This window comes from Novosphingobium beihaiense (genome assembly GCF_022832375.1).
GTDB classification, from domain to species: Bacteria; Pseudomonadota; Alphaproteobacteria; order Sphingomonadales; family Sphingomonadaceae; genus Novosphingobium; species Novosphingobium beihaiensis.
Genome location: NZ_JALHLG010000009.1, coordinates 55,682 through 246,533 on the forward strand (window position 1 = coordinate 55,682; position 190,852 = coordinate 246,533).

A 190,852-nucleotide genomic window follows, 5' to 3' on the forward strand; every position below is an offset into this window, starting at 1 on the left:
CCTTTGCACCCGATTTTCCAAGTCCCGGTTCGACTGGGCCGAGCTGAGTGAGACAGCATGATGTTTTCCGCCGGATTCCTGTCCGTCCTCGTATACGGTTCGCTGGCATGGTGCGCCGTGACGGCCCTTGGCCTTGGCACCTTGCTGGTGCGCGACATCGTGCGGGGAGAGACATGGTGACACGCCCCGCATCGCAAGTCGATCACGCCCCCGTCATTGTGAAGCGGCCGGGCAAGATCGGCAATTGCCCCAACCCGGCCGACTTCATCGCCAAGTCGCCCAAGATCAACCTGACGATCCTCGATCAGCTGCGCGGCCAGTCGGTACTGTCCGCCGCGCTGTTCGACCGGGAAATGCTGGCGGAGCTGGCCAAGTTCGCCGCCTATCTCCAGCTCAAACGCTTCGACGTGGCCCACGCCATGGACGACAAGATCATGGCCGCTGCCTTCTTCGAGCCGAGCACGCGCACGCGCCTCTCGTTCGAAAGCGCGATGCTGCATCTGGGCGGGCGCACGATCAGCGTGGCCGATGGCAAGACCACCGGCGTCGCCAAGGGCGAATCGATGCGCGACATCGGGCAGATGTTCAATTCCTATGCCGATGTCGTGGTGGTGCGCCACACCGAGCAATCGGCGGTCAGCGAAATGTGCGAATACCTGCGCATGCCGCTGCTCAACGGCGGCAACGGTTCGGACGAGCATCCCACGCAGGCGCTGGCCGACTGGTACGCGCTGCTGAAATGGCGGCCGGAGATCGCCTGGGGCCAGCTGCCCGAACAGTTCCGCCTCAACATCGGCATCATCGGCACGCCGGGCAACATGCGCACGGTGAAGTCGTTCCTGATGCTGGCCTTGCTGTTCCACGAGAACATCAACCACATCACCATCTTTTCCGAGATGGCCGATCCGCTGGGCGAGGAACTGCGCGAGCTGACCAACAACAGCCCGATCGGCATCGATTTCTCGCAGAACCTCCAGCAGAGCCTGGAATATCTCGACGTGATCTACATGAACGCCATTGCCTTCCTGGGGGACGGCTACCGCTTCTATGGCGACACCTTCACCCTGTCGGCGGACAGCAAGCTGAAGGACGATACCGTGATCCTGCACCCGCTGGCGCGCGGGGCGGAGCTGGACGTCAGCCTCGATGACACCCAGCACAACCTTTACTTCAACCAGGCCGATGGCGCCGTCTGGATCCGCCAGGCGCTGCTGCTGGCGATCTTCGGCCGCGTCGCCGACGTCGTGCCCGCCGAACTTCTGGCCTGACCCAACCCTTCGCCCCGCCGCGAGGCGGGGCCAACCCAAGGAATACCCATCTATGTGCGGCATTGCCGGTCTCTGGAGCCCCAAGGGCTACACCGATCAAACCCCCAAGCTTGCCGAGGGCATGGCCGACACGCTCTATCACCGCGGGCCCGACGGGCGGGGTTTCCACTTCGATCCGGATCACGGCCTTGCCATGATCCACACCCGCCTCTCGATCATCGGCCTCAACGCGGGCGACCAGCCGATCTTCGGGCGCGAGGATGACGGCACCGGATCGCTTGTGGGCACGATCAACGGCGAATTCTACGACTACAAGCGGCTGCGCGGGCTGCTTCGCACCGATGGCTTCCGCTTCAACACCAAGTCGGACAGCGAGATCGCGCTGAAGCTCTACCGCAAGCACGGGCTCGATTTCGTCGAGCATCTGCGCGGCGAGTTCGCCTTCGCCATCTTCGACAAGGAAAAAGAGCAGCTCATTCTGGTGCGGGACCGCTTCGGCATCCGCCCGCTGTTCTGGCACAATGGCCCCGGCGGCTTCTTCTGGGGCAGCGAGATGAAGGCCATGCTCGCCCATCCCGGCGTGCCGCGCGAAGTCGATCCCAGGGCGCAGCTTCACCAGATGATGCAGGTGATGGTGCCGGGCATGACGCTCTACAAGGGCATCCACGCGCTGAAGCCGGGCCATATGCTGATCGTCAGCAAGAAGGGCGACGGCTTCGAAGTCGAGGAAAAGCGCTACTGGGACGCCGAATTCCCGCTCGACGGCGAGCACGACGTGGCAACGGACGACGAGTTCATCGAGCGCGTGCGCGCGGCGCTGGTGGAATCGATCACCTTCCGCCTTGAGGCAGACGTGCCGGTGGCCTGCTATCTTTCGGGCGGCATCGATTCCTGCTCGATCATCGGCATGGCCGCCGCGATCCAGCAATCGCCGGTCAAGGCCTTCACCATCTCCTTCGACGACGACCGCTACGACGAAGCCCATATCGCCACCGAAATGGCCGAGATGGCGGGCGCCGATCAGGATATCCTCAAGCTCAAGGCCGAGGATCTCTACGGCAAGAACTTCGAGGATGCGGTCCATTATTCGGAGCGCACCTTCTACAACACGCTGGGCGTCGCCAAGATGCTGATGAGCAAGCACGTGCGCGACGTGGGCTACAAAGTGGTGATCACCGGAGAGGGGTCTGACGAGCTGTTCGGCGGCTATGCCCAGTTCAAGGCCGACTTGTTCCTGCACGATCCCGAATATGCCGCGACGCCCGCCGCGCAGGAAATGCGCGAGCGGAACAAGATCTTCTCCGGCTCGGTGCTCGCCGAAACCGCAATCAGCCATCCCGCGTTCGAGGAAGTCATGGGCTTCACGCCCAACTGGATCCAGCCGTGGATGCTCACGCTCGAACGCGTGAAGCCGCTGCTTTCGGACGCATTCAAGGCCAAGCTGGGCGATTACGATCCGATCGCCGCGATTGCTTACAGCCTCGACAAATCGATGCTCGACGGGCGCCACGTGCTCGACAAGGTGCAGTACTCGTGGATCAAGACCATGCTCGAAGGGCAGATCCTCAACTGGGGCGGAGACCGGGTGGACATGGCCAACAGCCTCGAAAGCCGCCCGGCCTTCCTCGATCACCATGTGGCCGAACTCGCCATGCGCATCCCGCCGCATGTGCGCGTGCGCGACGGGATCGAGAAATGGGTGGTGCGCGAGGCGATGAAGCACGTGCTGCCCGAAGTGCTCTACAAGCGCGAAAAGTTCGCCTTCATGGCCCCGCCCGCGCATACCGACGCGGCCAAGACGGCGGAGATCGACAAGCTGATCGCCAAGTGGCTGTCACCGGAGAAGATCGCCGAGACCGGCATCTTCGACGAAGCGAAACTGGCAGCTTCGATCGAGGAATACCGCAAGTCCGACGATCACGCCGCCAACACGCGCAAGGACATCATCCTCAACCACGCGATTGCGCTGCACGCGATGGAGGAATTGCTCTGAGCCCGAACCGGGGGGGGCCTGAACGCCCCCACCTCCCGTTCGTGTCGAGCCCTTCGTCACGCTCAGGATAAACTTCGGGCTTTTAGCCCGAAGTCGAGACACCCCAGCGCTGCGCCAAGGTGTCTCGACTTCGCTCGACACGAACGGAAAGGTTGGTGGTCCGGTTCACACGGTGGCGGCCATCCTCGCCGCAGGTCCATTCCGTAACGCGTCAACCACGCAATCCACTGCACGCGTTGTGGGATATCTGCCCTGAGGCTTCCCCTCCCCCAACCCCGCTCGTCCTGAGCTTGTCGAAGGACGCTGGCACTGCGCTTGGAAACACCCTTCGACAAGCTCAGGGTGAGCGGGGGCTGACGGGGACTTCCGGCGGCTCTACCCCGAAACCGCCATCCCCGCCGCCACATCCTCGCCGCAGGCCAGCTCCGTCACACACTCAAGCAGAAGCTGGCAGCCGCGCTCGATGTCGGACCAGTGCGTCCACTCGTCGGGAGCATGGCTCACGCCGTTGACGCTGGGCACGAAGAACATGCCCGCCCGGGTGTGGTTGCAGAAGAACTGCACGTCATGCCCCGCGCCCGAGGGCATCGTGCGGTAGCTGTAGCCCAGTTCCTGCACCTTGCGCTCCATCAGCGCGCGGATGCCTTCGTCGCAATAGGCGGGCTTGAGCCAGCTCATTTCCTCGTATTCGAACTTGAGCTTGTGCTTGCGGGCAATCGACGAGAGCACCCGGCGGCAGGCGTCGGACAGCCGCTGCATCACCTCTTCGTCCAGATCGCGCCCGACGATGGTGAAATCCGCCTCGCCCGGCACCGTGTGCGGGAAGCCCGGCTTGAGCGCGACGTGGCCGATGGTGATGCGGCTCTTGTCGGTCCCCTCCTCGTCGATGATGCGCGAGATCTCGTGCGCGAAATCGACCATGCCCATCAGCGCGTCGGAGCGCATGTTCATCGGCGCCGCGCCGGCATGGTCGGGCTTGCCGATCAGGCGGCAGTTCCACTTGAACACGCCCGAGATGCCCTCGACGATGCCGATCGTGGTCTTTTCGGTATCGAGCACCGGCCCCTGCTCGACATGGACTTCGAGAAAGGCGCGGATGTCCTCCGGCCTGCGGTAGGCATGGAGCACGTCGTGGCTGTCCAGCCCGGCGGCCTTCATCGCGTCCTTGAGCATGAAGCCGTGCTCGTCGCGCGCGGTATCGAGCCAGTCCAGCGTGACGTGCCCGGTCATCGCCTGCGCGCCGAGCATGCCGCCGAAGCGCCCCTCTTCCTCGCTGGTGCCGATCACTTCGATGGGGAAGGCCGGCACGATCCCGTTTTCCTTGAGCACGCGCACGCATTCCAGCCCGGCCACCACGCCCAGCACGCCGTCGAAGATGCCGCCCGCAGGCACGGAATCGAGATGCGAGCCGATGATCACGCAAGGCGGGCTGTCCGGCCCCTCGGCAGGACCGTAGCGGCCGATGACATTGCCCGCGCCGTCCATCCGGTGCGCCATGCCCAGTTCCTCGAACCGGTCGCGCACCCACTGGCGCGCAGCCATGTCCGCTTCGCTGAACCCCTGCCGGTAAACGCCCCGGTCGGCCTCGTTGAAGCCGAACTGCGCAATGGCGTGAATATCGCTTTCCACCCTCTCGATCTTGACCCGCTGCACGTGTTCTCCTGCTGTTGTTTCCGGCCGAGGATAACCCTTGCGGGATCGATAGGACAAGGCGTGACGGCATAAGCTTCCCCGGCGCACCTGCCAGTGCAGATCACGGGATTTACTGCGAATCAGTATCATTAATGTATCTGCAATGTCACACTCAGGCCATCAAGCGGCCTGCTTCCAGCCCCCGGAAGGCGCACAAAACCCAAGGATTTTCAGGCCTTTCCGGCGAGAACCATGAAAGAACTTGTGCTATCGCGAATGAATTGCAATAGCGCCCCGCAGACCAATCGTATCAGGGGAAATACATGTCACTGTCCCGTTTGCGCGAATCGCTCGCTTCGGCCACGCCTGCCTATCTGGCGCTGAGCTGTTTCGGCCTGGCGGCCACGCCCGCCCTCGCGCAGGAGACCGCCAACTCCGCCAACAAGGACGAACCCGCCCAGCTCGGCGGTGTCACTGTGACCGACACCGCGATCGACGAGACCATCAAGGTGGACACGGTCTCCTCGCCCAAGTTCACCCAGCCGATCCAGGACACGCCGCAGACCATCCAGGTGATCAGCCGCGACCTGTTCCACCAGCAAGGCGCCACGACGCTGACCGAAGCCCTGCGCAACAGCCCCGGCGTCGGCACCTTCTACGCCGGTGAAAACGGCAGCACCACAACCGGCGATGCCATCCGCATGCGCGGGTTCGACACGTCGAGCAGCATCTTCGTGGACGGTATCCGCGATCTCGGCGCGATCTCGCGCGATGTCTTCAACACCGAGCAGGTCGAAGTCGAAAAGGGCCCGGCGGGCACCGACAACGGCCGCACCGCGCCGACCGGCGCGATCAACATGGTGAGCAAGCAGCCGTTCCTCCGTACCGCCGTATCCGGCAGCGCCTCCATCGGCGTGGACGGACAGAAGCGCGCCACGGCCGACTTCAATCAGGAACTCGGCATCGTCCCCAACGCCGCCGTGCGCCTCAACGTGCTGTGGCAGAACAGCGACGATCCGGCCCGCGACCATGTGCGCAACAAGCGCATCGGCATTGCCCCTTCGCTGGGCCTGGGCCTGGGCACGCAGACGCGCCTCTACGCGAACTTCCTCTATGTCGATCAGGAAAATATCCCCGACGGCTTCGTGCCGACGATCGGCCTGCCGGGCTGGGAACCGCAGGACGGGCTGGAACCGCTCGTCGGGCACCCGGTCGATCCGAAGAATTTCTACGGCACGCGTGACGATCACAACGATGTCACCGCGCAGATGGCGACGCTGAAGTTCGAGCACGATTTCTCGGACAGCCTGCACCTCACCAACACCGCGCGCTGGGGCAAGACCAGCCAGGACTACCTGCTGACCTCGTTCATGCCGACGAGTTCGAACGTGAGCGCCACCGATCCGGCGGATCTTTCCACCTACACGCTGGCCCGCAATCTCTCGACATACCGCGATTCCACCAACCGGATCCTGACCGACCAGCTCAACCTGCGCGCCGACTTCGCCACCGGCGCCATCGAGCACAACCTGAGCGTGGGCATCGAGATCACCAGCGAAAAGCAGGTCCTCCATTCCCGGGCCGGCACCGGCTCCCGCCCGGACGCCAATCTCTACAACCCGGACTGGAACGATGTCGGTACGCTGGCCGATTCCCGTTCGGGCGCCTTCTCGCGCGGCAAGACCGACACCCAGGCGTTCTACCTCTTCGACACCGCGAAGTTCTTTAACGAGACGCTGCTGGTGACGGGCGGCATCCGCGTCGATCACTACAAGACCACGTACTTCAGCAATGCGGTCTGCGGCGGCACCGGGCGCCGCGCGGTGGACTGCGGCGGCGAGCCGGAAGGCACCATCGTCACCACCAATGACCTGAAAACCAAGGACACGCTGTTCAACTGGAAACTGGGCGCGGTGTACAAGCCGATCGAAACGCTCAGCCTCTATGTGAACTATGCGCTCTCGCAGCAGCCTCCGGGCGGCGAGAACTTCTCGCTAAGCTCCTCGGTCAACAGCGCCAACAACCCCAGCTTCGATCCCCAGAAGGCCGAGACCTTCGAAGGCGGCGTGAAGTGGAGCGTGCTGGATGACATGCTGGCGCTGAACGCCGCCGTGTTCCAGACCACCGTCAAGAACGAGATCAACCGCGACGTGCTCGACGATCTCGGCAACCCGACCCAGACCGGCAAGAAGCGGGTTCGCGGCGTCGAACTGTCCGCCGTGGGCAACATCACCGATGCGTGGTCGGTCTCGGCCGGGTACAGCCACCTCAAGACCAAGGTGACCGAAGGCCCCGTCATCACCAGCGACGGCACGCCCAACCTCACCTATATCCCGGGCGATTCCTGGACCATCTGGAGCAACTACCGCCTCCCGTTCGGGGTGGAAATCGCCGGTGGCGCCCGCCACAACGGCGGCCTGCACCGCGGCACCGACGGCGCGCAGGGCACGCCTGCCTATACCAAGGGCTACACGGTCGTGGACGGCATGCTGGCCTATGCGCTCACCAGCTCCATCAAGGTCCGTGCGAACGTCTACAACCTGTTCGACAAGGACTATATCGCCTCGATCAACAAGAGCGGCTACCGCTACACGCCGGGCACCCCGCGAACATTCCTGTTCAGCGCCGACGTCAGTTTCTGATAAGGATCAAGTCCATATGACGGGGCGGGGGCTAGTCTCCCGCCCTGTTCCTTTTCAGTAACCGGGAAACACCATGCTGCTGCACATTCCGCAAGTCCTGACAGCCGATGAAGTCGCCGAGTTCCGCCGCAGGATGGACGGTGCGGACTGGACCGACGGGCGGGAAACCGTTGGCCATCAAGGCGCCAAGGTGAAGAACAACGAGCAGTTGCCCGATGGCTCCCCGCTCAAGGCGGAACTGGGCGGCGCCGTGCTCAAGGCGCTGAAGCGCAGCCCGCTGTTCTTCGCGGGCGCCCTGCCCCGCAAGATCCTGCCGCCCCGCTTCAACCGTTACAGCGGCGGCGGCGAATACGGCTATCACGTGGACGGCGCCGTCATGAGCATCGGCGGGGACGAGCACTTGCGCTCCGATGTCTCGTGCACGCTGTTCCTCAACGATCCGGACGAGTATGAGGGCGGCCGCCTGATCATCAGCGATACTTACGGCGAACACGTGGTGGCCAAGCCCGCGGGCGATGCCATCATCTACCCCTCCAGCAGCCTGCACCGGGTCGAGCCCGTGACGCGCGGCGCCCGCATCGCCTCGTTCTTCTGGATTCAGAGCCTGGTGCGCGACGACAGCCAGCGGCGCACCCTGTTCGAACTCGACACCTCGATCCAGAAACTCACGCTCGACGGGGCCGACGAAGACGCGCTGCTGCAACTGACCTGCGTCTATCACAACCTGCTGCGGCGCTGGTCGGAGACCTGAGGCGCGACCCTTCCGTCTTGGATCGTCACTACTGGAACACGTGCGTTTTGTACGTACCACCTCCGCTCACCCTGAGCTTGTCGAAGGGTGCAGCGCCGGGATCAGCACCCTTCGACAAGCTCAGGGTGAGCGGAGTATGATTCAAATTTAAGGTTCGACGCTCAAGGTTCGAAGAACCGAAGCGATCCAGAGCGCGCACGCCAACCGCCCTGGATGGCTTCGCTCCGCTCGCACTGGCGAACACTTAGCGCATCGTGCGTTTAATGTGCGCCGGTTCCGTTCGTGTCGAGCGAAGCCGAGACACGTTGGCCCAGCACTGACGTGTCTCGGCTTCGGGCTAAAAGCCCGAAGTTTATCCTGAGCGTGACGAAGGGCTCGACACGAACGGGGGTAGGTGATGCGGATATTACGCAGCTTGCTCTAACGAGGACCATCGCCTCTGAATCAGGCAGGCTCGCACACGAGTTCTGCAAGCGCCGGGCTGATCCATTCCTCCACCGCCCCGCCTTGCCGCACGAGCGCGCGCACGGCCAGTTCTTCGCGGCGGGCCAGCGCCTGCATCGGCTCCGGCTCCAGCACGCTGAGCGCGGTGGCCCAGGCGTCGGCCAGCATGGCCTGAGTATGGAGCACGCTCACGGCCATCGCGTGTTCCACCGGCAGGCCAGAGCGCGGATCGATCGTATGACGGCCGCGCACATAGTCGCCCGAAGTCGCCACCGCGAGCTGGTGCAGCGCGATCCGCAAGGGCGCGATGTGCCCGGCGGGGGTTTCCACATCGACCCACCACGGATCGCCATCGGGGCGCATGCCCATGCCCGCCAGTTCGCCGCCGATCTCCACCAGCGCATGACCGCAGCCTTGGCCGCGCAGGACCGCCGCCAAGGCGTCCACCGTAAATCCCTTGGCAATGCCCGAAAGATCGAGATGCAGCCCGCCCGGCTGCCGCAGCCGCCGTGTTTCGCGGTCATAGGCCAGATGCTGCCAGCCGCCGCGCGTGCGGGCGAGCGCCAGCGCCGCATCGGCGGGCGGCCCCGGCCAGGGCGCGGGCCCATGGCCCCAGAGATTGACCAGTTCCCCGATCGCCGGATCGAACGCCCCGCCGCTGCGCCCGGCCACGTCCAGCGCGGCTTCCATCACCTGCGCGAAATCGTCCGGAAGCGCGAACCACGTCCCGCCCGGCGCCCGGTTGAAGCGCCCGAGCAGCGAATCCGCGCGCCAGTGGCTCATCTGCGCCAGCACGTCCTCCAGACGCGCCGCGATCGCAGCTTCGACCGCGGCGCTGTCCAGATCCGGCGGACAGGCCATGCATACGTGCCAGGTTGTCCCCATCGTCTCGCCGTCCAGCCTGGCCAGCGGCACGTCCTGCCGCCAGTCCGCCAGCGCTGCGGGATCGATCTCCAGGGGCACCGCAAGACGCACCGCAAGCTGTCCGCCCGGCATCCCGATCAGGGCGCCAGTACTTCCAGCGTGGTGGTGTAGGACATGCGCCGTTCGCTTGCGCGCGGTTCGCTGGGGTGATTGTCGGTCAGCGTGGCATGGAGCCAGTACATCCCGGCCACCGGCCATGTGACCGTCAGCATCCCGTCGGCGCCGGTGGTCAGCTTCTGCGCGTCTTCCGCCTCGCGGAACTGCTTGCCGCCCGGAATCACCGTCACTTCGACCCCGGCGGCAGGCTTGCCATCGACCAGAAAGCGGAACCGCGCGTCCTCATTGGACACCAGCGAGGCGGGATGCGTGACCGGCTCCAGTTCCAGCCCCTTGCCGGTCTTGAACACCGTCGCGGTCGGCGCATCGGCGGTGACGAAGATGAAGTTGCGCGAGACCCGCTCGCTCAGCTTGACGTCGGTGGCCCCGGCCGGGATCTCGGCCGCACTGGCCACGACATGCGAAGGGTCGAAGCGCGGGCGCCCCGCAGGCCCGCCCGGCCCGGCATTGCCGCCCGGACCGCCCTGGCCCGCCATCGGCGGACGGCGCCGGAAGCCCCCGACACGCCACGTCTCGCCATCGAGCTTGAAAGAGCCGAAAACCATCGACTGATCGGTCCCGATCTTCCACGTGCCGGGCTGATCGATGGCGACATCGAACGTCGAGCGGTAGCGGCCGGTCGCGGGATTGCCGATCTCATGCTCGCTGCCGTCCGGCGCCCACACGGTTACATTGTCCAGCCCCATCGGCCGGTGATCGGGATAGAACAGATCGTTGGAGGCCGCGGCATCGACCGTCACCCCGCCATGCGTGCCGGACAGGATCGTCGTGGACGGCAGCATCCACTGGCGGTGGGCTGATGCCGGAGAAGCGATGGCAGCGGCGAGCGCGGCCGTGGCGATAAAAAGCTTACTGTTGCGCATGGCAGTTCCTTGAAAATCGGGCCAGCCCCCGGAAAGAGCCCCCGGCCCGGAGAAAACGGAAGATCAGCGGACGGTCACGGCGCCCAGTTCGGTCTTGCCGGAGGCCGAGCCCCCCTTGCCGGGCACCGTGATGGGAACCGAAACCAGTTCGCGGCCGCCGGTTTCGCGTGCGGCTTCCACCTTGAGCACATATTGCCCGGCCGGCAGGTTGTCGGGCAGCGGGATGCGGTAGGTGCCGGGCGCGCGCGTGGCCCCGCTCACGCCATCGGCGGGAAGCTGCAGCGAACGCCCGCCCTTGCGCCACCAGCTGCGCAAGTCCGCCAGCCACTTGGTGCCCGGCTCGCGGCCGCCCTTCTTGACGTCGTACCACACGAAAACGGTGCGGGCCGCGCCGCCGCCAACCGGCTCAAGCCAGCCTGCCACATAGGGCTTGTGGTATTCGGCCACGTTGATGCGCGGGATCGTAACGCTGACAGTCGCGGCGGCGGCAGGCGTGGCGATCACCCCGGCAGCCAGCAGCGGGACGGAAGGCAGGACTTTCGATTTCATACCGGGTCTTTCACTCAATGGATGAAGAAGAGGGCGATCAGCAGCGGCACGGCGAGGCTCACCCCCACCAGCGGCCAGGTCGAGGGGCGGTGGCGCGCATGAAGCTGCAGCAGGAACAGGCCGGTCAGCGTGAAGACCACGCAGGCCACGGCGAACAGATCGATGAACCAGAACCACACCGTGCCGCTGTTGCGGCCCTTGTGCAGGTCGTTGAGATAGGAAATCCAGCCGCGGTCGGTGGTCTCGGCGGTGATCGCGCCGGACGTGCGGTCGATGGCGACCCAGGCATCGCGGCCCGGCCCCGGCATGGCGATGTAGACCTCGCCCTCGTCCATCCAGTCCGCCGCGTGCCCGGCGGGATCGACCGGAACGGCTGCGGCCACGGCCCGGGCGACATCGGCAGGCAGCGGCGCATGGCCGTCATTGGGCGCCGGGAGCTTGTCCAGCATGGCGCGCGGCAACTGGCCGCTGCTGTCCGTAATCACCGGCGTGGCGGAAATCGATGCGGCGTGGTTCAGCGTCAGCCCGGTGATCGCGAACAGGAACATGCCCGCCAGCGAAATCGCCGCGCTGACCCAGTGCCAAGTGTGCAACTGCTTCAGCCAGAAAGCGCGCACCTTCTTCTTTTTGCGCGGCTGACGCTTGCCCATCGGCGCTTCCGCCGATTCGGCGGTGCGGCGGCTGGGTCCGCAGACCGTTTCCGGAGCAGGCCGCGCGGCGGCTTCAGCGGCTTCCAAAGTGCATTTTCCTCTGTTCGCGGGGAGACCAAAACCCGCGGCAAAGCCTCCCCCCGGAAGGCCCGCCCGGCGTCCAACAATGTCTGGACGAACCGCTTCTTAGTGTATATGAGAATGACTCGCAATATCGATCATTCACAGCGAACGAGGGGCAGGCGTGGCGACACTCGCGACGACAGGGTTTCATGCGGGCAGGAACCGGAAGTTCCCGCAAACGGCGCGGGAAAGCGCGGTTTCGCAGCCTGCATGGACGGCCGCCAGCGCCTCTCCGAAAGCTTCGGACGAAGCCCTGCTGTTCGAATCGGCCGTGCCTTACGAACGCTCGGTCTACCAGCCGTCGCGCCGTTCCGGCCCGATCGCGCTGGTCGCGGCGGCAGGCACCGTCCTGGCGATGCTCGCGGGCCTGATGACGCTCAACATGGTCAGCAAGCATCAGGAGCGCGCCCGGCTCACCGTCATGACGGTGCGGGAACTCGACACCAAGCCCAAGGCCGCGCCGCCGCCCAAGACGCTGGAAAAGGCCGTCGAAACGCCCACCCCGGCATTCGTGCCCAAGCCCAAGATCCAGCTTCCCGCCCCCGGCCCGGTGAAAGTGGCGCTGGACGCCCCGCCGCCGCCCGCGCCGATCGTGACCGTGGCCGCCCCGCCGCCGGTCAAGCCGGTCTCCGGCGCGGCGCCTGCCTCGTCCGCCTCCGCCGCGCAGGATGGCGGCGATCTGTCGGGCAAGGCGCTTTTCATCAAACCCCCGGCCTACCCCCGCTCGGCCCGCCTCCATCACGAACAAGGCACGGTCAAGCTGCTCGTCCTGGTGGGACCGGACGGCCGCGTCGATGACATCGAAATCGCCGCAAGCAGCGGCAGCAAGGCGCTCGACCGGGCGGCTTTGAAAGCCGTGAAGGAATGGCGCTGGGAACCCATGTCAAACGGCGGTGCCCCCACCGCCGTGCGTGGCTATGTCGTCATTCCATTCGTGCTGAAGAGCAAGGACGCCTGAGGCGCCGCGAATCAAGCGCTGCTGGCGATCCCCGGACGCTCCGCCCCCATGCCCGAAAAGCCGATGGAATAGCCGCCGTCGACAGGCAGGATCACGCCCGTGACATAGGCCGCTTCGTCGCTGGCGAGATAGAGCGCGGCATTGGCAATGTCCCTCGCCAGTCCCCAGCGGCCCATCGGGATGCCCGCCAGCACCGGATAGTCGGCGGGCGGCTCGGCATGGGTCTGCGAAGCCTCGACGAGCCCCGTCCACACCGTGCCCGGCGCGATGGCGTTCACGCGGATGTTCTTGTCCGAATAGTCCAGTGCGGCAACCTTGGTCAGCTGGTTCACCCCCGCCTTGGCCGCGCCATAGACGCCATGATGCTTCCAGCCGACCACACCGGAGGCACTGGTCGTGTTCACGATCGCCCCGCCGCCAGTCTTCAGCATGGAGGCGATGCCGTACTTCATCCCAAGGAACGCCCCGCGGATGTTGGTAGCGTGAACCTTGTCCCAGGTCTCGGCGGTCTGCGTGTGCAGCGGCGCCATCGGGCCGCCGAACCCGGCATTGTTGCACAGCACATCGAGCCGTCCGAACCTGCTTTCGGCCATCGCGATCATCGCCTGCACATCCGCTTCATCCGAAACGTCGCAGTGCACGCCCACCGCAGCGCCTCCCAGCGAAGCCGCGACTTCGCCCTGCTTGCCCGAAATATCGGCGAGCACCAGCCGGGCGCCCTCGGCATGGAACCGTTCGGCCATAGCCTTGCCCATGCCCGAACCGGCGCCGGTGATGACGCAGACCTTGTCCTGAAGCCTTCCCGCCATGCTTTCTCTCCCGGTTTGTTATCAGGCTGAAGTGTCGATCGTCGGCCGGATCGCAATTTCCGAAATGTTGGTCCGGCGCGGCAGGGCGAGGATGAAGACGATGGCCTCGCCGATATCGCGCGGCTTCACCGCGCCTTCCTTGCCGACATGCGCCTGAATCGCCTTGCGCCAGTTGGGGTCGGAGATGTTGTCGCCCACTTCGGTTTCGGTGGCGCCGGGCATCAGTGTGGTGACGCGGATGTTCCGCCCGCCCAGTTCCTGCCGCATCCCGTCGGTCATGAAATTGACCGCGTGCTTGCTCGCCGAATAGGCGCTGGTCATCGGCCCGCCCTTGCGCCCCGCGAGCGAGGAGATGGTGATGATGTCGCCTGCGCCCTGCTCCAGCATGTGCGGCACCGCGGCGGCGCAAGTATAGACCGTGCCCATCAGGTTGATGTCGATCACCTTGCGGTAGATTTCGGTATCGCAGTTCTCGATCCCGCCCGCTTCCATGATCCCCGCCGAATTGATCAGGATGTCTATCCGGCCCAGTTTCGCGGCAGTTTCCTCCACCGCCGCGCGGGCCTGTTCCTCCACGGTCATGTCGCCGGGGATGGCCAGCGCCTTGCCGCCCATGGCCTCGATCTTCTCCACCAGCCCGGCCAGCCTGTCCGCCCGGCGCGCCGTCATCGCGACCGTGGCCCCGGCCTCGGCCAGGCACAGCGCGGCGCCCTCGCCAATGCCCGAGGACGCTCCGGTCACGAGCGCGACTTTTCCTTCCAGCGGTCTGGACATTTCTGGCATCTCCCGGTCGTTCATGGCGGGCTTCGGCCCGCTTCGCTGCTCTTGGCTGACAAGGACCGGCGGCCCTGTCAACAGATTTTGCTGAACATGTGTTCAAAGTGCTGTTGCGGAACGAAACGATGTATCCGGCTTCACTGTAAGGCAGCGCATTTCCCCTCCTCTTCAGAGGAGGGGCGCAGGGGTGGTGGCGATGCGCAGCATCGCTCGCGCAGCGATAAATGGCGCTGTCGTCAGCACCACCCCCAACCCCCTCCTCTGAAGAGGAGGGGGCTTGTACGAGAACCGAAAAGTGGATGCACCTTGACATAAATAACCATATAGGTTATACGGCGCAGCACAGACGGGTGCGTGGAGTCACAGGCCTTGGCTCTCATGTCACACGCACACAGCGGCCGGCGCCCCGCAGACAGGGCCGCCTGCAGCCGCGGCGGGGTCTTTGCCTTGGGGTTGCTCCTCAGGGGTTGGCGGCAGGGGAGCGAGCCCGTCCCGCCGGCACCTCGCTCGCCAGGGCCGAGTGGTGAGATTTCGCGCGTTTCCCTCACTGCCGTTCGCAACCGATGAAGCGCCAGCCAAGCTTGTCGAGCCAAGCACCCCACACGCCGGCCGCACCGCCTGCCTTCGTGTCTTTCTTCCCGGCGTTATCCCGGCCTCGCCAGCGGGGGTTTTCGTGTGCTCAAATCCTCCCCCACCGGGGGAGGGGGACCACGCGCAGCGTGGTGGAGGGACACAGGCGGTTTACAGGACAACGAGAGGGCACGCCGTGCGGCACCTGCCCCTCCACCATCCTGCGGATGGTCCCCCTCCCCGTGCCGGGGAGGATGGCGTTACGCGATCACCAACACCGAGCGGTGGATGAAGCGCACCAGATCGGCCTGCCCGCGCGCGCCGGTCTTGGCATAGATGCGCTTGGAATAGGTCCGTGCCGATTCCACCGTCAGCCCCAATTCGGGCGCCGCCTCGCTGATCGACATGCCCCGGCTGAGTGCCAGCGCCAGCCGCGCCTCGCTCGGCGCCAGATCGAAAAGCTGCGCCAATTGCTCGCAGCGGTCGGCGGAGGACCAGTTGTCGGCATGGAGATAGCACACGATCGCAGGCGCGGCCTGCGTGGTGCCCATGCGCTGGCCCGAAGGCACCAGCAGCAGGTCCAGCCAGGGCTCGCGGCTCAGCACCAGCGCGCGCGGGCGGGCCTGCGGATCGTCCGCCAGATCGCGGATCGCATCGAGAAGCTGCCGCCTGAGCTGCGGATCGCGCGCGGTCAGCCGCCCGTCCTTGCTGCATGACAGGCGCCCCGCGTGCTCCAGCATCTGCTCGCCATGAACATCGGCATCGATCAGCCGCCCCTCGCCATCGAGCGTGACCCAGCCGAAATTCATCCGCCGCACCGCTTCCTTTGCCACCGCAGCGGTCATGCGTTCGCGCTCCAGCGTCACGAAGCTGCCCAGCGCCGCGCGCATGTGCGGGGCCAGATCCTCCAGCAGGGCATCGGCATCGGGCCCGAACTCCCCCTCGCGCCGGGTGATCGTGATCCAGCCACTGACGCCGCCGCTCTCGGCATAGCGGATCATCCGCAAGTGGTTCATGCCCGAAGGCACCAGCAGTTGCGAGAGATAGGCATCGTGGCGCGGCTCGCCGAAGCGCAGCAATTCGTCGAGGCGGAACGTGCGCCCTTCCGCCATCGCGTGATAGGGCATCGGGTCCGAGAGATAGAGATTCTCCCGGTAATGGCGCGAGACCGGCGGCGGCGAGGGCTGACCGGAATAGAGATGGATCACCCGCGCTTCCGGCGTACCCAGCGGCAGCGGGCGGAACACCAGACTGGCATAGTCGCCCCGCACCCGCGCGCGCAAAGCGCCCAGAAACCCTTGCCAGGGCGGGTCCTCCACCAGTCCTTCCATCAGCGGCACCAGCAGCGCCGCGGCATCCTCGTTCGAGAGCATGTTTTCATCCCCAAATGGGAATTCTCTTGCCTCGCCCCCTAGCCCACAAACCGGGCACGGACAACGCACCGGATCAGAGCATCACCCCGACGTTCCGGGGACCTTCGAGCGCGTGGCCGGGAGAGGACGAGACGCGATGACAGTGCAACCCGCAGCCTTCCTGCGCACCACGCTGCCGCTCGGCATCGACATGGCGGCCGAGTACGATTCGGGCCGCTATCACTCGATCTGGCTGCCCGATCACATGGTCAGCTTCTGGCCCGATTCGATCTGGACGCCCGAATTCACCGATCTCGCCAAGGCCTCGCCCAGCCCGCACCGCCATCTGGATGGCATGGCGGTGGCCGCCGCCGCGGCGGTGCTGACGCAGACCACGCCGCTTGCCACGACCGTGGTCGATACCGTGCGCCGCCATCCCTCGCTGCTGGCGCAGAGCGCGCTGACGATCAGCCACTTGTCCAAAGGGCGCTTCATCCTCGGCCTCGGCTCGGGCGAGCTGGAGAACACCGTCCCTTACGGCTTCGATTTCTCCAAGCCGGTGAGCCGCTTCGAAGAGGCGATCAAGGTGATCAAGCTGCTGTGGCATGCGGATGGCCCGGTCGATTTCGAAGGAAAGTTCTTCCACCTCGAACACGCGCGGATGGATACCGAGCTTTACGGCGGCAAGGCCCCGCCGATCTGGACCGGCGCGGCAGGCCCGCGCATGCTGGGCATCACCGGGCGCGAGGCGGACGGCTGGTGGCCCGCAGGCGCGTGGACGCCGGAGGACTATGCCGAAAAGCTCAAGGTCATCCTCGATGCGGGCGACGCCGCCGGACGCGACATGAGCCATTTCACTCCGGCGCTGACGCAGATGTGCCTGATCGGCGAGCCGGACGAGATCGCGGAAATGCTGCAGGCCCCGATGGTCAAATCGATCATCCTGATGATCACCGCCAAGGACCTCGCCCGGTTCGGCTACGAACACCCGATGGGGCCGGACTGGCGCGGGATCATGGACTTCGATCCGGTCAAACTCAGCCGCGAGGCGATGATCCGCTTCTGCGACGAGATGGACCCGCAGGCGATCCGCGACATCCTGCCCGTGGGCACGCCCCGGCAAGTGGCGCGCAAGGTGAAAGGCTTCGCCGATGCCGGAATGCGCGTTTACAAGCTGATGGAATACGGCGCGATGGGCGGCATGAAATTCTCCGCCAGTTCCGCCGCCAAAGTGCGCGAGACCGAGGACGAGATCCAAAAGCTGGTGGAGGGCTGACATGACCAGCCTCGACCCGCAGCAATTGCTGCAACATGCCATGGACGAAACCGGCCTGTCCGACTGGGCCGACGAGGGTTTCCCTGCGCGTTTCGCACTGGCGGTGCAGCACATCAACACCATCCCAATGGACGCGGCGGGGCGTAAGGCGGCAGCGGACAACATCCACTGGCTGCTGACCGACCGCCTCAGGTTCTTTCAGGACCGCAAGGACCATCCCCTTGCCGCAGAAGTGATCGACCGACCGCTGTTCGCCACCGGCGAGCCGCGTTCGGGCACCACGCTGATGCACGCGCTGATGTCGGTCGATCCCGACGCGCGGGCGCTGCGGTTCTGGGAAGTCATGCACCCTTCGCCGCCGCCCGGCATCGTCAGCGGCGAAGACCCGCGCAAGGCTCTGGCGGATGCGGAATGGCGCGAGATCAATACCCGGATGGCGAAGTGGCTGCACTGCCACCCCTACAACGACATGCTGGGCAGCGGCCTGCCCGAGGACGAGCGCACCTGGGCTTTCGATTTCCGGGTGATGACGCCCACCGCATGGTGGCGGGTGCCGATGCAGAATCTCTCCTTCGGCCTGCCCGCCGATCCGGCCGCGCAGTACCGCATCCACAAGGCCATGCTGCAGGCCTTCCAATATAAACGCGAGCCGAAATACTGGGTGCTGAAAGGCTTTCACACCACGCGCCTCACCGAATTCTTCGAAGCCTATCCCGATGCCTCGCTGGTGTGGCTGCACCGCGATCCGGTGATGGTCGCGGCCAGCTCGACGATGATGATGGCAGACATCATGGAAGGCATCGTCGGCAAGATCGATCTGGTGAAGGAAGCGAAAATGCATCTGGAACGCGTGCGCTGGTCGATCGGGAATACCATGAACCATCCCATGGTGGACGATCCGCGCATCCACCACGTGCTCTACCGCGATTTCGTGGCCGATCCGGTGGCAACGATCCGGAGGTACTATACCTTCGCGGGCCGCCCCTTCGGCGAACGGCAGGAAACCGCGATGCGCGATTACCTAGCCCGCAACAAAGGCGACCGGCACGGCAAGTTTCACTATTCCACGCAAGTGCTGATCGACGCGGGATACGATATCGATGCGCTGAACGCAGAGTTCGCCCCCTTCCGCGAACGCTTCGGCGTGCCGGTGGAGGTGCGCAAGTGATGCTGTCCTCCCCGGCACGGGGAGGGGGACCATGCGCAGCATGGTGGAGGGGATTCGCGTCCTTGCGCAACGCCGGTTTGGGGGGAGAGTCCCCTCCACCGCCTGCGGCGGTCCCCCTCCCCGTGCCGGGGAGGACCTGAATGCACCCCCGCGTCAGCCTCCATCAGGTCGCCTTCATGGCCGAGCCCACGGCCGCCTTCGTCGCATATTGCTGCAGCATCGGCGTGCAGCATTGCACCCTCGTCACTCCCAAGCTGGAGCAGCCGGACGCGCTCTCTGCCCTACTGGCCGAAAGCGGCGTGAAAGCAGGCTGCATCAACCACCCGTTCGCCCTGCACCCCGATCTCGAACGCGACAGCGGCGGCGCGGCGGCAGGCCTCATGCGCGCCATCGACAGCGCCGCCGAACTGGGCGCCCCGTCGATCTATCTCATCACCGGCGGGCGCGGTTCACTCTCATGGGAACAGGCGGCGGAACGCTTTGCGGAGCTGCTCGCCCCCTGCCGTGATGCTGCGCAGCAAAAGGGCGTGGCGCTGCTGGTGGAGAATGCCTCCGCGCTCAATGTCGATATCCATATCGCGCACACCCTGCCCGACGCGACGCGTCTGGCCCGGATCGCCGGAACCGGCCTGTGCATCGACATCCACGCCTGCTGGATGGAAGGCGCGCTGAAAGAACACCTCGCCGCCGCGCTGCCGCTCGCCGGTCTGGTGCAAGTCAGCGACTATGTGCTGGCCGACCGCACCGCCCCTTGCCGCGCGGTGCCGGGAGACGGGGCGATCCCGCTCGAACGCATCGTCGGCGACATTCTGGAACTCGGCTATAATGGCCTTTTCGATCTGGAACTGGTCGGCCCGCGCATCGCAAGCGAAGGCCCCGCATCGGCCTGCGCGCGGGCGGCGGACGGGCTGTCCAACCTGCTTGTGAAACTGGGAGCCTGATCATGGCCTATGGCGATGCCCCTGCCGACAAGACCCTCAGGGCCGCGTGGGAACGCTTCTGCGACGATCTGAAGCAGGCCGGGGCCCATGCCTTCAAGGATGCCAATCCGGCCAACCCGCTGCAGCGCGCCGACGCCTTTCGCTTCCTGACGCAGAATCTGGGGCAGGCTTTCGATCTGGCACTGGAAACGAAGGACCCGGCTTTTCCGCAGATCCACCGGTTCACCACGCCGACGATGAAACTGGGCGGCGACGTGGCGGACTTCACGTATCGTCAGGCGTGGATTTCGGGCGAGCACACCTATCGCGTAACCGGCAAACGCGGCACCGCGCGCTGGCTCAACATGACCGTGCAGGGCCCGCGCCCGGAGGCCATTCCCGGCACCGGCTGGCCCAGCCTGCACGAACCCTTCGGCGATATTCCCGAGTGCAACATCCTCGGCGCGCAGATCGAAACCGATGCGGATGGCAACTTCGAACTGATCATCGGCGGCGAACCGCGCGAGAGGAACTGGCTTCCCACCACGCCCGGCAGCCGCAAACTCTTCATCCGCGAGGCTTTCGACGCCTGGGGAGAAACGCCGACCACGCTTTCCATCGAACGCGTGGGGATGACCGGACCGCGCCCGCTGCCCTCCCCCGAGCGCATGATCGAGGCGATGGACTGGGCAGGCCGTTTCGTTACCGGGCTGATGGCACAGTGGCCGGAACATGCCTGGCTGACCTCACAGGGGGTCTGCGATCCGGAGAGCCTCAACGCATTTCCGGCCGACAAGTCCGCCAACGACGCCGCCGATGCCAAACGCGGGCGCATGGCCGCGCACATGGTCTGGCGGCTCGAACCCGATGAAGCGCTGATCGTCGAGATGGACTGGCACGAGGGCTTCTGGATTTTCGGCATGGGCGGCGCGTTCATGGGATCGATGGACTTCCTCCACCGCCCGGTGAGCTATACCCCCGCGCGTACCCGAGTGGATGCCGATGGTGTGGTACGCCTCGTGATCGCCCATGACGATCCCGGCGTGCACAACTGGCTGGATACGCAAGGATTCACTGGCGGCAATCTCACCCACCGCAACCTGCTGACACAGAGCCCCGCAGTGTTCCGCTCCAAGCTGGTGAAGCGGGCGGAGCTGATGGACCACCTGCCATCCGGCACGGCCATGGTCACGCCCGGTGAACGCGCCGCCTTGCTGCTGGAACGCTACCGCGCCATCAAGCTGCGCTTCGGGATCTGATCCTGCCCTCTCCGTTCGTGCCGGACGGAAGCCGAAGGCTTCTGAGCCCATGTCGCGAACCCGAACCCCTCCCCCCGCTCATCCTGAGCTTGTCGAAGGATGTTGGTTCCAACGCCGCGCCAGCGTCCTTCGACAAGCTCAGGACGAGCGGGGTCGCGCGGAACTCGAATACTTTGCTCCGCCTGTCAGCGCCCTGTCCAGACCGGCTTGCGCTTTTCGGCAAAGGCGCGCGGGCCTTCCTGCGCATCTTCGGAATGATAGGTCAGCTCATGCGCGGCGCGGGCGGCCTGCAGGGCGGCGCTGCGACCCATTTCAGTGGAGAGCATCACCGTCTCACGCGCGGCCTTGACCGAAAGCGGCGCGCCTTCGAGCACTTCCTTCGCCAGTTCGATCGCGGCATCGAGCGCGGCGCCGGGCTCGGCCAGCCGGTTGACGAGGCCGATCTCATAGGCGCGTTCGGCCGTGATCGGCTTGCCGGTGAGCACGATCTCCATGAAGATACGCTGCGGTATCATGTGGATCAGTGGCGCGGCCCAGGGTGAGCCACGCCCCACCTTCACTTCTGTGATCGCGAACTTCGCGTTGGTGCTGGCAACGCACAAGTCGCAGGCCTGCGCGATCATCCACCCGCCCGCCATGGCATGGCCATTGACCGCCGCGATGGTTGGTTTGGTGAGTTCGATGCTGTCATAGGGCAGCGGGAACATGTCGCGCGGCGGGACTGTCATCCCCGTCTCGACCATTTCCTTAAGGTCGCCGCCCGCGCAAAAGGCCTTGTCTCCGCTGCCGGTGAGAATGGCAATGCGCATCGCGTCGTCCGCCTCGAACCGTGCCCAGGCCTCACGCAGTCCCTCGCGCACTTCGCGGCTGAGGCAATTGCGCTGGTCGGGGCGATTGATGGTCAGGATCGCGATGCCGTCTTCGCGGGCATCGTAGAGGACGGCATCGGTCATATTCAGAACCCTCGCTTGGCGATTTCGTGGGCGGTGCGGTCGAGTTCCTCGCGGAAATCGGGGTGGGCGATGGCGACCAGCCGCCGGGCGCGTTCGGCAAGGCACTGGCCTTTCAATTCCGCCGCGCCGAATTCGGTGACGACCACGTCCACTTCGGTGCGCGCGGAGGTAACGGGACCGCCCAGCTGCGGCACGATCTTGCTGAGCGCGCCGCCCTTGGCGGTCGCGCCCAGCACCATCAGCGAGGCGCCGCCCGGCGAGCGGGCTCCGGCGCGCACGAAGTCCACCTGGCCGCCCGTACCGCCGACATAGGCATGGCCCACCTGCTCGGCATTGACTTGCCCGGTGAGATCGACTTCGACCGCCGAGTTGATCGTGACGAGCCGTGACAAACGCCCCAGCACGCCTGCATCGTGGGTATAGCTGGTCGGCGTCATGCGGATCGACGGATTGTTGTGCGCCCAGTCATAGAGCCGCCGGGTGCCGATCAGCGCGCCGTTGATCGAAACGCCGGTGTCGATCTCCTTGCGCGCATTGGTGAGCACGCCCGCCTCGGCCAGCTCGACGAGGCCGTCTCCCAGCATTCCGGAGTGCACGCCCAGATCCTTGCGGTCATGCAGCAGGCGCAGGATCGCATCGGGCACCGCGCCGACGCCGGTCTGGATCACCGAGCCATCGCCGATGTACTCGGCACAGAATTTCGCGATCGCTTCGTCAGTGGGGCCGATCTTCGCGGGCGCGACTTCCACCGGCGCGCGGCTGACTGTCACCGCCACGTCGATAGCGCTGCCGGGGATCAGTTCGCCCGGCACATAGGGCACCTGCTCGTTGACTTCGGCGATCACCACGCGCGCCTTGTCCACCGCCGCGCGCACATAGTCGGAGATGAGACCGCAGGAATGGTTGCCCGCGCTATCCGCCGGGCTCACCTGGATCATCGCCACGTCGCAAGGCATCACACCCCATTCGATCAGCGGCGCGACCTGGCTGACATGGACGGGGATCACATCGAGCAGATTGGCCTTAGTCATCGCCCGCAGCGCGCCGATGGCGCCCATGCTGGACAGGCGGAAGGCACTCGCGGTTTCCGGCGTGAACAGGCCGGAGAAGCTGGTGGCGATGAAAGCGCCGAGATTGCCGATAGCAGCCCCTTGCGCAATCAGCGCTTCCACCAGCGTGGTCGGCTCGCCGCAGGCCTGGCCGAAAACGATCCGGTCGCCTGCCTTGAGGTATTGCGAAAGGTCGAGCGCTTCCGGGGTGACGATGTCGGTCATGCAAAGCCCCTCCCCTTCAGGGGAGGGGTTGGGGTGGGGGCGATCCCTACAACCCGCACTTGGCCGAGAGCCCCCAACCCCCGGCCCCTCCCCTGAAGGGGAGGGGAGGACAGCGCCTGCCCGGTACATCACAGCTTGCCCGCCTGCCGCAGCAGCCGTTCCGCGCGTGCAAGGTAAGGCCGGTCGAGCATTCCGCCCTTCCAGCCAATCGCGCCCACGCCGGGGTTGGCGGCGAAGACATCGACGATTTCCTGCGCTTCGGCCACTTCCTCATCAGTGGGGGTGAAGGCGGCATTGATCACCGGCACTTGCGCCGGGTGGATCGCCATCATCCCGCGATAACCGTCGCGGCGAACCTTTTCGGCGCGGGCCTTCAGCGCGTCGAGATCGCGGAAATCGGCACTGATCGTCTCGATCGCCGTCACACCCGCCGTCGCCGCGCCCAGCACGCAGAAGCTGCGGGCCATTTCATAGGTGAAGGAATAAGAGCCGTCCGGATCGCGGTTGGACGAGGCACCAATCGAATCCGCCAGATCCTCCGCACCCCATGTCAGCGCGACCACGCGCGGGCAGCCCTTGTAATCGCCCCAGTGGAACATGGCCTCCGCCGTCTCGGTCATCAGCACGATCAGCGGGGTGGAGCCCTGTTCGATGCCGTTGGCGACTTCGAAAGCCTCCAGATACTTGTCGAGCGTTTCCACGTCCTGCCGGCCATAGACCTTGGGCAGCATGATCCCGCCCGGATGCGCGGGCATCACCGCCGCGAGATCGAGCAGCGTATAGGGCCCGTCGAGCGGGTTCACGCGCACCCACAGGCGGTGGCGCTGTTCGGGATGGGCCTTGATGAAATCATGCACCATCGGGCGCGCATTCGCCTTGTTGTCGATGGCAACGGCATCTTCGAGGTCGATCAGGACGATATCGGCCTCGCCCTCCATCGCCTTGGTCATCTTCTTTTCGCTGTCGCCCGGCGCGAAGAGCCAGGAGCGGGCGGAGATGGGTTCGTGCTGGATGGGCATCCTCTTCCTTTCACGTCATCCCAGCGAAGGCTGGGATCGCGGGCAGCCAAGCCGCGCGTTGCCGAGAGCGATCCCGGCCTTCGCCGGGATGACGCCCTCGTTCAATAGCTTTTGGGCAGTTCCAGAACCCGCTCGGCGATGTAGTTCATGATCTGGTGCGGGCTGACCGGGGCGATGCGCGGGATCAGCACCTCGCGCAAGTAACGCTCGACATGGTATTCCTGCGCATAGCCCATGCCGCCCATCGACATGACCGCCGTCTGGCACGCCTCGTATCCCGCCTCTGCGGCCAGGAACTTGGCGGAGTTGGCCTCGGCGCCGCAATCCTCGCCCTTGTCGAACAGGGTGGCGGCCTTGAGCACCATGAGGCTCGCCGCCTCCACTTGCATCCACGCCTTGGCAAGCGGATGCTGGATGCCCTGGTTCTGGCCGATGGGGCGGCCGAACACCACACGTTCGCGGGCATAGCGCGACGCCTTCTGGATCGCCACGCGTCCCAGCCCGGTAGCTTCGGCGCCCAGCAGGATACGTTCGGGATTGAGGCCCTGCAGCAGAATTTTAAAACCCTGCCCTTCCTCGCCGATGCGGTCTTCCTCGGGGATGAACAGGTCGGTGATGAACAGCATGTTCGAGCCGACGGCATGGCGGCCCATCTTGGGAATGATCTGGTGCTCGATGTGCTCGCGGTCGAGCTTGCAGTAGAACAGCGTCAGCCCTTCGGTCTTCTTCTTCACCTGATCGAGCGGCGTCGTGCGCGCGATCAGCAGCATCCGGTCCGCGACGTGCGCATTGGTGATCCAGATCTTCTCGCCATTGACCTTGTAGCCGCCCTCCACCTTTTCGGCGCGGGTCTTGAGGCTGGTGGTGTCGAGCCCGGTGTTGGGCTCGGTAACGGCGAAACACATCTTCTCCTCGCCCGAGAGGATCGGCGGAATCATGCGCTGCTGCTGTTCCTCAGTGCCGAACAGATGCACCGGCTCCAGCCCGAACACCGGCCCGTGGATCGCCGAGGCCGCCGTCATGCCGCCGCCGCTTTCGGCGACCGCCTGCATCATCACCGCCGCTTCGGTAATGCCCAGCCCCGCACCGCCGACCGATTCGGGCATGGCGACGCCCAGCCATCCGGCCTCGGCCATCGACTTGTGAAACTCGAAGGGGAATTCGCCGCTGCGATCCTTTTCCAGCCAGTACTCGTCCGTGAACTGCGAGCAGTGCTTGAGAACCGCTTCGCGGATATTCTGCTGGTCTTCGGTGAGTGAGAAATCCACGGGACTCGACCTTTCCTCTGCACAGGCGCCGCGCCGGAGGCCGGGCCTTTCCCAATTTCGCTTCACTTTGAGCGTGGGCGGGAATTAGCAGCGCCAGGCGCCCCGCACAACCGGCATTGTGCCGATATCGGTTCATCGAACGAAAATACGCATAGACCTGCCATCGCGGCTGCGCTATCAGATTCGCCAGATAACGGAGAGTCAGATGGCCGGAGAGGCACAGGGACAAGAAGCCCCACAGGGCCGCAGCGGACCGCTGGCGGGGATTCGCGTGGTCGATCTCACCAGCGTCGTGTTCGGCCCCTATGCCACACAGATCATGGCCGACATGGGCGCCGAAGTGTTCAAGGTGGAGCCGCCCGCCGGCGACAATACCCGCTGGATCACCGAAGGCCCGGTGCCCGGCATGGGCGGCATCTACGTCAATGTGAATCGCGGCAAGCGCGGTCTGATGCTCGATCTGCGCCGGGACGAGGACAAGGACACATTGCGCCGGCTGATCGCCACGGCGGACGTGTTCATCCATTCGATGCGCGGCAGCGCGATCAAAAAGCTGGGTTTCGATTACGAGGCCGTCCGCGCGATCCGGCCCGATATCGTCTATACCAATTGCTACGGCTATTCGCGGCGCGGGCCCGAAGGCGACAAGCCCGCCTATGACGACACCATCCAGGCCGAATGCGGCATCCCTTACGTGCAGGGGTTGATGAATGGCGAGCCCGGCTATGTCGCCACGATCATGGCGGACAAAGTGGCGGGCCTCCACGCGCTCTACGCCACGATGATGGCGCTGTTCCACCGCGAACGCACGGGTGAGGGGCAGGAAGTGGAAGTCACCATGTTCGAGGCGATGAGCTCGTTCATGCTGGTGGAACACGCCAATGGCGCGATGTTCACGCCGCCGACCACGCCCGCCTTCTATCACCGCGCGGTCGAGAAGAACCGCCGCCCCTACAAGACCAGGGACGGCTACGTCGCCGCGCTGGTCTATAACGACAAACACTGGAATGCCTTCATGGAGGCGATCCAGCCCGCATGGGCCATGGGCGAACGGGGCGAGGAGTTCTCCACTCTCGAAAAGCGCGCGAAGCAGATCGGGCGGGTCTATGGCCTGCTGGGCGAGACGTTCCTCACCCGCACCACGCAGGAATGGCTCGATACGCTGCAGGCCCTGCACATCCCTTGCGCCCCGCTGCGCTCCACCGGCGAGCTGTTCGAGAACGAACACCTCAATGCCATCGGCTTTTTCGAGGAGGTCGAAACCGCGCAGGGCCCCGTCCGCTACCCGGGCGTGCCCACGTGGTTTTCCGCCACGCCCGGCAAAGTCCACGGCCCCTCCCCCCTGCTGGGCGAAGACAACGAAGCCGTGCTGGCCGAACTGGCGGAGAACGCCGAGGCGATTGCTGACGAAGCGGATGCCTCCAAGTGAACAGCGATGTTGATTTGACGGGAAGAGAGCTTAGTCATTCCTGCAAAGCGTGCACCGCTGCCGCAGCTTGGGAGAGCAACTGAAAACCGCCGCGTATGGCGCCCTCTTTTTAGCAGGCACGCGAAAACAACCGGATCGAGATCGAAGAAAGGCAACCCAATGTACGCAGACGATACCAAGGCGGAAGCCACCCCGGCGACCAAGCCCAAGGGCACTCCGGTCTACAAGCGCATCCTCGACCTGTTCGAGGCAGAGGGCATCCGCACCCTCTACGGCATTCCCGATCCGAACTTCGTCCACTTCTTCCTCGAAGCCGAACGCCGTGGCTGGACCGTGGTATCGCCGCACCATGAGGCCGCCGCCGGGTTCATGGCCGAAGCCAGCACCCGCATCACCGGCAAGCCCGCGCTCGCCATCGGCACGCTCGGGCCGGGCATGGCGAACATGATGCCCGCGATCCAGTGCTGCAAGGTCGAGAATTCGCCGGTGATCTTCATGGGCGGCCAGCGCGCCCGCATCACCGAGCGCCGCGTGCGCCGCGGCCGCATCCAGTTCGTGCGTCAGGAACCGATGATCGAGGATTCGGTCAAGTTCTCCAGCTCGATCGAATATGCCGACCAGACCGACGAGATCGTGCGCGAGGCGATCCGCGTCGCCATGTCGGGCACGCCCGGCCCCTGCTACATCGAATATCCGCACCACGTCGTGCTCGAAGAGCTGGACGTTCCCGAAGTCCTGCCGCCGCACCGCTACCGCCTGACCAATCAGGGCGCCGACGGCGACCGCATCGCCGAAGCCGCAGAGCTGATCGCGAATGCCAAGAACCCGGTCATTCTGGCGGGCCATGGCGTTTACACCAGCAAGTCCGGCGCGGCAGTGAAGGATCTGGCGCTCAAGATCGGCGCGCCGGTGATCCAGACCTCGGGCGGCACCGCCTTCATCGAGGGGATCGAGGACCGCACCTTCCCTTACGGCTTCTCCGAAGTTTCGATCGATGCGGTGGTCGACAGCGACCTGTGCATCGCGCTCGGCACCGAACTCGGCGAGCCGAGCCACTACGGCCGCTGGCGCCACTGGGTGGATAACGAAGCCAACCGCAAGTGGATCTACGTCCAGCAGGACCCGACCGCGATCGGCGTCAACCGCCAGATCGACTGCCCGCTGGTGGGCGATCTGCGCGCCGTGGTGCCGCAGCTCGTGCGCGCGCTGGAAGGCAAGACCCTGCCCGGCCACCCGCGCCTTGAGGAGTTCATCAAGGGCGATGCGCAGCAGATCAAGGATCTGGACGAGGAATCGCAGACCCGCGACGACGGCACCGGCAACGTGCCGATGAACACGGCCCGCTTCATCGTGGAAGCCACCAAGGCGTTCCCGAAGGACGGCATCATGATCCGCGACGGCGGCGCCACGGTGATCTACACCTGGACCTACAACATGGCGAAGCCGCACGACGTGATCTGGAACCAGAACTACGGCCACATCGGCACCGGCCTGCCCTATGCCACCGGCGCCATGCTGGCCGATCAGGCCGCGACCGGCAAAGTCCGCCCGGGTATGCTGGTGACGTCGGACTCCTCGTTCCTGTTCCACATCGGCGAACTGGAAGTGGCGGTGCGCAAGAACCTGCCGCTGGTCTGCGTCGTCGGCGTGGACTTCCAGTGGGGCCTCGAAGTCGGCGTCTATCGCATGACGTTCGGCGAAGGCACCAATGAGGCGGGCGTGCACTGGTCCGACAAGGTCCGCTTCGACAAGATCGCCGAAGGCTTCGGCGCCGCCGGTGAATTCGTCACCGACGCAGCCGACATCGCGCCTGCCATCGAACGCGCCTATGCCCGCGGCGGCGTGACGGTGATCCATTGCAAGATCGATCCGGTCGCCAATGCCACGGACAAGCCCCAGTACAGCGAATTCCGCACCTGGTACGCCGAAGGCACGCAGTAACGTAAATATCCTCCCCCATCAGGGGGAGGGGGACCACCCGTTAGGGTGGTGGAGGGGCACGGGCAGTCAATCGCTCCCTCTCGACGGCAAGCAAACCGCCTGTGCCCCTCCACCATGCTGCGCATGGTCCCCCTCCCCGTTCCGGGGAGGAATGGGAGACTACCATGCGCAACTACACCCAGTTCTACATCGACGGCCGCTTTGTCGATCCGATCACCCCCCGCACGGCGGAAGTCATCAACCCGGCCACCGAAGCCGTTTCCGGCACCATCTCGCTCGGCTCGCCTGCCGATGTCGATCTCGCCGTCGCCGCCGCGCGCAAGGCTTTCGCCAGCTATTCGCAGACGTCTGCGCAGGAACGGCTCGAACTGCTCCAGACGATTCAGGCCGAATACGCCAGGCGCGAAGAGGAACTGGGCGAGGCGATCATGGAAGAGATGGGCGCCCCGCGTCCGCTCGCCTGCGGTTTCCACACCATGCTTGGCAGCGGCCACCTCAATACCGCGATCGAAGTGCTCAAGACCTTCAAGTTCGAGGAAGAGCGCGGCGTTACCCTGATCCGCAAGGAGCCGATCGGCGTGTGCGGGCTGATCACGCCGTGGAACTGGCCGATGAACCAGACTTGCGTGAAGATCTTCCCCGCGCTCGCCGCCGGGTGCACGATGATCCTCAAGCCGCCGCAACTCGCTCCCTATTCGGCCCAGATCCTCGCCGAGATCCTGCACGAGTCGGGTGTGCCCGCCGGTGTCTTCAACATGGTGCAGGGCAAGGGCAGCGAAATCGGCACCGCGCTTTCCACCCATGAGGACGTGGACATGATCTCCTTCACCGGCTCCGAGCCGGTGGGCGTGCAGATCCAGAAGGATGCCGCCGATACCGTCAAGCGCGTCGGGCTGGAACTGGGCGGCAAGAGCGCGTGGATCGTGCTCGACGACGCCTCGCTCGCCACCCATGTCGCGGGCGCGACGGCGGGCATGATGGGCAATTCGGGCCAGACCTGCTCGGCCGGTTCGCGCCTGCTGGTGCCCAATTCGCGCATGGAAGAGGTGAAGAAGGCCGCTGCCGAGGCTGCCAATGCCGTGACCGTGGGCGATCCCACCGGCAACTTCGCCATGGGCCCGGTCGTCTCCAAGAGCCAGTACGACATCATCCAGGGCTATATCGAAAAGGGTCTGGAAGAAGGCGCCGAACTGGTCGCCGGCGGCCCGGGCCGCCCCGAAGGGCTGGACAAGGGCTGCTACGTGAAGCCCACCGTGTTCGTGGGCACCAACGACATGGTGATTTCACGCGAGGAGATCTTCGGCCCGGTGCTCGTCATCATCGGCTACGACGATCTGGACCATGCCGTGGAAATCGCCAACGATTCGAATTTCGGTCTCGGCGGCTATGTCTCGGGCGAGGATCTCGATGCCTGCCGCGAGGTTTCGCGCAAGATACGCACCGGCGCGATCTGGGTGAACGGCGGTTTCGACTTCCACGCTCCGTTCGGCGGCTACAAGCGTTCGGGCAACGGGCGCGAATGGGGCGAATACGGGCTGCACGAATATCTGGAAGTGAAGGCGGTGATCGGCTGGAACCCGGCCTGACCGGACGCTTCGCGCCGGAATTTGCAAGCGGCCCGGATGTCTTGCGGCATCCGGGCCGTTTTGCGCTGGCTGCATCGACGCGGCCCGTTCCAACCAGAATTTAACCGATGCCGCCTAAGGCGTGGGAGCGACAAGGAAGGATCGTTCCATGACCGCCCATACCCACGGTGAAGTTTTCGGTGACGCCGCCAAGGCCGCGTTCGCGGCTGCCTATCCCAAACAGTTCTGCAAACTGGAGCACACACTCACCGACGAGCCGCTGCTGACGCTGGATGCCCTGGCCACGCTGGCCGCCGCGCTTCCCGAAGATAGCATCGAATACAATCCCGGCGCCCTGCCCATCGGCATCGCTCCGGAAGACGTTCCGGCCAGCAGCCTTGGCGTGGTGGAAACCATCCGCAACATCGGTGAGAGCGGATCGTGGGTCGTGCTCAAGCGGATCGAACAGATCCCGGCCTATGCCGCCCTGCTCGAAAGCGTGCTGGGCGAACTCAACGGCACCGTCTTCCCGCGCACGGGCGAAATGCTGCGGCATGAGGGATTCATCTTCGTATCCTCCCCCAACGCTGTGACGCCGTTTCACTTCGATCCCGAACACAACATCCTGCTCCAGCTTGCCGGATCGAAGACGATGACGCTGTTTCCCGCCGGAGACGAAGCGATCAGCCCGCCCCGCGTGCACGAAGCCTTCCACATGGGAGAGCACCACCGCAACCTGCCCTATTCGCAGGACTTCGCCGGACGCGGCACGGCCATCACCATCAACCCGGGCGAGGCCATCCACGTCCCGGTGAAATCGCCGCACTGGGTGCAGGTCGGCCCCGGCGCACCTTCCATCTCGCTATCGATCACCTGGCGTTCGGAATGGAGCTATGCCGAAGCCGACGCCCGCGCCTTCAATCGCGCCTTGCGCAAGTTCGGCCTGGATCCCGCCAGCCCGCGCCCCTTCCCGGCGCGGAACATGGGCAAGGCGCTGATCTGGCGGGCGATAGAGCGGGCGAATGCCATGCTGAGGCCGAAACCGCCGGCCACCTGAACGCCCGGCCCGGTCAGCCCCTGTCCGCAAAGTAGCGGGCCATGCCTTCGGCGGCCTTGTCGGTCAATTCGATGAAGGCACGCCGCCTGTCGCTGTCATCGCACACGCGCGCAAACAGGTCCGCTTCAACCATTTGCCCGATCCAGCGCAGGGCCGTAGTCGGCGGAACGCCAGAGGCGATGCACAGCGAAGTGACCGAAACGCGCTTGTGCTCTACCCGCGCGGCCGTGAGGTCAAGCAACATGTCCCAGGCCGGATCGGCGAACAGACCCGAATCGAAATACCGCGCGCGCTGCTGGCGCTGGCGGATGATCTTGCGCACCAAGCGTGCATCGGGAAGCGGCGGCCGGGCGGCATAGCGGTTCCCGTTCTTCGGCAATCCGATCTCGTCGATCATCCGCCCCGAAGCAACGCTTGCGAACCGGAAAGCCCCGTTCCCCGCATCCTTGACTACCGTACCATCGGGCGCGAGCCGTTCGATCGTTCCGGCAATCTGCCCGACCTGCTCCGACAAGCGCAGCAGCATCAGCCGGTCGTCTTCGGAAAGCTCGCGCAGGCGGGACGGGCCAAGCCCGGCCAGCACCTGCCCCAGCGCGATCACCCGTTCGGCGCGGTTGGGATCGACCAGCAGCACCGGCGCGGACTGGTCCATGCAGGAAAACACCGCATCGAGCGCGGCCACGCTGGTCGATACGATCAGCCGCGCCTCACAGCGGGCGGCCCGCATATCGAGCCGGGCCAGCGCCGCCAGCGTCTGCGCATCGGCTTGCGGGCAATCGACCAGCACGACATCGCCGAGCGGCTGCGCGGAACCTTCCAGCAGATCTGCCAGCGCCCCGGCGGCTGTGACGGTAAGCCCTGCCGCTTGCGCATCGTCCTGAATAGTGGCGCGCAAGTGCGCCCGGTCCGCAAAGACCGATAGCGCCACCGGCAGACCGCCTGGCGCCATGCCCCGGTCCGCCGCCCGGGACGAATAGGCAAAGTCCGGCTGAAGAAAATCCGTCTCGCGCATCTGTTCCGACTCCCTGCTCATCGATAGGAACAAGAATGGAACAAAAAAGGATCAAGTCAAGAATGATACCGATACGCCCGGGTTAAATCCCTGCAAGCCCGCCAGCCGCCGCCGCGTAGCTTCGACGGCATGCCCTCAAGGCCACCAGCCCGTCAGTTCGCGGCGCACCAGCGTTTCCATCATCGCCATGCCCGGCGCACGATCGTTGAGACAGGCCAGCGTGGTATAGCGCTCCCCGCCCGCACTTTCGAACACTTCGCGCCCGCGGATCGCCAGCTCCTCCAGCGTTTCCACGCAGTCCGCGGAAAAGCCCGGCGCGGCAATGGCCAGACGCCGGGTGCCTGCTTTCGCTTCGTTTTCCAGCACGGACTCGGTCGCCGGTTCGAGCCACTTGGCCCGGCCGAAACGCGACTGAAACGAAGTTTCGACCCGCAGCCCCGGCAGCCGCTGTACCAGCCGCTCGCCCAGCAGACGCGCGGTCTTGCGGCAATGGCAGTGGTAGGGATCGCCCAGGTGCAGCGTGCGTTCGGGCATGCCGTGGAAGGACAGCAGCAGCACTTCCGGCTCGAAATCGAGCCCGGCCATTTGCGCGGCGATATCCTCTTCCAGCGCGGCGATATAGGCGGGATCGTCGTGATAGGGCGGCAGCGTGCGGATGGCAGGCTGCCAGCGCATCGCGCGCAAGGCATCTCCCAAAGCATCCATCACCGAAGCCGTCGTCGCGCCCGAATATTGCGGATAGAGCGGCGCGATCAGGATGCGATCGCACCCGGCCGCTTTCATCGCTTCCAGCTTCGCGGGAATGGACGGGTTGCCGTAGCGCATCGCCCAATCGACCTGCACGCCCTCGCCCAGCCGCACCTGCAGCCCTTCGGCCTGCGCGGCCGTGACCGCCGCGAGCGGAGAGCCCTTGTCCGTCCAGACCTGGGCATAGGCATGGGCGGACTTGGCCGGACGGGTGCGCAGGATCACCCCGTGCAGGATCGCCCTCCAGATGACAGGCGGGATTTCCACCACGCGCGGGTCCGAGAGAAATTCCGCCAGATAGCGGCGCACGGCGGCAGGCGTGGGCGCATCGGGCGTGCCGAGATTGACGAGCAGCACACCGGTGCCGGAGGCCGCTACGGGGGGATGATCGGGCGGCAGCATCACAATTCCTCATCGAACAGCGGAAGGCGGCGAAAGCGCAGCCCCGTTGCGGAAAACAGCGCGTTGGCGACGGCGGGCGCGGCCACCGCAACGCCCAGTTCGCCCGGATCGGCAGGCTCGGCCGCGCTTTCGACGAAAGCCACGTCGATCGCCGGGCACTCCGCCAGTGCGGGCAGGCTGAGATCGCTCAACCGCTCGGCGCCCGGCCGTCCGCCCTCGTAGCGGATCGAGCAGCCCAGCGCGAGCCCGAGGCCGAACACCAGCCCGCCCTCGATCTGCTGGCGGGCGATATCGAGATTCACGATGCGCCCGATGTCGGCCACGGCGCTCAGCTTGTCCACCCGCACCCCGTTCTCGTCACGCCGGGCACTGGCGACCACGGCGATGCGGCCTTCCCCGATCACATGGCAGGCAATGCCCTGCCCGCTGTTATCGCCGCCGCCGCCCCATTGCGCCAGCGCCGCGGCGCGCTGGAGACATTCGGCCAGACGCGGATCCTTGCCCAGCATCGCCATGCGGTAGGACAGCGGCTCGCGCCCGGCCTTGTGCGCCATTTCATCGACGAAACTCTCGTTGAAGAAGGCCGTGTAGCCGTGGGCATTGCCGCGCAGGCGCGCGGCCGGCAGGGCAATTTCCACCGGGATGTGATCGACCGCGACGTGGGGAATCGCATAGACCGGAACCGCGCCTTCCAGCGCGAGCGGGTCCGCCTTTCCGGCGGCGGCGCGGATCGCTTCGGCAGGGCTGTCCCCGCCGAACAGGCGGCGGCCGAACTCCTGGGCGCTGGGCGGCATCGCCACGCGCGCGCGCCAGCCCGCGATCCCGCCATCGGTATCGAACCGCCCGGCCATGACCGCCACGACCGGCGCGCGCGGCAGCCCTGCGCGCATCTCTTCGCTGCGGGACCAGGTAAGCTGCACCGGGCGGCCGGTTTCCTTCGCGATGACCACCGCTTCCACCACATGGCCGAACTCCAGGCGCCGGTCGAAACTGCCGCCGCAGGGCATCGGATAGAGCACCACTTGCGAAACTTCGATCCCAGCGGCCCGCGCCGCGGCCACACGTGTGGCCTCCGGCACTTGCGTGCCGGCCCAGATCTCCAGCCGCCCATTCTCCAGCCGCACGGTCACGCTGGCCGTCTCGATCGTGGCATGCACGGCCGGGGCGACCTCATAGCGCAGTTGCAGCGGCAAGCCGCCCTTCACCACCGCCATGTCGCCCGAGGCATGGATGCGGTGCACCGGCCCGGCGCGCATCGCGTCGTCCAGCGCATTGTCGATCCCAGAGCTCTCGATCCCGGCGGCGACCTTGAAACGCGGCTTCATCCGGGTCAGTGCGGTATCGGCGGTCCACCAGTCGCGCGCGGCGGCGGCCACCCAGCCATCGCCTTTCACGGCCTGCACAAAGCCCTTCATGCGTTTGGCAGGCCCCTCGTCGATCCCGGCCAGCGAGGCGCTGACGCCCAGCGGGGCATGGCGGATCGCGGCATGGAGCATGTCCGGCAGCCGCACGTCCCCGGCGAAAGTCCACGAGCCATCGACCTTGGACGGCAGGTCGAGCCGGGGATAGCCCAGCGGCGCGCCGGGCGGGAACTGGCCGGGCTCCTCGGCCATGGCGGCAGGGCGCAACGGCGGCGTGGGCGGCGGCGCGAAAGCCGCGGCCTCCCCGGCCAGCGCCCCGAACGGCAGGCGTTTGCCCTCATGCACCACGAAGCCGTCCTGCGTATCGCATGTTTCCCAGGCGGCGTTCCAGCGCGCAGCGGCGGCCTGCATCAGCATCGCCCGCGCCGAGGCAGCGGCCGCGCGTGCGGGAGCTTCATAGGCCGCCAGCGACATGCCATCGGCGGTGGCGTTGAAACGGTGATCCTCGGCCCAGCGGCGGGTGACGAACCCGTCCGGATCGTCCGCCAGCGAAGGCATGAGCGGCATCCACAGCGGCGCCCAGCGCGCGGCCAGCGCAAAGTTGGCATAGAGCGCGCTCACCGGCGCGGGTTCCACCGCCACCTGCCGCCAGTCCGCACCCAGTTCATGCGCCACGATCTGCGGGATCAGGGTGGTTATCCCCTGCCCCATCTCCACTTGCGGCACGGCCACCGAGACGACCCCGTCCGTGCCGATCTTGATCCAGGCATCGAACGCGAATTCGCCTTCGCCCGGCGTCAGCGGCAGGGGAAAATGGCGCGGGCGCAGGGCATAGCCCAGCGCAAGCCCGCCTCCGGCCAGCGCCCCGATCAGGATGCCGCGCCGGGATACCGCCATCAGTGGCTGTCCAGCCAGTCCGCGACCTTGCGCGCCAGAGCCGCGAAAGCATCGGCCTGCGGCCCCTCGCCCGCCGCCGTGGGCGTGCCTGCGTCGCTTTCCCGGCGGATCGCGATATCGAGCGGGATGCGGCCCAGGAAATCGGCGCCCATCGTTTGGGCGCAGGCTTCGGCGCCGCCGCTGCCGAACGGATCGCTCGTTTCGCCGCAATGCGGGCACACGTAACCGGCCATGTTCTCGACCATGCCGATCACCGGCACGCCGCCCTTCTCGAACAGTTCGGCCGCCCGCGCCGCATCGATCAGCGCCAGATCCTGCGGCGTGGAGACGATCACCGCGCCTGCGGGCTTGAACTTCTGCAGCATGGTAAGCTGGATGTCGCCCGTGCCCGGCGGCAGATCCACCACCAGCACTTCGGCATCGTCCCAATGCCCTTCGAGCAATTGCGTCAGCGCGCCCGAGGCCATCGGCCCGCGCCAGGCAATCGCCTGCCCCGGATCGGACAAGTGCGCCATCGACAGTACCGGCACGCCCCACCGGCTCGCCACCGGCACCAGACGGTTGTCATGCGCGACCGGGCGCTGGCCTTCGGTGCCCAGCAGCCGCGCCTGCGAAGGGCCGTAGATATCGGCATCGACCAGCCCGGCCTTGCACCCTGCCCGCGAGAGCGCGACGGCCAGATTCGCCGATACGGTGGACTTGCCGACGCCGCCCTTGCCCGAGCCGACCGCGATGATGCGCGGAGCCGCTTTCACCGCGCCCGCGCCATCGGGCTTGTCCGCCATCAGCGCCACGCGCACTTCGGAAACGCCCTGCACCGCTTCCAGCGCGCTGGTGACGGAAGTTTCCAGCCCGGCCCGCGCACGGGCATCCAGGCCGGACGCGTCGAGCACGATCGTCACCCGGCCATCGGCCAGCCGCAGCGACTGTACCCGTGCGGCGGCTTCCGGTGCCAGAAATGTCTTCAGGTGATCGGAAGCGTCGTTGGTCATGCAATCTCCGGATTGGCACCGTGTGCCGTCTTGTGCCGCCCCTTCGGGCGGCGGGATTGCCGCTCAGGTGGCCCAGTCGCGGAAAAAGGGCAAGAGAGGCCCTGTTATTTGCGGCACGGGTTCTTATAGATAGCCCCATGAAAGCAATCGGTGATGCGACAATGACCCCGGGTGGAGGCGATGGACTGGCTATGGCAGGCCGCAACAGCCCCTGGGGAGGCAGCGGTGGAAACGGCGGCGGTGACGGCGACGGACCCAACGGCGAAGGCGGCGATGACAAGTCGGGGGGGGATACCCCGGACGAAGGTAGCAATGGGGGCAGCAGCGGCGAAAGCGGACCGCGCAACCCGTGGCTGCCCAGCGGCGAAACCCCGCCTCGCAGGTCTGCCAGCATAGAGGACATCTTCCGCGGCGGCGGCCCGCGCAAGCCGGGCGGCGGTCCGCGCGGCCCCGGCGGCGGCTTTCCGCAAATGCCGCGCCGCCCGGACGGCAAGTCCTGGCTGCCGCTGGGCATCGGCGTGGCAGTGGCGGCGCTGCTGGGCCTTTCCATGGTCCACATGGTCGGCCCCAAGGAGCAGGGCATCGTCACGATGTTCGGCAAATACGCGCGCCCGATCGATTCCGGCATCAGCCTGACGCTGCCCTGGCCGATCGAGCAGGTCGACATCGAAGACGTGCGCTCGTTCCGGGTCGACATGATCCCGGATAGCGACAACGAAAAGCTGATGCTGACGAGCGACAAGAACCTCGTCGATCTCAGCTATCTGGTCCGCTGGAACATCAAGAACCTGAAGGACTACAAGTTCCGCCTCAGCGATCCCGAGGAAACCGTGCGCGAAGTGGCCGAAGCCGCCATGCGCGCCTCGATCGCGCAGATCTCGCTCAACGATGCCATTTCCGGGGCGGGCCGCGCCCAGGTGGAGCAGGACGTGCGCGAGCGCATGCAGCGCATTCTCGACTACTACAAGTCGGGCGTCGCGGTGCAGGGCGTGGAGATCAAGAAGGCCGACCCGCCCGCCAAGACCAAGGCTGCCTTCGAGCAGGTGACGGTCGCCCAGCAGGAAGCCGAGCGCGACCGCAGCGAGGCCCGTGCCTGGGCGCAGCAGCAGCTCGCCAGCGCGCAGGGCAACGCCTCGCAGTTCGACAAGGTCTACGAACAGTACAAGCTGGCCCCCGAAGTGACGAAGCGCCGCATGTATTACGAAACGATGGAAAGCGTCCTGCAGGACAACGACACCGTCGTTGCCGATGCCAAGGGCGTGACGTCCTATCTGCCGCTTCCCGAAGTGAAACGGCGTGAAGAGGCCGCCCCTTCCACCACCGTCACCGCCAAGGGAGGCCAGTGATGCAGCACCTGTGGCAGAACTACAAAGCCGCCCTGATCGTGCTGGCGGTGATCGTGGCCGGCGTGATGATGAGCATCATCATCGTGCCCGAGGATCAGCAGGCCGTCGTCATCCAGGGTGGTAAGCCTGTGCGCGTGTACAACGCCTACGATCCCAAGGCGGATTTCGGGCAGACCCAGGCCGGCATTCACTGGCGCATTCCCGGCTATGAACGCGTGCAGCGCATCGACAAGCGCCTGCTTTCGGTCGACATGCAGTCGCAGCAGGTCCTTTCGACGGATCAACAGCGCCTCAACGTCGATGCTTATGCCCGCTACCGCATCATCGATCCGGTCAAGATGGTTCAGGCCGCGGGCACGACCGAGCGGGTGACTCAGCAGCTCGAACCCATCCTTTCCTCGGTCGTGCGCCAGGAACTGGGCAAGCGCACGTTCCAGTCGCTGCTCACCGCCGAACGCGGCAAGGCGATGGCGAACATCCGTGACCTGCTGGACCGCGAAGCGCGTGAATACGGCGCACAGGTCGTAGACGTGCGGATCAAGCGCGCCGACCTGCCCGAAGGCGCGCTGGCCAGCGCCTTCACCCGGATGGAAGCCTCCCGCCAGGAAGAAGCCAAGACGATCAAGGCGAAAGGCCAGCGCGACGCGCAGATCATCCGGGCCGACGCGGAAGCGCAGGCGGCCAAGATCTATGCCGATGCCTTCGGCAAGGATCCGGCTTTTTATGACTTCTACCGCTCGATGCAGAGCTATCGAGTCGCATTTGCCAAGGGCGACAGTGCGAAGACCTTCCTGCTGTCACCGGACAACGCCTACCTGAAACGCTTCAAGGCCCCATAATCGGCTAAAAAGCGCCAAAAAAGGGCTCAACACCGCCCCCATTCAATCCCGGTTAAGCCGTCAGGGCGTCAATCGGGCCGGGGTCGAAGGGATGGCGCCAAGGCGCCGCCACAACGGAGGAATCAAAGGACGTGAAGCCCGTGCGATACGCTTATGGATTGACGACGGCGCTCCTTCTCGGGGGCGCGACCCTTTCACTGACAACCGGCTTTCCCGCCGGGGCGCAGGTCGCCCAGAACGAAGCGAGCCAGATATCGAAAGTGGTCCCGAAAGCCGGGGCCCCTGCCAGCTTTGCCGACCTGACCGCGCAGCTGGCCCCCGCGGTGGTCAACATCTCCACCCGCCAGCGCATCAAGGTGCAGAGCAACAACCCCTTTGCCGGCACCCCGTTCGAAGGCCTGTTCGGCAGTCCGGGCGGCGCCAGCCCGCAGACGCGCGAGGCGCAGTCGCTGGGCTCCGGCTTCATCATCTCGGCCGATGGCTATGTCGTGACCAACAACCACGTCATCACCGCCGAAGGCAAGGGTGAGGTCGAATCGATCACGATCACCATGGCCGATGGCAACGAATATCCGGCCAAGCTGATCGGCAAGGATGCCGCGTCGGACCTCGCGGTGCTGAAGATCGATGCCAAGAAGCCGCTGCCGTTCGTGAAGTTCGGCGATTCGCGCCATGCCCGCGTGGGGGACTGGGTGATTGCCATCGGCAACCCGTTCGGTCTGGGCGGCACGGTGACTTCGGGTATCATCTCAGCCGTCTACCGCAACACCGGCAACGGCGGCGCCTATGACCGCTACCTGCAGACCGACGCCGCGATCAACCGCGGCAATTCGGGCGGCCCGATGTTCGACATGAACGGGCAGGTCATCGGCATCAACAACGCCATCTTCTCGCCCACCGGCGGCAGCGTCGGCATCGGCTTTTCCATCCCGGCGGAAACCGCTGCGCCGATCGTGCAGAAGCTGATCAAGGGCGAGGCCATCGAGCGCGGCTATCTGGGCGTGCGCATCCAGCCGCTGAACGACGATCTGGCCGATTCGCTGGGCCTTGAGCACAACAAGGGCGAGTTCATCCAGGCGGTCGAGCCCAACGGCGCCGCCGCCAAGGCCGGCATCAAGGCCGGTGACGTGATCGTCAAGGTCGGCGGTAAGGAAGTGACCAAGGACCAGTCGCTGTCCTATCTGGTGGCCAACACCGAACCCGGCAGCCGCATCCCGATCGAACTGATCCGCAGCGGCCGCAAGATGACGGTGAACGCCACGGTCGCCAAGCGCCCGAGCGACAAGGAACTGGCCCAGTCGTTCTCCTCCAACGGGGATGACGACGACAACAATCCGTTCAACAATCCGCCCGCCCAGCAGGAACAGGGCGATATCGAGAAGGCCCTCGGTCTTTCGGTCACGCCGCTGACCCCGCAGATCGCACGGCAGCTCGGCGCATCGGACGACACCAAGGGCGTGGTCGTCGTCGCTGTCGATCCCAGTTCGGACGCCGGGCAGAAAGGCCTCTCGCGCGGGTTCATCATCCTGTCCGCCAACGGGCGCGACGTGACCTCGGAAGCCGATCTTGAATCCGCGATCAAGGCCGCCAAGGCCGATGGCCGCTCGGCCCTGCTGCTGCGCGTCCAGCCCCGCGGCCAGTCGCCGGTCTTCGTGCCGGTCCGCATGCGCTGACCGCGCGAACGGCACAGACACACTAAGACGCCCGCCGGTTGATCCCGGCGGGCGTTTTGTTTTGTACGCCTAACCCGGCACGGCGCCTGCACATCTCTCTCTGATTAAAGTTCTTTCACTGCCTGCGGCGCTCCCCGGCGTGTAACGACTCCGGAGTTTCCGCCCGTGTTTTGAAAGGATCAGGATGAAAGCGGCCAGACCATTTCTCCTCGCGGCTCTGTTTCCGGCCGTGCTCGCCAGCCCGGCCAAGGCCGCCGAATGCAGGCTGGGGCTGCTCGTGGATCTTCCTGTCACGATGGACGGATTGCGCCCCAGCGTTCCTGTGAAAGTCAATGGCAGGGACACGGCCTTCTGGCTGGATAGCGGGGCCTTCTTCAGCGTCATGCCCGCCGCCAAGGCGAACGAGCTGGACCTGCCGTTGTCCGCTGCGCCTTTTGGTCTCCGGCTGATCGGAGTGGGCGGTTCCGCCACCGTACAGGTCGCTACCATCAAATCTTTCGGGCTGGTCGGGCAGGAATTGAAGAACGTCCAGTTCCTCGTTGGCGGAACGGACGTGGGCAACGGCCTTGTCGGCCGCAACATTCTGGCCATTGCCGATACCGAATTCGATCTGGCGCACGGCTCGGTCAAGCTTTTCATGCCCCATAACTGCAAGAAGTACGGCATGGCCTACTGGGCCCATGGCAAGCCCTACTTCGTGGCCCCGCTTCTTACCGCCGCGAACAGGCGCGATCACGTGTTCCGTCTGCACGTCACGATAAACGGTGCCAGGATCGATGCGGCGTTCGACACCGGGGCGCCAACCTCGCTGATCAGCCGGAAAGCCGCCGAGCGCGCCGGGATCGATCTTTCCGGTTCCGGGGTTACGCCGGTGTCCAGAATGGGCGGCCTGGGCAGGCATGTCTCCAAGGGCTGGATCGCCCCGGTCGAGAATGTCTCGATCGGCGATGAACAGATACTCAAAACGCATCTTGCCGTGATCGACGGCCCGATCGCGGACACCCCCGAGGCTCCCGACATGCTGCTGGGCGCGGACTTCATGCTGGCACACCACATCTACGTGGCGCGCAGCCAGAAACGGATCTATTTCACATACAGCGGCGGCAAACCTTTCCTGTCCGGATCTTCGCGCATGGCATCGGCTGCAAGCACCGCGGCGGTCCCGCTGCCCCCGGGAACCCAGCGCGTTAAAGCTGTGAAGAACCCCGATACGGAACCCGAAACCGCAGACGAATTTGCCAGGCGCGGCAATGCGCTGGCGGCCCAGAGAGCGTTTCCAAAGGCCATTGCCGACCTGACCGAAGCGATCCGCCTGGAACCCGGCAATGCCGGGTATTACAGCGACCGGGCCAATGCCTATCGCCGCAGCGGCACGGCGGCCAGGGCCCGTGCCGATCTGGACAAGGCCATCGAACTGGATCCCGGCAATGGCGAACTGCTGCGCACACGGGCCTTCAACCGGCTTCGCGATGGTGACAAGGCCGGGGCGCTGGCCGATGCCGAAGCGGCCGCAAAAGCCACCCATTCCGCCTCGCTCGACATTGCGGGGCTGGCGTTCCTGTTCGAGAGCCTGGGGCAGCCGCAACGCGCGGTGTCCATGCTCGACGACGTGATCAAGCTCCACCGCGCCGACGCCCGGCTGGGCAGCCTGCTGAACGGCCGCTGCTGGGCCCGCGCCCTTGCCAACACCGAACTCGGCGAAGCGCTCAAGGATTGCAACAAGGCCATCAAGCGCGATGGCGCCAAGGCCGCCTATCTCGACAGCCGCGGCCTTGTCCATTTCCGGCGGGGAGACATGGCCAAGGCCCTGGCCGACTACGATGCCGCGCTGAAGCTGCAACCCAAACTGGTCTGGTCGCTCTATGTGCGCGGCCTGATCAAGATCCGCCAAGGTGATACCGCCGCAGGCGAGGCTGACAAAGCGGCAGCCACGACGCTCGATCCCAAGATCGCCAAAGACGCCAACCGCTACGGCATCGGCGCCTGAGCCTAGGGAGTGCCTAGGGCGTGCCGTTGCCCGCCGCCCGCGCCGGAGAGGGTGACGGCGAAGGCCGCGGCGCGGTGCCGAGGCCCTGTCCCGGGCGCAGTCCCGGGTCCTGCGCAGGCGCGCCCCGGCCCGTGGCCCGGTCTAGGAAATCGTCGTTGGCAGCAGGCGGCACGTTCCCGTTCTGAGGATCGCCGCTCCTGGGATCATTGTTATCCGGCACCTGCGGCGTGCCCGGCCCGGGCCCCGGTCCGACGGCGCCGTCGTCATAGCGTGGCGGATCCTCGTACTGGGTGCCGGTGCCCGGATGCACGAGGTTGCCGTTCTCGTCGGTGTAGTAATAGTCGTCCGGATCGCCCTGAAGCATCTCATCGTCCGGTTCGAGCTGCCATTCGGGCAACTGCAGCTTGGTATCAAACTGCTCGACCGGGCGATTGGCCACGGCGACGACCATGTAGTCGTGAAAGGCCCGCGCAGGCGCATGGCCGCCGGAAAGGCCGCCCACCCGCTTGGCGTCGTCGCGGCCCATCCACACGCCTGTGGTGATCCCGCTGGAGAATCCCAGGAACCAGCCGTCCTTGTTGGAAGACGTCGTGCCCGTCTTGCCTGCCGTCGGACGCCCGAGCTGCGCAGCGCGGGCAGTGCCGGTGGCAACCGTCGTCTGCAGCAGGTCTGTGATCCCGGCCACGACATAGTGCGGCACCAGCGCCTGCCCCTGCACCGACTTGTGCTGGTAGAGCACATCGCCATTGGCCGCCGTCACCTTGGTGATGCCATAAGGCTCCACCGAGTATCCGCCCGCAGAGACTTCGGCAAAGGCCCGGGTCATGTCGATCACCCGCACTTCGGAGGTGCCCAGCACCATGGCGGGTTGGGTGTTGATCGGGGTGGTGATGCCGAAGCGGCGCGCCATGCTGGCGACCGTGCCGAAGCCCACGTCATTGCCGAGCTTCGCGGCAATGGTGTTCTTCGAATAGGCAAAGGCTGAACGCACGTCGATTTCACCGGCATAGTTGCGCCCGGCGTTGTGCGGGCTCCAGCCATCGATTGTCACCGGCTCGTCCACCACGCGGTCGCTCGGCGTGTAGCCTGCCTCCAGCGCGGCCATGTAGACGAACAGCTTCCATGCCGAACCCGGCTGGCGCAAGGCGCTCGTCGCCCGGTTGTAGTTGGACGTGACGTAATCGGTGCCGCCGACCATCGCCAGAACCGCGCCGTCCTTGTCGAGGCTGACCAGCGCGCCTTGCGCACCCTTGGGCACATCCTTGTCGATCGCGGCGGTCGCGGCTCTCTGCATCTTCGGATCGAGCGTGGTCCACACTTCGATCGGCTCGTTCGTTTCGGGCAGCAGCAGATCGAGCTGCGGCAGCGCCCAGTCGGTGAAGTAGCGGACCGAGTTCTGGCCCTCTTCCTTGGCGATCTTGACCTTGGAAAGATCCGTCGCGTCCGCTTCCGCCTGCGAGATCGCGCCATTCTTGGCCATCAGCCCGAGCACGACCTTGCCGCGATCAATCGACGCCTGGACATCGGCGGTGGGCGAATAGTTGGACGGCGCCTTCACCAGCCCCGCGATGATCGCCGCTTCCGATGTCGAAAGCTCCGTCGCCGGATGGCCGAAGAACTTGCGGCTGGCGGCATCGATGCCATAGGCACCGCCGCCGAAATAGACCTTGTTGAGGTAGAGTTCGAGGATCTGTTCCTTGCTGAACTTGCGCTCCATCGCCAGCGCCAGCACGGCCTCTCGCGCCTTGCGGACATAGCTGCGCGAATTGTTGAGGAAGATGTTGCGCGCCAGCTGCTGTGTCAGTGTGGACGTCGCGGCGATCCGCTTGTCCCCCGTCACGGCCGTATAGACCGCGCGCAGCAGGCCCAGCGGATCGACGCCGAAGTGCGAATAGAACCGCCGGTCTTCCACCGCGACCATGGCCTTCTTCATGATCGGCGGGATCTGGTCGCCCTGCAGCCAGCGGCCATAGCTCGGCCCAAGCGAGACCAGTTCCGTCCCGTCACGCGCGCGCACCACGATCATCTGCCCGTTCTGGCTGCTCTTGAGCGCGCTGTAGCTGGGCAGCTCGCGCATCGTGAAATAGACGGCCGTGCCCAGGAAGATCGCGCCCAGCACTGCGGCGGCCGTGCCCCAGAGGAACAGGCTGCGCAGGATACGGCGCCAGAGCGGCTTTTTCTTTCGGGAGGAAGGGCCGCTCGGCTTGCGGCTCCGGCCGGAATTCTTGGCCATGTGTTAGGAAGAAACCCTTCTAGAAGACAAAGATGTCCGGTCGCTTCCTACACCTTGCACGGCAATTTGTAACCCGGGCTTAACAGCGCCTGCCGGTTCCCCTCCGCCCTTGGTCGAAATCCTGCCCGGCCTAGGACGGATCGACATTCAGAAGATGGCGAGCCGAAAATGGTGATTTTACGCGAGCCGGAGCGCAGCGTACTTCATGTACGTGAGCACCGGAAGCGTGCAAAAGCGCCATTTGCAGGCCGTCAGGGCTGAATGCCGATCCGTCCTAGCGCCTATTCCTCCGGCTGGAAATCCAGCGAAGCGCTGTTGATGCAGTAGCGCAGCCCGGACGGCCCCGGCCCGTCCGGGAACACATGGCCCAGATGCCCATCGCACTTCGCGCAGGTCACTTCGGTGCGGACCATGCCGTGCGAGACATCCCGGTGCTCGGTCACGGCCTCTTCCCCGGCCGGTGCCGTGTAGCTCGGCCAGCCGGAGCCCGAATTGTACTTGGTCCCGGACGAGAACAGCGGCGCGCCGCATCCGGCGCAGAAATACATGCCCTCCGCCTTGTTCTTCTCGTACTTGCCGGTGAAAGCGCGCTCGGTGCCGCCCTCGCGCAGCACATGGTACTGCTCGGGCGAGAGCTTCTCGCGCCATTCCGCTTCGGTAAGATTGAGCTTTTCGGTCATCGTCTCGCTTCTCCTTGCCTGCGAATATGGCCTTTCGGCCCCGGTATTTCCAGTGCAGCGGATATCCCCCGCCCACCTGCGTTCCATGCTAGGATGAGGCGGCGCAGCGGTGAGGAGAAGGACATGGAGCAACCCCACGAACGGGCCCCGATGGGGCAGGGCCCCGGGCTGATCTGGGGCATCGACTTCGCGCCGGGCGAACGGCGCGAGGTGGAAAACTGCAACAGCCCGCATGACGGCTTCGTGCGCTGGCTGCACCTCAACCTGGCCGATCACGGCACGCTGTTGTGGGTGAGGACCACGCCCGAGCTCTCCCCCGCCGCGCGCGAGATCCTGCTCTCGCAGGACAAGCACCAGCGCGCCTTGGTGGAGGCCGAGACCGTCGCCTGCGTGCTCCACGATTTCGAGCGCGATTTCGACGTGCGCGACACCGGCCGTATCGGCGCGCTGCGCGTGGTGCTGACGCCGGGCCTGATCGTCTCGGCCCGGCACCACCCGATCGGCTCGGCCGACATTGCCCGCAAGCGGCTGCGCGACAGCGAGATCGTCACTTCGCCCGCGCGCGGGCTGGACCTGATCGTCGGCGCCATCCTCGAAAACTTCGCCCGCATCACCGGCAGCCTCTCTTCCGAAGTGCAGGCAGCGGAGGATGCGCTGGTGGAGGAACGGCAAGTGCCCAGCGGCCACCGGCTGATGGACATCCGCCGCCGCCTCGCCCAGTTGCACCGCATGCTGGAAGGCATGCAGAGCGTGTTCCGCCGCCTCGAACTCGACGAGGACTTGCCCGAGGACATCCTGCCCACCGTCGAAAAGCTCTCGCAGCGGGTGCAGGGCGCGGACGGCGATATCCAGAGCGTGCTCAGCCAGCTTCGCGCGGTGCGCGACGAAATCAACGACCAGTCCAACCTGCGGATGAACCAGAACCTCTATATCCTTTCGGTGATGACCGCCCTGCTGCTGCCGACCACTCTGGTGACGGGCATTTTCGGCATGAACACCGGCGGCCTGCCGCTGACCGGGCGCGACGGCACGCTGGGCGCCACGCTGGTTGCTGCGGGGGCCGCGCTGGCAACCTACCTGTTCCTGCGGACGCGCGGGTTCTTCCGGTAGAGCGCGCGTCGCTTGTCCTTACGAGAGCGGCGCGACCTCCAGCACCACGCCATCATGCCCGGCCACGCGCAGGCGCGTGCCCACCGGGGCGTCCGCGCCCTTGGCCAGCCATTCGCTGTCGCCCAGCTTGACCCGGCCCTGTCCGCCTTCGATGGCCTGCGTCACCACCACCGTCTCGCCGACCACGCGGGCGCCGCGGTCGTTCATCTTGGGATCGGCGCTCTCCACCGGATGGCGGGCGATATAGCGGCGGCCGGTGAACACGGCGGCGATCGACAGCACGGCGAAAAGCACGATCTGCAGCGGCACGCCGACCGGCACGATCCAGGCGACCAGCCCCGTCACCAGCGCCGCCGCCGCCATCCAGATCAGGAAGACGCCGGGAATCGCCATTTCGGCCACCGCGAGAATCAGCCCCAGCGCCAGCCAGGTGTAGTGAAACTCGAAGTCTCCCAGCACGTCCATCACTGCCCCCGGCCCGCAGGCGGCACGCTGGAACGGCCGGAAGCGCCCTTGTCATTGCCGCCCAGCGCTTCCTTGGCCAGTTCGCCGATGCCGCCGAGCGTCCCGATGAGCTGGGTCGCCTCGACCGGGAACAGGATCGTCTTGGCATTGGGCGAGGTCGCGAAGGCCTGCACCGCTTCGGTGTACTTCTGCGCGACGAAGTAGTTGATGGCCTGACTGCCGGACTCGGCAATCGCGCTCGATACCATCTGCGTTGCCCTGGCTTCCGCCTCCGCCGAACGCTCGCGCGCCTCTGCGTCGCGGAAAGCGGCTTCGCGGCGGCCTTCGGCTTCGAGGATCGCGGATTGCTTCTCACCCTCGGCGCGCAGGATGTTGGACGCGCGGTCGCCCTCCGCCTCCAGGATTTCGGCGCGCTTGACGCGTTCGGCCTTCATCTGACGGGCCATCGCTTCGGAAATGTCGAGCGGCGGGCGGATATCCTTGATCTCCACGCGGGTGATCTTCACGCCCCACGGCGAGGTCGCATGATCGACTACCGCGAGCAGCCGCGCGTTGATCTCGTCGCGCTTGGACAGGGTCTCGTCGAGGTCCATCGAGCCCATCACCGTGCGCAAGTTGGTGGTGGTGAGCGCCATGATCGAGGCATAGAGGTTGTGTACCTCGTAAGCCGCCTTGCCCGCGTCCAGCACCTGAAAGAACACCACCGCATCGACGCCGACCATGGCATTGTCCTTGGTGATGATCTCCTGCCCCGGAATGTCGAGCACCTGCTCCATCATGTTCACTTTCTGGCCGACCCGGTCGACGAATGGGATGATGAGGTGCAGCCCCGGCTCGGCCGCCAGCGTGAACTTGCCCAGCCGCTCGATCGTATAGACGTAGCCCTGCCTGACGACGCGCACGCCCATCATCAGGAACACCGCTACCACGACGATCAACGCGATCAGCGTACTTCCGATACCCGCCATACCCAGCTCACTTTCCCATCTTATCGAAGGGCGATCCTAGCGGGCGCGGGCCGGGCGGCAAGCAAAACCGGGAATGCCCGGAGCAGGCATTCCCGGAACGCGCTTTTACAGCTTGGCGTAGAGCGCCAGCATCCGCTTCCACGCCTTGTCCGCCGCATTGGGATCGTAAGCCGGGGAATCCGCGACGCACCAGCCGTGATCGGCGGGATAGACCTCGATCTCGGCCGGGCGCCCGGCGGCATCGGCGGCCTTGCGCAGCATGGTCTTCTGCTCGGGCTGGCGTTCGTCGTCGTTGCGCGCGATTGCGAAAAGGAAGCTGGCCTGCGTCTTGGCCAGAAGCTGATCCGGGCTGTCCGGCATCCCCGTCACCAGCCCCGCGCCATGGAACGAGGCTGCCGCCTTTACTCGCGCGGGCACGGCCGCCGCCGCGCGCACCGTGAACGGGCCGCCCATGCAATAGCCGTTGGAGCCGATCCCGCGCGCCGTATCGACTTCGCCCTGCTGGTCGAGGAAAGCCACGAAGGCCTGCGCATCGCGCGTGATCGCCGCCGGATCGAGCAATTCGCGCATCGGCCGGATCTTCTCCGGCCCTTCCGCCGTGCGGTATTCGGAAAAGCTCTGCATGACCGGCGCCGGGGCGGAGCGGTAGTACTGATTGACCACCAGCACTGCGTAGCCTTCCGCAGCCAGCCCGCGCGCCATGATCTTGAAGGCGTCACGCAGCCCGGCGATGTCCGGCCACATCACCACGCCGGGATGCGTGCCCTTGGCCGGATGCACGAAAAAGGCATCGCACACGCCGTCCGCCGTGGTGATCGAGACCATCTTCTCGCTCACATCGCTGCCCCCGCTGGCCTTGACGGCGCTCCCCGAACACCCGGCCAGCGCCAGCCCGGCCGCGCTCAGCGCCGCGAACTGGCGGCGGTCCAGCCCGCGCCGCTCCAGAGCGGCCTCTTCTGCCGAAACGGTAAATTCGTCACACATGCTGAATTCTCCAGTCTTGCCCCCGGCACCGGGCAGGCTAGCCTGTACCGGCCCCGCAGACGAGCCCGGAGTTGAAATGACGGAATTTTCACAGGATCCCCAGGACATCGCCTGCTGGCAGCGCATCGATGCGCGGATCACCACGTCCGGGCGCCTGTCTCCCGCCGATCCGCAGCGGCTGGCCGCGCTGGGGGTGGCGCGGGTGATCAATCTGGCACTGGCCGATTCCCCCGGCGCGCTGGCGGACGAGGCCGCCCTGATGGCCGCTGCCGGACTGGCCTACGACCATATCCCGGTGCCGTTCGATGCGCCGGGCGAGAGCCATCTTGCCGCTTTCTCTCGCGCCATGGAAGACGCAGGCGAAAGTGCCGTCCACGTCCACTGCATCATGAACTGGCGCGTCTCGGCGTTCCTCTACCGCTGGAACCGGGCGCAGGGCATGGATGAGCAAGAGGCCCGCGCGCTGATGCACAGGCAATGGAATCCCACCACCAGCACGAACCAGCACGCGCCCGCCTGGGCGCGGTTCGTGGACGGCGGCTAAGAGTGCGTTTGGAAATTCGCTGGGCGCGAATTTCGCGGCACCAGCCCGCCCCCTATCCGGCCGTAACGATCCGGTTGCGGCCCTGCGCTTTCGCGGCATAGAGCGCCACGTCCGCCGCCTTGAGCGCATCGCGGCTCGATGGATAGGCAAAGACATCGGCAACCCCGGCCGAAAAGCTGATCTGCCCGATCGGCTCGTCGCTCTGACGGTTGACGAAGCTGCGTTTGGCGAAAGTCTCGCGCACTTCGTCCAGCCGTAAAGCGGCCTCCACTTTGTCCAGCCCGCGAAAGAGCATGACGAATTCCTCGCCGCCGTGGCGGGCGACATGGCAATTGTCGTCGCTGATCTTGGCCAGCGCACCCGCAATGGCCTGAATCACCCGGTCGCCGGTATCGTGGCCGTGAATGTCATTGATGCGCTTGAAGTTATCGATGTCGCAGAAAGCCACGCTCAGCGCTTCATGGCGCCTCTCCGCCTCGGCATACTGGCGCGTGAGCAGGCCTTCGAAGGCCCGGCGGTTGGGCAGGCCGGTAAGGTGATCGTGATCGGCATCGCGCCGGGCCTTTGCCAGGCGGCGGCGCAGCGCCGCGGCCTCGCGCTCGCTGCGGTGCATTTCCTGCTCAAGATGCTGGGTGCGCTCCAGCATCGCCATGGCCAGCGTCGCCAGATTGCGGATCTCTTCCCGCTCCTGCATCTCGCTGGCCTTTTCGACGTGCACCTGCATCTCGCTGGAATACTGTGCAGCCGTCTTGCGGGCGTCGCGGCTGGTGGAGGCAAAGTCTTCCAGAGAGCGGTCCAGCTTGTCGGCGATTCTGGCGATCGTATCGCTGGTGCCGCCGCGCTGCTCGTCGATCCAAGTCTGGGTGACGGGATGCCCTTCGGCACGCAGCTCGGTGTATTTCTGGGCCACGGCCGGGGTGCTGCCCGAACAGATGCCGAATGCGGCGGTCAGATTGGCCTCGGAGATGTCCAGATCGTTGCCGATCAGGAAGGTACCGATATCGTCGATAAGCTGCTGGCGAGCCAGATCGCGCGCGCTGGCACCGCTGGCCTTGCCATGCGGCTTTCCGCTATCGGGCCCTTCCGCATTCCGGCCTAGACCGAGCAACCCCTTGAGCATTACCCCCCTCTTTCCGCGAACTGGCAAACGGCAGACACAATCGATTGTAGAATGCCACTGGCGGCATCCCGGTCTTCGGGGATGGAGCCATAGGAGAGAACCAGGGGGAGCGGCAACACTTATACGCTGGTATAGCCGATTTCACCCACCCGCACTGCCTCGGTTCCGGGGCAGACCGCCCTTTCAATCCGCGAAATTCAGCTCCAGATTCACCGCATTGGGATCGGTAACAAAAACCTGCCGCAGCCCCAGATGGCGCTTGTCGCTCACCCGGTGGGCAAGGCCCATTTCCTCCAGCTTCGCGACCGCCTGATCGAATCCGGTGCATTTGAAGGCGACATGATGCACGGCATTGGTCGGCGCGCCCGGCATATATTCGGCGTAGCGCTCCATCGCCGGGTCCTTCCACACCAGATGGATGATCGCGTTCCCGTGCCCGTCACGCATCCAGGCGCCCTTGAAATTCTTCGGGATCGCCGGATTTTCGGTACGGGTCAGCCCCAGCAGCCGTTCATAGAACTGGGCGGTCCTGTCGAGATCATCCGTCAGGATGTTGACGTGATCGAGGCCGCTGACGTGCATGGCGTGCTCTCCCTTTCCTGCCTGCCAACCTCGGCCAACTGGCCCTCCAGCGCAAGCGGGAACGCGAAAGATCAGCTTTGGAACACCACCGTGCGGCTGCCGTTGATCAGCACCCTGTCTTCCAGATGCAGGCGCACCGCTTCGGCCAGCACGCGGCGTTCGATATCGCGGCCCTTGCGTACCATGTCCTCGGGCGTGTCGGCATGGGTGACGGGTTCGACATCCTGATGGATGATCGGCCCTTCGTCGAGATCGGCGGTCACGTAGTGCGCGGTGGCGCCGATCATCTTCACCCCGCGCGCGTGCGCCTGATGATAGGGCTTGGCGCCCTTGAAGCCGGGCAGGAACGAGTGGTGGATATTGATGCAGCGCCCCGACAGATACGCCGCCATCTCGTCCGAGAGGATCTGCATGTAGCGCGCCAGCACCACCAGTTCGGCGCGTGTCTCTTCCACCAGCGCGCGGATCTGCGCTTCCTGCTCCGCCTTGGTCTCTTTGGTGACCGGCAGGTGGTAGAACGGGATGTCGCCGCCCAGCATCAGCGAATTGATCGCCTCGCGCGGGTGATTGCAGACGACGCCGACGATCTCCATCGCGATCTCGCCGATGCGCTGGCGGTAGAGCAGATCGGCCAGACAATGGTCGAACTTGCTGACCAGCAGCAGCACCCGGCGCGGCCGGTCGCGCCGCAGCATCGACCAGGCCATGCCGTATTCGTGCGCGATCCGGCCGAAGCCCTCGCGCACTTCCTCGCGGTCGGCCTCGCCGGGATCGAACGCGACGCGCATGAAGAACTTGTCTTCATCGAGATCGTTGAACTGCTGCGCCTCGATGATGTTGCAGCCCATCTGCATGAGATAGCCGGTCACGCGGGCGACAATGCCCGGCCGGTCGGCGCAGGACAGGGCGAGGATCAGCGGTTCGGACATGAGGCTGCCCTCAGGCGCCCGCGCGGTTGGTCAGCGCCGCTTCGCTTTCAGCCATGAGCGCGGCGATGATATCGGCCACCGGCTCTTCCGCGCGAACCATGCCGACCGACTGCCCGGCCATGACCGAGCCGCTTTCCACGTCGCCATCAATCACCGCGCGGCGCAGCGCGCCGGCCCAGAAGTGCTCGATCTGGAGCTGCGCCTCGCCCATGTCGACTTCACCGGCATCGAGCAGGCGGGCGACTTCGATCTGCTTGGCCGTGAATTCCTCGGTGCCCTTGTTCTTGAGCGCGCGCACCGGGATCACCGGCAGGCGCGGATCGACCTGCACCGAAGCAATCGCATCGCGGGCCGAAGCGCGGAAGAACATCTTCTTGAAATCGGGATGCGCGATGGATTCGCTGGCGCAGGCAAAGCGGGTGCCGAGCTGCACGCCCGCCGCGCCCATTTCCAGATAGCCCGCCATCGCCTCGCCCCGGCCGATACCGCCCGCGACGAAGACGAGATTGTTCGCCGCCAGCCCCGGCAGGATTTCCTGCGCGAGGACGGAGGTCGAGACCGGACCGATGTGGCCGCCCGCTTCCATGCCCTCGATCACCAGCGCATCGGCGCCCGAGCGCAGCAGCTTTTTGCCCAGCGCCAGCGTCGGCGCGAAGCAGAGGACTTTGGCGCCGTTCTGCTTGATCGCCTCGACACTACCCTTGGGTGGAATGCCGCCTGCCAGCACGACATGCGAGACGCCATGCTTCGCGCAGACCTCGATCAGCTCGAACAGCTGCGGGTGCATGGTAATGAGGTTCACGCCGAACGGCTTGGCTGTGAGCGCTTTGGTCGCCGCGATTTCGGTATCGAGCAGTTCGGGCGTCATCGCGCCGCAGGCGATCACGCCGAAGCCGCCGGCATTGCTGATCGCCGAGACCAGATTGCGTTCCGACACCCACGACATCGCACCGCACAGGATCGCGGTCTCGCTGCCGAGGAACTCGCATCCGCGCGCCATCAGCGCGGACGTCTTTGCATATGCGGGCATCGAAGCTCCCTGAACCCGTGGCACGTAGTCTGGCACCGGGTCCGTCCCGGCCAGCCCCGCGCCTTAGGCCGGGCCGTCCGCGCGGGCAAGCGGAACAAATCTTAACGCCCTGCGCTTTAATTCACAAAACCGATCAGACTGACAATTTCAATCGACTTCAACGCGTAAACTCCCCGCGCTACCCCGTACCCATCAACATCCACTCCGAGGAGAGACTGAGATGAACATGCAAGGCAAGTGCCCCGTAATGCACGGCGCCGTTACCGAGACCGGAACATCGGTCATGGACTGGTGGCCGAACGCACTCAATCTCGACATTCTGCACCAGCACGATGCCAAGACCGATCCGATGGGCCAGGACTTCGATTACCGCGAAGCGCTCAAGACGCTCGATATCGAAGCGCTGAAAGCCGATATGCGCGCGCTGATGACCGACAGCCAGGACTGGTGGCCGGCGGACTGGGGCCACTACGGCGGGCTGATGATCCGCATGTCCTGGCACGCGGCCGGCTCCTACCGCATTGCCGACGGACGCGGCGGCGGCGGCACCGGCAACCAGCGCTTCGCCCCGCTCAATTCCTGGCCCGACAATGTCAGCCTCGACAAGGCGCGGCGCCTGCTGTGGCCGCTCAAGAAGAAGTACGGCAACGCCGTGAGCTGGGCCGACCTGATCGTGCTCGCCGGGACGATCGCCTACGAGACGATGGGCCTCAAGACTTTCGGCTTCGGCTTTGGCCGCCCCGATATCTGGCACCCGGAAAAGGACGTGTACTGGGGCTCCGAAAAGGAGTGGCTGGGCAAGGACCGCTACGCCAGTGCCAGCGATGAAACGTCGCTCGAAAACCCGCTAGCCGCGGTGCAGATGGGCCTCATCTACGTCAATCCCGAAGGCGTGGACGGCAAGCCCGATCCGATGAAAACCGCCGAGGCCGTGCGCGAGACGTTCGCCCGTATGGCGATGAACGACGAGGAAACCGTCGCGCTCACCGCAGGCGGCCACACCGTCGGCAAGACCCACGGCAATGGCGATGCCTCCAAGCTCGGCCCCGATCCGGAAGGCGCGGATGTCGAGATGCAGGGCCTGGGCTGGGCCAATCCCAACGGCAAGGGCGTGGGCCGCGATACGATCACCAGCGGCATCGAAGGCGCCTGGACGAGCAACCCGACGAAGTTCGACATGGGCTATTTCGACATGCTGCTCGACCATGAATGGGAAATCAGCACCAGCCCTGCGGGGGCCCGCCAGTGGCAGCCGGTTGACATCGCCGAGGCGGACATGCCCACCGACGTGGAGGATCCCTCGATCCGCACCATGCCGATCATGACCGATGCCGACATGGCGATGAAGGTGGACCCGGCCTACCGCGCGATCATGGACAAGTTCCGCGCCGATCCGGCCTATTTCGCCGATACTTTCGCCCGCGCCTGGTTCAAGCTGACGCACCGCGACATGGGGCCCAAGGCCCGCTACTTCGGCCCGGACGTGCCTGCCGAGGATCTGATCTGGCAGGACCCGGTTCCCGCCGGCGCCACCGGCTATGACGTGGACGCGGTGAAAGCGAAGATCGCGGCGAGCGGCCTTTCGGTGGCGGACATGGTCTCTACCGCCTGGGACAGCGCGCGGACTTATCGCGGCTCGGACATGCGCGGCGGCACCGACGGCGCCCGCATCCGCCTGGCCCCGCAGAAGGACTGGGCCGGCAACGAACCCGAACGGCTGGCCCGCGTGCTGGCGGTGCTGGAACCGATCGCGGCGGAAACCGGCGCGAGCGTGGCCGACACCATCGTGCTGGCAGGCAACCTCGGCGTCGAGACGGCGGCAAAGGCCGCCGGATACGACATCGCGGTACCTTTCACCCCGGGCCGGGGCGATGCCAGCGAGGCGATGACCGACGCGGATTCCTTCGCCCCGCTCGAACCGCTGGCGGATGGCTACCGCAACTGGCTGAAGCAGGACTATGCGGTGAAGCCCGAGGAACTGCTGCTCGACCGCACCCAGCTCATGGGCCTCACCGCTGCGGAAATGACCGTGCTGGTAGGCGGCATGCGCGCGATCGGCACCAACCACGGCGGCACCAAGCACGGCGTGTTCACCGACCGCGAAGGTGCGCTGACGACGGACTTCTTCGTCAACCTGACGGACATGGCCTATGCTTGGAAGCCCGCCGGAAACGGCACCTATGAAGTGGTGGAGCGCAAGACCGGCGCCGCGAAATGGACCGCGACACGCATCGATCTGGTGTTCGGCTCGAACTCGGTGCTGAGGGCCTATGCCGAAGTCTATGCCCAGGACGACAACAGCGAAAAGTTCGTGAACGACTTCGCCGCCGCCTGGACCAAGGTGATGGACGCCGGCCGGTTCGGCCTCTGACCCGCTCTCTCCCCTTCAGGGGAGAGATACGCAGGCTTGGGCCCGCAGGGCCCTGGCCGGAGTTGAGAGGGGATGGGCCCCGCCCCTCTCCCAACCCTCTCCCCTGAAGAGGAGAGGGCTATACCCCCGCCGTCTTTCCCGGCAGCCTCCCTCTTGCCGGGAAAGACCAACTGCCCCGCTCCCCCGCTGACACGGGAGCGGGGTTTTGCTTATCTCTTGATAGTGCAACATTCCGGTGCGACCCTTGCCGCCGATGGATGTGCAAGAGCTCTATGCAGCAAAGCTGACCTCCGCCGATGCTGCGGCGGAACAGGTCCGGTCCGACAGCCATGTGGCCATGGGCATGGCCGTGGCGGAGCCGCCCGCGCTGCTTGCCGCGCTGGCCCGCCGGGTGGAAGCGGGCAGCCTTACGGGCATGCGGCTGTGGTATTTCCATTCGATGGCCCATGCCGCGCAAAGCGTGCTGCGCCGCGATCTGCTGGGCCGGGTGCGGCCGCACTGCATGTTTCTCAGCAGTGTGGAACGCTCGCTGATGAAAGCCGATCCTTCCGCCAGCGAGGAGATGATCGATTTCGTGCCCACTGCCTTCAGCGCCTCGCCGCAATTGCTGCGTGAGGAGATCGCGCTGGATACTTGCGTCACCATGGTCTCGCCGATGGGCAAGCACGGCTATTTCACCTTCGGCACCGCCAACGATTACACCTCGGTCGCCGCGCGCGCGGCGCGGCGGCTGATCGTCGAGGTCAATCCGCTGATGCCGCGCGTGTTCGGCGAATCGCCGCTCCACATCTCGGAAGTCGATGCCGTGATCGAGCACCGCTCGCCGCTGATCGAAGTGGGCGAACATGCCGCCGCGCCGGAGGACGAAGCCATCGCCGAAATCGTCGCGGGCATGATCGATGACGGCGCCTGCCTGCAGATGGGCATCGGCAACCTGCCGATCGAAGTCTGCAAGCGCCTCACCAGCCGCAAGGATCTGGGCATTCACACCGAACTGCTCACCCCCTCCTTCGCCGGTCTGATGCAGTGCGGCGCCGTGACCAACCGGCACAAGGCGACTTTCCCCGGCCGCTCGGTCTTCACGTTCGCGATGGGCGATACCGCCTTCTACGACTGGCTGGACGACAACCAGGCGGTCTATTCGCTGCCGGTCGACGTGGTGAACGACCCGCGCCACATCGCCAAGAACGACAATGTCGTCTCGGTCAATGCAACGCTGCAGGTGGACTTGTCGGGCGCCTGCAATTCCGAGCATATGCTGGGCCACCAGTATTCGGGATCGGGCGGCCAGCTCGATTTCGTGCGCGGGGCCAATGCCTCAAAGGGCGGCATCTCGATCATCGCCTGCCGCTCGACCGCCAGGGACGGCGCAGTCAGCCGCATCGTCCCCAAGCTGGAAGGGCCGGTAACGACGCCGCGCAACGACGTGCACTGGATCGTCACCGAATTCGGCGCGGCGAACCTGCGCGGCAAGTCTTTGCGCGAACGGGCGGAGGCAATGATCGGCCTGGCGCATCCCCGGTTTCGGGACGAACTGGCAAAGGCGCTGTAGAACGGCCCAGATCCTCCCTGTCGCGCAGCGATGGGGAGGTGGCGCGCACGAAGTGCGTGACGGAGGGGTTTGAGCCCCCTCCACCACCCGCTGCCCTTTGGGCAGTTTATCCTGAGCGGCCGACCTGTCGGCCAGCCGAAGGGCGGGCGGTCCCCCTCCCCATCCCCATCCCCTGCGGGGACAGGGAGGATTGGGAACGGACAGCCCTCAAATCCGCACCGCGCCGAGCCGCTCCATCCACGCCTCGTGGCGGCTTTTCATTTCGCGATCCAGCCCCAGTCCCAGTTCCTCGGGATCGAGCACTTCCAGAACCTCGAACGCGATGCCCTCTGCGCCATGGGTGTTCCAGGCCGCCTGCAGCGTGCGGTGCGGGTTGCTGCCCTGCCGCAAGGTGAAGAACACGCGGTTGCGGACCGTCGAAAGATCGGGCGCACGCCCCACCCATACCTCGCCGCTCGCACCGCAGCGCAAGGCGTAGACGCCGGGTTCGACCTTGCGCTCTCGATAATCGGCAAGCGCTGCCTTGCGCCGGGCCTTTTCCATACGAATCTCGCTTTCCTGCCTCGTTATTTCCACCCGGGTAAATTGACTCGGCACCAAAATCAATTTACCCGGGTGGAAATAATATCGGAACTTTGCATATGACCGGCCCCTGCACGGCCTTTCGGAACAACAAACGGATCGCATGCGGTACACGCGGCGAACTCGTGGCCGCGCTGCGCGGGCAGGACAGCGGCGTGCTGGTGTTCGAGGATGCTTCCGGCAAAGTCGTCGATCTCGACTGGCGCGCGGCGGCGGAACAGCCGCAGGAAAGCCCGCCGCCACGCAAGCGGGGGCGGCCGAAGCTGGGCGTGGTGCCGCGCGAAGTCACACTGCTGCCGCGTCACTGGGACTGGCTGAACCAGCAGTCCGGCGGCGCCTCCGCCGCGCTGCGGCGGCTGATCGACGAGGCGCGCAAGGCCGATGCCCCGCGCACCGCACCCCGCGCCGCGCAAGAGCGCGCCTACAGCTTCATGTCCGCCATCGCCGGGGACTTCGCGCACTTTGAACAGGCCTCCCGCCTGCTCTTCGCCGGGGACACGCGCGGCCTTGCGGAGGTGACCGCGCCATGGCCCGCCGATGTGCGCGCCTACCTCACCGAACTGCTTGAAGGAGATACGCCGTGAGTATCCGCCAGGACCGCCTCGCCCAATTCATCGAACGCGTCTGGAACCGGGGCGAGAGCGCGGCAGTGCCGGAATTCCTCGCGCCGCTCTACACCGTCCGCCACGACCCCGGCGATCCTTGGGAAGGCCGCACGCTCGATCAGGCGGGTTTTATCGAGCGGCTGGAAACCTCGCGCGCGCCTTTTCCGGACCAGCGCTTCACCATCCTGCACATGAGCGAGCGCGATTCTTCGGTGATCATCGCCTGGACCTGGCTGGCGACTCATCGCGAAGCCGCCGCGGGCTTTGCCCCCAGCGGCCAGCCCATCGCCATGTCGGGCGCGAGCATTTACGATTTCGACGATGCGGACCGCCTCACCGGGCACTGGCAAGTGGCGGACCGGCTGGGCGTCTACCAGCAGCTTCAGGCCCACGCCGCCGCGCCTGCATGAGAGGCGCCAAGGTGTGTTTCGCGGTCTCTTTCGCCCGATAAGTAAACGGCTGGCGCACAACAACAAAGGGAAGCTGCGTAAGCGGGACCTTCATCAAAGCTAACTGCCTTGTGCGATGGGAAACGCAACGACGGCTCTTTCGGGCAGCCTTCGCCCCAGAGAACAAGAAGGAGCACCGGTGACCCGCTTCCGCACGATCAACACTGCCAAGTCCCTCGACACCGCCGAGCAGACATCCTGCACGGTCATGCTGGTGGAGGATTCGGCAGCCATGGCGCTGATGCTCAAATCGCGCATCGAGGCCGAAACGACCAGCGAAGTAGAGTGGTACAAGACGTATGCCGAAGCCTCCCACGCGCTGACCGAGCACCGCCCCACGCTGGCGGTCACGGGCATGAACCTGCCCGACGCGCCGGACGGCGAGATCATCGACCTGCTTGAAGAAGAGAATATCCCGACGATCCTGTTCACCGCCACGCTCAACCGCAAGACGCGCGAGCGGGCGAGCGCGCCGCATATCGTCGACTATTTCATCAAGGATGCGAAGGACACGGTCGATCACATCACCCGCACCATCCAGCGCGTGACCAATGCCGCCGTCGCCTCGATCCTGATCGTCGATGACAGCGAGAGCGCGCGGCTGGTGCTGGCCGAAATCCTCGCCCTGCAGAACTACAAGATCTATCAGGCCGACTGCGGCACCGCCGCGCTTGCCGCGCTGGACGCGCACGACGATATCCAGCTCGTCATCACCGATTTTCACATGCCGGACATGGACGGGCAGGAACTCACCCGCCGCATCCGCTCCACCTACCCGCCCGAGCGCATGCGCATCATCGGCGTTTCGGCGAGTTCGGACCCTTATCTTTCCGCCGCGCTGCTCAAGGCCGGGGCCTCGGACTTCGTGTACCGCCCCTATATCGCCGAGGAAGTGAAGTGCCGCATCGCCAGCAATATCGAGACGCTCACCCAGATGCGCCGCCTCCAGTACCTGGCCGAGCGCGACTACCTCAGCGGCATGTACAACCGCCGCGCCTTCTTCGAACGCGCGCAGGCGATGCTGGCGCAAGTGAGCCGCAAAGGCGCTGCCGCCTCGCTGGCGATCATCGATATCGACGATTTCCGCAAGATCACCGACACGTATGGCCATGACGAGGGCGACCATGTGGTCCAGACCGTCGCCAAGGTCATCCATAATATACTGGCGCGCCACAAGACCCTCTCGGCCCGCTTCGCCGGCGAGGAATTCGTGATCCTGCTCGCCGAGATGAGCAACGAGGAGGCCGTGGCCGTCGCCGAAGACCTGCGCGTGGCGATCGCGCAGGCGGTGATCCTGCACAACCAGACGAAGCTGCAGGTTACCGCATCCATCGGCGTCGCTGTCGCCCAGCCGGGCGAAACGCTCGCCAACAATCTCACCGCGGCGGACCAGATGCTCTACATGGCCAAGGAAAAGGGCCACGACCGGGTTTGCGCCGACGCGGAATTCTACCGCACGGCGTGAGCCGGAGCGGGACGGGCGCCCTTTACTATTCCTTCGTCATCCCCGCGCAGGCGGGGATCCATCTCCGGCGTCATCGCTTTGACGGGACGTAAGGAGATGGGTTCCCGCCTTCGCGGGAATGACGAGGATTTCAACAACACGAAAATTGCGGAGCAACCCGCAAAGGGCATCCAGCCCAAGGTTCTTCCCCCCAACCTCCGCTCATCCTGAGCTTGTCGAAGGATGCTGGCACAGCGCCCGGTTCACCACCCTTCGACAAGCTCAGGGTGAGCGGGAAACACCTGTCTGGATGCGCGCCGCGCCTTACGCCGCCGCGTCGAGCCCGTAGGCGGTGTGCAACACGCGCACGGCCAGTTCGGTCTCGTCGGCATTGATCAGCACCGAAACCTTGATCTCGCTGGTCGAGATGGCGAGGATATTGATGCCGCGGTCCGCCAGCGTCTTGAACATCGTGCTGGCGACGCCCGCATGGCTGCGCATGCCCACGCCCACGACGCTGACCTTGGTCACGTTGTCATCGGAGATCAGGCGGAAATAGCCGATCGCTTCCTTGCGCTCTTCCAGCATGGCCAGCGCGCGGGCGAGGTCCGACTGCGGCACCGTAAAGGTGACGTCGGTCTCACCCTTATCCTTGGCGACATTCTGGATAATCATGTCGACATTGATGTTCGCATCGGCCAGCGGCGCGAAGACGGAGGCCACCGCGCCCGGACGGTCCGGCACGCGGGTGAGAGTGACTTTCGCCTCGTTCTTGTCGGCGGCGATACCGGTGATCAGCTGGCGTTCCATGTCGCTTCCTTCCAATTCCTCGTCGCTGACGATCATCGTGCCGGGCAGAGTATCGGCGGCGGGCGCGGTCTCGTCGATGAACGAGGAGAGCACCTGCACGCGCACGCCTTCCTTCATGGCCAGCGAGACCGAGCGGGTCTGCAGCACCTTGGAGCCGACCGAGGCCAGTTCCAGCATTTCCTCATAAGTCACCAGCGGCAGCTTGCGCGCCTTGGCGACGATCCGCGGATCGGTGGTATAGACGCCGTCGACATCGGTGTAGATGTCGCAGCGGTCGGCCTTCACGGCGGCCGCGACAGCCACCGCCGAAGTGTCCGAGCCGCCCCGGCCCAGCGTGGTCACGCGGCCTTCGGGCGAAACGCCCTGAAAGCCCGGGATCACCGCGATTTCGCCCGCGGCCATCGAGGCCAGCATGGCATCGGCCTCGATATCCTCGATCCGGGCCTTGGCATGGGCATCGTCGGTCTTGACCGGAATCTGCCAGCCCAGCCACGAGCGCGCCTTGCAGCCCATCGCCTGCAGCGTCAGCGCCAGCAGGCCGGACGTGACTTGCTCGCCCGAGGCCACCACCACGTCGTATTCGGCCGGATCGTAAAGCGCATTCGCCTCGCGGCAGAAGTTCACGAGGCGGTCGGTCTCGCCCGCCATGGCGGAGACCACGACGGCGACTTCGTGCCCGGCTTCCTGCTGGCGTTTGACGATCCCCGCCACGCGCCGGATGCGCTCGGACCCGGCCATCGAAGTGCCGCCGAATTTCATCACGATACGGGCCAAGGTGCCGGTGCTCCTTCGTGTCGTTGGCCGCGCGCTGGCAGATCGATCCCGAACGCGCGAGTGGATAAGAGTCCGGCGCGCTGTTAGGGAGGAGTCATGGACAATGCAACTGGCAGCACAACCGCAACGATCGACCCCGCCGAAGCCGCGCATTTCGGCGCGCTGGCGGCGGACTGGTGGGATCCGGACGGTTCCTCCGCGATGCTGCACAAGCTCAACCCGGTACGCCTCGCCTTTATCCGCGAGGCGATAGATCATCATTTCGGCGCCGATTCGCACGGGTTGCGCCCGCTTTCGGGCAAGCGCGCGCTCGATGCCGGATGCGGCGCGGGGCTGCTGTGCGAGCCGCTCGCCCGGCTCGGCGCGCATGTCACCGGCGTCGATGCCGCGCCCGAGAATATCGCAGCGGCCAAAGAGCATGCCAATGCGATGGGCCTCACTATCGATTACCGGCAGGGCGAGCTGGCCGCGCTGGGCCTTTCCGGCTTCGATCTCGTCTGCTCGCTCGAAGTGATCGAGCATGTGACGGACAAGGCCGCGTTCCTCGCCAGCCTCACCGCCGCGCTGGCGGATGGCGGGCTGATGATCCTCTCCTGCCCCAACCGCACGCCCGCCTCGCGCCTGCTGCTGGTCGAAGCCGCCGAGCGGCTCGGCAAAGTCCCGCGCGGCACGCATGACTGGTCGCAGTTCGTCACGCCAGAGGAACTGGCGCAGCTTGCCGAAGAGGCCGGGCTGGTGCTGGGCGAACCGAAGGGGATCGCCTGGTCGCCCACGCAGGGGCTGCACCTTTCGGACGATCTTTCGCTCAACTACATCGTCACCGCGCGCAAGGCGTAACGCTCCCGAACCATGGACGCCATGATCGATATCGCCATGGGCGTGGCCGCCCTTGCGGTGGCCGCGCTGCTGTTCTGGCCGCGCATCGCCCGCGCCGGGCTGTGGCGCGCGACCGTCACCCCGCTTGCCTCGATCATCGGCAGCGGGTTCCTGATCCTCGGGCCGATCCTTACCGACTCCTTCGGCACCTGGGGCATTCTGGCGATGGCGCTGCTATGCCTCATCGGCTACCTCTTCGGCGCCGCGATCCGCTACAACATGGAGCGCATCGACGAGCCCGATCTCGATACCGTTACCGCCGACCGGATCGAATGGCTGTCGAGCTGGGCGCTGGCTTTCGCCTATCTGATCTCGGTCGCCTATTACCTCAACCTGTTCGGCGCCTTTGCCGCGCGCATCTTCGGCGCACCCTCAGATCTGCTCGGGCGCTCGATTACAACCGGCGCCTATCTGCTGATCCTCATCGCCGGGATGACCAAGGGGTTCTCGCTGCTCGAACGGATGGAGCAGATGACGGTCTCGATCAAACTGATCGTGATCGCCGCGCTGATCGCCGCCCTGGCGGTCCATGCCGGGGTGGAGTGGGACGGCCATCACCTCAAGGAAAGCGGCATGAAGGTCGGGCTCACCGGCTCGGTCCAGCTGCTCTTCGGCCTGATCGTGACGGTGCAGGGCTTCGAGACCTCGCGCTATCTCGGCAGCCACTACAGTTCGGGCGTGCGGCGGGTTTCGATGCGGCTGTCGCAATGGATCGCGACCGGCATCTACTTGGCCTATGTCGTGCTGCTGGCGGTGAGTTTCGAAAGCGGGACGTTCGCGCTCGACGAGACCGCGATCATCGATCTGATGCGCACCGTTTCCGCCGTGCTCGGCCCGCTGCTGATCCTTGCCGCGCTGAGCGCGCAGTTCAGCGCGGCCGTTGCCGATACCAACGGCACCGGCGGGCTCTTCGCCGAACTCACCAAGGGCCGGATCGGCCCGAAGCTGACATATATCGGCCTCGCCGCGATTGGCCTCGCGCTCACCTGGCTGGCCGACGTGTTCGAAATCGTCAGCTATGCCAGCCGGGCTTTCGCGTTCTACTACGCGCTGCAATCCGCGCTCGCCGCGATCCGCGCCTGGGTGGGCGGCGCCCCGGAACGGCGGCTGCGGCGCTGCCTGGGCTTTTCCGCACTCACCGTTCTGGGCCTCGCCGCCGCCCTGTTCGGCGCCCCGGTGGAAGGATAGCCGTGCCTCCCCCTCCTCTTCAGAGGAGGGGAGCGAGACTTGGCCCTGCGCAGCGGGGCTTAGTCGCAGCGGGGTGGTGCGCGCGGCCCGGGCAGGGTTGGCGGCATGCCCCCCACCCCCTCTTCTGAAGAGGAGGGGGAGGCACGGCCCTACACTTCCAGCGCGAGCAAGTCCCCGATGGCCGCGCGTGCCAGCCGCTCGCGCCGCTCCCAGCCGCCTGCGATGCGCACGAAAGGCACTTTTGCGCGCACCAGCACCTCTTCCGCCATCGCGGCAAAGCGCATGCGCTTCTCATGCTCGCCGAAACAGCGGGTGCCGTCGTCGAACCACGGCACGTCAGGCTCGAAAAGCAGATAGAGGTCCGCCTTGGGATAGGCCATCAACGCCTCGGGCACCGCACCGAACAGCATCTGTGCCCAGGCCGCCGTCATCAGCTGGTCGGTGTCAAGCACCAGCAGCGGCGGCGCGGCGGCCATGGCCTTGCGGTTTTCCGCCGCCTGTCCTTCGGCGATCGCCAGCAGATCCGCCATGACAAGGCCCGTGCCGTGCCGCTCGCAATAGGCACGGCCGTGTTCGGGCACCCAGGGGTACCCCAGCCTGCCGGCCAGCACGGTCTTGCCCGTACTTTCCGCGCCGTGCAGGCAGACCGTCCTCATGCGATCCCGAGCTTGCCTTCCGGCTGATCCTTGGCCGCCTGCATCCACTCCTTGAGGCCCAGCAGAGACATGACCAGCATGCCGCCATAGAGGCCCGCCGTGGGGTTCAGCCCGCGGTTGATGTAGAGCAGGATCGCCGCGATATCGATCGCGATCCACAGCAACCAGTTCTCGATCCGGCGGAAAGCCAGCAGGATCTGGGCCGAGACGCTGGCACCCGCGATCGCCGAATCGGCAAAGGGCATCACCGCATCGGTGAAGCGGTGCATCACCCAGCCGAGATTAAGGCTCACCGCCAGCGTCGCCACCGCCCATACGGCGCGGCTCATGTTATCGAGCCAGCGCACCGGCACCCGGCTGTCATCCCCATCGACCTTGAGCCAGAGCCACCAGCCCCAGGCCTGCGCCATGAAGAAGAACACCTGCAGCCCGGCTTCGGCGTAGAGGCGCTTTTCCCAGAACACGAAGATGTAAAGCGCCACCATGATCATGCCGAACGGGTAGTTCCACACCGTGCGCCAGATCAGCAGGGCAATGTTGATCACGCCGAATCCGGCCGCGACCCATTCAAGCATGGCGAGCGTTTCCGGGTTCATGCGAGCACGGCCTCCCACTCGGCGTCCTTGAAGCCTACCAGCAGGCCGCCGGGATGTTCGACCACCGGCCGCTTGATCGTGCTGGGGTTGGCCTCCATGATCTTCACGGCCTTGGCGGCATCGAGACCGGCCTTGTCCTCATCGGGCAGCTTGCGGAACGTGGTGCCCGCACGGTTGAGAACCTTTTCCCAGCCCGCTTCGGCGACCCAGCGTTCCAGTCTGGCCGGATCGGCGCCTTCCTTCTTGTAGTCATGGAAGGTGTAAGCGATCCCTTTCGCATCCAGCCACTTGCGGGCCTTCTTGACAGTATCGCAGTTCGGAATCCCGTAAAATCCGATCGTCATGCATGCCCCCTTACGAACCCTCGAACGTGAACCCGCGCACCCCAGGCCGGTCACACGAATAGACGGTGAAAGTATTGTAATATTCGCTCCTGCCGCGATTTTGAACAGCCCTGTGTTCAAAATGACTGCCCCAAGCCTTCGCGTCAGCCTCGTTGGCCCACTCCGAGATGGTCACCGTCTCACCATCCTCGGCCATGAAAGTCTTGTAAGAAAGGAACCCCGGCTGCGCGCGCGCCAGTTCCACCATACGCGCAGCATCCGACTGATAGGCCTCCACATTCAGGCCGGGCCGCTTGCGGCTGCGAAATACGGTCATATGCATGGCGCGCCCTTTGCCTGCGAGCGGCCGTTTCGGCAAGATGAACCAGCCCTCAACTTCGCGACTGGCCCTTAATTTCCGCCTATGCGGCGTAACGGGCCCTATGCGAAGGCCGCAGGATACTGGACAAACCGTGCATCGCGCGACAAAGCGCGGGACATGAGCGTCAACAGCTTCGGCCGCCTTTTCCGTTTCACCACCTGGGGTGAAAGCCATGGTCCCGCGATCGGGGCCGTCGTCGACGGGTGCCCGCCGGGCCTTGCCATCGATGAAGGCGCGATCCAGCCCTTCCTCGACGCGCGCCGCCCCGGCCAGTCGAAATTCACCACGCAGCGGCAGGAGCCCGATCAGGTCCGCATCCTCTCGGGCGTGTTCGAAGGTCCCGATGGCGTGCAGCGCACCACCGGCACCCCGGTCAGCCTGATGATCGAGAACGTCGATCAGCGGTCCAAGGACTATTCGGATGTCGCCAAGGCCTACCGCCCCGGCCATGCCGACTATGCCTATGACGCCAAGTACGGCTTTCGCGACTATCGCGGCGGCGGGCGCAGCTCCGCGCGCGAAACCGCCAGCCGCGTGGCGGCAGGCGCGGTGGCGCGGCTGGTGATCCCCGAAGTCACGATCCTCGCCTATGTCTCCGAAATCGGCGGCCACGCCATCGACAGGGCGAACTTCGATCCCGCCGAAATCGGCAACAACCCGTTCTTCTGCCCGGATGCCAAGGCCGCCGCGCGCTGGGAGGAGATCGTCGGCGAAACGCGCAAGGCCGGCTCCTCGATCGGCGCGGTGGTGGAATGCGTGGCCACCGGCGTGCCCGCGGGCTGGGGCGCCCCGCTCTACGGCAAGCTCGATGCCGACCTGGCCGCCGCGATGATGAGCATCAATGCGGTAAAGGGCGTGGAAATCGGCGACGGCTTCGCCGCCGCGCGCCTCTCCGGCGAACAGAACGCCGATCCGATGCGCCCGGGCGCAAACGGCCCGCAATTCGATGCCAACCACGCAGGCGGCATTGCCGGCGGCATCTCGACCGGCCAGCCGGTGACGTGCCGGGTTGCGTTCAAACCCACCAGCTCAATCCTCACCCCGCAGCCCACGGTTACGCGAGACGGTGAAGCGACCGAACTGTTCACCAAGGGCCGCCACGACCCCTGCGTCGGCATTCGCGGCGTGCCGGTGGTCGAGGCGATGATGGCGCTGGTGCTAGCCGATCACAAACTGCTGCACCGGGGCCAGTGCGGGTAAGCCCAATCCTCCCCCATCGGGGGAGGGGGACCATGCGAAGCATGGTGGAGGGGTACAGGCGGTTTACTCAGACCATGAGAGGGCACGCATTGCGGCATGTGCCCCTCCACCACCCTGCGGGTGGTCCCCCTCCCCGTTCCGGGGAGGATTGGGAAATCCGATTGGCAGCTTGGCGGCAGCCATGGCATCCTGCGGCCATGCCGAAACGCTACCTGCCACCCTCAGATTTCCTCAACGCCATCATCAAAGACGAAGTCTCGTTCGACGACCCGGCGTTCGGCAGCGATAACCTGACACGCCTGATCGCGATGACCCGCGATGCCCATGTCGCCAATCGCGATTGGGCCACTCTCCTGCTGGCGCAGCTGGAATGCGACCGTCCCGAGGTGCGGGACGCGCTTCTGTCCTCCGCAGATGATGTGGATTCGAATGTGCGAGCCGAAGCGATATACGGGCTGGCCCTGACCGACACGGCGTTAGCACTGCCTTTCCTGCAACGGGAACTGGCAGCAAAGGCCGTCAGCATGCCTTTGCTGGAGGCCGCGGCAAACGTTGCCCATCCCTCGCTTGTACCTGACCTTCAGGATTTCGCGGCGCCATCCGACGATCCCTATCTGGACAAGCTGGTGCAGGATGCCATCAGCGCCTGCTCGGCGCAGAGCTGATTACAACTCCATCACACTCGGCTTGCTGGAGCGTTCGATCATCCCCGTCGTGCGCACGCCGTCCCAAGTGTAAACCGCATGCGCCTGCTGGACGATCGGCCAGTCCTTGGGCCAGTCCGGCGGCAGCACGTGGCCGCCGCGTGAGCGGGTGTTGGCGAATGTCACGCCGTCTATGGCCACGCGCTTGCCCTCCAGCGTTTCGAGCACCAGCGGCACCGGCTCGCCGCCCGTCACCAGCTTGCGCAGCCAGGGCAGTTCAACAGGCCTCGCGCCCACACGGCGGCCGTCGCTGCCGATGACCCAGGCTTCCGCGTATGTCGGCTCGCCATCCTCGCGCGGGGGATAGGCGTTGAGGCCGAAGGCGCGGCCATCGGGAAACACCGCCGACATCCAGCAATGCCCGGTAAAGCCCGCGAAAGCACGAAAGCCGGTTCGGCGGATGCGCAGGCCGTTGCCCTTGAACGCGCGCGTTTCGCCATCGATGGTGAGCGTGCCGGTGCAGCGGAAGAGCTGTTCGTAACGCGGGCTCATGAAATCGCCCTGCTTGCCACCCATCGCCGCCGCCGCCTCGGGCGTCATCGTGCCCGGCTGCCAGGGGACCGCGGCCATTTCCATCTCGACGGCAAAGGCCACGTCCGCCCACTTCGTTTCGGCAAAATCCGGGTTGTCGAGAATTTCCTGCGCGCTGGTTTCGGCCACCGGCCCTTCGAAACGCGCCGTCCAGCGGCGGAAGGGCTCCGCGCATTCCAGCCGCATCGGCCCGGTGGCGCGCACCGTGGGCTTGCCTGCGGGGCCGATGGCGCTCTGCGTCTCGCCGTCGCCTCGCCGCGAATAGAGCCGGCCATCGGCAAAGGCGATATCGAGCCACATCTCGTGCCGGTCCCACTGCTCGGCAACGGCCTCGACGCCCACGCGCATAGCGAAGAGGCCGTTTTCCTCCTCGATCCACACGTTCACGGCATCGCGCACGCCATCCTCGGGCCGCGCATCGAGCACATATTCGCGGTCTACGGGAATGCCGCCTGACAGGTCCGCCACCATCGCTCTCCTCCTCATCTGTTCTGGAAGGAGAAGCTGTCATGCCCGGCGCGGGAGGTCACGTCCCGGCCGATGCGCAGGGGCGATATCGGGCCCCGGCGATTTCCGGCCACCACATACCTTCGTCATTCCCGCGAAGGCGGGAATCTAACTCCTGACGTCAGATCAAAGCGATGGCGCCGGAGATGGATCCCCGCCTGCGCGGGGATGACGAAGTGAGCACCAAGCTTCGCCCGGCACGAACGGAACCTGACGCAGTGTCAGGCGTAAGGCGGCTTGTGCAGGCCTTTGGGGCTGGTGGTGAAGATCTCGCAGCCGTCCTCGGTAATACCGATCGAGTGTTCGAACTGCGCCGAGAGCGACTTGTCGCGCGTTACCGCCGTCCAGCCGTCATTGAGCAGCTTCACCGGCGGCTTGCCGAGGTTGATCATCGGCTCGATGGTGAAGAACATGCCGGGCTTGAGCAGCGGGCCCGTACCGGCGCGCCCGGCGTGGACCACTTCGGGCGCGTCATGGAACAGACGGCCGAGACCATGGCCGCAGAACTCACGCACCACGCCGTAACGATTGGCCTCGGCATAAGCCTGGATGGCTGCGCCGATGTCGCCGATGCGGTTGCCGGGCTTGGCCTGCTCAATGCCGATCATCAGGCATTCGTAGGTCACTTCGACCAGACGGCGTGCCTTCAGCGAGGGCTCGCCCGCGAAGTACATGCGGCTGGAATCGCCGTGCCAGCCGTCCAGCAGCGGGGTCACGTCGATATTGAGGATGTCGCCTTCCTTCAGCGTCTTTTCCGAAGGGATGCCGTGGCACACGACATGGTTGATCGAGATGCAGGACGAATGCGCATAACCGCGATAGCCCAGCGTCGCAGGGACGGCGCCGCCATCCAGCGTGAGTTCGCGCACTTTATCGTCCAGCGCGGCGGTGGTGACGCCCGGCTGCACCATCGGCGCGATCTCGTCGAGGATTTCGGCGGCAAGGCGCCCGGCCTTGCGCATCCCCTCGAACGCTTCGGGGCCGTGCAGCTTGATCGTGCCATCGCGCAGGACGGCTTCGTTTCCGGGTTCGACAATCTGGTATTCGCTCATCGCGCCCATATAGCGATCCTGCTCGTAAATTGCGAGATCCGTAAAAAGCCCGCAGAAGCCAGTCAGGCTGCTCGTTCAGGCATGTATGCCGCAGGAGCGTTTATTGTGCCGTATCATGTTGCTACGCCTGCCGCAGGGGGGCATGCCCGTCAGGCTGGAACGGACCGGGCTGGCCCGTCCCAATCAATATTCGCATCCTGAAGAACAAAAACGCGAGGTGGAGAGATGATCGAGATTACGCGCAGGAAGTTCGTCGGCACGCTGATGGCTGCAACGGCCTTGTCGAGTGCGGGCAAGGCATTCGCCGCCACCGGGCCGCGCAAGCGGCCGAACGTGATCACGGTGGTCCTCGACGACGTCGGCTATTCCGATATCGGCTGCTACGGTTCGGAAATCCGCACGCCGAACATGGACCGGCTTGCGGAAGGCGGCCTGCGTTTCGTTCATTTTGATACCAAGGCGGTGTGCGCATCAACCCGCGCCGCATTCCTGACCGGGCGCAACAGCCACACCATCAACATGCCGGACGTGCCGGACATTGCCGCCGCGCTGCCGCCCGCGCAGACCAAGGGCCTGTTCTCGATTCCCCGCAACGCCAGGAACATCGCCGAAGTGCTGGGCGCGGACGGCTATGAGACCTGGGCGCTGGGCAAGTGGCACCTCATTCCCAACGCCGAGCTCGACGAGCACGGCGGGCGGAGCAACTGGCCGCTGCAGCGCGGATTCAAGTACTTCTATGGCTTCCCGAGGGGCTGGACGGACCAGTACAACCCGACGCTAGTGGAAGGGAACGATTACATCCACCCCGAACTGCCGGAGGACTACCACCTCTCGGCCGATCTCGCAGACAAGGCGATCGGACTGATCGGCAAGCACCGCGAATCCGGCAGCAGCGCGCCGTTCTACCTCAACCTCGCCTTCGGCGCGGCGCACGCGCCGATCCAGGTTCCCCGCGAATATTCGAAGCCTTACGACGAAGTCTATGCCAAGGGCTGGGACGCGATCCGCGAACAGCGCCACAAACGCATGCTGGCCATGGGCGTCATTCCGGAAGACACCAAGCTGACGCCGCGTTCGGACGAAGACCGGGCCTGGGCGGACCTGTCGGATGCGGAAAAGACCGTGTTTGCCCGCTACATGGCGGTCTACGCGGGCTTCCTCGAACATTGCGACCAGCAGCTCGGCCGCGTGCTCGACTTCCTCGAAGCGCAAGGGCTGGCCGAGGACACACTGATCGTGCTGTTCTCCGATAACGGCGCGGCATCAGAGGCAGGGCAGACCGGCAATTTCGATCAGCTTTACCGCCCCAGCGCGATACCGGTCGAAGAGCAGCTTCGCCGCATCGATGACATCGGCACGCCGCGTACCCAGGCCGAATATCCGCGGCCGTGGGCGCTGGCAGGCGACACCCCTCTCCGGCGTTACAAGCTGTGGCCCTATTCGGGCGGCACGCGCACGCCGATGATCGTGCGCTGGCCCGGCCACGTGGACAATCCGGGCGGAGTCCGCCGCCAGTATGTCGACTGCATCGATATCGCGCCGACCGTGATCGCGGCAGCGGGCGCACGCTTCGAGCCGGTGATCGACGGCGTCGCGCAGATCCCGGTCGCGGGCCGCTCGTTCCTGCCGATGCTGACCGATGCGAGCGCCGAAGGGCGCAAGGTTCAGTACTTCGAACTGCGCGGCAATCGCGCCATCACCGACGGGCGCTGGCGCGCGGTGACGACGCACGATTGCGACCAGCCTTCTTTCGCCAACGATGAATGGCAGCTTTTCGATCTGGACACGGATTTCTCTGAAGCGGCCAACCTCGCCGCGAAGGAGCCGAAGCGGCTCAAGGCGATGCAGGCGCTGTGGCAGAGCGAATGGGACAAGTACGGCAACGGACCGCTTACAGCGCCCGGCAGCATGCTCTGCAAGTTCACACGGGGCCTGCCGATCTGAACCCGGCCTATCTCATAGCAATGCGTCAGCGGGGAAACGGGACGGGCACGCAGGCCTTGCCAGCGTGCCCGGAACGGCCGGGATAATGCCAGTGCGGGCAATCGCTCATTTCCCCAGCGAAAAGCTCATGCGGTACTGCGGCCTCAGCGTCGCCATGACCTTGCCCGTCACCGGCAGCGTCACTTCGTAAGTGCCTTCCGCATAGGGCCCCGCCTCGTATGGCGCGACCAGCACGCCGATGCGGTCGAACGTCTCGTGGTTGGACGAGCCCAGAATCAGCGTCTGCGCCACCGGGTCGATACATTCGGTGAAGATCTGCCCGCTGCCGCGCTGCACCGGCTCGCCGCGCTTCTGCTCCCGCTGCTTGTCCAGCGCATCGCAGAAGGGTTCGCGGATCGCCTTGCGCAGGGCATCGGTGCTGGTGAACAGGTCCGTGGGCTTGCGCACCTTTTCGACGCGGCGGTCCCACAGCAGCGAGTCGAAATTGCTCATGCCGTGCGCGCCGCCAGCGTAGCTGTAGAGTTCGGCCGAGAGCGAAAGCCAGCCCGGCAGGTCCGTCACCACCTTCCACGTCGCGCCGTAGCTGTGCGGACGATAGGGGAAGCCCTCTTTCTTCGCGGCCTTCTCCTCGTCGCTCGACGTCGAGGCAAGCTGTTCGCGCGCATCATAGAGCCGCGTGTCGAGCAGATCCTTGAGCCGGGGAATCGCCCCCGCCGCATCCGGATAGGAAAAGCTGAATTCATAAAGATCGTTGGACGCCGCCACCGAACGGCCCATGGCCCCGGCGGGTTCGGGCGGGATCTCGCTCGGGGCCTCACTCGGCACGGCTTCTCCGGTGGGGAGCACCACTTCGGCTTCGGGCACGCTGGTGGCGGACGCCGAGCCGCCGGAGGCGCGGGAATCGTCCTGACTGCCCGTGCAGCCGCCCGCCGCCAGTACTGCCGCCAATACCCATCCGCCTTGCCGCATTAAGATTCCTCTCGCGCTTGTGCTCGCACCAAGGCTAGAGAAATGAACCATGAGCGACAAGAATGCATTGATCCAGCCCGACCGCGGCCAGAAGGCCATTGCCATCCACCTCGTCGACAAGGACGGGCTGGAGGCCTTCCTCAAGGAACGCACCCCGGCCCAGCGCGCCGCACTGGCCGCGCACAGGTTCGCGGCGGACGGCTATGACTATGCCATTATCCCGGACGGCGAGGACTGGGCCGTGGTCTCGGGCGTCGCCAATGCGGCGGAACTGTCGAGCTGGTGCATGGCCAAGCTCGCCGAAAAGCTGCCCGCCGGCACGTACCGCCGCGCCGGGGGCGAGCCGGGCCCGGCGATGTTCGGCTGGATCACCGGCCAGTACCGTTTCGACCGCTACTTGTCCGAACCGGACGAGGAAGGCCCGCGCATTCTCCTGACCGGAGAGCCCAAGGCAATCGGCCCTGTCACGGCAGAAGCCGAAGCGGCGATGCTGGTGCGCGATCTCGTCAACACCCCGGCCGAGGACATGGGCCCCGCGCAGATCGAGGCCGAGGCGGAAAACCTGCACAAGGCCTTCCGCGCCGAGATCAAGGTGACGCGCGGCGATATGCTGGAGCAGGACTTCCCGATGGTCCATGCGGTGGGCCGCGCCGCCGCGCGCAGCCATGCGCCGCGCATGATCGAGCTGGAATGGGGCGATCCCAAGCACCCGAAAATCGCAGTGATCGGCAAGGGCGTGTGCTTCGATTCGGGCGGGCTCGATATCAAGCCCAGCTCCGGCATGCTGCTGATGAAGAAGGACATGGGCGGCGCCGCGCATGCGCTTGCCCTCGCCCGGCTGATCATGCAGGCGCAGCTTCCGGTGCGGCTGCACATGCTGGTGCCTGCGGTGGAAAATGCCGTGTCGGGCAACAGCTTCCGCCCCGGCGACGTGCTGAAGAGCCGCGCGGGGATCTCGGTGGAGATCGGCAATACCGATGCCGAGGGGCGCCTTGTCCTCGCCGATGCGCTGGCCCGCGCGGGCGAGAACGAACCCGAGCTGGTGATCGATTTCGCCACGCTGACGGGCGCCGCGCGCGTCGCGGTGGGGCCGGATCTGCCCGGGCTCTTCGCCCGCGAGGATGCGACGGCCGAGGCCCTGCTCGCAGCAGGCAAGGCCACAGACGATCCATGCTGGCGCCTGCCGCTGCACGAGGGCTACCGCGAGTACCTGAAATCGGACGTGGCGGACATCAACAACGCGGGCTCCAGCGGCTTTGCCGGAGCCAGCACAGCGGCGCTGTTCCTCGACAAGTTCGTGCCCAAGGGGATCGACTGGGTGCACTTCGATACGTTCGCCTGGCGCCCCGCCGCCAAGCCGGGGCGGACCAAGGGCGGTGCCGCTCTGGGGCTGCGCGCGGCCTGGCACATGGTGGGTCAGCGTTTTGCCTGAACTTGCGATCTCGTCATGACCCGGCTAAGCGCCCCCATCTTTGCCTTTGGAGACGCACAGACGTTGGCCGCCGACGATACCTATACCCGCCCTTCCACGCTTGAGGGCATGCTTGCCATGACCGGGCCGAGCGTATCGGCGGACCCCGGCTGCCTTCCCGTGCGCGGCGATCTGGCGCATATCAAGCTGGCCGGGCATTACTTCGTGCCGCACTATGCGGTGCCGATGCCGCATACGATCAAGGCAGGTGCCGTGCTGCGCGCGGCGGCGCTGCCGGAGGGCGAGGCCATCATCGACCTGCCGCAGGGTGGCGTGTTCAACGTGCTCGATATCGCGGGGAGCTGGGCCTGGGGCCAGCTCGGCGAGGACGGGCAGGTCGGCTACGTCCTGCTCGATCAGCTCGAAGCGGTCGTCTGATGGGCGCGAGCGTCTTCATCGACGGGGCGGCGGGCACCACGGGCCTTGAAATCGCGGACCGGCTTTCGGGGCGGAGCGAATTCGATCTCGTCATTCTCGACGATGAGCGGCGCAAGGACGATGCCGCCCGCGCCGAAGCGCTCAACGATGCCGATTTCGTGATCCTGTGCCTGCCGGACGAGGCCGCCAAGGCCGCCGTCGGCATGATCCGCAACGATCGCACGCGCTTGATCGATGCCTCTTCCGCGCACCGCGTGGCGCCGGGCTGGACTTACGGCTTTCCCGAAGTGATCGGGCGCGACGCGGTGGCCTCGGCCCGCTTCGTCAGCAATCCGGGCTGCTATCCCACCGGCTTCATCGCGCTGGTCGCGCCGCTGGTGCGCGCCGGGCTGCTGCCGGCCGACTGGCCTTACGTGTGCCATGCCGTCTCGGGCTATTCGGGCGGCGGCAAGGCGCTGATCGCCCGGTTCGAGGAAGACCGCGACATCGCGTTCCGCGCCTATGGGCTGGCGATGGGCCACAAGCACGTGCCGGAAATGACCGTGCACGGCGGCCTTGCCTACCCCCCCCTGTTCGCGCCCGCCGTGGTGGCCGCGCATCGCGGCATGGTGGTGGAAGTGCCGCTGCAATTGGTGGCGATGAACAAGCCCGGCTCGGTCAGCGCGATGCGCAAGGCCCTCGCCGAATTCTACGCAGGTAGCCCGATCGTGAAGGTCGAGACCGATTCGCCCGACGAACTGCTGCTGCGCGCCTCGATGGAGCCGGTGGACACGCTCACCTTGCGCGTCTTCGGCGCCAAGGACGGCAGCCAGGCCCGGCTTGCCGCCGTGCTCGACAACCTCGGCAAGGGCGCCAGCGGCGCGGCGGTGCAGAACCTCAACCTGATGGCCGGGCTGGACGAAACCGCCGGGCTGCGGCTGTGAGACCAATCCTCCCTGTCGCGCAGCGATGGGGAGGTGGCAGCCCGCAGGGCTGACGGAGGGGTTTTGAGCCCCCTCCACCACCAGCTTCGCTGGCAGTCCCCCTCCCCATCCCCTGCGGGGACAGGGAGGAATGGCCACGTCAGCTTTTCCGCGCGCACGCCCCATCGCCCGCTGGCGAATGCGGGATAACGCCCGAAGGAAAGACACGGCAGGCGGTGCGGCCGGCGTGTGGGGCCTGGCACGACAGGCTTGGCATGGCTCCTTCATTGCGAACGGCAGGCAAGGGGAACGCAAGGTCTTGCCGGCACGGCCCTGGCGGACGAAGCGCCTGCGGGACGGGCTCGCTCCCCTGCCGCAGACCCTTTGGGTTTTCCCCCAAAGGCCAAGGACTTCGCCGCGGATGCAGGCGGCCCGTCCTGCGGGCACACCGGCCGCATGCGGGTGACATGTGAGCGAAGGCCTGCCGCTCCCCGAACCCGCCGCTGCGCCAGTGGTGACTGACGCGCGGAACAAATAACCTATATGGTTCATTTTGTCAAGAATGCGTTACGCCACGGGCTAATGGCATCGCACGCCCGCTTCGGCCAGCCGCCCACCGCCCCCCGGAACGGCCGCGACCGGTCCCGGCGCCGGGAAAGCGCCGCGATCCGGCGCTGAAATCCGCATTGCACAATTTTAAGGCACGGGATGCTCAAATCTTGAACAGAACTTGCGGCATTATGCCCGGCGACTGCCCGAAGACTTGTTATATGACCGGGCAAATCGTGCGATTCCGCTCTTTTCGCGCCTGCACACATGCCCTACCAATACAACCACCGCATTGGCACGATTCTTGATGGGAATCGCGCGCGAGGCATCTGGTTCCCGGACCGGAAACCTCTTCGATAAAGTCCGGGGACAAATGCAGGGGTCTAGGCAGGCGTGAAGAAGATCGAAGCTATCATCAAGCCTTTCAAGCTCGACGAAGTGAAGGAAGCGCTCCACGAAGTGGGCGTGTCCGGCATTACAGTAACCGAGGCCAAAGGCTTCGGGCGCCAGAAGGGCCATACCGAACTCTATCGCGGCGCCGAATACGTGGTCGATTTCCTGCCCAAGGTGAAACTCGAAGTCGTCGTGCCCGACGCGCTGGCCGAACGCGTGGTGGAAGCCATCGCCGACGCCGCGCAGACCGGCCGCATCGGCGACGGCAAGATTTTCGTCGTGCCCGTGGAAACGGCGGTGCGCATCCGCACCGGCGAACGCGACGACGACGCGCTCTAAAGTTTCCGGCCTCGCGCCGGAGACATCATCCGCCCGGCCTGGCCGGGCACCAAGATCGGGTCCGGCACCAGCCGGACCGGGGATACGCCGGAATGGGGGCCGGCACCGTTCCCGGAATGCCATCCACCCCTATCCTCTTCCGCCGCGCGGAAGTGTAAATCTGGAGAACCAAAAACATGGCAAGTGCAAAGGACGTCCTCAAGCAGATCAAGGACGAGGAGATCGAGTGGGTCGATCTTCGCTTCACCGACCCCAAGGGCAAGTGGCAGCACCTGACCATGGTCTCGTCGGTCCTGGGCGAAGACGAACTTGAGGACGGCCTCATGTTCGACGGTTCGTCGATCGAGGGCTGGAAGACCATCAACGAGTCGGACATGATCCTCAAGCCCGACCTCGACGCGGTCTATATCGATCCGTTCTCGGCCACCCCGATGCTGATCCTGTTCTGCGACATCGTCGAGCCTTCGACCGGTGAGCTCTACGCCCGCGACCCGCGCTCGACCGCCAAGCGCGCCGAGGCTTTCGTCAAGTCGGCCGGTTTCGGCGACACCGTGTTCGTCGGCCCGGAAGCCGAATTCTTCATGTTCGACGACGTGAAGTTCTACGACGAGTACGACGGCAACGGCTTCAAGCTCGACGACGTCGAACTGCCCGGCAACTCGGACAAGAGCTACGACACCGGCAACCTCGCCCACCGTCCGCGCGCCAAGGGCGGCTACTTCCCGGTCGCCCCGGTCGACAGCTGCACCGACATCCGCGGCGAAATGGTCTCGACCATGATCGAAATGGGCCTGCCCTGCGACAAGCACCACCACGAAGTGGCGGCTGCCCAGCACGAGCTCGGCCTGACCTTCGGCACGCTGACCACCACCGCCGACCGCATGCAGATCTACAAGTATGTCGTCATGATGGTCGCACAGGCCTACGGCAAGTCGGCCACGTTCATGCCGAAGCCGATCATGAAGGACAACGGCTCGGGCATGCACACCCACATCTCGGTGTGGAACGAAGGCGAGAACACCTTCGCCGGTAACGGCTATGCCGGTCTGTCGGACACCTGCCTGTACTTCATCGGCGGCGTCATCAAGCACGCCAAGGCGCTGAACGCCTTCACCAACCCGACCACCAACAGCTACAAGCGCCTGGTCCCGGGTTACGAAGCGCCGGTGCTGCTGGCCTACTCGGCCCGCAACCGTTCGGCCTCCTGCCGTATCCCCTACGGCGCGGGCACCAAGGCAAAGCGCGTGGAATTCCGCTTCCCCGACGCGATGGCCAACCCCTACCTGTGCTACTCCGCGCTGCTCATGGCCGGCCTCGACGGGATCAAGAACAAGATCCACCCGGGCGATGCCATGGACAAGAACCTCTACGATCTGCCGCCGGCCGAACTCGCCGAAGTGCCGACCGTCTGCGGTTCGCTGCGCGAAGCTCTGGAATCGCTGACCGCCGACCATGCCTTCCTGCTCGAAGGCGGCGTGTTCACCGAAGACCAGATCGAAGCCTACCTCGAACTGAAGTGGCCCGAAGTGCTGCGCTGGGAAACCACGCCGTCGGCCGTCGAGTTCGACATGTACTACAGCGCCTGATCTTTCGATCGGGCGGCGAACCAGTTCGCCGAGTGGGGCGTCCGGAGCAATCCGGGCGCCCTTTTCGCTGGAGGGCCGTGGCCGCATTCGCCACAAACCATTTTCCTACAGGCCCGCTTCCGGTTTACTTGAGTCGCCTTTTCCCGCCCGACACGGAGAAGGCCGATGCTCGACCGCAAGCCGATTTTCGATGAAGTGCGCCGCATGCTGGGGCGCGGGTTCGATGACAGCGAGGTGGCCCGCCTCGACAGCGCGATAGACCATGCCGTGGGCGCCACGCCTCTTACCGCGCAGCCCGAACACCGGCTCGGCCCGGCGGGCAAGGCGCTGATCCGCAAATGGGAGGGCTGCGGCAAGTGCCGCGCCGACGGCCGCTTCGACGCCTATCCCGATCCCGGCAGCACCGACGGCGCGCCCTGGACTATCGGCTGGGGCTCCACCGGGCCGGACATAGCGAAAGGCACGGTCTGGACTCAGGCGGAATGCGATGCCCGCTTCGACCGCGATATCCAGCGCTATGCCGATGCGGTTTCCCGCGCGCTGGGCGATGCGCCCGCAACGCAAAACCAGTTCGATGCGCTCGTCTCGTTCCATTACAACACCGGCGCCATCGCCAAAGCCACGCTGACGAAGCTGCACTGCCAAGGCCGTTACGCCGAGGCGCAGAAGGAATTCGGCAAATGGATCTACAACGACGGCAAGCCGATGCCCGGCCTCAGGGACCGCCGCGCGGAAGAAGCTGAGCTGTATGGCAGGGAGTGATGCGGCAAATCCTCCCTGTCCCCATAGGGGATGGGGAGGGGGACCGCCCGCGCAGCGGGTGGTGGAGGGGGCTCAAAACCCCTCCGTCACGCACTTCGTGCGCGCCACCTCCCCATCGCTACGCGACAGGGAGGAGTGTGAATGCCCCGCTCATCCGGCAGCCTTATTGCCAGCCTTCACACCGGAACAGGCCGCAGCATCACAACCGCGGCAGCGTCACGCCCTGCTGGCCCATGTACTTGCCCGCACGGTCGGCATAGCTCGTCTCGCACGGTTCGTTGCCCTGCAGGAACAGGAACTGGCAGGCGCCCTCGTTAGCATAAATCTTCGCGGGCAGCGGCGTGGTGTTGGAGAATTCCAGCGTCACGTGCCCTTCCCAGCCCGGCTCCAGCGGGGTGACGTTCACGATAATGCCGCAGCGCGCATAAGTGCTCTTGCCAAGGCAGATCACCAGCACGTCCTTGGGCACGCGGAAATATTCGACCGTGCGGGCGAGCGCGAAGGAATTGGGCGGGATCACGCAGACGTCCGTCTCGCGATCGACGAAGGAATTGGCCGCGAAATCCTTGGGATCGACCACCGCTGAATCGACATTGGTGAAGATCTTGAACTCGGGCGCCACCCGCGCGTCGTAGCCGTAGGAGGACAGGCCGTAGGAAATGCACCCGTCGCGGCGCTGGGCCTCCACGAACGGTTCGATCATGCCATTTTCCAGCGCTTGGCTGCGGATCCACTTGTCGCTCAGAATCGCCATGACCGGGTGATTGCCGAAGCCCCCCGCCGGAGCAAGAGACAGGCGGAAATTGTCCACCAGCCCGCTCCAGCAGGGGAGATATTCCTCAGTCCGCGCCTTTCACCAGCAGGCGCCCGTAGAGCGGCTGGATCGGCCGTGCATTGTCGCCCATGATCGCATGAAGCGCCGCGATCTGGCCCGCGCTGGCCGTGGCATGGTGGGTCGCGACATGCCAGCGCACGCCCTCGGTGCACGGCGGCGTAGTCAACGATCCCTCGTAGCGGAACACGGCGAGATTATCCGGCAGCAGCCTGGCCGGATCGAACGTGACGTGCGGCACCTCATGCGCGCCCGTCTCGGTGCGGGGCGCGGCCTTGATCAGCTTTTCCAGCTCCGGATTGACCGCACCTTCCTCGAACAGCACGCCCAGCACTGCGTAGTTCCCGGCATAGTCCACATGCACGAAGTGGGCGACCATCGGATAGGGAATGCCGTAGACGGTCGCTTCGGACGGCGTGTGGAAATGCACCTGCAGCAGCTTGTAACGCGCGATCCCGCTGCTCAGCACCGAGCCTTCGGGGATATTGGCCTGCACCGTATGCCCGTTGTTGAGGATCGTAAGCGCCCCGGGGCGGTAATCCGCGCGCACCTTGAAGGTACCGATTTCGGCTGCCACGCCCAGATCGATGGGCGATTGCATATGCCCGGACTTGCAGGCGCTGAACGCGGGCGAGAGATCGCCCCAATGCTCCGGCCCTCCGGTGCTGCCGCCGTAGGACCAATGCGGTCCATGCACTGCAACCGGCGCGGCCGCATGCTGCACGCTCGCGGTTTCATGCCCCGGACCGTGGCCGGATTCGGCGAATGCTCCCGGTGCCAGCACGGCAACCCCGAGAGCAGCGGCAAGCTTCACTCTGACAGTCATGGCAAAAAGCCCCCCTCTTCCCATGGGGGCCTGTCTAGACACGAACGCGCTAAGCCCTTGGCAACCACGCCCTCCGGACGATTGACTAGAGGCCTTTCAACCGGCGAAAACCAAGCCCGGCGCGCGCCTTTGGCGGCTAGAGGAAATCTTCCAGCGTGAGCGTCACTTCGCGGACGGCGCCATCCGTTTGCAAACGCAGCGGAACCCGGCTTCCCGCCGGTCCCTGAAAACGCTCGATCAGGTCACCGAAGTCCGCATCCAGAATGCGGTCTCCGGCCTTTATGCCCGCCTGTGCGGCGGGGCTCCCCGCACCGACGACCTCCGCGATGAGCCCGCCATGCTCCCGGCCGATCCAGATCCCCGCGCGGTTGTAGCGGTTCAGGTGCGTCGCGGCGGGAAGCGCATTGCGGCGCAAGTAGAGTTCGTCCTTGGCGGCATGGGTGGCCATGTTGAACAGCCGCAGCACCGGCAGGCCGATGATGCCGTTGTGAAACGTGCTCCACTGCACATCCTCGACAAGGGAAACCGGAACGTCTTTCAGAACCGTTCCCGCCAGAGTGACATCGGTGCGGATCAGCCGCCCCTTTCCGCCCGGGGCAGTTGGCGTCCAGCGCTGCGAATCCCACTTCCACAGGCCCGCCGCTTCGGCCGCCTTGCGATAGATCCTCAGCGCGGAGGGCATGCCGGTATCGAGCCCCAGCCGCAGGCTTGTGCCCCCCAGCACGGCATCGGCAAACAGGAACGACGACCCGTTGCGGTTGCCGCTTTTGACGAGCGCCTTGTCATAGCGGGTCCAGCCTGTGCGGTCGGGCGTTTCGTCTTGGTATATCCGCCATATCTGGTTCTCGTAATCGAGTTCACCCGTCACCGAACTCAGCACCCCGGCGGCAAGCGATCCGCGCACGCCTTCGCCAAACCCGAAATTCTTGACCCCGGCAAAAACCGCCGAAGGCTGACGGACCTTGCCGCCGAAAATGAGATCCCGCACTTCGTATATCGGGAAAACCTTGGTGCCGATGCTGAGCGACAACCGCGAACCGCCGACGCGCTTGAGTTTCAGCGCCTCGACCAGTTTCATGTCGATCAGCCCCACCGTGCCGCCGGTATCGAACACGAAAGGAAACGGCCCCTCCCCGTCCGCCATGCAGGAGACCAGGACGCGGCCTGGTGTGAGATGAATGGGAATGTCGATCGTCCCGCCCGCCCCGGAAACGGCCCATGCGGCTTGCGGCGGCACCAGTCCCGCCAGGGCCGCCCCGCCCGCACAGGAAACGAAAGTGCGGCGATCGATCGGCATAGGCATTCTCCAACGCGCTTGCAGAGCAGCTTTAATACAGCAGCTTACGCCCCGATGAAATGGATAACCTGTCCGAATCGCGCCGCTTTATTTCAAGTTTAACTTCCGCTTGGTAGTTAGCCGCCCATGACCAGCCCTGCCCGTATTCTCGTCGTCTTCGGCACGCGTCCCGAAGCGATCAAGCTTTTCCCCGTCGTCCACGCGCTGAAAGCCGATCCGCGCTTCGAATGCGTGGTCTGCGTCTCCGCGCAGCACCGGCAGATGCTCGATCAGGTGCTGGAGATTGCCGGGATCGTGCCCGATCACGATCTGGACGTGATGCAGCCGGACCAGACGCTCGACGCGCTGACCGCGAACCTGCTCACCGGCCTCGGCAAAGTCATGGACGCAGTGCAGCCGGATCGCGTGATCGTGCAGGGTGATACCGCCACCGCCATGACCGGGGCGCTCGCAGCCTATTACCGCAAGGTGCCGGTCGATCATGTCGAGGCGGGCCTGCGCAGCTACAATATCTATCATCCCTGGCCCGAAGAGGTGAACCGCAAGATCATCGGCGCCATGGCCAGCCTGCACTTCGCCCCCACCGCGACGAGCGAGGCTGCGCTGCTGAAGGAAGCCGTCGATCCCGCGCGCGTCCACGTCACCGGCAATACGGTGATCGATGCGCTGCACTGGGTTTCGGACAAGATCGAACGCGAGCCCGCCCTCGCCTCTGGCCTCGCCGAACTGGAAGCGAAGTTCGCGGGCAAGCGCATCATCGGCGTCACCAGCCACCGGCGCGAGAACTTCGGTGAGGGCATGGAACAGATCGCACAGGCTATTCGCGAAATCGCCGCGCGGCCCGATACGGCGGTGATCTTCCCCGTCCACCTCAATCCCAACGTGCGCACCGTGATGAACGAGCGCCTCTCCGGCCTCGGCAATGTCGCGCTGATCGAGCCGCTCGACTATCCGCACTTCGCGCGGCTGCTCAACATCGCCGAAATCATGCTGACCGACAGCGGCGGCGTGCAGGAGGAAGCGCCTGCGCTCGGCAAGCCGGTGCTGGTCATGCGCGAGACCACCGAACGGCCCGAAGGCGTGGAGGCGGGAACCGCGAAACTCGTCGGAACCACGGCGGCCACGATCGTTACCGAAATATCAACCTTGCTCGACGATACCACGGCTTACGAAGCCATGGCGCGCGCCCACAATCCCTTCGGAGACGGGCAGTCCTCGCGCCGAATCGTGGAGCTGCTCGCGAATGAAATCGGACAATAAACCATCGGTCTGCGTCGTCGGCCTCGGCTATATCGGACTTCCCACCGCCGCCGTGATCGCGCGCGCCGGGTGCAAGGTGCTCGGCCTCGACGTCTCGCAGAAGGTGGTGGACACCATCAACCGCGGCGAGATCCATATCGAGGAAGTCGATCTGGACGGACTCGTCCACGGCGTCGTCTCGCGCGGGCTGCTCTCCGCGTCCACCGAAGTCACGCCCGCCGATGTCTTCGTGATCGCGGTGCCCACGCCTTTCGACAAGAACCACGCGCCGGACATTTCCTATGTGCTCGCCGCCGGGCGCACCATTGCGCCGGTGCTCAAGCAGGGCGACGTGGTGATCCTCGAATCGACATCCCCGGTCGGCACCACCGAACAGTTGCGCGACATGATCGCCGAGATGCGGCCTGACCTGAAAGTGCCCGGCGTGACCGGCGAAATTCCCGACATTTCCATCGCCTATTGCCCCGAGCGGGTGCTGCCCGGGCGCATTCTGGAAGAGCTCACTAACAACGACCGCTCGATCGGCGGCGTCACCCCGCGCTGCGCGCGCAAGGCGCTGGCCTTCTACAAGCGCTTCGTGCGCGGTGAGTGCGTGACCACCGATGCCCGCAGCGCGGAAATGACCAAGCTGGTCGAGAACGCCTATCGCGACGTCAACATCGCTTTCGCCAACGAACTGTCCATCGTCTCCGACAAGATGGGCCTCGACGTGTGGGAAGTGATCCGCCTCGCCAACCGCCACCCCCGCGTGAACATTCTTTCGCCGGGCCCCGGCGTGGGCGGCCACTGCATCGCGGTGGACCCCTGGTTCATCGTCCACGGCGCGCCTGAGGAAACCCCGCTGATCCGCACCGCGCGCGGGGTGAACGATCACAAGATGCACCACGTGATCGCCAAGGCCGAAGCGCTGGTGGAAGCGCATCCGGAAGCGAAAGTCGCCTGCCTCGGCCTCGCCTTCAAGGCCAATATCGACGATTTCCGCGAGAGCCCGGCGCGCTTCGTCACCAGCCGCCTCGCCCGCAAGTTCGGCAGCCGCATCCACGTGGTGGAACCCTATGCCGCCGAGCTGCCGATCGAATTCACGGATACCGGCGCCGTGCAGATCGACATCGACGATGCGCTGGAGACCTGCGAAATCCTGATCGTGCTGGTCGATCACGACGTGTTCCGCGTGGTCCCGCTGGCCGAACGCGCGGACAAGCTGGTCTACGACACCCGCGGCATCTGGCCCGACCAGCCCCGCGTCGTGCGCGAGGAAGAGGCGCGGCTGAAACTGGTGGGGTGAATGGCCCCAGCATTCCTCCCTGTCGCCCTTCGGCTGGCTGGCAAGCCAGCCGCTCAGGATAAACTGCCCCTTTGGGCAGCGATGGGGAGGTGGCGCGCACGAAGTGCGTGACGGAGGGGTTTCCCCCCTCCACCACCAGCTGCCTTTTGGGCAGTTTACCCTGAGCGGCCGGCCTGACGGTCAGCCGAAGGGCGGGCGGTCCCCCTCCCCATCGCTTCGCGACAGGGAGGAGTGGCAGGTTCCGGACGGAAAATCCGGACAGGCCCGGCCCGAAAACGCACGGGGATTCGAAATCCCAGGAACCCCATCCGTCTGCCGCGCGTTATCCTCTTAATATCGCTGCCGAATACGCGATGAACCGTTCGGAACGGGCGGCAGTCAGCCTGCGCCTTCGCTATGGCTGCAAGCAATTGCCGCTATAACCGCTGGCGATGAAACTGCTGCCCGCCGCACTCGCCGCCTTCGCCATCCTGACTGCAACGCCCGCCATGGCCCGGCCGCTCCAGTGCGTGCCTTATGCCAGAGCGCACTCGGACATCGATCTGCATGGCAACGCCGCTACCTGGTGGGCCAAGGCGCAAGGGCTCTATGGCCGGGGCAACACGCCCGTCGCCGGGTCGGTGCTGGTGTTCAAGGCGACCGGCGCCATGCCGCTGGGCCATGTCGCGGTGGTGGACAGGATCGTGGACGGCCGCCACGTCATTCTCAATCACGCCAACTGGTCGCGCCCGGGCCTGATCGAGACTTCGGCCATGGCCGAAGACGTGTCCGCCGACGGCGACTGGAGCAGCGTGCGCGTGTGGTATGCCGGTTCGCGGTCGCTGGGCGTGCGCGAAAACCCCACGTTCGGCTTCATCTATGGCCCGCAGGAGCAAGTGGCGGACGAAACCGCCACGCACGACCAGTTCGACGCCGCCTTTTCCGCCTTGCCCTCGGCAGGTTGAACCGGCGGACAGGCAGGCCTGCACATGAACCCGCGATAGCGGCTGGAAATGCCTTTCGCCTCCTGCTAATTCACCGCCTCATGATGAACCCGCCCGAAACCGTCTACACCGATTCCCACCGCGTCTGCTGCGACGGCGCTACCGACATCCGCGCCGGCGCGGCGCTCGGCCATCCGCGCGTCTGGCTGGAGATCGACGAGAAGGGCTATGTCGAATGCGGCTATTGCGACCGCCGCTTCGTGCTCAAGGGCGGCCCGGCGGATCAGCAGGCGGCGTAAACGGCCGTTCCAATTCCCGCTGCGCGCCCTATATCAGGGGGCATGACAGCACCCGATCCCCGCTCGCTCCTTTACCGCCAGCTCACCCCCGAAGACGCGCAGGCGCTGGCCGCCGAAACGCTCAAGGGCTGTGACGACGGCGAACTCTTCATGCAGTTCGTGGCAAGCGAGGCGTTCGGCTTCGATGACGGCAGGCTGAAAACCGCCGACTATTCGCGCGATGCGGGCTTCGGCCTGCGCGGCGTTTCGGGCGAGATGACGGGCTTCGCCCACGCCAACGAGATTTCCGCCGCCGCCATCCGCCGCGCGGGCGAAACGCTGCAACTGCTCGATCCGGCCAAGGCCGCGATGGCGCCGCCCCCGGTGAAGAGCAACCGCCACCTCTACACCGATGTCTCCCCCCTCGATCTCGTCGGCTTCGGCGAGAAAGTGAAGCTGCTCGAAACCATCGATGCCGCCGCCCGCGCCCGCGATCCGCGCGTCGCGCAAGTAAGCGCCTCGCTCACCGGGTCATGGTCGGTCGTCGAGATCGTGCGCGCAGACGGGTTCCTCGCCACCGACGTGCGCCCGCTGGTGCGGCTCAATGTCTCGATCGTCGCCGAGAGCAACGGGCGGCGCGAAACCGGCTCGTTCGGCGTCGGCGGCCGCTGGCTCTACGAAGACCTGTTCAAGCCCGAAACCTGGAACGAGGCGATCGATACCGCGCTGGCGCAGGCCCTCGTCAATCTCGAAAGCGTGGATGCCCCGGCGGGCGAAATGCCGGTGCTGCTCGCCCCCGGCTGGCCCGGCGTGATCCTGCACGAGGCGATCGGCCACGGCCTCGAAGGCGATTTCAACCGCAAGGGCACCTCCGCGTTCGCCGGGCGCATCGGCGAGCGGGTGGGCGCGCCGGGCGTCACCGTGGTGGACGACGGCTCGCTCGAATCGCGGCGCGGCTCGCTTTCCATCGACGACGAAGGCACGCCAACACAGGAAACCGTGCTGATCGAGGACGGCATTCTCAAGGGCTACATGCAGGACCGGCTCAATGCCCGGCTGATGGGCGTCGCGCCCACCGGCAACGGCCGCCGCGAAAACTATGCCCACGCCCCGATGCCGCGCATGACCAACACCTTCATGAAAGCGGGCAGCGACGATCCCGCCGAACTGCTCAGCCGCATCAAGAACGGCATCTTTGCGAAGAACTTCGGCGGCGGGCAGGTCGATATCGTCTCGGGCAAGTTCGTGTTTTCCTGCGTCGAGGCCTACAAGGTCGAGAACGGCAAGCTGGGCGCCCCGATCAAGGGCGCCACGCTGATCGGCGATGGCCCCTCGGTGCTGACCAAGGTCAAGGGCATCGGCAACGATCTGGAGCTGGACCGCGGCGTGGGCGTATGCGGCAAGGGCGGCCAGAGCGTGCCCGCGGGCGTCGGCCAGCCGACGCTGCTGGTGGAAGGGCTGACGGTGGGCGGCACCGCCTGAGCCAGCCGCATGGCAGTCAGCCAGCGTTCAGCAGTGCACATTACACTGCCTTGGCGGGTGAGGTTTGCGTAAGGAGAGATGGCCATGAAGACGTTGACCGCAGCAGTTGTTTCAACCTTTGTCGCCGCCGCTGTTCTCGCTGCCCCGGCCGTGCAGGCCAAGCCGAAGCTGACCGGCGAGGAAAAGCTCGCCAAGATGCTGGAAGGCCGCGAGGCTGGAAAGCCGGTGAACTGCATCACCATGTCGCGCGTTACCGACACCACGGTGATCGACAAGACGGCGATCGTCTACCGCGTGGGCTCGACGCTCTACGTCAACCGGCCCACCAATGCGGACCTGCTCGACAACGACGATCTTCTCGTGACCCGGCTCTGGGGCTCGCAGCTGTGCAGCGTCGATACCGTGCAACTGTATGACCGCATGGGCGGCCACATGTGGAGCGGCTTCGTCGGCCTTAAGCAGTTCGTGCCGTACAAGAAGATCAAGAAGTAGGCGCCGGGGCCGGGCTGGGCAGACAGGCCGCCAAGCTGGTCAGCCCCTGCCGTCCAGACGCCGCCCGATCGTCACCACATCCTGCACGTCATAGCCCAGTGCTTCGTAGAAGCCGCGCGCTTCGGCATTGCTGCCGCGCACCATGAGCTGGATCTTGGGGCAGCCGCGTGCCGTGAGCCATTGCTCGCTCGCCTGCATCAGCGCGCGCCCGATACCCGCATCCCGGCACGCGGGATCGACGCCGAGATAATAGACCCAGCCGCGATGGCCATCGAAACCCACCATCACCGTGCCCCGCAGCGCCGCGCCCTCCCTTGCCAGCAAGATGGTTGATGCAGGCCCGGCCAGCGCCAGATCGAAATCGGCCCGCGCATCGTTCCACGGCCGCGTCAGCCCCACTGCCTCCCATAACGCCACAACGCCCTCCCAGTCCGCTGGAAGGGCCGCATCGATTTCTATTGCCACTTGTCTTGCCATGGCCCGTCCATGCCACGGATCTGCGCATTCCACTGCTCTTTTTCCCGAATGATTAGAGCATCGTGCGTTTTATGTGCACCACCTCCGCTCGTCCTGAGCTTGTCGAAGGACGTTGGCGCAGCGCCGGGACAGCCCCCCCTTCGGCTGGCTGCTTGCAGCAGCCGCTCAGGACTGGCTTCGACAAGCTCAGGGTGAGCGGAGTATGTTTCAAATTGAAGGTTCGACGCTACAGGCTCAATAGATGTTAATCATCTGAACAATTCTAGAACAGAATAGAATTAATGCACTTATCAATTTTACTTCAAATCTATACAGAATATAAATGTCGCAACAACGAAATAGAACTGACTCAAAATCTTCATAAAACTTTTTTGTCCCCATTTCTGTTTTCCGGCCGTCTTCCGTGGCGGGCGATCACTGGAGACAGGCATAATGCCGGGGCACAACACACCTGCATCATCTGCCGCACATTGGCCGGGGCTTTCCCGCGCGTCGCAAGGTGGGCGCCCGTATTCGCGCCGCTCCGCATGCCGGGCGGTTCAATCGACACCACACCTTGGTGACTCCTTGGATTTGAAAGGACGATCTTGATGCGTCTTCCCGTTGTTATGCGCCGGCTTGCCCCGTGGATCGCAGCGCCGCTGGCCCTGCTCTTCACCGGCAATGCCATCGCCGCCTCCATTCCGCACGATCAGGTTCAGGCACTTCCCGCCGATGCGGAAAGCTACATGTTCAAGTTCCAGCCGCTGCTCAAGGTCGAGGACGGCTGCGTGCCGTTCCCAGCCGTCGATGCCAGCGGCAACACCAGCGGCGGCCTTGCGCCCAGCGGCTCGCGCAATGGCGGCTGCTCGTCCAGCGTCGGTCAGATCTATGTGCGCGCGCAAAGCCACTATGGCCTGTGCGCCGTGATGTATGCCTGGTACTTCCCCAAGGATCAGGTGCTCGACGGCCATCGCCACGACTGGGAAAGCGCCGTCGTGTGGCTTTCGGAATGCAGCACTTCGGCCACGGTCGAAGCGGTGTCCTATTCCGCCCACAGCGGCTACGACAAGTCCACCTCGCCGCCGATGTCGGGCGATCACCCGCTGGCGCGCTACTACACCAACGGCTTCACCAATCACCAGTTGGGCTCGACCTCGTCGCAGGGTGGCCAGCAGCCGCTGATCCAGTGGGAAAAGATGCCCGCCGCCGCGCGCAATGCGCTGACCAACACCAATTTCGGCTCGGCCAACGTCCCCATGAAGGACGCGAACTTCGCCAACAACCTCGTCAAGGCCGACTTCCGCTGACACGAGGCCTTGCCGCATAAACGAAGCGCGCCGTGGAAGCTCCGCGGCGCGCTTCAATCACGGTAAAATAACAACTATGGAACCAATGCCGGGCGCAATCTGAAATGCAGTTGTAAATTTGCGTCAAAATAATAGTTATATCATAAATTAATTTCAAACTGACATACTTTATATTTCGGAATTTTAACTGAACAACATAACAACCCCATGAGACACCGCACCAAGACTTACGTGCTTGCAACGTGCTTATGGAGAGAAAGTACAGTGGAAACCGAAACCATAGCCATTGAAACCAGAGCTGCCGCCCGCAGCGCGACCCCTGAAGCCGGCATGGGTTTTGACTCGGTGCTGGGACAGCTGCGCAGCAATACAGCGATCGAATTCGAAACCATCGCAGGCGGTTCGGCGGTCCAGCTCAAGGCCGTTACCTGTTCCAGCATGGAGGAAATGGGCACCGCGCTGGAAATCAACCAATCGCTTTCGGCCGGTTTTGCCAAGTTTGGAAAAGTTGACCAGAAACTGGAATTCGCCACCCAGCAGAAAGTCACGACACAAAGCGTTCAGGTGGTGGTCTATGCAAAGAACGTCACCAGGACCGTTTCCGTCAAGGACGTATCGCTCAAGCGCGGCGTTCAGGACGAAGGCCTTGCCGAATTTTTCCGGATCTATGGCGATTCCTATATAAGCTACGCGGAATATGGCGGCGAATTCTACGCGGTCTACACGTTCTTTACCCAGACACGGGAAGAGCAGACGAGAATTGCCGCCGAAGTGAACACGATCGTCAACAGAGGGGTCGTCGACGTCTCGGCCAGCATACAGACCGAGTTCAACTCCTTCCTGAAATCGACGGAAACCAGCTGGGAAGTGCAATACGACTTGCGCGGCATGGGCAAGACGCCCCTGCCCGACAAAGCGGAGATCTTCGATTTTGCCCTGACGATCCCGAATATCCCGGTGGCCGACGAAGACAGAGTGGTGCTGGGCACGGAAAGCTCGGGTTATGACGATGCCGCCGGTCTCACGCTGGACTTGACCCAGGTGAAAGACAACCGCGCGTATTTTCTCGGAGACTATGCAACCGGCGGTCTGGCGGCCGATGTGATCGCGCTGCAGGCGCGGCGCAACGGCGCGGACTGGCTGGAGCAGATATACGGCACTTATGCCATAGAACTCCCCGCCGAGCTGCAGAACTACATCGCCAGCATCGAGACCGGCACCACAAAGGCGATGGAGCAATACGACGCCTATTCCCGCAATCCGCTGCAAGCCTTCACCAGACCAGACCTTCCCGTGCTGGAACAAACGCCGCCGGTCCTGTTCGTTTTGCAGCCCAATCCTTTCCCGCCGCAATGGGGCGGCGGCGGCGGCGGGTATTGGGGGTACGGCAATATCGAGGACGCCGTGATCAACAGGCGGCGGCTTGACTACATTTACGTCCGGGGCGGCTCCAACATAGACCGCATCGCGCTGAAATATAAATCCTTCCTCGGCGGAGAACCGGACGCGGCTTCGGAAACGCACGGCGCCAAAGACGGCAACATACACCGGGAAATGACCATTCAGCCGGGCGACGCGGTCAAGACCGTGAAAGTGACCCACTCGGATTGGCTGCACTACCTGGAGATCGTGACCAAGGAGACCAACGGCATCACCGTCGGCTCGCCCGGATCACGCACCGTCCGTTCGCTCACCGTGCCCGAAGGCGCGGCGTTCCTCGGCTTTCAGGGGCGTTCGGGCGATCGCATCGACAGGCTGCAGGTGATCTACGCCGAACTCAAGCTGAAGTGGTAGCCCGGCAGCACCTGCCAGAACCCGCATGAAAGAAAGGGCCCGCATCGCTGCGGGCCCTTTCCGGTAAACGCTCGCTGGCCCCGGCAAGCCTGCCTTGCACCGGGAAGGGGCATCGGCCTGCCAGACGGATCACTCCCACTCGATTGTTCCGTTGATTATAACATATTGATCAACAACGGAAAAAATAATCCTCACCGTTTCCCACCGCCTTCAACACCGTCAAAATATCATAGTCCTGATTTCATTGAGAAATTCAGGCCTCTTTTGAGAAGCCACCTTTCGAAGACATTCGATATGGCTACCAGTCGATTCGACCCAAGGTTACGCGTTGCGAGCCATTGCTTCAGCCTCCGAAAATACCGTCAATCGACGTCGTCACCGGCACAGTCATCTTTTCGACCAGGATGCAGCATGCTAGGCGGACGCCTTGAGCAACGGCCCCTCACATGCTCAAAATTTCGTTTCAAGGCATCCAGAAATCTCAGGTCTATACCGGCTGCTATGCGCCGTTGCGCCTTACAAAGTCGACCGAAGGCGCTGGCAGAGCGGACGTTCCACGGTCACTATCTGTTCCGCGACAGCGGCGGTCAGTTCATCTGACTCGAACCGACAATAAATGACCGTTTGAAACCAGCGCACGGACCGTCTTCAGTCGCAGGACAGTCGCAGGACAGTCGCCGAGCGGATGTTCCTTGGACTTCAGGCGTTGACGACAGCGTACAGATTGTCGAGCGCAAGATGCGTGAAGGGCGCGCAGGTCAACTGCCTATAGTCGATCCACGCCAGGATCGAATTTCGCGCCGTGATCGCTGGTCTCACAGGCTGCAATGGCCGCCCGTGGTTGACCTGCGCGGCAGCAAGCCCACATGGTTTCGTACAGATATTCCAGCGCAACGGCATAGCTTGTCACATCGAAGAGCGGAGCCGACATGCGATTTCTGCTCAGCTTTGCCTTGCAGGCCGCCAGCCGTCCCGGCTGCGTGGCCAGCGTCAAGGCGAGCGAAAAATAGTCCTGCTCTTCGCGGGCAATGAGTTCCGGCAGGCCAACGGCATGCAGAAGGCTGCCAGCGACGCGGGACGGGAACGTGCTTCCGGCATGGGTGATACCGGAACCCCGGCCCAGAGGGCATCGCTCGCGGTCGTGTGGGCTCCATAGGGTGCGGTATCGAGCACGATGTCCGCATTCTGCAGCCGGCCGAGTTGCTCATCCTGGGGCATGTGCGGCGTGACCTGCCCCCGGCGGTCTCTCGGTCATAACGAGAGTCTTGCGGTTGAATATTCCGGCACGCTCGCCTGCACAAGCGCGTCGGGCGTGATGCTATCGTCCTTCACGAACGTCCGACGCGCTTGTGCAGGCGTTCGATTTCCCAACGATGAGTGGGCCGAACATGGTTGTAGTCGTAGCGCCAGATGGCCAGCTTCCGACGGGCGTCAGCCAGGCTATCGAACAGTTCCTCGTTGAGCAGTTCGTCGCGCAATGAGCCGTTGAAGCTTTCGATGAAGCCATTCTGCTGAGGTTTTCCGTGCCACTCGACCTTGTTCTTGCTGGCCCACTGCAGGATCGCCCGGCTCGTAAATTCCGTGCCATTGTCACTGACAATGCAAGCAGGTTTCCCATGTAGGCGAACCAGCACATCCAGTTCGCGCGCCACTCGAGCCCCGGAGATGCTGGTGTCCGCCACCAGGCACAGGTTCTCCCGGCAGCAATCATCGTTGATCGCCAAAATCCTGAACTTGCGCGACGCACCAAACGTATCGGCGACAAAGTCCATCGACCAGCGGTCACCAGGACGAAGTGCCTCCGGCACCGGTGTCCGACTGCCTCGGGCGCGCTTGCGGCCGCGTCGTCGGCGTACAGACAAGCCTTCTTCCCGATATAGCCGGCAGAGCTTCTTGTGGTTTATGCTCATGCCCTTGCGCTCCAGCATGACGCCAATCCGGCGATAGCCGAACCGGCGGCGCCGCCCTGCGATCTCCCGCATGGCTTCGCGGATGGCTCCGTGGTCCGGCGGGCGTTCGCGCCTGACCGTCTTGGGATCGACGCCAATCAGCACGCAGGCCCGGCGCTGTGAGACTTGGTAGTCCCGCATCACACCGAGCGCCACGTCGCGCCGCTGGCCCGGCGTCGTCAGCCTTTCCCAGCAGGTCTTTCAGGATCGCGTTGCCAGCATGCTGTCGGCCAGGAGCCGCTTCAGCTTGCCGTTCTCGTCCTCCAGTTGCCGCAACCGATGGGCATCGGAAACCTCCATGCCGCCGTACTTCGCCTTCAGCTTGTAAAAGGTCGCCGTGCTCAGGCCGTGCTTCCGGCAAACCTCGACCGTTGAAAGCCCTGCCTCCTGTTCCTTGATCATCCCGATGATCTGCGCCTCGGCGAAACGGCTCTTCCTCATGCGTCTGCTCCTTCCTCATGGGCAGACTCTACATCAGAATGAGGGACCTTTCGGGGGGCAGGTCAAAGGCTGCCAAGGCTGCATCGTTCGCTCGCGCTTCACAGAAAACGCGGGTAAATGCCATTGTTGCCTATCCAAAATGCCGAGCACCGGCCGAAGCGGCACATCCGTCCGCTCCGGCCGGTCCTTAATCAGGCCGACTGCAGGTTTACTGCGGACGTCTTGCCGCGAGTATTGGTTTCAAGCTCATAGGAAACCCGCTGGTCCTTATCGAGCGTGCGCATGCCGGCGCGCTCGACGGCGCTGATGTGGACGAAAGCGTCATCGCCGCCGCCCTCGGGTGCGATGAAACCATAGCCTGAATCGCCCTGGGTTTTCCGGAGGCAGTTTGGTTTGAGTCAGTCGACCATATCGAGGGTTTCGAGGGCCGCATAGTAGTTCGCTTCAGACTCAGCAGGCGGGATGTAACCGATAGGGCCGAAGAGGCGGTGGTTGTTGAACCAATCCACCCAGCGCAACGTCGCCATTTCCACTGCGGATACGCTGGGCCAGGAGCGCTGGCGCCAGATGACCTCGGCCTTGTAGAGGCCATTTATCGTTTCGGCCAAGGCGTTGTCATAAGAGTCGCCCACGCTCCCCCCGACCGAGGGCACCAGATTGCCTTCGGCAAGGCGCTGTGTGTAGTTCATGGCAAGATATTGAACGCCCCTGTCGCTGTGATGGATCAGACCATCGTCCGGGCCTGGCCTGCGGGCATGGATAGCTTGCTCCAGAGCATCGAGGACAAAGCCGACAGTGGCTGACGTGCTGACCTTCCAGCCTACGATCCGTCGCGCATAAGCATCGATCACGAAGGTGACATAGACGAAGCCGACCCAGGTGTGGACGTACGTAAAATCCACCTCCCACAAGGCATTGGGCCGCGAGACGCGGAACTCCCGATTGACCTTGTCCAGCGGGCACGGCGCCTTGGAATCGCTGACGGTAGTCACTGTCTTCTTGCCTCGCTGTATGCCGGCAAGCCCCATGCTGCGCATGAGACGCTCCACGGTGCACTTGGCAACCGCGATGCCTTCGCGGCGCAGCTGATGCCAGACCTTGCGCGCCCCGTAGAGGCTGTCGCTGTCCTCGTAGACGCGCTTGATCTGACGACAGATTTCTTCATCTCGTCGCACACGCTCGGGTCGCCTGGACGGATCAGCCAGGCGTGCTGCATGTTCGTGACAGGAGGACGGGGCGATCGCCAGCTCTCGGCAGATCGGCTCGATACCCAAGTCCTGGCGATGGGCGTCTATGAACGCCATCATCATCTCTCGCGGCGCCAGATGTTCAGGCTCGCTCCGCCATCGCAAAATATGCAGACGCCTTGCGGAGAATCTCGTTGGCCCGGCGTAGCTCCTCCACTTCGCGCTCGAGAGCCTTGACCCGGTCCTTCTCAGCGAGCGGCGGCAAGCGCCGCTGGCCTCGCTCGTCGGCTCGCCTCCTCGCGGCACCAGCGGCGCAGCGTCTCGGCCGTGCAGCCAATCTTGGCGGCAATCGAAGACATCGCCTCCCACTCCGAAACCGTAATCGGCGCGATGTTCTCCAACCATGCGCACCGCACGATCGCGGACCTCAGGCGAAAACTTGTTCCGGGTTCTGCTCATAACGAAAGCTCCTTCTCATAAATTGGAGCCTCCGGAAAACCCGGGACGATTCAGTGCACGCAGATGCCGGATGGAACACGTGGCGAGAACTCGATGCAGTAGCCTACTTGTCTGCCTGGCTCGCATGCAAAAAAAATGTGTCGCCTCGCTAAACTTTCTGCGCTCCCGTCTGAAAACCCAAACAATTTTCACAATTGCCGCCACTCCCATATGGGCGGCTACTAGGAGGAAGCCGAATGGTTGCCATCTTTGCGGGCAATGGCCTGGGTCTGCAGACGGGATCAGGTTCACTGCTGGGAGCCAACGGCCTGCTAGGTAAATCAGCTCTTGGCCGCGGCAATGAACAGGTATTTCTCAATGCCACGAACGGCAACCTCATGCTCAGCCGCCAGGACGAGTTCCTCGTGGGCAGGGGGCCGGACCTCGGAATATCGCGAACCTACAACAGCAAGGCAAGCTGGGACGGAGACAACGGCGACAACTGGCAGCAGAGCACAACACGCCGCCTTTTCTCGCTGACAGGAACGATTAATACGTCTGGCAGTACGATCCAGCGCACCGCAGCAGACGGATCGGTGAGCACGTACACCTGGAATGGGAGCGCCTATCAGTCGACCGATGGCAGCGGCGCCTATGACAAGCTGACTTATTCCGGCGGCGTTTGGACGTGGACCGACGGCAGCACGCAAGCCAAGGAGACCTATGCCGCCTATGGCAGCGAGTGGCGGATCACCGAGGCGAAGGATATCGACGGCAACAAGCTGACCTTCACCTATTCCGCCAACAAGCTGACGAAGGTCACCACTGCTGACGGGAGCTATGTCAGCTACACTTGGTCGGGCAACAACATCACCCAGATCGTCACCGGGTACACCGACCTTGCCACATCGAGTTCGAAGACGCTGACTCGTGTCCGGTATACCTACGATACCTCCAACCGACTGATCACGGCCACGACCGACCTGTCCCCCAGGGATAACTCAATCGCCGATGGCAAGGTCTACACGACAAGCTATACCTACCAAGGCACATCCAGGCGTGTATCAACGATCAGCCAGACCGACGGATCTTATGTCTCGATCACCTACGACGGCTCCGGACGTGTCACCAATCTCACGCAGACCGCGTCGAGCGGCGTCACCCGGGTAACAACGATCAGCTACGGTTCGGGCTACACGGATGTTACCGATCCTGCCGGACAAACGACACGGCTGTTCTTCGATGCGAAAGGCCAACTGACGCGCGTCCAGCTTCCGCCAGCGGCTTCAGGGGCTGCACGGCTCAACGCCTATTATACCTATGACAGCAACGGCAACGTCCTGACCGCCAAGGACACGGCCGGCGGCACGACCACATATACCTACGATGGCCACGGTAACATCCTGTCGATCACCGATCCTGATGGTCACGTCACGCATCGAATCTACGATGTGAACAATCGCGTTATACGCGAACAGACAACCGGCTCCTTTGCCGGTGGCAGCAGCGTAATCCAAAACACACGCTATGCCTACGATAGCAAAGGGCATTTGCGCTATGTGATCGATCCGGAAGGCCGGGTCACCGAATACCGCTATGATAGCGCCGGGCAATTAAACTGGACTACTGATTATCCTGAGCACCCGTACTCAGTGGGTTCGCCAATCGTTTCCGAAAGTACGATGGACACTTGGCGTAACGGTCTATCTGACCGGTCGAGCACGAAAGTGACGACCTACGACCACGATACGCGAGGCAACATAACATCTATCCTGGATTATGGATTGGCGAAGACCGATGGCGGGGCCACTACGGCCGGAGGAGGCTCGCGCACCTATTTCACATATGATCAGGCGGGAAATCTCATCAGCCGCCACAACCAGGGTGAGAACAGCGAGACCTATGTCTACGACGGCCTGAACCGGCTGGTTTCCTCTGTCGACCTCGCCGGTGGAACAACGACGATCCTGTTCACCGACAGCGCGAACCAGACCAAGGTCACAACGTCCGACGGTGGTACGGTCACTTCAACCTATAACAGGGCCGGCGAGCTCATCAGCGTCGTCACGACCGGCACGTTCGTGTCGACCGGCACCGCCCGCTATCAGTATGACAAGAATGGCCTGCTGCGGATCTCTACCGACGAGACGGGGTACTCAACCTACTATCTCTACGATCATCTTGGCCGGAAAGTTGCGGACATCAGTCATACCGGAGAACTTGCCGAGTACAAGTACGACAACGCCGGCCGGGTCGTCGCAACGGCCCGCTACACCAACACCGTTTCGTCGGCAAACCTGACTGCGCTTGCCAATCCCAACAATACGCTCGAAGTGGCGAACGTCCGGCCTGCCGCGCACTCCTATGACATCTGGAACTGGACGGTCTACGACGCGGCCGGGCAGGTTATTGGAAGAATCGACGGCGAAGGCGGCGTTGCAACTTACGAGTATGACGCGAGCGGCCGCCTGGTAAAGACAACGAACTTCTACAACCGCCTGACCGACACGGCTCTCAGCGGGTACAAGACCAATCCTCCGCTGGGAACAGTCCCCACACCTGCCACGAACGCCCGTGATGCCGTCTCGCGCATATTCTATGATCGTTCCGGACAGAAAATAGGTTCGCTCGATGGCGAAGGGTACCTGACGCAGATTGTTTACGATTCGGCCGGGCAAAAGACCCAGGAAATCGCCTATGCGAAAATCACCAATTCCACCTACCGAGCAAGTGGCACGTTCAATCAGCTTAAATCGGGCTTGGCAACGTCCTCCGATCTCAAGACCCACTACGTCTATGACGGACGACTGCTGCGCTATACGATCGATGCTGCCAACAACGCCGTCGGCTACAGCTACAATGCAGCCGGACGTCAAACCGGCTCCATAGCCTATACCACGGCGATCGCCTCGACGAGTGACTACACTTACGACAACATCAAGAGCCTGGTCGCGGCTATCGCGAACAGCACGAATGACCATCAGAGCTGGAGTGTCTACAACGCCAAGGGCCAGCTCACCTATGCGATCGACGCCACCGGTGCGGTTACAGGTTATGGCTACGATTCCATGGGACAGACAATCAAGGTTACCCAGTTCGCGGTCAAACGGACCACGACGGGCCTTCCCTCGGATGCGACGATGAACAGCTGGGCCGCTTCCAATGGCACCAACGCCCGCATCACCCGCAACTATTACACCGGCAAGGGCGAACTGCGCTTCGTCGTCGATGCGGAAGGCTACAAGACCCGCAACGAGCATGATAAGGCTGGACGCCTGACACGCACGGTTCGCTGGGACAATGCGATTTCCGTCAGCGATGCGAGCACCATCTCGGAGGTGAACAGCGCGGCATCGGGCGGGTGGCACGACGTAAGATATTCCTACGACACTGACGGGCGCAAGATCTCCGAGACACGCGGTGGTTCGAACAGCAATGCCCTCTCACTGGTCACGCAGTGGAGCTATCGCGCCAACGGCACGCTCCTCGCCGAATGCCAAGCATATGGCTCGGCAGCGCAATCGCGCACAGTCTACTATTATGACAATGCCGGCCGCAAGACGCAGGAACTGCTTGCGGCCGGCACACCCGAGGATGCGTACCTTTACTACACCTACGACGGCTTCGGGAATCTCGCGACTTACAAGGATGCCCGGGGACACACGACGGCCTATACGCACGATGCCATCGGTCGAGTTCTGACCCAGACCAACGCGCTAGGCCAGACGACGGCCTATGAATACAATGCCTTCGGCGACATCGTGAAGACCACCGACCCAAGGGGTAATTCCAGCTACAACTACTACAACAACAAGAACCAGCTTTATCTGTCCACTGACGGTGAAGGGTATGCGACCCGCACATACTACAACGCCTTTGGAGAAGTATCGCAAGTCTTGCGCTACCATCTTAAGGCTACAGGTACCGGCAGCACTGCAACGATTCCTTCGACACCAACCAACGGCGCGGATGCCCATACCTATTTTGAATATGACAAGCTCGGCCGCGTGACCAAGGTCACCGATGCCGAAGGATATCACGAAACCTACGTCCTCGATGCCTTCGGTAACCGCACCAGTGTCACCAACAAGCTGGGTGGCCAGACTACCTACACCTACGACGATCTCGGGCAGATGCTGACCGAGACGATACACCAAAGCGCCTACAACAGCGCAGGAACGGCCCAGGCAACCACTGTCGTGACCTCCTACGCCTACGATTCGCGCGGCAATCGCACGAGCATGGTAGAGGCCAGCAACATCGCCTCCCAGAAGCGAACCACGACCTACATTTACGATGCCGCTAGCCGTCTGATCGAAACCAGGGGCGACGCCAGGACGGTCTATGACCAGTCAACGCACAAATCATCGAGCACATCGTTCGTACCGAGCGACAAGATCGCCTACGATGGGCGCGGCAACATCATCAAAACAACCGACGCGGCCGGCAATGTCACGACGTTCTTCTACGACGATCTGAACCGGAAGACTGCCCAGATCGACCCGTTGGGCGTCTATACATCCTACGCCTACGACGCGAACGGCAATGTCACGGACATCAAAGTCTACGAGAACGCGTTGAGTTCTCCGCCCGCGACTGGCGGCGCGAACACCTCGCAGCCGGCCGCGCCTGCGGGAGCCTATCGCGAAACCACCTTCACATATGACAACGTGAATCGCATGCTCACCAGCACGGTCAAGCTGTCGAGCGCCATCTATACCGGCACCTGGAACGGCTCGGCCTGGAGCAATACCGCGACGACGAGCCTTACAACCTCGTATCAGCATGACGCCGACGGAAACGTGGTGAAGACCACGGACCCGAACGGTGCTGCCGTCTACGCTTATTACGACAAAGTCGGACACAAGACCGCGCAGGTCGATGGCGAAGGTTACATCACCAACTGGTCCTATGACGGCGAGGGAAATGTTACCAGCGAGACCCGCTTCGCCAATCGGTACACCGGTACGCCCAATGTCGCGAGCGCACCGACCGTCGCGGCAAACGGCGCGAACGACCGCACGACCCTGTACACATACGACAAGGTCGGCAACCGGAAGACCGAAACGCGCAAAAACGTCAAATTCCATAACGGCTCGGGCGGAACGAGCACGGGTGATGCGACCGTTTCCTATACATATAATGGTCTGGGACAGGTCCTGACCAAGACGGAAGCCACTGGCGATGTGGCGACTTACATCTACGACTACTCTGGACGTCTTGCCCTCGAGAAGCACGCCCAGTTCGCCAGCTACGCCGGTGCGAATGTCACGCCGGAATTCGATTACTGGTATGACGGCCTTGGCAACCTAGTCAGGACGAACGCCGTGGGCAGCTCCGGCGGCATCGCCGCCCGCGTTACGCAGTATGAATATGGCAAGGGCGGGTTGCTCTCCAAGGTGACCGACGCAGAAGGCGCGGTTCATCAGTATTTCTATGACAAGCTCAATCGCCAGATCGTCGATCAGTATGTGCGGACGAACTCCGCCGGTTCCACGACGACCGAAGCCGCACTGACCAACTACGACGCTCGCGGCCAAGTGACGGAAAAATCCGTCGCGACCTGGAATTCCGGGTCGTCAGCCTGGATCAAGGGGGACAGAACCCTGACCCAATACAACGCGTTTGGGCAAGTCATCAAATCCGGGATCAATGGCATCTGGCAAACCGGCAATGTGTATGACGGAGCCGGACGTCTTTGGGCAACCACTGCTGGCGATGGCATTTGGAAGTTCTTCGGTTACGACAAGAGCGGTAATCAGACGGTAGCCATTTCGTCCGCCGGTCTTGATATGACCACGTTCGATTTTTCATTTGCTGATGCACTCGGCGAAATCAGTCTGACGAATGTAAATGCAACCTACACCGTCTATGACAAACGCGGCCTCGCGACCAAGGTCACTGAGGAGCAACGCCAGCTCACGGCAAGCTCGACCCAGACGCTCAATACTTACCGCACCTACAATGCGTTTGGTGAGGTGACGACCGAGACCAACGCGGCCGGGGCAAAGATCAGCTACACCTATAACACGATGGGCAAGCTGGTCCGTTCGGAAAGCCCCACGGTCCAGATCACACTCGAAAATGGCACTTCGATCTGGGTGAAGCCCTCTGAGGACTACTACTACGACAAGTCCGGCCGCCTGGCCGCCCAGCGCGATGCGAACGGCACCTATGGCACCGGCGGCACCAGCTCGAACGGCGCCTCCAAGAATGCCAACACGGGCAACCTGACGCGCTTCGATCTTCTCGCCGGTTCCGGCTACGGCGGCACCGAGGCGCTTGTCACCAAGGAATACCATGCCGACGGCGGCATCAAGCAGACCAAGTACGATATTCACGGTGACGCTCGCACCTTGATCGACGAAGAGAATCGAACGACCACGCAAGTCTTCGACAAGCTGGGTCAGGTGGTCCGCGTCAATCACGCGGGGGGGCTGGTCGATCAATATGCCTACGACGAGATGGGCCAGCGCCTCAAACACTGGAACAACCAGAATGTCACCTCGACGGCCACCGACATCGAGCGAACCGATTACGACGCGCAGGGCCGCGTAACGTCAACACGCGCTTTTGGCGGGGCGGTCACGAACCATAGCTACACCTGGGATGCTTCACTGGAGGCCGCAGGCACCGGCCTGCAAAATACCGGAGGATGGATCCAGGTCACCACGATGGCCAATGGAAAGACACTCACGGAAACCACCGATGCCTTCGGCCGTGCGATTTCCAAGAACGACCTGGGCGGCCATGTCACCACCTACACGTACGATGACGCCGGACGGCTGGTGAAGAGCGCGGTCGGCAACGCGTCCTACAACTATGAATACTATAACACGGGCCTGGTCAAAAAGACCTACACTCAGGACACCGTGTGGTACTCGTTCAACATCCCCTACGGCGGATCGTACCAGTACACGAACACCACGCAACAAGGCGCGACATACACTTACGACAAGGCTGGTAACCGGCTGTCTGAATACGGAACCACCGTCAGTAACGGCACCACCACCGTCTGGAAAAACCAAACGGCCACCTACGACGCGCTGGGACGCATCAAGACGATCAATGCCAATGCAACCACCAGCGCCCCTGCTGCCAGCACGGCCTTTGAATACGATGCCAACGGCAATATCCGGAAGAAGGAGTCATCCCTCCACATTCTCGATGCCAACGGCGCAGCCGCATCCTCGCAGACGACCGAGACAAACTGGTTCCGCTTCGACAGCATGAACCGCCTTGTCATCAATAATGGCGACCTTGTGGACGGTCAGATCGTAAGGCGAATTCGCAAATCTTTTGACCCTAATTCTATGGCTAGCCAAGAGTTGACATATAACAAGGCCGGTCAGCGCACATCAAGCGCGCACACGGAAATGCAACCCGTTCACAGAGTGGGAATGACCTACTTCGAGGAGCGGGAGAACTACAAGTACGATAGCGCAGGGCGCCTGTCGGGCACATATATAGCTTTTGGCGGAAGATCAACAAACCCAGATTCCATTTCAGCCGCAACTGGCGACGGAAACTTACGATCAACATACAGCTACGATCTCATGGGCCGACAGACCCAGCAACAGGACTATTACTATTTAAACTCAAACCCCACTTACAGTCAGTCTTCGACCTATGACCTTGCGGGCCGCTTGACCCATCAATCGACCAGCACGCTCAAAACCGACGGCGACACTTATACGACATCGACGACCAATAACTACGGCAGTGGCAGCACATCCGCACTGGGCGCCGTAGTCTCGTCAAGCACGGCAAGCTATGTCAATGGCGGCTCGTACAAGGGCTCCTCGACCACCAACTCCTATCAGTGGTGGGATGGAGCCGTGCAAAGCCAGATCGCCTATGATAGCGATACCAGCAAGTCCTCGAACACGATCTATCACACGTATTTCTACCTCAACGGCGTGGGCCAGATGAACCGCGCCCAGATCTCGGACGGCAAGCCACGCTCTGTCACGTTCTCGCTCGACGAGGCAGGCCAGATCATCCGCCGCGACGAAACCAAGCCTTCCAATGCCCCATCCTCGCAAACCGGGTCTCCGCATGAGGTATGGTACCGCTTCGGCGACCGTGAATGGGGATATGTCGGCAACAACGGCACTACCGACTTGTTGATGGAAGATTCCATGCAGGAGCGGCGATACAGAGCTTTTGATAACGCAGGCACGTTCCGCAACGGACGCACATTTGCGCAGGAACAGTACGACTTCTCGCGCTCAGTCGATCCGATCAATTCCTACAGCCAGGGGAGCCAGACCGGCACGCATACGGTCAAGGCCGGCGAGACCCTGCAGTCGATCGCCCAACAGCTCTATGGCGACAGCTCGCTGTGGTACAAGATCGCGGAAGCCAATGGCATCCAGAGCGGCACCTCGCTCGTCCAGGGGCAGGAACTCGTCCTGCCCTCCGGCGTCGTGCGCTCCACCTTCAATGCCGATTCCTACCTGCCCTACGATCCCGCGCAGGCCATCGGCGACCTTTCCCCCACCACTCCCAAACCTCCGAAGAAGCACAAGTGCGGCGTCTTTGGGCAGATCCTGCTGGCCGTCGTCGCCATCGCGGTAACGGCCGTGCTCAAGGTGCCCGTAACCGGCTTGCTGGGCGGCAGCTCCACCGCGGGGCTGGCAGGGGCCGCCGCCGCAGGCTCGATCGCCAGCCAGAGCGTGGGCCTGGCCACAGGCATCCAGGACAAATTCAGCTTCAAGGGCGTCGCTCTGGCCGCATTGGGTGGGGCCGTCGGCGGAGCTCTGAACGGGGTGAATGCGTTTGGCGAGGTCGCCAAGGGGGCCGAACAATCCCTCACCGCTATTGGTAATGCGGCCGTCAGGGGCGCGATCGGAAGCGTCTTCACGCAAGGCATCTCTACCGCAACCGGGTTGCAGTCCAAGTTCAACTGGGCGGGCGTTGCCGCTGCAGGCGTAGCAGGCAGCGCCGGTCAGGCCTTGGGCGGCGGCCTGAAACCGCTCGCGGGCCGAGGCGCCAATATTGCAGGCTATACCGGCGCCAGTGCAGCCGCCCTGCTCGCCGGCGCCGCCACACGCAGCGCCATCGAAGGCTCCAGCTTCGGTGACAATGTGCTCGCCGGACTGCCCGACGTCATCGCCAATACCATCGGAAATCTCGTCGCCGAGGGCGTGGCGGGGGGCGGGAAACCGCGAGTTAGCCAGGACGACATCATTGTCGGTCGCGATGCGGTGGACCAGTACTTCGGCTCGTCAGGCCGCAGCTTCACAGGCGCTGGCGACGGTTCGCTTGAACAGCCGGTGGCTGGCGTCGGTGGGGGCCAGGTCGGCAGGCGCGGCAGCGATGCGAGTGAAGGCGAGATCGTTGTCGTGGCCGACCCCCATCAACTCGACATGATATCCCACATGACGAACTATCAGTGGGGAGCATTCTTCGGACGGACGGGCAACCATTACGACGAAATCACGGCGACCTGGGCGCTCAGTCTTCACGAGCCGATCGCGCTTCCCTCGTTCGATGGTCCGATCACCCAAATGTTCAAGCAGCAAGGTCTATCGCTGCAGACTTACTCCTATGGCAACGCCGACTATCCCTCGCTGGCTGCCTACATGGCAGCAGGCGGGCAGACGATCTCCACGGCGCGAAACCTGTCGCCCTACAGCGCGGCTGAACGCTTCAACATGGCGATGGCGCCCCTCACAGATTCCACCTCCGGTGCGATTCTTTACGGCGGCACTCTCGCTCTTGGCGGATCAGAACAAACTGCATTGGCTGCACATAACCTTGGCGTAGCCATCGATGACGCTGGTATTGGCGTGCACCTCACGCCACGCGCCGGTGTGCGGGCACCGACTAATGCCATGGCGACCGAACTCTCATTGGGTGGTGCCGGGGAAATCGTCGTTACGGCAAAGCCTTATTCCAACCCTAGGAACCGACCCAGCTATGGAGCCGGTCAAGTCGAAATGGTATGGGAAAATGCTCAGCAGAACGGCCGTGTGTTCGACCCGAACACTGGCGAACTTCTGACTTGGGATCGAAGTGTTTCTAGGGCTGGCCAGTGGGATATGGGGCATCTCCCCGGGCAGGAATATCGTGCCTTACATGGAAGATATATGAGCGAAGAAATCACTCTGAAGGAGTTTCTACAGGAGTATCGGAATCCGAATAACTATAGGCCGGAATCACCCAGCTCTAATAGAAGCAGGCGGTATGAAGCAAAATAGCGCAGAGGAAATTTTCAAAGCCCTAAGGGGCGAGGATTGCGATACATTTCTCGCATTGATCGGTGATGATATCGATGCGACTGGTGATTTTGGAAGGACTTTACTTCACGAGGCCATCGCTCATTCAAAAGTGGATGCCGCCATTGGGTTAATTGCGCGAGGTGCACGCTTAGACGCTCAGGACAACCAGGGTAGAACCCCGTTACATTATGCTGCGATGTTTGGTCAGTCGAGCTTGGCCAACGAACTGCTGCGTGCGGGGGCTAATGTCAATGAAGTCGATATTCATGGCAACAACCCTCTTTGGACGGCGATCCTGAACCCAAAGGTTGATCGTGACCTAATCAGGTCGTTGGTGCATCATGGAGCAGATGTTGAGTCGCTGAATAAGGCGGGCAGGTCAGCTCGGGGAATGGCCAACGCTATCGGCGATCAGGAAATTCTGGATATATTAGAAAAAAATGGCGCTCAGTAAAATATACAAACTCAAACCGAATGAAATAGCCCCTATAGCCTTAGGTCTAGGCGGCTGTCTTGCCACGGATCGCATCGTAGTGGATGGAGAAAATATCGGCTACATGTACAGAGAAAATCCAATTAACACACAAGACAGCGGGTGGAGGTTTTTTTCTGGCGATGAAGACTCGGCATATATGGAAAATAATGATCTCCATGGTGTCTATGATGTAAATACAATTGCAAATTATGATCCGGATATCGTTCCTTTTCTTAATTCGGACTATGGAAGTCGCTTCGAGCGCAACGGGTCAGGCAATTTTCGTCTACTCCAAGATGACGAGTGAGGCATGTTGAAGTCATCAAGGACTCGAACTCTCTGAACGGCAAGATAAAAGGAATGGCTCCCCCCTGCCGGGTAACCTATTGTCTGCACATCGTTTTTTGAGGAGATTGATGGCACCATCGGGAGACTCATGGTGCCATCTTGGTGATAGATGGGCTGTAAGGTGCTGTATTTACGGTTTCTTTTACGAGTTCCGGATGGAGCCATGCTGAAAATCGCCTCTACTCCTCGTCCCGAGCGGCCTGGCCGAGCCTCTTGATGGCGCAGGCCATGTGCTCCTGGACCTTGTCGACGGTGATACCGAGACGGCGGGCAATGCGGCGGTAGGGCAGATCGTCGAAGCGGTGCATCATGAAGACCTCGCGGGTGAGTTCGGGCATGGCGACGAGCGCGGCCTCCATCCGGGCGAGCTTGGCGGGATCGACCGGCCGGGGCGGCTCGGCGATGCGGGCGGTGCCAATCCCCCACCACATCCGCCAGCGCGCCCGCAGGCGCAGCGCTGCCTCACCCGCGCCCACGATGCTGCCTCCCGCGTGCCGGAAATCTGTGGCCGGTGACGGCCCGCACATGATCGAGCAGCGCGCGGGTGAGTGAGCGCATCTCGGCGGGCGCGAAGGGGCAGTCCGGGGGCGCACCCAGATCGGCGTGCCGCCATTGCCCATAGGGCGACAGGAAGCCCGCCAGCGATGCGATCGGCGGCGCATCGAGGCCAAGCCCACTGGCGTTGGCCAACGCCAGTGAGCGGTCGAGGTGGAGCCCGACGTGACGAGCGCACCATGCGTCCTCGAATCCCACATCGATGAGGTGCGCGGAAAGGGCGAGCTGGATGACGATGCCGGTGTGATAGAGCAGCCCCGCGCCGCCCGGTGCGATCCCTGCCTCGATCCCGGCGAAGAACTCTTCGGCATTGCGGTAACGGGCGCGGCTGAGATCGCGCCCGGCCCAGGTCCGGTGCAAGGTTACCGGCACCTCGGAAACGCTCCCCGGCGATAGCACCCGCGCTCCGCCCGGACTGGCGATAATGGGAAGCGCGGCGGGCGTGGCGGCCAGGGCACCGAGCAGTGCGCGGCGCGAGGTAGGCGCAGTGGCCGAGGGGGCGACCTGCGAAGGGTCGCGGTGTGTTGGAAATCGAAATACCATGACGGACCTGCACGCTGGCGATCCCGCGCCTTGGGGCACGGGCGGTGCAAGCGGTGTCCTCTGGTCGGCCGCATGGGTCAGCGGCTGTCAGCAACCGCCCGACATACGGCCGGGTGTAAAGCACGGACCGAAGCCAGAGAAAACAATGACCTGTTGAGGGTCACACAATCTCCTGGGACAACGCTTGCTGCCATCGCAGCACTGGGTCTGCATGAGCTATCAACCGGTGATTTCTAAATTTTAACACCATCTCGCACAACCACCCCCCAAATTTTCAAGGAAAATTTCCTGGATACTCAGGAGGCAGGTTGCCTCATTTCATCAGTCTGACCTATGGAGCGCGCAAGAAAATGAAATACCTGCAAGCTGCTCCGACAGGCGGCATCAGGCAAGAGGAGTGCCGAGGGTTTGACACCAGATCGCGCGCTGGATTTTATGAATGCCATGCTGTGGAACGCCGCCGTTGTTGCGGCCCCTGTTCTGCTGGCAACCTTGCTCGTAGGCCTTCTGGTCTCCGTGCTACAGGTTGCAACCCAGATACAGGAAATCACGCTCAGCTATGTCCCCAAGATGCTCGTCGCGATCTTCATGCTGATCACGCTGGGATCATGGATGATGAGCAGAGTGACCAGCTTTGCCCACACCCTCTACGCGGCCATTCCGAGCCTTGGCGGCTGACGTGCCGCCTGATCAGTTGTCTGGTTTCGTTGAAGCCGTACTTTTGCTGTCTATGCGCGTCGCCCCCACGCTGAGCTTTGCCCAACCCTTCACATTGCTCCGACTGCCGCCGCTTATCCGCGTGGCTATGGGCCTAGGTCTCTCGCTTGCCATGGTCAGCACATTTCCCACACAGACCGTGGACCGGCTCGCAGGCCGCAACGTGCTGACCATTGCTGCGGGAGAACTCCTCATCGGCCTCACCGTAGCCCTTTCCCTGAGCCTTGCGTTCGCCTCCATCCTATGGGCTGGCCGGGCTTTGGACATCCAGGCCGGTTTCGGCCTTGCAACGCTTGCCGATCCGACCACCAGCGCTCAGTTGCCACTAGCGGGAACGATCCTGGCCTACGCCGGAGCAGCCGTGTTTTTCGCAACGGGAGCACAATACGATCTCGTCTCGCTATGGGCCGCCTCTATCGAGCGCTTGCCGATGGGCTATGCCGCAGGGCGCCTTGATCTCGCGGCGCTTGCTGAACACATGGGCTCGACTTTCACCCTGGCCCTCGGGCTGATCGGCGTCGCAGTCCTTGTGATCTTCCTCATGGACCTTGCCATCGCCTTCATGTCGCGCACGCTCCCCCAAATGAACGTGCTGCTATTCGGCTTTCAGGTGAAGGCCATGGCAATGCTCATCTTGCTGCCAGTTTGCCTCGCCCTTGCCGGAGGTCTCTACCTGCGGTTGTTCACGCTCGTCTGGCAGAACGTACCACGCATCCTGGGGGCTGGCTGAGCGCAATGGAAGGGCAGGAACAGGATCGCTCGGAGGAAGCGACCCCCTTCAAGCTGCGCAAGGCGCGGGAGAAAGGGCAAGTCGCGCGCGGCATGGACCTGGGGTTCCTGGGCAGCCTGACCGCATTTGCCGCCTTCGGCCTGATGTTCGGCGCGATGTTCTTCCATCGCTTGGCCCTTGTCTGCGCGAAGGTGATGTCCATCGGTATCGCATCGGCAAGCTCCGGCGACGGCCGACAGACGCTCGTGCTCATCGGCCAGTCCTATCACAGCGTGATTGAGCCGCTTCTCGTTCTGGGCAGTATCGTCGCCGTTGTCCTGATCCTGCTCGAATTGCTGCAGCTTCGTGGCTTCATCTTCACGGCAGAGCCGCTCAAGCCTGATTTCACCCGCCTCAATCCGGCCAAAGGCCTCAAGCGCCTCTTTTCGCTGCGCATGCTCAAAGAAGCCGCAAAGAACACCGTCAAGATGGCGATCTACACCGGCGCCACGGCGGCCCTGCTGATCACCGTCGTCAAAGATCTGGGCCCGGCAGTCACAAGCGCCCCGACCCTGGCGAATGCGATGGGAAGCGCGGGGCGCGAACTGCTGTTCCTGTTCATGGCGCTAGCCGCATTCTTCGCGGTGATCGACCAGATCATCGTGCGGCGCGAGTTCGGCAAGCAGATGCGCATGAGCCGCCGCGAGTTGAAGCGCGAGACCAAAGACCGCGAAGGCGAGCCCCGGCAGAAACAGAAACGGCGCAAGCTGCATTCCGAATTCATCAAGAACGCGCAAGGCATGGGGCCGCTCGAGGGTACAGACTTCCTCATCACGAACCCGGAACATTTTGCCGTGGCCCTACAATACCAGCCGGAGGAGAACGATACGCCCATGGTGCGTGCAAAGGGCCGCAACCAGTTCGCGCAAGTGCTCAAGCGGCGCGCGCACCTGCTGGCCATTCCAATCTATCCCAACCCGCCACTTGCCCGCGTGCTCTATTCGGCTTGCGATCGGGGCCAGCCTATCCCGGTCGAGCATTTCGAAGATGTGGCCAAACTCTATCATCACCACTTCGGCCGAATGGCCGCCAAGCGCCAGGAAAAGACCTGACCGATGCTGCGTTCGTTCTACGATGGCAACAAAGACCTGCTGCTGGTGCTGGGGATCGTGGCGATTCTCATCATTCTGTTTTCCCCGATTCCGCCGAGCCTTCTCGATCTCGCGATCATCGTGAACTTCGGCTTCGGCCTGACGATCATGCTGCTCACGCTCTACGTGAACAGGCCCGTCGAATTCTCGACCTTTCCATCGATCCTCCTCGTCGCAACGCTCTACCGCCTCTCACTCAACATCGCGGCAACGCGTCTCATCCTGACCGGGGCCAATGCTGGTGAGGTCATTGGATCGATCGGCGCCTATGCGGTGCAAGGTAACTTCGTCATCGGCCTTGTCGTCTTCGCCATCCTTGTCGTGGTGCAATACGTGGTCGTGACCTCAGGCGCCCAGCGCGTCTCGGAAGTTGCCGCGCGCTTCACCTTGGATTCGATGCCCGGCCAGCAGATGAGCATCGACGCCGATCTGAACATGGGCCTGATCGATCAGGCCGAGGCCAAGGAACGGCGTGCCCTGCTTGAAAAGGAAGCATCGTTTTACGGCGCGATGGATGGTGCCAGCAAGTTCGTAAAAGGGGATGCCATCGCGGGCATCATCATTCTCCTGATCGACATCATCGCCGGCCTGATTGTTGGCGTCGTGCAAATGAACATGAGCTGGTCCGACGCGCTTGCGCGTTTCACCCTGCTCACCATCGGCGATGGCATTGCGACGCAGTTGCCAGCTCTGATCATCTCGATTGCAACGGGTATCATCGTGACCCGTTCATCAGCCGACCGGAACCTGTCTACCGAGATCTTTCATCAGCTTGCGATGGTGCCGCGCGTGCCGCCAATTGTCGCATCGATCCTCCTGGCACTCATGTTTCTGCCAGGCATGCCGAAATGGCCAATCGCCATCATCGTAGTGATCGCCGGCATCGCCTTTTTCAAGATCCGGCAGACGCGGGCGCAAGCTGTGGCCAACATGGACGAAGCCGCCGACGAGGACGTTGCTCCCGACCAGCTTGTCTCCAGCCAGCCCGCCCCTATCGAAATCGCATTCGGTACGGAGCTTGGCCAGGCGATGATCCCGCTGAAGGGGCAATTGCTCGAACGGATCGCGATTGCCCGACAGGTACACGAAGAAACCTTCGGCCTGGCTTTGCCGTCGGTCAGGTTTGTCGATGGTACAAGGCTCGGAGCCCTGCAGTATCAGATCCGTCTTTATGGCGTCGCACATGGCGAAGGTGTGATCCACCCGGACCGGGTTATGGCGATCCGTCAACGCGACAATGCTCCCCCTCTTGTGGGCATTTCAGCTGTGGACCCAGCCTTTGGCATTGATGTCATCTGGATCGAAAACGAGCAGGAAGAAAGGGCCCGCACACAAGGCTACAGCATCGTCGATCCGATTTCAGCCGTCATGGCGCACTTCAACGAAGTCATGAAGCTGGAGGCGCACACGTTGCTCACGCGGCGGGAAACCGCGGAGCTTCTCGAAACGGTTCGGGCGCGTCAACCCGGCCTAATCGAAGAACTCGTTCCGGGTATTCTGACGATATCCGACATCCAGCGCATCCTTCAGAATCTACTGCAAGAACGTATATCGATCGCCAACATCGAACTGATCTGCGAAAGCCTTGTCGATATCGCACGCAACGAGCGCGACACGGTCGAACTCACTGAACAGTTGCGCCAGCGTATGCGCACAGCGATTTGCAACGGCCTGCGCGGTTCCCATCGCGAACTCTCAGTACTCAGCCTTGACCCGCGACTGGAGAACCAGATCGTCTCGTCATCGGACGTTGGTGCTGCCAACAACATCTTCGGTGTGGATCCCCGCATCGCCGACCAATTGCTACGCAAACTGACGCCGCTTGCCGAGCAAATGACCCGGCAAGGGTTTGCTCCTGTGCTTTTATGCACCGGTTCAATCCGACGGCAATTGCTACGGCTTACCCAGCGAAGTATTCCTCAGCTTGCTGTCATTTCGGTGGATGAAATTCCCATGCGCACCCACCTCTCCTCATTCGAGGTAATCAAATTCGATGAAAGCCCGGTTCGATGACTTACTTGACGAACCAGGCGGAAGGCAAACGATGACCGGCACCGATGCAAGAACTCAATTCGAGAAATTGAAGTCCTATCTGGAACACGATCCAGAAAACGCGAACCTCCTGCGCGATAGCGCCGAGGCCGCCCTTGAGGCGGGCATGATGCCGGACGCCCATTCCCTCTATGCCAAGCTGGAACAATTATCGGAGCTGGACGAACGTGACCGGGCGAACGCCGGACTTGCCGCAATGCGAAGCGGGCACGCCTCTGCTGCGGCGGACCACTTTCTCAGCTTGCTGGAAACCCATCCAGGAGATCCAGCTCTAACCTATAACCTGGCTCACAGCATGGCACTTGCCGGCGAATACGAAGCAGCGGCGGAACGGCTCGACGACGCGACGGTGGATGCGCTGCCACAGGCGGCAATGCTCCGCTTACAACTCGTTCATCAGGATGGCGAATTCGAGGCTGCACAAGCCATGATCCCGGCAATGCTGGAGCGCCATGGACATTATGGCCCCTTACTTGCTGCCGTTTCGGTTCTGGCCATGGACACCGGCGACGAGGACTTGGCGCGCCGCTGCGCGGAGCAGGCTGGAGAGCTGCCCGACGCGATCACCACACTTGCAACGCTCAAGCTCGGCGAACACGATCCCCGGACGGCGCAAGCGATGTTCCTGCGCGCGCTCGCTCTCAATCCGGGGCCACAACCCCGTGCAGTAGTAGGACTGGGTTTGGCGGCGATGGCCTCTGGCGACTTGGATAGCGCCCGTACCCACCTTGATCGCGGGGCAGCGCTTTTCACAGATCACCTGGGCAGTTGGATTGCATCGGGCTGGGTCCACTTGCTTGCTGGCGATCGGACGACCGCACGCGAGCGATTCCAGCATGCCCTTGATCTGGATCCAAACTTTGCCGAAAGCCACGGGTCGCTGGCTGTTGTCGAACTCCTGGAAGGCGAACCTCAATCCGCCCGCCGACGGATAGATATGGCATCCAGACTCGATCGCGCCAGCTTTGCAGCAGCCCTTGCTCGCTCCATGGATCAGGCTGTAGGCGGCGATACTGAAACGGCGAAGCGCATTCTCGAGATGGCGATGACACAGCCCATAGACGAGGACGGTCGGACCCTGGCAGAAGCACTTTCCGCGACCACCTTGGCCGCCAAGGGCCGAGATTTTAACTGATCAGTTTAAGGTCCGAATTGCCTCAGGCGAGCAGTTGCTTTCGGGCTGCTGTTATCAGTGTTCGGGCTTGTTCATCGGAGTTGATCAATCGCAGAACCTCGTCAACAGTTCGCTGGAAACGTGCATCGTCGGTCAGCCGGCTGCCAAGCCGTTCGCTGAGAAGTGCTTGTACCAAACTACGATTGAACTCCTCTTCGCCATAGTTCTCGTCACTCGCTATTTCACGAAGCCGTCGTATCGGCGAGCTTGAGCCGCTGTCGCGCGTGCTTGCGGCACCATCTCCTTTGGAAGCGCGGCGAGTTGACATACGTTGCAGTTCCTGCCGCAGCAGAAACACAACTTGACTGGATCGCGAAATTTCCGTCATTTTCTATAGCCACACCGGTCAGTGCCGCGTCGAACCAGAGGAAAACTGGTTGAGAATGAACGATGTCGCCGACGCCTCTTCGCCCCCATCTTGCGCTGGCTCAGCAGCAGGCTTCGCCAGCAACTTTCGGCACTCGGACACAAGCAGAGAAATGTCGCCATTGAGCGGAAGATTTTCGGTATTCAACAAAATACCCCTTTCGAACCGCTCAATCGCCTGTGCGAACTCATCGCGGATAAGGTGCGCCATCCCTTCCACGAACTGACGCAAGTAGGCATCGTCCGACAAACGGAACAACGGCCCCCAGATTGACAATGCTTCGTCTGCGTCCCCGGACGTCATGGCGAAAAAGCCAAACTGGTAGCGCGCTATCAAAAAGTCAGGCGCGAGTTCGATTGCGCGGGAAAAAGAACTGTGGGCTGCGATATGGTCTTTGTTCGCCACCTGTAACGATGCCAACATAAAGTGAAGGCGTGGATCGCGCGGCCATCGCGCAAGCAGATCATTCAAGCGCGTCGTATCGTTTCCCGGTTCATCCGCGACGGCCTGCATGACCTTTGCATATTCGTCATCTGGGCACAAATCGGCCATCTCGCTATCCTACCTGTATTTGGAGAGTCGCATTTCGAGCCGCCTCAACGCAGCGGAATGCAATTGGGAAATGCGTCCCTTACTCAAGCCCAATACCTCGGCGATCTGCGTAAAGCTTACACCGCCAAGGTAATGCTGCGTTATCACGAACGCCTCTCTCGCTGGCAAGGTTTCAATCTGTGCGGAGAGGTCTCCTTCTAGCTGATTCCAGCTCAGACTCTCGTAAGCATTTGGCGCCTCGTCAGGCACACTAGCGACGTCCTCGGATATTTCGGACCGGTCGAGAATAAGGCCCAATGCCAGCCCAGCAGCCAGGTCCGACAATGCAGCAAGCGCATCCCCATCTGCCTTTCCGGACGGTAGCAGCGAGCGCAAGCGGTCACGCTCAGCGCGATAGCGATAACGGTACTGCGCATTGCGCTCGCTATCGCGGGCAAGCCCATTGCGAATGTTGCCGATGATGCGCATTCGGGCAAACTGCTGGAAACCGGCGCTGCCTTGCGGGTCATAGCGATCGATCGATTGCAGCAGGCCTTCATATGCAAGCTGTTCAACATCGCCGGAATCCGGCCGCACTGCCCTCCGTGCCACCTCGCCGCGAGCCAGCATACGCGCGTAAGGCTGATGAATTGCGAAGATTCTTGCCCGGGCTTCGAAATCGTTCTCTTGCAGCCACTTGCGCCACAGAGCCGCTTCGTACTGATCCTTGCGCAGAAGCAGGCCCATGCCCTTCCCGCGCGGCACACCACTCATCCGAAACTGCCCACCAAGCCCTCAATGATGAGCCCCCAACCATCAATGAGGACAAACATAAGGATCTTGATCGGCAGAGAAATGGTATTGGGCGGAACCATCATCATCCCGAGCGACAGAAGAATCGACGCCACCACGAGATCAATCAGCAAAAATGGCAACAGCACCACAAAGCCGATGGTGAATGCTACCCGCAACTCGTTCAGCATAAAGGCGGGTATCAGTTTGAACAGATCCACATCCTCGACCCGCGCGGGCAACTGACTTCGCGCCATTCCGTAGACCCGCTCGATATTACTGTCCGGCGTATGGGTCAGCATGAAACGCTTAAGCGGTGTGGCGCCGTGATCTATCACGGCACTGATGTCCATCCTTCCGGCAAGGAACGGTTGCACAGTTTCCTTGTTCAGATCGCCCAGCGTTGGTCCCATTACGAAGGCCGTAAGGAAAAGAGCCAGGCTGGTAATAACAGAGTTCGGGGGCGTTTGCGGCATTCCAAACGCATGACGGATCATCGAAAGAACCACCACGATACGCAAGAAACTGGTGGTTGTAATCAGCAACGCAGGAACGATCGCCAGCAATGTCAGAGTGAGAACTGTGCGCATCACATCGCTGCCCTGCAGCGAGAGGCTATTCACTGCGTCGCTTCCAACAGGTGCGGCCGCAAGCAGAAACGGACTCGCGAGCAGAAGTAGACCGCATCGCGCAAGAGGCAATCTCATCACCGCTCCTCCGGCTGCGGACGTGCTTGCGAGTTCCCCGGCTCCCCAACCGCAGAACTATCGACAATCTGGCTGTGTCCCTGTCCAACAACTACGACGTACTGCCGCCCATCGCATCGAAACAGACAGACATCTGCATGCTGGCTGATCCTTCTCGTCTCAAGAACTTCGATGTGCGCAGACCGAACGACCCTTGAACGCCAATCCTGCGAAAACACGCCCCCACCCCTTTGCCAGGCCCGAAGTGCGAGGATTGCGCCAGCTGCAACCAGGAGGCAAAGTGCCAGAGACAGTATGATCCGCACCCACGGCACTTCCAAATGCTCAGGCTGTGCACTTGCACGATCGCTCGCCCAAGCCGCCGCTGACGTCATGGCAAGAGTCACACCTGACAACAATGAAGCAAATAGCCTACGCAAGATAATCAGGCATCCAGCCGGTCTATCCGCACCGCAAACTGGTCGCCCACCGTCACAATCTCTCCGTAGGCAAAAGTCTGGCCGTTGAGACGCAATGATACAGGTTCATTGATCGCGTGATTAAGCTCGATCAGATCATCCGGCCCCAATTTTTCAAGCTGGGCAATAGTCAATCGGGCTGCCCCAAGGACGACCTCGACCTCCACTTCAACCTTGTCTACCAGCCCTTGGGACAACTTCCGGGATTCCAGTTGGGCTTGTTCGTTACTCATGCTGCAGTCTTTTCCCTATCAAGCCGAAGAAAATACTGACCGTCGCGCTCTACCAGTGTGCATGGTGCATCGCCCTGGCGGACACCATCGATTACGATCCGCGAATGATTTTCAGCGCCTTCGTCAAACAAAAAAATGTCGCCCGGTTCGAGTTGAGCAAGTTCGCCGAGCTCCGCTACAGTTCGGGCAAGTGCCATGGAAACGGTCACCGGCTGTTGACTGAGAGCTTCGCGCCGGTAAACGAGACGTCCATGGGACGGCACAGATTGCACACAGCGCTTTGCATACCTGACGAGCCAGTCCTCGCGACAAACGATCTCAAGCAAATCGTCGCCCCCGGTCGCGGCAGTCCGCACAAGCGCTCGCCAATCGGGGGCACCGCATGCCTGGGATTGCGCCTCTCCTTCAAGATCGGCCAGCCGACGCTCCAGATCACCGATCGCACGTTCCGCCATTGCTGCCACCAGCCGCCGATCCGAGGCCGTCAGCGCAGCGTCATCAATTTCAACGCCGAGCATCCGTGCCGCGACAGCCCGATCATCATATCCGCGAACGCAGATTGACCTGTCGTGCTTGACGGATTTTGGCCAATTTTTTGACCTCTCCTTACCCTTGATCATTACCGATGAATCGGGCGAGCGCGACCAATTCCCAGGCATGGAAAGCGATGAAATAACGAACCAGTCTACCGCCCATGCAGACAGTAATTCTGCAAGTGGCTGAATTAATCGCCTTTCAGCAAGACAACCTGTCGGCAGCCAAGATCTGGATGTGTGCATCACCCGCCTCCGCGAATACCGAAGAGCTGCTGAATCATGTCATTCGAGACACTGATAACTTGCGATGACGCCTGAAAGCCCCTCTGAATCAGGATCAAATCGCCAAACTCGGCACCAAGATCGACGTTGGAAGCTTCCAGCATTTTCGTACGGATGGTTCCGACACGGGTATCTTCAGCAGCAAGGAGATCATGCTTGAGCTCGCCTTCGACCCGGAAGAGGCCGTTGCTAAGTTGCGTCAGCCGCTGCGGTTCGCGGAAGTCAGCAACCGCCACCGCACCAAGATCCTTCTTTTCATCATTGGTATAGGTAATCTCCAAGTGCCCCTTGTCGTTGACAAGCAGGGTAGCGATTGTTCCAGCCTCATGGCCGTCCACCTCGGCGGCGCGGAGGGAAGAAACGGTGCCAGAAGAATAACTTGTGACGTTTTGCGAGAAGTCAAAATCCACAGATACACCGCTATCGCTGTCGGTGAATGTGAGTTTTGAAGTCGCCGGGTCAGGCGCACCATTGGTGAAGTTCAGTGTCTGCTCGCCAACGTTCTTTCCGGTGTCATCGGTGACCTTGACCGTCCAGTCTGTCCCGGTCTCGGAGTTACGCGTAAAGGTTGCGGTCCAGATCTTGGCGACACCGTCATTGCCCACGACCTTTATGTCGCTGACGGTAGCGGTAGTCGCCGTGGACGACAGATTGTCCGCGAAGGTGACTGTCGTTGTCTTGACGGGTGCGTAGGTCCGGTAATCATCGACATTCACATCCGCCGGCTGTCCGCTGCCGTCCAGCACAGCGAGCCGGTATTTCGTTCCGGACAGAACCACGTAGCCTTTCTCGTCCACGTCGAAGCTCCCGGTTCGCAAAAAGAATTGGTTCGAACCGTCGAAGAGGACAAGAAAACCATTTCCGTCGATTGCCAGATCCAGATCGCGACCTGTCTGGCGAAGCTCACCTTGCGAAAAATCAAGGAGGCCCTTGTCCGCCGTCACACCATGGCCAGCCCCGTCGTATTGATAGCCATATTCAAGATTGCCCGACGACCCGCTGCCGTAGACACCGCTAAAGGTAACGTTGGTTGTCTTGAAACCCGTCGTATTGAGATTGGAAACATTGTTGCTGACGCTCTTGAGACCGTTCGAATAGGCTGAGAGCCCCGAGAGGCCGATGTATATAGATCCGAGCATCACTGTGTCTCCCTGACTTGCGTTACGGTCGCGAGCGCAATGGAACTTACTGTCGCGCCTTCTGGAGTTTGGATGGTGAGAGCAGGTGAACCGTTTGCGAAAGAAACGGCTTTAACAACGCCCGTAAGCTGAGCTTGCCCAGTATTGACGTCGACTGTTCGGCCAAGCAGCCCGGAAGCCTGTGACGCTGCTTGCGCAGCCAACAGACTCGAAAGGCTTTGATTCGTTTCTTGCCCTTGCTGAATCTGCGAAAATTGCGCGAGTTGCGAAACAAACTGGAAATTATCCATAGGCTTGAGCGGATCCTGGTAGGTCAGCTGCGTAAGGACAATTTTGAGCAAAGCATCAAACCCCAAACCAAAAGCGCTCGTGGCTGTGCTGGCTGGAGTGGTGGTCGTTCCTGACGTTCCTGCCCCAACTGTCGTGGTCCCCGTCGTGCCGGCCGAAATCTGACGAGCGATTGGGATACGGCCCAGCCCCGATGGCTGGACGGAGTTAATTCCACTCAGCAACATTTACTCTCTCCCTTCGGCAAATACGGCTTCGACTCTGACTCGCCCAGGCTCGATCCCGTGTTCGCGCAGCATTCCACAGACTTTGTCTTCAATCTCCTGCACGTCATCCGGTGAAAGGCCGGGGGCCTGCACAAGCACTGAAACTTGCCCACCATCTGCGATCAGATGGATCGATACGGGCTGGCTCGCCCCACTCCGGGTTGTCAAAACGACCGGGAGCTCTTTCGGGCTCGCCGCTTTCACGGATGTCTCCGCGCCCCTCTCAGTGCTCGCAGGCCCTGCTACTGCACGCGGAACGGCAAGGGAGTTAGGAAGTATCGGAAATGCGTCGGCAAATTGCTTCCCCCTGTCTCCCGTCAGCGTGATCTGCGCATCGGTGGGTGCCGAGGTAACTGCAAACGTCATCGCAGCTGCCTCGTGACCCAATGATCTTGGTTCGTCTGGCTTCACCAGATCAGGCGATACGGCCATCGATCGGTTTTGTGCCATGGGCTGAAGAGATGGCGGACCGACATCTGCCGTAAATGCTTCGCATGATGCACCCCCCTCAGCTGCGCCAGCGCTATCATCAAATGACCAGAGACGGAGCAACGCTTGTGAAAGAAAAGGGCTGACACCCACACCGATCTCAGACCTGAGGGGGTCACGCCCAGCCTCAACGCTCGACGGTGCGACGCTGAGCAGAAAATCTCTAAAAGTGATGCCTTCCACGGAAGCTCCTGCCTCCGCAGCTGCTATTTGAAGTTCCGATCCAACGGTTTGTTGGGACGCGATCAGACTGGGGATACCGGCAAGACTGGTCATAAGGCTTCCTCTCCACACAATCTGGAAAGCATCGCGACCTCATCTATACTCTTTTGATCGACAGCCTGACGCCAGTGACGCAGGGAACTGGTAAGAGATCGCCTCACCTGTTCGCCTTGCCGCTCTTTGACAATGCGTGTCTGAACCGCTTCCTTTACCCGCTCGCGAGCTGTGATCAGGCATTGATTGGCTTCCTTGAGATACTGCTCATCGATAGCCAACAATTGTCCAGATAGGCGGATCTGATCTGCCGAAACCGGGGCGTCCTGCATCATGCCAACATACGCATGCTCCTGAGCGTCCCGCCGTGCGGCGGCTTCCCTTAACCGAGAGGCAGCTTCGCCTTCGGCGGCATTACAGGTGCGCAATTCATGTGCCACCTGCAATTCTTGCAGACGGTGAGTCACCGCAATTCGTCTCCAAGCGTCCAAATTTCGGCGTTTTTTCACAGCCGCCGCACTCCTGCCAAAACCTCGTCAATCCGATCTGCTGTGCGCGGCAATGACCAGTTCTCGTTCATAGGCTGTCGAAGAACATCGCGAATTTGCGGATACAACCGCACCGCCTGATCGATTTCGTGATTGACGCCCGCCTTATAGAGACCACTGTCAAGCATTGGGCGAACCTCGTTAAAGTCAGCCAATATGCGCCGGACAGACTCTGCTCTGCACTGCCCCGCCGGCGACAGAATCGCGCTGGCCAAACGGCTGATACTCGCGCTGATGTCGATTGCAGGAAAAACTCCGCGTTCGGCCAAGTCGCGAGACAGCATGATATGCCCGTCCAGAAGCGACTTCATTAGTTCCACGATTGGATCATCAAGATCGTCGGTTTCGGCAAGAACAGTGAATATGGCGGTGATTGCTCCGCCATTGCGGTCCGCACCACATCTTTCGACAATCCGCGGCATCGCAGCAAAAATGTTGGGCGTGTATCCTCGAACCGTGGGGGGCTCACCCGAGGCAAGCCCAATCTCTCGCAGCGCAAGCGCCAGCCGCGTTATAGAGTCGACAAAGAGGACGACGCGTCGCCCTTTTCCTCGCCAGAACTCCGCCAGACAAAGCGCTTGTTCGATTGCACGAATCCGCAAGCTCGCGCTTTCATCCGATGTCGCTGCGACGAGTGTCGTTCGCGAACGAACCTCGGAAGAGAGGCCGTTGCTCCAAAAGCCTTCAGCTTCCCGCCCCCTCTCACCGATCAGGCACAAGATTGTGTGGTCGCATTCGATCTGGCTAGACAACTGCTCCACCAGACTGGTTTTACCCACACCGCTTGCTGCAAAGATGCCAATACGCTGGCCCGTCGCAAGCGGTATGAATGCGTCAATCGCCTTTACACCTGTCGCAAGTTGTTCCCGGTGAACATATCGGTCAAGCATCGCGACCGCGCCGCTGTCACGCATCGCGTAGCGATCTGCTGAGATGGCTGGACCCGCATCGACCGCTTCACCCAAGGCATTGACAGCACGTCCCGCGAAATCGTCCCCAACAGGAATGCCAACATGCCGGTCATTTTGACGCACTCTGGCTCCAAGACCGATACCTGAGACAGGATGCAGGGGCGACAGTCGAATACGGCCGGGCTCCACCGAAACAACTTCACACAAGACATCCCGTGTTCCGTTGCGCCCCTCGATTTCGCAATAGTCGCCTACGCAAGCCATGGGGCCATCTGCGTCGACCAGACCGCTCGCTATCCGGGTCACGGTTCCGCAATATTCCAAGGGATGCCAGTTACGTACGGCGTTGAGAAAAGGGTGATACATCACACGCTTCCGGACTCACTAAGTCCGCCCAGGAAGTCCATCACCTTGTCGCGTACCTGCGGCACCGAAAGGTCGACGTAGCCTAGCTTCAACTTCAACTGGCAACGCCCCGATGCCAGCGCCTCGTCGCGCAAGACCCGAGTGTTGGGTGCACATGCGACGATGCTCTCGAGCGCGTGTTCATTCGGAAAGTCTTCGGCGCTGACCAGAACTTCAGTGATGAGCTCTTTTTCAAGCACTTCGCACTGCCGCGCTATCATTCCCTCAAGGAGTTCTGCGTAGCGAGAAGGATCGTCCAGCAGTTTCGCCAGCACATCTTCACTCAGGATCACAGCCAGACGCTCCAGACGCGCTAACGCCGTGCCCGCCTCATCTTGCAGTGCCAGAAGAGCCTGGCCTAAGGCCTTCGTTCGCGCCTCATCGTCGCGCGAGACTTCCTGAATTCCTGCAAGGCGGCCGGCTTCTTCAGCCCGCCGCAACTGTTCAGGCATACTGCGCCGCATTTCGGAGAGCTCTTCACGCAGCCGCTCGGCATCGTTTCGCAATTCCCCGATTGTTCCGTGCATCTCCAACTCGACTGAAGCGCGGTCTGCCAGGGCCAATGCTTCCTGACTGGACGGCACCGCAGACGTGAGAGGTGATTGCCTCGGCAGCACCTCGCTTTGGTTTTGACATTCGCGCCGCCTAGGCAACCCGGCGAGCCAAGCAGTGCCGTCCACCTGCGCCGATTTGATCACGCGCGTCACCGCCCTGCTCCTGCACCAGAAATGAGGTGCCAGACCCGGTCAAGCAAACTACGATTCGCTGGTTCAGCAACTGGCTCCGGGTCGTATGTGTCCGATGCGCACACCTCGACGATTGCTTCTCGTGTCAAAGATGTGAGGACGTTTTCCTCGCCTTGCTGACGCGCCATGGCAACAAAACCTTGGAGCCAAGGCGAATAGAGCAAACCTGGATTGCCCTGCGGAAGTACCTCCGCGGTATGGCTCTCATCAGCTTGCAGACGCTCCAACTGCAAGCGCTCATCAAATGAAAGATGTGCGACTATGGCCTTGCGATCAGCACGGGGTAGGCAATGCAAACGCTCCAGCAGATGGTGCATGTTGCTTTCAAGCTGCACCATCTGCCACCTCGCGATCACGTGCAAGCTCGCGCTTGAGCAACTCCGCAAACTGCTCTCGATCATCCTTTGATAAGGTTCCGCGCCGCATGACAATCAGGAAGAACGTCAGCAAGGCCATCGCTAGGGCTGCCGCAACCCACATGGCACGCCCGACCTGAACCGCAGGAATTCCCTCCTTGGACATCTCGCGGTTGGATTCATGTCCAGCTGACGGCGACTGGATACGCCCAACTGCCGCAGACAGGCCTTCGCCCAATGGGCGTTCGGAAAAGTCTATCTCATCCTTTCCGCCGAAATCTGCGTCGAGGTCCGAAGCAACGGCATGACGAACATCCTCCCGAACACCCGGTTCAAGCGGCTGCTGGGTCCACACAGTGATCCTAAAGCGAAAATCCTTCGATCTTGGAATAGACATCGTACGGCTATCGCCCAAATCCGCGCCATCAACGTCAGAACTTTGACTGTCCTTGTTTCCATCACTCGCTGTTCGAAATGCCACGACATCGACTTCGAAAGGCAAGGAAACCACGCCACGCAGAACACGCGAGACCCTGGCTCCAAAGTAAGTTTCAAGTGCAGAATGCTCGTCCGTTCCTCCGGTGATATCGGAATTGGCAACATAGGTCTTGCTGACAAGTTGACCCAAATGATCGAGAACAGTCACACTGTTCACGTTCATGTCCGGCACGGCGGCTGCAACCAACCTCTGGATCCCTTGCACCTGATCTTCCGAAAGAGCAGCTTCGTGCATGGTGTGAATTGTTACCGCCGCGCGCGGGACACTGCTGTCCTTTTGAAACAATGCCCTTTGCGGAAGCGAGATGTGAACGCGCGCTTCACGAACCTCGTCCATCGACATAATAGTCCGGGCCAGCTCCCCTTGAAGGGCCCGTAAATAATTGATCTTTTGTGCGAACTCCGTGAGGCCCATGTCAGATTCGTTGAACAGCTCGAAGCCCACCGTACCTGCCATCGGCAAACCAGAACCCGCAATTTTAACGCGGGCTTGCTCAACGTCATTTTCCGGAACAAGGATCGTCGATCCGCCGTCAGCCAGCCGATAGGAAATGCCCTGCTTGTCCAGCTCGCCAATGATCGCGGCAGTATCGGCCTGCCTGATCCCATTGAACAGAGGCGCGTAGGAGGGGCGCAAAAACAGGAAATAGATACCAATCAGCAATGCGATTATGACCGCAAAAACGGTGGCGAACAGGCGTATCTGGTTGCGTGGCATGGCGTTAAGTTATCTTTGTCAGACCTGCATGTTCATGAGATCACGGTAAGCCTCAAGCGCCCGGGCACGAACTTGCACCATCAATTCCACGGAAAGGCGAGCCTGCTCGAGCGCGATCGCCACTTGATGGATGGGCACACTGTTCTCATCGACGGCAAATTTCTGGACCAGTCGATCAGCCTCACCGACTTTCGCATCAGCAGAACGCACTGTCTGTTCCAGAAAGTTCACAAAGTTCGCCGGCTGCGCCGCCAATCCATCGGAAGAAGCCGCGATGGCAGCAGACGGGAAGGTGCTCTCAGAAGATGCGATAGGGTCAAGAGCGGAAATCGCTGCGACCGGCACCGTTTCGGTCATGCCCTTCCTCCAATCTTGAGAGCGCTTGCATACATGTCCTGCGCAGAAGACAACGCCACGAGGTTCGCTTGATAGGCGCGCCCGGCCTTGAGCATCTCGGTCATCTCTGTCGCCAGACTAACGTTCGGCTCAGTGATGAACCCCTGCTTGTCCGCTTGTGGATCGTTAGGCGCATAGACTCGCTTTGATCCGTCCCGTCTTGCCTCGATGCCATAAACAGTAACGCCGCGAGCTGGCATTGGCTCGCGCATCATCCGGTCCAGCGTCGCCGGAAAATCCTCGACAGGACCAGAAACGAGTTGGCGTGCAACATAGCCCTTGCCATTTGCAGGCCCGGAGCTGTTGATGTTGGCAATATTCTCGGCAACGACCCGCAGCCTTGTCCACTCGACATCAAGCCCGGAGCGGCTTATTTCTGCAGCTTCCATTACTGCCCCCTTGTTGCCAGGCGTTGAATTTCCATTTCCCTTCCCAAGAGGTCGGACAAGGCAGAATAGCGCTGCGCTGTTGCCGAGGCTGTCTGCATTTCCAGATCGAGCCTCAGTTCCTGCTGGTCTGTGTTGAAGGGGCGAGCAGTCACCTCTGCCGAAAACCTTCGCACAGCATCCGGGCCTTCGGCTGCCGCACGTGCCAAGCTTGCCTCAAACGAAACGTCTTTTGGCACGTAGTGCGCAGAGTTGGCGTTCGCGATATTCTGCGCGGTTGTAATCTGCCTGAGATTAAGCGCGTCCAGAACTTTGCCGACCAGCGCTACCGTGTACTGAGAACCCATGCCTACCTCACTGAACGATGATATCTGCGTAAAGCGCGCCGCTCGCCTTGATGGCTTGCAGGATAGAAATAATCCGTCGAGTATCTATTCCAGCCTTGGCTAGGCTACGCACAAGATCAGCAACGGTACTGTTCGGAAACGACATCGCGACATTGTTGCGCCCATCGTCGACCTCGACTTTGGTGTTGCTGACGATCAGGCTCTGCACATCACTGGCGAAGCCATAAACAAAATTAGGCTGCGACGCGGCATTTTCAGTCTTGATCGATACCTTTACATCGCCTTGACTAATAACCACGCTGCTGAGCCGCACATTGCCGCCGGCCACGACCGTGCCGGTTCGTTCGTTGATAACCACCCTTGGGCTCGTCTCGGGGAAAACCGTCAAGTTTTCGATGCGCGCTGCCATCTGAGGAAGTGTAGCTTCTGAGCCACCAACACGGATGTTCACGCGATCCGCATTTTCCACATGCGCAGCGCCACCCCCGAACACTTGGTTGATGCGCTCCGCAATGCGGTTGGCATTAGTAAAGCTGGCATCGCGCAGCAGGAAAGAAATTTCCCCCTCCTTCACGGCGATGCGCGCATCGACCGTGCGTTCCACTGTTGCACCATCCGCCAGCGTCGCAGAATTGGGATAATTACGCTGCTCCCGGTTATAATTGGCCTCGAATGCGTAGCCGCCTACGGTAATGGGCCCTTGCGCAAGTGCATAAGTGTTCTGGTCAGCCGCCATCAGCGGGGTCATCAGCAATGTTCCACCTGCAAGTGAACGAGCATCACCGATCGAGGTCACGTTGACATCAATGTGATCACCCGCGTTGGCAGAAGCAGGTAGTGTTCCCGTGACAATGACCACTGCAACATTTCGACTGTTGATCTGGTCGTCGCTGACAGTCGAGCCAAGGCGGCTGAGCACATTGCGAAGCGCCTGTTTCGTAACCTCATTGCGGGGACTGTCACCGGTCCCCGCGAGCCCTGTAACAAGTCCATAACCGATGAGCGAGTTGTCGCGCCATCCGTCAAAATGACCCAGTGCTTTCAGAGGTACTTCCTGCGCGACGGCAGGTTCCGCTGCAGGAAAAAGCAGAAAAGCGAGGCACGCGAGAATTTGGGTACGCAAATGCCTCCCCATCAGCCGATACCCAGAAAGCTGAAGATCTTGTTCAGAAGGCCGGGTTTGGCGCTGCGGCTCAGGAATCCCCTGCCATCGTAATTGATCTGGGCGTCGGCAATGCGGGAAGAAAGCACCGCATTGTCGCTGGATATATCCGCCTGCCGTATACGTCCGCGGACAATTATGTCCCGCTTTTCCCCGTTTATCTGCATGTTCTGGTGACCTTCGATCATGAAATCGCCGTTTGGAAGAACTTCCATGATCTGAGCGCTGATAAGCGTTTGGAACTCCTCGGTGCGGGTTACTTCTCCCCCACCAGAATAGCTTCCTCCGAAGTTCAAGGCCCCCGTCTCGTTGAGCGCCCCGCCGCTGATACTACCCCCAACAGCAGAAGACTTGTCAGACTTGTTGCGCACACGATTGGAGGCATTGGCGCGTTCGTGGATGACGATGGTAATGATGTCCCCGACTTCGGATGCTCGACGGTCGGACGCCATCGCCGCCCAACGCTCATCGTGGTACAGCTGCTCGGCCTGCGCGCCATTTGTAGAAAAAACGAAGATCGCAGCCAGCAGCGCTACGCCCCCCTTGCACCGCCCTGCACTCATTCCTCGCCACTCCCAGCGCTACCAGGCCTGAATATGGTCACAAAAGAGCGGCCATCCGCGCCACGAACGTAGAGACGCTCACCCGGCTTTGCGGGCTGCAAGGCAGTCACCGTCCGCTGTATTCGCACTGGTCCGGCACCCATCACAAAGTACAACTTGGTTCCGGCATTGACGCTTCCGGCGGGCGCGGGCGTAATTGCGCCAAGAAAGGTTGCGGCAGGCAAATCTACAATGGCACAAAAGATCTGAAAACCGGCATCGAAGCGCAGTGGAGCCGCATTCTTGTCGCTGCCGCAAGCGACCTTCCGCACGTCGGAGACCGTGATGATTTCACCAGCCAGGACGTTACGTGCAGTCTCGAAGCAAGGCTGACGACGCGCGCCATCAAGCATGGGGGCAGACAACAAGCCTGCAAGGATGAAAGTGAAGCTGAACAACGAAGGGCCGCTTCGAACTAACGTTTCAGGCTGTTTGTGATTGAGGCAAGCTGATCAGCAGCGGAAATTACCTGGGCATTGGCCGAATAAGCGCGCTGAATCATCAACATGTCGACCATTTCCCGTGTCAGATCGACGTTCGATGCTTCAAGAAACCCTTGGCGAATCTGCCCCGCGCCATCCTCGCCTGGCATCACCTCAATTACCCTGCTTCCTTCGCCGGCCCGATAAAGACCATCATCCAACTGCTCAATCGCCCCCTGCGTGCGAAGCAAAGTCAGTTGACCAAGTTGAAGAGACCTTCCGTCAGATCCAGTCGCCGTAATTTGGCCGTCTGAAGCAATCTTGAGTTTACTGGCATCGTCAGGAACCCGGATCGCGTCCGCCAGCGGATAGCCGTTGGCGGACGCCAGCATACCGTCTTCGTTGACTACAAGAGTTCCGCCTCGCCAGAGCAGTGATCGCCCATGAGGCGCCATAAGCTCAATGAAGCCTGATCCATCGATGGCGACGTCCAAAGCGCTGCCAGTCTGACGCACCTCCCCGGGAACGTCGAGCGTTGGGCGCGCGGCAAAACGCACACCGCCCGCAGCCGGTGACGCTTCCGTGGCCTGGCCAGCTTCTGACATCGCAGACATTGACGTCTGAGCCATCACTGCGGCGAACTGCGTATCTTGCCTGCGAAAAGCCGGCGTGTTCATGTTCGCCACGTTATTGGCAAGGACATTCAATGCCCGTTGCTGCGCATCAAGCGCTACCGCGCCAATTTCAAATGCCCCGTTCATCGTCCAGTTCCACTGAAAGTGCTGATCGCCTGCCCGAGCAGATTATCGTATTGCCGCATGACCTGGGCGCCGCTCTCAGCAAGGCGCGACGCCGCCATCAGGTTGACCATTTCGTCACTGAGAACGACATTCGACGCCTCTCGCATCCCTTGCCTCACGATCGTCTCACCATCGGCAACTGGCGTGGCACCGGCATCCGTGTAGCCACCGCCTGGATTGGAAATAAAACCTTTCGCGTCAGGTTCATAAAGTCCGATGGCCCCCACGACACGGCCCTCAGACACAACCGTACCGTCCTCCTTCACCTGGAGAGGAGAATTGGGCACAACGAGATCTCCTCCACCAACTTGCTGGAGCACCATACCCTCGCTGTTCACGAGAACTCCGTCCCCTAATACAGTGAACCCACCATTTCTCGTGAAAACAAGTTCCTCGCCGCGGCGCACCAGAAACGCGCCCCGCCCAGAAATGGCCAGATCGGTGGAATTGCTCGTCTGAATCAGACGGCCTTGGGAAAAATCGGCACCAACAACGGTTTCGGACAAAACCTGAGAAAAAGGCTTCGCCTCAACTGACGAAACATTCTTCATCTTCTGAGATTTATACCCAAAGGACTGCAAATTGGCTATATTCTGAGCAATGGTCTCTATGCGACGCTCATTGGACAGCAAAACCGACGCCGCCACGTCGACGAGAGCTGACATTCCCCACCTCCAAATTACATCCGCGCTTTGAGCTTCGGCTGCCCGTTCGCGTCGAAGTCGCCCGGCTCTAACTTGGCACTGACGGGTGTCAAGCAACAAACCCAATGGGTTAACAAATTGTCACTCCCCTCAGTCAATCGCACATGCGGACCTTTGCCAATATGCTTTGTATCAGACGAAAACCACCACCACTCGTGGTCGTGTCCCACAGGGTGGTGTAGGAAGGTTTCCTTGATTGGACGGCCACCGTCGAGCTTCTGGTAGAGTTCGGATGCGAACTCGAACCGAGAGAAGAAGACGATAAGCGATGACAGAATGGCCCTTGTTGAGCTGATTGAGCAAGGGGTGACTGCGATTTGGTGCGCGAGATGCTGACATTCGCCGCCGAGTGCATGACGGATCTGGAGATCGAGGCGAAGACGGGGGCACCTTATGGGACTCGTAGAGGTAAACATTATGCGGCTTGGATCGCTTCATGCGCTCTTTCGGGATCGACCACACCGCGTTCTCGAAATCCACCTCATCCCAGACGGCATCCTGCAACTCGCTCTTTCGGACCATCGAGAGGAGGAAAAATTTCACACCGAGCCTGATGGTCGGCAGTGTCCCGACATGATCGGTGACACGGAAGAGGACGCGAATCTCGGAAGGGCTGAGAGAGCGGTCCTTGGGCTTGAATGTTGCGATGGAAGCGGGTCCGACTTCGTCGGCAGGGTTCTTGATTTTTCTCGCCATGCAGGATGGCAAAGCCATAAATTTGCTTCACGATGTCACGGACGTGGATTGCGGTTGCCGGCGCTCCGCGATCCACGATCTTGAGGCAATGCTCGCGCAGGTCTCCGGGCGTGATCTCGGTCAGGAGTCGGCTGCGCCATACGGGAAGTAGATCGCGCTCGAAGATGGACCTGCGCATGGCGCGGGTGCTGCCCGCCATGGGAGCGGTAGTCCAGGCGGAACGGATGGTACCGCCTCTGCTGACAATCGCGTACATGCCGTCACGGTCGGCAACCTTGTAGGGTTTGTCTTTTGGTTTCATGTGTTTGAGTGCCGCATCGGTGAGAATTTGCGTATCTCCGCGATGAAAATACCGTCAGGGGCTGTGTTGACCCTGACGGTACCGAGCAAATTTGAATGAGACAAGGGGAGCCGGTACCGTCAGTCCGTACAACGGACGTGAAGGCCACCCACCGATTGTCTTCGAATGCTATCGGTAATAAATTATTTTTTATCAACCAGTTGCGTCGTATCCTGGCGTATCTTCGGCCCTCTCTGGAGGGCTCAGAATCACTCCCACTCGATCGTGCCGGGCGGCTTCGAGGTATAGTCGTAGACCACGCGGTTGATGCCCTTCACCTCGTTGATGATGCGGGTCGCCACGCGCGAAAGGAAGGCGGCGTCGAAGGGGTAGATGTCCGCCGTCATGCCGTCGGTGGACGTCACCGCGCGCAGGGCGCAGACGCTGTCATAAGTGCGGCCATCGCCCATCACGCCCACGGTCTTCACCGGCAGCAGCACGGCGAAAGCCTGCCAGATCGCATCGTAGAGACCAGCGTTGCGGATCTCTTCGAGGTAGATCGCATCGGCCTTGCGCAGGATGTCGCAGCGCTCGCGCGTCACTTCGCCGGGGATGCGGATGGCGAGGCCTGGGCCGGGGAACGGATGGCGGCCCACGAAGATCTCGGGCAGGCCCAGTTCGCGGCCCAGCTCGCGCACTTCGTCCTTGAACAGTTCGCGCAGCGGCTCGACCAGCTTCATGTTCATGCGCTCGGGCAGGCCGCCCACATTGTGGTGGCTCTTGATCGTCACCGAGGGGCCGCCAGTGAACGAGACGCTCTCGATCACGTCGGGATAGAGCGTGCCCTGCGCGAGGAATTCAGCGCCGCCGATCTTCTTCGCCTCATCCTCGAACACGTCGATGAAGGTCTTGCCGATGAACTTGCGCTTCTTTTCCGGGTCGGTGACGCCTTCCAGCCCCTTGAGGAACAAGGTCGAGGCATCGACGTGGACCAGCGGGATATTGTAGTGCCCACGGAACAGGCTGACGACCTGCTCGGCCTCGCCCATGCGCAGGATGCCGCCGTCGACGAAGACGCAGGTGAGCTGATCGCCGATCGCCTCGTGGATCAGCAGCGCGGCCACGGCGGAATCGACGCCGCCCGAAAGGCCGCAGATCACGCGCTTGTCACCCACCTGCTCGCGGATTTCGGCGACCTTGGTCTTGCGGAACTCGGCCATCGTCCAGTCCCCGGCAAGGCCGCAGACGTGGCGCACGAAGTTCTTGAGCAGTTTGCCGCCGTCGGGCGTGTGCACCACTTCGGGGTGGAACTGCATGGCATAGATGCGCTTTTCATCGTTCGCGATCACCGCGAAAGGCGCGCCGGGGCTGGAGGCGACGGGGCGGAAGCCGGGGGCAAGGCTCGTCACCTTGTCGCCATGGCTCATCCAGACCTGATGCTTCTCGCCGACCTGCCACAGCCCGTCGAACAGCGCGCATTCGTCGCCGATTTCGATGAAGGCACGGCCGAATTCACCGGCATCGCCCAGCAGCACTTCGCCGCCCATCTGGTGCATCAGCGACTGCTGGCCATAACAGATGCCGAGAATCGGAAGTCCGCTCTCCAGGATCACGTCGGGAATACGCGGCCCGTCCTCGTCCAGAACGGAGGCCGGAGAGCCCGACAGGATCACGCCTGCCGGGTCGATGCGCTTGAAGGCTTCTTCGGCGGCGTTGAACGGCGCGATTTCCGAATAGACGCCCGCCTCGCGCACGCGGCGTGCGATCAACTGGGTTACCTGGCTGCCGAAATCGACGATCAGGACCGATTCAGATGTCTGGATACTCATGGCTGGCACCTAATCGCACTCGCCCCGGGTGTCCAGATGGCTGAGCACGCTGCGAGGAAGATGCACGGCAATCAATCGAATGTTGCAAAACATGCAAGCAATATTGTTGCTTTTGAATTTGCGATAATTACAGCAAGGCCTATTTCGCCCCTGCTGCCCGAGTGACCGGAAAGGCACCGGGCGTGAGGCAAAACAAAAATCGAAACCGGTGTTTGCAGGAGAATACCAATGACCATCGTCGAACGCACGTTCGGCCTGGCGGCGGCGCTTGGCGTCAGCGCGCTGGCTTTTGCGCTTACCCTCGCCTGAGCGAGAACAATGCGCAGCATGCAATTGTGTCCCTTTAATTCGCATGCGTGACGAGGGCGGCCCGAAAGGCCGCCCTTTTCGTTTGTGGGCCCTGTTTCAGCCACCCCCCTTCTTCCGCGAAATTCCCTCTTGTAAAAATACTAACCTAGGTTATATTAAGCAAGGTAAGGGGTTCAAAGCCCCAGCCCTTATGGAGATTGAACCATGACCCTCGCAGAAAAGTCAGTCGGCTTCGCCGCGGCCCTTGGCGCATTCGCCCTGGCCTTTGCCATCACGCTGGCCTGAGGCCTTCACGGCGCGCGGCAGCGAACCGGACATTACCGAAAAGGGCGGCCCCGCACGGCCGCCCTTTTTCATTTCGGCACGGATCGCGCACGCGGCAGACCGGCCGCGGGCTGACTCTTGTGGAAAAGCTGCACCCCCGCGCGGCTTTTGCTTGGGTTTGGCAGGCGCAAACCCTATATGCTGAACATGGCTAGTGAACCCGAAAACGGCAAGAACCAGAACACCTACGGCGCGGATTCGATCAAGGTCCTCAAGGGCCTGGACGCTGTACGCAAGCGCCCCGGCATGTACATCGGCGATACCGACGATGGTTCCGGCCTGCACCACATGGTCTTCGAAGTTTCGGACAACGCCATCGACGAGGCGCTCGCGGGCCACTGCGATCTGGTGCTGATCGAGTTGAACCCGGACGGTTCGGTCTCGGTGGAAGACAACGGCCGCGGCATCCCGGTCGACATGCACAAGGAAGAAGGCGTCTCGGCCGCCGAGGTCATCATGACCCAGCTCCACGCGGGCGGCAAGTTCGAGAACACCAGCGACGACAATGCCTACAAGGTCTCCGGCGGCCTGCACGGCGTGGGCGTCTCGGTGGTGAACGCGCTGTCCGAATGGCTGGAACTCACCATCTGGCGCGACGGCAAGGAGCACTGGATGCGCTTCGAGCACGGCGATTCGGTCGGGCCGCTGGTGGTGCGCGGCGATGCGCCCAAAGTGGAGCAGAACCCCGACGCGAACGGCTTCAAGAAGGGTACCCGCGTCACCTTCCAGGCCAGCCACGACACGTTCAAGAACGTCACCGAATTCGATTTCGACAAGCTGGAGCACCGCTACCGCGAACTGGCCTTCCTCAATTCGGGCGTGCGCATCCTGCTGCGCGACAAGCGGCACGAGGACGTGGCCGAGCACGATCTCTATTACGAAGGCGGCATTGCGGCCTTCGTCCAGTTCCTCGACCGCAACAAGCAGGCGATGATGCCCGAGCCGATCGCGATCTCGGCCGAGAAGGACGGCATCGGCATCGACGTCGCGCTCGAATGGAACGATTCGTACTACGAAAACGTCCTGTGCTTCACCAACAACATCCCGCAGCGCGACGGCGGCACTCACCTCGCCGCCTTCCGCGCCGCGCTGACGCGCACGCTCAACGGCTATGCCGAGCGTTCGGGCCTCCTCAAGAAGGAAAAGGTCTCGCTTTCGGGTGACGATATGCGCGAAGGCCTGACCGCGATCGTCTCGGTCAAGCTGCCCGATCCCAAGTTCTCCTCGCAGACCAAGGACAAGCTGGTCAGCTCCGAAGTGCGCCAGCCGCTCGAATCGCTGATGAGCGACAAGATGACCGACTGGCTGGAAGAAAACCCCGCCACGGCCAAGGCCATCATCCAGAAGGTGATCGACGCCGCCGCCGCCCGCGAGGCCGCGCGCCGCGCCCGCGAACTGACCCGCCGCAAGGGCGTGATGGATATCGCCAGCCTGCCCGGCAAGCTCGCCGACTGCCAGGAGCGCGATCCCAGCCAGTGCGAACTGTTCCTGGTCGAGGGTGACTCGGCCGGCGGCTCCGCCAAGAGCGGGCGCGACCGCAAGGTGCAGGCGATCCTGCCCTTGAAGGGCAAGATCCTCAATGTGGAACGCGCGCGGTTCGACCGTATCATTTCCTCGAAGGAAGTCGGCACGCTGATCCAGGCCATGGGCACCGGCATCCGCGACGATTTCAACCTGGAAAAGCTGCGCTACCACAAGATCGTCATCATGACCGACGCCGACGTCGACGGCGCACACATCCGCACTCTACTGCTGACGTTCTTCCACCGCCAGATGCCCGAGATCATCCGCGCCGGGCACTTGTTCATCGCCCAGCCGCCGCTGTTCAAGGTCGCCAAGGGCCGCAGCGAAGTCTACCTCAAGGACCAGGCCGCGCTGGACCGCTATCTGGTGGAAGCGGGCCTGAGCGGGCGCGTGCTGGAAACCGCGGGCGGCGCGCGCAGCGGCCCCGATCTGGAATCGCTGGTCGAACATGCGATCCGCATGCGCAACCTGATGGCCTTCATCCCGCGCCGCTACGATCCGGTGATCATCGAGGCCCTGGCCCTGTCCGGCGCGCTGGAGCCCGAGCTTTCGGCCGCAGCGCGCGCCACCGCGCTGGAAAAGACCGCCGCCTGGCTCGATCGCGGCGATGGCGAGGCCAAGTGGTCCGCCCGCCTGACCGAAGACGGCACCGTCGAAGTCGAGCGCCTGTGGCGCGGCGTGACCGATCACCACAAGATCGAGGCCAGCTTCCTCTCCAGCGCCGAAGCGCGCAAGCTGGCCCGCCTCGCCGCCGAACATGCCGATGTCTATGAAGGCACCGCCCGCTTCGTGCGCGCCGGGGCCGAAAGCGCCGAGCCCGAGACGGCAGGCGAGGACGGCGAGGAAACCGCCGCACGCCCGGTTTCGGGCGCAGGCGTGATCACCCGCCCGAGCCAGCTTCTTGAAGCCGTGCTGGCCAGCGGGCGCCGGGGCCTGTCGATCTCCCGCTACAAGGGCCTTGGCGAGATGAACGCCGAGCAGCTCTGGGAAACCACGCTGGATCCCGACAACCGCTCGCTGCTGCAAGTGAAGGTGGAAGACGCCGACGTGACGGACGAGATCTTCACCCGCCTGATGGGCGACGTGGTCGAGCCGCGCCGCGACTTCATTCAGGAAAACGCGCTCAACGTGGCGAACCTCGACGTCTGAGAAATCACCTGCCCTGCATGAAGGGGCAGGCGTGAACAGATACGCATGGACCGGCCGGGCACTTGCGCCCGAACCGGGAATGGCTTTTGCTTTTTGCACCCTCGCCCCGGGATTTCGGCACGAAAGCTCGCTTGGTGCGCGCCTTACCGCCGGTTCCGGAAAGAGCGGCGGATTTCCGCGCACCCTTACTAAAGTTTAACCTTATCAGATAACCATTCCTCAGCGCTTGTCAGGCTAGACGGACCAATCGGGCGAATGACGCAAACTGGCGTTTCGGTTCATTGAACGGAAAGCGCACTCGATATGGTTTCTGCTTTGGGACAATGGAATTCCGGACTCGCGGTTGTCCTCGCCTGCCTGCTGCTGACGATGCCTGCATTCACGTTCGTGGCGCTGCGGCGCTTGCGGCTCCTGCGCGATCACGAGAAAATTCGCCGCGCGATCGACCAGATGGCCGGCTGCGATTTCGAAGGTCCGGACCCGCGCCTGGAAACCACCCGCCTCAAGAGCGTGGAAAGCGCGCTCCTGCGCCTGCGCCCGCAATTACAGGACAGGATCAGCAAGCTGGAATGGACCGCGCACCATGACAGTCTGACGAACCTGCTCAATGCCAACAGTTTTCGCGCCCAGTGCGAGAAAGTGATGCTGGCATCGCCTGGCGGCATCTGCCGCAGCGGCGCCCTGCTCTATTTCGACGTCAACGAATTCAAGAAGATCAATGACACGCTGGGCCACCATGCCGGGGACCAGGTGCTGGCCACGATCGGCGACCGCCTGCGCCTTGCCGCCATGAGCTTTACCGACACCCGCCTGCAGGCCTTCGCGGACGGTACGCCACCGTGCGATTGTGAGCCGGTTGTCGCCCGCATCGGCGGGGATGAATTCGCCATGCTCCTTCCGGGGGAGCTATCGCACGATCAGGTCGAGCGGTTTGCCCAGCGGTTGCAGCGTGTGATCGGGGAGCCCTGCTTCGTCGGCCTGCAGACGCTGCGCATCCGCCTCTCCATCGGCATCGCCTTCTGGCGCGAGGGCGAGAAGAGTTTCGACCGGCTTCTCGCCGCGGCCGACAGCGCGATGTATTCCGCCAAGAGCAAGGGCGGCGGCCATTACTGCTTCTTCACGGAAAAGATGCGCACGAATGCCGACCGGATCCTCAAGAAGGAACTGGAACTGCGCCATGCGCTGACCAACCGGCAGTTCGCACTCCATTTCCAGCCGCAGCTCAATCTGCGCACCGGCCGGATCGATACCGCCGAGGCCCTGATCCGGTGGAACCACCCCACGCGCGGGCTGGTGATGCCGGGCGATTTCATTCCCTTCGCTGAAAGCCATGGCCTGATCGACGAGATCGGCGACTGGGTCATGACCGAAGCCGTGCGCACGGCGGCGCAGTGGCAGGAACAGGGCGTCCGCCTGAAAGTCTCGATCAACGTTTCGCCCAAGCAGCTCCAGCGGGTCGAACTGATCGCAATGATCCGCGCCAATCTGGAGCACTATGGCGTCGCGCCCAGCCGTATCGAGATCGAGATCACTGAAGCCGCGATCATGCGCGACGAAGGGCACTCGTTCGAACGGCTCGAAAAACTGCGTGACGATGGCGTGACGGTTGCGCTGGACGATTTCGGCACCGGCTATTCCAACCTTTCGCAGCTCATGCTGCTGCCGATGGACCGCCTGAAACTCGACAAGTCGCTGATCGACGGCATCGCCAACGACCAGCGCAAGTGGACGATCGCCATCGGCATGATCCGCCTGGCGCGTGACCTTGGCTTCCAGGTCGTGGCCGAAGGCGTGGAACTGCCCGAACAGGTCGAGCTGCTGGAAGAGGCCGGGTGCGATTTCATCCAGGGCTACCTCATTTCCAAGCCGCTGCCACAACCCGAATTGCTGGCTCTGGTCGATGCCTTTCAGGCAAAATCTGTAGGGCGCGCGGCCTAAGCGGCGGCGTTCCTTGGGATGCGGAAAAGACGATGAGGCAACCAAACATCACCAAGGCCATCGGCGCCCTGTCCGCGGCACTGGCCCTGTTTGTGCTGCCCGCGCCCGCACAGCCCCAGGAACCAGCTGCGGTTGAGACCGCCGCTCCTTCGCAGCAGATGGACGAACTTCTCGGCATGTCGCTGGAGGACATTCTCTCGCAGGAAGTGACATCGGTGGCCAAGAAGGCGCAGCATGTCGCCGATGCCCCGGCCGCCGTCTACGTCGTTTCGCAGGACCAGATCAGCCGCTCGGGCGCACGCACGCTGGCGGACCTGCTGCGCCGCGTGCCGGGAATGGACGTGTTCGAACTGCAAGGATCGACCTCGACGATATCCGCCAGAGGGTTCTCCTCGCGCTTCGCCTCCAATCTGCTGGTGATGGTCGATGGCGCGGCGATCTACAACACCGCGATTTCGGGGATGTTCTGGGATCAGGCGATATTCCCGCTGCAGGACATCGAACGCATCGAAGTGATCCGCGGCCCGGGCGGCACGCTGTGGGGCAGCAATTCGATCAACGGCGTGATCAACATCATCACCAAGCAGAGCGTCGATACGCAGGGCCTGCGGCTGAACCTCAAGGCCGGAACGCGCGACGTGCGGACCGAGGCGGGATACGGCGCCCAGCTCTCTCCCTCGCTCGGCGTGCGCCTCTACGGCACCTACCGCCATTCGAAGGGCCTGCAACTGGCGGACGGCCAGAACATCGGCGACAAGTGGAACGGGGCGCTGGGCGGCGTCCGGCTGGACTATGCCCCCAGCGACAACGACAGCGCCGTCGTGCTGGCCGAAGTGTCCGGCGGCCATTTCACGGAAACGATCACCGGCCTCTCGGTAACCCAGGACGGCCCGGTGGGAACCATCCTCCACCCCCGCAGCAATTTCAATTCCGAGCATGTTCTGGCCCGCTGGAAGCACGGCTTCACGCAAGATTTCGATCTGGTGGGGCAGGTTTACTACAACCGGCTCCACCGCACCGAATTCGATGCCGGTGTCACCCGCGAGCTTTATGACGCCAGCCTTGAGGGGCATTGGCGCCTGAATTCGCTGCACGATGTGAATTTCGGAATCTCGGGACGCATCGCCCATGACACGGTTTCCAGCAGCCGCATGATCCGCCTGGAAAATGGCGCGAACACGGACCACTGGCTGACGGGATACCTCCAGGACGAGATCGCGCTTGTTCCCGGCAAGCTGGCCCTTACGGCCGGTTCCAAATTCGAAGTGAACGACTTCAGCGGCTTTCAGGCCCAGCCGAGCCTGCGCCTGTTCTACCGGTACAACGATAGTCTGGCGTTCTGGGCCGCAGCTTCGCACGCCGTGCGCACACCGCTCTTGCAGCAGCGCAAGATGGATGCAAACCTTCTGATCTGGCAGCCGGACACGCCCCGGCCGGAGGAGACCCCCCTGTTGTTCATCTTGCGCGGAAACAAGGACGTCCGCGTCGAAGAACTGACTTCGTTCGAAGCGGGCGCCCGGGCATCGCTGTCCCGGTCATGGTCCCTGGATCTCTCGTTCTACCGGAACCGGTACAGCCACCTCGTCACCGCCGAAACGGTCAGCGTCGAACCGCTCGTCGTCCCGCCGTTCCCCGGTCCGGTGGGCACCGTTGCCCGCAGCACTTTCGGGAACAACGGCACAGGGCGTTCGTGGGGTTTCGAGCTGGTGCTCTCCGGCCAGATCACCCCGCAATGGAAGACGGAACTGTCCTATTCCTATCTCGATCTGCACGTCGAGACGGAAACCGGCGGCACCATCTTCCCCTCCTTCGTGGTCACGCCCGCCGATTCCTCGTCGAACAGCCAGCTGCGCGCCACCACCTCCTACGACATCGGCGACAAGATCAGCCTCGGCGGATCGCTGCACTATGTGAGCAAGTCCATCGACGGGGTGCGCCCGGCCTTTACCGATCTGGATCTGAGGGCCGCCTACCGGCCGCGCTCCAATATCGAGATCGCCGTGACCGGCAGCCATCTGCTCCAGGACCGGCGCCTCGAATTCTACGAGGACTACGTGCCGCTGCCACTGGGCTATGTGCCGCGCACCGTAACGCTCGAAACCCGGGTCCGCTTCTGAGCGGCAAACAGCGATGGCCCTTTTTCCCAAACTTCGAACCAACGGTCTGGCCGCCATCGTGCTGCTGCTGACGAGCGTGCCGCAAGCGCGGGCAAGCGATAACCAGGGCAATGTCAAAGCCGTCATCATCTTCAACATCCTGCGCTTCGCCAGCTTTCCCGACACCCATCACGTGCTGCGGCTGTGCACGCGCGACAGCGAGGCGATCGCCCGCAACCTGATGGCGCTCGACGGGCGCAGCCTCGGCCAGCGCCAGCTCGATGTCGTGTTCGTCTCCTCGTGGAACGACAACATGGATAGCTGCGATGTGATCTATGCCGGTTCCACCGCGGCAGAGGCCTTGCCCCGGTTACGGCGCGGCCAGATCACCATCGGCGATGGCCCTTCGTTCATCGATCACGACGGCACCGTCGGCCTGATCAAGTTCGGCGGGCAGACGCGCTTCGCGATCAATGCCCATGCCGCCAGGCAAGTGGGCGTCCGGTTCAGTTCGCAGCTCATGCGTCTGGCCGCCAGAGTCATCAACTGATGGCGAAAGTCCGGCTCTTCGGTTTTCTGGCACGCCAGCCGTTTCACAAGAAACTGATGCTGTTCAGCGTGATCGCGATGGCAGCCGCCGTTTCGCTATCGATCGCCGGGCTGATCGGCACGCAGTACAAGCACTATCACGACGTGTCCGACCGCCAGTATACCCAGCTGGCCGAAGTGCTGGCCGGGAATCTGGGCGCGGCGGTAGTCTTCGACGACCGCGCCACGGTGGATTCGATCCTGCGGTCCGCCCATGCGATCCCGAACATCGCCTGGATCGAGGCGCGCGATCTGCAGGGCCGGATGATCGTCGGACGCCGGGCCCGGGGGCTGTCCCGCCAGGATCTGGCCCGGGCGCGCCAGTCCGCCGTCGATCCCGACCAGCAGGGGTGGGCCGGGATCACGGCCCATTACGCGCGGCGGGTCATGCCGATCCGGGTGGACAAGGCGAAAATCGCCGAGCTGGAAATCGGCTACAGCTACCGCTCGCCCTGGTCGATCCTGCAGGAAGTGCTTCCGGCCGCGACAGCGATCTTCTTCGTCTGCATGGCAATCGGCATCTACGTCGCCAACCGCCTGCGCCGCCTGGTATCGCGCCCGTTCGACCGCATGCAGTCCGCCATTCAGTCCGCGCGCGTTTCGGGCAAACTCGATGCCCGCGTCGAACTGACCGGGGATTCCGATTTCGACGGCCTGATCCACAGCTACAACCGCATGCTCGACGTGCTTGAAACGCGTAGCGGGGAACTGGCTAGCGCGCGCGACGCGGCAGAGTCCGCCAATATCGCCAAGAGCGCCTTCCTCGCCAACATGAGCCACGAACTGCGCACACCGCTCAATGCCATCATCGGCTATACCGAAGCCCTGCGCGAGGATCTGGGAAACGCGGGGCTGGCCCGCTCGGTCGAGGATGTGAACTGGATTCACGTATCCTCGCACCAGTTGCTGGAGCTGATCAACAGCCTGCTCGACCTGTCGAAGATCGAGGCCGGGCGCATGGAGCTGGACCTGCACAGCTTCGACCTGCCTGCCCTGCTGCGCGAGGTCGAAGCCACGCTGCAGCCGCTCGCCGCCAAGCAGGGCAATGCGCTGACCGTCACAATCGATCCCGCGCTCGGCACTGTCCGCAACGATTCCACCAAGCTGCGCCAGTGCCTGCTCAATCTGGGCAGCAATGCCTGCAAGTTCACCCGCGACGGTTTTATCGACATCACGGCGCGGGCCGAAGACGCCGATCTGGTCTTCGAAGTCTCGGATACCGGCATCGGCATGAGCGGCGAGGAACTGGAACGGCTGTTCCAGCCTTTCGTCCAGAGCGATTCCTCGACCACGCGCCGCTATGGCGGCACCGGGCTGGGACTGGCGCTGATCAAGCGCTTCGTCACCCTGCTGGGCGGCACGGTCACGGTCAACAGCGAGGCCGGATATGGCACGACATTCATCGTGCGGCTCCGGCGCGATCTCGACACCTCCGCCGCCGAAACCGCACCGGCCGAAAATCCCCCGCACGCGAAGTGCGCGACATGACCGGGCTCCCCCGCCGCCGGCCCCACACGAACAAACGGAAATTGCCATGACGGCTGAACACACCGCCCCATGCCCGCCCGCCATTCTCGTCGTCGACGATGTCGAGGGCAATCGCGCGGTCGTGTGCCGCCGCCTCGAACAGGCGGGCTATACGCTGTTTCAGGCGGAGACCGGGCCGCAGGCGCTGCAGTGCCTGCGCTCGCAGAAGATCGATCTTGTCCTGCTCGATTACATGATGCCCAACATGAGCGGCATCGACGTGCTCAAGGTGCTGCGCGAGGACTGGAAAATGGACGCGCTGCCCGTGATCATGCTGACCGCGCGGGCCGAGGCGCAGGCGCAAGTCGAAGCGCTCGAAGCGGGCGCTGACGACTATGTGACCAAGCCCATCGATTTCGAGGTGCTGCGCGCCCGGATCGAAAGCCACCTGGTCAAGCACAAGACCAGCGACCTGCTGCGCCAGGCCAATGCCGCGGCGGACGAGCGCGCGGCGCTGCGCGTGCTGGCGATCGACCAGCTGCGCGACGAACTGGAAAACGAAATCGCCTTGCGGCGCGCGGCCGAACGTGCGGTGGCGGAAATGCAGAACGGCCCCGCGCACGGCACCATATCCGCCCTCCCCGAAGACCTCGAACGCGCACTCAGCATCATCGATGCCATGGCCCGCCAGCTCGACGAAGGCCGCCCCGTCAACCGCGCCCTGCTCCGCTCGCTGCGCACGCTGGTCCAGTCGTTCGCGGCCTGATGCCCCGGCGCTGTCGTGTCACTGTCATCGCGCCCGCCTATCGCGCGGCTTTCCACGACGATGCCCGAAGGAACCTGCGGCCATGACCGATCTCAACCTGACCCGCCGCACCCTCGTCGGCAGCGCGCTCGCGGCAGCCGGGGCCGTGCATGTGCCGGGTGCTTTCGCAGCAACCGCGCATCCGCCGCTGCAGCGCCCCGCCAAGCCGCTGGTCATCGGCCATCGCGGCGCCCCCGCGCTGCGCCCGGAACACACGCTGGCAAGCTATGCCAAGGCGATTACCGATGGCGCCGACTTCATCGAGCCCGATCTCGTTGCCACGAAAGACGGCGTGCTGATCGCCCGGCACGAAAACAACATCGCCGATACCACTGACATTGCGGCCCGCCCCGAATTCGCGGCCCGCAAGACCACCAAGACCATCGATGGCGAGACGATCACCGGCTGGTTCACCGAGGATTTCACTCTCGCCGAAATCAAGTCGCTGCGCGCGAAGGAGCGCCTCGGCGCGCTGCGCCCGGAAAGCGAGGCCTATGACGGGCAGTTCCAGATCGTGACGCTGGAGGAAATCACCGATTTCGCCGCTGCCGAGGCCGCCGCGCGCGGGCGCACGATCGGCCTGATCCCCGAGATCAAGCACTCCACCTATTTCGCTGGGATCGGCCTGCCGCTCGAACAGCGCCTGCTCGACCGGATCGCCGCCAGTTCCTATCTGCAAAGCGCGCCGCTGATCATCCAGAGCTTCGAAGTCTCGAACCTCAAATGGCTGCGCGCGCGTCTGGCCGGGCAGAAGAACGTGCAGCTCATGCAGCTGACCGTGCCTGCCCCGGTGCGCCCCGCCGATCTCGCCGCCAAGGGCAGCGGCCCCACCTACAACGAGATGCAGGCCCCGCGCGGGCTGGCCGAAATGGCCACTTATGCCGACTGGATCTCGCCCTACAAGCTCGCCCTGCTCCCGCGCGGCGAGGACGGCAACCTGAGCGATACGCCCACCGCGCTGATGGCCGATGCCCATGCCGCCGGGCTGCTCGTCGCCTCGTGGACGTTCCGCCCGGAAAACCAGTTCCTGCCCGCCAATCTGCACAGCAGCGCCGACGGCACCGCACGCAACCCGCAAGGCAGCGTGGCCGAAATCCGCGCTTACCTTTCCGCCGGTCTCGACGCTTTCTTCACCGACGATCCCGCCATCGGGCGCAAGGCGGTGGACGGCTGACCGGCGCACCGCACCGCCGCAAAGCGCAAGACGCGGCGCCTCTGGCAGTCTATCGTAGAGCGATGACCAACCGTTTCGGTTCCGCCCCCGGCCCCGCCGTTTTCGAGGCGCTGGCCCATGCCGCCTTCGCCCGCATCCCTGCGCCTTTTGCCGAACACCTCGACGGGATCACTGTCCATGTCGAGGAATTCGCCGATGCCGAAACCCTGCGCGCGGTGGGGCTGGAAGACCCGTTCACCCTGACCGGCCTCTATCACGGGCGGCCGATGAGCGAGGAAAGCGTCTGGGCCTCGGGCGAGTTCCGCCCGCGCATCACCCTCTACCGCCAGCCGCTGCTCGCCGAATGGTGCGAGACGGGGGTGACGCTGGAGGATCTGGTGACGCATGTGGTGGTGCACGAGGTGGGCCACCATTTCGGCCTCAGCGATGCGCAGATGCACGCGCTGGAGGAAAGCACGCGGTAAAATCGCACGCCCCGCGCGCAATTGGCCGCTGGAGCGTCACGCTTTCATGCGATAGAGCCGCGTCATGATCTTCCAGCCCCTGAAACGCGCCGCCCCTCTTGCCGCCCTCACCCTGCTGGCCGCCTGCGCCGCGCCGCAGGCCGCGCATCATGCTGCCGCCCCGGCAGCCGAGCCGCCGGTGCAGGTGGGGATCATCGCCATCAACGATTTCCACGGCGCGCTGGAGCCGCCCAAGGCCGCCGTCGCCGCGCCGGACGGCAAGGGCGGCACCATCCCCGTCCCGGCGGGCGGCGCGGCCTGGCTTGCCTCGGCGGTGGACCAGATCAAGGCCGAGCACCGCTATCATGTCGTGGTGGCGGCGGGCGATCTCACCAGCGCCTCGCAGCTCGCATCCTCGCTGCATCTCGACGAACCGGCGGTCGGCGTGATGAACCGCATCGGGCTTGAATTCAACGCGGTGGGCAACCACGAGTTCGACCGCGGCTGGAAAGAACTGCAGCGCCTGCAGAACGGCGGGTGCGAGAAGAACACGCGGCTGCAGCCGTGCCAGCTCGAACAGTTTCAGGGCGCGAAGTACAAATACCTCTCGGCCAGCACGTACAAGGCGGACGGCACCACGCTGTTCCCCGCCACCGGGCTGAAAAGCTTCGGCACCGGCGCGCGCAAAGTGACGGTGGGCTTCATCGGCCTTGCGCTCAAGGACGTGCCCACGCTCGTCTCACCCCACGAAGTGAAGGGCCTGACTTTCGGGGACGAGGCCGATGCCATCAACCGCGAAGTGCCCCGGCTCAAGGCCGAGGGTGCCGATGCCGTGGTCGTGCTGATCCATCAGGGCGGCCACACCACGCCGGGTAATCCGAACAGCTGCCACGACCTGACCGGCCAGATCAAACCGATCCTCGACCGGCTGAAGCCCGGCGTCGATGTCGTCGTCTCGGGCCACACGCATTGGCAATATATCTGCCATTACGGCCAGACCGGGCCCGGCGACCAGATCCTGCTCACCAGCGCGGGCGTCTACGGCAAGCTGGTGACGGACATTACGCTGGCCATCGATCCGGCCACCCACCGCGTGATCGCCAAGACCGCGCATAACGTGATCGTGCAGTCGCAAGGCTATACCAGCGGGCGCGGCGATGTGCCCAATACCAAGCTCTATCCGCAATTCGCGCCGCGTGCGGACGTGGCACGCTACGTCGCGACTTACGAGAAGGACGCCAAGGATCTGATCGCGCGGCCGGTGGGCAAGCTCTCCGGCCCGGCGGCCAAGCCTTCGAGCGAAAGCATGGAGGGTGGGCCGCTCGGCAACCTGATCGCCGACGGGCAGCTCTATGCCAGCAGGAGCGCCGGTGCGCAGATCGCCTTCACCAATCCTTTCGGCATCCGCGCCCCGATCGATCCCGCGCCTGACGGCACGGTGACGTTCGGCCAGATCTACAGGGTGCAGCCGTTCAACAACAATCTGGTGACGATGACGCTGACCGGCGCGCAAGTGCGCGCGGTGATCGAGGAAGGGCTGGACGATAACGGCACCAAGCAAGTGCTGGCGGCCTCGGCAGGGCTGAAATTCACTTTCGACATGCACCGTCCCTCGGGCCAGCGCGTGGTTTCGCTGACGCTGGACGGCAAGCCGGTCGTTCCTTCGGCGGACTACCGGGTGACAGTGGTGAACTTCCTCTCCGAAGGCGGCGACGGGTTCTCCACCTTCAAGCAGGGCAGAGACAAAGTGCTCGGGATCATCGATAACGTGGCCATGCAGCAGTGGATCGCCGCCGTGCCGGTGCGGCAGGTGCCCGAAGACGTGCGCGCGATGGAGACCGGCGGCTGATGGGGCCCAATCCTCCCTGTTTTGCATAGCAAAATGGGGAGGTGGCATTCGCGCAGCGAATGACGGAGGGGTTTCTTACCCCTCCACCACCCGCTACGCGGGCGGTCCCCCTCCCCGTCACTTCGTGACAGGGAGGATTGGGCGTTACGCTCCGTCCCGCAAAAATGCGGCGAAGCGGCCTTTCAGGTGCCCTGCTTCCGCACCGCTGCACGCAAGCACCGATTCCACTTCGATCCGCGCGCGCCTTTTGCGGGCCAGCATTTTCATGAACGCAGGCCATGCGCTTTCGTCCGCCAGCTTCGATGACGCCGTGAAACTGCCCTGCATCGGCCGGGTATAGTCCATCCGGTTGGACTGGATCACCACTTCGGCGGGGGGCAGCCCCGCGTCCTCCAGCCGCAGATGCACCAGCGACCACGCCGCCAGAATCGCCAGTGCCGAGGCGCTGCCGCCGAAGACCGTGCTCTTGTGATTGATGTTCGGCTCCAGCGGCGCGGAGAGAACCACCGATTGCGCCGAAGCCGATAGAACCTGCACGCGCATCGCCGCCGACAAGGGAATCTGGCGGTGCAGGTAATCGCCCAGCGCCTGCGGATCCATCAGAAAGCCGCGCCCTGCGGCCAGTCCGGCGCGGCCAGACCCATGACCTTGAACAATGTCCCCATCTGCTCTTCCCCGGTCAGACGCTCCAGCGCCGATCTTAGGGAATCCGCGTGCTCCGGCGCCGCTGCAGCAAGCTTTGCCGCGCGCGCGCCGATCCCGAGATCGCGCAAGAAAGCGCCCTGCGTCACAGTGCCGAGATGGCGCGCCCCGCCCGACCGTGCGGCATCGGCCATGGCGGCGAAATCGACCAGGCACGTGAGGTCCGCCTCGCCCGGCATCGCGAAAGGATCGACCTTGGTATGCTCCTTAAGCGCCTGCAGCGTCGAGCCGGTGCGGCTGGCGTCGTAGCCGTAGTCGATGAACAGCGCCGCGCCGCCTTGCGCGGCCAGCCGTCCGGCGATGTCGTGCACTACCGCCACAGCGCCGGGGCAGGTCTCGATCAGCGTGCCGTCCGCCTGTTCGCGCATATCCGCAGGCACGGCGGCGTCCATCAGCTTGTCCCCGGCGACGGGCAGGAAGTGCCCGTCCTGCCAATCGACCATGCGCTCGCGCCAGCCTTGCGGCGTCTTCACCAGCTGGCGTACCGGCAGCGCGTCCAGAAATTCATTGGCCATGACCAGCAGCGGCCCGTCTTCCGGCAGGCTGGCCACATCGTGATGCCACTCAGCCTGTGGCACGGCGGCGCGCTGGATCTCCCTCAGCGCGGTGGAGCCTTCGACCAGATGGACGTGCGGCTCCAGCCCGGCGCGCTGCATCGCCCGCAGCGCATCGCGCGCCAGCGTGCCGCGCCCGGGGCCCAGCTCCACATAATGGACATGCTTGCCGCCCCCGGCCCGCATCCAGATATCGGCCAGCCACAGCCCGGTCAGCTCGCCGAACATCTGGCTCACTTCGGGCGCGGTGATGAAATCGCCCGCGCTGCCCAGCGGATCCTTGCCCGCATAGTAACGGGCATTCGATTCACCCATGAAATGCTGCAGCGTGACCGGGCCGAAATTGGCGATCAGCCGCTGGAACGTCGCGGCCAGCGGCTCCGCGCTGTCCGCCATCAGGCGGCGGAGGGCGCCATGGCCGCACCGCCGCTGGCCAGCTCCGGCTTCATCAGCGCGCGTGCGATCATGACCAGGCCGAGCGCGATCAGCGGGATCGTCAGCCATTGCCCCATCGACAAGCCGGTGTTGCGCGCGAATTCTGCGAGTTGGGCATCGGGCTCGCGGAAGAACTCGACGATGAAGCGCGCGCAGGCGATGCCGGTGGTGAACACGCCCACCAGCAGGCCGGGACGGAAGCGCGCACGCGTTTTCCAGAACAGCGGCAGCATGATGATGATCATCATCAGCCCTTCCAGCCCGGCTTCGTAAAGCTGGCTGGGATGGCGCGGCAGCGGCCCGGCATCGGGGAAGATCATCGCCCAGGGCAGGTTCGGGTCCGTGACCACGCGGCCCCACAACTCTCCGTTCACGAAGTTCGCCAGGCGGCCGAACATCATGCCGAAGGGCACGCAGACCGAAATGTAGTCCGCCACCCGCACGAAATTGAGGCCATTGCGCCAGGACACCCACAGCAGCGCCAGCAACACGCCGATCAGCCCGCCATGGAAGCTCATGCCGCCATGCCAGAGCTGCACCAGTTCCGTGGGATGCAGCCACATGCTGGGAATGTCGGAATCGCCGCCGGTGTAGAACGTGGCATAGCCCAGACGCCCGCCCAGAATGATGCCCAGCGTGCAGTAGAAAAACAGATCGTCCGCATGACGCTGCGCCAGCGGGGCGCCGGGCGCCTTGATCATGCGCGACAAGTGCCAGTAGCCCAGCAGGATGCCTGCCAGATAGGCCAGCGAATACCAGCGCAGCTCGAAACTGCCGATCCGGAACAGGTAGTTCTTGAGGCCCAGATCCACCCAGTGGATCGGTTCGTGCACTTGCGCCGCGGCGGCGGCGGCCAGTTGGATCAGGGACATTCGGCCTCGCTGGTGTGTCCTGGGGCGGCCCGGCAGGGCCAAGACGGCTCGGTTACGGGGCGCCTTCTGGCATAGCCCGCCCGAGGATGGTAGCCCGCGTTTTCACAGTGTGGCTGCACGGCGGCTGAACGCGGGATCGCAGAACACGGCAAGGCGGCAGCCCCGGCCCAGTGCCTTTCCTTAGCCATCCCTACCGTTTAGAAGCCGCATCCCATGAACAGCGTGATCCGGATTCCCTCGCCCCGCACCGTGATCGACCGGCGCGAGCTTGTGCTGCAGCTCGACAAACTGGCCGAAGAGCACGGGCGCACCAAGGCCCGCCAGCCCGTAGTCGAAGCCCTGCGCGCCGCGCAGGACGCGGGCCGCGCGGAAATCGCCCGCCGCCTTGTCGAAAAGCCCTCCGCCGGGCACGAAGTGGCCGAGGCGCAGGCTTTCCTCACCGACCAGCTCATCCGGGTGATCCACGATTACGTGGTCCAGTACGTCTATCCCGCCAGCAACCGCTCCAAGGGCGAACGGCTGACGATCATGGCCGTGGGCGGATACGGACGCGGCGAGATGGCGCCGCATTCGGACGTCGACATCGCGTTCCTCACCCCGATCAAGAACACCCCGTGGTGCGAGCAGGTGATCGAGGCGATGCTCTATTTCCTGTGGGATCTGGGGCTCAAGGTCGGCCACTCCAGCCGCTCGCTGGACGATATGGTGCGCATGTCGAAATCGGACCTGACGATCCGCACCGCGATGCTCGAAGGACGCTATGTCTGGGGCGATCAGGCGCTGTTCGAGGAAGCCAGCCAGCGCTTCTGGAAAGACGTGGTCTCGGGCACCGAGCGCCAGTTCGTGGTAGAAAAGCTGGCCGAGCGCGAGGAACGGCACAAGCGCATGGGCGATAGCCGCTATGTCGTCGAGCCCAACGTGAAGGAAGGCAAGGGCTCCTTGCGCGACCTGCACACGCTCTACTGGATCGGCAAGTACATCCACAAAGTGCGCGATCCTTCCGAACTGGTCTCGGTGGGCCTGCTCACGCGCAAGGAATACCTCTCGTTCCGCCGGGCCGAGAACTTCTTCTGGGCCGTGCGCTGCCACCTGCACACGATCACCCGCCGCGCCGAGGACCGCCTGACTTTCGACCTGCAGCGCGAAGTGGCCGCGCGCATGAACTTCTCCGACCGCCCCGGCAAGAGCGCGGTCGAGCGGTTCATGCAGATGTTCTTCCTGCAGGCGAAAGTGGTGGGCAACCTCACCGGCGTGTTCCTCGCCCAGCTGGACGAGCAGTTCGCCAAGAAGCAGCCGCGCGGGCTGCTGGCGGGCTTTCGCGCCAAGCCGCGCACAGTCAAGGGCTACAAGGTCTTCGGCGGGCGCATCAAGGCGCCTTCGGACGACTGGTTCGCCAACGATCCGGTGCGCCTGATCGAAATCTTCGTGCTGGCGGACAAGGAAGGGCTGGAAATCCATCCCGATACCATGCGCCTGATCTCCCGCGATGCGGCGCTGATCAAGGAGGACGTGCGGCACGACAAGCGCGCCAACGAACTGTTCATCAGCCTGCTGACCAGCCGCAACAATCCCGAAGTGGTGCTGCGCTGGTTCAACGAGGCGGGCGTGTTCGGCCGCTTCGTCACCGAATTCGGCCGCGTCAACGCGCAGATGCAGTTCGACATGTACCACCACTACACGGTGGACGAGCACACCATCCGCGCGATCGGCCTGCTCTCCCGCATCGAGAAGGGCGAACTGAAGGACGATCACCCGCTGGCGCACGATATCGTGCACAAGGTGCGGTCGCGCCGCGCGCTCTACATGTCGGTGCTCCTGCACGATATCGCCAAGGGGCGCGGCGGCGATCACTCGGTGCTGGGCGCCGAAATCGCGCGCAAGCTGTGCCCGCGCTTCGGGCTGGACGAAGAGGAAACCGAACTGGTCTCCTGGCTGGTGCGCCAGCATCTGCTGCTGGCCGCCACAGCCTTCAAGCGCGACTTGTCGGACGGCAAGACGATCCGCGATTTCGTGGAAGTGGTGCAGTCTCTGGACCGGCTGCGCCAGCTTACCATCCTCACCATCGTCGATATCCGCGCGGTGGGGCCGGGCACCTGGAACTCGTGGAAGCGCCAGCTCATCGGCGAACTCTATGCCGCCACCGAGGAACGGCTGCGGCTGGGCCATGCCGAATTCGGGCGCGAGAAGCGCGTGGCCGCGAAGAAGGCCGCCGTCGCCGCGCTGGCACCGCAGAACGAAGCGCTCGTCGAGAAGATCGGCGCCAAGTTCATCGACGCCTACTGGATCGCCGAGAGCGAGGACGTGATCGCCAAGAACCTCGCCCAGCTCGAAGCGGCCGAGGCGCTGGAGCATGCGCTTTCGATCCACACCGAATACTATCCGGCCCATGGCGCCACGCTGGTGACGGTGATCGCGTCCGACCACCCGGGCCTGTTCTACCGCATTGCCGGGGGCATCCATCTGGCGGGCGGCAACATCATCGACGCACGCATCCACACCACCCGCACGGGCCGCGCGGTTGACAACTTTCTGGTACAAGACCCGCTCGGGCGCCCGTTCATGGAGGAAGCCCAGCTCGAACGGCTGCGCACCTCGATCGGCAATGCGCTGGCCAACCGCATCAAGATCCTGCCGCAGCTCGTCGCCAAGCCCGATGCCCGCCCGCGCGCCGATGCCTTCGAAGTGCGCCCCCGCGTGATCTTCGACAACAAGGCCTCGAACCGCTTCACCGTGGTGGAAGTCAACGCGCGTGACCGTCCCGCACTGCTCAACCGGCTGGCCTATGCGCTGTTCGAATCGCGGCTGATGGTCCATTCGGCGCATATCGCCACTTATGGCGAACGCGCGGCGGATACGTTCTACGTCACCGACCTGCTGGGCGAGAAGCTCACCTCCACAAGCCGCCTCAAGGCGCTCGAACGGCGCCTGCTGGAAGCTGCGACAGAGCAGCTTGCCGAAGAAGCGGCGGCCTGAACGCCCGGCCCGCCCACGTGCCATACACTCGGTTACAAACCTGCCGTTGAAAGGAACTTCGCGAAACCCCAGGTGTTGCAATGCAGCATGCTCAGTGCTTTGCCCCCTCCACTGTGCAGGATCTTGCCATGAATGCTCCTGACCCCGATCATCCCCCTGAAACGCAATGCGTCCTCGTCCTGCAGGGCGGCGGCGCGCTCGGCGCCTATCAGGCCGGCGTGTATGAAGCACTGGCCGGTCTAGGCGCTTCGCCCCACTGGATATCCGGCATCTCGATCGGCGCGATCAATGCCGCGATCATCGCGGGCAATCCCCCGCAAGACCGCGTGCCCGCGCTGCGCCAGTTCTGGGATACGGTTTCGGGCGAGCTGCTCTACCGGCTGGACGAGCCCATCGGCTTTGCCCGCCGCACGTTCAACGAAGCTTCGGCGCAATATGCCGCGGCTTTCGGCGTGCCGGGCTTCTTCACGCCGCGCTGGCCCATGCCCTTTCCCGAATGGCCCGCGCGGCTGGGACAACTGAGCTATTACGACACCACGCCGCTGCGCAATACACTGCTGGATCTGGTCGATTTCGACCGCATCAACAGCGGCGAGACCCGCTTCAGCGTCGGCGCCGTCAACATGCTGACCGGCAACTTCGCCTATTTCGACAATACCCGCCGCACGATCGGCCCTGAACACGTGATGGCCAGCGGCGCGCTGCCGCCCGGTTTCCCGCCGGTCGAGATCGACGGCAAATGGTACTGGGACGGCGGCCTCGTTTCCAACACGCCGCTGCAATATGTGCTCGACAACCGCACGCCCTGCCAGATGACGGTGTTTCAGGTGGACCTGTTCTCCGCGCGCGGGACCGAACCGCGCACGCTGGCCGATGTCGATCAGCGGGTGAAGGACATCCGTTTTTCCAGCCGCACCCGCCTTGGCACCGATCAGTCCCGCGAGGTCCAGAAGATACGCGCCGCCGCGCACCGGCTGGCCCGCAAGCTGCCGCCCGAATGGCGCGAGGATCCCGATCTGGCCGGAATCCTCAATCACCATCCCGAAGGCGCGGTGGCGGTGATGCACCTGATCAACCGCACGCGCGGCTACGAAACCAATTCCAAGGACTACGAATTCTCGCGCATGACCATCCACGAACACTGGGCCGCCGGACGCGCCGACGCGCTCTATTCGCTGGAGCACCCCGACTGGACGGGCCGCGCGCTCGAAGCCGATGAAATCGCCACTTTCGACCTGGCCGGCGACAGATTGAACCCGCCGCTGACCGCACCCAACGGAGAGAAAGCATGAAGCTCAAGGACAAGGTCTGCATCGTCACCGGTGCCGCCAGCGGCATCGGCAATGCCATCGCTCACAAGTACGCCTCCGAAGGCGGCAAAGTGGCGATTGCGGACCTGAACATCGAAGCCGCGCAGAAAGCGGCGGAAGACATCAAGGCCCAGTTCGGCACCGAAGCCATGGCCGTCGCCATGGACGTCACCAGCGAGGAGCAGGTGAACGCGGGCGTTCAGGCCGTCGTCGATGCCTGGGGCACGGTGGACGTGCTGGTTTCCAACGCGGGCATCCAGATCGTCAACCCGATCGAGGAGTTCCAGTTTTCCGACTGGAAGAAGATGCTGGCGATCCACCTCGACGGTGCTTTCCTCACCTCCAAGGCCTGCATCCCGCACATGTATGCGCAAGGATCGGGCGCGATCCTGTTCATGGGCTCAGTCCATTCCAAGGAAGCAAGCAAACTCAAGAGCGCCTATGTCACCGCCAAGCACGGGCTGCTCGGCCTCTCGCGCACGATCGCCAAGGAGGCGGGACCCAAGGGCGTGCGCACCAATGTGATCTGCCCTGGCTTCGTGCGCACCCCGCTGGTGGACAAGCAGATCCCCGAGCAATCGAAGGAACTGGGCATCCCCGAAGAGGAAGTGATCAGCAAGGTCATGCTCGGCCAGACGGTAGACGCCGAATTCACCACGGTAGAGGACATCGCCGAAGTCGCGCTGTTCTTCGCCGCGTTCCAGACGAACGCGCTTACTGGCCAGTCGCTGGTCGCCAGCCACGGCTGGTTCATGGAGTAAGGCAAACGTGGCGGGGCCCGCGCGGTATGCCCCCATGCCTCCCGCGCGGGCCCCAAGCCCCTGCCGGCCGGCCTAGCTGCCAGCCTCTGCGAAGGATTAGGACGGATCGACATTCAGCCCTGACGGCCTGCAAATGGCGCTTTTGCACGCTTCCGGTGCTCACGTACATGAAGTACGCTGCGCTCCGGCTCGCGCAAAAGCACCATTTTCGGCTCGCCATCTTCTGAATGTCGATCCGTCCTAGCCCTTCGCTGTTTTCGCCAGAATCTGGCGCGTGACGATCCATGTAACCGGCAAGGCCAGAACGAACCCTGCAGCCGCAGCGATCAGGATCGGCCGCGCGCCAACCATACCCGCAGCCAGAACTCCGGTAATACCCACGCCCATCAGCACGGTCATCACCAAGGCATGAATGGCCAGAATGATAATGAAGAAGCGCATGATACCGCCCTCCTCGCGAATCTGCGCGAAGAATTACTAAGCATCAGCGCAAAGATTACTTTGATCGCGGTCAACCCGCCGCGCGCAGCCGTTCCTCCGCCGCCTCGCGCCCGATCAACGGAAGCAGCGCGCCCATGTCGGGGCCGTGGTCCATGCCGGTGAGCGCCTGACGCAGCGGCAGGAACAGGGCCTTGCCCTTGCGCCCAGTGGCGGCCTTGAGCGCGCCGGTCAGCGCTTTCCACACATCCGCGCCCCATTCCAGTTCGGCCAGCGCTTCGGCGGCCTGCACCAGATAGGCGCGGTCTTCATCGGCGAAGGCAGGTGCCGCGACCGGGCCCGTCACCACCCGCCACCAGTCGGCGGCTTCGGGCACATGCGTCAGATTGGGCCGCACCGCTTCCCATGCCGCTTCGTCCATGCCTTCGGGCAAACGGTCCGCCACCGCCGCGAAAGGCAGGGCGTGAACGATGGCGGCATTCACGCGCTCCAGCTCCGCCTCGTCGAAACGGGCAGGCGCGCGGCCGAAGCGGGAAAGATCGAAATGCGCGGCCAGCTCGGCGAGGCCCAGCGCCGGATCCACCGGATCGGAGGTGCCCAGCCGCCCAAGCAGCGCCACCAGCGCCTGCGGCTCGATCCCCGCCTCGCGAAAATGCGCCGCGCCCAGCGAGCCCAGCCGCTTGGACAGCTTGCCCTCGGTGCCGACGAGCAGCGCCTCGTGCGCGAAACGCGGCACGGCGCCGCCCAGCGCGGTGAACATCTGGACTTGCGTGGCCGTGTTGGAAACATGGTCCTCGCCGCGCAGGATGTCGGTCACGCCCATGGCGATATCGTCGATCACCGAGGGCAGCATGTAGAGCCACGATCCATCGGCGCGGCGGATCACCGGATCGGACATCATCGCCGGATCGAAATGCTGCGCGCCCCTGATGCCGTCAGTCCATTCGATCGGTTCCTCGCGATCGAGCAGGAAGCGCCAGTGCGGCAGTTCTCCCGCCGCCAGCTTCGCCGCCTTGTCCTCTTCGCTCAGCGAGAGCGCGGCGCGGTCGTAGATCGGCGGCAGCCCGCGCCCGAGCAGAACCTTGCGCTTCAGTTCCAGCTCCTGCGGCGTTTCCCAGCAGGGATAGATGCGCCCGGCGGCCTTCAGCCGTTCGAATGCGCCTTCGTATAGATCGAAACGGGCCGACTGCCGTTCTTCCCCTTCCGGATGGAGGCCCAGCCAGGCGAGATCGGCGCGGATGGATTCGACATAGTCTTCGCGGCTGCGCGCGGCGTCGGTATCGTCGATGCGCAGCACGAAGCGCCCGCCCCCCTGTTTCGCCAGCAGGAAGTTGTGCAGCGCCGTGCGGATATTGCCGACATGCAGGTGCCCGGTGGGCGAAGGGGCGAAGCGGGTAACAGTCATGGCGCGCGATTACGGCGCGCGCGCGCCCGCGTCAAAGGGTTCGGCCCGCAGAGGCTTTCGAAACGGTCCTTCAGGCGCGCGGCGGAGACGCGTAGAGCAGGCAGCCCTCGTCGAGATGCTCCAGCACACCGGCAATCTGGCTGCGCTCCACGGAAAAGCAGCCGAGGCTGCGGCCGATCTGCCCCTGCGAATGAATCAGGCTCCGGTTAACATAGGCCGCACCGTGGATGACGATCGCACGTTCCAGCGCCAGATTGTTCTGCGGATCGAGCCCCATCAACCGCCGCGAGGCGCCATGCTTGCCGTAATAACGGTTGGCGATAACGAAGCTGCCCGCCGAGGAGGCATTCGACCCCGGCCGGTTGGACAGCCGCTCGACCCAGCCAGTGTGGCGCGGGTCCGATCCCCGGCCGTGGGCCACGAGATAGGAGCCGACGATCCGGCCGTTCGCGACATCGACGATCTGGAAGCGTTTCTTGCTCGAATGCTCGGCGAAATCGACCAGCCCCACGCGCTCGCGGCTGCCGACACGCGATCCATGCGCATCGAGCGCGGCCAGCGCCTTTGTCAGCAACGGCGGCCGGTTTGCCGCTTTCGGCACGGCAGGCACGAGTGCCTTGATGGCTTTGCTATGCGATCCGGCAACGGCTGCCGAAGCAGGCCCGCTCGCCAAAGCGGCAAGCGCCCCGCCGACGAAAAGACGGCGACTCAATTCCATGTTGTGTTCGACCCCGGATTGTTCCCGATAAGGTAAACCTAACTCTGGAGGAGTGAACTTCAAGTTAGACTGAGCTTTTAAATCCTTTGAAACTCCGCCGCCAAACGCATGGACAGCACGGTTTGTCTCTTTTGTCCGTCCAAGCCGGAACAATTACCGGTTTGGCCTGCAAGCCCTTTCTTCACGGAACGGCAGGCGAGTCGCAGCCTTCCTCCTTCCTGTCAGGCGCTGCGGAAGGCGTGGGTGATCGGATAGCGGCGGTCGCGCCCGAAATTGCGGGCCGTCAGCTTCACCCCCGGCGGGGCCTGGCGGCGCTTGTATTCCGCCAGATGCAGCAGGCGTTCGATGTGCTGCACGGTCTCACGCGCGAACCCTTCGGCCACCACCTGCTCCACGCTCTTGTCGTTCTCGACCAGGCCGATGAGGATCGGGTCCAGCACGTCGTAAGGCGGCAGGCTGTCCGAATCGCGCTGATCGGCGCGCAGTTCGGCGGTCGGCGGCTTGGTCAGCACGTTTTCTGGGATGACCGTCCCGGACGGGCCCAGCCCGATGCGCGGCGCATGGCGGTTACGCCAGCGCGCGAGCGCGAAAACGGTCGTCTTGTAGGCATCCTTCAGCGGATTGTAGCCGCCCGCCATATCGCCGTAGATCGTGGCATAGCCCACGCTCATCTCGCTCTTGTTGCCCGTGCTCATCAGCATCGGCCCGAACTTGTTGGACAGCGCCATCAGCGCGGTGCCGCGAATGCGCGATTGCAGGTTTTCCTCGGCCACGTCCCGGCTGGTGCCTTCAAACGCCTCGCCCAGCATGGCATCGAAGCCATCGACCGCCGCCCCCACCGGCATTACCGTATAGCGGATGCCCAGCGCATCGGCGCAGGCTTCCGCATCGTCGAGGCTTTCCTGGCTGGTAAAGCGCGAGGGCATCATCACCCCCCAGACCCGCTCCGGCCCCAGCGCATCGGCGGCAATCGCCGCGCAGACCGCCGAATCGATCCCGCCCGACAGGCCTAGCACGACGCCCGGGAAGCCATTGCGGTTCACATAGTCGCGCAGGCTCAGCACCATCGCGCAATAAATATCCTCCGGGTGGGTGGCGAGCGGCTCCACCGCGCCCCGGTCGCAGCGCCAGCCCTGCGCGGTCTTGGTCCAGGCCGTCTCCACGACCTGCTCTTCCCAATCCCGGCATTGCACCGCCAGCCCGCCATCGCCGTTCACCACAAAGCTCGCCCCGTCGAACACCAGCTCATCCTGCCCGCCCACGCGGTTGAGATAGGCCAGCGGCAGCCCGGTATCGACCGCGCGGCGCTTGGCCACGCCTTCGATGCGCAGCGCATCCTTGTTGATCTCGTAGGGGCTGCCGTTGATGCACACGAACATCTCGGCCCCGAAATCGGCGAGGTGGCGGCAGACTTCGGGCTGCCAGATATCCTCGCAGATGGGCACGCCGATCATCGTGCCGCGCAGGATAACCGGCTCCGGCAGAGGGCCGGGCTGGAACAGGCGCATTTCATCGAACGTGCCGTAATTGGGCAGCTCGTGCTTGAGCCTCACCGCCGCGACGCGCCCCTGATCGAGCAGGGCCACCCCGTTGTGCAGCGCGCCATCGAGCACGAAAGCGGAGCCCACAAGCATTGCCGGGCCGTCCGACGCGCTGGCCTCGGCCAGTTTCTGCAGTTCGGCGGCGGCGCGCTGAATCAGCGAGGGCTTGAGAATCAGGTCTTCGGGCGGATAGCCGATCAGGTGGAGTTCGGGAAAAACGATCAGATCGCTGCTGCGCGCCCGCTGCCGCGCCTCCAGCACGTTCTGGGCATTGCCGGGAATATCCCCCACCGACTGGTTGAGCTGGGCGAGGGCAATCTTCAGCGTATCGGGCATGGCGGTTTGATGCCCGCCGCCAAACAGCGTTGCAAATGAAAACCCGCCCCAAATGCCCGCATAACCAAACAAAATGGCAAACGGGCCAGGCCGGCCACGCAGACGGCAGATACAAAAAACCCTCCCGCTGGGGAGGGCTTTCGTCCGCCTTGCGGCGGACTTTCCATTTCACCCGGCAAACCGGGGAATGGAAAGCGGCGGGGGCCGCCCATGCCGCTATGACATGCGGCGGCCCCCAGGCCGGATTACATCGCCTCGGACGCTGCCTCGGTGGGCATGTCGGTGGCGTCACCGGTCATCATTTCTTCCGGAGCGGTTTCAACCGACTCGGTCTCGGTCGGAGCCGGAGTCCCACCGCAAGCGGCGAGCGACAGAGCGGCAGCCGACGCGAACGCGGCGAAAGCAATCTTCTTCATGCGAATCCCCTTGCATTGTTTGGCGCATAGGCCAACGCTTGCAGGCAAGCCTGCGGGGCCATTCTTTAGACGAGACAATGGTGCAACGCAAACAGGAAGTGAGAGAGCGGAAAGCCGCCGATTTCCTTGGGGTTGCACACATATAAAGATATCTTTATATGATCTGGCATGCGGATAGACCCCCTCTTGCGCGCCCTTTCCGAGCCGACGCGCCTGCGCATCATGCGCCTGCTGGCCCACATGGAACTGGCCGTGGGAGAGCTTGCCCAGGTGCTCGGACAGAGCCAGCCGCGCGTCTCCCGCCATATCCGTATTCTGTGCGACGCCGGGCTGGCCGAACGCCGCAAGGAAGGCAGCTGGGTCTTCCTGCGCAGCGCCATCGGCGAACAGTCCGCCCAGCCGCTGGCCGCCGCCGCAGCCCGGCTGCTCAACGTCGCGGAGCAGGAGGACACCACCTTTGCCGCGCGCTGCAGCGAGGACCGCCGCCATCTCGCCGCGATTCGCGCCAGCCGCGAAGCCAGCGCCGAGGCCTATTTCGCCCGCCATGCCCAGGAATGGGACACTCTGCGCCTGCTCTACGGTGCCGACGAACCGGTGGAAGCCGCGCTGCTGGAAGCGCTCAACGGCGCAAGTCTCGGCGGCCTGCTGGACATCGGCACCGGCACCGGCCGGATGGCGGAGCTGCTTTCCGAGCGCGCCGCCCACGTCACCGCGCTCGACAAGAGCCCCGAGATGCTGCGCATCGCCCGCGCCCGGCTGCAGTCCCTGCCCGCCAGCAAGGTCGATCTCGTGCAGGGCGATTTCACCGGGCTGCCGTTCGGCGCGGCAGCTTTCGACACCGTGCTGTTCCACCAGGTGCTGCACTATGCACAGGACCCGGGCGCCGTGCTGGCCGAGGCGGCGCGCGTGCTGCGCCCGTCGGGCCGGATCGCGGTGGTCGATTTCGCCGCGCACGACCGCGAGGAACTGCGCGAACGCCACGCCCATGCCCGCCTGGGTTTTTCCGACGAACAGATGCTCACGCTGCTCAGCGAAGCGGGACTGGCGCCGGAAACGCCATGCGCGCTTCCGGGCAATCCGCTGACCGTGAAGATCTGGACGGCGCGCCGCGATTGCGCCACGCCGCCAGCCGACACCGGCACGAACACTGCAACACGAAAGACGACTTCCGCATGACTGCTGCTGCAAGACCGGCCGAACTTCCCCTATTCGGGCAAATGCCAGGCGACATATCCGTCTCCTTCGAATTCTTCCCGCCCAAATCGGAGAAGATGGAAGCCCAGCTATGGGATGCGATCACGCAGCTCGCCCCGCTGGCACCCAGCTTCGTTTCCGTGACATATGGCGCGGGCGGCACCACCCGCGAACGCACCCATGCCACTGTGGCCCGCATCATCCGCGAGACCGGCCTGGTCCCCGCCGCGCATCTGACTTGCGTGGGCGCGAGCAAGGCCGAGATCGCCGAGATCGTCGACCAGTACTGGGACGCGGGCGTGCGCCGCATCGTCGCGCTGCGCGGCGATCCGCCCCCGGCGGACGGCGGCAAGTTCGTGCCCCATCCTGAAGGCTATACCAGCGCGGCGGACCTCGTGGCCGGGCTCACGGCGCGGCACGATTTCGACATTTCAGTGGCCGCCTATCCCGAAGTCCATCCCGAAGCGTTGAGCGCTGAGGCCGATCTCGACAACCTGAAGCGCAAGATCGACGCCGGGGCCAGCCGCGCGATCACCCAGTTCTTCTATTCGACCGACGCCTATTTCCGCTTCCTCGACAAAGTGCTGGCAGCCGGGATCACCGCGCCGATCCTGCCGGGCATCATGCCGGTGACAAGCTTTGCCGCGATCCGCCGCATGTCGGGCAATACCGAGATCCCCGGCTGGCTGGAAGCGATGTTCGAAGGACTGGACGAGCGCCCCGGCCCGCGCGCGCTGGTCGCCGCCGTGGCCGCCGCGGACTTGTGCAAACGTCTCTATGACGGTGGCGTTCGCGATTTTCACTTCTATACGCTCAACAAGGCCGAGCAGGCATATGCGATCTGCCAGCTTCTCGGCCTGCGCCCGAATACGAAACCTGTCACGAACCCTGTGGAGAATGCTGCATGAGCGCCCGCGAAACGTTCCTTGCCGAGGCGGCCAAGCGCATCCTCATCACCGATGGCGCTTTCGGCACCGAGATCCAGAACTTCAAGCTGGCCGAAGCGGACTATGCCGGTGACCTGGGCCTGAGCCACGACCAGAAGGGCAACAACGACATCCTGGCGCTGACCAAGCCCGAAGTTCCCGAGGCGATCCACCGCGCCTATTTCGAGGCCGGGGCGGACATCGCCGAGACCAACACCTTCAGCGCCAACCGCATCAGCCAGGCAGACTATGGCGCCGAGCATCTGGTGCGCGAGATCAACGTCGCCTCGGCCCAGCTCGCCCGCCGCATGGCCGACGAGTTCCAGGCCAAGGACGGACGGCCCCGTTTTGTGGCCGGTGCCATTGGCCCCACCAACAAGACGCTCTCGCTCAGCCCCGACGTCAACGATCCGGGCTACCGCGAGATCGACTGGGACACGCTGGTCGATGTCTACAAGGAACAGGCCGCCGCCCTCGTCGAAGGCGGGGCGGACTTCATCCTGATCGAGACGGTGTTCGATACGCTCAACGCCAAGGCCGGGATCATGGCGGTCAAGCAGCTCGAAACCGAGCTGGGCCGCGAAGTGCCGATCATGCTCTCGATGACGCTGACCGACCTTTCGGGCCGCAACCTCTCGGGCCACACGGTCGAGGCGTTCTGGCATGCGGTGCGCCATGCCAAGCCGGTGACGGTGGGTCTCAACTGCTCGTTCGGCGCCACCCAGCTTCGCCCGCATGTAAAGGTGCTGTCGGAAATCGCCGACACGCTGATCATGATCTATCCCAACGCCGGGCTTCCTAACGAACTGGGCGCCTATGACGAAATGCCCGACACCACCGCCGGGTTCGTGAAGGAATGGGCGATCGCCGGACAGGTCAACGTGCTGGGCGGCTGCTGCGGCTCCACGCCCGCGCATATCGCCGCCATGGCCAAGGCCGTCACCGGCGTGGAACCGCGCAAGGTGCCAGCGCTGGAGCCGGTGACGCGGCTGGCGGGCCTCGAACCCTTCACCATGGCGGCCTGAAACAGGATACCGCGATGGAAGCCACGCCCATCTGGCGCATTCGCAGCGCCGGCCCGGACGATGCCGATGCGCTCGCGCTCATTTCCGGGGCAACCTTTCTGGAAAGCTTCGCCGGAGTGGTCGATGGCGGGGCGATCGTCTCGCATTGCGGCCGCGAACTGAGCGCCGGCACCTATCGCGCGCTGTTCGAAAAGGGCGCGCGGGCCTGGCTGGCCGAAGTCGAGCCCGGCCACGCCCCGATCGGTTACGCCCTGCTGTGCGCGCCGGAGCTGGACCAGGCGCAGCCCGGCGATCTGGAACTGAAGCGCATCTATGTGCTGGAACGCTTTCACGGCACGGTGATCGGCAGCGCGCTGATGCGCCGGGTCTGCGAAGCGGCACAGGGCGCGGCCCGGCTGCTGCTGGGCGTGAAGCAGGACAACAACCGCGCACTCGCCTTTTACCGCAAGCACGGCTTCGAGACGATCGGCACCCGCAGCTTTGTCGTCGGCGGCAAGACATACGACGACTTCGTTCTCGCCCGCCCGCTGGCCAACTGACATAACGAGAAAACCCATGACCGCGACTCCTTCCTCTGCCCGCTTCGTCAACATCGGCGAGCGCACCAACGTCACCGGATCGGCCCGCTTCAAGAAGCTGATCATGGCCGGCGACTATCCCACCGCCATCGAAGTCGCCCGCCAGCAGGTGGAGAACGGCGCGCAGGTGATCGACGTCAACATGGACGAAGGCCTGCTCGACGCGGTCGAAGCCATGACCACTTACCTCAAGCTGATCGCCGCCGAGCCCGATATCGCCCGCGTGCCGATAATGATCGACTCGTCGAAGTGGGAGGTGATCGAAGCCGGGCTGAAGTGCGTTTCGGGCAAGCCGATCGTCAATTCGATCTCAATGAAGGAAGGCGAAGCGCAGTTTCTCGAACAGGCGCGCAAGTGCATGGCCTATGGCGCCGCCGTGGTCGTCATGGCCTTCGACGAAACCGGGCAGGCGGACACCAAGCAGCGCAAGATCGACATCTGCACCCGCGCCTACAAACTGCTGACCGGCATCGGCTTCCCGCCCGAGGACATCATCTTCGACCCCAACGTCTTCGCGGTCGCCACCGGCATCGAGGAGCATGACCGCTACGCACTCGACTTCATCGAGGCGGTGAAGGAAATCCGCGAGGCCTGCCCGCACGTTCACTTCTCCGGCGGGTTGTCCAACCTCTCGTTCTCCTTCCGCGGCAACGAGACGGTGCGCCGGGCGATGCACTCGGTGTTCCTCTACTACGCGATCCCCGCCGGGCTCGACATGGCGATCGTCAACGCCGGCCAGCTCGACGTTTACGACCAGATCGATCCCGCCCTGCGCGATGCCTGCGAAGACGTGATCCTGATGCGCCGTCCTGACGCCACGGAGCGGCTCATCGAGCTGGCCGAAAGCTTCAAGGGCAAGTCCGTCGCCGAGGAAAAGGCCGCCGAGGAATGGCGCGGCTGGGACGTCATCAAGCGCATCGAACATGCACTGGTGAAAGGCATGGACGCCTATATCGTCGAGGATACCGAAGAAGCCCGCGCGATGATCTCCGAGCGCGGCGGCCGCCCCATCGAAGTGATCGAAGGCCCGCTGATGGACGGCATGAACGTCGTCGGCGACCTGTTCGGCAGCGGCAAGATGTTCCTGCCGCAAGTGGTAAAATCGGCGCGCGTGATGAAGAAGGCGGTCGCCCACCTCATCCCCTTCATCGAGGCGGAAAAGGAGGAAGGCGCCAAGGCCAAAGGCCGGATCATCATGGCTACCGTCAAGGGTGACGTGCACGACATCGGCAAGAACATCGTCGGCGTGGTGCTGCAGTGCAACGGCTACGAAGTGATCGACCTCGGCGTCATGGTGCCCTGGGCGACGATCCTCGAAACCGCGCAGAAGGAAGACGTGGACATCATCGGCCTCTCCGGCCTCATCACCCCCTCGCTCGACGAGATGGTGACGGTGGCCGAGGAAATGCAGCGCGCGGAGATGCAGATCCCGCTGCTGATCGGCGGCGCCACCACCTCCAAGGTGCACACCGCGCTGCGCATCGATCCGGCCTACGAAGGCACCGTGGTCCACGTGCTGGATGCCAGCCGCGCGGTGGGCGTCGCCTCGCAGCTGCTTTCGGACACGCAGGCGGACGGTTTCAAGCAGTCGGTCGCGATCGATTACGAAAAGGTGCGCATCGCGCGCGAGGGCAAGGGCCAGTCCGACCTGCTGCCGATCGCCGAGGCCCGCGCCAACGCCTATGCCCCCGATTTCGCGCAGAAAGCCCCCGCGCCGGTGCAGCCGGGCCTGCACGTCTACGAGGGATGGGATCTCGCCGATCTCGCCGGAACGTTCGACTGGACGCCCTTCTTCCGCGCCTGGGAACTGGCAGGGACTTATCCCTCCATCCTCGAAGACAAGGTGGTGGGCGAGACCGCGCGCAATCTCTTCGCCGATGCGAAGGCGATGCTGGACAAGATCGTCTCCGAAAAGTGGCTCACCGCCCGGGGCGTCTGCGCCTTCTGGCCGGCGCATCGCGAGGGCGACGATATTCTGCTGGAAGACGGAACGCGCCTGCCGTTCCTGCGCCAGCAGTTCAAGAAGTCGCGCGGCCGCGCCAACTTCTGCCTGGCGGACTTCGTCGATACGCAGGACGACTGGCTAGGCGGCTTCGCCGTGGGCATTCACGGCATCGAGCCGCACCTCGAACACTTCAAGGCGCAGCATGACGACTATTCGGACATCCTGCTCAAAGCCCTGGCCGACCGCTTCGCCGAAGCCTTCGCAGAGCGCCTGCACAGCCATGTTCGCACCACCTTGTGGGGCTATGCACCGGACGAGCAATTCACCAACGAAGCGCTGATCCGCGAGGAATACCGCGGCATCCGCCCGGCACCCGGCTATCCGGCCTGCCCGGACCACTCGCTGAAGCCGGTCCTGTTCGATCTGCTGAAAGCGCAGGACAATGCCGGGATCGTGCTCACCGAAAGCCAGGCCATGCTGCCGACGGCGGCGGTTTCGGGCTTCTACTTCGCCCATCCGGAAAGCCAGTACTTCGGCGTCGCCCGCATCGGCCGCGACCAGCTCGAAGACTACGCCGGACGGTGCGGGGTGGACCTGCAAGTGGCCGAGCGCTGGCTCCGGCCTAATCTGGACTGATCGGGTGACACGCGCTCCGGACCTCTCCTTCGCCGCCGTGCGCGGCCTGGAGGATTTCTGGACACGCGGCCGCGAAGGGCGCAGGGCAACGCCGGAGGAATCCCATGCGGACAAGGTCATGCTGTCCGCATTGGGAATCGGCATCGGCGAGGTTTTGTCCGCCCTCTACAACACGGAACTGGACTTCCCGGCCTTCTGCGGCTGGATCGCCGCAAACGCCGGAGCGCCGGACACTGATCGCATCGCGCGCTATCACGCCTGGCGCGGCGGGGCACCTCTGCCCTCCACGACCCGCGCCACGCTGGACGCCATCGATGCCATGGCCGCGGTGCTGTCCTCAGAAGACCTCGCGCACTGGGACGAGCACGGTTTCATCGTAGTGCCCGGTGCGATCTCTCCGGACGAGGCGGCCGCTGCCGAGCGCGCGCTATGGGAAGCGCTGAACGCCAGCCCTCGCGATCCGGCGAGCTGGCCCTGCGCCGAAACCGAAGGCATCTGGGTGAACCTCTATCATCACCCGGCGATGGAACCCGCGCGCCGCAGCGCGAGAGCGTTCAAGGCCTTCGCCCAGCTCTGGGGCACGGCGGACCTGTGGCCCACCATCGACCGGCTGGGTTTCAACCCGCCTGTTACCAAATGGCACGGCTATCGCGGCGGCGGCATTCACTGGGATGTCAGCCTTGCCCGGCCCATTCCGTTCGGAACGCAGGGTATCCTCTATCTGACCGATACTGCAGCGGATCAGGGCGCGCTGCGCGTAGTGCCGGGATTCCACCGGACGATCGATAGCTGGCTGGACGGCGAAGGCCGGGAAGACCCGCGCAGCCATGACTTTACGGCACAGGCCCGCCCCATTCCCGCGGGTGCGGGCGATCTCGTCATCTGGCACCACGCCCTGCCGCACGATGCCAGCCCCAACCGCTCGCAAAAGCCCCGGCTGGTGCAGTACCTCAACATGTTCAGCGCGGATGTGCCTGCCAATCCCATCTGGCTCTAGCACCGGAATCGAGCGGCGCCGCTCACGCTAAGGGGACACGGAGCGGCGCCGGCAAAGCATACGGACCGGTTCCGGGCTCGCGGAAGCCCGGGCAACCGGAGGCACTCCCGCATGCTTCGCACGTCAGCGGGACCGGTGGCGAACGTATGCGCCGCTGACGTTCGAACCCGAGGCACGGCACAGCAGATCCAGCGCCGCGCCGACACCATGATTAGCCAGTTCATCGAGCACAGGATCGTTCTGCAGCCCCAGCTCTCCGGCCAGGCTCTTGAGCACCCGCGCTATCTCCACGAATTCGCGCTCGTGAAGCGAGGCGGCCTGAAATTCCTCGAATCGCACCAAGGCATCGCGCATCATGCATCCCATGGATTCCTGCTCCCGTCCCATATCTGCACCGATCTTTTCAATCGATTGCACACTGTATGGCAGAGCCGCCCGAACATCCCCTTAAACCCGCCACATGGCGTGCTACCGGGCAAATGCGAACGGGAAAGTTACCATACCGCGCGGGGAGCCCTCGGCGATGAAATCCGTGTAACCCGTGGCCGCCGGGCTTTCCTGCCTGCCCCTGTCTCTGCCATAGTGCCGCGCGTGAACGACGACGACTGGCCTTTCGAAACCACTTTCTACGGTGAGCCGGACGCGGGCATGCTCGATGCCTATGCCCCGGACATAGATCAGACTCCGGCAGAGCCGCCCTCAGCCGAGGCGGTGTCGCAGGCGCTGCACGACGTCTTCGGCTTTCCCGGCTTTCGCGGGGTGCAGGATCAGGTGGTGGGCCGCGTGCTGCAGGGGCAGTCGGCGCTCGCCGTCATGCCCACCGGCGCGGGCAAGTCGCTGACCTATCAGCTTCCCGCCGTGCTGCTGCCGGGCACGTGCGTGGTCGTCTCGCCGCTGATCGCGCTGATGCACGACCAGCTCCGCTCGGCGACGGCCAACGGCATCCGCGCCGCCACGCTCACCAGCGCGGACGAGAACCGGGGCGAGACGATGGACCGCTTCCGCGCCGGCGAGCTGGACCTGCTCTACGTCGCCCCCGAACGCGCCAGCCAGCCGCATTTCCGCGAACTGCTCTCGCAGGCCCGCATCGCCTTGTTCGCCATCGACGAGGCGCACTGCGTCTCCGAATGGGGCCACGATTTCCGGCCCGACTACCGCCTGCTGAAACCGCTGCTGGACACCTTCCCGCACGTCCCGCGCCTGGCGCTGACGGCCACCGCCGATCACCACACCCGCACCGACATCCTCGCCCAGCTCGGCATTGCCGAGGACGGGCTGATCGTCGCCGGGTTCGACCGCCCGAACATCCGCTACGCGATTCGCCCGCGCGACAACACGATGCGGCAATTGAAAGCGGTGATCGACGAGAATCCCGGCTGCGGCATCATCTATGCCCCCACCCGCGCCCGCGTCGAGCAGCTGGCCGAAAGTCTGGGCCAGGCCACCGGCCGCCGCACCCTGCCTTACCACGCCGGGCTCGCACCGGACGTGCGCGCGCGCAACCAGTCCGCGTTCGTCGCCAGCGAGGACATGGTGATGGTCGCCACTGTCGCTTTCGGCATGGGTATCGACAAGCCCGACGTGCGCTTCGTCGCCCACGCGGGCATCCCCAAGTCGATCGAGGCCTATTATCAGGAAACCGGCCGCGCCGGGCGCGACGGCGACCCTTCGGTCGCGGTGATGTTCTGGGGGGCGGACGATTTCGCCCGCGCCCGCCAGCGCTTGTCCGAAGTCGATCCGCAGCGCCAGCAGAGCGAGCGCCAGCGCCTCGAATCGCTGGCCGGTCTCGTCGAGACCGCCGAGTGCCGCCGCGCCGTGCTGCTGCGCCACTTCGGCGAGGAGCCGCCTGCCAGGTGCGGCAATTGCGACAATTGCCTCGAACCGGCGGATGTGATCGATGCCACCACGATCGCGCAGAAGCTGCTCTCAGCAGTCTATCGCACCGGGCAGAGCTATGGCCTGGGCCATCTGGAAAAAGTGCTCGCCGGGGTGAGCGATGATCGCGTGCTCCAGCGCGGGCACGATCAGCTTTCCGTCTTCGGCATCCTGCGCGAGGAGGAAAAGCCGCTGCTGAAAGCCGTCTCGCGCGCCTTGCAGGCCCGTGGCAGCCTCGTGCCCACCGATCACGGCGGGCTGGCGCTAGGCGGCGATGCCCGCGCGATCCTGAAGGGCGAGGCCAGCATGATGATCGTGCGCCCGCCCAAGAAGGAACGCCGCCGCCGGGGCGGGGCAGACAACAGCGCCAACCCGGTGGGCGATCCGCTATTCGACGCCCTGCGCGAGTTGCGCCGCGATCTGGCGAAGGACGCGGGCGTGCCGCCTTACGTGATCTTCCACGATTCCACCTTGCGCGAAATGGCGCAGGCCCGGCCGTCGTCACTTGCCGAACTGGGCGATATCGGCGGCGTCGGCGCGCGCAAGCTGGATACGTATGGGGAAGAGTTCCTCCACGTGATCCGGCAGTTTTGAGCTTCGCGGGTGGCTGCCATGCTGAACCGGCGGAACTTCATCGGCGGCCTCACGGCATCAGCCATCGCCCTTCCGGCAGCGCTGAAAGGAACGCCAACCGTGCAACGGGATTTCAGCATGCTCCCTCCCGAACGCCGGGCGGACGCAGAAGCCATGTATGCGAGCATGATGGCCGCGCTGCCCTACGAACGAACCGAAATTCCCGGGCACAACGCCTATCAGGAATGGCATGGCCTCAAAGCTCTGGACAAGGGCTGGCCCGTCATCATCGGCAGTGACGAAGATCTGGAACGCGTAGCCGAGCAGTTCAGCCGACGATCCTGCCGTCTTTCCTTCCACTCCCGGCTATGCTCCGCCACCTCCGGATACCCCTGCGGAAATCCTGGACAAGGCCCGGTCGCTCCGGTTTCCCGCTGATCTCGGAAAATGGTCAGGAGCCTATCAGCCGGAAGACTTGACTGCACAAGCGGGAGAATGGCCCCAGACCGTCACGTCTGTCCCTGACGCGTTCGGTGTGAGCGCCGCGATAGACATCTTGAACGGCCAGCCTCTTGAGAAAGTCCACGTTCTCTTCATTCCCACCCAGCACGGCTGGGAAGTTCCAGCTTACCTGCGCTGGGGCAATTGGAACGCGTGCCCGCCGCCCGAGTACCATGTCGCAGCGCTGCGCCAATGGCATGACCGGTTCGGTGCCGAACTCGTCGGCATGACTGGAGACCGCATGGACGTGCATGTGGCGTCTCCACCTGCGTCACGGGATGCGGCGCTTGGAACGGCCAAGGAGATTTACCGGTATTGCCCCGACATCGTGGATCAGGGGACCGGGACATTGTCCGCCTTGGCCGCAGCAATGGTTTCAGGCCATTGGTGGAACTTCTGGTGGGATTGATCGGAAAACCACACCAAAACGCCCGCACACGCCGATAGTTCCCCACCGCACGGTGAGCCCTGCTCAACATACCGTGCCATTATCGCGCGTAGTGCGGGGACCGTGCAAGGTCTATACGGAACCCGAACAGTACAGGCGCATTTCAACGCCGCGTTCCGCCATCCGGAATGGATGGCCCGCGAGCCGTTCCGCGCGGGCACAGCTTTCCCCCTCCTCCCACTGTGCCCGCGCGGACCTCCTGCACCGTTCGAGAGTAATCCGTATTCGGCCTGAAGGAGAATCCAGGATGCGCGCGACAATCATGTACAAGCCCTACGACGTCGGTATCGAGAATGTGCCCGATGCGGCCATTCAGGAACCGACCGACGCCGTCATCCGCATCGTGCGGGCCTGCATCTGCGGCAGCGACTTGTGGTTCTACCGCGATGGCCCGGCCAACGACCATCAGTCCATGGGCCACGAAGCGATCGGCATCGTCGAGGACGTGGGCAGCGCGGTGCGGACCGTGAAGCCCGGCCAGCTTGTGATCATGCCCTTCGTCTATTCCGACGGCTCCTGCCTGTTCTGCGGCGAAGGCCTGCAGACCGCCTGCGTCCATGGCGGCACGTTCGGCGTCGGCGGAGAAGCACAAGGGGCGCAGGCCGAGGCGCTGCGCATTCCCTATGCCGACGGCACGCTCTACCCGCTGCCGGTGGAGCCGGACGAGGCGCTGATGCCCTCGCTGCTCAGCCTCTCGGACGTGATGGGCACCGGGCATCATGCCGCCGTCACCGCGCGCGTACAGCCGGGCGGCACAGTGGCCGTCGTGGGTGACGGCGCGGTGGGCCTGTGCGGGGTGATCGCGGCCAAGCGCCTGGGTGCGGAGCAGATCATCATCATGGGCCATCATGACGAGCGCATCGCGCTGGCACAGGAATTCGGCGCCACCGACGTCGTGCGCGAACGCGGCGAGGAAGGGATCGCCCGCGTGCGCGAGCTGACGGGCGGCTATGGCGTGAAATCCGTGCTCGAATGCGTCGGCACCGGGCAGGCGATCGAGACTTCGATCGGCATCGTCCGCCCCGGCGGCGCGGTGGGCCGCGTCGGCGTGGCCCACTACGAATCGCTGCCCGGCCCGGACACCTTCTTCCGCAATGTGACGATCTCCGGCGGCCCGGCCCCGGTGCGCGCCTATATCGAAGACTTGCTGCCCGATGTGATGGCGGGAACCATCCAGCCGGGCCGCGTCTTCGACAGCACGATCGGCCTCGACGGCGTGCCGGATGGCTACCGCGCGATGGACGAGCGCCAGTCGCTCAAAGTGCTGATCCGCCCCTGAGGGCGGGGGCGCGGGCCGTCAGTCCCCGCGTTTTTCGAACGTGACCGGCACGGCCAGCTTCTGCGGCAGGTCCGGCGAGGAAATGCGCGATTCCGTGCCATTGCCGTGGATCAGCACTGCGCGGCCCACGCCGGGCGTCGCGACGACGGCGGTAACGCTGTCTACCCAGGCGTGCAGCACGGCCTTGGCCCGCGCGAGCGCCGCATCCTCGGTAGTGGCGCTGCCCGCGGCCTCAAGCTCGGCTTCCAGCTCGATGACGCGGGCGGTCGCTTCCTCGATTTGGCTGGCGGCTTTGTCGGTCATGGCTGATCCTCTGGCTGGGGGCGTATCCCGCCAAACTGGGCCGCACGGCCGCGGCGCGCAAGAGCCCGCCGTCCCGCAATCGCTGCCGCGTTGCCGGAAGCGCCCGGCCTGACGCCCCCTCCTGCGAAGAGGGGGGCGCCGGATCAGTGCATCCAGATCAAAGCGGCCGGATCAAAGCGGATTATCGAGCTTGATCACTTCCTCGTCGCTCTTGCGCTGCGTCGTCTTGAGTTCGCGCGGCTGCGTGAAGCTGGCCAGTACCGGCTTGTCGCGGCCGTAGATATCGTCGAACGCCTTGAGATCGCCGTCGATCGAACGGGCATAGGTGAAATAGGTCAGGTAGACCGGGAACGTCCGGGTCATGGCGACCTTGGTATATTTGCGCGAGCTGGAAATGTCCGCCACTTCAGACGCGGGCATCTGCGCGCCGAGGATCGCCATCGTCATGCCCAGTTCCACCGCGCGCTCGGTGCGGATACAGCCGTGGCTGAAAGCCCGGACCTTCTTGTTGAAAGCCCACTTGGCGGGCGTATCGTGCAGGTAGATCGCATGGGGATTGGGCATATCGATCTTCACCAGGCCCAGCGAATTGGTCGGCCCCGGCTGCTGGACGACATAGACCATGCCGTTCGCAGCCTTGGTCGCCTTGTAGCCCGCATTGCGCGCCCAGACGGGGTTGTTGAGCACTTTCTGGCCCAGCCCCTCGCCCTTCACGATCGACTGCGGCACAGTCCAGGTCGGGTTGAAGACAACCGCGCTGACCGTTTCGGCGAGCTGCGGGGTGGCCGTGCGGCCCGGCTTGCCCACCACCGTCTTGTACGTGCGGATGATCTTGTTCTTCACCACCAGCCGCAGCTGGAACTCGGGCACGTTGGTCATCAGGTAGACCTCGCCCAGATCGCGCTTGAGCCAGCGCCAGCGGTCCATGTTGGCCTGGATCAGCGCGCGCTTGGCCGTGTCTTCCTCCGGTGTGGCATTGAATTCGGCCTTGAGCGCGGCGTAGTCCGGATTGGTGGGCGCCAGTTTATCAACGACGCCGGTCACGTCATGTTCGGACAGCGCCTGCGCCATGATCTGAGCGGTCGGCATCTTGTCCTGATCGGGATCGACGGCAAACCACTGCACCCGGTCCTTCATCGGCGTGCGCCCGTCGCGCAGATCCTCGATCAGCCAGCCGAAGACCTGGCTCGCCAGTGCATCAAGCGCATCGCCTTCGCCCGCGGCAATCGCCGCCTGCAGATCGCCCGGCTTGTAATCGGCGGGTATCAGACCTTCCGAACCGATCCCTTCGATCGTTGCAAGCAACGCGTTGGCATCGGCCAGCGACCATGACATCACCGGCTCGGATACGAAGAGCTGCTGGACCACCGGCTTCGAAACGGTCTGGACGTCCGCCGGTGCCGAGGACTGCACCGCCGCGGGCGCTGCTGGAGTCTGGTCAGGTGCCCTGGCCGGAGCCGGGCTCGCCGGAGCCTCGGGCAGGATGCTCTCGGGCTGCCCGGCCCCTGCCTGCTGCGCCAGCACCGGCTGCACCGGAAGCCCCAGTGTCACCAGAACCGACACGACGCCGGAACCGAACCGATTGAAATTCTTCATTTCCTGTAAAACCTGCCCTATTGCCTATGAACCGCACGACCATTGCATACGGTCTGCGGAGCGCTCACGATTTGCCCCTTCATTGTGACATCATCAAGCATTCGTGCTGTCGCTGCGATGAATTGCTTGCGTACAACTTTCCGCCGGGCGAGAGGCAGAACGTCATGCCCGCCAAAAGGTTCCGTCTTTCCTCCCCTTATCTGCCGGTGCTGGCCGTGGTTGCCGGGATCGGCGCGTTCAGCGCGATGGACGCCGCGATCAAGGGGGCATCCATCGCCACCGGCGTGTTCACCGCGCTGCTGCTGCGCAATGTCTTCGGCACGCTGCTGACCGTGCCGCTGTGGCTTGCCGCCGGGCGCCCGCGGCCTTCCCGCGCGGTGCTGGTTGTTCATGTCCAGCGTTCGGTGATCGTTTCGGCAATGGCCGTGCTGTTCTTCTACGGCCTCGTGCGCATTCCAATGGCAGAAGGCATCGCGCTCTCGTTCATCGCGCCAATCGTGGCGCTGTTTTTCGCCTCCCTGATCCTGGGGGAGACGATCCGCCCGCAGGCGATTTTGGCCTCGCTGCTCGGCATCGCGGGCATGCTGGTGATCGGCGCGGGGCGTTTCGGCGCAGGGGCCTATTCGGACGAAACGGTGAAAGGCACCGCAGCGATCCTGTGTTCGGCGATGTTCTATGCACTCAATCTGGTGTTCCAGCGCAAGCAGGCGCTGCTCGCCGGGCCGGTGGAGATCGCGCTGTTCCAGAACCTCATCGTCGCGCTCATTTTCCTGTGTTTCTCGCCGGTTTTCCTGGTCTGGCCCAATGCCGCGAGCCTGCGCATGATCCTGCTCGGCGCGGGTCTGGCGACGGCGGCGCTGCTGTTCCTGTCCTGGGGCTATGCCCGCGCCGAGGCGCAAGTTCTGGTGCCGGTGGAATATACCGGCTTCCTGTGGGCCGCGCTGTTCGGCTGGCTGTTCTTCGGCGAAAGCGTGGAACCGGCAACGCTCGCAGGCGCAGCACTGATCGTTCTGGGCTGCTGGATCGCCACGCAAAAACGCCAGAGCGGAACTTTGGTATAGAGTGCCATGGCCATTCCTCCCTGTTCCGCTTGCGGAATGGGGACGTGACGCGCACGCAGTGCGTGACGGAGGGGTTTTGCCCCCTCCACCACCGCCTGCGGCGGCGGTCCCCCTCCCCGTCGTCGCGCGACAGGGAGGAATGCCGTGATCGCAATGCCTATCCGGACGGCATTGTACTACAACGCCACCCTGCTCTGGGCACACCCCGATCCGCCCCGGACAGCACGCCTTCCCACCGCCTCCCTCTTGACGGCAGGCCCCTGAGCGCGCATCGGCGGGGCCGACGAATCCGCTTGTCGCACTGCAACACGATCTGGCCCAGATTTCACATCGACGCCAGCGATCGCTGCGCCCGGTTAGGCAAGCTCCATAAAGAAGGGGAAAATGCCCACCATGACCCAGGTCGGACAGGATACGCTCGGCACCCGCAGCACCATGACCGTCGGCGGCAAGACCGTCGCATACTACTCGTTCAAGAAAGCCGCCGAAAAAATCGGCGACGTTTCGCGCCTGCCCTTCTCGATGAAGGTGCTGCTCGAAAACATGCTCCGCTTCGAGGACGGCGGTTTCACCGTTTCCACCGACCATGTGCAGGCCGTTGCCGACTGGCAGAAGAACCCGGTCACCGGCGCGGAAATCCAGTACCGCCCGGCCCGCGTGCTGCTGCAGGACTTCACCGGCGTTCCCTGCGTCGTCGACCTGGCCGCCATGCGTGACGGCATCAAGGCGCTGGGCGGCGATACCAGCAAGATCAACCCGCAGGTTCCCGTAAACCTCGTCATCGACCACTCGGTGATGGTGGACGAATTCGGCCATCCCAAGGCCTTCCTCGACAACATGGAGATCGAGTACCAGCGCAACATGGAGCGCTATGACTTCCTCAAGTGGGGCTCCAAGTCGCTGAACAACTTCTATGCCGTGCCCCCGGGCACCGGCATCTGCCACCAGGTGAACCTCGAAAACATCGCGCAGACGGTGTGGACCGACAAGGACCAGAACGGCGAACTGGTCGCTTATCCCGATACCTGCGTCGGCACCGACAGCCACACCACCATGATCAACGGCCTGGGCGTGCTGGGCTGGGGCGTCGGCGGCATCGAGGCGGAAGCCGCGATGCTCGGCCAGCCGGTCTCGATGCTGATCCCCGAAGTGGTCGGCTTCAAGTTCACCGGCAAGCTCAAGGAAGGCGTCACCGCCACCGACCTCGTGCTGACCTGCACCAACCTGCTGCGCAAGCACGGCGTCGTCGGCAAGTTCGTCGAATACTACGGCGAGGGCCTTTCCACGCTGAGCCTCGCCGACCGTGCGACGCTTGCCAACATGGCGCCTGAATACGGCGCTACCTGCGGCTTCTTCGGCATCGACGAAAAGACCCTGGAATACCTGCGCCTCACCGGCCGCGAGGAAGACCAGATCGCGCTGGTCGAAGCCTATGCCAAGGAACAGGGCTTCTGGATGGACCCGTCGAACCCCGAGCCGGTGTTCTCCTCGACCCTCGAACTCGACCTCTCGACCGTCGTTCCCTCGCTCGCCGGCCCCAAGCGTCCGCAGGACAAGGTCGTCCTCACCGATGTGGACGACGTGTTCAACAAGGACATGGCCGATCTCTACAAGCGCGAGATCAAGTCGGTCCCGGTCGCCGGTGCCGATTACGAGCTGACCGACGGTGACGTGATGATCGCCGCGATCACCTCGTGCACCAACACCTCGAACCCCTCGGTTCTGGTCGCCGCCGGTCTCGTCGCCAAGAAGGCCGACGAATTCGGCCTCAAGCCCAAGCCCTGGGTCAAGACCTCGCTGGCCCCGGGTTCGCAGGTCGTCACCGACTACCTGAACAAGGCTGGCCTGCAGGAGCACCTCGACAACGTCGGCTTCAACCTCGTCGGCTACGGCTGCACCACCTGCATCGGCAACTCGGGCCCGCTCGCCGAGCCGCTCAGCAAGGCGATCAACGAGAACGATCTGGTCGCCTCGGCGGTCATTTCAGGCAACCGCAACTTCGAAGGCCGCGTCTCGCCCGACGTGCGCGCCAACTTCCTGGCCTCGCCGCCGCTGGTCGTTGCCTACGCGCTGAAGGGCACTGTGGTGGAAGACTTCACCACCACCCCGATCGGCACGAGCAAGGACGGTCAGGACGTGTTCCTCAAGGACATCTGGCCGAGCAACGAGGAAGTTTCCTCGACCATGAACGCCTGCGTCGACCGCGCGATGTTCCAGGCCCGCTATGCCGATGTCTACAAGGGCGACGAGCACTGGCAGGCGATCAACGTCGTCGGCTCGGACACTTACTCGTGGCGCGCCGGTTCGACGTACGTTGCCAACCCGCCCTACTTCGAGGGCATGGAAATGACCCCGGCGCCGGTCAGCGACATCGTCGAGGCCAAGCCGCTGCTCATCCTGGGCGATTCGGTCACCACCGACCACATCAGCCCGGCCGGCTCGATCAAGGCGGACAGCCCGGCGGGCGAATGGCTGATGGAGCATCAGGTCGCCAAGGCGGACTTCAACTCCTACGGCTCGCGCCGCGGCCACCACGAAGTGATGATGCGCGGCACGTTCGCCAACATCCGCATCAAGAACGAGATGGTCCCCGGCACCGAAGGCGGCTTCTCCAGCTTCGGCGGCGAGACCCTGCCGGTCTACGACGTGGCGATGAAGTACAAGGCGCAGGGCACCCCGCTGGTGGTCGTAGCCGGCAAGGAATACGGCACCGGCTCCAGCCGCGACTGGGCGGCCAAGGGTACCAACCTGCTGGGCGTGCGCGCGGTGATCGTCGAAAGCTTCGAGCGCATCCACCGCTCGAACCTCGTCGGCATGGGCGTGCTGCCGCTGCAGTTCAAGGACGGTGACACCCGCGAGACCCTCGGCCTCGACGGCGACTGCAGCTTCACGATTCTGGGCGTGTCCGATCTCAAGCCGCGTCAGGATGTCGAAGTCGAAGTCACCAAGGCCGACGGCTCGAAGTTCACCTTCACCGCGCTGTGCCGCATCGATACCGCCAATGAAGTCGAGTACTTCATGAACGGCGGCATCCTGCAGTACGTGCTGCGCAAGCTGGCCGCCTGATCCTCAGTCAGACGAACGCTTTGAAAGGCCCCGTCCCGCCTCGTGCGGGGCGGGGTTTTTGCTGCCCCAAGAAACCAACCTCAAAACCAGCCTGGTATTAACCCGGTAATAACCATCAAGACCTACTTCCTCTCCAAATGGGTCGGCTGCTTGACCTGTTAGACTGGAGGAACAGATGGATTTCGGCAAACGACTGGTGCTGATGATTGCAGTGACCATCATACTGCCCATGCAGGCCGCACATGCCTATCTGGACCCCGCCAGTGCCAGTCTGGCGATGCAGGCATTGATTGGGACAGTCGCAGCTTATCTGCTCACCGGTAAGCATTATCTGCGCAAGATGAAGTCCCTTATTCTTCGCAAGAAGGATGACAGCGCTTCCCAGTCCGACAACACTGACTGATGCACTACGATCCCGGATCCTATCGCGATCCCGCAGGCCGAATCGTCGTCGATGGACGGCGCATATTCCGCGCCATATTCGACTCCGGCCGGGTGACCTTTGAGGCTGCTGTCAGCTCTGGTGTGATAGATGCCTGCATCGAACGAGGGCAGCTTCTGCCCATGAACCGATTACCTCTGGAGACCTTGCCCACCCTGGAGCATACTCCTTGCCACGTCATCGAGCATCCTCGGCTCGATTATATATCCTATCCGTACGAGTGGTGCTTTGCTCAACTCAAGGCTGCCGCGCTGCTACACCTTGATCTTCATCTTGATCTTCTCGCACAAGGCTTCACGCTTTCGGACGCCACTGCGTACAATGTGCAGTTCATCGGCACCCGCCCAGTCTTCATCGATCACCTTTCCATCGTGCCTTACAACGAAGGAGAGCCCTGGATTGGCCAGCGCCAATTCACGATGCAATTTCTGGCGCCTCTTATTCTCTGGTCGAAAAAAGGCATTGCGCCAAATGCATGGTATCGCGGCAGCCTGGAAGGGATTTCACCAGAGGACCTGCTCCCGCTGCTCTCTTTCAAGGACAAGTTGTCCTTCACCGTCATGGCACACGTTGTCGCGCAAGCCAAACTGCATACCCAAGCCATCAAAGGGAACCACAAGAGCGCCACGCCGCCCGTTGCACAACTGACCCGCAAGCGCCTTGAAGCCATTCTTTCCGGCCTGCGCGACTATGTGATGGGCCTCTCAACGCCCAATGCGGAAACAGTCTGGGGCGACTATGAAACAAACAACAGTTACGATGCAGACAGACGTGCGGCCAAGCACGATTTCGTCAGCCGGGTGATTTCACAGATTGCTCCTGGGCAAGTCTTCGATCTCGGCTGCAACAGCGGCGACTATTCCCGGACTGCCCTCGACAATGGGGCGAAGTCAGTCGTGGGCTTCGACTTCGATTTCGGGGCTCTGGAAAGGGCCTACTCCCGTTTTTCGAAAGAGAACGAGCCCGTCCTGCCCCTCTGGCTCGACGCCACCAACCCAAGCCCTGCGCAGGGATGGGCCGGTGCCGAACGCAAAAGCCTCGCCCAGCGTTCCAACGCAGACGCCCTGCTGGCTCTCGCCTTTATCCATCACCTTTCCATCGCCAGGAACATTCCACTCGACATGGCGGTCGACTGGCTGATTTCGCTCGCCCCTTCCGGCATCATAGAATTCCCTGACAAGGGCGATCCCATGGTCGAGAAGCTGCTTTCGACACGCAAGGAGCTTTTCCCGGAATATTGCGAAGAAGCGTTTCTCAGCCACGTAGCCGCCAGAGCGCGTATCGTGGAAACCCTTCGCATTCCGGGTTCGCAAAGAACCCTGCTGCACTACGCTAGGGACTGACCCGTGCAGACCATGCTGACCAAAGCCGGAAGGTGGCCGATCGCTCCTTTGGCGCTTCCCGTTCTTGTTGCATTTCCATTGTGGTCCGCCAATTTCACGCGGATTTCGTATGGAATGGTTCTGCCAGCCGTTCTGACGGTGATTGCCCTCACAATCGCCTTGTTCGGCCTCTTATGGTTCGCGACCCGACAGGCGGCGCGTGCCTCGCTGATCACGACTGTATGGCTGGCCGTTGTGCTCTACGCGCCTTCGCTCATCAGTTCCGCATCGACGAACCACTGGATACTTGTAACCGGATCTGTCCTGGCTCTGCTTCTGGCCTTCGGCGTGTCTCGTCGCATATCGCGCGAAAACGATAGCCAGATCCGGCGGGCAAACGGGCTCATAAATCTTATGATGGGCGTGCCAGCCTTCATGATTGTTGGCTCGCTCTGCTTCATGCAGTACACCATTGAGCAAGGTCGCCCTGAACCGGACACAATCTTCCCTCGTTTCCCAGGCCGGGCAACCACCAAAAGCCCTGACGTGTGGCATTTTGTTATGGACCGCTACGCCGGCACAGAAACACTTGCCAACCGCTTTGGATACGACAACCGCCCTTTTCTGGACGCATTGCGCAAACGCGGTTTTGCAGTCGCTGAGCATGCTTATTCCAACTATCAGGTCACACCGCTCTCGCTCGCGTCCACACTCAACGCATCATATCTTGATCGCTACACTTCTCAGCTTGGCTCTGACGTTGATATCGTGCCGATGTTCCGGGCGATCGATCACAACGCCGCATTCGATTTCTTCAAACGGCAAGGTTATCAGATCACGTTCGCCGGCGGCTGGGCTGATGTCACAGCACATAGTGCTCTTGCCGACCGTACGATAACGTTCCGGCCGCTTGGAGAATTTCCGCGCACGCTTATGGAACAATCGATCCCGGGTGTTTTCGGCAAAGCTCTCGGACTGCCTTATGCAGACGGCCGCAAAGACCAGTGCCTTCGGGTAAAATACAAATTCAAACACCTGCGAGAAATCGTCAAAGAACCACAAAGGAAGTACGTCTTCGCGCACTTTCTGATCCCCCATCCGCCATATGCCCTGACAAATGACGGATCATGCCAAAGCATCGCGGAGGCACGCCGGATTGGCCGCTCCAAGAGCTATGTCGCACAAGTAGAATACGCCAATAGCCAATTGTTGCACTTGATTGATGCCATCCTTGCCGCCCCCCGGCCGGCAACGATCATAATACAAGCCGACGAAGGCCCCTATCCGCCAAAGTACGCCATCGACGAGCCTGCGTTCGACGTCAAATTGCCGACGGACTCCGACTACCTGAATGACACAGCAGACATCCGGCGTGAGAAAACGGGCATCATTCTCGCCATCCGGCATGGTGACGGCAAATCCGATTCCATGCCTCGTTCTCCGGTGAACATCTATCCCGCGATCACCAACCATTCTTTCGGGACGCATATTCCCTTCAAGGAAGACAAGACGCTGATGTTCGGATGGACGCCTAACTACAAAGAACTTCGTGACGTTTCTGCAGAAACTTTTGGCATGACGCCGGACAAAGGCCGTTGACCATCTCCTTGCGTGGGAAGGAGCACTCCAAAGAAACAGGCACCTCGCCAAGACGCACCCATCCCACACTTTCCACAGCTCCGGCTTTGCCCGAATCCCGCGCCCCGGCTATCAGCGCCGCCGACTGATTCATCACCGATACAACCGGAGCACATACCCTATGTCCGAGACCACCGACGATCGCCTGCGCCTTCTGATCGAGCGCGTCGAGCGCCTTGAGGAAGAAAAGAAGGGCATCTCGGACGACATCCGCGACGTCTACAACGAGGCCAAGGCCGTCGGCTACGACGTCAAGATCATGCGCCAGATCGTGCGTCTTCGCAAAATGAAGCCCGACGACCGCCGCGAAATGGACATGGTGCTCGAAACCTATCGCAGCGCGCTCGGCCTAGACTGATCCGTTCCGGCCGGACGTCATGGCGCAGGCTTTGTGCACCGCGCCATGACGGGGTCACGAAAGTGATCTATGCTCTCCTCCAAAACGAGGAGAGCAGGCCATGATCGTCACCACCACGCCCGCCATCGAGGACCGCCCGGTCCGCGAATACCTTGGCATCGTCACGGGCGAGGTGATTGTCGGCGCCAATATCTTCCGCGACCTCTTCGCCTCCATCACCGACATCGTCGGCGGCCGCTCGGGCAAATACGAGCAGGTACTGCAGCGCGCCCGCAAGGAAGCGCTCGCCGAAATGGAAGCCGAAGCCGCGAAGCTGGGCGCCAATGCCGTGATCGGCGTCGATCTCGACTATGAAGTGCTGGGCCAGGGCGGTTCGATGCTGATGGTGAGCTGCTCCGGCACCGCGGTGGCCGTGTAATGCGCTGGCGCGGCGTCCATCACGTCGAGTTCTCGGTGCTCGATTACGAACGTTCGATCGCCTTCTACGACAGGATGTTCGGCTGGCTCGGCTATACGAGCTTCTGGACGCTCGATATCGGATACCGCTCCACGTACTACATGGCGCGCTTTCCGGTGCCGCACAGCTACATCGGCATCCAGCCCGCCAGGAGCGGCGGCAAGCTGGATCACGATGCGCGGCCCGTGGGCGTGCATCATATCGCGCTCTGGGCCCGCAACCGGCGCGAAATAGACGCCTTCCACCGCGAGTTCCTGCTGCCGGAAGGGCTCGCCGTCACCGATCCGCCCGCCGCCTATGATATCTATGCGCCCGGCTACTATGCCGTGTTCTTCGACGATCCGATCAACGGCATCCATTGGGAACTGGCCTTCACCCCGCGCCTGCCGGCGCCGGGCCAGTTCCTGCGCTTCCGCCGTGCGCTGAAAGAAGCCGCCGCCGGACACCCCGAATGGAATGGCGCCCCCGAAAAGGCCGCGATGCGCAAACTGCCCAGGAGGGATTGACCGCCATGCGCATCCGCCCCGCCGCGCAGACCGATGCCGCCGCCTGCGCCGCGATCTATGCGCCATTCGTCGAAAGCAGCTTCATCAGTTTCGAGACCGAGGCACCCGATGCCGCCGAAATGGCGCGGCGCATCGCGGCCTATGGCGAATCGCATGCCTGGCTGATCGCCGAGGCCAGCGGGCAAGTGGCGGGATATGCCTATGCCAGCGCGCACCGGGCCCGCGCGGCCTATGCCTCTTCGTGCGATGTCGCAGTCTATGTCGATCCGGACCATGCGCGGCAGGGCATCGGCAAGGCGCTCTACGAAGCGCTATTCCTGCTGCTGAAGGACAAGGGGCTGCACGCCGCCTTCGCGGGAATCGCCCTGCCCAACCCAGGCAGCGTGGGCCTGCACGAGGCGATGGGCTTCACACCGGTCGGAATTTACCGCGAAGTGGGCTGGAAACTCGGCGCCTGGCGTGATGTGGGCTGGTGGCAGCGGTTGCTCTAACCGGTGCGGCTGTTGTAAGGGCGCCCGATCCTTTTCAGACCAGCAGAACGAACGGACCCATGGCAGGCCATTCCAAATTCAAGAACATCATGCACCGCAAGGGTGCGCAGGACAAGAAGCGCTCGGCGCAGTTCAGCAAGCTCAGCCGCGAAATCACCGTCGCGGCCAAGATGGGCATGCCCGATCCGGACATGAACCCGCGCCTGCGCGCCGCGGTCAACGCCGCCAAGGCGCAGTCGATGCCCAAGGACAACATCCAGCGCGCCATCGACAAGGCAAGCAAGGGCGACAGCGAGAACTACGAGGAAGTGCGCTACGAGGGCTACGGTCCGGGCGGCGTCGCCATCATCGTCGAGGCGCTGACCGACAACCGCAACCGCACCGCCACCAACGTGCGCACCGCCTTTGCCAAGAACGGCGGCAACCTCGGTTCGTCGGGCGCGGTGAGCCACGGCTTCGAACGCCTCGGCCTGATCGAGTACCCTGCCAGCGTGGGCGATGAGGACAAAGTGCTCGAAGCCGCGATCGAGGCCGGTGCCGACGATGTCGAAAGCGACATGGGCGATGACGAGAACCCCGGCAGCCACCAGATCTGGGTTTCGGTCGATTCGCTGCACGAAGTGGCCGCCGAACTCGAAAAGACGCTCGGCGAGGCCGAAGGCGTAAAGCTCGCCTGGCGCCCGAACCTGAAAGTCGATGTCGACGAGGGCACTGCAAGCACGCTGCTCAAGCTGGTCGACGTGCTCGACGACGACGACGACGTGCAGACCGTCTGGGGCAATTACGAGATCCCGGACGAGGTCATGGAGAAGCTGGGCTGATCCAGCTCTCCGCCCTGCACGCCCGCCCCTTGCGCCTTGCCGCGATGCTGGGTGCGGCGTGTCTGGGGGCGGCTGGGGCAACGGCTGTCCCTGCGGGAACAGTCACGGCCTTGCCCCCGCAAGTGCCGAGCCAGTGCGCCGCAAGCGAACGCGTGCTCTATTCCTGCGCGTTCCCGCGCGGCACCGGCTCCCTTTGCGCGGGGAAGACCAGTGTCCATTACCGCTTCGGCCCGCGCGGGCACCCGGACATCGACCTTGCCAGCCGGCCTGACTGGTCCAACGTTCACACCGGTTTCGTGCGCGGACAGGGCAGCGGCCATCAAAGCCATGTCCGCCTGACCACCGGGCGTTTTCACTATGTGATCTTCGAAGGGGCCGACGGCTACCTGACGGAGGATCCCGGCCGCACCTATTCGGGCATCGCCGTTCTTAAAGGGCCGCAGGGCGAACAGGAACTCGCCACGCTGGCCTGCCCGGGACGCGCAGTCATCGCGCTGGATGATGCCTGGCTGTCTCGGCACGCAGCGGGCGAAAAGGACGGCGGCCCGTTCGACATATGGTACTGAGAACATGATCCTCATCGGCCTCGACCCGGGCCTCACCTGCACCGGCTGGGGCATTGTCGCGAAATCGGGCAGCCGCATCAGCCACGTGGCCAACGGTCAGATCCGCACCGATGCCAAGGCCGGCATGGCCGAGCGGCTGGCCGAACTCGACGCGGCACTGACCGACGTGCTCCTCCACCACCGGCCTGATAGCGGCGCGGTGGAAGAAGTCTTCGTCAACAAGAACCCGCAATCGACGCTGAAACTGGGACAGGCACGCGGCGTCGCCATGCTGTCGCTGGCCCGCGCCGGAATGCCCGTGGCCGAATATCCCACCAAGGTGATCAAGAAGGCCCTCGTCGGCACCGGCGCCGCGGACAAGAAGCAGATCCAGGCGATGCTCAAGGTTCTGCTGCCCGGCGTGAGGCTGGCAGGCGAAGATGCTTCGGACGCGCTGGCCGTGGCGATCACCCATGCCAACATGCTGGGCAGCCACCGCTAAGGGGTTACATACCGCCCCTTTTCAGCGCGGTCTGATAGTCATAGTCCGGCGCTGAACCACATTTCCCTGGCCGCACATACAAACATGCCCTCTCCTGCGGCATATCAAGACAAGCCTCCTGCCGATAGTCTTTGGTGCCAAGGGGACGTTCGGATGCGATCAGCGCATTGGCAGCCCGGGCCAGTTCCGGCGGTAACGGGTCTGTGCCCTCGTACACCCCCTTGGGCGCAATCGACAAAGGCAATGCCCTTGGAAGTTCGGCAGGAACAAGGTGAGCATAGAACGCTTCCACTACCGCCAGACGGCAAACATGCGGATCCTGTGCAGCCTTGACGGCCAGTCTCGGAATGGCGCCCGCCCCACGGAAAGCCTGATAGCCGCCCGTGATATGGAACGACGAGATCGACATCAGCGTCCAGACCGCCATCATCACCCCCAAGGCGGCATTTTTCGTTAGGCGTGGAGCATGCCGTGCCAGAATACGTTCAACGATACTTTGCGAACCGACGGCCGCCACCACCAGGAACACTAACGTGGAAACCCAAACGAACCGGTACTCCTTATGCGCGATCAGACTGTGAACACCAATATTCACGGCCCCAGCAAGCAACAAAGCCCAGTATCTACGCCCGGCAGCGGCTGCGCAAAGCCCCACGAACAGCAACGCACCGGCACCGAAATGCAAATAGTACTCTACAAAGTACTGCCATACAGGACTGGTGCCAAAACTGGCGGCCTTGCCCTCAACAATGTTCTTGCCAAAGTTGATAAACACCCAAGCGTAGGGCACCTTTCCGGCAATGGCATCACTCGCTGCTCCCAAAGCGAGCGCCCCCAGCCCTCCACCCATGACCGGCCGCCATCGTTCTGGCGTATGCCACATGGCTGTCAGGAAAAGCACTGCCGCAAAAGGTGCATATTGCAAACGCACCAGCACGCCGAGCCCGAGCAGGAAGCCACCCGCCAGCGATGCCTTACGTTTCGCGTGAGCGGCAAGCAGGAATGAAGCTGCAAGCAGCAGCAAGGCACTTGCCAAGCTCTCTGACAACAACAGCTCCGAAAAGAACACGCTTTCCCACCATACCGCCACGACGAACAGCGCGACCAGCGCATGGCGGCGCGACACGAATGCTCCCAGCCGCCAGGCCGCAGGCAGAGCTGTCAGTGTCGCGGTCAAGAAAGTCGCCCTGGCGAGATACATTGCCCACAACGTGCCCGGTGCAAAAGTATGCCCGATCCATAGCGGCACACTCAAAAACTGAGGGATCAGGCTGTTGCGCAACCCTGCCCTTGTTTCCCAGGGTATGATACCATGCCCCGTAGCAATGCGATTGGCCTGCTCAAGATATTGCATCAGTTCATCAGCATGACTGATATCGAAGGGCGACCATGCCTGAATGCGCAAAATCATGGCCAGCACGAGAACGGCCGGTACTGGCCAACGCCAGTGCCAAGCATGTAAACCCCTCCCGATACAATGATCGGTCGCGCCATTCCCAACGATGTTCCCCATAGCTCACATCGCATAGGCCGCCGTTACCGCGATGTCACTGCACAGCTCGCGCCGCCTCGCTCAGTGACTTGCCCCTTGCCGCGCGACTCGCCTTCGTGCCATAGGAACAAACCATGATCGCCAAGCTTACAGGCCTGCTCGACGATACCGGTCCCGACTGGGCCGTCGTCGATGTGAACGGAGTGGGATATCTGGTCTACTGCTCGGCCCGCACGCTCGACCATCTCGGCATCCGGGGCGACAGGGTTATCGTCTATACCGAAATGCAGGTGTCCGAGACCGACCAGCGCCTGATCGGGTTCACCAGCGGCGCGGAGCGGGACTGGTTCAAGCTGCTCACTGCCGTGCAGGGCGTCGGCTCCAAGGTGGCGCTGGCGATCCTCTCCGCACTCACGACCGAAGAACTGCAGCGCGCCTGCGCGGGCAGCGATGCGGCGATGGTGGCGCGGGCCAATGGCGTTGGGCCCAAACTCGCCAGCCGCATCGTCAACGAGCTGAAGGAAAAGGCAGGCGGCATGGCCACCGTGCCTGCCGCGCCGGGCAGCGCTCCCGCCGCCGCTCCGGGCTTGGCGAGCGCAGATGCCGTTTCGGCGTTGCAGAATCTGGGCTTCAAGCCTGCCATTGCCAGCGCCGCCGTCGCCCATGCCGTAGGCGAACTGGGCGAGGATGCTGGATTGAACGATCTCGTGCGCGTAGCCTTGAAGCAGGCTGCGGGATGAATTTCAAGTTGGCTCTGGCGGCTTTGAATGTGGCTCTGGCGCCCCCTGCCCACGCATGTAGCGGCGCGGTATTTTTTGATGCCATTCTACCGACTATCCCACAGCATATCCCCGATGGAGCATCCATTTATGAAGTTACGCCCGGCGAGGTTGAAGAGGGCAGGGTGTGGTCCGTCAACATCGTCAGGATCATTCGCGGCTATGCTCCGCAAAACACGATCAAATTGCCTCTCTATGGTGGTGGCGACTGTCGTACAGCCCACTTTCCGAAGACCGGGAAAAGCTATGTCGTGGCGTATCCCTCCTACGTCGACCAGAAGTCATTTAACGTGATCTTCTTTAACCTGAACACATTTGAAATCTGGTCTCATTCTCTGTTCCATGACCGATAACCCCATCCTCTCCTCCGACCGTCAGCCCGAGGACGCCGACGCCGCGCTGCGGCCCAAGACGCTGGCCGAATTCGTCGGGCAGGCCGCGGCCAAGGACAACCTGCGGGTGTTCATCGAAAGCGCCAAGTCGCGGCGCGAGGCGATGGACCATACGCTGTTCTTCGGCCCGCCGGGTCTGGGCAAGACAACGCTGGCCCAGATCGTCGCGCGCGAGCTGGGCGTGGGCTTTCGCGCCACCTCGGGCCCGGTGATCGCCAAGGCAGGCGATCTCGCCGCCCTGCTCACCAATCTCGAACATGGCGATGTGCTGTTCATCGACGAGATCCACCGGCTCAATCCGGTGGTCGAGGAAGTGCTCTATCCGGCGATGGAAGACCGCGCGCTCGATCTCATCATTGGCGAGGGGCCTTCGGCGCGGTCGGTGCGGATCGATCTGCCGCCGTTCACCCTGATCGGCGCGACCACCCGGCAGGGCCTGCTGCAAACGCCGCTGCGCGACCGTTTCGGCATTCCGGTGCGGCTGCAGTTCTACACCGTGCCCGAACTCGAACATGTGGTGACACGCGGCGCCGGGCTGCTCGGCATCGGCATGGACAAGGCCGGGGCGACCGAGATCGCGCGCCGGTCCCGCGGCACCCCGCGCGTCGCCGGGCGGCTGATGCGCCGCGTGCGCGATTTCGCCCATGTCGCGGGCAGCGATGTGATCACCCGCGCCATTGCCGACGATGCGCTGACCCGGCTGGAAGTCGATTCGATCGGCCTCGACATGCAGGACCGGCGTTATCTGCGGATGATCGCGGATATCTACAAAGGCGGCCCTGTGGGCGTGGAAACGCTGGCAGCCGGGCTTTCCGAACCGCGCGACACGATCGAGGAAGTGATCGAACCCTACCTGATCCAGCTCGGCCTGGTGGCCCGCACCGCACGCGGACGGTGCCTCAACGAACCGGGCTGGAAACACCTCGGCATGACGCCCCCCTCCGCCTCGCCGGCGGCATCGCAGGGCGGTCTGTTCGATTCGGACGGGGCGGACGCGGGAAGCTGAAAATCACGGCACAATGTGTCGAAGACGTTTACAGATAGCCGTGGCACTGGTCCCGTTTTGGTACACCCGGCGCGAAAGGCCGGTCAATTAACGGGTTTTCTCACATCGGGACGCTCGAAACCGGGTTAACGGCGTTGTCCCGTTAACCGGACTCTGCGTTGTTTCTGGCAGGTGTAACACCCGCCCTGTGTTCGAGGGGCGGAAATTCCAAAGCGGAAACAACAGAGAGCAACGCTTATGTCGGTTCGGATGGCCCTTGCGAAATTGTCTGCCTGCGCGGCAGGCTGCGCGATCATTGGAGGCGGCGCCGTCCACGTAGCCGAAACCCAGTCGGCAGAGACCGAATATCACAAGCTCAAGCAGGCCAAGGTGGCGAAGCCGGTCAAGAAGGCCAAGCGCATCGTCAGGAAGGAAAAGCCGCGCAAGACCCGGCGCGCCCGCCGGATCATCAAGCGCACCTGCTGCGAACAGCCGCAGGTGGCGATGGTGCCAGTGCCCCCGCCTTACATTCCGCCTGCCCCGCCCCCGTCCTATCAGGGTGGCGGCGGCGGCACGCCCGTAGTCATCGGCGGCGGCCCAGTCGGCGGTTTCGGCGGCGGCTTCTTCGGCGGGTTCTTCGGCGGCGGCGGTTCGAGCGGCGGCAATATCGTGATCAGCTCGACCACCAGCGGCGGTTCAACCTCGACATCGTCATCGACCGGCGGCGTCACATCGACAACAAGCGGCGGCTCCACCTCCACGTCCACTGGCGGGGTGACATCGACCACCACGACCGGCGGTGTCACATCGACGACGTCCACCAGCACGGGCGGCGTTTCGACCAGCACGTCCAGCTCGTCGTCGTCCAGCTCGTCTTCGAGTTCCTCGTCCAGCTCTTCGTCCAGTTCCTCGGGCGGCGAGACGTCCAGCGGCGGCTCTTCCTCGTCGTCCTCTTCTTCGAGCTCCTCCTCGACCAGTTCGTCTTCGGGCAGTTCGACTTCGAGCAGCACTTCCTCGTCCAGCTCGTCTTCCTCGTCGAGCTCTTCGTCGGGCGGATCGACCACCACCAGCACCGGCGGCACCGAGGTTCCCGCCCCGCCGATGCTGATCCTGTTCGGCGCGGCGGCCGCCACGCTGGCGGGGCGTCAGCGTCTGTCCCGCCGCAAGCAGGGCTGACAGCCACGGGCCCGGCCCGTTCAAACAGACACAGTCCCTTCAAGACAGACACATGGGGCGGGCACCAGGGGGACGGTGCCCGGACGTGGGGGCGGCGATCGGCACGCCGCCCTTTCACACCGGCCTCCTAGGCTCAGGACCTGTTAGTCACGCCATCGAGGTTTGAGGCAAAATGGCTCAGGGCTAGGAAAGAAGGCGTAGGAATATGTCGATATTTCAAGGCTTCTTGACGCAGCCATGGGCCATTTTGGTCAAATTCCTTCGGAACGCCCAAATGGCTTCCATCTCGAACCAAGCCACTCTTGGAAAGGCAACCAGCCTTCCCGGCGAGCGCCTTGGCCCGATATGTTCGCCATTTGGGCGCCTCGATGGCGTGATTAACAGGTCCTGAGCCTAAAGGAAGCTCAATGCGAGCCGCCGTTCTTCTTCAGGCTTTCTTCCATCCGCGCGATCTGCTCGGGCGTGGCCTCTGTCTGATATTGCGCCTTCCATTCGCCAAAGGGCATGCCATGGATGAGCGCGCGCGCTTCCATCTTGTCCCCTTCGAAACCCGCATCGCGGATCCAGTCGGCCAGGCAATTGCGGCAGAAGCCGGATAACCCCATTAAATCAATGTTCTGAGCATCATGCCTGTGGCGCAGATGGCGCACCAGCCGGCGGAAGGCCGCCGCGGCCACGGCATCGTCTAACGTGTCTATCGGATCGCTTTCGTTCATTTCCTTACCAATCGTCCTTGGTTTGTCAGCATTGCTTTGCCATATGACGGCTCCTTCCCGAAAGAGGCAGTCGTCACGTGGTCAGCACACCCAATCGCCGTTCCCCCCATCATCGCGGCATCAAGCGCACGCGCAAGGTCAAGATTCTCGCGACGCTCGGCCCCGCCAGCCGCGACCAGGAGACGATCGCCAAGCTGCTGAAAGCCGGGGCCGACGCCTTCCGCGTCAACATGAGCCACGGCGACCACGAAACCCACCGCGAAACGATCGCCAATATCCGCGAAGTCGAAAAGGATCTGGCGCGGCCCGTGGCGGTTCTGTGCGATCTGCAAGGCCCCAAGCTGCGCGTCGGCACCTTTGCCGAGGGCAAGGCCTTCATCCGCCACGGCGCGCACTTCACGCTGGACCGCGATCCCACTCCGGGCGACGAGAACCGCGTGTGCCTGCCGCACCCGGAGCTGTTCGGCATCCTCCAGAAAGGCCAGCGCCTCCTGATCGATGACGGCAAGCTGCGCTTCGTGGTGATCAAGCCGGAAGCGGACAAGATCCTGTGCACGGCCGAAGTCGGCGGCCAGATTTCGGACCGCAAGGGCGTGAACGTGCCCGATGCCATCGTCCCCGTCCCGGCGCTGACCGACAAGGACCGGCGCGATCTGGCCTTCGCGGTGGAACAGGGCGCGGACTGGATCGGCCTCTCCTTCGTCCAGCGGCCCGAGGACGTGGCCGAGGCGCGGCGCCTGATGGGCGGCTATGGCGCGCTGATGGCCAAGATCGAAAAGCCCGCCGCGGTCGAGAGCCTCGAAGAGATCATCGAACTGTCGGACGGCATCATGGTCGCGCGCGGCGATCTCGGCGTCGAACTGCTGCCCGAGGAAGTGCCGCCGATCCAGAAGCACATCATCGAAAAGACCCGCGCCAGCGGCAAGCCGGTGGTGGTGGCGACGCAGATGCTCGAATCGATGATCGTCAGCCCGACGCCGACCCGCGCCGAAGTCTCCGACGTCGCCAACGCCGTCTACGACGGCGCCGATGCCGTGATGCTTTCGGCGGAAACCGCCGCGGGCCAGTGGCCGGTCGAGGCGGTGACGATCATGGACCGCATCGCCGCCAAAGTCGAAGGCGATTCGACGTACCGCGAGCGCATCCACCTCGCCGCGACCCCGCCCGACGCAACAACGGCGGACGCCATTTCCGCTTCCTGCGCGACGATTGCCGATACCTTGCCGATCGAAGGCATCATCGTCTTCACCGGATCGGGCATTTCCGCCCGCCGCGTCGCCCGCGAGCGGCCCGCAGCGCCGATGCTGGTGCTGACCCCCTCGATCAACACCGCCCGGCGCGCCGCGCTGCTATGGGGCGCGCACACGGTGCTGACCAAGGACATCGGCAGCTTCGAGGAAATGATCGGCAAGGGCAAACGCATGGCGCTGCGCCATGGCTTCGGCGCCGCCGGATCGCGGCTGGTGGCTGTCGCGGGCGTGCCTTTCGGCGTGCCGGGTTCCACCAACCTGCTGCACGTCGTCACCCTCACCGGCGACGAACTGGCAACCCGCAAGTAAGAAGCCAGCCATGAGCCTGCACACGCTGTGGATCTTCGCCACTGCCGTTTTCCTGCTGAGCGGGACGCCCGGCCCGAACATGCTGCACATTATGTCGCGCAGCGTCGAACTGGGCTTCAAACGCAGCATGGCGGCGATGGCAGGCTGCCTGCTGGGCCTGCTCAGCCTGCTGACGGCTTCGGCCGTGGGGCTCGGCGCGCTGCTGCACGCCCTGCCCGGCGTGTTCGATGCCCTGCGTCTGGCAGGCGCGGCCTATCTGCTCTATCTTGCGGTCAAGGCCTGGCGCAGTCCGGTGGCCGAAGATGGCACGCCGGTAGAGTGGGCACGTCCCACCGCCTCGTGGCAGAGCCTGCTGCGCGGCGGTTTCGCGATCTCGATCAGCAATCCCAAGGCGATCATTTTCGCGGCCGCCTTCCTGCCCCAGTTCATCGACCCCGCCAAACCGCAGGCCCCGCAGTTCGCCACGCTGCTGGCGGTGTTCACGGTGATCGAAGGTTTCTGGTACTGCATCTACGCCACCGGCGGCCGCGCGATTTCACGCCATCTCAGCCGCGCCGGTGTGAAACGGGCGTTCAACCGGATAACGGGCGGGCTCTTCGCGGGCTTCGGCCTCTCGCTGCTGGCCTGGCGCGCGGCCTGATTATCCGGGGCAGGGCGTCCCCTCTCCGTTCGTGTCGAGCGAAGTCGAGACACGATAGCGCGGGTTTAACGTGTCTCGACTTCGCTCGACACGAACGGCAACGGCAGTGCCCTGATCCCGGTCAGTCCCGCGCGCCGAACAGCGCGGAGCCGACCCGCACATGCGTCGCGCCGAGCATGACAGCGGTTTCGAAATCGCCGCTCATGCCCATCGAGAGCCGATCGAGCCCGTTTTCGGCCGCGAT

The 190,852-nt window shown here is 63.5% G+C and carries 173 protein-coding genes, 5 pseudogenes and 1 other annotated feature (1 of these 179 only partly in view); of the genes and pseudogenes, 93 read left to right on the forward strand and 85 right to left on the reverse strand.

Annotation, left to right across the window (positions count from 1 at the left end; translation table 11 throughout):
- The 4 genes in view from MTR66_RS08660 to asnB are tightly spaced (at most 52 nt apart) and all read left to right on the forward strand, a layout consistent with a single transcriptional unit that may run on beyond the window.
- Positions 1-61: the 3' end of a sodium:solute symporter family protein gene (locus tag MTR66_RS08660; protein ID WP_243919816.1), read on the forward strand. Its footprint begins 1,364 nt before the window's first position; 61 of the gene's 1,425 nt are visible here — the last part of the coding sequence; the start codon falls outside the window, past its left edge; its stop codon occupies positions 59-61.
- Entirely contained in the window at positions 58-180 is a 123-nt protein-coding gene (locus MTR66_RS21205) for a YuzB family protein (protein ID WP_268740393.1), read from the forward strand. The genes MTR66_RS08660 and MTR66_RS21205 overlap by 4 nt, the downstream gene beginning before the upstream one ends.
- Positions 174-1,268: an aspartate/ornithine carbamoyltransferase family protein gene (locus tag MTR66_RS08665; protein ID WP_243919817.1), complete on the forward strand. Its 1,095-nt coding sequence runs from the start codon at positions 174-176 to the stop codon at positions 1,266-1,268. Before MTR66_RS21205 ends, MTR66_RS08665 begins: the two co-directional genes overlap by 7 nt.
- A gap of 52 nt (positions 1,269-1,320) precedes the next feature.
- The gene (asnB, locus tag MTR66_RS08670; protein ID WP_243919820.1) at positions 1,321-3,261 is read left to right on the forward strand and encodes an asparagine synthase (glutamine-hydrolyzing); all 1,941 of its coding nucleotides are present in this window, start codon (positions 1,321-1,323) and stop codon (positions 3,259-3,261) included.
- A 375-nt stretch (positions 3,262-3,636) separates the two neighbouring features.
- Here the strand turns inward: asnB and MTR66_RS08675 are convergent, their stop codons facing one another.
- Complete coding sequence (locus tag MTR66_RS08675) at positions 3,637-4,914, reverse strand: Zn-dependent hydrolase (protein ID WP_243919822.1); 1,278 nt, start codon at positions 4,912-4,914, stop codon at positions 3,637-3,639.
- Between the two features lie 302 nt (positions 4,915-5,216).
- On the opposite strand from MTR66_RS08675, the gene MTR66_RS08680 reads away from it, so the two are divergent.
- Both MTR66_RS08680 and MTR66_RS08685 read left to right on the forward strand, forming a co-directional pair.
- Entirely contained in the window at positions 5,217-7,535 is a 2,319-nt protein-coding gene (locus MTR66_RS08680) for a catecholate siderophore receptor Fiu (protein WP_243919826.1), read from the forward strand.
- Between the two features lie 73 nt (positions 7,536-7,608).
- Positions 7,609-8,286, forward strand: coding sequence for a Fe2+-dependent dioxygenase (locus MTR66_RS08685; RefSeq protein ID WP_243919827.1), 678 nt, complete (start codon positions 7,609-7,611; stop codon positions 8,284-8,286).
- Positions 8,287-8,730: 444 nt separating this feature from the next.
- Here the strand turns inward: MTR66_RS08685 and MTR66_RS08690 are convergent, their stop codons facing one another.
- From MTR66_RS08690 to MTR66_RS08705, 4 genes are all read right to left on the reverse strand, one after another.
- Positions 8,731-9,705: an FAD:protein FMN transferase gene (locus tag MTR66_RS08690; RefSeq protein WP_243920217.1), complete on the reverse strand. Its 975-nt coding sequence runs from the start codon at positions 9,703-9,705 to the stop codon at positions 8,731-8,733.
- A gap of 26 nt (positions 9,706-9,731) precedes the next feature.
- Positions 9,732-10,634, reverse strand: coding sequence for a DUF4198 domain-containing protein (locus tag MTR66_RS08695; RefSeq protein WP_243919828.1), 903 nt, complete (start codon positions 10,632-10,634; stop codon positions 9,732-9,734).
- 63 nt (positions 10,635-10,697) lie between these two features.
- On the reverse strand, positions 10,698-11,183 hold the full coding sequence (locus tag MTR66_RS08700) for a DUF2271 domain-containing protein (RefSeq protein ID WP_243919831.1): 486 nt from the start codon (positions 11,181-11,183) through the stop codon (positions 10,698-10,700).
- A gap of 14 nt (positions 11,184-11,197) precedes the next feature.
- Positions 11,198-11,833 (reverse strand): PepSY-associated TM helix domain-containing protein, encoded by a 636-nt coding sequence (locus MTR66_RS08705; RefSeq protein WP_243920219.1) that lies wholly within the window; start codon positions 11,831-11,833, stop codon positions 11,198-11,200.
- Positions 11,834-12,077: 244 nt separating this feature from the next.
- On the opposite strand from MTR66_RS08705, the gene MTR66_RS21355 reads away from it, so the two are divergent.
- On the forward strand, positions 12,078-12,914 hold the full coding sequence (locus MTR66_RS21355; RefSeq protein ID WP_243919833.1) for an energy transducer TonB: 837 nt from the start codon (positions 12,078-12,080) through the stop codon (positions 12,912-12,914).
- 11 nt (positions 12,915-12,925) lie between these two features.
- Here the strand turns inward: MTR66_RS21355 and MTR66_RS08715 are convergent, their stop codons facing one another.
- From MTR66_RS08715 to MTR66_RS08725, 3 genes are all read right to left on the reverse strand, one after another.
- Complete coding sequence (locus MTR66_RS08715) at positions 12,926-13,723, reverse strand: SDR family NAD(P)-dependent oxidoreductase (protein WP_243919835.1); 798 nt, start codon at positions 13,721-13,723, stop codon at positions 12,926-12,928.
- 21 nt (positions 13,724-13,744) lie between these two features.
- A complete protein-coding gene (locus MTR66_RS08720) occupies positions 13,745-14,497 on the reverse strand; it encodes an SDR family oxidoreductase (RefSeq protein WP_327194493.1) in 753 nt (250 codons plus the stop codon).
- Positions 14,498-15,330: 833 nt separating this feature from the next.
- Positions 15,331-16,443: a helix-turn-helix transcriptional regulator gene (locus MTR66_RS08725; protein ID WP_243919837.1), complete on the reverse strand. Its 1,113-nt coding sequence runs from the start codon at positions 16,441-16,443 to the stop codon at positions 15,331-15,333.
- A gap of 136 nt (positions 16,444-16,579) precedes the next feature.
- On the opposite strand from MTR66_RS08725, the gene MTR66_RS08730 reads away from it, so the two are divergent.
- The 4 genes from MTR66_RS08730 (at position 16,580) to MTR66_RS08745 (ending at position 21,045) form a co-directional block, all read left to right on the forward strand.
- The gene (locus MTR66_RS08730) at positions 16,580-17,698 is read left to right on the forward strand and encodes an LLM class flavin-dependent oxidoreductase (RefSeq protein ID WP_243919839.1); all 1,119 of its coding nucleotides are present in this window, start codon (positions 16,580-16,582) and stop codon (positions 17,696-17,698) included.
- A 1-nt stretch (position 17,699) separates the two neighbouring features.
- A complete protein-coding gene (locus MTR66_RS08735; RefSeq protein WP_243919841.1) occupies positions 17,700-18,866 on the forward strand; it encodes a sulfotransferase family protein in 1,167 nt (388 codons plus the stop codon).
- A gap of 140 nt (positions 18,867-19,006) precedes the next feature.
- The gene (locus MTR66_RS08740; protein ID WP_243919849.1) at positions 19,007-19,807 is read left to right on the forward strand and encodes a sugar phosphate isomerase/epimerase family protein; all 801 of its coding nucleotides are present in this window, start codon (positions 19,007-19,009) and stop codon (positions 19,805-19,807) included.
- Positions 19,808-19,809: 2 nt separating this feature from the next.
- Entirely contained in the window at positions 19,810-21,045 is a 1,236-nt protein-coding gene (locus MTR66_RS08745) for a DUF1214 domain-containing protein (RefSeq protein ID WP_243919851.1), read from the forward strand.
- A gap of 185 nt (positions 21,046-21,230) precedes the next feature.
- Here MTR66_RS08745 and MTR66_RS08750 read toward each other — a convergent pair whose 3' ends face one another.
- From MTR66_RS08750 to MTR66_RS08765, 4 genes are all read right to left on the reverse strand, one after another.
- Positions 21,231-21,998: an enoyl-CoA hydratase/isomerase family protein gene (locus MTR66_RS08750; protein WP_243919853.1), complete on the reverse strand. Its 768-nt coding sequence runs from the start codon at positions 21,996-21,998 to the stop codon at positions 21,231-21,233.
- Positions 21,999-22,000: 2 nt separating this feature from the next.
- Positions 22,001-23,272 carry an acetyl-CoA hydrolase/transferase family protein gene (locus tag MTR66_RS08755; RefSeq protein WP_243919855.1) on the reverse strand — a complete coding sequence of 424 codons (1,272 nt, stop codon included), beginning with the start codon at positions 23,270-23,272 and terminating at the stop codon, positions 22,001-22,003.
- 128 nt (positions 23,273-23,400) lie between these two features.
- Positions 23,401-24,291, reverse strand: a complete 891-nt coding sequence (locus MTR66_RS08760) for an HpcH/HpaI aldolase/citrate lyase family protein (RefSeq protein ID WP_243919856.1) — start codon at positions 24,289-24,291, stop codon at positions 23,401-23,403.
- A 101-nt stretch (positions 24,292-24,392) separates the two neighbouring features.
- A complete protein-coding gene (locus MTR66_RS08765; RefSeq protein ID WP_243919857.1) occupies positions 24,393-25,559 on the reverse strand; it encodes an acyl-CoA dehydrogenase family protein in 1,167 nt (388 codons plus the stop codon).
- A gap of 205 nt (positions 25,560-25,764) precedes the next feature.
- Between MTR66_RS08765 and MTR66_RS08770 the strand changes: the two genes are divergently transcribed.
- The 4 genes from MTR66_RS08770 (at position 25,765) to MTR66_RS08785 (ending at position 31,551) form a co-directional block, all read left to right on the forward strand.
- The gene (locus tag MTR66_RS08770) at positions 25,765-26,988 is read left to right on the forward strand and encodes a CaiB/BaiF CoA transferase family protein (protein ID WP_243919858.1); all 1,224 of its coding nucleotides are present in this window, start codon (positions 25,765-25,767) and stop codon (positions 26,986-26,988) included.
- A gap of 159 nt (positions 26,989-27,147) precedes the next feature.
- Complete coding sequence (locus MTR66_RS08775; RefSeq protein WP_243919859.1) at positions 27,148-28,929, forward strand: thiamine pyrophosphate-binding protein; 1,782 nt, start codon at positions 27,148-27,150, stop codon at positions 28,927-28,929.
- A gap of 164 nt (positions 28,930-29,093) precedes the next feature.
- Complete coding sequence (locus MTR66_RS08780) at positions 29,094-30,515, forward strand: aldehyde dehydrogenase family protein (RefSeq protein WP_243919860.1); 1,422 nt, start codon at positions 29,094-29,096, stop codon at positions 30,513-30,515.
- 148 nt (positions 30,516-30,663) lie between these two features.
- Complete coding sequence (locus tag MTR66_RS08785) at positions 30,664-31,551, forward strand: cupin-like domain-containing protein (protein WP_243919861.1); 888 nt, start codon at positions 30,664-30,666, stop codon at positions 31,549-31,551.
- A 13-nt stretch (positions 31,552-31,564) separates the two neighbouring features.
- On the opposite strand, the gene MTR66_RS08790 is transcribed toward MTR66_RS08785, so the two are convergent.
- The 4 genes from MTR66_RS08790 to MTR66_RS08805 form a co-directional block, all read right to left on the reverse strand.
- Entirely contained in the window at positions 31,565-32,563 is a 999-nt protein-coding gene (locus MTR66_RS08790) for a helix-turn-helix domain-containing protein (RefSeq protein WP_243919862.1), read from the reverse strand.
- 135 nt (positions 32,564-32,698) lie between these two features.
- Entirely contained in the window at positions 32,699-33,712 is a 1,014-nt protein-coding gene (gene hemH, locus MTR66_RS08795) for a ferrochelatase (protein WP_243919864.1), read from the reverse strand.
- Positions 33,712-35,970, reverse strand: coding sequence for a molybdopterin cofactor-binding domain-containing protein (locus tag MTR66_RS08800; protein ID WP_243919865.1), 2,259 nt, complete (start codon positions 35,968-35,970; stop codon positions 33,712-33,714). The genes hemH and MTR66_RS08800 overlap by 1 nt, the downstream gene beginning before the upstream one ends.
- Positions 35,970-36,962: an Mrp/NBP35 family ATP-binding protein gene (locus MTR66_RS08805; RefSeq protein WP_243919867.1), complete on the reverse strand. Its 993-nt coding sequence runs from the start codon at positions 36,960-36,962 to the stop codon at positions 35,970-35,972. Before MTR66_RS08805 ends, MTR66_RS08800 begins: the two co-directional genes overlap by 1 nt.
- Before the next feature lie 191 nt (positions 36,963-37,153).
- Between MTR66_RS08805 and hflK the strand changes: the two genes are divergently transcribed.
- The 4 genes from hflK (at position 37,154) to MTR66_RS08825 (ending at position 42,807) form a co-directional block, all read left to right on the forward strand.
- A complete protein-coding gene (hflK, locus tag MTR66_RS08810; protein ID WP_243920223.1) occupies positions 37,154-38,308 on the forward strand; it encodes a protease modulator HflK in 1,155 nt (384 codons plus the stop codon).
- A complete protein-coding gene (hflC, locus tag MTR66_RS08815) occupies positions 38,308-39,147 on the forward strand; it encodes a protease modulator HflC (protein WP_243919869.1) in 840 nt (279 codons plus the stop codon). Before hflK ends, hflC begins: the two co-directional genes overlap by 1 nt.
- Before the next feature lie 140 nt (positions 39,148-39,287).
- Entirely contained in the window at positions 39,288-40,820 is a 1,533-nt protein-coding gene (locus MTR66_RS08820) for a Do family serine endopeptidase (protein ID WP_243920230.1), read from the forward strand.
- Positions 40,821-41,004: 184 nt separating this feature from the next.
- A complete protein-coding gene (locus MTR66_RS08825; protein WP_243919871.1) occupies positions 41,005-42,807 on the forward strand; it encodes an aspartyl protease family protein in 1,803 nt (600 codons plus the stop codon).
- A 13-nt stretch (positions 42,808-42,820) separates the two neighbouring features.
- Here MTR66_RS08825 and MTR66_RS08830 read toward each other — a convergent pair whose 3' ends face one another.
- On the reverse strand, positions 42,821-45,040 hold the full coding sequence (locus MTR66_RS08830; RefSeq protein ID WP_243919874.1) for a transglycosylase domain-containing protein: 2,220 nt from the start codon (positions 45,038-45,040) through the stop codon (positions 42,821-42,823).
- A gap of 281 nt (positions 45,041-45,321) precedes the next feature.
- Positions 45,322-45,720, reverse strand: coding sequence for a peptide-methionine (R)-S-oxide reductase MsrB (msrB, locus tag MTR66_RS08835; protein WP_243919876.1), 399 nt, complete (start codon positions 45,718-45,720; stop codon positions 45,322-45,324).
- A gap of 123 nt (positions 45,721-45,843) precedes the next feature.
- Between msrB and MTR66_RS08840 the strand changes: the two genes are divergently transcribed.
- Positions 45,844-46,830, forward strand: a complete 987-nt coding sequence (locus tag MTR66_RS08840) for a CorA family divalent cation transporter (protein ID WP_243919878.1) — start codon at positions 45,844-45,846, stop codon at positions 46,828-46,830.
- An 18-nt stretch (positions 46,831-46,848) separates the two neighbouring features.
- On the opposite strand, the gene MTR66_RS08845 is transcribed toward MTR66_RS08840, so the two are convergent.
- The 3 genes from MTR66_RS08845 to MTR66_RS08855 all read right to left on the reverse strand — a co-directional run bounded on the left by MTR66_RS08845 (position 46,849) and on the right by MTR66_RS08855 (position 49,247).
- Complete coding sequence (locus tag MTR66_RS08845; protein ID WP_243919880.1) at positions 46,849-47,295, reverse strand: NfeD family protein; 447 nt, start codon at positions 47,293-47,295, stop codon at positions 46,849-46,851.
- Complete coding sequence (locus tag MTR66_RS08850) at positions 47,295-48,263, reverse strand: SPFH domain-containing protein (RefSeq protein WP_243919881.1); 969 nt, start codon at positions 48,261-48,263, stop codon at positions 47,295-47,297. The genes MTR66_RS08845 and MTR66_RS08850 overlap by 1 nt, the downstream gene beginning before the upstream one ends.
- Before the next feature lie 105 nt (positions 48,264-48,368).
- Positions 48,369-49,247 carry a dienelactone hydrolase family protein gene (locus MTR66_RS08855; protein ID WP_243919884.1) on the reverse strand — a complete coding sequence of 293 codons (879 nt, stop codon included), beginning with the start codon at positions 49,245-49,247 and terminating at the stop codon, positions 48,369-48,371.
- A gap of 76 nt (positions 49,248-49,323) precedes the next feature.
- Between MTR66_RS08855 and MTR66_RS08860 the strand changes: the two genes are divergently transcribed.
- Positions 49,324-49,791, forward strand: a complete 468-nt coding sequence (locus MTR66_RS08860) for a protein-tyrosine phosphatase family protein (protein ID WP_243919885.1) — start codon at positions 49,324-49,326, stop codon at positions 49,789-49,791.
- 52 nt (positions 49,792-49,843) lie between these two features.
- Here MTR66_RS08860 and MTR66_RS08865 read toward each other — a convergent pair whose 3' ends face one another.
- From MTR66_RS08865 to MTR66_RS08880, 4 genes are all read right to left on the reverse strand, one after another.
- Positions 49,844-50,911, reverse strand: a complete 1,068-nt coding sequence (locus tag MTR66_RS08865) for a GGDEF domain-containing protein (RefSeq protein ID WP_243919886.1) — start codon at positions 50,909-50,911, stop codon at positions 49,844-49,846.
- 183 nt (positions 50,912-51,094) lie between these two features.
- On the reverse strand, positions 51,095-51,493 hold the full coding sequence (locus MTR66_RS08870; protein ID WP_243919887.1) for a VOC family protein: 399 nt from the start codon (positions 51,491-51,493) through the stop codon (positions 51,095-51,097).
- Between the two features lie 71 nt (positions 51,494-51,564).
- Positions 51,565-52,422, reverse strand: a complete 858-nt coding sequence (purU, locus tag MTR66_RS08875) for a formyltetrahydrofolate deformylase (protein ID WP_243919888.1) — start codon at positions 52,420-52,422, stop codon at positions 51,565-51,567.
- Positions 52,423-52,432: 10 nt separating this feature from the next.
- A complete protein-coding gene (locus tag MTR66_RS08880; protein WP_243919893.1) occupies positions 52,433-53,452 on the reverse strand; it encodes an NAD(P)H-dependent flavin oxidoreductase in 1,020 nt (339 codons plus the stop codon).
- A gap of 220 nt (positions 53,453-53,672) precedes the next feature.
- Here MTR66_RS08880 and katG point away from each other — a divergent pair, with 220 nt between their 5' ends.
- Both katG and MTR66_RS08890 read left to right on the forward strand, forming a co-directional pair.
- A complete protein-coding gene (gene katG, locus MTR66_RS08885; RefSeq protein ID WP_407673031.1) occupies positions 53,673-55,823 on the forward strand; it encodes a catalase/peroxidase HPI in 2,151 nt (716 codons plus the stop codon).
- 253 nt (positions 55,824-56,076) lie between these two features.
- The gene (locus tag MTR66_RS08890; RefSeq protein WP_243919896.1) at positions 56,077-57,375 is read left to right on the forward strand and encodes an acetyl-CoA hydrolase/transferase family protein; all 1,299 of its coding nucleotides are present in this window, start codon (positions 56,077-56,079) and stop codon (positions 57,373-57,375) included.
- Positions 57,376-57,582: 207 nt separating this feature from the next.
- Here MTR66_RS08890 and MTR66_RS08895 read toward each other — a convergent pair whose 3' ends face one another.
- Positions 57,583-57,918, reverse strand: a complete 336-nt coding sequence (locus tag MTR66_RS08895) for a GIY-YIG nuclease family protein (protein ID WP_243919898.1) — start codon at positions 57,916-57,918, stop codon at positions 57,583-57,585.
- A 98-nt stretch (positions 57,919-58,016) separates the two neighbouring features.
- On the opposite strand from MTR66_RS08895, the gene MTR66_RS08900 reads away from it, so the two are divergent.
- The 3 genes from MTR66_RS08900 (at position 58,017) to MTR66_RS08910 (ending at position 60,476) form a co-directional block, all read left to right on the forward strand.
- On the forward strand, positions 58,017-58,541 hold the full coding sequence (locus tag MTR66_RS08900; protein WP_243919900.1) for a DUF2239 family protein: 525 nt from the start codon (positions 58,017-58,019) through the stop codon (positions 58,539-58,541).
- Entirely contained in the window at positions 58,538-58,972 is a 435-nt protein-coding gene (locus MTR66_RS08905) for an ester cyclase (RefSeq protein ID WP_243919908.1), read from the forward strand. Before MTR66_RS08900 ends, MTR66_RS08905 begins: the two co-directional genes overlap by 4 nt.
- 178 nt (positions 58,973-59,150) lie before the next feature.
- Entirely contained in the window at positions 59,151-60,476 is a 1,326-nt protein-coding gene (locus MTR66_RS08910; protein WP_243919910.1) for a GGDEF domain-containing response regulator, read from the forward strand.
- 303 nt (positions 60,477-60,779) lie between these two features.
- On the opposite strand, the gene MTR66_RS08915 is transcribed toward MTR66_RS08910, so the two are convergent.
- The gene (locus MTR66_RS08915; protein ID WP_407673032.1) at positions 60,780-62,039 is read right to left on the reverse strand and encodes an aspartate kinase; all 1,260 of its coding nucleotides are present in this window, start codon (positions 62,037-62,039) and stop codon (positions 60,780-60,782) included.
- Positions 62,040-62,135: 96 nt separating this feature from the next.
- Between MTR66_RS08915 and ubiG the strand changes: the two genes are divergently transcribed.
- Both ubiG and MTR66_RS08925 read left to right on the forward strand, forming a co-directional pair.
- A complete protein-coding gene (ubiG, locus tag MTR66_RS08920; RefSeq protein ID WP_243919912.1) occupies positions 62,136-62,876 on the forward strand; it encodes a bifunctional 2-polyprenyl-6-hydroxyphenol methylase/3-demethylubiquinol 3-O-methyltransferase UbiG in 741 nt (246 codons plus the stop codon).
- A 21-nt stretch (positions 62,877-62,897) separates the two neighbouring features.
- Entirely contained in the window at positions 62,898-64,103 is a 1,206-nt protein-coding gene (locus MTR66_RS08925) for an APC family permease (protein ID WP_243919913.1), read from the forward strand.
- A 149-nt stretch (positions 64,104-64,252) separates the two neighbouring features.
- On the opposite strand, the gene MTR66_RS08930 is transcribed toward MTR66_RS08925, so the two are convergent.
- Genes MTR66_RS08930 through MTR66_RS08945 form a run of 4 tightly spaced genes read right to left on the reverse strand, consistent with a single transcriptional unit; the run spans position 64,253 to position 66,021 of the window.
- Entirely contained in the window at positions 64,253-64,759 is a 507-nt protein-coding gene (locus MTR66_RS08930) for an AAA family ATPase (protein ID WP_243919914.1), read from the reverse strand.
- Complete coding sequence (gene pnuC, locus MTR66_RS08935) at positions 64,756-65,355, reverse strand: nicotinamide riboside transporter PnuC (protein WP_243919915.1); 600 nt, start codon at positions 65,353-65,355, stop codon at positions 64,756-64,758. Before pnuC ends, MTR66_RS08930 begins: the two co-directional genes overlap by 4 nt.
- Positions 65,352-65,699: an arsenate reductase gene (locus MTR66_RS08940; RefSeq protein WP_243919916.1), complete on the reverse strand. Its 348-nt coding sequence runs from the start codon at positions 65,697-65,699 to the stop codon at positions 65,352-65,354. The genes pnuC and MTR66_RS08940 overlap by 4 nt, the downstream gene beginning before the upstream one ends.
- Before the next feature lie 10 nt (positions 65,700-65,709).
- The gene (locus tag MTR66_RS08945; protein ID WP_243919917.1) at positions 65,710-66,021 is read right to left on the reverse strand and encodes an antibiotic biosynthesis monooxygenase family protein; all 312 of its coding nucleotides are present in this window, start codon (positions 66,019-66,021) and stop codon (positions 65,710-65,712) included.
- Positions 66,022-66,177: 156 nt separating this feature from the next.
- Here MTR66_RS08945 and aroC point away from each other — a divergent pair, with 156 nt between their 5' ends.
- Positions 66,178-67,260 carry a chorismate synthase gene (gene aroC, locus MTR66_RS08950; RefSeq protein ID WP_243919921.1) on the forward strand — a complete coding sequence of 361 codons (1,083 nt, stop codon included), beginning with the start codon at positions 66,178-66,180 and terminating at the stop codon, positions 67,258-67,260.
- Between the two features lie 197 nt (positions 67,261-67,457).
- Positions 67,458-67,925, forward strand: a complete 468-nt coding sequence (locus tag MTR66_RS08955) for a HEAT repeat domain-containing protein (RefSeq protein WP_243919923.1) — start codon at positions 67,458-67,460, stop codon at positions 67,923-67,925.
- Here the strand turns inward: MTR66_RS08955 and MTR66_RS08960 are convergent, their stop codons facing one another.
- Together MTR66_RS08960 and map are read right to left on the reverse strand one after the other, a co-directional pair.
- Positions 67,926-68,966 (reverse strand): hypothetical protein, encoded by a 1,041-nt coding sequence (locus MTR66_RS08960; RefSeq protein ID WP_243919924.1) that lies wholly within the window; start codon positions 68,964-68,966, stop codon positions 67,926-67,928.
- Positions 68,967-69,223: 257 nt separating this feature from the next.
- The gene (gene map, locus MTR66_RS08965; protein WP_243919926.1) at positions 69,224-70,054 is read right to left on the reverse strand and encodes a type I methionyl aminopeptidase; all 831 of its coding nucleotides are present in this window, start codon (positions 70,052-70,054) and stop codon (positions 69,224-69,226) included.
- Positions 70,055-70,279: 225 nt separating this feature from the next.
- Here map and MTR66_RS08970 point away from each other — a divergent pair, with 225 nt between their 5' ends.
- Positions 70,280-71,998, forward strand: a complete 1,719-nt coding sequence (locus MTR66_RS08970; protein WP_243919930.1) for an arylsulfatase — start codon at positions 70,280-70,282, stop codon at positions 71,996-71,998.
- A 105-nt stretch (positions 71,999-72,103) separates the two neighbouring features.
- Here the strand turns inward: MTR66_RS08970 and MTR66_RS08975 are convergent, their stop codons facing one another.
- A complete protein-coding gene (locus MTR66_RS08975) occupies positions 72,104-72,946 on the reverse strand; it encodes a DUF3298 and DUF4163 domain-containing protein (RefSeq protein ID WP_243919931.1) in 843 nt (280 codons plus the stop codon).
- A 70-nt stretch (positions 72,947-73,016) separates the two neighbouring features.
- Between MTR66_RS08975 and MTR66_RS08980 the strand changes: the two genes are divergently transcribed.
- The 6 genes from MTR66_RS08980 to MTR66_RS09005 all read left to right on the forward strand — a co-directional run bounded on the left by MTR66_RS08980 (position 73,017) and on the right by MTR66_RS09005 (position 79,347).
- Positions 73,017-74,399 (forward strand): leucyl aminopeptidase family protein, encoded by a 1,383-nt coding sequence (locus MTR66_RS08980; protein WP_243919933.1) that lies wholly within the window; start codon positions 73,017-73,019, stop codon positions 74,397-74,399.
- A 15-nt stretch (positions 74,400-74,414) separates the two neighbouring features.
- Positions 74,415-74,816, forward strand: a complete 402-nt coding sequence (locus MTR66_RS08985; protein ID WP_243919935.1) for an SH3 domain-containing protein — start codon at positions 74,415-74,417, stop codon at positions 74,814-74,816.
- Complete coding sequence (gene argC, locus MTR66_RS08990; protein WP_243919937.1) at positions 74,816-75,739, forward strand: N-acetyl-gamma-glutamyl-phosphate reductase; 924 nt, start codon at positions 74,816-74,818, stop codon at positions 75,737-75,739. Before MTR66_RS08985 ends, argC begins: the two co-directional genes overlap by 1 nt.
- 921 nt (positions 75,740-76,660) lie before the next feature.
- Entirely contained in the window at positions 76,661-76,999 is a 339-nt protein-coding gene (locus MTR66_RS08995; protein WP_008832116.1) for a P-II family nitrogen regulator, read from the forward strand.
- Positions 77,000-77,175: 176 nt separating this feature from the next.
- Positions 77,176-78,585 (forward strand): type I glutamate--ammonia ligase, encoded by a 1,410-nt coding sequence (gene glnA, locus MTR66_RS09000; protein ID WP_243919939.1) that lies wholly within the window; start codon positions 77,176-77,178, stop codon positions 78,583-78,585.
- A gap of 165 nt (positions 78,586-78,750) precedes the next feature.
- A complete protein-coding gene (locus MTR66_RS09005) occupies positions 78,751-79,347 on the forward strand; it encodes a lysozyme (protein WP_243919941.1) in 597 nt (198 codons plus the stop codon).
- Between the two features lie 199 nt (positions 79,348-79,546).
- Here the strand turns inward: MTR66_RS09005 and dcd are convergent, their stop codons facing one another.
- From dcd to MTR66_RS09020, 3 genes are all read right to left on the reverse strand, one after another.
- Positions 79,547-80,101 carry a dCTP deaminase gene (gene dcd / locus MTR66_RS09010; protein WP_243920237.1) on the reverse strand — a complete coding sequence of 185 codons (555 nt, stop codon included), beginning with the start codon at positions 80,099-80,101 and terminating at the stop codon, positions 79,547-79,549.
- A gap of 85 nt (positions 80,102-80,186) precedes the next feature.
- Positions 80,187-81,005, reverse strand: a complete 819-nt coding sequence (locus MTR66_RS09015) for a carbonic anhydrase (RefSeq protein WP_243919943.1) — start codon at positions 81,003-81,005, stop codon at positions 80,187-80,189.
- A 136-nt stretch (positions 81,006-81,141) separates the two neighbouring features.
- Complete coding sequence (locus MTR66_RS09020; protein WP_243919945.1) at positions 81,142-82,302, reverse strand: PDZ domain-containing protein; 1,161 nt, start codon at positions 82,300-82,302, stop codon at positions 81,142-81,144.
- A 126-nt stretch (positions 82,303-82,428) separates the two neighbouring features.
- Between MTR66_RS09020 and wecB the strand changes: the two genes are divergently transcribed.
- The 6 genes from wecB to MTR66_RS09050 all read left to right on the forward strand — a co-directional run bounded on the left by wecB (position 82,429) and on the right by MTR66_RS09050 (position 88,022).
- Positions 82,429-83,562, forward strand: a complete 1,134-nt coding sequence (gene wecB / locus MTR66_RS09025; protein WP_243919948.1) for a non-hydrolyzing UDP-N-acetylglucosamine 2-epimerase — start codon at positions 82,429-82,431, stop codon at positions 83,560-83,562.
- Entirely contained in the window at positions 83,546-84,847 is a 1,302-nt protein-coding gene (wecC, locus tag MTR66_RS09030) for a UDP-N-acetyl-D-mannosamine dehydrogenase (protein WP_243919950.1), read from the forward strand. Before wecB ends, wecC begins: the two co-directional genes overlap by 17 nt.
- 431 nt (positions 84,848-85,278) lie before the next feature.
- Complete coding sequence (locus MTR66_RS09035; protein WP_243919952.1) at positions 85,279-85,791, forward strand: CHAP domain-containing protein; 513 nt, start codon at positions 85,279-85,281, stop codon at positions 85,789-85,791.
- Between the two features lie 80 nt (positions 85,792-85,871).
- A complete protein-coding gene (locus MTR66_RS09040) occupies positions 85,872-86,069 on the forward strand; it encodes a zinc-finger domain-containing protein (RefSeq protein ID WP_243919954.1) in 198 nt (65 codons plus the stop codon).
- A gap of 42 nt (positions 86,070-86,111) precedes the next feature.
- Positions 86,112-87,530: a metalloprotease TldD gene (tldD, locus tag MTR66_RS09045; RefSeq protein ID WP_243919956.1), complete on the forward strand. Its 1,419-nt coding sequence runs from the start codon at positions 86,112-86,114 to the stop codon at positions 87,528-87,530.
- 84 nt (positions 87,531-87,614) lie between these two features.
- Positions 87,615-88,022 (forward strand): hypothetical protein, encoded by a 408-nt coding sequence (locus MTR66_RS09050; protein ID WP_243919958.1) that lies wholly within the window; start codon positions 87,615-87,617, stop codon positions 88,020-88,022.
- Between the two features lie 39 nt (positions 88,023-88,061).
- Here MTR66_RS09050 and MTR66_RS09055 read toward each other — a convergent pair whose 3' ends face one another.
- Positions 88,062-88,499 (reverse strand): GNAT family acetyltransferase, encoded by a 438-nt coding sequence (locus MTR66_RS09055; protein WP_407673033.1) that lies wholly within the window; start codon positions 88,497-88,499, stop codon positions 88,062-88,064.
- A gap of 608 nt (positions 88,500-89,107) precedes the next feature.
- Here MTR66_RS09055 and MTR66_RS09060 point away from each other — a divergent pair.
- On the forward strand, positions 89,108-89,788 hold the full coding sequence (locus tag MTR66_RS09060; protein ID WP_243919962.1) for an NPP1 family protein: 681 nt from the start codon (positions 89,108-89,110) through the stop codon (positions 89,786-89,788).
- 330 nt (positions 89,789-90,118) lie between these two features.
- Positions 90,119-91,582 (forward strand): jacalin-like lectin, encoded by a 1,464-nt coding sequence (locus MTR66_RS09065; protein WP_243919964.1) that lies wholly within the window; start codon positions 90,119-90,121, stop codon positions 91,580-91,582.
- Positions 91,583-92,348: 766 nt separating this feature from the next.
- Here MTR66_RS09065 and MTR66_RS09070 read toward each other — a convergent pair.
- From MTR66_RS09070 to MTR66_RS09085, 5 genes and pseudogenes are all read right to left on the reverse strand, one after another.
- Positions 92,349-92,639: an O-linked N-acetylglucosamine transferase family protein gene (locus MTR66_RS09070; protein WP_243920239.1), complete on the reverse strand. Its 291-nt coding sequence runs from the start codon at positions 92,637-92,639 to the stop codon at positions 92,349-92,351.
- Positions 92,573-92,800 (reverse strand): O-linked N-acetylglucosamine transferase family protein, encoded by a 228-nt coding sequence (locus tag MTR66_RS21430; protein ID WP_407673034.1) that lies wholly within the window; start codon positions 92,798-92,800, stop codon positions 92,573-92,575. Before MTR66_RS21430 ends, MTR66_RS09070 begins: the two co-directional genes overlap by 67 nt.
- A gap of 33 nt (positions 92,801-92,833) precedes the next feature.
- A pseudogene (locus tag MTR66_RS09075) lies at positions 92,834-93,972 on the reverse strand (IS3 family transposase).
- A gap of 191 nt (positions 93,973-94,163) precedes the next feature.
- Positions 94,164-94,337: pseudogene (locus MTR66_RS09080) on the reverse strand (cold-shock protein); the annotation flags it as partial.
- A 33-nt stretch (positions 94,338-94,370) separates the two neighbouring features.
- Positions 94,371-95,618: pseudogene (locus tag MTR66_RS09085) on the reverse strand (IS3 family transposase).
- Positions 95,207-95,332: a sequence feature (AL1L pseudoknot), on the reverse strand. Its footprint overlaps the pseudogene before it by 126 nt.
- Positions 95,619-95,854: 236 nt before the next feature.
- Here MTR66_RS09085 and MTR66_RS09090 point away from each other — a divergent pair.
- Genes MTR66_RS09090 through MTR66_RS09100 form a run of 3 tightly spaced genes read left to right on the forward strand, consistent with a single transcriptional unit; the run spans position 95,855 to position 106,605 of the window.
- Complete coding sequence (locus MTR66_RS09090) at positions 95,855-105,802, forward strand: GH-E family nuclease (protein ID WP_243919965.1); 9,948 nt, start codon at positions 95,855-95,857, stop codon at positions 105,800-105,802.
- Positions 105,789-106,277 (forward strand): ankyrin repeat domain-containing protein, encoded by a 489-nt coding sequence (locus MTR66_RS09095; protein ID WP_243919966.1) that lies wholly within the window; start codon positions 105,789-105,791, stop codon positions 106,275-106,277. Before MTR66_RS09090 ends, MTR66_RS09095 begins: the two co-directional genes overlap by 14 nt.
- Positions 106,264-106,605, forward strand: a complete 342-nt coding sequence (locus MTR66_RS09100) for a DUF2185 domain-containing protein (protein ID WP_243919967.1) — start codon at positions 106,264-106,266, stop codon at positions 106,603-106,605. Before MTR66_RS09095 ends, MTR66_RS09100 begins: the two co-directional genes overlap by 14 nt.
- Before the next feature lie 220 nt (positions 106,606-106,825).
- On the opposite strand, the gene MTR66_RS09105 is transcribed toward MTR66_RS09100, so the two are convergent.
- Both MTR66_RS09105 and MTR66_RS09110 read right to left on the reverse strand, forming a co-directional pair.
- A complete protein-coding gene (locus MTR66_RS09105) occupies positions 106,826-107,077 on the reverse strand; it encodes a sigma-70 region 4 domain-containing protein (RefSeq protein WP_243919968.1) in 252 nt (83 codons plus the stop codon).
- A gap of 31 nt (positions 107,078-107,108) precedes the next feature.
- Complete coding sequence (locus tag MTR66_RS09110; protein ID WP_243919969.1) at positions 107,109-107,744, reverse strand: hypothetical protein; 636 nt, start codon at positions 107,742-107,744, stop codon at positions 107,109-107,111.
- Between the two features lie 408 nt (positions 107,745-108,152).
- Between MTR66_RS09110 and MTR66_RS09115 the strand changes: the two genes are divergently transcribed.
- Genes MTR66_RS09115 through MTR66_RS09135 form a run of 5 tightly spaced genes read left to right on the forward strand, consistent with a single transcriptional unit; the run spans position 108,153 to position 113,508 of the window.
- Positions 108,153-108,422, forward strand: coding sequence for a flagellar biosynthetic protein FliQ (locus tag MTR66_RS09115; protein WP_243919970.1), 270 nt, complete (start codon positions 108,153-108,155; stop codon positions 108,420-108,422).
- A complete protein-coding gene (locus tag MTR66_RS09120) occupies positions 108,412-109,191 on the forward strand; it encodes a flagellar biosynthetic protein FliR (protein WP_243919978.1) in 780 nt (259 codons plus the stop codon). Before MTR66_RS09115 ends, MTR66_RS09120 begins: the two co-directional genes overlap by 11 nt.
- A gap of 5 nt (positions 109,192-109,196) precedes the next feature.
- Positions 109,197-110,282: an EscU/YscU/HrcU family type III secretion system export apparatus switch protein gene (locus tag MTR66_RS09125; RefSeq protein WP_243919979.1), complete on the forward strand. Its 1,086-nt coding sequence runs from the start codon at positions 109,197-109,199 to the stop codon at positions 110,280-110,282.
- A 3-nt stretch (positions 110,283-110,285) separates the two neighbouring features.
- The gene (locus MTR66_RS09130; RefSeq protein ID WP_243919980.1) at positions 110,286-112,334 is read left to right on the forward strand and encodes a flagellar biosynthesis protein FlhA; all 2,049 of its coding nucleotides are present in this window, start codon (positions 110,286-110,288) and stop codon (positions 112,332-112,334) included.
- A gap of 31 nt (positions 112,335-112,365) precedes the next feature.
- Positions 112,366-113,508 (forward strand): tetratricopeptide repeat protein, encoded by a 1,143-nt coding sequence (locus tag MTR66_RS09135; RefSeq protein ID WP_243919981.1) that lies wholly within the window; start codon positions 112,366-112,368, stop codon positions 113,506-113,508.
- 22 nt (positions 113,509-113,530) lie between these two features.
- Here MTR66_RS09135 and MTR66_RS09140 read toward each other — a convergent pair whose 3' ends face one another.
- The 22 genes from MTR66_RS09140 to MTR66_RS09245 all read right to left on the reverse strand — a co-directional run bounded on the left by MTR66_RS09140 (position 113,531) and on the right by MTR66_RS09245 (position 128,813).
- Entirely contained in the window at positions 113,531-113,875 is a 345-nt protein-coding gene (locus MTR66_RS09140; RefSeq protein WP_243919982.1) for a hypothetical protein, read from the reverse strand.
- 18 nt (positions 113,876-113,893) lie between these two features.
- Positions 113,894-114,466, reverse strand: a complete 573-nt coding sequence (locus MTR66_RS09145; RefSeq protein ID WP_243919983.1) for a tetratricopeptide repeat protein — start codon at positions 114,464-114,466, stop codon at positions 113,894-113,896.
- Between the two features lie 9 nt (positions 114,467-114,475).
- Positions 114,476-115,192, reverse strand: coding sequence for a sigma-70 family RNA polymerase sigma factor (locus tag MTR66_RS09150; protein ID WP_243919984.1), 717 nt, complete (start codon positions 115,190-115,192; stop codon positions 114,476-114,478).
- Between the two features lie 23 nt (positions 115,193-115,215).
- On the reverse strand, positions 115,216-115,944 hold the full coding sequence (gene fliP / locus MTR66_RS09155) for a flagellar type III secretion system pore protein FliP (protein ID WP_243919985.1): 729 nt from the start codon (positions 115,942-115,944) through the stop codon (positions 115,216-115,218).
- Positions 115,945-116,368: 424 nt separating this feature from the next.
- Positions 116,369-116,635, reverse strand: coding sequence for a FliM/FliN family flagellar motor switch protein (locus MTR66_RS09160; RefSeq protein ID WP_243919986.1), 267 nt, complete (start codon positions 116,633-116,635; stop codon positions 116,369-116,371).
- Positions 116,632-117,255 (reverse strand): FliM/FliN family flagellar motor C-terminal domain-containing protein, encoded by a 624-nt coding sequence (locus MTR66_RS09165; RefSeq protein ID WP_243919987.1) that lies wholly within the window; start codon positions 117,253-117,255, stop codon positions 116,632-116,634. Before MTR66_RS09165 ends, MTR66_RS09160 begins: the two co-directional genes overlap by 4 nt.
- Positions 117,256-117,413: 158 nt before the next feature.
- Positions 117,414-118,592 (reverse strand): flagellar hook-basal body complex protein, encoded by a 1,179-nt coding sequence (locus tag MTR66_RS09170; protein WP_243920244.1) that lies wholly within the window; start codon positions 118,590-118,592, stop codon positions 117,414-117,416.
- Entirely contained in the window at positions 118,592-119,107 is a 516-nt protein-coding gene (locus MTR66_RS09175) for a flagellar hook assembly protein FlgD (RefSeq protein ID WP_243919988.1), read from the reverse strand. Before MTR66_RS09175 ends, MTR66_RS09170 begins: the two co-directional genes overlap by 1 nt.
- Entirely contained in the window at positions 119,108-119,911 is an 804-nt protein-coding gene (locus tag MTR66_RS09180; protein ID WP_243919989.1) for a hypothetical protein, read from the reverse strand.
- Entirely contained in the window at positions 119,908-120,318 is a 411-nt protein-coding gene (locus tag MTR66_RS09185; protein WP_243919990.1) for a hypothetical protein, read from the reverse strand. The genes MTR66_RS09180 and MTR66_RS09185 overlap by 4 nt, the downstream gene beginning before the upstream one ends.
- Positions 120,319-120,356: 38 nt before the next feature.
- Entirely contained in the window at positions 120,357-121,676 is a 1,320-nt protein-coding gene (locus MTR66_RS09190; protein ID WP_243919992.1) for a FliI/YscN family ATPase, read from the reverse strand.
- Positions 121,676-122,422 (reverse strand): FliH/SctL family protein, encoded by a 747-nt coding sequence (locus MTR66_RS09195; RefSeq protein WP_243919994.1) that lies wholly within the window; start codon positions 122,420-122,422, stop codon positions 121,676-121,678. The genes MTR66_RS09190 and MTR66_RS09195 overlap by 1 nt, the downstream gene beginning before the upstream one ends.
- Positions 122,419-122,799, reverse strand: a complete 381-nt coding sequence (locus tag MTR66_RS09200) for a hypothetical protein (protein ID WP_243919996.1) — start codon at positions 122,797-122,799, stop codon at positions 122,419-122,421. The genes MTR66_RS09195 and MTR66_RS09200 overlap by 4 nt, the downstream gene beginning before the upstream one ends.
- Positions 122,786-124,033, reverse strand: a complete 1,248-nt coding sequence (gene fliF, locus MTR66_RS09205) for a flagellar basal-body MS-ring/collar protein FliF (RefSeq protein ID WP_243919998.1) — start codon at positions 124,031-124,033, stop codon at positions 122,786-122,788. The genes MTR66_RS09200 and fliF overlap by 14 nt, the downstream gene beginning before the upstream one ends.
- A gap of 18 nt (positions 124,034-124,051) precedes the next feature.
- Positions 124,052-124,390 carry a flagellar hook-basal body complex protein FliE gene (gene fliE / locus MTR66_RS09210; protein WP_243920000.1) on the reverse strand — a complete coding sequence of 113 codons (339 nt, stop codon included), beginning with the start codon at positions 124,388-124,390 and terminating at the stop codon, positions 124,052-124,054.
- Complete coding sequence (gene flgC, locus MTR66_RS09215; RefSeq protein ID WP_243920002.1) at positions 124,387-124,818, reverse strand: flagellar basal body rod protein FlgC; 432 nt, start codon at positions 124,816-124,818, stop codon at positions 124,387-124,389. Before flgC ends, fliE begins: the two co-directional genes overlap by 4 nt.
- The gene (locus MTR66_RS09220; protein ID WP_243920004.1) at positions 124,818-125,162 is read right to left on the reverse strand and encodes a flagellar basal body rod protein FlgB; all 345 of its coding nucleotides are present in this window, start codon (positions 125,160-125,162) and stop codon (positions 124,818-124,820) included. Before MTR66_RS09220 ends, flgC begins: the two co-directional genes overlap by 1 nt.
- 7 nt (positions 125,163-125,169) lie before the next feature.
- A complete protein-coding gene (flgI, locus tag MTR66_RS09225) occupies positions 125,170-126,285 on the reverse strand; it encodes a flagellar basal body P-ring protein FlgI (protein WP_243920006.1) in 1,116 nt (371 codons plus the stop codon).
- 11 nt (positions 126,286-126,296) lie between these two features.
- Positions 126,297-126,887 (reverse strand): flagellar basal body L-ring protein FlgH, encoded by a 591-nt coding sequence (locus tag MTR66_RS09230; RefSeq protein ID WP_243920008.1) that lies wholly within the window; start codon positions 126,885-126,887, stop codon positions 126,297-126,299.
- Positions 126,884-127,279, reverse strand: coding sequence for a hypothetical protein (locus tag MTR66_RS09235; RefSeq protein ID WP_243920017.1), 396 nt, complete (start codon positions 127,277-127,279; stop codon positions 126,884-126,886). The genes MTR66_RS09230 and MTR66_RS09235 overlap by 4 nt, the downstream gene beginning before the upstream one ends.
- A 62-nt stretch (positions 127,280-127,341) precedes the next feature.
- The gene (locus MTR66_RS09240) at positions 127,342-128,109 is read right to left on the reverse strand and encodes a flagellar hook-basal body protein (protein WP_243920019.1); all 768 of its coding nucleotides are present in this window, start codon (positions 128,107-128,109) and stop codon (positions 127,342-127,344) included.
- Positions 128,106-128,813 (reverse strand): flagellar hook-basal body protein, encoded by a 708-nt coding sequence (locus MTR66_RS09245; protein WP_243920028.1) that lies wholly within the window; start codon positions 128,811-128,813, stop codon positions 128,106-128,108. The genes MTR66_RS09240 and MTR66_RS09245 overlap by 4 nt, the downstream gene beginning before the upstream one ends.
- A gap of 300 nt (positions 128,814-129,113) precedes the next feature.
- On the opposite strand from MTR66_RS09245, the pseudogene MTR66_RS21360 reads away from it, so the two are divergent.
- A pseudogene (locus MTR66_RS21360) lies at positions 129,114-129,256 on the forward strand (IS256 family transposase); the annotation flags it as partial.
- A 77-nt stretch (positions 129,257-129,333) separates the two neighbouring features.
- On the opposite strand, the gene MTR66_RS09255 reads toward MTR66_RS21360, so the two are convergent.
- The 3 genes from MTR66_RS09255 to MTR66_RS09265 all read right to left on the reverse strand — a co-directional run bounded on the left by MTR66_RS09255 (position 129,334) and on the right by MTR66_RS09265 (position 131,986).
- Entirely contained in the window at positions 129,334-129,849 is a 516-nt protein-coding gene (locus MTR66_RS09255; protein ID WP_456094037.1) for a phage integrase central domain-containing protein, read from the reverse strand.
- Positions 129,850-130,097: 248 nt separating this feature from the next.
- Positions 130,098-131,657: a glutamine-hydrolyzing GMP synthase gene (gene guaA, locus MTR66_RS09260; protein WP_243920037.1), complete on the reverse strand. Its 1,560-nt coding sequence runs from the start codon at positions 131,655-131,657 to the stop codon at positions 130,098-130,100.
- A 71-nt stretch (positions 131,658-131,728) separates the two neighbouring features.
- On the reverse strand, positions 131,729-131,986 hold the full coding sequence (locus tag MTR66_RS09265) for a hypothetical protein (RefSeq protein ID WP_243920039.1): 258 nt from the start codon (positions 131,984-131,986) through the stop codon (positions 131,729-131,731).
- A gap of 451 nt (positions 131,987-132,437) precedes the next feature.
- Here MTR66_RS09265 and gyrB point away from each other — a divergent pair, with 451 nt between their 5' ends.
- The 9 genes from gyrB to MTR66_RS09310 all read left to right on the forward strand — a co-directional run bounded on the left by gyrB (position 132,438) and on the right by MTR66_RS09310 (position 145,323).
- Positions 132,438-134,963, forward strand: a complete 2,526-nt coding sequence (gyrB, locus tag MTR66_RS09270) for a DNA topoisomerase (ATP-hydrolyzing) subunit B (RefSeq protein ID WP_243920041.1) — start codon at positions 132,438-132,440, stop codon at positions 134,961-134,963.
- A gap of 303 nt (positions 134,964-135,266) precedes the next feature.
- Positions 135,267-136,901 (forward strand): putative bifunctional diguanylate cyclase/phosphodiesterase, encoded by a 1,635-nt coding sequence (locus MTR66_RS09275; RefSeq protein ID WP_243920043.1) that lies wholly within the window; start codon positions 135,267-135,269, stop codon positions 136,899-136,901.
- A 32-nt stretch (positions 136,902-136,933) separates the two neighbouring features.
- Positions 136,934-139,018: a TonB-dependent receptor plug domain-containing protein gene (locus MTR66_RS09280; RefSeq protein ID WP_243920045.1), complete on the forward strand. Its 2,085-nt coding sequence runs from the start codon at positions 136,934-136,936 to the stop codon at positions 139,016-139,018.
- 13 nt (positions 139,019-139,031) lie between these two features.
- Positions 139,032-139,547 carry a YfiR family protein gene (locus MTR66_RS09285; RefSeq protein WP_243920047.1) on the forward strand — a complete coding sequence of 172 codons (516 nt, stop codon included), beginning with the start codon at positions 139,032-139,034 and terminating at the stop codon, positions 139,545-139,547.
- Entirely contained in the window at positions 139,547-141,073 is a 1,527-nt protein-coding gene (locus MTR66_RS09290) for an ATP-binding protein (RefSeq protein ID WP_243920049.1), read from the forward strand. The genes MTR66_RS09285 and MTR66_RS09290 overlap by 1 nt, the downstream gene beginning before the upstream one ends.
- A gap of 46 nt (positions 141,074-141,119) precedes the next feature.
- The gene (locus MTR66_RS09295; RefSeq protein ID WP_243920057.1) at positions 141,120-141,818 is read left to right on the forward strand and encodes a response regulator; all 699 of its coding nucleotides are present in this window, start codon (positions 141,120-141,122) and stop codon (positions 141,816-141,818) included.
- Between the two features lie 82 nt (positions 141,819-141,900).
- On the forward strand, positions 141,901-143,031 hold the full coding sequence (locus MTR66_RS09300; protein ID WP_243920059.1) for a glycerophosphodiester phosphodiesterase: 1,131 nt from the start codon (positions 141,901-141,903) through the stop codon (positions 143,029-143,031).
- Positions 143,032-143,093: 62 nt separating this feature from the next.
- Complete coding sequence (locus MTR66_RS09305) at positions 143,094-143,495, forward strand: metallopeptidase family protein (protein WP_243920061.1); 402 nt, start codon at positions 143,094-143,096, stop codon at positions 143,493-143,495.
- Between the two features lie 64 nt (positions 143,496-143,559).
- Positions 143,560-145,323 (forward strand): bifunctional metallophosphatase/5'-nucleotidase, encoded by a 1,764-nt coding sequence (locus tag MTR66_RS09310; RefSeq protein WP_243920063.1) that lies wholly within the window; start codon positions 143,560-143,562, stop codon positions 145,321-145,323.
- A 144-nt stretch (positions 145,324-145,467) separates the two neighbouring features.
- Here the strand turns inward: MTR66_RS09310 and MTR66_RS09315 are convergent, their stop codons facing one another.
- Genes MTR66_RS09315 through lgt form a run of 3 tightly spaced genes read right to left on the reverse strand, consistent with a single transcriptional unit; the run spans position 145,468 to position 147,886 of the window.
- The gene (locus MTR66_RS09315) at positions 145,468-145,923 is read right to left on the reverse strand and encodes a YiiD C-terminal domain-containing protein (RefSeq protein ID WP_243920065.1); all 456 of its coding nucleotides are present in this window, start codon (positions 145,921-145,923) and stop codon (positions 145,468-145,470) included.
- A complete protein-coding gene (locus MTR66_RS09320) occupies positions 145,923-146,975 on the reverse strand; it encodes a class I SAM-dependent methyltransferase (protein ID WP_243920074.1) in 1,053 nt (350 codons plus the stop codon). Before MTR66_RS09320 ends, MTR66_RS09315 begins: the two co-directional genes overlap by 1 nt.
- Positions 146,975-147,886 (reverse strand): prolipoprotein diacylglyceryl transferase, encoded by a 912-nt coding sequence (gene lgt / locus MTR66_RS09325; RefSeq protein WP_243920084.1) that lies wholly within the window; start codon positions 147,884-147,886, stop codon positions 146,975-146,977. The genes MTR66_RS09320 and lgt overlap by 1 nt, the downstream gene beginning before the upstream one ends.
- 213 nt (positions 147,887-148,099) lie before the next feature.
- Here lgt and MTR66_RS09330 point away from each other — a divergent pair, with 213 nt between their 5' ends.
- From MTR66_RS09330 to MTR66_RS09340, 3 genes are all read left to right on the forward strand, one after another.
- Positions 148,100-150,859 carry a [protein-PII] uridylyltransferase gene (locus MTR66_RS09330; protein ID WP_243920093.1) on the forward strand — a complete coding sequence of 920 codons (2,760 nt, stop codon included), beginning with the start codon at positions 148,100-148,102 and terminating at the stop codon, positions 150,857-150,859.
- 128 nt (positions 150,860-150,987) lie between these two features.
- The gene (locus tag MTR66_RS09335) at positions 150,988-152,151 is read left to right on the forward strand and encodes a patatin-like phospholipase family protein (protein WP_243920095.1); all 1,164 of its coding nucleotides are present in this window, start codon (positions 150,988-150,990) and stop codon (positions 152,149-152,151) included.
- A complete protein-coding gene (locus MTR66_RS09340) occupies positions 152,148-152,930 on the forward strand; it encodes a 3-hydroxybutyrate dehydrogenase (protein ID WP_243920097.1) in 783 nt (260 codons plus the stop codon). The genes MTR66_RS09335 and MTR66_RS09340 overlap by 4 nt, the downstream gene beginning before the upstream one ends.
- Positions 152,931-153,170: 240 nt before the next feature.
- Here the strand turns inward: MTR66_RS09340 and MTR66_RS09345 are convergent, their stop codons facing one another.
- From MTR66_RS09345 to MTR66_RS09365, 5 genes are all read right to left on the reverse strand, one after another.
- Entirely contained in the window at positions 153,171-153,371 is a 201-nt protein-coding gene (locus tag MTR66_RS09345) for a hypothetical protein (protein WP_243920099.1), read from the reverse strand.
- 70 nt (positions 153,372-153,441) lie between these two features.
- Positions 153,442-154,773: a glutamate--tRNA ligase gene (gene gltX / locus MTR66_RS09350; RefSeq protein WP_243920101.1), complete on the reverse strand. Its 1,332-nt coding sequence runs from the start codon at positions 154,771-154,773 to the stop codon at positions 153,442-153,444.
- 70 nt (positions 154,774-154,843) lie between these two features.
- A complete protein-coding gene (locus MTR66_RS09355) occupies positions 154,844-155,491 on the reverse strand; it encodes a murein L,D-transpeptidase catalytic domain family protein (RefSeq protein ID WP_243920103.1) in 648 nt (215 codons plus the stop codon).
- A 221-nt stretch (positions 155,492-155,712) separates the two neighbouring features.
- Complete coding sequence (locus MTR66_RS09360) at positions 155,713-157,368, reverse strand: NAD+ synthase (RefSeq protein ID WP_243920105.1); 1,656 nt, start codon at positions 157,366-157,368, stop codon at positions 155,713-155,715.
- A gap of 245 nt (positions 157,369-157,613) precedes the next feature.
- The gene (locus tag MTR66_RS09365; protein WP_243920107.1) at positions 157,614-157,784 is read right to left on the reverse strand and encodes a hypothetical protein; all 171 of its coding nucleotides are present in this window, start codon (positions 157,782-157,784) and stop codon (positions 157,614-157,616) included.
- Between the two features lie 168 nt (positions 157,785-157,952).
- On the opposite strand from MTR66_RS09365, the gene MTR66_RS09370 reads away from it, so the two are divergent.
- Genes MTR66_RS09370 through MTR66_RS09395 form a run of 6 tightly spaced genes read left to right on the forward strand, consistent with a single transcriptional unit; the run spans position 157,953 to position 165,085 of the window.
- On the forward strand, positions 157,953-158,960 hold the full coding sequence (locus MTR66_RS09370; protein ID WP_243920121.1) for an ArsR/SmtB family transcription factor: 1,008 nt from the start codon (positions 157,953-157,955) through the stop codon (positions 158,958-158,960).
- Positions 158,957-159,886: a methylenetetrahydrofolate reductase [NAD(P)H] gene (metF, locus tag MTR66_RS09375; protein WP_243920123.1), complete on the forward strand. Its 930-nt coding sequence runs from the start codon at positions 158,957-158,959 to the stop codon at positions 159,884-159,886. Before MTR66_RS09370 ends, metF begins: the two co-directional genes overlap by 4 nt.
- Positions 159,883-160,929 carry a homocysteine S-methyltransferase family protein gene (locus MTR66_RS09380; protein ID WP_243920132.1) on the forward strand — a complete coding sequence of 349 codons (1,047 nt, stop codon included), beginning with the start codon at positions 159,883-159,885 and terminating at the stop codon, positions 160,927-160,929. The genes metF and MTR66_RS09380 overlap by 4 nt, the downstream gene beginning before the upstream one ends.
- Before the next feature lie 14 nt (positions 160,930-160,943).
- Positions 160,944-161,468, forward strand: a complete 525-nt coding sequence (locus MTR66_RS09385) for a GNAT family N-acetyltransferase (protein ID WP_243920134.1) — start codon at positions 160,944-160,946, stop codon at positions 161,466-161,468.
- Between the two features lie 16 nt (positions 161,469-161,484).
- Complete coding sequence (gene metH, locus MTR66_RS09390) at positions 161,485-164,088, forward strand: methionine synthase (protein WP_243920136.1); 2,604 nt, start codon at positions 161,485-161,487, stop codon at positions 164,086-164,088.
- Positions 164,089-164,092: 4 nt separating this feature from the next.
- Positions 164,093-165,085 carry a phytanoyl-CoA dioxygenase family protein gene (locus MTR66_RS09395; protein WP_243920138.1) on the forward strand — a complete coding sequence of 331 codons (993 nt, stop codon included), beginning with the start codon at positions 164,093-164,095 and terminating at the stop codon, positions 165,083-165,085.
- 123 nt (positions 165,086-165,208) lie between these two features.
- On the opposite strand, the gene MTR66_RS09400 is transcribed toward MTR66_RS09395, so the two are convergent.
- A complete protein-coding gene (locus MTR66_RS09400) occupies positions 165,209-165,472 on the reverse strand; it encodes a hypothetical protein (protein ID WP_243920139.1) in 264 nt (87 codons plus the stop codon).
- Positions 165,473-165,676: 204 nt separating this feature from the next.
- Between MTR66_RS09400 and recQ the strand changes: the two genes are divergently transcribed.
- The 4 genes from recQ (at position 165,677) to MTR66_RS09420 (ending at position 169,761) form a co-directional block, all read left to right on the forward strand.
- Complete coding sequence (gene recQ / locus MTR66_RS09405; protein WP_243920141.1) at positions 165,677-167,554, forward strand: DNA helicase RecQ; 1,878 nt, start codon at positions 165,677-165,679, stop codon at positions 167,552-167,554.
- Between the two features lie 18 nt (positions 167,555-167,572).
- Complete coding sequence (locus tag MTR66_RS09410; protein ID WP_243920144.1) at positions 167,573-167,971, forward strand: hypothetical protein; 399 nt, start codon at positions 167,573-167,575, stop codon at positions 167,969-167,971.
- A 118-nt stretch (positions 167,972-168,089) separates the two neighbouring features.
- Positions 168,090-168,443 carry a DUF4253 domain-containing protein gene (locus MTR66_RS09415; protein WP_243920146.1) on the forward strand — a complete coding sequence of 118 codons (354 nt, stop codon included), beginning with the start codon at positions 168,090-168,092 and terminating at the stop codon, positions 168,441-168,443.
- Between the two features lie 286 nt (positions 168,444-168,729).
- A complete protein-coding gene (locus MTR66_RS09420; protein ID WP_243920149.1) occupies positions 168,730-169,761 on the forward strand; it encodes a zinc-dependent alcohol dehydrogenase family protein in 1,032 nt (343 codons plus the stop codon).
- Between the two features lie 18 nt (positions 169,762-169,779).
- Here the strand turns inward: MTR66_RS09420 and MTR66_RS09425 are convergent, their stop codons facing one another.
- Both MTR66_RS09425 and MTR66_RS09430 read right to left on the reverse strand, forming a co-directional pair.
- A complete protein-coding gene (locus tag MTR66_RS09425; protein WP_243920151.1) occupies positions 169,780-170,064 on the reverse strand; it encodes a hypothetical protein in 285 nt (94 codons plus the stop codon).
- A gap of 171 nt (positions 170,065-170,235) precedes the next feature.
- A complete protein-coding gene (locus tag MTR66_RS09430; RefSeq protein WP_243920154.1) occupies positions 170,236-171,660 on the reverse strand; it encodes a L,D-transpeptidase family protein in 1,425 nt (474 codons plus the stop codon).
- A 164-nt stretch (positions 171,661-171,824) separates the two neighbouring features.
- On the opposite strand from MTR66_RS09430, the gene MTR66_RS09435 reads away from it, so the two are divergent.
- The 12 genes from MTR66_RS09435 (at position 171,825) to ruvC (ending at position 182,869) form a co-directional block, all read left to right on the forward strand.
- Positions 171,825-172,721 (forward strand): DMT family transporter, encoded by an 897-nt coding sequence (locus tag MTR66_RS09435; protein ID WP_243920155.1) that lies wholly within the window; start codon positions 171,825-171,827, stop codon positions 172,719-172,721.
- A gap of 393 nt (positions 172,722-173,114) precedes the next feature.
- Positions 173,115-175,787, forward strand: coding sequence for an aconitate hydratase AcnA (gene acnA, locus MTR66_RS09440; RefSeq protein WP_243920157.1), 2,673 nt, complete (start codon positions 173,115-173,117; stop codon positions 175,785-175,787).
- Positions 175,788-175,962: 175 nt separating this feature from the next.
- Complete coding sequence (locus tag MTR66_RS09445) at positions 175,963-176,190, forward strand: hypothetical protein (RefSeq protein ID WP_243920159.1); 228 nt, start codon at positions 175,963-175,965, stop codon at positions 176,188-176,190.
- Positions 176,190-177,572, forward strand: coding sequence for a class I SAM-dependent methyltransferase (locus MTR66_RS09450; protein ID WP_243920161.1), 1,383 nt, complete (start codon positions 176,190-176,192; stop codon positions 177,570-177,572). The genes MTR66_RS09445 and MTR66_RS09450 overlap by 1 nt, the downstream gene beginning before the upstream one ends.
- Positions 177,573-177,584: 12 nt before the next feature.
- Positions 177,585-179,150 carry a sulfatase-like hydrolase/transferase gene (locus MTR66_RS09455; protein ID WP_243920246.1) on the forward strand — a complete coding sequence of 522 codons (1,566 nt, stop codon included), beginning with the start codon at positions 177,585-177,587 and terminating at the stop codon, positions 179,148-179,150.
- A 160-nt stretch (positions 179,151-179,310) separates the two neighbouring features.
- Positions 179,311-179,547 (forward strand): DUF2312 domain-containing protein, encoded by a 237-nt coding sequence (locus MTR66_RS09460; RefSeq protein WP_243920163.1) that lies wholly within the window; start codon positions 179,311-179,313, stop codon positions 179,545-179,547.
- A 100-nt stretch (positions 179,548-179,647) separates the two neighbouring features.
- On the forward strand, positions 179,648-179,965 hold the full coding sequence (locus MTR66_RS09465; RefSeq protein ID WP_243920166.1) for a heavy metal-binding domain-containing protein: 318 nt from the start codon (positions 179,648-179,650) through the stop codon (positions 179,963-179,965).
- A complete protein-coding gene (locus MTR66_RS09470; protein WP_243920168.1) occupies positions 179,965-180,510 on the forward strand; it encodes a VOC family protein in 546 nt (181 codons plus the stop codon). The genes MTR66_RS09465 and MTR66_RS09470 overlap by 1 nt, the downstream gene beginning before the upstream one ends.
- Before the next feature lie 5 nt (positions 180,511-180,515).
- Positions 180,516-181,001: an arsinothricin resistance N-acetyltransferase ArsN1 family B gene (locus MTR66_RS09475; RefSeq protein ID WP_243920170.1), complete on the forward strand. Its 486-nt coding sequence runs from the start codon at positions 180,516-180,518 to the stop codon at positions 180,999-181,001.
- Positions 181,002-181,060: 59 nt separating this feature from the next.
- Positions 181,061-181,822 carry a YebC/PmpR family DNA-binding transcriptional regulator gene (locus MTR66_RS09480; RefSeq protein ID WP_243920173.1) on the forward strand — a complete coding sequence of 254 codons (762 nt, stop codon included), beginning with the start codon at positions 181,061-181,063 and terminating at the stop codon, positions 181,820-181,822.
- A gap of 29 nt (positions 181,823-181,851) precedes the next feature.
- Positions 181,852-182,388, forward strand: a complete 537-nt coding sequence (locus MTR66_RS09485) for a hypothetical protein (RefSeq protein ID WP_243920174.1) — start codon at positions 181,852-181,854, stop codon at positions 182,386-182,388.
- Positions 182,389-182,392: 4 nt separating this feature from the next.
- Positions 182,393-182,869 carry a crossover junction endodeoxyribonuclease RuvC gene (gene ruvC / locus MTR66_RS09490; RefSeq protein ID WP_243920177.1) on the forward strand — a complete coding sequence of 159 codons (477 nt, stop codon included), beginning with the start codon at positions 182,393-182,395 and terminating at the stop codon, positions 182,867-182,869.
- A 4-nt stretch (positions 182,870-182,873) separates the two neighbouring features.
- Here the strand turns inward: ruvC and MTR66_RS09495 are convergent, their stop codons facing one another.
- Complete coding sequence (locus tag MTR66_RS09495) at positions 182,874-184,280, reverse strand: glycosyltransferase family protein (protein WP_243920248.1); 1,407 nt, start codon at positions 184,278-184,280, stop codon at positions 182,874-182,876.
- A 215-nt stretch (positions 184,281-184,495) separates the two neighbouring features.
- On the opposite strand from MTR66_RS09495, the gene ruvA reads away from it, so the two are divergent.
- The 3 genes from ruvA to ruvB are packed head-to-tail and all read left to right on the forward strand — an operon-like array spanning position 184,496 to position 186,538.
- The gene (gene ruvA, locus MTR66_RS09500) at positions 184,496-185,101 is read left to right on the forward strand and encodes a Holliday junction branch migration protein RuvA (protein WP_243920179.1); all 606 of its coding nucleotides are present in this window, start codon (positions 184,496-184,498) and stop codon (positions 185,099-185,101) included.
- Positions 185,098-185,493 (forward strand): hypothetical protein, encoded by a 396-nt coding sequence (locus MTR66_RS09505; protein ID WP_243920181.1) that lies wholly within the window; start codon positions 185,098-185,100, stop codon positions 185,491-185,493. The genes ruvA and MTR66_RS09505 overlap by 4 nt, the downstream gene beginning before the upstream one ends.
- Positions 185,483-186,538: a Holliday junction branch migration DNA helicase RuvB gene (gene ruvB / locus MTR66_RS09510; RefSeq protein WP_243920191.1), complete on the forward strand. Its 1,056-nt coding sequence runs from the start codon at positions 185,483-185,485 to the stop codon at positions 186,536-186,538. Before MTR66_RS09505 ends, ruvB begins: the two co-directional genes overlap by 11 nt.
- 533 nt (positions 186,539-187,071) lie before the next feature.
- Here the strand turns inward: ruvB and MTR66_RS09515 are convergent.
- Both MTR66_RS09515 and MTR66_RS09520 read right to left on the reverse strand, forming a co-directional pair.
- The gene (locus tag MTR66_RS09515; RefSeq protein WP_243920193.1) at positions 187,072-187,650 is read right to left on the reverse strand and encodes a hypothetical protein; all 579 of its coding nucleotides are present in this window, start codon (positions 187,648-187,650) and stop codon (positions 187,072-187,074) included.
- Between the two features lie 447 nt (positions 187,651-188,097).
- Positions 188,098-188,409, reverse strand: a complete 312-nt coding sequence (locus MTR66_RS09520; RefSeq protein ID WP_243920196.1) for a DUF1244 domain-containing protein — start codon at positions 188,407-188,409, stop codon at positions 188,098-188,100.
- A gap of 77 nt (positions 188,410-188,486) precedes the next feature.
- Here MTR66_RS09520 and pyk point away from each other — a divergent pair, with 77 nt between their 5' ends.
- Together pyk and MTR66_RS09530 are read left to right on the forward strand one after the other, a co-directional pair.
- A complete protein-coding gene (gene pyk, locus MTR66_RS09525; RefSeq protein ID WP_243920198.1) occupies positions 188,487-189,968 on the forward strand; it encodes a pyruvate kinase in 1,482 nt (493 codons plus the stop codon).
- Positions 189,969-189,978: 10 nt separating this feature from the next.
- Complete coding sequence (locus MTR66_RS09530) at positions 189,979-190,608, forward strand: LysE family translocator (RefSeq protein ID WP_243920200.1); 630 nt, start codon at positions 189,979-189,981, stop codon at positions 190,606-190,608.
- Positions 190,609-190,729: 121 nt separating this feature from the next.
- On the opposite strand, the pseudogene MTR66_RS09535 reads toward MTR66_RS09530, so the two are convergent.
- Positions 190,730-190,852, reverse strand: a pseudogene (locus tag MTR66_RS09535) (YggS family pyridoxal phosphate-dependent enzyme); the annotation flags it as partial.

Coding starts and splice junctions, on each gene's coding strand:
- MTR66_RS09410 (WP_243920144.1), top strand. CDS start 167,573: ATGCTGAACCGGCGGAACTTCATCGGCGGCCTCACGGCATCAGCCATC.
- MTR66_RS08775 (WP_243919859.1), top strand. CDS start 27,148: ATGTACGCAGACGATACCAAGGCGGAAGCCACCCCGGCGACCAAGCCC.
- katG (WP_407673031.1), top strand. CDS start 53,673: ATGAACATGCAAGGCAAGTGCCCCGTAATGCACGGCGCCGTTACCGAG.
- MTR66_RS08730 (WP_243919839.1), top strand. CDS start 16,580: ATGACAGTGCAACCCGCAGCCTTCCTGCGCACCACGCTGCCGCTCGGC.
- hflK (WP_243920223.1), top strand. CDS start 37,154: ATGGCAGGCCGCAACAGCCCCTGGGGAGGCAGCGGTGGAAACGGCGGC.
- MTR66_RS08825 (WP_243919871.1), top strand. CDS start 41,005: ATGAAAGCGGCCAGACCATTTCTCCTCGCGGCTCTGTTTCCGGCCGTG.
- MTR66_RS08665 (WP_243919817.1), top strand. CDS start 174: ATGGTGACACGCCCCGCATCGCAAGTCGATCACGCCCCCGTCATTGTG.
- wecC (WP_243919950.1), top strand. CDS start 83,546: ATGAAATCGGACAATAAACCATCGGTCTGCGTCGTCGGCCTCGGCTAT.
- MTR66_RS08860 (WP_243919885.1), top strand. CDS start 49,324: ATGACGGAATTTTCACAGGATCCCCAGGACATCGCCTGCTGGCAGCGC.
- MTR66_RS09095 (WP_243919966.1), top strand. CDS start 105,789: ATGAAGCAAAATAGCGCAGAGGAAATTTTCAAAGCCCTAAGGGGCGAG.
- MTR66_RS09365 (WP_243920107.1), bottom strand. CDS start 157,784: ATGAAGAAGATTGCTTTCGCCGCGTTCGCGTCGGCTGCCGCTCTGTCG.
- MTR66_RS09015 (WP_243919943.1), bottom strand. CDS start 81,005: ATGACTGTCAGAGTGAAGCTTGCCGCTGCTCTCGGGGTTGCCGTGCTG.
- MTR66_RS08985 (WP_243919935.1), top strand. CDS start 74,415: ATGACCCGGCTAAGCGCCCCCATCTTTGCCTTTGGAGACGCACAGACG.
- lgt (WP_243920084.1), bottom strand. CDS start 147,886: ATGTCCCTGATCCAACTGGCCGCCGCCGCCGCGGCGCAAGTGCACGAA.
- MTR66_RS09480 (WP_243920173.1), top strand. CDS start 181,061: ATGGCAGGCCATTCCAAATTCAAGAACATCATGCACCGCAAGGGTGCG.
- MTR66_RS09425 (WP_243920151.1), bottom strand. CDS start 170,064: ATGACCGACAAAGCCGCCAGCCAAATCGAGGAAGCGACCGCCCGCGTC.
- MTR66_RS09055 (WP_407673033.1), bottom strand. CDS start 88,499: ATGGCAAGACAAGTGGCAATAGAAATCGATGCGGCCCTTCCAGCGGAC.
- MTR66_RS09150 (WP_243919984.1), bottom strand. CDS start 115,192: ATGGGCCTGCTTCTGCGCAAGGATCAGTACGAAGCGGCTCTGTGGCGC.
- MTR66_RS09430 (WP_243920154.1), bottom strand. CDS start 171,660: ATGAAGAATTTCAATCGGTTCGGTTCCGGCGTCGTGTCGGTTCTGGTG.
- MTR66_RS09305 (WP_243920061.1), top strand. CDS start 143,094: ATGACCAACCGTTTCGGTTCCGCCCCCGGCCCCGCCGTTTTCGAGGCG.
- ruvC (WP_243920177.1), top strand. CDS start 182,393: ATGATCCTCATCGGCCTCGACCCGGGCCTCACCTGCACCGGCTGGGGC.
- MTR66_RS09230 (WP_243920008.1), bottom strand. CDS start 126,887: ATGAGTGCAGGGCGGTGCAAGGGGGGCGTAGCGCTGCTGGCTGCGATC.
- MTR66_RS08855 (WP_243919884.1), bottom strand. CDS start 49,247: ATGTGTGACGAATTTACCGTTTCGGCAGAAGAGGCCGCTCTGGAGCGG.
- MTR66_RS09505 (WP_243920181.1), top strand. CDS start 185,098: ATGAATTTCAAGTTGGCTCTGGCGGCTTTGAATGTGGCTCTGGCGCCC.
- fliP (WP_243919985.1), bottom strand. CDS start 115,944: ATGAGATTGCCTCTTGCGCGATGCGGTCTACTTCTGCTCGCGAGTCCG.
- MTR66_RS08725 (WP_243919837.1), bottom strand. CDS start 16,443: ATGCTCTCGAACGAGGATGCCGCGGCGCTGCTGGTGCCGCTGATGGAA.
- MTR66_RS09105 (WP_243919968.1), bottom strand. CDS start 107,077: ATGTGGTGGGGGATTGGCACCGCCCGCATCGCCGAGCCGCCCCGGCCG.
- MTR66_RS08705 (WP_243920219.1), bottom strand. CDS start 11,833: ATGGGCAAGCGTCAGCCGCGCAAAAAGAAGAAGGTGCGCGCTTTCTGG.
- MTR66_RS08845 (WP_243919880.1), bottom strand. CDS start 47,295: ATGGACGTGCTGGGAGACTTCGAGTTTCACTACACCTGGCTGGCGCTG.
- acnA (WP_243920157.1), top strand. CDS start 173,115: ATGACCCAGGTCGGACAGGATACGCTCGGCACCCGCAGCACCATGACC.
- metH (WP_243920136.1), top strand. CDS start 161,485: ATGACCGCGACTCCTTCCTCTGCCCGCTTCGTCAACATCGGCGAGCGC.
- MTR66_RS08735 (WP_243919841.1), top strand. CDS start 17,700: ATGACCAGCCTCGACCCGCAGCAATTGCTGCAACATGCCATGGACGAA.
- MTR66_RS09175 (WP_243919988.1), bottom strand. CDS start 119,107: ATGTTGCTGAGTGGAATTAACTCCGTCCAGCCATCGGGGCTGGGCCGT.
- MTR66_RS09360 (WP_243920105.1), bottom strand. CDS start 157,368: ATGCCCGATACGCTGAAGATTGCCCTCGCCCAGCTCAACCAGTCGGTG.
- MTR66_RS08870 (WP_243919887.1), bottom strand. CDS start 51,493: ATGCACGTCAGCGGCCTCGATCACGTCAACATCCTGACGGATGATCTC.
- dcd (WP_243920237.1), bottom strand. CDS start 80,101: ATGGCGATTCTGAGCGACAAGTGGATCCGCAGCCAAGCGCTGGAAAAT.
- ruvA (WP_243920179.1), top strand. CDS start 184,496: ATGATCGCCAAGCTTACAGGCCTGCTCGACGATACCGGTCCCGACTGG.
- MTR66_RS09295 (WP_243920057.1), top strand. CDS start 141,120: ATGACGGCTGAACACACCGCCCCATGCCCGCCCGCCATTCTCGTCGTC.
- MTR66_RS08955 (WP_243919923.1), top strand. CDS start 67,458: ATGCCGAAACGCTACCTGCCACCCTCAGATTTCCTCAACGCCATCATC.
- MTR66_RS09380 (WP_243920132.1), top strand. CDS start 159,883: ATGAGCGCCCGCGAAACGTTCCTTGCCGAGGCGGCCAAGCGCATCCTC.
- MTR66_RS08785 (WP_243919861.1), top strand. CDS start 30,664: ATGACCGCCCATACCCACGGTGAAGTTTTCGGTGACGCCGCCAAGGCC.
- MTR66_RS08960 (WP_243919924.1), bottom strand. CDS start 68,966: ATGGTGGCGGACCTGTCAGGCGGCATTCCCGTAGACCGCGAATATGTG.
- MTR66_RS08890 (WP_243919896.1), top strand. CDS start 56,077: ATGGATGTGCAAGAGCTCTATGCAGCAAAGCTGACCTCCGCCGATGCT.
- MTR66_RS08740 (WP_243919849.1), top strand. CDS start 19,007: ATGCACCCCCGCGTCAGCCTCCATCAGGTCGCCTTCATGGCCGAGCCC.
- pnuC (WP_243919915.1), bottom strand. CDS start 65,355: ATGAACCCGGAAACGCTCGCCATGCTTGAATGGGTCGCGGCCGGATTC.
- hflC (WP_243919869.1), top strand. CDS start 38,308: ATGCAGCACCTGTGGCAGAACTACAAAGCCGCCCTGATCGTGCTGGCG.
- MTR66_RS09370 (WP_243920121.1), top strand. CDS start 157,953: ATGCGGATAGACCCCCTCTTGCGCGCCCTTTCCGAGCCGACGCGCCTG.
- MTR66_RS08880 (WP_243919893.1), bottom strand. CDS start 53,452: ATGCCCGCATATGCAAAGACGTCCGCGCTGATGGCGCGCGGATGCGAG.
- MTR66_RS08685 (WP_243919827.1), top strand. CDS start 7,609: ATGCTGCTGCACATTCCGCAAGTCCTGACAGCCGATGAAGTCGCCGAG.
- MTR66_RS08840 (WP_243919878.1), top strand. CDS start 45,844: ATGGAGCAACCCCACGAACGGGCCCCGATGGGGCAGGGCCCCGGGCTG.
- MTR66_RS08755 (WP_243919855.1), bottom strand. CDS start 23,272: ATGACCGACATCGTCACCCCGGAAGCGCTCGACCTTTCGCAATACCTC.
- MTR66_RS08865 (WP_243919886.1), bottom strand. CDS start 50,911: ATGCTCAAGGGGTTGCTCGGTCTAGGCCGGAATGCGGAAGGGCCCGAT.
- msrB (WP_243919876.1), bottom strand. CDS start 45,720: ATGACCGAAAAGCTCAATCTTACCGAAGCGGAATGGCGCGAGAAGCTC.
- MTR66_RS09100 (WP_243919967.1), top strand. CDS start 106,264: ATGGCGCTCAGTAAAATATACAAACTCAAACCGAATGAAATAGCCCCT.
- MTR66_RS08760 (WP_243919856.1), bottom strand. CDS start 24,291: ATGCCCATCCAGCACGAACCCATCTCCGCCCGCTCCTGGCTCTTCGCG.
- MTR66_RS08805 (WP_243919867.1), bottom strand. CDS start 36,962: ATGACCAACGACGCTTCCGATCACCTGAAGACATTTCTGGCACCGGAA.
- MTR66_RS08700 (WP_243919831.1), bottom strand. CDS start 11,183: ATGAAATCGAAAGTCCTGCCTTCCGTCCCGCTGCTGGCTGCCGGGGTG.
- MTR66_RS08790 (WP_243919862.1), bottom strand. CDS start 32,563: ATGCGCGAGACGGATTTTCTTCAGCCGGACTTTGCCTATTCGTCCCGG.
- MTR66_RS08940 (WP_243919916.1), bottom strand. CDS start 65,699: ATGACGATCGGATTTTACGGGATTCCGAACTGCGATACTGTCAAGAAG.
- MTR66_RS09220 (WP_243920004.1), bottom strand. CDS start 125,162: ATGGGTTCTCAGTACACGGTAGCGCTGGTCGGCAAAGTTCTGGACGCG.
- ubiG (WP_243919912.1), top strand. CDS start 62,136: ATGGACAATGCAACTGGCAGCACAACCGCAACGATCGACCCCGCCGAA.
- MTR66_RS09455 (WP_243920246.1), top strand. CDS start 177,585: ATGCTGACCAAAGCCGGAAGGTGGCCGATCGCTCCTTTGGCGCTTCCC.
- ruvB (WP_243920191.1), top strand. CDS start 185,483: ATGACCGATAACCCCATCCTCTCCTCCGACCGTCAGCCCGAGGACGCC.
- MTR66_RS08780 (WP_243919860.1), top strand. CDS start 29,094: ATGCGCAACTACACCCAGTTCTACATCGACGGCCGCTTTGTCGATCCG.
- MTR66_RS09255 (WP_456094037.1), bottom strand. CDS start 129,849: ATGAAACCAAAAGACAAACCCTACAAGGTTGCCGACCGTGACGGCATG.
- MTR66_RS08750 (WP_243919853.1), bottom strand. CDS start 21,998: ATGACCGATGCCGTCCTCTACGATGCCCGCGAAGACGGCATCGCGATC.
- MTR66_RS09290 (WP_243920049.1), top strand. CDS start 139,547: ATGGCGAAAGTCCGGCTCTTCGGTTTTCTGGCACGCCAGCCGTTTCAC.
- MTR66_RS09280 (WP_243920045.1), top strand. CDS start 136,934: ATGAGGCAACCAAACATCACCAAGGCCATCGGCGCCCTGTCCGCGGCA.
- MTR66_RS09135 (WP_243919981.1), top strand. CDS start 112,366: ATGACCGGCACCGATGCAAGAACTCAATTCGAGAAATTGAAGTCCTAT.
- tldD (WP_243919956.1), top strand. CDS start 86,112: ATGACAGCACCCGATCCCCGCTCGCTCCTTTACCGCCAGCTCACCCCC.
- gyrB (WP_243920041.1), top strand. CDS start 132,438: ATGGCTAGTGAACCCGAAAACGGCAAGAACCAGAACACCTACGGCGCG.
- MTR66_RS21205 (WP_268740393.1), top strand. CDS start 58: ATGATGTTTTCCGCCGGATTCCTGTCCGTCCTCGTATACGGTTCGCTG.
- MTR66_RS08770 (WP_243919858.1), top strand. CDS start 25,765: ATGGCCGGAGAGGCACAGGGACAAGAAGCCCCACAGGGCCGCAGCGGA.
- MTR66_RS09460 (WP_243920163.1), top strand. CDS start 179,311: ATGTCCGAGACCACCGACGATCGCCTGCGCCTTCTGATCGAGCGCGTC.
- MTR66_RS09330 (WP_243920093.1), top strand. CDS start 148,100: ATGAACAGCGTGATCCGGATTCCCTCGCCCCGCACCGTGATCGACCGG.
- MTR66_RS08695 (WP_243919828.1), bottom strand. CDS start 10,634: ATGCGCAACAGTAAGCTTTTTATCGCCACGGCCGCGCTCGCCGCTGCC.
- MTR66_RS09345 (WP_243920099.1), bottom strand. CDS start 153,371: ATGCGCTTCTTCATTATCATTCTGGCCATTCATGCCTTGGTGATGACC.
- MTR66_RS09190 (WP_243919992.1), bottom strand. CDS start 121,676: ATGTATCACCCTTTTCTCAACGCCGTACGTAACTGGCATCCCTTGGAA.
- MTR66_RS09240 (WP_243920019.1), bottom strand. CDS start 128,109: ATGAACGGGGCATTTGAAATTGGCGCGGTAGCGCTTGATGCGCAGCAA.
- MTR66_RS09465 (WP_243920166.1), top strand. CDS start 179,648: ATGATCGTCACCACCACGCCCGCCATCGAGGACCGCCCGGTCCGCGAA.
- MTR66_RS09065 (WP_243919964.1), top strand. CDS start 90,119: ATGGGTTTTGACTCGGTGCTGGGACAGCTGCGCAGCAATACAGCGATC.
- MTR66_RS09285 (WP_243920047.1), top strand. CDS start 139,032: ATGGCCCTTTTTCCCAAACTTCGAACCAACGGTCTGGCCGCCATCGTG.
- MTR66_RS09530 (WP_243920200.1), top strand. CDS start 189,979: ATGAGCCTGCACACGCTGTGGATCTTCGCCACTGCCGTTTTCCTGCTG.
- MTR66_RS08715 (WP_243919835.1), bottom strand. CDS start 13,723: ATGGCGGGAAGGCTTCAGGACAAGGTCTGCGTCATCACCGGCGCCGGT.
- MTR66_RS09160 (WP_243919986.1), bottom strand. CDS start 116,635: ATGAGTAACGAACAAGCCCAACTGGAATCCCGGAAGTTGTCCCAAGGG.
- MTR66_RS08930 (WP_243919914.1), bottom strand. CDS start 64,759: ATGAGGACGGTCTGCCTGCACGGCGCGGAAAGTACGGGCAAGACCGTG.
- MTR66_RS08745 (WP_243919851.1), top strand. CDS start 19,810: ATGGCCTATGGCGATGCCCCTGCCGACAAGACCCTCAGGGCCGCGTGG.
- MTR66_RS09110 (WP_243919969.1), bottom strand. CDS start 107,744: ATGGTATTTCGATTTCCAACACACCGCGACCCTTCGCAGGTCGCCCCC.
- MTR66_RS08895 (WP_243919898.1), bottom strand. CDS start 57,918: ATGGAAAAGGCCCGGCGCAAGGCAGCGCTTGCCGATTATCGAGAGCGC.
- flgC (WP_243920002.1), bottom strand. CDS start 124,818: ATGGAAGCTGCAGAAATAAGCCGCTCCGGGCTTGATGTCGAGTGGACA.
- MTR66_RS09385 (WP_243920134.1), top strand. CDS start 160,944: ATGGAAGCCACGCCCATCTGGCGCATTCGCAGCGCCGGCCCGGACGAT.
- MTR66_RS09420 (WP_243920149.1), top strand. CDS start 168,730: ATGCGCGCGACAATCATGTACAAGCCCTACGACGTCGGTATCGAGAAT.
- MTR66_RS09315 (WP_243920065.1), bottom strand. CDS start 145,923: ATGGATCCGCAGGCGCTGGGCGATTACCTGCACCGCCAGATTCCCTTG.
- MTR66_RS09320 (WP_243920074.1), bottom strand. CDS start 146,975: ATGGCGGACAGCGCGGAGCCGCTGGCCGCGACGTTCCAGCGGCTGATC.
- MTR66_RS21430 (WP_407673034.1), bottom strand. CDS start 92,800: ATGCCCCAGGATGAGCAACTCGGCCGGCTGCAGAATGCGGACATCGTG.
- MTR66_RS09355 (WP_243920103.1), bottom strand. CDS start 155,491: ATGGAATTGAGTCGCCGTCTTTTCGTCGGCGGGGCGCTTGCCGCTTTG.
- MTR66_RS08970 (WP_243919930.1), top strand. CDS start 70,280: ATGATCGAGATTACGCGCAGGAAGTTCGTCGGCACGCTGATGGCTGCA.
- asnB (WP_243919820.1), top strand. CDS start 1,321: ATGTGCGGCATTGCCGGTCTCTGGAGCCCCAAGGGCTACACCGATCAA.
- glnA (WP_243919939.1), top strand. CDS start 77,176: ATGGCAAGTGCAAAGGACGTCCTCAAGCAGATCAAGGACGAGGAGATC.
- MTR66_RS08720 (WP_327194493.1), bottom strand. CDS start 14,497: ATGTCCAGACCGCTGGAAGGAAAAGTCGCGCTCGTGACCGGAGCGTCC.
- MTR66_RS09200 (WP_243919996.1), bottom strand. CDS start 122,799: ATGGTGCAGCTTGAAAGCAACATGCACCATCTGCTGGAGCGTTTGCAT.
- MTR66_RS09145 (WP_243919983.1), bottom strand. CDS start 114,466: ATGGCCGATTTGTGCCCAGATGACGAATATGCAAAGGTCATGCAGGCC.
- MTR66_RS09275 (WP_243920043.1), top strand. CDS start 135,267: ATGGTTTCTGCTTTGGGACAATGGAATTCCGGACTCGCGGTTGTCCTC.
- MTR66_RS09170 (WP_243920244.1), bottom strand. CDS start 118,592: ATGCTCGGATCTATATACATCGGCCTCTCGGGGCTCTCAGCCTATTCG.
- MTR66_RS09130 (WP_243919980.1), top strand. CDS start 110,286: ATGCTGCGTTCGTTCTACGATGGCAACAAAGACCTGCTGCTGGTGCTG.
- hemH (WP_243919864.1), bottom strand. CDS start 33,712: ATGCTGCCGCCCGATCATCCCCCCGTAGCGGCCTCCGGCACCGGTGTG.
- MTR66_RS09335 (WP_243920095.1), top strand. CDS start 150,988: ATGAATGCTCCTGACCCCGATCATCCCCCTGAAACGCAATGCGTCCTC.
- wecB (WP_243919948.1), top strand. CDS start 82,429: ATGACCAGCCCTGCCCGTATTCTCGTCGTCTTCGGCACGCGTCCCGAA.
- MTR66_RS09050 (WP_243919958.1), top strand. CDS start 87,615: ATGAAGACGTTGACCGCAGCAGTTGTTTCAACCTTTGTCGCCGCCGCT.
- gltX (WP_243920101.1), bottom strand. CDS start 154,773: ATGACTGTTACCCGCTTCGCCCCTTCGCCCACCGGGCACCTGCATGTC.
- guaA (WP_243920037.1), bottom strand. CDS start 131,657: ATGAGTATCCAGACATCTGAATCGGTCCTGATCGTCGATTTCGGCAGC.
- MTR66_RS09140 (WP_243919982.1), bottom strand. CDS start 113,875: ATGACGGAAATTTCGCGATCCAGTCAAGTTGTGTTTCTGCTGCGGCAG.
- MTR66_RS09310 (WP_243920063.1), top strand. CDS start 143,560: ATGATCTTCCAGCCCCTGAAACGCGCCGCCCCTCTTGCCGCCCTCACC.
- map (WP_243919926.1), bottom strand. CDS start 70,054: ATGAGCGAATACCAGATTGTCGAACCCGGAAACGAAGCCGTCCTGCGC.
- purU (WP_243919888.1), bottom strand. CDS start 52,422: ATGTCCGAACCGCTGATCCTCGCCCTGTCCTGCGCCGACCGGCCGGGC.
- MTR66_RS09475 (WP_243920170.1), top strand. CDS start 180,516: ATGCGCATCCGCCCCGCCGCGCAGACCGATGCCGCCGCCTGCGCCGCG.
- MTR66_RS09235 (WP_243920017.1), bottom strand. CDS start 127,279: ATGCTTGATGGCGCGCGTCGTCAGCCTTGCTTCGAGACTGCACGTAAC.
- MTR66_RS09180 (WP_243919989.1), bottom strand. CDS start 119,911: ATGACCAGTCTTGCCGGTATCCCCAGTCTGATCGCGTCCCAACAAACC.
- argC (WP_243919937.1), top strand. CDS start 74,816: ATGGGCGCGAGCGTCTTCATCGACGGGGCGGCGGGCACCACGGGCCTT.
- fliE (WP_243920000.1), bottom strand. CDS start 124,390: ATGACCGAAACGGTGCCGGTCGCAGCGATTTCCGCTCTTGACCCTATC.
- MTR66_RS08850 (WP_243919881.1), bottom strand. CDS start 48,263: ATGGCGGGTATCGGAAGTACGCTGATCGCGTTGATCGTCGTGGTAGCG.
- MTR66_RS08925 (WP_243919913.1), top strand. CDS start 62,898: ATGATCGATATCGCCATGGGCGTGGCCGCCCTTGCGGTGGCCGCGCTG.
- MTR66_RS09450 (WP_243920161.1), top strand. CDS start 176,190: ATGCACTACGATCCCGGATCCTATCGCGATCCCGCAGGCCGAATCGTC.
- MTR66_RS08980 (WP_243919933.1), top strand. CDS start 73,017: ATGAGCGACAAGAATGCATTGATCCAGCCCGACCGCGGCCAGAAGGCC.
- MTR66_RS09400 (WP_243920139.1), bottom strand. CDS start 165,472: ATGGGACGGGAGCAGGAATCCATGGGATGCATGATGCGCGATGCCTTG.
- MTR66_RS09090 (WP_243919965.1), top strand. CDS start 95,855: ATGGTTGCCATCTTTGCGGGCAATGGCCTGGGTCTGCAGACGGGATCA.
- MTR66_RS09060 (WP_243919962.1), top strand. CDS start 89,108: ATGCGCCGGCTTGCCCCGTGGATCGCAGCGCCGCTGGCCCTGCTCTTC.
- fliF (WP_243919998.1), bottom strand. CDS start 124,033: ATGCCACGCAACCAGATACGCCTGTTCGCCACCGTTTTTGCGGTCATA.
- MTR66_RS09020 (WP_243919945.1), bottom strand. CDS start 82,302: ATGCCGATCGATCGCCGCACTTTCGTTTCCTGTGCGGGCGGGGCGGCC.
- MTR66_RS09470 (WP_243920168.1), top strand. CDS start 179,965: ATGCGCTGGCGCGGCGTCCATCACGTCGAGTTCTCGGTGCTCGATTAC.
- MTR66_RS09040 (WP_243919954.1), top strand. CDS start 85,872: ATGATGAACCCGCCCGAAACCGTCTACACCGATTCCCACCGCGTCTGC.
- MTR66_RS09165 (WP_243919987.1), bottom strand. CDS start 117,255: ATGATCAAGGGTAAGGAGAGGTCAAAAAATTGGCCAAAATCCGTCAAG.
- MTR66_RS09340 (WP_243920097.1), top strand. CDS start 152,148: ATGAAGCTCAAGGACAAGGTCTGCATCGTCACCGGTGCCGCCAGCGGC.
- aroC (WP_243919921.1), top strand. CDS start 66,178: ATGAGCGTCAACAGCTTCGGCCGCCTTTTCCGTTTCACCACCTGGGGT.
- metF (WP_243920123.1), top strand. CDS start 158,957: ATGACTGCTGCTGCAAGACCGGCCGAACTTCCCCTATTCGGGCAAATG.
- MTR66_RS09435 (WP_243920155.1), top strand. CDS start 171,825: ATGCCCGCCAAAAGGTTCCGTCTTTCCTCCCCTTATCTGCCGGTGCTG.
- MTR66_RS08830 (WP_243919874.1), bottom strand. CDS start 45,040: ATGGCCAAGAATTCCGGCCGGAGCCGCAAGCCGAGCGGCCCTTCCTCC.
- MTR66_RS09245 (WP_243920028.1), bottom strand. CDS start 128,813: ATGTCAGCTCTCGTCGACGTGGCGGCGTCGGTTTTGCTGTCCAATGAG.
- MTR66_RS08900 (WP_243919900.1), top strand. CDS start 58,017: ATGACCGGCCCCTGCACGGCCTTTCGGAACAACAAACGGATCGCATGC.
- MTR66_RS09265 (WP_243920039.1), bottom strand. CDS start 131,986: ATGCTGCGCATTGTTCTCGCTCAGGCGAGGGTAAGCGCAAAAGCCAGC.
- MTR66_RS09125 (WP_243919979.1), top strand. CDS start 109,197: ATGGAAGGGCAGGAACAGGATCGCTCGGAGGAAGCGACCCCCTTCAAG.
- MTR66_RS09445 (WP_243920159.1), top strand. CDS start 175,963: ATGGATTTCGGCAAACGACTGGTGCTGATGATTGCAGTGACCATCATA.
- MTR66_RS08680 (WP_243919826.1), top strand. CDS start 5,217: ATGTCACTGTCCCGTTTGCGCGAATCGCTCGCTTCGGCCACGCCTGCC.
- MTR66_RS08945 (WP_243919917.1), bottom strand. CDS start 66,021: ATGCATATGACCGTATTTCGCAGCCGCAAGCGGCCCGGCCTGAATGTG.
- MTR66_RS09300 (WP_243920059.1), top strand. CDS start 141,901: ATGACCGATCTCAACCTGACCCGCCGCACCCTCGTCGGCAGCGCGCTC.
- MTR66_RS09520 (WP_243920196.1), bottom strand. CDS start 188,409: ATGAACGAAAGCGATCCGATAGACACGTTAGACGATGCCGTGGCCGCG.
- MTR66_RS09005 (WP_243919941.1), top strand. CDS start 78,751: ATGCTCGACCGCAAGCCGATTTTCGATGAAGTGCGCCGCATGCTGGGG.
- MTR66_RS09495 (WP_243920248.1), bottom strand. CDS start 184,280: ATGATTTTGCGCATTCAGGCATGGTCGCCCTTCGATATCAGTCATGCT.
- MTR66_RS08800 (WP_243919865.1), bottom strand. CDS start 35,970: ATGGCGGTATCCCGGCGCGGCATCCTGATCGGGGCGCTGGCCGGAGGC.
- MTR66_RS09035 (WP_243919952.1), top strand. CDS start 85,279: ATGAAACTGCTGCCCGCCGCACTCGCCGCCTTCGCCATCCTGACTGCA.